Origin of the sequence: Lentzea sp. NPDC102401 (assembly GCF_044765805.1) — a bacterium.
In the GTDB taxonomy this organism is placed as follows: domain Bacteria; phylum Actinomycetota; class Actinomycetes; order Mycobacteriales; family Pseudonocardiaceae; genus Lentzea; species Lentzea sokolovensis.
Window position 1 is genome coordinate 720,388 of sequence record NZ_JBIWKS010000001.1, and the last position, 230,686, is coordinate 951,073.

185 protein-coding genes and 1 pseudogene (2 of these 186 running past the window's edge) are annotated in these 230,686 nt (G+C 69.5%); 94 read left to right on the forward strand and 92 right to left on the reverse strand.

Annotation, left to right across the window (positions count from 1 at the left end):
* Together ACIRG5_RS03240 and ACIRG5_RS03245 are read right to left on the reverse strand one after the other, a co-directional pair.
* Positions 1-249, reverse strand: partial view of a pectinesterase family protein gene (locus ACIRG5_RS03240; RefSeq protein ID WP_402899358.1) — the beginning only. The gene continues 1,935 nt to the left of window position 1, outside the view; the window shows 249 of its 2,184 coding nt (coding positions 1-249); its start codon is at positions 247-249; its stop codon lies beyond the left edge, outside the window.
* Between the two features lie 275 nt (positions 250-524).
* Positions 525-1,697, reverse strand: coding sequence for an MFS transporter (locus ACIRG5_RS03245; protein ID WP_402899361.1), 1,173 nt, complete (start codon positions 1,695-1,697; stop codon positions 525-527).
* A gap of 73 nt (positions 1,698-1,770) precedes the next feature.
* Here ACIRG5_RS03245 and ACIRG5_RS03250 point away from each other — a divergent pair, with 73 nt between their 5' ends.
* A complete protein-coding gene (locus ACIRG5_RS03250; protein ID WP_402899364.1) occupies positions 1,771-2,754 on the forward strand; it encodes a LacI family DNA-binding transcriptional regulator in 984 nt (327 codons plus the stop codon).
* On the opposite strand, the gene ACIRG5_RS03255 is transcribed toward ACIRG5_RS03250, so the two are convergent.
* From ACIRG5_RS03255 to ACIRG5_RS03265, 3 genes are all read right to left on the reverse strand, one after another.
* Positions 2,755-3,696 carry a cellulose binding domain-containing protein gene (locus tag ACIRG5_RS03255; protein WP_402899367.1) on the reverse strand — a complete coding sequence of 314 codons (942 nt, stop codon included), beginning with the start codon at positions 3,694-3,696 and terminating at the stop codon, positions 2,755-2,757. It abuts the gene before it with no gap.
* A 77-nt stretch (positions 3,697-3,773) separates the two neighbouring features.
* A complete protein-coding gene (locus ACIRG5_RS03260; RefSeq protein WP_402899370.1) occupies positions 3,774-5,750 on the reverse strand; it encodes an RICIN domain-containing protein in 1,977 nt (658 codons plus the stop codon).
* 157 nt (positions 5,751-5,907) lie between these two features.
* Positions 5,908-6,639, reverse strand: a complete 732-nt coding sequence (locus ACIRG5_RS03265) for a hypothetical protein (protein WP_402899373.1) — start codon at positions 6,637-6,639, stop codon at positions 5,908-5,910.
* 193 nt (positions 6,640-6,832) lie between these two features.
* Here ACIRG5_RS03265 and ACIRG5_RS03270 point away from each other — a divergent pair, with 193 nt between their 5' ends.
* Positions 6,833-7,660, forward strand: a complete 828-nt coding sequence (locus ACIRG5_RS03270; protein WP_402899376.1) for an alpha/beta fold hydrolase — start codon at positions 6,833-6,835, stop codon at positions 7,658-7,660.
* Here ACIRG5_RS03270 and araA read toward each other — a convergent pair.
* From araA to ACIRG5_RS03300, 6 genes are all read right to left on the reverse strand, one after another.
* Positions 7,630-9,132, reverse strand: coding sequence for an L-arabinose isomerase (araA, locus tag ACIRG5_RS03275; protein ID WP_402899379.1), 1,503 nt, complete (start codon positions 9,130-9,132; stop codon positions 7,630-7,632). The genes ACIRG5_RS03270 and araA overlap by 31 nt on opposite strands.
* A gap of 17 nt (positions 9,133-9,149) precedes the next feature.
* Positions 9,150-9,803 carry an L-ribulose-5-phosphate 4-epimerase gene (locus tag ACIRG5_RS03280; protein ID WP_402899382.1) on the reverse strand — a complete coding sequence of 218 codons (654 nt, stop codon included), beginning with the start codon at positions 9,801-9,803 and terminating at the stop codon, positions 9,150-9,152.
* Positions 9,803-11,476, reverse strand: coding sequence for a ribulokinase (gene araB / locus ACIRG5_RS03285; RefSeq protein ID WP_402900879.1), 1,674 nt, complete (start codon positions 11,474-11,476; stop codon positions 9,803-9,805). Before araB ends, ACIRG5_RS03280 begins: the two co-directional genes overlap by 1 nt.
* Positions 11,477-12,068: 592 nt before the next feature.
* Entirely contained in the window at positions 12,069-13,055 is a 987-nt protein-coding gene (locus ACIRG5_RS03290) for a LacI family DNA-binding transcriptional regulator (protein ID WP_402900882.1), read from the reverse strand.
* A 108-nt stretch (positions 13,056-13,163) separates the two neighbouring features.
* A complete protein-coding gene (locus tag ACIRG5_RS03295) occupies positions 13,164-14,600 on the reverse strand; it encodes a family 43 glycosylhydrolase (RefSeq protein WP_402899385.1) in 1,437 nt (478 codons plus the stop codon).
* On the reverse strand, positions 14,597-17,068 hold the full coding sequence (locus ACIRG5_RS03300) for an alpha-L-arabinofuranosidase C-terminal domain-containing protein (RefSeq protein WP_402899388.1): 2,472 nt from the start codon (positions 17,066-17,068) through the stop codon (positions 14,597-14,599). The genes ACIRG5_RS03295 and ACIRG5_RS03300 overlap by 4 nt, the downstream gene beginning before the upstream one ends.
* A 163-nt stretch (positions 17,069-17,231) precedes the next feature.
* Here ACIRG5_RS03300 and ACIRG5_RS03305 point away from each other — a divergent pair, with 163 nt between their 5' ends.
* From ACIRG5_RS03305 to ACIRG5_RS03330, 6 genes are all read left to right on the forward strand, one after another.
* Positions 17,232-18,200 (forward strand): ABC transporter substrate-binding protein, encoded by a 969-nt coding sequence (locus ACIRG5_RS03305; RefSeq protein WP_402899391.1) that lies wholly within the window; start codon positions 17,232-17,234, stop codon positions 18,198-18,200.
* A 106-nt stretch (positions 18,201-18,306) separates the two neighbouring features.
* Positions 18,307-19,839 (forward strand): sugar ABC transporter ATP-binding protein, encoded by a 1,533-nt coding sequence (locus ACIRG5_RS03310; protein ID WP_402899394.1) that lies wholly within the window; start codon positions 18,307-18,309, stop codon positions 19,837-19,839.
* A 67-nt stretch (positions 19,840-19,906) separates the two neighbouring features.
* Entirely contained in the window at positions 19,907-20,887 is a 981-nt protein-coding gene (locus ACIRG5_RS03315; RefSeq protein ID WP_402899396.1) for an ABC transporter permease, read from the forward strand.
* Positions 20,884-21,846 (forward strand): galactofuranose ABC transporter, permease protein YjfF, encoded by a 963-nt coding sequence (gene yjfF, locus ACIRG5_RS03320; RefSeq protein WP_402899399.1) that lies wholly within the window; start codon positions 20,884-20,886, stop codon positions 21,844-21,846. Before ACIRG5_RS03315 ends, yjfF begins: the two co-directional genes overlap by 4 nt.
* Positions 21,843-22,682 (forward strand): expansin EXLX1 family cellulose-binding protein, encoded by an 840-nt coding sequence (locus ACIRG5_RS03325; protein WP_402899402.1) that lies wholly within the window; start codon positions 21,843-21,845, stop codon positions 22,680-22,682. The genes yjfF and ACIRG5_RS03325 overlap by 4 nt, the downstream gene beginning before the upstream one ends.
* 29 nt (positions 22,683-22,711) lie before the next feature.
* Complete coding sequence (locus tag ACIRG5_RS03330; RefSeq protein ID WP_402899405.1) at positions 22,712-23,137, forward strand: nitroreductase family deazaflavin-dependent oxidoreductase; 426 nt, start codon at positions 22,712-22,714, stop codon at positions 23,135-23,137.
* Between the two features lie 3 nt (positions 23,138-23,140).
* Here ACIRG5_RS03330 and ACIRG5_RS03335 read toward each other — a convergent pair whose 3' ends face one another.
* From ACIRG5_RS03335 to ACIRG5_RS03375, 9 genes are all read right to left on the reverse strand, one after another.
* On the reverse strand, positions 23,141-24,568 hold the full coding sequence (locus ACIRG5_RS03335; RefSeq protein ID WP_402899408.1) for a cellulose binding domain-containing protein: 1,428 nt from the start codon (positions 24,566-24,568) through the stop codon (positions 23,141-23,143).
* Positions 24,569-24,690: 122 nt separating this feature from the next.
* Entirely contained in the window at positions 24,691-26,688 is a 1,998-nt protein-coding gene (locus ACIRG5_RS03340; protein ID WP_402899411.1) for a cellulase family glycosylhydrolase, read from the reverse strand.
* 12 nt (positions 26,689-26,700) lie between these two features.
* Positions 26,701-28,158 carry a glycoside hydrolase family 43 protein gene (locus ACIRG5_RS03345; protein ID WP_402899414.1) on the reverse strand — a complete coding sequence of 486 codons (1,458 nt, stop codon included), beginning with the start codon at positions 28,156-28,158 and terminating at the stop codon, positions 26,701-26,703.
* Complete coding sequence (locus tag ACIRG5_RS03350) at positions 28,155-30,134, reverse strand: beta-galactosidase (RefSeq protein ID WP_402899417.1); 1,980 nt, start codon at positions 30,132-30,134, stop codon at positions 28,155-28,157. Before ACIRG5_RS03350 ends, ACIRG5_RS03345 begins: the two co-directional genes overlap by 4 nt.
* Positions 30,131-32,167 (reverse strand): TIM-barrel domain-containing protein, encoded by a 2,037-nt coding sequence (locus ACIRG5_RS03355; RefSeq protein ID WP_402899419.1) that lies wholly within the window; start codon positions 32,165-32,167, stop codon positions 30,131-30,133. The genes ACIRG5_RS03350 and ACIRG5_RS03355 overlap by 4 nt, the downstream gene beginning before the upstream one ends.
* Before the next feature lie 41 nt (positions 32,168-32,208).
* On the reverse strand, positions 32,209-33,237 hold the full coding sequence (locus ACIRG5_RS03360) for a LacI family DNA-binding transcriptional regulator (RefSeq protein ID WP_402899422.1): 1,029 nt from the start codon (positions 33,235-33,237) through the stop codon (positions 32,209-32,211).
* Positions 33,238-33,243: 6 nt separating this feature from the next.
* Positions 33,244-34,212 carry a carbohydrate ABC transporter permease gene (locus tag ACIRG5_RS03365; RefSeq protein WP_402899424.1) on the reverse strand — a complete coding sequence of 323 codons (969 nt, stop codon included), beginning with the start codon at positions 34,210-34,212 and terminating at the stop codon, positions 33,244-33,246.
* 5 nt (positions 34,213-34,217) lie between these two features.
* Positions 34,218-35,174, reverse strand: a complete 957-nt coding sequence (locus tag ACIRG5_RS03370) for an ABC transporter permease (RefSeq protein ID WP_402899427.1) — start codon at positions 35,172-35,174, stop codon at positions 34,218-34,220.
* Positions 35,171-36,853 (reverse strand): hypothetical protein, encoded by a 1,683-nt coding sequence (locus ACIRG5_RS03375; protein WP_402899430.1) that lies wholly within the window; start codon positions 36,851-36,853, stop codon positions 35,171-35,173. Before ACIRG5_RS03375 ends, ACIRG5_RS03370 begins: the two co-directional genes overlap by 4 nt.
* Before the next feature lie 160 nt (positions 36,854-37,013).
* Between ACIRG5_RS03375 and ACIRG5_RS03380 the strand changes: the two genes are divergently transcribed.
* Both ACIRG5_RS03380 and ACIRG5_RS03385 read left to right on the forward strand, forming a co-directional pair.
* Complete coding sequence (locus ACIRG5_RS03380; RefSeq protein ID WP_402899433.1) at positions 37,014-39,839, forward strand: glycoside hydrolase family 3 C-terminal domain-containing protein; 2,826 nt, start codon at positions 37,014-37,016, stop codon at positions 39,837-39,839.
* A gap of 33 nt (positions 39,840-39,872) precedes the next feature.
* Positions 39,873-40,850: an acetylxylan esterase gene (locus ACIRG5_RS03385; RefSeq protein WP_402899436.1), complete on the forward strand. Its 978-nt coding sequence runs from the start codon at positions 39,873-39,875 to the stop codon at positions 40,848-40,850.
* 16 nt (positions 40,851-40,866) lie between these two features.
* Here the strand turns inward: ACIRG5_RS03385 and ACIRG5_RS03390 are convergent, their stop codons facing one another.
* Both ACIRG5_RS03390 and ACIRG5_RS03395 read right to left on the reverse strand, forming a co-directional pair.
* Positions 40,867-41,556, reverse strand: a complete 690-nt coding sequence (locus ACIRG5_RS03390) for a hypothetical protein (RefSeq protein WP_402899439.1) — start codon at positions 41,554-41,556, stop codon at positions 40,867-40,869.
* A gap of 162 nt (positions 41,557-41,718) precedes the next feature.
* Entirely contained in the window at positions 41,719-42,702 is a 984-nt protein-coding gene (locus tag ACIRG5_RS03395; RefSeq protein ID WP_402899442.1) for a LacI family DNA-binding transcriptional regulator, read from the reverse strand.
* Positions 42,703-42,919: 217 nt separating this feature from the next.
* On the opposite strand from ACIRG5_RS03395, the gene ACIRG5_RS03400 reads away from it, so the two are divergent.
* Both ACIRG5_RS03400 and ACIRG5_RS03405 read left to right on the forward strand, forming a co-directional pair.
* Positions 42,920-43,921: a LacI family DNA-binding transcriptional regulator gene (locus ACIRG5_RS03400; RefSeq protein WP_402899445.1), complete on the forward strand. Its 1,002-nt coding sequence runs from the start codon at positions 42,920-42,922 to the stop codon at positions 43,919-43,921.
* Between the two features lie 291 nt (positions 43,922-44,212).
* Positions 44,213-45,034 carry a cellulose binding domain-containing protein gene (locus tag ACIRG5_RS03405; RefSeq protein ID WP_402899448.1) on the forward strand — a complete coding sequence of 274 codons (822 nt, stop codon included), beginning with the start codon at positions 44,213-44,215 and terminating at the stop codon, positions 45,032-45,034.
* 7 nt (positions 45,035-45,041) lie between these two features.
* On the opposite strand, the gene ACIRG5_RS03410 is transcribed toward ACIRG5_RS03405, so the two are convergent.
* A complete protein-coding gene (locus tag ACIRG5_RS03410; protein ID WP_402900885.1) occupies positions 45,042-46,442 on the reverse strand; it encodes an RICIN domain-containing protein in 1,401 nt (466 codons plus the stop codon).
* A 265-nt stretch (positions 46,443-46,707) separates the two neighbouring features.
* Here ACIRG5_RS03410 and ACIRG5_RS03415 point away from each other — a divergent pair, with 265 nt between their 5' ends.
* Together ACIRG5_RS03415 and ACIRG5_RS03420 are read left to right on the forward strand one after the other, a co-directional pair.
* Positions 46,708-47,445, forward strand: a complete 738-nt coding sequence (locus ACIRG5_RS03415) for a FadR/GntR family transcriptional regulator (protein WP_402899451.1) — start codon at positions 46,708-46,710, stop codon at positions 47,443-47,445.
* A gap of 451 nt (positions 47,446-47,896) precedes the next feature.
* Positions 47,897-51,625 (forward strand): glycoside hydrolase family 2 TIM barrel-domain containing protein, encoded by a 3,729-nt coding sequence (locus ACIRG5_RS03420; RefSeq protein WP_402899454.1) that lies wholly within the window; start codon positions 47,897-47,899, stop codon positions 51,623-51,625.
* 40 nt (positions 51,626-51,665) lie between these two features.
* Here ACIRG5_RS03420 and ACIRG5_RS03425 read toward each other — a convergent pair whose 3' ends face one another.
* Positions 51,666-52,976 carry a DUF1996 domain-containing protein gene (locus tag ACIRG5_RS03425; RefSeq protein ID WP_402900887.1) on the reverse strand — a complete coding sequence of 437 codons (1,311 nt, stop codon included), beginning with the start codon at positions 52,974-52,976 and terminating at the stop codon, positions 51,666-51,668.
* A 264-nt stretch (positions 52,977-53,240) separates the two neighbouring features.
* Here ACIRG5_RS03425 and ACIRG5_RS03430 point away from each other — a divergent pair, with 264 nt between their 5' ends.
* The gene (locus ACIRG5_RS03430) at positions 53,241-53,615 is read left to right on the forward strand and encodes a hypothetical protein (RefSeq protein ID WP_402899457.1); all 375 of its coding nucleotides are present in this window, start codon (positions 53,241-53,243) and stop codon (positions 53,613-53,615) included.
* A gap of 5 nt (positions 53,616-53,620) precedes the next feature.
* Entirely contained in the window at positions 53,621-54,100 is a 480-nt protein-coding gene (locus ACIRG5_RS03435; protein WP_402899460.1) for a roadblock/LC7 domain-containing protein, read from the forward strand.
* Positions 54,101-54,104: 4 nt separating this feature from the next.
* On the opposite strand, the gene ACIRG5_RS03440 is transcribed toward ACIRG5_RS03435, so the two are convergent.
* Genes ACIRG5_RS03440 through ACIRG5_RS03460 form a run of 5 tightly spaced genes read right to left on the reverse strand, consistent with a single transcriptional unit; the run spans position 54,105 to position 59,739 of the window.
* Entirely contained in the window at positions 54,105-55,646 is a 1,542-nt protein-coding gene (locus ACIRG5_RS03440; protein WP_402899463.1) for a glycoside hydrolase family 43 protein, read from the reverse strand.
* A gap of 13 nt (positions 55,647-55,659) precedes the next feature.
* The gene (locus ACIRG5_RS03445) at positions 55,660-56,655 is read right to left on the reverse strand and encodes an endo-1,4-beta-xylanase (RefSeq protein ID WP_402899466.1); all 996 of its coding nucleotides are present in this window, start codon (positions 56,653-56,655) and stop codon (positions 55,660-55,662) included.
* 18 nt (positions 56,656-56,673) lie between these two features.
* Positions 56,674-57,489 carry a carbohydrate ABC transporter permease gene (locus ACIRG5_RS03450; RefSeq protein WP_402899469.1) on the reverse strand — a complete coding sequence of 272 codons (816 nt, stop codon included), beginning with the start codon at positions 57,487-57,489 and terminating at the stop codon, positions 56,674-56,676.
* Between the two features lies 1 nt (position 57,490).
* On the reverse strand, positions 57,491-58,462 hold the full coding sequence (locus ACIRG5_RS03455; protein WP_402899472.1) for a carbohydrate ABC transporter permease: 972 nt from the start codon (positions 58,460-58,462) through the stop codon (positions 57,491-57,493).
* On the reverse strand, positions 58,462-59,739 hold the full coding sequence (locus tag ACIRG5_RS03460) for an extracellular solute-binding protein (protein WP_402899475.1): 1,278 nt from the start codon (positions 59,737-59,739) through the stop codon (positions 58,462-58,464). Before ACIRG5_RS03460 ends, ACIRG5_RS03455 begins: the two co-directional genes overlap by 1 nt.
* 123 nt (positions 59,740-59,862) lie before the next feature.
* On the opposite strand from ACIRG5_RS03460, the gene ACIRG5_RS03465 reads away from it, so the two are divergent.
* The 5 genes from ACIRG5_RS03465 (at position 59,863) to ACIRG5_RS03485 (ending at position 66,468) form a co-directional block, all read left to right on the forward strand.
* Positions 59,863-60,876, forward strand: coding sequence for a LacI family DNA-binding transcriptional regulator (locus ACIRG5_RS03465; RefSeq protein WP_402899478.1), 1,014 nt, complete (start codon positions 59,863-59,865; stop codon positions 60,874-60,876).
* Positions 60,877-60,883: 7 nt separating this feature from the next.
* Positions 60,884-63,184 (forward strand): glycoside hydrolase family 3 N-terminal domain-containing protein, encoded by a 2,301-nt coding sequence (locus ACIRG5_RS03470; RefSeq protein ID WP_402899480.1) that lies wholly within the window; start codon positions 60,884-60,886, stop codon positions 63,182-63,184.
* A gap of 86 nt (positions 63,185-63,270) precedes the next feature.
* Entirely contained in the window at positions 63,271-64,266 is a 996-nt protein-coding gene (locus ACIRG5_RS03475) for a TerC family protein (protein ID WP_402899483.1), read from the forward strand.
* Between the two features lie 40 nt (positions 64,267-64,306).
* Positions 64,307-64,882 (forward strand): TetR/AcrR family transcriptional regulator, encoded by a 576-nt coding sequence (locus tag ACIRG5_RS03480; protein ID WP_402899486.1) that lies wholly within the window; start codon positions 64,307-64,309, stop codon positions 64,880-64,882.
* Positions 64,879-66,468: a CocE/NonD family hydrolase gene (locus ACIRG5_RS03485; RefSeq protein WP_402899489.1), complete on the forward strand. Its 1,590-nt coding sequence runs from the start codon at positions 64,879-64,881 to the stop codon at positions 66,466-66,468. The genes ACIRG5_RS03480 and ACIRG5_RS03485 overlap by 4 nt, the downstream gene beginning before the upstream one ends.
* Position 66,469: 1 nt before the next feature.
* On the opposite strand, the gene ACIRG5_RS03490 is transcribed toward ACIRG5_RS03485, so the two are convergent.
* Positions 66,470-67,615: a protein kinase gene (locus tag ACIRG5_RS03490; protein WP_402899492.1), complete on the reverse strand. Its 1,146-nt coding sequence runs from the start codon at positions 67,613-67,615 to the stop codon at positions 66,470-66,472.
* Between the two features lie 164 nt (positions 67,616-67,779).
* Between ACIRG5_RS03490 and ACIRG5_RS03495 the strand changes: the two genes are divergently transcribed.
* Together ACIRG5_RS03495 and ACIRG5_RS03500 are read left to right on the forward strand one after the other, a co-directional pair.
* Positions 67,780-68,583 (forward strand): S1 family peptidase, encoded by an 804-nt coding sequence (locus ACIRG5_RS03495; RefSeq protein WP_402899495.1) that lies wholly within the window; start codon positions 67,780-67,782, stop codon positions 68,581-68,583.
* Positions 68,584-68,647: 64 nt separating this feature from the next.
* On the forward strand, positions 68,648-69,058 hold the full coding sequence (locus ACIRG5_RS03500) for a hypothetical protein (protein WP_402899498.1): 411 nt from the start codon (positions 68,648-68,650) through the stop codon (positions 69,056-69,058).
* Here ACIRG5_RS03500 and ACIRG5_RS03505 read toward each other — a convergent pair.
* Positions 69,051-70,073, reverse strand: coding sequence for a LacI family DNA-binding transcriptional regulator (locus tag ACIRG5_RS03505; protein ID WP_402899501.1), 1,023 nt, complete (start codon positions 70,071-70,073; stop codon positions 69,051-69,053). The two genes, ACIRG5_RS03500 and ACIRG5_RS03505, sit on opposite strands and share 8 nt — an antisense overlap.
* Positions 70,074-70,181: 108 nt before the next feature.
* Here ACIRG5_RS03505 and ACIRG5_RS03510 point away from each other — a divergent pair, with 108 nt between their 5' ends.
* The 9 genes from ACIRG5_RS03510 to ACIRG5_RS03550 all read left to right on the forward strand — a co-directional run bounded on the left by ACIRG5_RS03510 (position 70,182) and on the right by ACIRG5_RS03550 (position 80,966).
* Positions 70,182-71,699 (forward strand): sugar ABC transporter ATP-binding protein, encoded by a 1,518-nt coding sequence (locus tag ACIRG5_RS03510; RefSeq protein ID WP_402900890.1) that lies wholly within the window; start codon positions 70,182-70,184, stop codon positions 71,697-71,699.
* 46 nt (positions 71,700-71,745) lie between these two features.
* Positions 71,746-72,795: an ABC transporter permease gene (locus ACIRG5_RS03515; RefSeq protein WP_402899504.1), complete on the forward strand. Its 1,050-nt coding sequence runs from the start codon at positions 71,746-71,748 to the stop codon at positions 72,793-72,795.
* Positions 72,788-73,747, forward strand: a complete 960-nt coding sequence (locus ACIRG5_RS03520) for an ABC transporter permease (RefSeq protein ID WP_402899507.1) — start codon at positions 72,788-72,790, stop codon at positions 73,745-73,747. Before ACIRG5_RS03515 ends, ACIRG5_RS03520 begins: the two co-directional genes overlap by 8 nt.
* Positions 73,744-74,805 carry a rhamnose ABC transporter substrate-binding protein gene (gene rhaS, locus ACIRG5_RS03525; protein ID WP_402899509.1) on the forward strand — a complete coding sequence of 354 codons (1,062 nt, stop codon included), beginning with the start codon at positions 73,744-73,746 and terminating at the stop codon, positions 74,803-74,805. Before ACIRG5_RS03520 ends, rhaS begins: the two co-directional genes overlap by 4 nt.
* Position 74,806: 1 nt before the next feature.
* Positions 74,807-75,118, forward strand: coding sequence for an L-rhamnose mutarotase (locus ACIRG5_RS03530; protein ID WP_402899512.1), 312 nt, complete (start codon positions 74,807-74,809; stop codon positions 75,116-75,118).
* A gap of 18 nt (positions 75,119-75,136) precedes the next feature.
* Complete coding sequence (rhaI, locus tag ACIRG5_RS03535; RefSeq protein ID WP_402899515.1) at positions 75,137-76,291, forward strand: L-rhamnose isomerase; 1,155 nt, start codon at positions 75,137-75,139, stop codon at positions 76,289-76,291.
* Positions 76,291-78,315 (forward strand): bifunctional aldolase/short-chain dehydrogenase, encoded by a 2,025-nt coding sequence (locus ACIRG5_RS03540; RefSeq protein ID WP_402900892.1) that lies wholly within the window; start codon positions 76,291-76,293, stop codon positions 78,313-78,315. The genes rhaI and ACIRG5_RS03540 overlap by 1 nt, the downstream gene beginning before the upstream one ends.
* Complete coding sequence (locus ACIRG5_RS03545; RefSeq protein ID WP_402899518.1) at positions 78,312-79,610, forward strand: rhamnulokinase family protein; 1,299 nt, start codon at positions 78,312-78,314, stop codon at positions 79,608-79,610. The genes ACIRG5_RS03540 and ACIRG5_RS03545 overlap by 4 nt, the downstream gene beginning before the upstream one ends.
* Before the next feature lie 120 nt (positions 79,611-79,730).
* Entirely contained in the window at positions 79,731-80,966 is a 1,236-nt protein-coding gene (locus ACIRG5_RS03550; RefSeq protein WP_402899521.1) for an SGNH/GDSL hydrolase family protein, read from the forward strand.
* A gap of 81 nt (positions 80,967-81,047) precedes the next feature.
* On the opposite strand, the gene ACIRG5_RS03555 is transcribed toward ACIRG5_RS03550, so the two are convergent.
* The 3 genes from ACIRG5_RS03555 to ACIRG5_RS03565 all read right to left on the reverse strand — a co-directional run bounded on the left by ACIRG5_RS03555 (position 81,048) and on the right by ACIRG5_RS03565 (position 87,573).
* Positions 81,048-81,938 (reverse strand): lysostaphin resistance A-like protein, encoded by an 891-nt coding sequence (locus ACIRG5_RS03555; RefSeq protein WP_402899524.1) that lies wholly within the window; start codon positions 81,936-81,938, stop codon positions 81,048-81,050.
* 114 nt (positions 81,939-82,052) lie between these two features.
* Positions 82,053-85,172: a family 78 glycoside hydrolase catalytic domain gene (locus ACIRG5_RS03560; protein ID WP_402899527.1), complete on the reverse strand. Its 3,120-nt coding sequence runs from the start codon at positions 85,170-85,172 to the stop codon at positions 82,053-82,055.
* A gap of 139 nt (positions 85,173-85,311) precedes the next feature.
* Entirely contained in the window at positions 85,312-87,573 is a 2,262-nt protein-coding gene (locus ACIRG5_RS03565; RefSeq protein ID WP_402899530.1) for a cellulase family glycosylhydrolase, read from the reverse strand.
* Positions 87,574-87,901: 328 nt separating this feature from the next.
* Between ACIRG5_RS03565 and ACIRG5_RS03570 the strand changes: the two genes are divergently transcribed.
* Entirely contained in the window at positions 87,902-89,818 is a 1,917-nt protein-coding gene (locus ACIRG5_RS03570) for a ricin-type beta-trefoil lectin domain protein (protein WP_402899533.1), read from the forward strand.
* Positions 89,818-91,110 carry a jacalin-like lectin gene (locus tag ACIRG5_RS03575; RefSeq protein WP_402899536.1) on the forward strand — a complete coding sequence of 431 codons (1,293 nt, stop codon included), beginning with the start codon at positions 89,818-89,820 and terminating at the stop codon, positions 91,108-91,110. The genes ACIRG5_RS03570 and ACIRG5_RS03575 overlap by 1 nt, the downstream gene beginning before the upstream one ends.
* Before the next feature lie 52 nt (positions 91,111-91,162).
* Here ACIRG5_RS03575 and ACIRG5_RS03580 read toward each other — a convergent pair whose 3' ends face one another.
* A complete protein-coding gene (locus ACIRG5_RS03580; RefSeq protein ID WP_402899538.1) occupies positions 91,163-93,322 on the reverse strand; it encodes a glycosyl hydrolase family 95 catalytic domain-containing protein in 2,160 nt (719 codons plus the stop codon).
* Positions 93,323-93,574: 252 nt separating this feature from the next.
* Between ACIRG5_RS03580 and ACIRG5_RS03585 the strand changes: the two genes are divergently transcribed.
* Both ACIRG5_RS03585 and ACIRG5_RS03590 read left to right on the forward strand, forming a co-directional pair.
* The gene (locus ACIRG5_RS03585; protein WP_402899541.1) at positions 93,575-95,824 is read left to right on the forward strand and encodes a rhamnogalacturonan lyase; all 2,250 of its coding nucleotides are present in this window, start codon (positions 93,575-93,577) and stop codon (positions 95,822-95,824) included.
* Positions 95,821-96,828 (forward strand): GDSL-type esterase/lipase family protein, encoded by a 1,008-nt coding sequence (locus ACIRG5_RS03590; protein WP_402899544.1) that lies wholly within the window; start codon positions 95,821-95,823, stop codon positions 96,826-96,828. Before ACIRG5_RS03585 ends, ACIRG5_RS03590 begins: the two co-directional genes overlap by 4 nt.
* A gap of 187 nt (positions 96,829-97,015) precedes the next feature.
* Here the strand turns inward: ACIRG5_RS03590 and ACIRG5_RS03595 are convergent, their stop codons facing one another.
* The 3 genes from ACIRG5_RS03595 to ACIRG5_RS03605 all read right to left on the reverse strand — a co-directional run bounded on the left by ACIRG5_RS03595 (position 97,016) and on the right by ACIRG5_RS03605 (position 103,151).
* The gene (locus tag ACIRG5_RS03595; RefSeq protein WP_402899547.1) at positions 97,016-98,779 is read right to left on the reverse strand and encodes a rhamnogalacturonan lyase; all 1,764 of its coding nucleotides are present in this window, start codon (positions 98,777-98,779) and stop codon (positions 97,016-97,018) included.
* A gap of 126 nt (positions 98,780-98,905) precedes the next feature.
* Positions 98,906-101,746 carry a glycoside hydrolase gene (locus ACIRG5_RS03600; RefSeq protein ID WP_402899550.1) on the reverse strand — a complete coding sequence of 947 codons (2,841 nt, stop codon included), beginning with the start codon at positions 101,744-101,746 and terminating at the stop codon, positions 98,906-98,908.
* Between the two features lies 1 nt (position 101,747).
* On the reverse strand, positions 101,748-103,151 hold the full coding sequence (locus ACIRG5_RS03605; RefSeq protein WP_402899553.1) for a BNR repeat-containing protein: 1,404 nt from the start codon (positions 103,149-103,151) through the stop codon (positions 101,748-101,750).
* A gap of 187 nt (positions 103,152-103,338) precedes the next feature.
* Here ACIRG5_RS03605 and ACIRG5_RS03610 point away from each other — a divergent pair, with 187 nt between their 5' ends.
* Positions 103,339-107,079, forward strand: coding sequence for a glycoside hydrolase family 2 TIM barrel-domain containing protein (locus ACIRG5_RS03610; RefSeq protein ID WP_402899555.1), 3,741 nt, complete (start codon positions 103,339-103,341; stop codon positions 107,077-107,079).
* A 75-nt stretch (positions 107,080-107,154) separates the two neighbouring features.
* Here the strand turns inward: ACIRG5_RS03610 and ACIRG5_RS03615 are convergent, their stop codons facing one another.
* Positions 107,155-107,799 (reverse strand): TetR/AcrR family transcriptional regulator, encoded by a 645-nt coding sequence (locus ACIRG5_RS03615; protein WP_402899557.1) that lies wholly within the window; start codon positions 107,797-107,799, stop codon positions 107,155-107,157.
* A gap of 163 nt (positions 107,800-107,962) precedes the next feature.
* On the opposite strand from ACIRG5_RS03615, the gene ACIRG5_RS03620 reads away from it, so the two are divergent.
* On the forward strand, positions 107,963-109,237 hold the full coding sequence (locus ACIRG5_RS03620; RefSeq protein ID WP_402899560.1) for a YncE family protein: 1,275 nt from the start codon (positions 107,963-107,965) through the stop codon (positions 109,235-109,237).
* 49 nt (positions 109,238-109,286) lie between these two features.
* On the opposite strand, the gene ACIRG5_RS03625 is transcribed toward ACIRG5_RS03620, so the two are convergent.
* The 10 genes from ACIRG5_RS03625 to ACIRG5_RS03670 form a co-directional block, all read right to left on the reverse strand.
* Positions 109,287-110,069 (reverse strand): family 16 glycosylhydrolase, encoded by a 783-nt coding sequence (locus ACIRG5_RS03625; protein ID WP_402899562.1) that lies wholly within the window; start codon positions 110,067-110,069, stop codon positions 109,287-109,289.
* Between the two features lie 76 nt (positions 110,070-110,145).
* A complete protein-coding gene (locus ACIRG5_RS03630; protein ID WP_402899565.1) occupies positions 110,146-110,859 on the reverse strand; it encodes a cupin domain-containing protein in 714 nt (237 codons plus the stop codon).
* Positions 110,853-111,719, reverse strand: a complete 867-nt coding sequence (locus tag ACIRG5_RS03635) for a PmoA family protein (RefSeq protein WP_402899568.1) — start codon at positions 111,717-111,719, stop codon at positions 110,853-110,855. Before ACIRG5_RS03635 ends, ACIRG5_RS03630 begins: the two co-directional genes overlap by 7 nt.
* On the reverse strand, positions 111,716-112,798 hold the full coding sequence (locus ACIRG5_RS03640; protein ID WP_402899571.1) for a Gfo/Idh/MocA family protein: 1,083 nt from the start codon (positions 112,796-112,798) through the stop codon (positions 111,716-111,718). Before ACIRG5_RS03640 ends, ACIRG5_RS03635 begins: the two co-directional genes overlap by 4 nt.
* Entirely contained in the window at positions 112,795-114,102 is a 1,308-nt protein-coding gene (locus tag ACIRG5_RS03645; RefSeq protein ID WP_402899574.1) for an ABC transporter substrate-binding protein, read from the reverse strand. The genes ACIRG5_RS03640 and ACIRG5_RS03645 overlap by 4 nt, the downstream gene beginning before the upstream one ends.
* Positions 114,103-114,117: 15 nt before the next feature.
* Positions 114,118-114,951: a carbohydrate ABC transporter permease gene (locus ACIRG5_RS03650; protein WP_330274724.1), complete on the reverse strand. Its 834-nt coding sequence runs from the start codon at positions 114,949-114,951 to the stop codon at positions 114,118-114,120.
* A complete protein-coding gene (locus tag ACIRG5_RS03655; RefSeq protein WP_402899578.1) occupies positions 114,941-115,864 on the reverse strand; it encodes a carbohydrate ABC transporter permease in 924 nt (307 codons plus the stop codon). Before ACIRG5_RS03655 ends, ACIRG5_RS03650 begins: the two co-directional genes overlap by 11 nt.
* 158 nt (positions 115,865-116,022) lie before the next feature.
* Positions 116,023-116,478, reverse strand: a complete 456-nt coding sequence (locus ACIRG5_RS03660) for a hypothetical protein (RefSeq protein ID WP_402899581.1) — start codon at positions 116,476-116,478, stop codon at positions 116,023-116,025.
* Positions 116,479-116,560: 82 nt separating this feature from the next.
* A complete protein-coding gene (locus ACIRG5_RS03665; RefSeq protein WP_402899584.1) occupies positions 116,561-117,175 on the reverse strand; it encodes an NPCBM/NEW2 domain-containing protein in 615 nt (204 codons plus the stop codon).
* Positions 117,176-117,245: 70 nt separating this feature from the next.
* Entirely contained in the window at positions 117,246-118,475 is a 1,230-nt protein-coding gene (locus ACIRG5_RS03670) for an ROK family protein (protein WP_402899587.1), read from the reverse strand.
* A gap of 137 nt (positions 118,476-118,612) precedes the next feature.
* On the opposite strand from ACIRG5_RS03670, the gene ACIRG5_RS03675 reads away from it, so the two are divergent.
* From ACIRG5_RS03675 to ACIRG5_RS03710, 8 genes are all read left to right on the forward strand, one after another.
* Positions 118,613-120,277: an ABC transporter substrate-binding protein gene (locus ACIRG5_RS03675; protein WP_402899589.1), complete on the forward strand. Its 1,665-nt coding sequence runs from the start codon at positions 118,613-118,615 to the stop codon at positions 120,275-120,277.
* A gap of 2 nt (positions 120,278-120,279) precedes the next feature.
* A complete protein-coding gene (locus ACIRG5_RS03680) occupies positions 120,280-121,278 on the forward strand; it encodes an ABC transporter permease (protein ID WP_402899592.1) in 999 nt (332 codons plus the stop codon).
* A complete protein-coding gene (locus ACIRG5_RS03685; RefSeq protein WP_402899595.1) occupies positions 121,275-122,954 on the forward strand; it encodes a dipeptide/oligopeptide/nickel ABC transporter permease/ATP-binding protein in 1,680 nt (559 codons plus the stop codon). Before ACIRG5_RS03680 ends, ACIRG5_RS03685 begins: the two co-directional genes overlap by 4 nt.
* The gene (locus tag ACIRG5_RS03690) at positions 122,951-123,706 is read left to right on the forward strand and encodes an ABC transporter ATP-binding protein (RefSeq protein ID WP_402899598.1); all 756 of its coding nucleotides are present in this window, start codon (positions 122,951-122,953) and stop codon (positions 123,704-123,706) included. Before ACIRG5_RS03685 ends, ACIRG5_RS03690 begins: the two co-directional genes overlap by 4 nt.
* The gene (locus ACIRG5_RS03695; protein WP_402899601.1) at positions 123,703-126,180 is read left to right on the forward strand and encodes a glycoside hydrolase family 2 protein; all 2,478 of its coding nucleotides are present in this window, start codon (positions 123,703-123,705) and stop codon (positions 126,178-126,180) included. The genes ACIRG5_RS03690 and ACIRG5_RS03695 overlap by 4 nt, the downstream gene beginning before the upstream one ends.
* On the forward strand, positions 126,170-127,009 hold the full coding sequence (locus ACIRG5_RS03700) for a LacI family DNA-binding transcriptional regulator (protein WP_402899604.1): 840 nt from the start codon (positions 126,170-126,172) through the stop codon (positions 127,007-127,009). Before ACIRG5_RS03695 ends, ACIRG5_RS03700 begins: the two co-directional genes overlap by 11 nt.
* Before the next feature lie 96 nt (positions 127,010-127,105).
* Positions 127,106-127,444 carry an RDD family protein gene (locus ACIRG5_RS03705; RefSeq protein ID WP_402899607.1) on the forward strand — a complete coding sequence of 113 codons (339 nt, stop codon included), beginning with the start codon at positions 127,106-127,108 and terminating at the stop codon, positions 127,442-127,444.
* Positions 127,429-127,581 carry a hypothetical protein gene (locus ACIRG5_RS03710; RefSeq protein ID WP_402899610.1) on the forward strand — a complete coding sequence of 51 codons (153 nt, stop codon included), beginning with the start codon at positions 127,429-127,431 and terminating at the stop codon, positions 127,579-127,581. The genes ACIRG5_RS03705 and ACIRG5_RS03710 overlap by 16 nt, the downstream gene beginning before the upstream one ends.
* Here ACIRG5_RS03710 and ACIRG5_RS03715 read toward each other — a convergent pair.
* The 4 genes from ACIRG5_RS03715 to ACIRG5_RS03730 all read right to left on the reverse strand — a co-directional run bounded on the left by ACIRG5_RS03715 (position 127,574) and on the right by ACIRG5_RS03730 (position 129,895).
* Positions 127,574-128,218, reverse strand: coding sequence for a response regulator (locus ACIRG5_RS03715; protein WP_402899612.1), 645 nt, complete (start codon positions 128,216-128,218; stop codon positions 127,574-127,576). The genes ACIRG5_RS03710 and ACIRG5_RS03715 overlap by 8 nt on opposite strands.
* Positions 128,218-128,574 (reverse strand): sensor histidine kinase, encoded by a 357-nt coding sequence (locus ACIRG5_RS03720; RefSeq protein WP_402899615.1) that lies wholly within the window; start codon positions 128,572-128,574, stop codon positions 128,218-128,220. The genes ACIRG5_RS03715 and ACIRG5_RS03720 overlap by 1 nt, the downstream gene beginning before the upstream one ends.
* Entirely contained in the window at positions 128,565-129,365 is an 801-nt protein-coding gene (locus tag ACIRG5_RS03725) for a histidine kinase (protein WP_402899618.1), read from the reverse strand. The genes ACIRG5_RS03720 and ACIRG5_RS03725 overlap by 10 nt, the downstream gene beginning before the upstream one ends.
* A gap of 77 nt (positions 129,366-129,442) precedes the next feature.
* Positions 129,443-129,895, reverse strand: coding sequence for a hypothetical protein (locus ACIRG5_RS03730; RefSeq protein WP_402899621.1), 453 nt, complete (start codon positions 129,893-129,895; stop codon positions 129,443-129,445).
* A gap of 397 nt (positions 129,896-130,292) precedes the next feature.
* Between ACIRG5_RS03730 and ACIRG5_RS03735 the strand changes: the two are divergent.
* A pseudogene (locus tag ACIRG5_RS03735) lies at positions 130,293-131,921 on the forward strand (beta-L-arabinofuranosidase domain-containing protein); the annotation flags it as partial.
* Positions 131,922-132,224: 303 nt separating this feature from the next.
* Positions 132,225-132,608, forward strand: coding sequence for an RICIN domain-containing protein (locus tag ACIRG5_RS03740; RefSeq protein WP_402900895.1), 384 nt, complete (start codon positions 132,225-132,227; stop codon positions 132,606-132,608).
* Positions 132,609-132,659: 51 nt separating this feature from the next.
* Here the strand turns inward: ACIRG5_RS03740 and ACIRG5_RS03745 are convergent, their stop codons facing one another.
* Complete coding sequence (locus tag ACIRG5_RS03745) at positions 132,660-132,803, reverse strand: hypothetical protein (RefSeq protein ID WP_402899624.1); 144 nt, start codon at positions 132,801-132,803, stop codon at positions 132,660-132,662.
* Positions 132,804-132,894: 91 nt separating this feature from the next.
* Positions 132,895-133,494, reverse strand: a complete 600-nt coding sequence (locus tag ACIRG5_RS03750; RefSeq protein WP_402899627.1) for a TetR/AcrR family transcriptional regulator — start codon at positions 133,492-133,494, stop codon at positions 132,895-132,897.
* A 91-nt stretch (positions 133,495-133,585) separates the two neighbouring features.
* On the opposite strand from ACIRG5_RS03750, the gene ACIRG5_RS03755 reads away from it, so the two are divergent.
* From ACIRG5_RS03755 to ACIRG5_RS03770, 4 genes are all read left to right on the forward strand, one after another.
* Positions 133,586-134,335: an SDR family NAD(P)-dependent oxidoreductase gene (locus ACIRG5_RS03755; RefSeq protein WP_402899630.1), complete on the forward strand. Its 750-nt coding sequence runs from the start codon at positions 133,586-133,588 to the stop codon at positions 134,333-134,335.
* Between the two features lie 77 nt (positions 134,336-134,412).
* Positions 134,413-135,093 carry a transcriptional regulator gene (locus ACIRG5_RS03760; RefSeq protein WP_402899633.1) on the forward strand — a complete coding sequence of 227 codons (681 nt, stop codon included), beginning with the start codon at positions 134,413-134,415 and terminating at the stop codon, positions 135,091-135,093.
* Entirely contained in the window at positions 135,090-136,019 is a 930-nt protein-coding gene (locus tag ACIRG5_RS03765) for an ornithine cyclodeaminase family protein (RefSeq protein ID WP_402899636.1), read from the forward strand. The genes ACIRG5_RS03760 and ACIRG5_RS03765 overlap by 4 nt, the downstream gene beginning before the upstream one ends.
* Positions 136,016-137,104, forward strand: a complete 1,089-nt coding sequence (locus ACIRG5_RS03770) for a DSD1 family PLP-dependent enzyme (RefSeq protein WP_402899639.1) — start codon at positions 136,016-136,018, stop codon at positions 137,102-137,104. Before ACIRG5_RS03765 ends, ACIRG5_RS03770 begins: the two co-directional genes overlap by 4 nt.
* Before the next feature lie 4 nt (positions 137,105-137,108).
* Here the strand turns inward: ACIRG5_RS03770 and ACIRG5_RS03775 are convergent, their stop codons facing one another.
* Positions 137,109-137,531: a MarR family winged helix-turn-helix transcriptional regulator gene (locus ACIRG5_RS03775; protein WP_402899641.1), complete on the reverse strand. Its 423-nt coding sequence runs from the start codon at positions 137,529-137,531 to the stop codon at positions 137,109-137,111.
* A 65-nt stretch (positions 137,532-137,596) separates the two neighbouring features.
* Here ACIRG5_RS03775 and ACIRG5_RS03780 point away from each other — a divergent pair, with 65 nt between their 5' ends.
* The gene (locus tag ACIRG5_RS03780) at positions 137,597-138,310 is read left to right on the forward strand and encodes an alpha/beta fold hydrolase (RefSeq protein WP_402899644.1); all 714 of its coding nucleotides are present in this window, start codon (positions 137,597-137,599) and stop codon (positions 138,308-138,310) included.
* Here ACIRG5_RS03780 and ACIRG5_RS03785 read toward each other — a convergent pair.
* Positions 138,299-139,021 (reverse strand): GntR family transcriptional regulator, encoded by a 723-nt coding sequence (locus tag ACIRG5_RS03785; protein WP_402899647.1) that lies wholly within the window; start codon positions 139,019-139,021, stop codon positions 138,299-138,301. The two genes, ACIRG5_RS03780 and ACIRG5_RS03785, sit on opposite strands and share 12 nt — an antisense overlap.
* Before the next feature lie 109 nt (positions 139,022-139,130).
* Between ACIRG5_RS03785 and ACIRG5_RS03790 the strand changes: the two genes are divergently transcribed.
* The 3 genes from ACIRG5_RS03790 to ACIRG5_RS03800 are packed head-to-tail and all read left to right on the forward strand — an operon-like array spanning position 139,131 to position 142,119.
* Complete coding sequence (locus tag ACIRG5_RS03790) at positions 139,131-140,387, forward strand: MFS transporter (protein WP_402899650.1); 1,257 nt, start codon at positions 139,131-139,133, stop codon at positions 140,385-140,387.
* A gap of 15 nt (positions 140,388-140,402) precedes the next feature.
* A complete protein-coding gene (locus ACIRG5_RS03795; protein ID WP_402899653.1) occupies positions 140,403-141,785 on the forward strand; it encodes an acyclic terpene utilization AtuA family protein in 1,383 nt (460 codons plus the stop codon).
* Positions 141,778-142,119 carry a DUF4387 domain-containing protein gene (locus tag ACIRG5_RS03800; RefSeq protein ID WP_402899656.1) on the forward strand — a complete coding sequence of 114 codons (342 nt, stop codon included), beginning with the start codon at positions 141,778-141,780 and terminating at the stop codon, positions 142,117-142,119. The genes ACIRG5_RS03795 and ACIRG5_RS03800 overlap by 8 nt, the downstream gene beginning before the upstream one ends.
* Here the strand turns inward: ACIRG5_RS03800 and ACIRG5_RS03805 are convergent.
* The 3 genes from ACIRG5_RS03805 to ACIRG5_RS03815 form a co-directional block, all read right to left on the reverse strand.
* Positions 142,091-142,972, reverse strand: coding sequence for a cellulose binding domain-containing protein (locus ACIRG5_RS03805; RefSeq protein ID WP_402899658.1), 882 nt, complete (start codon positions 142,970-142,972; stop codon positions 142,091-142,093). The two genes, ACIRG5_RS03800 and ACIRG5_RS03805, sit on opposite strands and share 29 nt — an antisense overlap.
* Positions 142,973-143,152: 180 nt before the next feature.
* Positions 143,153-143,572: a pyridoxamine 5'-phosphate oxidase family protein gene (locus tag ACIRG5_RS03810; protein ID WP_402899661.1), complete on the reverse strand. Its 420-nt coding sequence runs from the start codon at positions 143,570-143,572 to the stop codon at positions 143,153-143,155.
* Between the two features lie 69 nt (positions 143,573-143,641).
* Complete coding sequence (locus tag ACIRG5_RS03815; RefSeq protein ID WP_402899664.1) at positions 143,642-144,181, reverse strand: PH domain-containing protein; 540 nt, start codon at positions 144,179-144,181, stop codon at positions 143,642-143,644.
* A 22-nt stretch (positions 144,182-144,203) separates the two neighbouring features.
* On the opposite strand from ACIRG5_RS03815, the gene ACIRG5_RS03820 reads away from it, so the two are divergent.
* Genes ACIRG5_RS03820 through ACIRG5_RS03830 form a run of 3 tightly spaced genes read left to right on the forward strand, consistent with a single transcriptional unit; the run spans position 144,204 to position 145,880 of the window.
* Positions 144,204-145,082: an alpha/beta hydrolase gene (locus tag ACIRG5_RS03820; RefSeq protein ID WP_402899667.1), complete on the forward strand. Its 879-nt coding sequence runs from the start codon at positions 144,204-144,206 to the stop codon at positions 145,080-145,082.
* Positions 145,083-145,117: 35 nt separating this feature from the next.
* The gene (locus tag ACIRG5_RS03825; RefSeq protein WP_402899670.1) at positions 145,118-145,504 is read left to right on the forward strand and encodes a hypothetical protein; all 387 of its coding nucleotides are present in this window, start codon (positions 145,118-145,120) and stop codon (positions 145,502-145,504) included.
* A 40-nt stretch (positions 145,505-145,544) separates the two neighbouring features.
* Positions 145,545-145,880, forward strand: coding sequence for a hypothetical protein (locus tag ACIRG5_RS03830; protein WP_402899673.1), 336 nt, complete (start codon positions 145,545-145,547; stop codon positions 145,878-145,880).
* 69 nt (positions 145,881-145,949) lie between these two features.
* On the opposite strand, the gene ACIRG5_RS03835 is transcribed toward ACIRG5_RS03830, so the two are convergent.
* Positions 145,950-146,612 (reverse strand): lytic polysaccharide monooxygenase, encoded by a 663-nt coding sequence (locus ACIRG5_RS03835; RefSeq protein WP_402899676.1) that lies wholly within the window; start codon positions 146,610-146,612, stop codon positions 145,950-145,952.
* Positions 146,613-146,936: 324 nt separating this feature from the next.
* Between ACIRG5_RS03835 and ACIRG5_RS03840 the strand changes: the two genes are divergently transcribed.
* The 5 genes from ACIRG5_RS03840 to ACIRG5_RS03860 all read left to right on the forward strand — a co-directional run bounded on the left by ACIRG5_RS03840 (position 146,937) and on the right by ACIRG5_RS03860 (position 153,327).
* Complete coding sequence (locus ACIRG5_RS03840; RefSeq protein ID WP_402899679.1) at positions 146,937-148,964, forward strand: cellulose binding domain-containing protein; 2,028 nt, start codon at positions 146,937-146,939, stop codon at positions 148,962-148,964.
* A gap of 23 nt (positions 148,965-148,987) precedes the next feature.
* A complete protein-coding gene (locus ACIRG5_RS03845; protein ID WP_402899682.1) occupies positions 148,988-150,580 on the forward strand; it encodes a cellulase family glycosylhydrolase in 1,593 nt (530 codons plus the stop codon).
* 139 nt (positions 150,581-150,719) lie between these two features.
* On the forward strand, positions 150,720-151,160 hold the full coding sequence (locus ACIRG5_RS03850) for a hypothetical protein (RefSeq protein ID WP_402899685.1): 441 nt from the start codon (positions 150,720-150,722) through the stop codon (positions 151,158-151,160).
* 56 nt (positions 151,161-151,216) lie between these two features.
* Entirely contained in the window at positions 151,217-152,275 is a 1,059-nt protein-coding gene (locus tag ACIRG5_RS03855) for a FecCD family ABC transporter permease (RefSeq protein WP_402900898.1), read from the forward strand.
* Positions 152,272-153,327: a FecCD family ABC transporter permease gene (locus tag ACIRG5_RS03860; protein WP_402899688.1), complete on the forward strand. Its 1,056-nt coding sequence runs from the start codon at positions 152,272-152,274 to the stop codon at positions 153,325-153,327. The genes ACIRG5_RS03855 and ACIRG5_RS03860 overlap by 4 nt, the downstream gene beginning before the upstream one ends.
* A 130-nt stretch (positions 153,328-153,457) precedes the next feature.
* Here the strand turns inward: ACIRG5_RS03860 and ACIRG5_RS03865 are convergent, their stop codons facing one another.
* Positions 153,458-154,045: a MerR family transcriptional regulator gene (locus ACIRG5_RS03865; RefSeq protein ID WP_402899691.1), complete on the reverse strand. Its 588-nt coding sequence runs from the start codon at positions 154,043-154,045 to the stop codon at positions 153,458-153,460.
* A gap of 434 nt (positions 154,046-154,479) precedes the next feature.
* Between ACIRG5_RS03865 and ACIRG5_RS03870 the strand changes: the two genes are divergently transcribed.
* Positions 154,480-154,857: a hypothetical protein gene (locus ACIRG5_RS03870; protein ID WP_402899694.1), complete on the forward strand. Its 378-nt coding sequence runs from the start codon at positions 154,480-154,482 to the stop codon at positions 154,855-154,857.
* 64 nt (positions 154,858-154,921) lie between these two features.
* On the opposite strand, the gene ACIRG5_RS03875 is transcribed toward ACIRG5_RS03870, so the two are convergent.
* The 4 genes from ACIRG5_RS03875 to ACIRG5_RS03890 are packed head-to-tail and all read right to left on the reverse strand — an operon-like array spanning position 154,922 to position 158,401.
* Entirely contained in the window at positions 154,922-156,130 is a 1,209-nt protein-coding gene (locus ACIRG5_RS03875) for an ABC transporter permease (protein WP_402899697.1), read from the reverse strand.
* Positions 156,127-156,807, reverse strand: coding sequence for an ABC transporter ATP-binding protein (locus ACIRG5_RS03880; RefSeq protein ID WP_402899700.1), 681 nt, complete (start codon positions 156,805-156,807; stop codon positions 156,127-156,129). Before ACIRG5_RS03880 ends, ACIRG5_RS03875 begins: the two co-directional genes overlap by 4 nt.
* The gene (locus ACIRG5_RS03885) at positions 156,804-157,874 is read right to left on the reverse strand and encodes a peptidoglycan-binding protein (protein WP_402899703.1); all 1,071 of its coding nucleotides are present in this window, start codon (positions 157,872-157,874) and stop codon (positions 156,804-156,806) included. The genes ACIRG5_RS03880 and ACIRG5_RS03885 overlap by 4 nt, the downstream gene beginning before the upstream one ends.
* Positions 157,871-158,401 (reverse strand): hypothetical protein, encoded by a 531-nt coding sequence (locus ACIRG5_RS03890; RefSeq protein ID WP_402899706.1) that lies wholly within the window; start codon positions 158,399-158,401, stop codon positions 157,871-157,873. The genes ACIRG5_RS03885 and ACIRG5_RS03890 overlap by 4 nt, the downstream gene beginning before the upstream one ends.
* Positions 158,402-158,518: 117 nt before the next feature.
* On the opposite strand from ACIRG5_RS03890, the gene ACIRG5_RS03895 reads away from it, so the two are divergent.
* From ACIRG5_RS03895 to ACIRG5_RS03935, 9 genes are all read left to right on the forward strand, one after another.
* Positions 158,519-159,178, forward strand: a complete 660-nt coding sequence (locus ACIRG5_RS03895; RefSeq protein WP_402899708.1) for a response regulator transcription factor — start codon at positions 158,519-158,521, stop codon at positions 159,176-159,178.
* Positions 159,175-160,308, forward strand: a complete 1,134-nt coding sequence (locus ACIRG5_RS03900; protein WP_402899711.1) for a sensor histidine kinase — start codon at positions 159,175-159,177, stop codon at positions 160,306-160,308. Before ACIRG5_RS03895 ends, ACIRG5_RS03900 begins: the two co-directional genes overlap by 4 nt.
* Before the next feature lie 43 nt (positions 160,309-160,351).
* Positions 160,352-161,194, forward strand: a complete 843-nt coding sequence (locus ACIRG5_RS03905) for an ABC transporter ATP-binding protein (RefSeq protein ID WP_402899713.1) — start codon at positions 160,352-160,354, stop codon at positions 161,192-161,194.
* An 84-nt stretch (positions 161,195-161,278) separates the two neighbouring features.
* The gene (locus ACIRG5_RS03910; protein ID WP_402899715.1) at positions 161,279-162,307 is read left to right on the forward strand and encodes an iron-siderophore ABC transporter substrate-binding protein; all 1,029 of its coding nucleotides are present in this window, start codon (positions 161,279-161,281) and stop codon (positions 162,305-162,307) included.
* Between the two features lie 43 nt (positions 162,308-162,350).
* Positions 162,351-164,147: an ABC transporter ATP-binding protein gene (locus ACIRG5_RS03915; protein ID WP_402899718.1), complete on the forward strand. Its 1,797-nt coding sequence runs from the start codon at positions 162,351-162,353 to the stop codon at positions 164,145-164,147.
* A 28-nt stretch (positions 164,148-164,175) separates the two neighbouring features.
* Positions 164,176-175,137, forward strand: a complete 10,962-nt coding sequence (locus ACIRG5_RS03920) for an amino acid adenylation domain-containing protein (RefSeq protein WP_402899721.1) — start codon at positions 164,176-164,178, stop codon at positions 175,135-175,137.
* On the forward strand, positions 175,124-176,815 hold the full coding sequence (locus tag ACIRG5_RS03925) for an ABC transporter ATP-binding protein (protein ID WP_402899724.1): 1,692 nt from the start codon (positions 175,124-175,126) through the stop codon (positions 176,813-176,815). Before ACIRG5_RS03920 ends, ACIRG5_RS03925 begins: the two co-directional genes overlap by 14 nt.
* The gene (locus ACIRG5_RS03930) at positions 176,812-177,777 is read left to right on the forward strand and encodes an alpha/beta hydrolase-fold protein (protein WP_402899727.1); all 966 of its coding nucleotides are present in this window, start codon (positions 176,812-176,814) and stop codon (positions 177,775-177,777) included. The genes ACIRG5_RS03925 and ACIRG5_RS03930 overlap by 4 nt, the downstream gene beginning before the upstream one ends.
* 43 nt (positions 177,778-177,820) lie before the next feature.
* On the forward strand, positions 177,821-178,204 hold the full coding sequence (locus tag ACIRG5_RS03935) for a VOC family protein (protein WP_402899730.1): 384 nt from the start codon (positions 177,821-177,823) through the stop codon (positions 178,202-178,204).
* On the opposite strand, the gene ACIRG5_RS03940 is transcribed toward ACIRG5_RS03935, so the two are convergent.
* Positions 178,190-178,522 (reverse strand): YciI family protein, encoded by a 333-nt coding sequence (locus ACIRG5_RS03940; protein ID WP_402899733.1) that lies wholly within the window; start codon positions 178,520-178,522, stop codon positions 178,190-178,192. The genes ACIRG5_RS03935 and ACIRG5_RS03940 overlap by 15 nt on opposite strands.
* A gap of 170 nt (positions 178,523-178,692) precedes the next feature.
* On the opposite strand from ACIRG5_RS03940, the gene ACIRG5_RS03945 reads away from it, so the two are divergent.
* The 6 genes from ACIRG5_RS03945 to ACIRG5_RS03970 all read left to right on the forward strand — a co-directional run bounded on the left by ACIRG5_RS03945 (position 178,693) and on the right by ACIRG5_RS03970 (position 185,879).
* Complete coding sequence (locus ACIRG5_RS03945; protein ID WP_402899736.1) at positions 178,693-179,766, forward strand: hypothetical protein; 1,074 nt, start codon at positions 178,693-178,695, stop codon at positions 179,764-179,766.
* Position 179,767: 1 nt separating this feature from the next.
* A complete protein-coding gene (locus ACIRG5_RS03950) occupies positions 179,768-180,910 on the forward strand; it encodes a toxic anion resistance protein (protein WP_402899738.1) in 1,143 nt (380 codons plus the stop codon).
* A 61-nt stretch (positions 180,911-180,971) separates the two neighbouring features.
* Entirely contained in the window at positions 180,972-182,573 is a 1,602-nt protein-coding gene (locus ACIRG5_RS03955) for a substrate-binding domain-containing protein (RefSeq protein WP_402899741.1), read from the forward strand.
* The gene (locus ACIRG5_RS03960) at positions 182,560-183,126 is read left to right on the forward strand and encodes a hypothetical protein (protein WP_402899744.1); all 567 of its coding nucleotides are present in this window, start codon (positions 182,560-182,562) and stop codon (positions 183,124-183,126) included. The genes ACIRG5_RS03955 and ACIRG5_RS03960 overlap by 14 nt, the downstream gene beginning before the upstream one ends.
* 10 nt (positions 183,127-183,136) lie before the next feature.
* The gene (locus ACIRG5_RS03965) at positions 183,137-183,511 is read left to right on the forward strand and encodes a hypothetical protein (protein ID WP_402899746.1); all 375 of its coding nucleotides are present in this window, start codon (positions 183,137-183,139) and stop codon (positions 183,509-183,511) included.
* A gap of 154 nt (positions 183,512-183,665) precedes the next feature.
* The gene (locus ACIRG5_RS03970; RefSeq protein WP_402899748.1) at positions 183,666-185,879 is read left to right on the forward strand and encodes a hypothetical protein; all 2,214 of its coding nucleotides are present in this window, start codon (positions 183,666-183,668) and stop codon (positions 185,877-185,879) included.
* A 159-nt stretch (positions 185,880-186,038) separates the two neighbouring features.
* Here ACIRG5_RS03970 and ACIRG5_RS03975 read toward each other — a convergent pair whose 3' ends face one another.
* On the reverse strand, positions 186,039-186,740 hold the full coding sequence (locus ACIRG5_RS03975; RefSeq protein ID WP_402899750.1) for a BTAD domain-containing putative transcriptional regulator: 702 nt from the start codon (positions 186,738-186,740) through the stop codon (positions 186,039-186,041).
* Between the two features lie 142 nt (positions 186,741-186,882).
* Between ACIRG5_RS03975 and ACIRG5_RS03980 the strand changes: the two genes are divergently transcribed.
* From ACIRG5_RS03980 to ACIRG5_RS04020, 9 genes are all read left to right on the forward strand, one after another.
* Complete coding sequence (locus ACIRG5_RS03980) at positions 186,883-189,210, forward strand: glycoside hydrolase family 3 protein (RefSeq protein WP_402899753.1); 2,328 nt, start codon at positions 186,883-186,885, stop codon at positions 189,208-189,210.
* Between the two features lie 9 nt (positions 189,211-189,219).
* A complete protein-coding gene (locus tag ACIRG5_RS03985) occupies positions 189,220-189,843 on the forward strand; it encodes a TetR/AcrR family transcriptional regulator (protein WP_402899756.1) in 624 nt (207 codons plus the stop codon).
* A gap of 311 nt (positions 189,844-190,154) precedes the next feature.
* Positions 190,155-192,839 carry a BTAD domain-containing putative transcriptional regulator gene (locus ACIRG5_RS03990; protein ID WP_402899759.1) on the forward strand — a complete coding sequence of 895 codons (2,685 nt, stop codon included), beginning with the start codon at positions 190,155-190,157 and terminating at the stop codon, positions 192,837-192,839.
* Positions 192,840-192,945: 106 nt separating this feature from the next.
* Entirely contained in the window at positions 192,946-193,119 is a 174-nt protein-coding gene (locus ACIRG5_RS03995; protein ID WP_094030699.1) for a thiazolylpeptide-type bacteriocin, read from the forward strand.
* 38 nt (positions 193,120-193,157) lie between these two features.
* Positions 193,158-195,533, forward strand: coding sequence for a lantibiotic dehydratase (locus ACIRG5_RS04000; RefSeq protein ID WP_402899765.1), 2,376 nt, complete (start codon positions 193,158-193,160; stop codon positions 195,531-195,533).
* Positions 195,530-196,609, forward strand: coding sequence for a hypothetical protein (locus ACIRG5_RS04005; RefSeq protein ID WP_402899768.1), 1,080 nt, complete (start codon positions 195,530-195,532; stop codon positions 196,607-196,609). Before ACIRG5_RS04000 ends, ACIRG5_RS04005 begins: the two co-directional genes overlap by 4 nt.
* Positions 196,606-198,273, forward strand: coding sequence for a hypothetical protein (locus ACIRG5_RS04010; RefSeq protein WP_402899771.1), 1,668 nt, complete (start codon positions 196,606-196,608; stop codon positions 198,271-198,273). The genes ACIRG5_RS04005 and ACIRG5_RS04010 overlap by 4 nt, the downstream gene beginning before the upstream one ends.
* Complete coding sequence (locus ACIRG5_RS04015; RefSeq protein ID WP_402899774.1) at positions 198,270-199,796, forward strand: YcaO-like family protein; 1,527 nt, start codon at positions 198,270-198,272, stop codon at positions 199,794-199,796. The genes ACIRG5_RS04010 and ACIRG5_RS04015 overlap by 4 nt, the downstream gene beginning before the upstream one ends.
* An 18-nt stretch (positions 199,797-199,814) precedes the next feature.
* Positions 199,815-201,305 carry a thiopeptide-type bacteriocin biosynthesis protein gene (locus ACIRG5_RS04020; RefSeq protein ID WP_402899777.1) on the forward strand — a complete coding sequence of 497 codons (1,491 nt, stop codon included), beginning with the start codon at positions 199,815-199,817 and terminating at the stop codon, positions 201,303-201,305.
* A gap of 95 nt (positions 201,306-201,400) precedes the next feature.
* On the opposite strand, the gene ACIRG5_RS04025 is transcribed toward ACIRG5_RS04020, so the two are convergent.
* From ACIRG5_RS04025 to ACIRG5_RS04055, 7 genes are all read right to left on the reverse strand, one after another.
* The gene (locus ACIRG5_RS04025; RefSeq protein WP_402899780.1) at positions 201,401-202,387 is read right to left on the reverse strand and encodes an acyl-CoA dehydrogenase family protein; all 987 of its coding nucleotides are present in this window, start codon (positions 202,385-202,387) and stop codon (positions 201,401-201,403) included.
* Entirely contained in the window at positions 202,384-203,925 is a 1,542-nt protein-coding gene (locus ACIRG5_RS04030) for an aldehyde dehydrogenase family protein (RefSeq protein ID WP_402899783.1), read from the reverse strand. The genes ACIRG5_RS04025 and ACIRG5_RS04030 overlap by 4 nt, the downstream gene beginning before the upstream one ends.
* Before the next feature lie 35 nt (positions 203,926-203,960).
* Positions 203,961-204,884, reverse strand: a complete 924-nt coding sequence (locus tag ACIRG5_RS04035; protein ID WP_402899786.1) for a 2Fe-2S iron-sulfur cluster-binding protein — start codon at positions 204,882-204,884, stop codon at positions 203,961-203,963.
* Positions 204,881-206,650, reverse strand: coding sequence for an NAD(P)H-dependent oxidoreductase subunit E (locus ACIRG5_RS04040; RefSeq protein WP_402899788.1), 1,770 nt, complete (start codon positions 206,648-206,650; stop codon positions 204,881-204,883). Before ACIRG5_RS04040 ends, ACIRG5_RS04035 begins: the two co-directional genes overlap by 4 nt.
* Positions 206,651-208,576, reverse strand: coding sequence for a molybdopterin oxidoreductase family protein (locus tag ACIRG5_RS04045; protein ID WP_402899790.1), 1,926 nt, complete (start codon positions 208,574-208,576; stop codon positions 206,651-206,653).
* Between the two features lie 98 nt (positions 208,577-208,674).
* Positions 208,675-209,106, reverse strand: coding sequence for a hypothetical protein (locus ACIRG5_RS04050; RefSeq protein WP_402899792.1), 432 nt, complete (start codon positions 209,104-209,106; stop codon positions 208,675-208,677).
* A gap of 14 nt (positions 209,107-209,120) precedes the next feature.
* Positions 209,121-210,170 carry an aldo/keto reductase gene (locus ACIRG5_RS04055; RefSeq protein ID WP_402899795.1) on the reverse strand — a complete coding sequence of 350 codons (1,050 nt, stop codon included), beginning with the start codon at positions 210,168-210,170 and terminating at the stop codon, positions 209,121-209,123.
* 112 nt (positions 210,171-210,282) lie between these two features.
* On the opposite strand from ACIRG5_RS04055, the gene ACIRG5_RS04060 reads away from it, so the two are divergent.
* The gene (locus ACIRG5_RS04060) at positions 210,283-211,161 is read left to right on the forward strand and encodes an AraC family transcriptional regulator N-terminal domain-containing protein (RefSeq protein ID WP_402899797.1); all 879 of its coding nucleotides are present in this window, start codon (positions 210,283-210,285) and stop codon (positions 211,159-211,161) included.
* Between the two features lie 3 nt (positions 211,162-211,164).
* Here the strand turns inward: ACIRG5_RS04060 and ACIRG5_RS04065 are convergent, their stop codons facing one another.
* From ACIRG5_RS04065 to ACIRG5_RS04080, 4 genes are all read right to left on the reverse strand, one after another.
* Complete coding sequence (locus tag ACIRG5_RS04065) at positions 211,165-211,788, reverse strand: hypothetical protein (RefSeq protein WP_402899800.1); 624 nt, start codon at positions 211,786-211,788, stop codon at positions 211,165-211,167.
* A 96-nt stretch (positions 211,789-211,884) separates the two neighbouring features.
* Positions 211,885-212,427, reverse strand: a complete 543-nt coding sequence (locus ACIRG5_RS04070) for a LysR family transcriptional regulator substrate-binding protein (RefSeq protein ID WP_402899803.1) — start codon at positions 212,425-212,427, stop codon at positions 211,885-211,887.
* Positions 212,370-212,744 (reverse strand): LysR family transcriptional regulator, encoded by a 375-nt coding sequence (locus ACIRG5_RS04075; protein WP_402899806.1) that lies wholly within the window; start codon positions 212,742-212,744, stop codon positions 212,370-212,372. Before ACIRG5_RS04075 ends, ACIRG5_RS04070 begins: the two co-directional genes overlap by 58 nt.
* A complete protein-coding gene (locus ACIRG5_RS04080) occupies positions 212,745-213,722 on the reverse strand; it encodes a 2-dehydropantoate 2-reductase (RefSeq protein ID WP_402899809.1) in 978 nt (325 codons plus the stop codon).
* 111 nt (positions 213,723-213,833) lie between these two features.
* Here ACIRG5_RS04080 and ACIRG5_RS04085 point away from each other — a divergent pair, with 111 nt between their 5' ends.
* Both ACIRG5_RS04085 and ACIRG5_RS04090 read left to right on the forward strand, forming a co-directional pair.
* Positions 213,834-214,559, forward strand: a complete 726-nt coding sequence (locus ACIRG5_RS04085; RefSeq protein ID WP_402899812.1) for a GntR family transcriptional regulator — start codon at positions 213,834-213,836, stop codon at positions 214,557-214,559.
* Between the two features lie 266 nt (positions 214,560-214,825).
* Entirely contained in the window at positions 214,826-215,011 is a 186-nt protein-coding gene (locus ACIRG5_RS04090; protein ID WP_093590387.1) for a hypothetical protein, read from the forward strand.
* On the opposite strand, the gene ACIRG5_RS04095 is transcribed toward ACIRG5_RS04090, so the two are convergent.
* The 6 genes from ACIRG5_RS04095 to ACIRG5_RS04120 form a co-directional block, all read right to left on the reverse strand.
* The gene (locus ACIRG5_RS04095) at positions 215,002-216,015 is read right to left on the reverse strand and encodes a TerC family protein (RefSeq protein WP_402900901.1); all 1,014 of its coding nucleotides are present in this window, start codon (positions 216,013-216,015) and stop codon (positions 215,002-215,004) included. The two genes, ACIRG5_RS04090 and ACIRG5_RS04095, sit on opposite strands and share 10 nt — an antisense overlap.
* Positions 216,016-216,046: 31 nt before the next feature.
* The gene (locus ACIRG5_RS04100; protein WP_402899815.1) at positions 216,047-216,487 is read right to left on the reverse strand and encodes a hypothetical protein; all 441 of its coding nucleotides are present in this window, start codon (positions 216,485-216,487) and stop codon (positions 216,047-216,049) included.
* Position 216,488: 1 nt separating this feature from the next.
* Entirely contained in the window at positions 216,489-217,982 is a 1,494-nt protein-coding gene (locus ACIRG5_RS04105; protein ID WP_402899818.1) for an Nramp family divalent metal transporter, read from the reverse strand.
* A 156-nt stretch (positions 217,983-218,138) separates the two neighbouring features.
* Entirely contained in the window at positions 218,139-220,286 is a 2,148-nt protein-coding gene (locus tag ACIRG5_RS04110; protein ID WP_402899821.1) for an acetate--CoA ligase family protein, read from the reverse strand.
* A 22-nt stretch (positions 220,287-220,308) separates the two neighbouring features.
* The gene (gene frc, locus ACIRG5_RS04115) at positions 220,309-221,550 is read right to left on the reverse strand and encodes a formyl-CoA transferase (protein WP_402899824.1); all 1,242 of its coding nucleotides are present in this window, start codon (positions 221,548-221,550) and stop codon (positions 220,309-220,311) included.
* 15 nt (positions 221,551-221,565) lie between these two features.
* On the reverse strand, positions 221,566-223,251 hold the full coding sequence (locus tag ACIRG5_RS04120; protein WP_402899827.1) for a thiamine pyrophosphate-binding protein: 1,686 nt from the start codon (positions 223,249-223,251) through the stop codon (positions 221,566-221,568).
* A 127-nt stretch (positions 223,252-223,378) separates the two neighbouring features.
* Here ACIRG5_RS04120 and sucC point away from each other — a divergent pair, with 127 nt between their 5' ends.
* Both sucC and sucD read left to right on the forward strand, forming a co-directional pair.
* On the forward strand, positions 223,379-224,479 hold the full coding sequence (gene sucC, locus ACIRG5_RS04125) for an ADP-forming succinate--CoA ligase subunit beta (protein WP_402899830.1): 1,101 nt from the start codon (positions 223,379-223,381) through the stop codon (positions 224,477-224,479).
* Complete coding sequence (sucD, locus tag ACIRG5_RS04130; protein ID WP_402899831.1) at positions 224,479-225,357, forward strand: succinate--CoA ligase subunit alpha; 879 nt, start codon at positions 224,479-224,481, stop codon at positions 225,355-225,357. The genes sucC and sucD overlap by 1 nt, the downstream gene beginning before the upstream one ends.
* Before the next feature lie 110 nt (positions 225,358-225,467).
* On the opposite strand, the gene ACIRG5_RS04135 is transcribed toward sucD, so the two are convergent.
* The 7 genes from ACIRG5_RS04135 to ACIRG5_RS04165 all read right to left on the reverse strand — a co-directional run.
* Positions 225,468-226,340 carry a hypothetical protein gene (locus ACIRG5_RS04135; RefSeq protein WP_402899834.1) on the reverse strand — a complete coding sequence of 291 codons (873 nt, stop codon included), beginning with the start codon at positions 226,338-226,340 and terminating at the stop codon, positions 225,468-225,470.
* Positions 226,337-226,636 (reverse strand): WXG100 family type VII secretion target, encoded by a 300-nt coding sequence (locus ACIRG5_RS04140; RefSeq protein ID WP_402899837.1) that lies wholly within the window; start codon positions 226,634-226,636, stop codon positions 226,337-226,339. The genes ACIRG5_RS04135 and ACIRG5_RS04140 overlap by 4 nt, the downstream gene beginning before the upstream one ends.
* Positions 226,633-226,977 carry a YbaB/EbfC family nucleoid-associated protein gene (locus tag ACIRG5_RS04145; RefSeq protein WP_319980924.1) on the reverse strand — a complete coding sequence of 115 codons (345 nt, stop codon included), beginning with the start codon at positions 226,975-226,977 and terminating at the stop codon, positions 226,633-226,635. Before ACIRG5_RS04145 ends, ACIRG5_RS04140 begins: the two co-directional genes overlap by 4 nt.
* 14 nt (positions 226,978-226,991) lie before the next feature.
* Positions 226,992-227,609, reverse strand: a complete 618-nt coding sequence (locus ACIRG5_RS04150; protein ID WP_402899840.1) for an ESX secretion-associated protein EspG — start codon at positions 227,607-227,609, stop codon at positions 226,992-226,994.
* Entirely contained in the window at positions 227,606-227,908 is a 303-nt protein-coding gene (locus ACIRG5_RS04155) for a hypothetical protein (RefSeq protein ID WP_402899842.1), read from the reverse strand. The genes ACIRG5_RS04150 and ACIRG5_RS04155 overlap by 4 nt, the downstream gene beginning before the upstream one ends.
* A complete protein-coding gene (locus tag ACIRG5_RS04160; RefSeq protein ID WP_402899845.1) occupies positions 227,905-228,975 on the reverse strand; it encodes a hypothetical protein in 1,071 nt (356 codons plus the stop codon). Before ACIRG5_RS04160 ends, ACIRG5_RS04155 begins: the two co-directional genes overlap by 4 nt.
* Positions 228,976-229,068: 93 nt before the next feature.
* On the reverse strand, positions 229,069-230,686 hold the 3' portion of the coding sequence (locus tag ACIRG5_RS04165) for a helix-turn-helix domain-containing protein (protein ID WP_402899848.1). 494 nt of this gene lie beyond the right edge of the window; 1,618 of the gene's 2,112 nt are visible here — the last part of the coding sequence; the start codon falls outside the window, past its right edge; it ends in the stop codon at positions 229,069-229,071.

The following is a 230,686-nucleotide window of genomic DNA, read 5'->3' on the forward strand; positions in this document are numbered from 1 at the left end:
CACGCCCCTGACCTTGATGATCCGCGGTCCCGGTGAGGCCAGGGCCGCGACGAGCTGGGCTCGCGTGCGCACCTCGTGCACGTGAGCGGCGGGCGCCGCCGCTCCCCCGGTGGTGCCCGGCCCGGCCGACGCCCAGCCGTCCCCCGCGGGCAGCACCTGCCTCGCCGGGTCGGTCCCGGCGTGCGCGGAAGGGCTCACCACCCCGGCGGATGCGCAGGCCAGAACCAGCGCGCCAACGAAAAGCCGCATGACAGAATACCCTTCGGAAGGGAGGATTCACATTCTTGAACAAGGTCCACGATCGTGAACCGAGTATTACGAATGCTTCCGGCATGCGTCAACGAAGTGAATTCATTCGACGATTCAGCACGGCGTTCGACGATTCTTCGAATCGAATACCGTCGATTGTTCAAGGGTGTGGATCAGCGATTGATCAATTCTCGCACTCCGGCTTGGGGCAAACAGACGAACGCCGCGATCGGAAGTCGATCGCGGCGTTCGTCATTCGACGGCCCAGCGCCGTCCTAGTGCTTGACCTGCCGCAGCGAGGGAACCAGCACCAGCGCGGGCAGCAACAACAACGGCACGACCATCAAGGCCCGCAACACTCCCCACTGGTTGCCGAGCAGCCCGACGAGCGGCGGCCCCGCCAGGAACGCGGTGTAGCCGATCACCGCGACGACGCTGACCCGGGCCGCCGCGCGTTCGGGATCGTCGGCGGCCGCGCTCATGCCCACCGGGAAGCCCAGCGCGGTCCCGAGTCCCCAGACGGCCACGCCGGCGACCGCCAGACCGAACGACCCGGCGAACACCGCCAGCGTCACGCCAGAGGCGGCCAGCAACATCGAGAGGACGACCGCCGGGACGCGGCCCCAGCGGTCCAGCGCGATGGTGCCGAAGATCCGGCCGAACGTCATCGTCGTGACGAACACGCCGAACACCAGGGCGCCCAGCGCCGGGTCGGCCGCGTAGCCGTCGATGAACGCCACCGCCACCCAGTCGTTCGCGGTGCCCTCGGTGAACGCCAGCACCAGCACCAGCAGCCCGATCAGCAAAGTGCGCGGTTCCCGCCACGCCGCCATGACCCCGCTGCCGCTGCCCTGCTCGGCCTCGGCGGCCAGGCTGTACGTGCGCGCGGCCACCAACGTTCCGCCGGCGACGATCACGGCCACCACGGCCAGGTGCGCGGTCACGGGCAGAACCGCCCACGCCGCGAACGACGCCAGGCCGGCGGCGGCCACCGTGCCGAGGCTCCACATGGCGTGGAAGCGCGGCATCACCGTCTTGCCGAGCGCGCGTTCCACCTCCGCGGCCTCGACGTTCATCGCCACGTCGCACAGCCCCGAGCCGTAGCCGAGCACGAAGATCCCGATCGCCGTCACCACCGGCGACGGGTAGGCGCCGATGCCGACGCCCGCCACCGCGAGTCCCAGCGCGACCGTCACCGCCGACAGGCTCACGGTCCGTTTCGGCCTGAGCCGGTGCGTGACCTCGCCCGCGGTGAGCATCGCCAGGCACGCGCCCACGGACATCGACAGCAGCAGCAACCCCAGCGCGCCCGGTGTCAGGCCCAGCGCGTCACGGGCGGCGGGCACGCGGGCGAACCACGTCGCCACGGCCACGCCGTTGAGCCCGAAGGTGACCGCGACCCCCGCGGCGGCGGCTCGGACCTGATTGCGTGGCACCGTGACCGACATTCCGGTCCTCCTTTCTCGATACACGAAGTACTTACCCCATACATGGAAGCGCTTCCACCGCAATACTGCTGAGATGACGGGAGAACGCACCGCGACACTCGACGACGTGGCACGGGCCGCAGGCGTGTCCCGGGCCACCGCCTCGCGCGTGGTCACCGGACAGGGTCCTGCATCGCCGCGGGCACGGGACAGGGTGGCCGCCGCCGTGGCCGCACTGGGTTACGTGCCGGACGCCTCCGCCCGCGCACTGGTCACCCGCACCGGCACGCGCCTGGCCATCGCGGTCATCGGCCACACCGCCGCCGTGCTCGACGATCCGTACGTCGGCCGTGTCCTGACGTCGGCGGCGCACGTCGCCGCCGAGCGCGAGGTCGGCGTCTCCCTGCACTGGCTGCCGCTGGCCGACCCCGGCTCGCTCGCCCGGCTCGCCGACGGGCGCGGGCTCGGCGGGCTGGTGGTGGTGAACCCGACGCGACCGGCGCTGGAGACCGTGCCGCGCGGCCTGCGCGGCCGGGTCGCCGCGGTCGGGGTCGGCGCGCGGCACGTGCCGTCGTTCGACGTCGACAACCGCGCCGGCACGGACGGGGTCGTGCGGCACCTCGTGCGCACCGGCAGGCGCCGGATCGCGATGATCACCGGGCCGTCGTGGCTGCCCTGCGGTGACCGCGCCGTCGACGCCTACCGGAAGGTGCTGCGCGACAGCGGCGGCGAGCCCAGGGTCGTCACCGGTGACTTCACCGCCGCCCGCGGTGCCGAGGCGGCCGCCGAGATCATGGTGCGGTGGCCGGACACCGACGCGGTGTTCGCGCTCAGCGACCTCACCGCGCTGGGTGTCCTCGACGGACTTCACGCGCTGGGCGTGCGGGTGCCGGGGGACGTGGCCGTCGCCGGGTTCGACGACATCGCGTTCGCCGGGCTCAGCCGCCCGGCCCTCACGACGAGCACGCACCCGGTGGAGGACATCGCCGCCGCCGCGGCGCAGGCAGTCCTCGACCGCCGCGACACGTCCGGGGCGACGTTCTACCCCTCCGCGCTCGTCGTGCGGGACAGCGCGTGATCACTCGACCGAACAGGTCTGACCGTTGAGCGTGAACGCGCCGGGAGCGGAGTTCGCGCCCCGCACGGAACCGTTGAATCCGATCGACACCGAACCGCCCGGCTGGATCTGCGGGTTGTAGTCGGCGTTCGCGGCGTTGACGGTCGCACCGGACTGCCACGCTTTCGCGTTCCACATGTCGGTGACGGTCTGCCCGTTCGCGAAACTCCACTTCAGCGTCCAGCCGTTGACGGACGAGGAACCGATGTTGCGCACGCTCACATTCGCCTGGAAACCGCCCGGCCACTGACCGGAGATGCGGTAGGCGACCGCGCACGTCCGCGCGGGAGGCTTCGGCGACGTGGTCGTCGGCGCGGGACGGGGCGGCGTCGTGGTCGTGATGGCCGGAGCCGGTCGCGGCGGCGGCGCCGCGGTGGTGCCCGGCGCGGGGAGACCCGTGGTGGCGGCGGGAGGCGGGGCCGCGTCGAGACCGTCACACGGCGGTCCCCACAGGCCTCTGTCGGCACCGGCCGCCTCGGACTCCGCCGTGAGCAGCGCGCCGCCGTCGACCCCCTCGGCTCGCAGCACGCCCTGCCGCACCGCGAGCAACGCGTAGTCGGTGCCGTCCTCCAGCATCAGGTTCACGTCGCCGGAGACGACGGGACTGATGCGGACGGCGCTGGCCAGCAGCGTCGTCCTGGCGAACGACAGCGCGCCCTCCGCCCAGCAGGCAGGAGGTGCCGCCAGCTGCGCGATGCGGGCCTTCGTGCCGTCCGCCAGTTCGACGGTCCTGCCGTCGATCACGTCGCGCACGAAGTGCAGCACGCCCTGGTACCGCGCCTCCTCGTTGATGAGGGAGGGCGGTTTCCAGGGCGTGCGGGTGGACGGCGCCGGCGACGGCGGCCCTGCCGTGCATGCTCCGGTGAGCAGGACCAGAACGACGAGCCAAAGCTTGCGCGACACCGTTACCCCAATTGTCATTGAACTCTCAACAACCCTAGAGGGTCGCGGGCCCGGCTCAATCGACCGTTCGGAGTGGACTACCTGCGCGGAACGGCGGTCATCGACCAACGCTGATTGGCGCCGGAAGTCGCTTGGTACAAACCAATTCTGGCACCGTCCTCACGCGACTCACCGGCGACGTCGAGCAGACTTCCGTTCTCCTGGTTGACGAAAGTCCACGTGCCGTCCCCGGTGGACGAGAGCACCCACCTCGCGGCCGCACTGTCGGAGGAGCTCAGCACGACGTTCCCACCGGCTGCCGCGATCCGCTGGCCCGTGGCGGCGTTGACGACGGAGAACTGGGCGCGGTTGTCGTAGCCGCCGGATCGCCGTTCCACGCGCCACACCTGGTCGGCCGCGTTCGCGTCGGTGGTGCGCTGGACGAGCGAGGTGCCGGACGGAGCAAGGGACTTGCCGCTCTGCGCCCCGGTGAGCCGATACTGCCCGCCCAGAGCCGCCTCGCGGTTCACGCCGCTGACACCGCTCACCTCGAACGTGACGACCGACTTCGGCGGCACGGACAGCGTTGCCCTGCGGTCCTTCACCCGCACCGCGGCGCCCTTCATCAACGCGCCGTACTGGTCCGTCACGACCGGACGGACGGACGCGTTCTGCCGCACCGTCGCGAACGCCGACAGGTCCAGCGTCACGGACTGCGCCTGTTCGCTCTTGTTGAGGTGCACCAACGACTTCAGCTCGGTGTTGCGCACCGCCGCCACGTCGGTCGTGGTGTTGACCTTCACCAGGCGGTCACCGGGCTTGACGAAGTGCGTGAAGTTGCGCAGCGCGTGGAACTTCGTGTTGACGCGCGCCGGGCACGTCGCGAGCGTGTCCTGGGCCCCGCAGTCGAACGGGATCTGGATCACGCCCCAGTTCATGCCGTCCGGGGACTCGGCGCCGGGCGTCATGTTGTTGTAGTCCTCGACCGCCTGCCACAGCAGCCACGCACGCGGTTCCAGCTCGCGCAGGTCGTCGATCACGCGCTCCGCGATGCCGAGGCCCGGCTCCATGCTGGTGAAGCTCTGACCGGAGCCCCAGTGCCCGTCGACCTCGCTCATCCACAACGGCTTGCCCGCGCCCTTGGCGATGTCGCGGGCGGACGTGCGGCGTGCGGTGCCGTACGTGTGCACGTTCAGCTGACCGACCTGCGCGCGCGTCGAGGCGGGATAGCCCGCCCAGTCGTCGGCGAAGGTGCCGGGGTTGGTCTCGTCCGGCGCGGACACGGTGGCCTTGACCTTGTTGGCGCGCAAGGCCTGCGCCATCGCGGGCACGACCTTCGCCTGCAGGGCGGGACCGATGTGGGCGCCTTCCTGACGTCCGCCCGTCGGGTTGCCGTCCGGACCGAGCGTCGTGCGCCAGTAGGAGGTGTTGGGCTCGTTGAACGGGTCGACCGTGGCGAACTTGATGCCGTGCGCCCGTTCCAGTTCCGCAGTGGCCTGGGCGAGGTAGGCGGCGAAGTCACCGATCCGGTCCTCCCGCAGCTGGTCCGCGTTCGCGTCGAAGCCGCCGGACACGTACCCGCTGACGGTCTGGAACCACGGCGGCGAGTTGCTGAAGGACTCCCACCGGGTCACGTCCTGCTTGATCCGGTCGACCCACCACCGCTGACGCGGATCCGCGGCGGCGTCGAAGAAGCGCGGGTCGCCCGGCTTCCACCAGTCGGTGTCCGCGCGGGTGGTGCCGGCCGGGGCCTTCCACCACCCCGGGACCGCGGCACCCGCTCGCAGGTACTGCGGCACGTCCGGGGCGTTGCCGCCGCCGATGTTGTACCGCGCGATGTTGAGGTTCAGTCCGTCCTCACCGAACAGCAGCTCCGCCAGCTGGTTGCGGATCTCGTCCGGATAACCACCCGTGGCGTTGGCGAACCACACCAGGCTCGTGCCCCAACCCTGGAACGGCTCCTGCTGATAGGTCGGATCCGGTCTCACCGTGACGGCTTCCACGGCCGCCGTCGCAGGGGCCGCGGTGGACAGTGACAGCACCGAAACGGCAAGCAGAGCAAGAAGTCTGGTCATCGGTTCTCCGTTGAACGCGCGATGTTCACGCTAACATCTATCGAGAACCTACTCGCGCGTCAAGGTCCTGCCGGACGGAGGCGCGTCCGTCCGGCAGGCCCCCTGGGAACGCTCGCCCCCGAGGAGACGGGCCCGCACGCTCGAACCCCGAGGAGAGTTACTTGAGCGAGCAGGTGGCGAAGCGTTCCAGTCCCTGAGGCCGCGCCCCCACGCGGCCGATGGCGATCGCGATCCGATCCAGCGCCGAGGCGCGCTTGCCGGCCAGCGGACCCAGGATCGCGTTCTGCACGAAGTTCGGCCCGCCCTGACCGGCCGACGTGCGCAGCCTCTCGTTCGCCTCGGCCAGCTGCTTGCCGAGATTGGCGAGTTCGCGGTCGACCTCGGCACGCGCGGCGGCGGGGACGTTCTGCACCACCGGCAGCGGGCACTCGATCACCTGCCCGGCCGCTGAACCCGTACCGGTGTTCGTGCCCGTCGAAGCCGCTCGTGACGTCGTCGTCGGCGGCGCGGACACGGCGGGCGCCTGGCCAAGTCCGCAGGTCGCGAACCTCTCCAGGCCCTCCGGCTTCTCGGCGACCCTGCCGATGGCGGTCTCGATGCGGTTCAGCGCCGCGACCCGCTTGCTCGCCAGCGGGCCGAGAATCGCGTTCTGCACGAAGTTCGGCCCGCCTTCACCGGCCGACGTGCGCAGCCTGTTGTTCGCCTCCGCGATCTGCTTGTCGAGGTTGGCGAGCTCTCGCTGGACCTCCGCCTGCGCCGCGGCCGGCACCGCCGGGACGACAGGCTGCGGACACGCGATCGCGCCGGTGGTTGTCTCCCCGCCCGCGAAGGCGACGGCCGCGGTCACCGCCGTCAACGTTGCGGCGACGGCGACTCCGGCCACGAGCACCCGCTTGCTCCGCTGGGGTCGTGCATGCGCTCTCGACATATTCGAACCTCACGACTAGGGGACGTTTTGTGCCGGCACAACGGGATACGGACCGGGAAAGCAAAAAGTTCAACCACTTGTGAGCGTTCACAGCTGCTGGCATGCTCACGGTTCATTCCGCAGCACCGCACCTGCGAAGAACCGGGGAACAGCCATGCCATCGGCAGACAGAGTCGTCCACGAGCAGATCCCGTTGCGCATCCACGGGGTGAACCTCAAGGTCGCGTCGGTGCGTCGCGCGGGCGTCGACGCTCCCGTCGTCTTCCTGCACGGGTTCGGCACGAGCAAGGAGGACTATCTGGACGTCCTCCAGCGACACGAGTTCGCCGGGCGGCCGTTCCTCGCCTACGACGCGCCCGGTGCGGGCGCCACGGAGTGCTCCGGCCTGGGCGAGATCGACGTGCCGTTCCTGGCGGAGACCGCGCGGGTGATGCTCGACCGCGCGGGCATCGGCCGGTTCCACGTGGTCGGACACCTGACGGGAGCACTCGCGGCGCTTCTCCTGGCTCACCAGGAACCGGGCCGGGTGCTGAGCTTCGTGAACATCAAGGGCGTGCTCGCACCCGAGGACTGCGTGCTGAGCAGGGAGGCGCTGAACCACCGCGATCCCGGTGACTACCTCTTCAGGCTCGCGGAACGCAGCCGGGAGACACCCTGTTACGGCGGCGGCCTGTACGCGGCGAACCTCCCGAACAAGGTTCAGCGCGGTGCCGTGCCCACTCTCTTCCGGTCGATGGTCGAGCTCGCCGACCACGGGAACCTGCTGCAGAAGTTCCTGTCACTGCCCTGTCCGAAGATGTACCTGTACGGCGAGCAGTGCGCGAGCCTCTCCTACCTGCCGATCCTCGACGCGAACGGGGTGGAGCTGGCGGAGATCCCGCACAGCGGGCATCTCCCCATGTACTCCAACCCCGTCGCGATGTGGCGGCAGATCGCCGAGTTCCACGCGCGTCAGCTGATTCCCAGTGCCAGGCGGTGGTAGGCGGAGTTCCAGCGCAGCCGGTCGGTGAACGAGGCCGGGGTCGTCGCGGAGTCGATCAGCACGAGCTCCGTGGCGGCCATCTGCGCGAAGTCCCGCAGCACCTCGGCTCCGACCGCCTGGGTCATCACCGTGTGGTGCGGACCGCCCGCGGTGAGCCAGCACTCCGCTGACGTCGACAGCGACGGCGCCGGCTGCCACACGGCCCGCGCGACCGGCAGCTTCGGCAGCGGCTCGTCCGGCGGGACCACCGTGACCTCGTTGGCCACCAGGCGGAACCGGTCGCCGAGGTCGGCCAGTCCGACCACCACGGCGGGACCGGGTGCCGCGTCGAACACCAGCCGCACCGGGTCCTCCCGGTCGCCGATGCCCAGCGGGTGGACCTCGCAGGACGGCTGGGCCGCGGCGATCGTCGGGCACACCTCCAGCATGTGCGCGCCGAGGATCTTCGGCGTGCCCGGCCCGAAGTGGTAGGTGTAGTCCTCCATGAACGACGTGCCGCGGCCGGTGCCGGTGCCCATGGCCTTCACGGCCGCGAGCAGTGCCGAGGTCTTCCAGTCGCCCTCGCCGCCGAAGCCGTAGCCGTCCGCCATCAGGCGTTGCACGGCGAGGCCCGGCAGCTGCCGCAACCCGCCGAGGTCCTGGAAGTTCGTGGTGAACGCACCGAACCCGCCGTCGTCCAGGAAGGACCGCAGACCGATCTCGATGCGGGCCGCGTAGCGCAGCGAGTCGTGCCGCTCTCCCCCGCGCGCCAGCTCCGGTGCGAGCCGGTAGGTCTCGGCGTAGTCGGCGACGAGCAGGTCGATGCCGGCGTCGGGCACCGCGTCGACCACGGCGACGAGATCGTTGACGCCGTAGGTGTTGACCGAGACGCCGAACCGCAGCTCCGCCTCGACCTTGTCGCCCTCGGTCACGGCGACGTCACGCATGTTGTCGCCGAACCGGGCCAGCTTCAGGCCGCGCAGGTGCGCGCGACCGGCGGCGGCGCGGGCCCAGCCGTCGATCCGCTCGGCCACCACGGGATCACTCGCGTGCCCGGCGACCGTCTTGCGCGCCACCCCGATCCGGGTCTGCACGTAGGCGAACTCGCGGTCGCCGTGCGCGGCCTGGTTGAGGTTCATGAAGTCCATGTCGATGGTGGACCACGGCAACGCCTCGTTGAGCTGCGTGTGCAGGTGCAGCAACGGCTTGCGCAGCAGGTCCAGCCCGGTGATCCACATCTTCGCCGGTGAGAACGTGTGCATCCACGCGATCACGCCGACGCACGACGGGTCGTTGTTCGCCTCCTGCATGATCGCCCGGATGGCGCCGGAGTCGGTGAGCACCGGCTTCCACACGATCTCCGCGCTGATCCGGCCGGACTCGCCGAGCATCCGCTGGATCTGCTGGGACTGGGCCGCGACCTGGTCGAGCGTCTCGGGGCCGTAGAGGTGCTGGCTGCCGGTGAGGAACCAGATCTGGGGCTTGTCCGGCATGTGCTCTCCTTCTGGGCTCACTGGCCGTAAACGTTCTGGTAGCGCTCGTAGAGCCGGTCGACGTGTTCCTGCTCGATCACGTCCGGCTTGCCGAGCTGGAGTGCGAAGTGGACGGTGCGGGCGACGTCTTCCACCAGCACCGCGGCTTTCACGGCGGCGAGGGCGGTCGCGCCGACGGTGAACGGGCCGTGGTTGCGCATCAGCACGGCGGGCGACCTGCTGGCACTGAGGGTCTCCACGATCCCCTTGCCGATCGAGTCGTCGCCGATCAACGCGAACGGCCCGACCGGGATGTCGCCGCCGAACTCGTCCGCGATCATGGTCAGCACGCACGGGATGGGCTCACCGCGCGCCGCCCACGCTGTCGCGTAAGGAGAATGCGTGTGCACGACACCGCCGACGTGGGGCATGTGCCGGTAGACGTAGGCGTGCGCCGCGGTGTCGGAGGACGGTGCGAGCTCGCCCTCGACGAGGGTGCCGTGCAGGTCCGTCACGACCATCGCGTGTGGACCCAGTTCGTCGTAGGACACCCCGGACGGCTTGATCACCATCAGGTCCTGGCCGGGCACCCGCGCCGACACGTTGCCCGCCGTCCAGCTCACCAGCTCGTAGCGGGTCAGCTCGCGGTGCAGTTCGGCGACCGTGCGGCGGAGTTCCGTCGTTGCGGACATCAGCTCTTCCCCTCCAGGGCGGCGCGGCGGTACTCGCGCAGCCGGTGCATGACATCGTTGGCACCGCGGCCGAAGTAGTCGTGCAGCTCCAGGTAGTCGTGGAAAAGTCGTTCGTACGCCTCGACGTTCTCCGGAACGGGCGTGAAGACGTTGCGGCGCACCGATCCCATCTCGGCCGCGGCCGCGCGGATGTCCTGGTACGCGCCGGCGGCCACCGCCGCGTGCATCGCGGAGCCGAGCGCGGGTGCCTGTGCCGAACCGCTCACCGACAGCGGCAGGTTCACGACGTCGGCGTAGATCTGCATCATCAGCGTGTTCTTGACCAGGCCGCCGGCGATCACGAGCTCGGTCACCGGCACGCCCGCGTCGGTGAAGGTGTCGACGATGACGCGCGTGCCGAACGCCGTGGCCTCCAGCAGTGCGCGGTAGACGTCCTCCGCCTTGGTGGCGAGCGTCTGACCGACGATCACACCGGAGAGTTCGTGGTCGACCAGCACGGACCTGTTGCCGCTGTGCCAGTCGAGCGCGACGAGCCCGTGCTCGCCCACTCCTTGGCCCGCCGCCAGTTCGGAGAGCAGTTCGTGGACCGTGATGCCGCGTTCGCTCGCCTGATCGTGATAGGCGGGCGGCACCTGGTTGCGCAGGAACCACGCGAAGATGTCGCCGACGCCGCTCTGCCCGGCCTCGTAACCCCACAGCCCCGGCACGATGCCGCCGTCGACGACGCCGCACATGCCCGGCACCTCGCGTTGCACCTCGCCGCTCATCACGTGGCAGGTGGAGGTGCCCATGATCGCGACCATCTGACCGGGGCCGACGGCCTGCGCGGCGGGCGCCGTCACGTGCGCGTCGACGTTGCCGACCGCCACCGCGATGCCCTGGGGCAGCCCGGTCCACTCGGAGGCCTGCGCGGTCAGCTCACCGGCCCGGTCGCCGAGCGCGGACAGCGGGTGGTCGAGCTTGTCGGCGACGAACGTGGCGAACTCGGGGTTGAGTTCCGCGAGGAAGTCCTCGCCGGGGTACTGGCCGTCCTGGTGGATGCCCTTGTAGCCGGCGGTGCAGGCGTTGCGCGTGTAGGCGCCGGTGAGCTGCCAGATGATCCAGTCCGCGGCCTCGACCCACCGAGCCATCGCCGCGTAGACCTCAGGCGCCTCCTCCAGCACCTGCAGGCCCTTCGCGAACTCCCACTCCGAGGAGATCAGTCCGCCGTACCGCGCGAGCCACGGCTCCTTGCGCTGGCGGGCCAGCTCGTTGATCCGGTCGGCCTGCGGCTGGGCGGCGTGGTGGCGCCAGAGCTTCACGTACGCGTGCGGGTTCTCCGCGAACTCCGGCAGCTCGCACAACGGTGTGCCGTCCGCCGTGACCGGCACCATCGTGCAGGCGGTGAAGTCGGTCCCGATGCCGATCACCTGCTCTGCGGAGATCCCGGCCGCCTCGACCGCCTGCGGGACGGCGGTGCGCAGGACGTCGAGGTAGTCGGCCGGGACCTGCAGCGCCCACTCCGGCGGCAGCGGCTGGCCGGTCGCGGGCAGCACCTGGTCCGCCACTCCGTGGCGGTACTCGTGCACAGCGGTGCCGAGCTCCGCGCCGTCGCGGACGCGCACGACCACGGCGCGGCCGGACAGCGTGCCGAAGTCGACACCTACCACGCACGCGTCGCGGTCGATCGTCATGTCAGTCACGACCTGAGTGTTATCGCTAACAATCAGGGAGTCAAGATGTGCCCGATACATCGTGATTTCCCTGCGAGCGAGGGAAATGCGCAGGGACGTGAGCGCACGACAAACAGGCCCGTCTCAGTACCGGTACGGGCCGGGCCGCGTCCGGCCCTCGGCCACAGCCGCTTCCCCGCGTGCGGCTGGGGACCGCCCATGCGACAGCCAGCCCACGGAGGTCCCGATGCCACGCGGGGCGCACTCCCGAAGCACGAACGATCCTCGCGCTCCTGGTTGCAGCCCACGCGCCAACCAATGGACCGCCGAGGCGTCGACGCGCCATGAGGAGCGAACGGTCCCCCACGCTCTCGACGACGGCCCACACCAACCTGCGGGCCGCCAAGGTCTCGATGACGCGGGAAGACCCGCACTCCCAAAAGCGCGAACGCTCCCCGCACCCCCGGCCACAACCCACACAGCAACCAGCGGGCCGCCAAGGCCCCGATGCCACGCGGGAAGCGCAACGTTCCCCCGCGCATCCCTGAGGACGGAGATGCGCGCCACCGAAGCGTCCGGCACGGGACCACCGCGCAGGACCGCCGGCGCGGGACTACCGGGGCGGCGGGCCCACGCTGTTGCGCTTCACCAGGGTCGGCGCGACCGTCCGGCGCGGCCGGGTGGTCTCGCCGTCGCTGATCTGTTCCAGCAGCAGGCCGAGCGTCTCGTGCGCCACCGCGGCGAAGTCCGGGCGCACGGTGGTGAGCGGCGGGATGAAGTAGGCGGCCTCGGGCACGTCGTCGAAACCAACGACGCTCACGTCGTGCGGCACGTTCCTACCGCGCTCGCTCATCGCCCGCAGCACGCCGAGGGCGAGGTGGTCGTTCGAGCAGAACACGGCCGTCACCTCCGGCATCCTGGCGAGCATCTGCCCTGCCCGGTAGCCGGACGCCGCGCTCCAGTCGGCCGCCACGACCGGTGGCACCTCGGCACTGGTGGCGTCGAGTGCCGCGCGCCAGCCCTCCACGCGACCCGCCGCGTCGAACCAGTCGGCGGGGCCGGACACGTGCCAGACCGTCTCGTGGCCCGCGTCGATCAGGTGCTTCGTGGCCTCGAAGGCGCCCTTCGCCTGGTCCACGGTCACCAGCGGCGTCGACCTGTCGGGGTCGCCGTCCACGGTCACCAGAGGCACCCCCGCGGGCACGTCGGCCAGGGCGTCGGCCGCCGACGAGTTCGGCGCGATCACCACGATGCCGGCCACGCGCTGGTCCCGGTGCCGTTCGACGGCGGCGGCGATGGAGTCGCGGTCGAGCACCTTCACCCTGCCGACGCTGACCGCGAACCCGGCCTCGCCCGCCGCCTCCTCGAAGGCGGACAGCAACGAGGCCGGGCCGTACAGGGTCGAGTTCTGCGCGACCACGCCGATGAGCTGTGTCTTGCCGGTGACGAGCGCGCGGGCCGCCCGGTTGGGCCGGTAGTCGAGCTCCTTGATGGCCGCCTTCACCCGCAGCCGGGTCTGCTCGCGGACGTTCGGGTGGTTGTTGAGCACACGCGAGACCGTCTGGTGCGACACCCCGGCAAGTCGTGCCACATCGGTCATCGCGGGGTCACGCGACGTCTTCTCCACGAGCGGTCTCCGATCTTCGATCTGCGCCGGTGATGTTAGCGATAACACCAGGTCGGCTTCGATGCAGTGCTCATTGTCCACTTATTCGAGACGGAATGTGGCACGTCGGCGCGCGTCGCGGGCGCTTCCTGGTCTGGACAACACCACGCGACCGTTGTCGTGGGCGAGATACGTGTCCGCCCCGGCACGCAGCGACACCGCGCCACCGTCCGCAAGTCCCGGCACACGAACGAAACTCGCCGCGCGGCCGTACGCGTCGGTGTCCTCGAACGGGTCGATGCGGACCACGTCCCCGTCCACCCGCACGTACCGGTCCGGGAAGTTCACCGACTGCACCGCGACCGTGCCGGCGCCCAGGAATCCCGGCACGAAACGGAACTGGCTGTCGCCGACGTCGCGGACGTTGCCGTCGACCCGCAGCCGGTACTCGTAGTGCCGCACCACCAGCGAGGGCGCGTCCACAGGCGACAGCCGCACGATCGGCCCGCCACGGCCGACGGGAACGCCGAACGCAGGCGTGCCGTCCGCGTTCCAGTGGAGCTTCTGGACGCGGGTGTGCCGGTTCGGGTCGAACAGCGGGTCGCCGGTGATGTCGCGGTAGTCGCGGGCGTGGTAGACGAGCACGTCGGTGGAACCCACCGTGGTGAACGAGTTGTGCCCCGGCCCGTACTGCGACGTCGGCACATGAGTCGCGAACACCGGGTTCGGCGACTTCGTCCACGACCGCGCGTCCAGCAGGTTCGCGTTCTCATCGGCGGTCAGCAGGCCCATGCAGTAACGGGCGTCGGTGGCGCTCGCGGAGAACGTCACGAAGACCCGGCCGTTGCGGATCAGCACCGCGGGCCCCTCGTTCACCTTGAAGCCCTGCACCTCCCACTGCAGCGTCGGCGTCGCGATGCGCACCGGCGTGGTCTTCAGCGCGAGCGGCGAGGCCATCTCGGCGATGTAGAGGTTGGTGTTGGTGGCGATGCCGGGTTCGCTCTGCGCCCACAGGAAGTAGCGCTTGCCGCGGTGCGCGAAGGTGGTCGCGTCCAGTGTGAACGTGTCCCACGCCGTCACCATCTGCCCGCGCAGCACCCAGCCGCCCTCGCGCGGATCCGCGTTCGGCGACTCCAGCACGTAGGTGCGGATCCGGAACGGTTCGTCCTTGTCACCGGCGGCGAAGTAGACGTACCACTTCCCGTCGATGCGGTGCAGTTCCGGCGCCCAGATGTAGCCACCCATCCTGCCCGAGGCCGGACGCCGCCAGATCGTGCGCTCACGGGCGGCGGACAGACCGTCCAGAGTGGACGCGCCGCGGATCACGATCCGGTCGTACTCGGGCACGGACCCGGTCAGGTAGTACATGCCGTCGGTCGGCGGCGTGATGAACGGGTCGGCGCGCTGTTCGACGAGCGGGGTGCGGGTCGGCACCTCCGCGGCGGGTTCGGCGGCGGTGGCGACGGGCGCGGCGGAGGCGAGTGCCCCGGTCGCGGCGAGCACACCGCCCGTGGCCAGCAGAGATCGTCGGGTGATCACGAGCGGCTCCTGATCCGGAGGAACGTGACGGAGTTCGGCGGGAACGTGTGCGTGAAGCTGCTCGCCACCTGGACCTGTTCGGCACGGGGACGGATCGGCTGGGCGAACTCGGTGTTCATGTCGTCGGGACGGCCCTGCAGCACGGTCGCCCGCGCCGTCGACGCCACCGGGACGCCGAGGTCGACGCGCGTGCGGGCGGCGTTGTCCTGGGCGTTGACCACCTTGACGATCAGCTCGCCGGTGGCGAGGTCGCGGGTGACGACCTGCCGGAACGGCTCGGCGAGCTTGTCGTCGGTGAACTCGCCCCACTTCTGGCCGTCGAGGAACAACGCGACGTGGCGGCCGCGGACCTCGACGCGCACGTCGTACGTGCGGCCGGTGTCGATGCGGGTGCCGTTGGTCATCAGCGTGCTCTTGGCGCCACCGACGGCCTTCTCCACTGCCGACTGGGTGTTGTTCCAGCCGCCGAGGTTCCACCAGTAGTAGTTGCCGGTGTCCTGCACGCCGAACGCGACGAGGAAGCCCTCGCGCCCGGACTGCTTGGTGGCCTTGAGGTTCAGCGTGTAGTCACGCCAGGTCTTGTCCCCTGCCGTGACCAACGTGTCCTCGGCGGCCGCGTCGGACTGGACGTAGGCACCGTTGACGACGTTCCACGCGCCACGGCCCGACTTCGTCCACTGCGCGTCGGTGCCGGAGAAGTCGTCGCTGAACAACGCCTGACCGGCCGCACTGGTGACGTTCACATCGTCGTACATGGCGGCGGTCGCCCAGGTGGACAGCCCGATCGCGCCGGTGATGGGCGCCTGGGTGGACGGCGTGGCGGACGCGGTGCTCGGCACGACGTGGTCGCCCACGTTGGTCATGAAGAGCTTCTGCATCTCGTAGCTGGCCGAGCCCCATGACGCGTGGTTGTTGAACCAGATCATGTCCGGGCGCCACTGGACGTAGTCCTCGTTGGCCAGCAGCGGCGCGTACGAGGCGAGCTTCACGACGTCGGCGTTGCGTTCGAGGCCGGTCATGAACGCCGCTTCGCTCAGCGCGTTGAAGTACCTGTTGTCCTGCGAGGCGTACTCGCCGAGGAACACCTTGGGGCCGTTGCGGTCGTAGGAGTCGTAGCGGTTGTTGTTCTCCAGGAACCAGCTCGGGCTGTTGTAGTAGTGCTCGTCGATCATCTTCACGCCGGCCTGCTTGTTCAGCTGCCACAGGCGGTCGAACGTGCCGCCGGTGTCGTCGGGACCGGAGTTGCTGACGACGGTGATGTCCGGGTACTTCGCGTTGATGGCGTCGCGGAACTTCGTGAAGCGGGCCATGAACTCGTCGGGCAGGTTCTCCTCGTTGCCGACCGCGAGGTGGGTCAGTTTGAACGGCTTGGGGTGCCCCATCTCGGCGCGCTTGCGACCCCAGGTGGAGTCGGCGGGGCCGTTCGCGAACTCGATCAGGTCGAGCGTGTCCTGGACGTGCCTGGCCAGCAACGCCGGGTCGTCCGTGACGCGGTTCTGGCCGCAGCCGGTGACCAGCGCGGGCACGACGGGCAGCGGCATGGCGCCGACGTCCTCGGAGAACTGGAAGTACTCGAAGTAGCCGAGACCGTAGGACTGGTTGTAGCCCCAGAAGTTCGAGTTGGTGGCACGCTGCTCGACCGGGCCGATGGTGTCCTTCCACTGGTACGAGCGGCGGCGCTCGAAGTTCGGCGCGTCGTAGCCGTAGTGGCTGCCGGTGTTGACCAGACAGCCGCCGGGGAACCGGACGAAGCCCGGCTTGAGCGCGGCGATCTTCTCGGCGAGGTCGCGGCGCAGGCCGTGGCCCTTGAAGGTGTCCTGCGGCAGCAGCGAGACCATGTCGAGGCGCAGGGTTCCCGTGCCGCCGCCGGTGACCAGCAGCCTGCCGGTCGTCGAGGTCTTCTGCGCGCGGACGGTGCCGGTGTAGCGGGCCCAGCCGTCGCCGCGGACCTGGATCTTCACCGGGTCGCCCAGCGGGGTTCCCGCGGGGTCGGTGACGGCGGCGGTCAGCGGGGTGCTCGCCTGGTCGGTTCGGGCCCAGACGGAGAAGTCGTAGCGCTGGCCGCTCTGGACCGCGATCCCGCTGTTGTAGCCGGAGTTGATGACCCCTGCGGGCAGGCCCAGCTTCAGGTAGCGGCGGTTGCGCTCGTTCATCCGGCCGGTGTCGTCGGCGACGTCCACCGTGCCGCTGTGCGGCGCCCACGACGTCAGGCCGTGGTACCTCGCGTTGTCGGCGGGGTCGTACTCGAACGAGCGGTTCTGCACGAGCTCGGCGTACAGGCCGCCGTCGGCAGCGCGGTTGATGTCCTCGAAGAACACGCCGTACATCGAGTCGTCGATCGACGCGCCCTTCTTCGTGGCGTCGATCTTGAGCGTGTAGTCGGTTTCGGCGGCCGCTCCCGATCCGGGAACGGCGACCAGCAGGCTGGCCGCGAGAGCGGCGCTCAACAGGACGTGCTTGCGGGGCACGGGATTCCTCCCCAGGCTCGGAAGTGAGCGTTAACATAGGGCTGCGAACTCGTTACGAGCAAGACCTTGACGCGACAGTTGTGAGCGTTCACTCTTGTCCACCTGACAACCGCGGACACGCGGTCGAGCTCCGCGACACCGTCGTCACCCCGGAGGAACCCCAGTGCTGAAGAAGATCACGACAGTCGCCAGCGTGGTCCTGCTGAGCGCGCTCACCGCGTGTGGTTCAGGAGGTGGTGGAAGCACCGGCACGTCCGGTGGTGACGCCATCACGATGGGCTTCGCTCAGGTGGGTGCCGAGAGCGGCTGGCGCACGGCCAACACCAAGTCGGTCCAGGACGAGGCCAAGGCCGCCGGAATCGACCTGAAGTTCTCCGACGCGCAGCAGAAGCAGGAGAACCAGATCAAGGCGATCCGCTCCTACATCCAGCAGAAGGTGTCGGTGATCGCGTTCAGCCCGGTCGTCGAGACCGGCTGGGACACCGTGCTGCTGGAAGCCAAGCGCGCCAACATCCCCGTGATCCTCACCGACCGTTCGATCGACTCCGACGACACGTCGCTGTACAAGACGTTCCTCGGGTCCGACTTCGTCGAGGAGGGCCGCAAGGCCGGTGACTGGATGGTGGCCAACGCCTCCGGTCCCACGAACGTGGTGGAGCTGCAGGGCACCACCGGCGCCGCGCCGGCGATCGACCGCAAGAAGGGCTTCGAGGAGAAGATCGCCTCCAAGCCCGACATCAAGGTCGTCGCGTCGCAGTCCGGTGACTTCACCCGGTCCGGCGGCAAGCAGGTCATGGAGGCGTTCCTCAAGTCCCAGCCGAAGATCGACGTGGTGTACGCGCACAACGACGACATGGGCCTGGGCGCGATCGAGGCGATCAAGGCCGCCGGCAAGGTGCCCGGCAAGGACATCAAGATCATCACCGTGGACGCGGTGAAGGACGGCATGCAGGCGCTGGCCAACGGCGAGATCAACTTCATCGTCGAGTGCAACCCGTTGCTGGGCAAGCAGTTGATGGACCTCGCGAAGAAGGTCGTCAAGGGCGAGCAGGTGCCGGAGCGGGTCGTGACCGAAGAGGGCACGTTCACGCAGGAGCAGGCCAAGGCCGCACTCCCGCAGCGCCAGTACTGAGCCTTTCCTCCCAGAGGGAAGTACCGTCATCCCAGACCCGTAGGGCCCGTCACTCCCGCGCATCGGGTGGCGGGCCCCTCGGCCAGAACGACGAGAGCCAGGGCCCATGACCGAGTCACCGCCACCTGTCGTCGAGATGCGGGGCATCAGCCTCGCGTTTCCCGGCGTGAAGGCGTTGCAGGACGTCGACTTCCGGCTGTTTCCCGGTGAAGTGCACGCCCTCATGGGCGAGAACGGCGCCGGGAAGTCCACTCTGATCAAGACTTTGACCGGCGTGCACCGCCCCGACGCCGGGCAGACCGTGCTGGCGGGCGACGACGTGGCGTTCTCCTCCCCCGGCGAGGCCCAGCACGCCGGGATCAGCACGGTGTACCAGGAGGTCAACCTCTGCGCGAACCTCACGGTCGCGGAGAACATCCTGCTGGGCCGCGAACCTCGCAGGTTCGGCGGCATCGACTTCCCGGCGATGCGGCGGCGCGCCGCGGAGGTGCTGGCGCGCATCGGCGTGCACATCGACCCGGCGTCGAGTCTCGGCGAACACCCGATCGCGGTGCAGCAGCTGGTCGCGATCGCCCGTGCGATCGCGGTCGACTGCCGCGTGCTCGTGCTCGACGAACCGACGTCCAGTTTGGACGCCGGCGAGGTCGCCGAGCTGTTCCGGATCATGCGCGTGCTGCGCGACGAGGGCGTCGCGATCCTGTTCGTGTCGCACTTCCTCGACCAGGTCTACGAGATCTCCGACCGGATGACGGTGCTGCGCAACGGAACCCTCGTCGGCGAGCACCTCACCGCGGACGTGGACCGGCGCACGCTCATCGCGCAGATGATCGGCCGCGACCTCGGCACGCTGGAGGCGATCGAGCACGCGGCCGAGGAGCGCCAGGCCCAGGGTCCGGTGCTGGTGGAGGCGGCGGGCCTGGGCAGGCGCGGCGCGATCGAACCGTTCGACCTGGAGATCCGCGCGGGCCAGGTCGTCGGCCTCGCCGGTCTGCTCGGGTCGGGCCGCACCGAACTCGCCCGGCTGCTCTTCGGCGCCGACCGCGCCGACTCCGGCAGGCTGCTCGTGGACGGCAAGCCGCTGCGCCTGCGCGGCCCCCGGTCCGCGATCGCGGCGGGCATCGCGTTCAGCTCGGAGGACCGCAAGGGCGAAGGCCTCGTCGCGGACCTCTCGATCCGCGACAACCTGGTGCTCGCGATGCAGGCGGCCCGCGGCTGGACCCGGCCGCTGCCGCGCAGGACCAAGGACCAGCTCGTCGACAAGTACCTGAAGGCACTGGACATCCGGCCCGCCAACCCGGACGCGCTGGTGCGCACGCTGTCCGGCGGCAACCAGCAGAAGGTCCTGCTGGCCCGCTGGCTCGTCACCGAACCGCGGCTGCTGATCCTGGACGAGCCGACCAGGGGCATCGACATCGGTGCGAAGGCCCAGATCCAGCAACTCGTCACCGCGCTCGCCGCGGAGGGCACCGCGATCCTGTTCATCTCCGCGGAACTGGAGGAGGTCGTGCGCATCGCGGACCGCATCGTCGTGCTGCGCGACCGGCGCAAGATCGCCGAGCTGGACGGCTCGGTGACCGGCGTGGACGAGGTCGTCGAACTGATCGCGGGCGGGGCGACGCCGGAGAAGGTGGTGTCGTGAAGGCATCGACTGACCGCAGCCCCGCACGCACCCACCAAGGCGAGACCGCGCTGGAAGGAGCGACCTCATGAAGAACAAGCTGCTGTGGCCGCTGCTGGCGCTGGTCGCGCTGCTGCTGCTCAACCTGGTCGTGACGCCGTCCTTCTTCGCGTTGCGCATGCAGGACGGCCACCTCTACGGCGGCCTGGTCGACGTCCTGAAGAACGGCGCCCCGACCCTGCTGATCGCCCTGGGCATGACGCTGGTGATCGCCACCCGCGGCATCGACCTCTCGGTCGGCGCGGTGGCGGCGATCGCGGGCGCCGTGACGTGTGTCCACATCGGAACGTCCGGGAGTGCCGCCACGGCGTTCGCGGGCATGGCGATCGCGCTGGTGCTGTGCGCGGTGCTTGGTCTGTGGAACGGGTTCCTGGTGGCGGGGCTGGGCATCCAGCCGATCATCGCGACCCTGGTGCTGATGACCGCGGGACGCGGCGTGGCCATGCTGGTGACCGAGGGGCAGATCGTCACGGTCAACAACACCGCCTACCGCCAGGTCGGTGCCGGGTTCGTGGTGCTGCCGATCTCGATCCTGATCGCCCTGCTGGTGCTGGGGCTGGTGGCGTTCGTGACCCGGCGGACCGCGCTCGGCATGCTGATCGAGGCCGTCGGCGTGAACCCGGAGGCGTCGCGGCTGGCCGGGGTGCGGTCCCGCACGATCATCTGGACCGTCTACGTGTTCGCCGCGGTGTGCGCGGGCATCGCCGGGCTGATGATCAGTTCCAACGTGAGCGCGGCCGACGCCAACAACGCCGGTCTGTGGATCGAGATGGACGCGATCCTCGCCGTCGTCATCGGGGGCACCTCGCTGGCAGGCGGGCGGTACTCGCTCGCCGGCACGCTGCTCGGCGCGCTGATCATCCAGACCCTCACCACCACCGTCTACACGATCGGCGTCGCCCCGGAGGTGACGCTGGTCTTCAAGGCGATCGTCGTGATCGCCGTGTGCCTGGTCCAGGCGCCGAAGGCCCGCGCCGCACTGAGCTTCCGGAAGGTGGCCGTCTCATGACCACTCTCGCCCCGCGGGTGCCGACGCGGTTCCTGCCGGTGCTCGCGACCGTCGCGCTGTTCGTCCTCGCGTTCGGTGTCGGCTCGGCGCGCTACGACGGGTTCGCGTCCGGCCAGGTGATCGCGAACCTGTTCATCGACAACGCCTTCCTGATCGTGCTCGCCGCGGGTATGACGTTCGTGATCCTGAGCGGTGGCATCGACCTGTCCGTCGGCTCGGTCGTCGCACTGTCCACAATGGTCACGGCTTCCGGTCTGCAGGCGGGGTGGCCGGTCCCGCTCGTCATCGTCGCCGTCCTGCTCACCGGTTCGACGCTGGGTCTGCTGATGGGCCTGGTGATCCACAAGTTCGACATCCAGCCGTTCATCGTCACGCTCGCCGGCATGTTCCTCGCCCGCGGCCTGTGCTTCCTGATCAGCGTGGAGTCGGTGTCCATCAAGGACAGGACGTTCCGCGACGTCGCCACCGCCGCGATCGAACTGCCCGGCGGCGTGACCATCACCTACAACGTCGTGATCGCGCTTCTGGTCGTCGCCGCAGCGATGTACGTCCTGCACCGCACCCGCTTCGGCCGCACGGTCTACGCGGTCGGCGGCAGCGAGTCGTCCGCGTTGCTGATGGGCCTGCCGACCACCCGCGTCAAGGTGGGCGTCTACGTCATCAGCGGCCTGTGCTCGTCGCTGGCCGGTCTGCTGTTCAGCCTCTACATGCTGTCCGGCTACGGCCTGCACGCCGTCGGCATGGAGCTCGACGCCATCGCGGCCGTCGTCATCGGCGGAACGCTGCTGGCGGGCGGGGTCGGGTACGTGCTCGGCGGGCTGGCCGGGGTGCTCGTGCTCGGCACGATTCAGACGCTGATCTCGTTCCAGGGCACGCTCAGCTCGTGGTGGACGAAGATCGTGATCGGTGTGCTGCTGCTGGTGTTCATCGCGGTGCAGCGGACTATGGTTCGGCGGTGAGACGCACTCGCCCACTGCTGTTCGTCCTGCTCGCGGTCCTGGTGGCGGTCGTCGGCGTGGTGGTGCTGCGGGAACCTCAGGGCGTCGCGGGCACACCCGTGGCCGGCCGGAGCAGCGCGCCTGTGACCACTCCGCCCACGACCACCACGGTCGTGACCACGTCGGTACCGAGCCCGACGACGACCACCACGACGGCGCCGACCCGGGTCGGCGCTCCCCTGGCCGGGAAGATCAAGCCTGGTGAGCCACGCCAGGGCGTCGCGACGTTCTACGACTCCGACGGCGGCGGCGCGTGCTCGTACGATCCAGGCCCCGATCCGCTGACCGCCGCGATGAACGAGGCCGACTACGAGGGCTCGGCCGCCTGCGGCGCGTACGTCCTGGTCCAGGCCGGCGGGAAGAGCATCACGGTGCGGATCACGAACCTCTGTCCCGCGCCGTGCCGTCCAGGACAGCTGGACCTCAGCGCGCAGGCGTTCGCGATGCTGGCAGCGCCCGTGAAGGGCGAGATCCCGGTCACCTGGACCCTCGTCAGCCCGGAGACGTCCAAGTCCATCGCGATCCGCTACAAGACCGGCTCGAGCCAGTACTGGTGCGGGATCCAGGTCCTCGACCACCGCAACCCCGTGGCCCGGCTGGAGGTCCAGGCGGGCGGGCAGTGGCGGCAGCTCAAACGCGCCGAGTACAACTACTTCCTCTCCGAGAACGGCGCCGGGTGCGGCGGGGCCATCGCGGTCACCGACGTCCACGGCGAACGCCTGGTGGTGAACGCGCTGCCGGTCAGGCCGGACGCGGTCCAGGCCACGACCCTGCAGTTCGCCCGCGCCGGGGAATGAGACCGGCGCGGGAGTTGTTGATCGAAGACATGGCAGATGTGAAGCTCAGCCCGACCGAGTGGGTCCAGAACCAGACGAAGCAGATCCTCGAGACCGGGACGACCGAGGGCATCAAGGTCGTCGGCAGGCCGATCGTGCTGCTGACCGTGCGCGGCGCGAAGAGCGGCGCCCTGCGCTACACCCCGGTCATGCGCGTGGAGCACGACGGCAGCTACGCGGTCGTCGCGTCCAAGGGCGGCGCGCCGGAGCACCCCACCTGGTACTTCAACATCAAGGCCCACCCGGAGATCACCCTTCAGGACGGCACCGAGGTGAAGGACTACGTCGCCCGTGAGGTCGACGGCGCCGAACGGGCCGAGTGGTGGGAACGGGCCGTCGCGGCCTTCCCCAACTACGCCGAGTACCAGGAGAAGACCGACCGGCTGATCCCGCTGTTCGTGCTCGACCCGAAGTAGGCGTCACCAGGCCAGGGGAAGCGTGGCGAGGTAGTCGCCGAGCTTCCCCGCGATCAGCCGGTGGTCGCGCGCCGAGAAGTGCCAGTCGCACCCGAGGCGGTCCAGCGCCGGGTCGCTGTAGTTCCAGTGGCGGACCCGGCTGTCGCCCTGGCTGTTGCGGTCCTGCACGACCTGGCGGACGGCGTCGGCGAACGTGCCGGAGGCCTCGGGGACGCTCACGACGATCGTCGTGGCCGGGCCGTACCGGGTGCGCAACTTGTCGAGGAAGCCCTGGTACGCGGACTTGTACGCGGTGACCAGGCTGTCCTGCGTCGGCCACTGCTCACCGGGGTTGAGGGCGGTGGAGAAGTCGTTGGTGCCCAGGCCGACCACGACCAGCTGCGGGCGCCACGTGCCGGGGTTGCGCCACACGTCGCCGTCGACGTGCAGCAACGCCCGGTCGTAGTAGGTGCGGTAGCTGGTGCCGGGCTCGCCGCCGTTGTAGTTGCGCACCATGCCGCGGCCGGAGAACGCGTTGACCTGGTAGTCGGCGTTCAGCGTCTTCGCGGCGAGCGCCCCGAAGCTGATGTCGGTGTTGGTGTTGCGGGTGACGCCGCCGTTCGCGGAGCAGTCACGGGTGGTCGAGAGGTTGCCGTAGCCCGCGGTCAGGGAGTCGCCGATGAACTCGATCTGCCGGGTCCGTGCGGCCGGCTTGGCGAGTATCGCCCCGCCGTTCGCGGCGACGAAGCCGCCGAACTCCCCCGCCGCCCAGGTGCTCTCGGTCCGCTTGACCAGGCGCACGCGGTGCTCGGTGTTGCTCAGGTCGCGGACCCAGTGCGTGGTCCTGCCCGGCATCACCAGCGACGCGACGGTCGCGCCGTCGATCTGCACGTCGTAGTCGTTCACCGAGTCGTTGAGGACGATCCCGACGCCGGTGCCCCGGAACCGGCCCTCGAAGTAGACCCCGGGCCAGGTGTACTGCCCGGACGCGGTGACCCGGCCCGCGGTGTGCGCCTGGTCCAGCGGGTCCGGTGCGGGCGCCGTTCCCGTGCACGCCGTGCCGTTGAGCGTGAAGCCGGCGGGCACGGGATTGCCGGAGCCGTTCGTGGTGCCGATGAAACCGAACCCTGCGCTGGTGCCGGTGCCGAGCGAGCCGTTGTACCCCGCGTCGTCGACGGTGACCTGCGCGCCGGACTGGCGCACCTTGCCGTTCCAGAGCTGGCCGACCGTCTGGCCGGCGCCGAACGACCACGCCAGCTGCCAGCCGGTGACCGGATCGCCGAGGTTCGTGACGTTCACGTCCGCGCTGAAGCCGCCCTGCCACTCGTGGGTCACCTGGTAGGAGACCCGGCAGCCCGCGGCGGCTCCGGCCTGCGGGGCGCTGCTGATCGTGACCGCCGCGGTCAGCGCGGCGGTGAGGACGGCGGCTGCCGCCGGTGTGAACCGGTACACCCTGTGCTCCTTGAGTCCACTGTGGATGGCTGCGGCGAACACGGAACCTCGTTGGAGGTCAACGGTAGTGTCGAACGGCGTCGAACGGGAGAACGATCTCGTTCGACGCCTTCGCCACGAGCTCAGGCCGTCGTGCCGGTCACCGAGCTGCCTGACCTGACGACGAAGTAGGTGACCTTGAGGCCGCTCCAGTAGTGGAACGTCAGCGTCACCCGCGCGTTCTCCCGGACAGCGGCGAAGAAGTCCGGCGTCAGGGTCGTGCGCCCGTCGGTGTAGTTGGGCAGGAAGGTCCGGTCGTACTCCTTGAATGACGTCCAGTCGTTCGGTCCCGCGTTGGTGCCGTCGTCGTACTTGGCCTCCATGGTGGCGAGCTGGTCACCGCGGAAGGCCGTCGGGATCTCGAACTTCTCCGTCGTCCCGGAGGTGTTGGACAGCACCGGGGTGTCGTAGGTGATGACGTGGAGCCGCCACGGCACGCCTTGTGAGAAGCGGGCCGTCAGCACCGCGTTCGTGCCGTAGCCCCGGGAACCGCTCAGCCTCGTCAACGCCGGCGCGGTCAGGGTGAGTTGGTCGCCCGAGATCGTGTAGTCACGGCCGCGCGTCAGCTTCGTGGAGCCGTGGTAGAGGTCGGTGAACTTCGTGCCGTTGAGGTTGAGCGCGATGGTCTTGGCCGTGATGGGGCTCGACTTCTCGTTGAACACCTGGTCGGTGTAGGCGGTGCCGGAGCGGGTCGTCCAGCTCGACCTGATCTGCGCGTAGAGCTCGGGATCGTTCCACTGCCCCGAGGTGCGGTTCAGGTGCTGGCCGTTGTCCCACAACATGGTGGTGACCTTCTTGGTGCGCGCGTAGTAGCCGAGGTGCTCGAAGAACTTGAGCTTCTCGCCCTGTTCGATGGTGCCGGTGTGCCGATCGAAGCCGAGCAGGCCGTACTCGCCGATGATCACCGGGATGCCGCGCGCGACGAAGCTGTCGTGCACGCGGTCGAACATGTCGGTCAGGTCCTTCTGCGCGGTCGCGTCGTAGCGCGTGCCGCCGGCGACGTTGACGCTGAACGGCCAGTAGCCGTAGTAGTGCACGGTCGCGATCAGGTTGGGGTCGGCGAACCCGCGGATCTGCTCCACCAGCGGATCGATGTAGGTCTGCTCGGACGAGGTGTGCAGGGTGGGCAGGACCAGCAGGCGGGTGGCGTTGTTGCCGCCCGACCGCCGCACGATGTCGTGGAACGACGCGTTGAGCTCGCTGTTGAGCGCGATCTCCTGCGGCTTGCCGGTGCTCCCGGTGAACTGCGGCTCGTTCCAGCTCTCGAACGTCAGCTTGGGCCCGAACTCCGCGAAGGCGCCCGTCAGCTGCGTCCAGATCGCGTTGAACCGGGCGAGCACGTCGTCGTGCTCCGCCGGCATGGTCCAGATCCACTGCCACGAGTCGTGGTGGATGTTGACCATCACGTACAGGTCGCGGGCCAGCGCCCAGCGCACGACCTCCTTGACGCGGGCGAGGTACGCCGGCTCGATCACGTGGTCAGGCCCCAGGTGCGCACTCCACGTGACGGGCAGGCGCACGCTCTTGAAGCCCTGCGCCTTCACGTTGTCCAGCAGGGCTTCCGTGATGCGCGGGTTGCCCCACGACGTCTCGTCGCCGCCCGTCGAGTCGAGTGTGTTGCCCAGGTTCCATCCCGGCTGCATCGCCGCGGTGTGCTGCGTCGCGCTCAGGCGCGGGCCGCCGTGGACGCACGTGACTCCGTTGAGGGAGAACGACAACGGCGCGGTGTTGGCCTCCTCCCAGGTGCCGTTGAAGCCGAACTTCACCGTCGCGTTCGTCGCGATCTTCGCGTTGTAGCCGGTGTTCTCGGCCGTGACCTGCTGACCGGACTCGGTGATCTTCGCGTTCCAGCCGTGGCCCGCCTGCTGGCCGGACGGCCACTCCCAGCTCAACTTCCAGCCGTCGAGTGCCGCGCCGCGGTTGGTCACGGCGACGTCGGCGACGAAGCCGCCCTGCCACTCGCCTTTCACCGCATAGGTGATCTCGCAACCGTTCTCGGCGGCCGCGGACGCCGTCGCCGGCACGACGGTGGCCACCAGGGCCACCACCGCGCCGAGCACTGCCCTGCGTGATCCGTTCATGAACCCTCGCATTCAGTCGAGCCGCTGGTACTCGAACCAGTCGAAGTGGACGGTGCCCGCGGCGGCGTACAGGCCGATGACGCGGCCGGTGAACCCACCGGCGACCTCGGTCGAGAGGTACTTGCCGTCGAGCGTGGCGAGTGCGGTGAAGGAGCCGCCGGGTTCCTCCACGCCGAACGACAGGGTGTCGGGCCCGGAACGCGCGTCCCGCAGGTCCCTGACCTCCTCCACGCGCACGACCAGGACCACCGGCCCCTCCGGCACCGGCCGGGAGGCGACGACGGTGCTCACCGGTCCGATGCGGGCGAGGACCCGCACCTCCTCGTACGCGACCTCGATCTCGTAGTGGTGTTCCTCGTCGAGCCGGACCGCCAGGCCGCCACGGCCCTCCGACGGGTCCAGCAGCGTGCGGGCGAGGCAGGACAGGTGTTGCTGGCGCCGCCCGGCGAACACGACGGCGGGATCGTCCATTCCGGACCCGCGGGCGCGCAGCGTGAGCCAGCCCTGGCGTTCCTTGGTGGTGCAGTGCTGCTCGGAGCGGTCGCGCAGGGAGACCCAGCACGGCCGCAGCTCGGTGAGGTCGAAGTCGTCCCTTTCTGGCGCGGGGGAACCGGGTGCGCCCGGCGTCAGCTCCCCGACCACCGGCCAGCCGTCGACCCAGGTCACCGGTGCCAGGAACGTCTCCCGGCCGAGCACGTGCCAGCCGGGGGTGCCGCCGCCGGGCCGCACGCCGAGCAGCACCATCCACCACGCACCGTCCGGCGCCTGCACCAGATCGGCGTGCCCGGTGTTCTGGACGCGCTCGTCGGTGCCGCGGTGGCTCAGGATCGGGTTGGCGGGGCACGGCTCGAACGGGCCGTCCGGCGTCGAGGCGCGGGCGATGGAGACGCCGTGGCCGCGTTCGGTTCCGCCCTCGGCGATCAGCAGGTACCAGTGGTCGCCGATCCGGTACAGGTGCGGCGCTTCCGGTGCCTTGGCGCCGGGGGTGCCGGACCACAACCGTCGCGGCTCACCGAACGTCTCGCCGGTGGCCGGGTCGACGCGGTACTGCCGCACCCCGGCGACCGTGCACCAGCAGTTGCCCTCTTCGTCCCAGGTCAGGTCCGGGTCGATGCCGCCGACGCCGGGCAGCGGGACCGGGTCGGACCACGGCCCTGCCGGATCGGTGGCGGTGAACACCATGTTGCCGCCGCCGTGGCTCACGCTCGTGACGATCAGCCAGAACCGGCCGTCGTGGTGGCGCAGCGTCGGCGCGTAGATCCCCGCCGACGACGGCGTTTCCGCGGTCAGGCGCAGTTGGCTCCGGCGCTCCAGGGCGTTGCCGATCTGGGTCCAGCTCTTCAGGTCCCGGCTGTGGAAGACCGGGATGCCGGGGAAGTACTCGAAGCTGGAGCACACCAGGTAGTAGTCCTCCTCCACCCGGCACACGCTCGGGTCGGGGTGCATTCCCGGGATCACGGGGATCGTCACCGGCCGGCTCCTGTCAGCACAGCGCACCCGCCGGCTGGCAGCTCCCGCACCGGTCCGCCCGTCAGCACGTCGTGGGCGGCATCGGGCAGGGACACGGGTTCGGCGCGGTGGTTGAGCACGAAGTGCCAGCGGCGGCCGTCCTCGCCCTGGCGGACAACGACTTCGACGCCGGACGGCAGGCCCGGCAGGACCGGGCAGGCCCCGGCGGAGTCCAGCAGCCGGGACAGCAGTGCCGTGTACTCCGCGGCGTCGAGCCGCGTCGACAGGTACCAGGCATCGCCCGCGCCACAACGGTTCCGGGTCAGCGCGGGAGAGCCGGCGAGCGCGCCGTGGGTGTACGCGGCGACCGTCTCCGCGCCCTGTGCCCGCACCGACTCGCTCCAGACCGTGCCGTGCGAGGAGTCCGAGAGGACGATCCGTTCGTCGTGCCGCAGTGGCCGGTACTCCTCGACCCGGATGCCCAGCGCCTCGCGCAGCGGGGCGGCCGGACAGCCGCCGAGCCGGGCGTGCGCGCGGCTGTCGACAACCCCGCTGAAGTACTGGACCAGCAACGTTCCACCGTTGACGACGTAGCGGCGCAGGTTCTCCGCGCCCGCGTCGGAGAGCAGGTACAGCGCAGGGGCGACGACCAGCCGGTACCGGCTCAGGTCCGCCTCCGGGTGCGCGAAGTCGGTGACGACGCCGTTGTCCCACAACGCCCGGTGCGCGTCGCGCAGTGCCGAGTGGTAGCCAAGTTCGGACGAAGGCAGGCCGTCCGAGTTCAACGCCCACCAGGCGTCCGAGTCGTGCAGCACGGCCACGTCGGCGGTCACGGTCGAGCCCGCGAGTTCGCCGAGCCGGGACACGGCCTCGCCCGTCGCCTTCACCTCGGCGAAGACACGGCTGTCGGGACCGGCGTGCGGGACCATCGCCGAGTGCCACTGCTCGGCGCCCGCCTTCGACTGGCGCCACTGGAAGAACAGAGCCCCGTCCGAGCCGCGCGCGATGTGGCCGAGCGAGTGCCGCAGGATCTCGCCGGGGTCCTTGGCCAAAGTCCGGCCCTGGTCGTAAACCGTGCTGGTGCCCTGTTCCATCAGCAGCCACGGCCTGCCGCCGCCGAACGAGCGCGCCCGGTCCGCGGCGAACGCGACGTCCGCCGCCGCGTCGAGACCCGGCCGGTCCGGGTAGTGGTCGATCGCGACCAGGTCCACCTCGCGGCTCAGCGCCCACAGGTCCACGTTCTGGTAGCCGGGCTGCATCATGTTCGTCGTCACCGGCCGGTCGCTGTGCGCGCGGATCGCGTCCCGCTGCTCGGTGTAGGCGGCGACCACCTCGTCGGAGAAGAACCGGCTGAAGTCCAGCGTGAGACCGGGGTTGCGGTGCCACTGGGTGGCGCGCGGCGGCAGGACCTGCTCCCAGCTGCCGTACCGCTGGCTCCAGAACGCCGTCCCCCACGCCTCGTTGAGCGCGTCCAACGAACCGTGCCGGGCGCGCAGCCAGACCCGGAACGCGGCGGCGGTGTGCTCGCACCAGCACAACGTCACGTACTCGTTGTGCACGTGCCACAACGCGACCGCGGGATGGTCGCCGTAGCGTTGCGCGAGCGCGGAGGCGATGCGCCGGGCCGCCGCGCGGTAGGCCGGGGCGCTGACGCAGTAGGTGTCACGGCTGCCGTGGACCAGCCTGGTGCCCTCACGGGTGACCGGCATGGCGTCCGGGTGGGCCAGCGTGAACCACGGTGGCGGCGAGGCGGTCGGCGTGGCCAGGTCGACCGCGACCCCGTTGGCGTGCAGGCGGTCCAGGTGCGCGTCGAGCCACGCGAAGTCGTAGCGGCCTTCCTCCGGTTCGAGCAGTGCCCAGGAGAAGACGCCGACGGTGGCCAGGTTGACCCTGGCCTCGCGCATCAGCTCGTCGTCCTCCTTCCACACCCGCTCGTCCCACTGCTCCGGGTTGTAGTCGCCGCCGAAGGCCAGGCCGCCCAGCCGGTTCGCGATCACGCCTCCTCCCGCACGGGCAGCCGGGCGTCGTCGCGCAGGAACAGCGGGATGCGGTCGAGCGGCGCGGCGACGGTGACCGTCCGCCCGCCGTCGTGCTCCTCGCCGGTCCACGCGTCGGTCCACCGCGCGCCGGCGGGCAGGTGGACGTCGCGCTCGCGGGCGCCCGCCTCGGTGATCGGGGCCACGAGCAGGTCGGGGCCGAGCAGGAACGCGTCCTCGACCCGCCACGCCGCCGGGTCGTCCGGGAACACCAGGAACACCGGCCGCATCGGCGGCACACCGGTCTCGGAGGCGGTGCGCATCTGCTCCATCACGTAGGGGCGCAGGCGTTCCCGCAGTCGCAGGTGTCCGGCGAGGATCTCGTACGCCTCCTCGCCGTACGACCAGACCTCGTTGGCCAGCCCCGTCATCGCGGGCTCCAGCACCTGCTCGTCGCCGCGGAAGCCGTGCAGGCGGAACAGCGGGCAGAAGGTGCCGTACTGGAACCAGCGCACGAGGACCTCGCGGTAGGCGGGGTCGTCGGGATCGCCGCCGTGGAAGCCGCCGATGTCCGTCGTCCACCAGGGGATGCCGGACATCATGACGTTCAGCCCGGCCTTGATCTGGGTGCGCAGCGTGGCGAAGTCCGTGCCGATGTCGCCGGACCACAGCGCGGCGCCGTACCGCTGCGCGCCCGCCCACGAGGAGCGGTTGAGCGAGATGATCTCGGTCTCCCCCGCCGCGGTCAGTCCTTCGTGGACGGTCCTGGCGTTCTCGCGCGGGTAGAGGTTGCCGACCTCCAGACCGGGACCCGCGTGGTAGCGCAGGTTGTACTGGTGGCCGGGTTTGAGCTCGGGTTCGCCTGCGTCCAGCCAGAACACGGAGATGCCGAGGTCGTGGTAGCCGCGCCGGATCCGTTCCCAGACGTACTCGCGTGCCTCGGGGTTGGTGGCGTCGTAGAAGGCGACCTGGGCGGAGTAGGCGCCGAGCCCCTTGTCCGGCCAGTCGGCGTGCGCCATCGGCCCGAACTCGGTGCCGGCGAACAGGCCCTGGTTCAGCATGGGGTGGTAGTTCTCGCTGGCCGGGCTGACCGAGGGCCAGACCGAGACCATCAGCTTGACGCCCATCTCGTCCAGCTCGCGGACCATCGCCGCGGGGTCGGGCCACTCGGTGAGGTCGAACTTCCACTCGCCGAGGTGGGTCCAGTGGAAGAAGTCGCAGACGATCACGGACAACGGCAGCCCGCGCCGCTTGTACTCGCGGGCGACGCCGAGCAGTTCCTCCTGGGTGCGGTAGCGCAGCTTGCACTGCCAGAAACCGGAAGCCCACTCGGGAAGCTCCGGCGAATGCCCGGTCACGTCCGCGTAGCGGCTCAGCACCTCGGCGGGCTTGCCCGCCGTGAACCAGTAGTCGATCTGGCGGGCGCTGTCGGACACCCAGCGCGTGCCGGTCTCCGCGAGTTCCACCCGCCCGATCGCGGGCGAGTTCCACAGCAGGCCGTAGCCTCGGTCGGAGACCAGCAACGGGATGGTGACCTCGGCGTTGCGCTGGACGAGGTCGATGACCGCGCCCTTCTGGTCGAGCATGCCGTGGGTGTGCTGGCCGAGGCCGTAGAGCCGTTCCCCCTGATAGGCGCGGAAACGCTGCTCCAGCCGGTGATGGCCGTTGCCGGTCGCGGTGGCCAGACGCGGCCCCGGCCACCAGAAGTGGGCCGCTTCCTCCGCGAGCAGCTCGGTGCCGTCCTCGGTCCTGCTGAACGTCAGACTTCCCGCGAGCGCCCCCAGTTCCGGGGTCAAGGCGCCTTCGGTGCCGGCGTCGATCCGGACGGTGAGCGCGCCGTGCACGAGCGTGGCGTGGTGTTCGGAGATCTTGATCTCCACCGGGCCGCCGTCCGGTGGCGTGCCGAGCAACGCGCCGGGGAGGTCGTCGAGCAGCGGACCGGCGGGGGTGGCGCGCACGCGGACCGCGTCGGAGCCCCACGCCTCGACTCGGAGCGTCTCGCCCCTGGCCCGCCATTCGAGCGCGGTGCCGAGGTCTCGGAAGTGCTGGGGCATGCGGAAGCTCCTCACGTTCCTGGATGAGTGCGGGGAGAAGGTCAGGGAAGCAGTGGCGCGGGTCCCGTGCTCTCGCGCACGGTCAAGGTCGGGGTGAGCAGAGCCCGGTCGTCGTCGGGGCGGCCGCCGTCGCTCGCCGCGGCGAGCCTGCAGACGATCTGCTCCACGGCGACCCGGCCGAGCTCCTGCGCGGACCCGGTCACCGCCGTGAGCCTCGGCGCGAACTGCTCGGCGAGCTGGTCCTGGCACAACGCGATCACCGAGACGTCCTCGGGAACCGTCCGCCCGCTGGTGCGCAGCAGGGTGAGCAACGGGCCGATCGCGCCCTCGTTCTGCACCACGAACCCGGTGGTGCCGGGACGGTCGGCGAGCACGCGGGCGAGGGTGCCCGCGGTGCTCTCGTAGGTGCCCTCGCAGGTCCGGTGCAGGAAGCGCAGGCCACGCTCCCCCGCCCGGTCGCGGAACCCGGCGAGCGTGCGCTCGGCGTACCCGGCGTGCCGGTGGTAGACCCCGGACCCGTAGCCGATGAACGCGATCTCGCGGTGACCGAGATCGGCGAGGTGGTCCGCGCACAACGCCCCGGCCGCCACGAAGTCGTGGTCCACACAGGACACTCCGCGCGCGTCGTCGGCCAGCCCGATGAGCGTGGCCTGGGTGCCCTGCGCGCGCAGCACCGGGATGCGTTCGTCGTCGAGCTCGACGTCCATCAGGATCAGGCCGTCCGCCAGACCGCTGGCCGCGATCCTGCGGACCCCGTCCGGCCCCTCGTCGTTGGTGATCAGCAGGACGTCGTACCCGTGCTGACGGGCCGCCGTGGTCACCGCGATCGCGATCTCCATCATGACCGGGACGTAGACGTCGGTGCGCAACGGCACCATCAACGCGATGATGTGCGACCGCCGCGCGGCCAGCGCACGCGCACCGGCGTTGGGGTGGTACCCGAGCACCTGCACGGAACTGCGCACCCGGCGGCGGGTCTCCTCGGAGATCGCGCGCTTGCCGCTGAGCACGTAGCTCACCGTGCTGGACGACACGCCCGCGTGCCTGGCCACGTCGGCAATGGTCACCATGACTGTTCAGCCCTTGATCGCGCCGGTCAGGACGCCCGTGCGGAAGTGCTTCTGCACGAACGGATAAACGATGAGCAACGGCACAAGAGTCAGCACCACCACGGCCATCTGCAGCGACAGCGGCGCGGTCTGGGAGAACGCCGTGCCGAAGCCCGAGTTCACCGAGCCCGGCATGCCGTTGCCCCGGTTGACGTACGTGTACAGCACGTACTGCAGCGGCCACTTCTCGCTGTCCGTCGGCATGTACAACATGACGTTGAAGAAGGAGTTCCAGTAGCCGACGCCGTAGAAGAGCGCCATCACCGCGGTCACCGCCCGCGAGGTCGGCAGCACGATGGACCACAGGATCCGCCAGTCCCCCGCGCCGTCGATCCGCGCCGCCTCGATCAGGTCGGCCGAGGTGCTGGAGTAGAACGACCGCAGGATCAGGATGTTGAAGACGGAGATCGCGCTCGGCAGGATCAGCGACCACCACTGGCCGTAGCCGCCCAGCCCGGTGACGACCAGGAAGGTCGGGATCAGGCCGCCGTTGACGAACATCGTGACGATCAACAGGGTCAGCAGGAAGCGGTGCGCGAACGACCGCGACCGGGACAGGCCGTAGGCGCACATGACCGAGACCGCCATCGACACGGCGGTGCCGGCCGCGGTGATGCCGAGGCTCACCAGCAGCGCGGTGCGCACCGTGGTGTCCTCCAGCATCACCCGGTAGGCCTCGAAGGTCAGCCCGTCCGGCCAGATCACGAGACCACCGGCGCGGTTGACCGCGCCCTGGGTGGACAGGCTGGTCACCACGATGATCCACAACGGCACCAGCATCACCAGCAGCACGCCGCCGAGGGTGATGCCCTTGGCGGCCTCGCCGGCGATCGTCGGCGGTTCCTCCCACGCCGGCCGCGTGCTCCGCTTCTTCTTGCGCACCGGCTGCGGCGCAAGCGTTGTCGCGACCTCGGACGTGCGTTCGATCGTGAGCATGTCGGTCACCTCCGATACAACCCGTCTTCGCCGAAGGTGTGCGCCAGCTTGTTCGCACCCCAGATGAGCAACAGCGAGATCACGCTCTTGAACAGACCCGCCGCCGCGCCGTAGCTGTAGTCACCGGTCGCGATGCCGTAGTAGAACGAGAAGGTGTCCAGCACGTCCGCCGTGTCGTAGCCCACGGCGTTGCGCTGGATCAGGAACTGCTCGAAGCCGACGGTCAGCGCGTTTCCCAGGCGCAGCACCAGCATCAGCACGATGACGCCGCGCAGGCCCGGCAGGGTGATGTGCCACAACCGCCGCCACCGCCCGGCTCCGTCCGCCGCCGCGGCCTCGTAGAGGTCGGTGTTGACGGCGGCGAGCGCGGCCAGGAAGACGATGATCCCCCAGCCCGCCTCCTTCCAGATCACCTGGGCGGAGACCAGCAGCGCGAAGGTGTCCGGGTTCGTCATGACGTCCCAGGTACCGATGTCGTTGTTGCGCAGGAAGTGGTTGAGCGCGCCCGCGCCGCCGAGCATCTGCTGGAAGATCGTGATGGCCAGCACCCACGAGAAGAAGTGCGGCAGGTAGACGACCGACTGGATGAAGTTGCGGATCCTCAGCGACAGCACCGAGTTGAGCAGCAGGGCCAGCGCGATCGGCACCGGGAAGAACAGGATCAGCTGCACGAAGCTCAGGTACAGTGTGTTCTGCACCGCGTTCCAGAAGTTCGCGTCACCGAACAGCCGCTGGAACTGGTCGAGACCCGCCCACGTGCTGTACCAGATCCCGGCCAGCGGGTCGTACTCCTGGAACGCGGTGACGAGCCCGAACAGCGGGACGTAGTTGAACACCAGCAGCAGGACGACGGCGGGCAGCGTCATCAGGATCAGCGACCGGTCGCGGCGCAGCCTCACCCGCCAGTTCTGTCGCGCCGCCCGCGTCCCGCCCTCCGGCCGCGTCGGGGTCGCCGTGGTCACTGCCCGGTGCCGTGCTTCTGCAGGACGTTGTCGTTCGTCCACTGGATGAGCTTGTCCCCGCCACCGCTAGTCTTCCAGCTCGCCACGGCGTCCTTCACCTCGGCCACCGACTTCTTGCCGTGGATGCAGTCCCTCATCGCGTCCTCGACCTGCTGAGCGGCGTCCGCCGTGGCCTGCGCCTGGGGCATGGTGATGTTCATGTTCCAGAAGACCGGCTTGGCCAGCGTCTTCACGTTCGCGGCCTGCCAGGCGCAGTAGTCCCTGGTGACGAAGTCGGCGCCGGGGCTGCTGACCTCGGCGGCGGGCGAGGCCAGGAACGGGTAGGTCTGCGCCTGGACCTCCTTCTTGCCGGCCTCGGTGGCCGTCGGCACGCCGTCGACCATGGTGAAGTGGGTGCCCTCGACGCCGAAGTTGACCATCGTGAACTCGGCGGAGCCGAACGGCGCGGCGAGGTAGTTCGCGACGGCCAGGCACTCCTCGATCTGTTCGGGCTTCAGGTTGATGTTGAGGTAGCTCATGATGCTGGCGCCCGCGCCCATGTCGACCCGCGGCGTGCTCTTGCCGTCGGCGGCGATGATGTTGAACGCCCCGCGCCGGTACTTCGGGTCGGCCGCCTTGCCGGACTGGAGGTCGGCGAGGTTCCACGCTCCCGTGCCACCGCTGGAGATCAGCGTCTTCCCGCCGTAGAACCGCGTGTTGCCGTTGGCGTTGTCGCCCGCCAGCGCGTCGGGGTGCACGTAGCCGGCGGCGGCGAGCCTGTTGTTCCAGTCGAGCGCCGCGTAGAACTCCTCGGTCTCGTACAGGTGGACCAGCTTTCCGTTGTCCACCCGCCACTTCAGCGGCGCGCCGAAGGAGGTGTAGAGGTAGCGGTAGACGTCGTCGAAGGCCCACACGCCGTTCTTGGCGTCGGTCAGCTCCTTGCCGAGCCTCATCAGGTCGTCGGCGGACTTCACCTGATCGGCGGTGATCCCCCTGGCGTCGAAGACGTCGCGGCGATAGTAGAGGGTGCCCGCGATCTGGAAGCCGGTGGCGAACGAGGGGATCCCGTAGAGCTTCTCGCCCCAGGCGCCGGTGCGCCACGCGGCGGTCGGGATGGCCGCGAGGTTGGGGTACTTCTTGATGTTGTCGCCGGACAGGTGGGGCGTCAGGTCAGCGAGCTGGTTCCCCACCAGCCCGCCGACGTTCATCTGGGAGTTCCACCAGGTCGGCAGCTGGATCCAGTCCGGCAGCCGCTTCGAGGCGGTCATCGTCGGGATGATGGTGTTGTAGTTGTTGCCGTCCGCCGGCTTCATCTCCAGCTGGACGCCCAGAGCCTTGTTCATGGCCGCGTAGAACGCGTTGCCGGCGGGCGGGATGGTCCCCCACAGCGGCGTGACCGCCGAGTACTTCCCGCCCTTGCCCGGGAGGCCGGACACGGTGGCGACCCGGTTCGCCGGGTAGCTGAGGAAGCCGGGGTTCGTCATCACGTCGGGGCCGCCCGCGATGGACGGGATGTCCGGTTTGATCGACGTGTTCGGCACGTAGGCCGGCAACACGGCCTTGAGCGCCTCTTCGGAACCCACTCCGGCCCGCTGCGCCGGGCCACTGCCGCAGGCGGACAGCAGCGGTCCCATCGCGACGAGCCCTGCTGCCGAGACGGCGGCGTTGAGGAAGCTTCTGCGGTTCAACTGGTTGCCCATGGCGGGACCGATCCTTCATCGTCGAAGTGTCGAAGCGCTTAAACAGATGTCGGGGAGGTTAGTGACGCAGGTCGCATCAGACAAGACCGTTGACAGCAGAAACCTCTGCGTGACACCGTCGAAACGCTTCAACGCTAGCTCTGAGCTGAGGGGTTACCACGTGGTTTCCGAGTCCGTGCCCGCCGTTGATCGGCTGCCTTTCCGCGACTCCGCGCTGCCGACGCGCAAGCGCATCGACGATCTCCTGGCGCGGCTCACGCTCGACGAGCGGATCGCGATGCTGCACCAGTACTCGCCAGCCGTGCCCCGCCTCGGCGTGGACGTGTTCCGCACCGGGTCGGAGGCGCTGCACGGCGTCGCGTGGCTGGGCCCCGCCACGGTCTTCCCCCAGGCGGTCGGGCTGGGCGCGACCTGGGACGAGGAACTGGTGCGCCGCGTCGCCGAGGCCACCTCGGTCGAGCTGAGGGCGTTCCACTACCACCGCCCCACGGCCATCGGCACGGGTAGGAACAGCCTGCAGGCGTGGGCCCCGGTGCTGAACCTGCTGCGCGACCCCCGCTGGGGCCGCAACGAGGAGGGCTACTCCGAGGACCCGGTGCACACCGCGCGGATCGGCACGGCGTTCTGCCGCGGCCTGACGGGCGACCACCACCGGTTCCTGCGCGCGGCCCCGGTGCTCAAGCACTTCCTGGCCTACAACAACGAGGACGACCGCTGCGTCACCTCCTCCGGCCTGCGTCCGCGCGTGCTGCAGGAGTACGACCTCGCGGCCTTCCGCCCCGTGGTCGCCTCGGGCGCCGCCACCGGCGCCATGGCCGGCTACAACCTGGTCAACGGCCGCCCGTGCCACGTCACGCCGCTCATCGGGACGGAACTGCGCCGCTGGGCCGAGCCGACCGGGCACGAGCTGTTCGTGGTCAGCGACGCGGAGGCGCCGTCCAACCTCGTGGACCCGGAGCACTACTTCGACGACCACGCCGAGTCCCACGCCGCCGCGCTCAAGGCGGGCATCGACAGCTTCACCGATCACGGCGAGGACTGGGCCGTCCCGATCGGCAGGCTCCGCGAGGCGTTGGAGCGCGGCCTGATCGACGAGGAGGACGTGGATCGCGCCGTGCGCCGGCAGCTGGAGATCCGCTTCCGCCTCGGCGAGTTCGACCCCGATCTCGACCCGTACGCCACCATCGGCCCCGAGGTCATCGGCTGCGCCGAGCACCGCGCCCTCGCGCTGCGGTCCGCGACCGAGTCGATCGTGCTGCTGCGCAACGAAGGACTGCTCCCGCTCGACGCGGGCAGCACGTCGCGGATCGCCGTGATCGGTCCGCTCGCCGACATGGTGTGCGAGGACTGGTACAGCGGCACGCTTCCGTACCAGGTGACCGTCGCGAGTGGACTCCGGTCCGTGCTGGGCGAAGGCGGCGAGGTGGTCGTCGCGGACGGCTCGGACCGGATCGCGCTGCGGTCGCGCACCAGCGGCGAGGTGCTGGGCAAGACGCCGTTCGACGTCGTCGACTGGGGCGGCGGGGTGCTGACGCTGCGGTCGGCGGAGTCCGGGCGCTACCTCAGCCTCCAGGACATCTCCCTGGCCGCCGACCAGGAGCTGATCAAGAGCTGGGACGTCCGCGAGACGTTCCGCCTCGTACCGGACGAAGACTCGGTGTTGCTGCAGAACGTGCTCACGGGCCGGTACGCCGTCGTCGATCCAGTCGACGGCACGGTGACCGTCACCGCGGAGACCGCCGACGCCGCCGAGCGCTGGGAGCGCGAGGTCCTGCGCGACGGCACCGCGGAGGCACTGGCCGCCGCGCTGTCGGCGGACGTCGCGGTGGTCGTCCTCGGCAACCACCCGCTGATCCACGGCCGGGAGACCGAGGACCGCGCGGGAATCGCGCTCCCGGCCGCCCAGGACGCGCTGCTGCGCGCGGTCGCGGGAGTCCGGCCGGACACGGCGCTGGTCGTGATGAGCAGCTACCCCTACGCCCTGGACTGGGCGGACGAGCACCTGCCCGCCGTGGTGTGGACGTCCCACGGCGGGCAGGAGACCGGCCGGGCGCTGGCCGCCGTCCTGCTCGGCGAGGCCGAACCCGCCGGACGCCTGCCGCAGACCTGGTACCGCGGCGACGACGCGCTGCCGCACCCGCTCGACTACGACATCATCAAGGCGGGCTGGACCTACCAGTACCACCGCGCCGCACCGCTGTACCCCTTCGGCCACGGCCTCTCCTACACCGGCTTCGCCCACCGCGACCTGATCCTGTCGTCGGGCACCGCCACCCGGGACAGCGCGATCGACCTCTCGGTGACGCTGGCCAACACCGGAGCCAGGACCGGCAGCGACGTCGTCCAGCTCTACGTCCGCGCGCTGCACGCGCGGTACGAGGCCCCGCTGCTGCGGCTCGCCGACTTCCGCAAGGTCACGCTGGCTCCCGGTGAGAGCCGGGTCCTGTCCTTCCGGCTGCCCGTGGACGAGCTCGCCCACTGGGACGTCGCGACCGGTGCGTTCGCGGTGGATCCCGGCGCCTACGAGGTCCTCGTCGCCCGGTCGGCCGGGGACGTCGTGCTCACCGCCCCGCTCACGGTCGCAGGACCGGCTCCCTCACCCCGTGCGGGCGTGAGCCGTCGTCTCGCCGCCGACTTCGACGACCACGACAACGCGACCCTGGTCGACGCCACGCGCGTGACCGGTGACGCGATCACGCCCACCGACGCCGACCGGCCGGCCACCCTGTGGTTCGGGCGGACCGACCTGTCCGGCGCGCTCCGCGTCGAGGCCGAGGTCTCCTCGGAGAACCCCTTGGCACGACTGGAGTTCAGGACGGACGAGGGAGTGCTGGCGGAGCTCCCGGTGCCGGCCACCGGAGGCCGTTACGAGTGGACGACCGTCTCCGCGGTGCTGCCGTCGGCGGTGACCGGGGTCCACGACCTGCGCGTGGTCTTGCACGGCTCCTTCCGGCTCACGTCCTTCCGCTTCTCCGCCGCAGAATGAGACCCGCACGCCGACCCGCCTGAAGGAGCCCCAGTGCCGCTGACGGACGCCCCGCTCGACGAACTCGTCGTCTACCGCCCGGAGATGCAGGCACCACCGGACTTCGACGAGTTCTGGGAGCGGACCCTCACCGAGGCCCGCGCGGCCGGTGGCGCGGTGGAGACCACCGAGGTCACCGACCGGCACCTGCTGCGCACCGTCGAGGTCGCCGACGTCCGCTTTCCCGGCTTCGGCGGCGACCCGGTGGCCGCCTGGCTGCTGCGCCCGCGCGGCAGCCACGGCCCGTTGCCCGTCGTCGTCACGTACCTGGGCTACAGCTGCGGTCGCGGCCTGCCCACCGACCACCTGCTGTGGTCCGCCGCGGGGTACGCCCAGCTCGTGGTCGACAGCCGCGGTCAGGGTCACGACACCCCGGACCGCGTGGCGCGCGGGGGCACCCAGTGGGTCAAGGGCTTCATGACCAGCGGCATCGACTCACCGGACGACTACTACTACCGGCGTCTCGTCACCGACTGCGTCCGCGCGGTGGACGCGGTCGGGCACCTCCCCGGGCTGGATCCGGAACGGGTGGTCGTCGCGGGCGGCAGCCAGGGCGGAGGGCTGAGCATCGCCGTCGCCGGGCTGGCGCGGGACCGCGTCGCGGCCGCACTGCCGGACGTGCCGTTCCTGTGCCACTACCGGCGGGCGGCAGAGATGGCGGGCGAGGGCCCGTACGTGGAGATCGCGGAGTACCTGCGCTGGCACAGCAGGCACGGGGTGGAGCCGGCCTTCGGCACGCTGTCCTACTTCGACGGTGTCCACTTCGCGGGGCGGGCGACGGCGCCGGCGTTGTTCAGCGTCGGGCTGATGGACCCGGTCTGCCCACCGTCCACTGTGTATGCCGCGTTCAACCACTACGCGGGCGAGGACCGGACCATGACCGTGTGGCCGTTCGCCGACCACGGTGGCGGGTACGGGTCCAACCCGGTCGCGCAGCTGGAGTGGCTGCGCGACCGGGCCCTGACGCCGTGATCCCCTCTGTCCGGCGTCAGCCGAAGGAGACGGAGTAGCTGTTGGTGGTGAAGTTCAGGCCGCCGCTGGACGACGTGATCTCGTAGCCGAACTGGACGGAACCGACGGTGACGTCACCGAACCAGCCGCGGTTGCGGATCCAGTCCATGACCGCCTTGACGTTGACCGTGCCGGACCCGGTGTTGGACGTGCGGACGAACGAGAACACCTGGTTCGACCCGTTCGAGCCGCGGTGGACGTCCCAGGTGTGGCCGCCGACCGACACCGTCGTCTCGCGCGCCCCGATCGGGCCGACGGGGCCGACCTTGTTCATCCACAGCATGATCTCGTAGGCGTTGTTGTCGGCCCAGATGTCGTAGGCGGTCGTGTAGGCGCCGGAGTTCGGATAGGAGACGTTGAAGCTGCTCGACAGGTTCCCGAGCGAGCTGAGCCGCCGGTTCACCTGCCGTTCGGAGTGCGGGTAGGCCTTGATCCCGCCGGTGTTGGGGTGGTTCGCCCAGACGCCCCAGTTGCTGTAGGAGTTGGCCCAGATCGTCTGCGGCCCGTACCCGTTGCCCCAGATGTTGTTGCGGACCGTGTAGCCGCCGTTCGACCACGTCCCCCACCTGTCGGAGGAACTCCAGGTCGCGGCGGACGCGGTGCCGGCCCCCAGGGAGACCGTCAGGGCAGCCGCCATCACGACGACAAATGCACGCACGATTTTCATCTTCGATTTTCCCTTCCGCACACCATTGAACGGAATTCGCGCCGCCCGAGAAGCCGAAGCGATTCGCTGAATTCAACCTAACATCGAAATCATCGAACGCAACCGAGCGAAAAAATTCGATGAGGATTCACGGACAGGTGCGCGACGAATCCCATTCACGCCTCATCCCGTCCGGCTGAACAGCTTCGGCGGCAGCAACGTGAGCGCCGGGGGTTGCTGCCCGTTCAGCTTGGCCATCAGCAGCTCGACCGCGCGCCGCCCCAGCACGTCGGCGGGCAGCCGCACCGAGGTCAGCCGCAGCTGTTCGGCCAGTTCGTCCGGGCAGATCGCGACCACGGCGACGTCCTCCGGCACGCGGCGCCCCTCGGCGCGCAGGCACTCCACGACCAGGCCCAGCACCGCCTCGTTGTGCACGACCAGCGCGGTCATCCGCGTCAGCTCTCTGAGCAGCGTCCCGACCACGGCGCGCACGGCGTCACGGTGCCGTTCGGCGGGCAGGGCGGTCGACGCGACACCGCGCCGCATGGCCGCGGCACTGAACCCCGCGAGCGTGCGCTGCGCGAACCCCGTGTTGCGCGCGTAGACCGCTCCCGGTGCCCCGAGGAAGCCGATGGTGCGGTGCCCGAGTTCGACGAGGTGGTCGACGCACCGCGCGCCGGCCGCCTCGAAGTCCAGGTCGACGCAGGTCAGGCCGTTCGCCACGGTGGGATGTCCGAGCAGGACGGCCGGGCGGCCGAGTTCGCGCAGCACCGGCACGCGCTCGTCCTCCAGCCCCACGTCCATCACGAGGAACCCGTCCACCCTGGCGGTGCCGGCGACTCGGCGCAGGCCGGCGGCGCCCTCGTCCGCGGTCACCAGCAGCACGTCCATGTCGTGCTCGCGGGCGGTGGTCACGACCGAGGAGGCGAACCGCATCACCACCGGCAGGTGCACGCCCTCGCGCAGCGGCAGGACGAGGGCCAGCACGTTCGTCCGGCTGCCGGCCAGCGCCTTCGCCCCCGCGTGCGGCTGGTAGCCGAGCAGCCGAATGCTCTCCCCCACCCGCATTCGGGTTTCGGCCGAAACCGGGCGTTTGCCGGTCAGCACGTAGGAAACCGTGCTGGGCGCGACACCCGCGTGCCTCGCCACGTCCACAATGGTGACCACGCCGACACCTCCGGTCCCGCAGCGCCCGAGCAGAATTGAATCGAAGCGCTTCGAACGTGGTTTCAGAATGTGACACAGGCGAAACCCGCACGTCAAGCACAGTGCACCTGTTCGACGAGTTCGACGATTGTCGTGCCGACGTTCGACAGCTGTTCGACCACATCGGTCCCACGCACTACGATGCTCGCGGCGAACCGGCGCGACCCGAAGGGCGGGCATGATCACGATCAAGGAGGTCGCCCACCACGCCGGCGTCTCGATGAGCACGGTCTCGTACGTGCTCAGCGGCAAGCGCAGCATCTCCGAGGAGACCAAGCGCCGCGTCGAGCAGAGCATCGTGACCCTGGGCTACCACCCGAACGCCGGTGCGCGGGCGCTCGCCTCGAACCGGTCGCGCGTGGTCGGCCTGGTCGTGCCACTGCACTCCGACCAGAACATGCCGATCATCATGCGGTTCGTGTCGTCGATCGTGGCGCGCGCCCGTGACCACGACTACGACGTGCTGCTGCTGACCAAGGAGGCGGGTCCCGGCGAGGCCCACCGCGTCATCGCGCGGTCCATGGCGGACGCGATCGTCGTGATGGACGTCGAGAGCGCGGATCCCCGCGTTCCGGAACTGCGCGACGTCGACGCGCCGGTGGTCCTGCTCGGCATGCCCGACGACCACGAGGGTCTGAGCTGCGTCGACCTCGACTTCGCCACCGCGGGCCGGCAGATGGCGAGCCATCTGGCGGAACGCGGCCACCGCTCGATCGCGCTGATCGGCTCGCCTCCCTCGGTCTACGAGCGCGGCACGAGCTACGCCGCGCGGCTGCTGTCCGGGTTCCAGGGCGAGACCACCAAACGCGGTCTGCTCGCCTCGGTCCACTCGTGCGCGGCCGGTTTCGACGCGGTGTCCGAGTGCCTGGACGACGTGCTGCACCCGGACCGCGGCACCACCGGGCTGGTGGTGCACAACGAGGCGGTGCTGGGCCCGTTGCTGCTCGAACTGAGGCGACGGTCGCTGGACGTCCCCCGCGACCTGTCGGTGATCACGCTGTGCCCCGACGACGTCGCGGAGAACCTGCCCGTCCCGCTCACCTCGATCGCCGTTCCCGCACAGGAACTGGGCGCGATCGCCGTCGAGATGGTGATGGCCCGCCTGGGCCGCGAACTCGCGCCGGAGGTCCGTCTCCTCCAGCCGCTGCTCACCGATCGCGGGAGCACCGCCGCCCGCTGAGCCCGCGGTCGCCGAAAAAAGCCGGAAACGTTGTTCACCATTTTTCTGGTGAGCCGCGCGTTCGACAGAAATTCGACTCGAAAGCGTCGAAGAACACTCTTCACTGCTGCGAAAGATCTTCCGTGCTCCGCCGAAAGGTCGTAGCCTCCCGGGATCACATCGACCGTTCGGGCGAACTCCTCTCGGTGTTCGCCGCATCCTGGCAGAGGAACAATGACACGATCACGAGGCGCCGCGCGGACCACTCCGGGGACCAGACCTGGCAGGTGGCCGGCGATCGCCGTGGTACTGATGATCGGAGTCGCCGGCTGCGGCGGGGAGCCGGCACCACCGGCCGCCACCTCCACGCCGCCCGCGTTCCCCTCGATCATCGAGCCTCCGCTCAAGACCGCGTACTCCTCGACCGTCCAGACCGTCGTGGACGTGCGGACCGTGCGGCTCTCCGACGGTGAGGAGGTGCGCGTCAAGGGACTCGCCGTGCCGGACGCGTGCTGGACCGAGGCGTCCACGACGTTCGCGAAGACGATGCTGCTCGAAAAGCCTGTCGAACGGACTCCGGACGGCGAACCCGTGGTGTCGCTGCGCCTCGCGGACGGCACCGACTACGCGCTGCTCGCCGTCGAGATGGGCATGGCGCGCAACGAGAACCCCGACGACCGCGCGATGAAGGAGGCGGAGGCGTCCGCGACCTCCAAGCGGCTCGGGCAGTGGGGACCGCCCTGCGTCGCTCCCAGTGCCACCGCGGCCCCCGCGCCCACCGCACCGTCCACGCCCGCCCCACAGGCGCCGAAGCCGGTGACCGGGTGTTCGGTCGCCTACGTCGTCACCCACACCTGGCCCGGCGGGTTCCGCACCGACGTCACGCTGCGCAACACCGGTGCCGCGGAGATCAACGGCTGGACGTTGCAGTGGACGTTCGCCGGCACGCAGACGGTGAACGAGATGTGGAACGCGACGCCTAAGCAGTCGGGCAGGGACATCTCCGCCACCGCCGTGCCGTACAACGTCGCGATCCCCGCCGGAGAGTCGTTGCTGCTGGGCTTCACCGCGTCCGGTGCCAGCACCACGCCTCGTGCCTTCACCCTCAACGGGCACGCCTGCTCACTCGCCTGAGGCACGGTCAGCCCGCCGCGACGATCCGCCACTGCTGGTTGACGCTGTTGCTGTCACTCCACTGGCCGAGGTTCGCTGAGGTCGACGCACGTCCCATTCCGTCCAGGTACAGGCCGGTGGCGCGGTTCCTGATGCGCACGTCGTTGCCCCTGCTGGTGCCGGTCACCACCGTCCACTGCTGACTGGTGGCGGTGTTGCCGGCACGCTGGACCGCGTCGGAGCCGTTGGCCGTGCGACCCAGGCCGTCGAGGTACAGGCCGGTGGTCGCGTTCCTGATCCGGACGTAGGCGCCGGAGTTCTCGACGACCCACCGCTGGCCGGGGCTCGCACCGCCGGTTCCCTGTCCTGCCGGGGACTCGGTGGTCCTGCCGAGACCGTCGACGTACCAGCCCGTTCCGACGTTGCGGATCCCGGCGACCTCGGTGCCGGCGTCGCCCAGGCCCCAGGAGTAGCGCAGCCGTTGCAGTCCCGAGCGGTTCGTCAGCGACAGCGTCGTGCCGGAACCGCTGCCGCTCCTGGTGGTCAGGCTGTACCAGTCGCCATCGCGCAGGCCGGGCCAGTACACGCCACCCATCCCGAGGCTGCGCAGTTTCGAGCTGACCCCACGGATGTAGTCGGCCATGTACGACCCGCTCGGGACGCTGTAGTCGACCGCGTCGAAGTAGACGCCGTTCTTGGTGCCCGGCCCCATCGCGCCACCCCACTCGGTGGCGATGGTGCGGCTCGCGTAGGCGCCGATGTAACTCGCGATGTGGTCCGCCCACTGGGTTTCGCTCTCGAACCCGGCGAAGAACGAGTAGTCGTGCACGGCGAGCAGGGTGCCGTTCAGCCTGCTGTCGCCGCCGACCGCGGGAACGTTCTGGGCGAGGCCCGCGCCGTCGAGGACCACCCTGCCGCGCGGGACGGACGAATACCTGGCCAGCCAGGAGTTGTACATGTTGTTGAGGTCGTTCGTGCTGTAGCCGTGCGGCTCGTTGATGACCTCGAAGTAGGCGTTGGGGTGGGAGCCGTACTTGGCGATGACGGTGTCCCACATCCTCTCGAAGGCGGCCTGGTTCTGCGGCCTGCCACCGGTGTAAGCCCAGTACGCGAAGATCACGTTGCCTTTGCCGAGCGCGGTGTCGATCGCGCCGGTGTAGGTGCCCCAGTAGTTCGTGACGGTCGGCTCGTTGATCGGGATCCGCACGGTGTTGGCGCCGGTGAGCGAATACAGCTGACCCACCACGCGGTCCGCGACGACGGCCGCCGAGGAGTAGGTGTCCGACGCGCTGAGCCCGGACGGGTACAGCACGCCGTTGACGAAGTTGTCCCGCTGGTCGGCCCAGTTCACGCCCCGGAACTGGCTCGTGGAGGCCTGCGCGGTGGCCTGGGTGACGATCGCCAGGGATGTGGCGAGCAGGAGCGACATCAGCAACCGCAAGGCGGTAAGCGCTTCCAGCGACGACTCATCGGCTGCTCCACTACGTCGTGTGTCACCCGTGCCCGGTGGACCATGGCAGCCTGAACAAGTCGACGTCAAGAAGATGAGCATGCTTATCTTGGCCGTCGATCGCGTGCACGATCATGGCCCTGGGCAGCGATGATGCCGTGTTCGACGGGTTGCCCTGCACGTTCGATTCCGCATGTATCCTCGTTCGACGGAGAAAAAGTCGTACTCATGAAGGAGCCGGCCGGTGGACGCAGATGCCACGTTCGCACCGCCCGCCTACCGGCCCGGCTACGAGATCGTGGCGGAGAAGATCCTGGAGCTCATCGCCGAGCTGGAGCTGCGTCCCGGCGACCGCATGCCGACGGAGAACGAGCTGGCCGGCCGGATGGGGACCAGCCGGACCGTCGTGCGAGAGGCCGTGAAGATCCTCTCGGCGCTCGGCAGGGTGCGCGCGCACAAGGGCCGCGGGCTCTACGTGGCCGACGACGAGGGGATGCTCGGCGCGTCCCGCTGGGGCGGCTTCTTCCTGCCCACCGACCTCGACCACGTGTACATGCTCTTCGAGTTCCGCCGGGTCCAGGAGACCGCGGCCGCGAGGTACGCCGCGACCCGCGCCACCCCCGCTGAACTGCACACCATCGAGGCCGCCGCCGAAGTGTGCCGGCAGGGTCACCTCACCGGTGAGGCCTCGCTGTTCGACCGGGGCGACGAGGACTTCCACCTGGCCGTCGCGTCCGCCTCGCACAACCAGTTCCTCGTGGCCGCGGTGCGCGAGGCGCGCCGCCTGCAGCGCCAGTCCAACATCATCGGGATGCACGGCACGGTGGGCAGCCACACCGCCGAGGCGGTCGAGGAGCACGCCGCGCTCTACCAGGCGATCCGGCGGGGCGACCCCGACGCCGCCGCCGACGCGGCCGCCGTGCACGTGGACCGGACCCTCGAGGACTACCGGCGGGAGATCCAGCGCCGCGTGTTCGGCTGACCTGGACCCGTCTTCTCGATGTGTGCTACAACCTTCTCGATTGTCAGTGTGATGTGTCGCACTGAATCCGGTGCAGCGAGGCATCGAGGGAGGGACGCATGTCCGCCACCGAACGCAGGCACCTGACGCCGTGAGCGCGACCCTGCCGGTCACTCACGGATCCATCCCGGCGCTGCCGGCCCACCGCCGCACGCGGAGAACCAGCCACCCGCCGGAACACCCGGTCACCGAGCCGTGCCCGCACGGCGGGAGACCGTCCACCATCCACTGAGGACTTTTCTCGGATCGCCGCACCGCCGCCGGCACCGGGACTCGGCCGGCGCGAGCCGTGCCGTGAGCTCGAACAACCCTTTCCCTCCAGGGGGAACGAGGGTCGCGATGTTCGGCAGACCACCCCCCGCGGCGGCGCGTCAGATCGCTCGCCACCGCCCTGACCGGCTAGGAGAGCACCTTGTCCCCCACCCCTGACGAGAGTCTGCCGCCGCACCGGCGCAGGATCCGCCGGCGCACGCTGCTCGGCGGAGGACTCGCGGCGTTCGCCGTGCCGGGCCTGACCAGGACGGCGGCGGCTGCCTCGCCTGCGCTCGCCGCGGCGGCGTGGCCCGATCCGCCCAACGGTTTCCCCGAGTGGAACAACAACATGGGGATCTTCGCGGTCAACGCCCAACCGGCGCACACCACGTTGATGCCCTACGCCGATTTGCAGCAGGCGCTCGCGCTCGACCGCACGAACTCGCCGTTCAGACTGGACCTGGCCGGCACCTGGAAGTTCAAGCACGTCACCAAACCGGCGGACCGCGACCTGAACTTCTGGCGCACCGACTACAACGACGGCAGTTGGGCCGGCATCCCGGTGCCGGCGAACTGGCAGCTGCACGGCTACGACAATCCGATCTACCTCAACGTCACCTACCCGTGGTGGGGTGCCAACGGCCAGAACGAGAACGCGCAACCGCCGTTCGCACCGACGAGGGTCAACCCGGTCGGCCAGTACCGCACGACCTTCACCCTCCCACCCGCATGGCAGGGGCGGCGGCTGCACATCCACTTCGAGGGCGTCAAGTCCGGCTTCTACCTGTGGGTCAACGGCACGAAGGTCGGATATCGCGAAGGTTCCTACACGCCTTCGGAGTTCGACATCACCGACAACGTCCGCGCGGGCTCGAACCTGATCGCGGTCGAGGTCTACCGGTTCCCGGACGGGGACTGGATGGAGGATCAGGACATGATCCGGCTGTCCGGGATCTTCCGGCCGGTCTACCTCTACTCCCTGCCTTCCGCGCACCTGCGCGACTTCACGATCACCACGCCGCTGCGGGACAACTACACCAACGCGGACCTCGCGGTGGCGGTGATCGTCCGCAACAACGGTGGCCAGCAACCGGGCACGTTCACGGTGGAAACCCAGCTGTACGACCACAACCGGCAGCCGGTGTGGCCGGAACCGTTGCGGACGCCGGTGAACTCGCCCTCGTCAGGCCAGGAAACCACCGCGCGCGGCTCCAAGGCGGTGCAGGGACCGGCACTCTGGTCGGCCGAGCATCCCAACCTCTACACCGCCGTGCTCACGTTGCGCGACCCGTCGGGCGTGGTGACCCAGACCGTGTCGGCACGGGTCGGCTTCCGCGAGTTCGCGATCAAGAACGGCCTGATGCGGATCAACGGTCAGCCGGTGTCGTTGCGCGGCACCAACCGGCATGAGATCGATCCCGTCCACGGCGCGGCGCTCACCCGCGAGGACATGGTCCGCGACATCACGGTGATGAAGCAGCTCAACATCAACTCGGTGCGCACGTCCCATTATCCGAACAACTCCGTGTGGTACGACCTCGCCGACGAGTACGGCCTGTACGTCGTGGACGAAGCCAACCTGGAGACGCACGGGATCCGCGACAACTACCCCGACTCGAAGGGAGACTGGACCGCGGCCGTGCTGGACCGGGCGGCCCAGATGGTGCACCGGGACAAGAACCACCCGTCGGTGATCATGTGGTCGCTCGGCAACGAGGCGGGTGGCGGCAGCAACTTCGTGGCGATGCGCGACTGGATCCGCGCCGCCGACCCGACCAGGATCATCCAGTACGAGGGCGACAACCGCTCCCAGGTGAGCGACATCCGGTCCGCCATGTACGAAAGCCCCGCAGGGGTGCAGAACCGGGCGAGGGACACGAACGACACCCGGCCGTACGTGATGATCGAGTACTCCCACAGCATGGGCAACTCCACCGGCAACTTCAAGGAGTACTGGGACGTCATCCGGGCCAACCCGGTCCTGCAGGGTGGCTGGATCTGGGACTTCGTCGACCAGGGCCTGAACTGGAAGTCCCAGTCCGGCACGACGTATCTGGCCTATGGCGGCGACTGGGGTGACAACCCGAACGACGGCAACTTCTGCGCCAACGGCATCGTCACGGCCGACCGGCGGATCAGCGGCAAGGCCGTGGAGGTCAAACAGGTCTACCAGGCGATCAACGTCGCGAACGCCGGTGCCGCCGGGACCGTCCGGATCACCAACGAGAACCTGTTCACCAACGTCAACGAGTTCACCGGCACCTGGTCCCTGCTCGCCGACGGCGTTGTCGTCCAAAGCGGACAGCTCACCGCGGCGCAGCTCGACGTCCCGCCGTTGTCGAACAGGACCGTGCAGCTGCCCGTCCAGCGCCCGGCCGATCCCGCACCGGGTGAGGAGCACTTCCTCCAGCTGTCCTTCCGGCTGCGGACCGCGACGCCGTGGGCGGAGGCGGGTTTCGAGGTGGCCAAACAGCAGTTGCCGATCGACCTCGGCAGCCCTCCGGTCGTGCCGACGCCCGTCACGTCGGTGCCGGTGGTGACGGCGACCGAGACCGGCGACCGCATCACCGTCTCCGGTCAGGACTTCAGCGTGGTCATCGCGAAGGCGACGGGCCTGATCACCTCCTACGACGCGATGGGCATGCGGCTGCTGAACTCCGGTCCCCAGCCCAACTTCTGGCGGGCACCGACCGACAACGACAACGGCAACGGGCATCCGAACCGCAACGGCACGTGGCGGGGCGCCGGCGCCAACCGGACGGTCTCGCGCGTGACGCTCGACCGGCCGTCCGACCGGGCGGCGCGGATCACCGTCAGCGGCACCCTGCCCACCACCGCGGTGTCGACCTACTCGACGACGTACACGATCTACGGCAACGGCGAGATCAAGGTCGACAACACGCTGCACCCCGGATCGTCGAGCCTGCCGTACATCCCGGAGGTGGGCACGATGCTGTTCCTGCCGGGCGAGCTCTCCCGGATCCGCTTCCTCGGCAGAGGTCCGCACGAGAACCACTGGGACCGCAGGACGGGCTCCGACGTCGGCGTGTACTCCTCGACCGTCGCCGAGCAGTGGACCGGCTACATCCGGCCGCAGGAGAACGGCAACAAGACCGACGTCCGGTGGATCGCCCTCGTCAACGGCGGCGGCCGCGGCCTGCTCGCGTACGGCGAACCGCTGCTGGAGGTGAACGCCTCCTACTTCACGCCGGAGGACCTTTCGAAGGGCGTCCGGCACGACTACCAGCTCACCCGGCGCCAGGACGTGGTGCTGCGGCTGAACCTGCGGCAGACCGGCATCGGCGGCAACGACAGCTGGGGCGCCCAGCCCCTCGACACCTACAAGCTCTTCCCCAACCGGGACTACAGCTACACCTACAGGTTGCGGCCGCTGCCGAACCTCGCGGAGGCACAGGCGTTGTCCCGCAAGCCGGTCGGCACCGCGGGCGGCGGCACCGGTCCGGTGCAGACCGGAGTGGACTACCGGCTCGTCGCCCAGCACAGTTCCAAACTGGTCGACATCACCGGCGGGTCCGCGTCCGCCGGTGCCGCCGCCATCCAGTGGACGGCCACGGGCGGGCTGAACCAGGTGTTCGACTTCCTCGACTCCGGCAGCGGCTACTACCGCGTCCGGGCCCGGCACAGCGGCCTGGTGCTCCAGGTCGCGAGCTCCAGCACCGGCGCCGACATCACGCAGCAGCCCGACTCCAACTCGGCCGCCCAGCAGTGGCAGGTGGTGGACCAGGGCCTCGGCGTGATCAGCCTGGTGAACCGGCAGAGCGGGCTCGCCATGGACGTGTGGGAGGCCTCGACCGCCGACGGTGCCCGCATCTCGCAGTGGACCGCGGGAAACGGGCTCAACCAGCGGTTCGGGCTCCAGCGGCTCTAGAACCTCGGAGGCGGTGGCCAGTCGGCCACCGCCTTTCCCGTCACTCCCGGCACTTCTTCCCGGTGTTCACGCAGTCGACGAGCCTGTTCATGATCTGCTGGGACATGACGTTGGCGAAGTCGTCGTGGTCGGAGAAGGGGTTGTGCTTCTCCTCCGGGAACGAGTCGACCGCGTACCGTCCCTGCTTCTGGACGTCCAGCGGGATGTTGTAGGTCAAGGAGATCCGCAGCTGGGGAACGGCCTTGAAGCCGTCCTTGCACTTGCCGGTGCCGGGGTCGGGGAAGGCGATGTGGTCGCGGTGGTTCTTCGAGTCGGTGTTCTTGCCGTCCCAGCAGCTCGGGAAGTCGTGGATCCGCTTGACCTTGGAGCCCTTGGGGCAGACCGGGTACTTGTTGATCAGCACCTTGTCCTCGAAGCCGGTGCAGGTCCACGAGTCGCGGGCGTTCTTGGTGCCGTTGGCCGTGACCTTGGCGTCGCCGTACAGGACGCGCAGGAACTTGGGCATCGCCACGACCTTGCCGGCCGGGGAACCCTGGAAGGTCAGGTCCACGGTCTCCGGGCGCTGGATGTCGCCCTCGTTGCCGGGCAGTTCGTTCTCGCCGCCGCCGTCGCCGCCCTCGAGCTTGCACGGCGCCAGCTTCTCAAGCCCCTGCGGACGCTCCGCGTTGCGGCCGATCGCGATGGCCATGCGGTCGATGGTGGCGACCCGCTTGTCCTTCAACGGCCCCACGATCGCGTTCTGGTTGAAGTTGGGGTCGCGGGGGTTCTCGTTCTTGGCCAGGCGCGTGTTCGCCTCGGCGATCTGCGTCTTGAGCAGCGCCAGGTTCCGGTCGACCTCGGCCTTCGCCTGGTCGGGGACCTTGGGCAGCTTGCTGGCGACGTCGGGGCAGCTCACCGTCTTCGCCTCGTCCTCGTCGCCGTCGTTGATCCGCACCACCGGCCAGAAGTAGGCCGACCTGTCGCCGTTGCGGCAGGTGGTGCCCGCCCGTTCCAGCGAGCCGTCGGTCGAGTCGGCGTCGGTCGACAGGTTGCCGACGTAGTCGTGCAGGTGCTGGGCGCCGTTGCGGACACCCGGCTGCGCGATGAAGTTGTCCGGGTTGAAGTGCCCGTTCTCGTTGCGGCCGCAGTCCACGGTGAACGTGCCGGTCGTCGCCCCCTTCCCCGGTCTGGGTCTCTGGACGTTCGGTTTCACCTTCGTGATGTCGGTGAACTGGGACTTGTCGGCGCCGTCGGCCAGGGCCGACACCTCGCCACCGGTCGAGGCGGCGACCGCGAGCGCGCCCAGGGCGGTCAGGCCGAGCAGACCGGCGGTGAGCTTCACCGCGAGAGAACGTCCTTTGTAGAGGCTCATGTCACGGGGTACGTGCCGGCGGCGGAAAACGATCATTTCGACTCCGTTCGAGTCGAACGGTCGTCGAACAACGTCTTCGCGGAGCCGTTTCCGTTCGGTCCTGAACGGACTGTGCACTTCGCACGTTGCTCCGAACGGGCCTGTCCCGCGCCCCGCCGTGGCGACGTAGGGTGATTCGATCACGGGGTCTGCCAGCGAATTTCGATGAAGTTCCGGCAGATCGTCGCCGCGCGTGACCGGTCGCGTACGAGGAGATGCAGTCGCATGAACATCGACACAGCGCTCAAGGAAGCAATGACGATCACCGGCGCCGTGGGAGCCGCGCTCGTCGACTACGACAGCGGCATGTCACTGGGCTCGATCGGTGGTGGCGACTGGCTGAACCTGGAGGTGGCTGCGGCCGGCAACACCGAGGTCGTGCGCGCCAAGCAGCGGGTGATCTCCGCGCTCAAGCTGAACGACGAGATCGAGGACATCCTCATCACCCTGCACCGCCAGTACCACCTGATCCGGCTGCTCACGACGGGCAAGCGGAGCGACTCGAAGCTGTTCCTCTACCTCGTGCTGGACCGGGAGCGCGCCAACCTCGCGATGGCCAGGCACAGCCTCAAGTCCATCGAAGCCGACCTCACGGTGTGAACGAGATGCACACCCAGTCGACGCAGACGCCCGGCGGACTGCCCCTGCGCCGGCGCGGACCGTTGTCGGAGGCACCTCCCGCACCGGAACGACAGGTACCGGCGAGTGCCGTCGCGAAGCTGATGACCGAGGCGCTGGAGGAGGTTCACGGCAGCATCGACTCCGTGGCGATCAACGGCGTGCTGATCGCGACACGGGACGGCCTGGTGTTGTGCGGAGTCACGCGCGGCATCGAGGACGACGGCGTCGCCGCGATGGCCTCGGCGGCGGCGGGGCTCGCGACCCAGTTCACCTCGCGGGCCGGGGTCGGAAGCCCGCGGGCGGTGTTCTTCGAGGGCGAGTCCGGGCAGGTCGGCGTGTTCGGGATCGACGCCGACACGCTGCTGGTGGTGCTCGGCGAGCGCGACACCACTATGGGCATGTTCAACGTCGTGGCCAAGAAGGCGTTGGCGCTGTTGCAACAGGCTGTCGCGGCCCGCCGGTGACCGGTCAGCCGTCCAGGCTCCGGTAGGTGAAGCTGTCGAAGTCGGCCCAGTCCCCGCCGGCTCCGGTCGCGAGCAGTCCGATGTGGACTCCTGTGAACCCGCCCGCCGCCTGGGTGCTGAGCACCCGTCCGTCGAAGGGCTCGCCGAGCGGCCGCCACTCCTGCGCCGCACCGGCGACCAGTGCCCGGTACTCCTGCCCGGTCGCCTCGAAGCCCAGCCGCACCACCCCGCCGGGCAGTCGCGTCGTGGCCAGCAGTTCGTCGCGTCCGCCCGCGCGGCGCACGAGGGTGACCTCGCGGCCGGCGCCGAGCAGGAGCCGGACGTGGTGGTCGTTGTTCTGCAGCAGCACCAGTCCCGCGGCGTCGTCCGGATGTGCCGGCGTGAACTCCAGTGCGCAGGACGCGTGGAAGTCCTGGTGCTGCTGGCGACGCAGGACGAGACTCGGGGTGACCAGCTCGGTGATCGACTCCGGGCGCACGCGCAGCCGGAGGTGGCCGGGCCGCTCGGTCAGCGACCAGAACGCCTCGTCCGGCGTGCGCAGGAACATCCAGGCGGGATCGAGCACAGGCTCGTCGAAGTCGTCGGTCGGCCCGGCCTCGGGCCACGGGTGTGCGGGCAGCGCGGGAACGTCGTACCGGGCCTCGACACGACCGATGCCCGGACTGAACACCGGGCCGCCCGCCTCCCAGGACACCGGCACGAGGAACGTTTCGCGGCCGAGGTTGTAGTAGTAGCCGCCGTACGGCCGGGTCGCGAGCAGCACCGCGAACCACTGGTCTTCCTGCGTGCACACCAGGTCCGCGTGCCCGACGGCCGCGATCGGGTGGTCCCGGCCGAGGTGGCGGTGGGTCAGCAGCGGGTTGAGCGGTGAACCCCGATACGGTCCGGTGACGTCGTCCGCCGTCGCCACGACCACCGAGTGCTCGAAGTCGGTGCCGCCCTCCGCGCACAGCAGCACGTACTTCCCGTCCACTTTGTACAGATGAGGTGCTTCGAGCCACACGGAGTCGCGCAGCGAGCCGCTCCACAGCACGTGTTCCTCGCCGACGAGCTCGAACGCGACCGGGTCGAACTCGCGCAACCAGACCTCGGTCTGACCAGACCGGCCACCGGGCACCTCGCGCGTCGCCGTCCACCACGCGCGGCCGGTGTCGTCGAAGAAGAGCGACGGGTCGAACCCGTCCGCCTCCGGCAGCCACCGCGGTTCTGACCACTCACCGGCCGGATCGCTGGCGGTGACGACGAAGTTGCCGCTCTTCGCCGCGCCGTCGACCAGCGTGCACACCACGTAGAACACGCCTTCGTGGTGCCGGATCGTCGGCGCGTACAGGCCACCGGAGGCCCGGACGCCCTGCAGCGGCAGCTGGGACGGTCTGTCCAGGACGTGCCCGAGCAGCCGCCAGTGCACCAGGTCCCTGCTGTGGTAGATCGGCAGGCCGGGGAAGTACTCGAAGGTGGAGGTGACGAGGTAGTGGTCCGATCCCGCCCGGCACACCGACGGATCGGGGTGCGAGCCGGGCAGGATCGGGTTCTCGAACTGTGTCAAGTGGACACTCCCGCTAGGGGTTGAGCCGGGTGTAGGCGGGCTTCGGCCTCAGGTTCTCGTCGAACAGGCAGGCCGCGCCCTCGCCGGGGAACACGTCGGGCACCCACGAGTGCCGGTCGGTGAAGCCCCAGGTGGTGAACTCGACGCACCGCCGCACCGCGTGGCAGGCGTCCCAGACCTGACCGAAGTAGCTCGCCTGCGCGTCCAGCTTCTCGGGCGTGACGGGCAACGGGATCCGCACGTCGGCCTCGGTGATCGCGACGTCCAGCCCGAGCGCGGCGAAGCGGGCGATGTTCTCCTTCATGCCCGACGGGAAGCCGTACATCAGCGAGAGGTGTCCCTGGATGCCGACGCCGTGGATCGGCACGCCCTGCCGTTTCAACGACTTCACCAGTTCGTAGGTCGCGTCGCTCTTGGGATTGAGTCCCTCGATGTTGTAGTCGTTGATGTAGAGCTTGGCCTTCGGGTCAGCCGCGTGAGCCCAGCGCAGCGCGTCGGCGATGTAGCGGTCACCGAGCTTCTCCTGGAACACCGTCTGCCTGCGCGTGCCGTCCTCGTTGAACGCCTCGTTGACGACGTCCCACGCACGGATCTTGCCGCGGTACCGGCCTGCCTCGGTCCTGATGTGGTCCTTGACCACACCGCGCAGCTCCGCCGCGTCCAGCCCGCTCACCCAGTCGGGCAGCTGGCTGTGCCAGACCAGCGTGTGCCCGCGCACGGACTTGCCGGTCTTCTTGGCGTAGGCGACGATCGCGTCCGCTCCGGACCAGTCGTGCTGGCCGCGCACGGCTTCGACGACGCCCCACTTCATCTCGTTCTCGGGCGTGACGCTGTCGAACTCCCGCGTCAGAACTTTCTTGTAGTCCGCTTCGGCGTTCAGGTGCTGGACGGCCACCGCACTGCCCACGTACCTGTTCGTGACGCTCTTCAACGGCCCTGCTGCTGAAGCAGGAACCGTCTGCGACAGCACCACCAGAACGGCGATGCCGGCCGCTAATCGGGTTCGCATGAATCACTCCCTTGTGAGTCAGCCCTTCACTGAACCGGTGAGTCCCCCGACCATGCGGCGTTCGGCGAGCACGAAGAACGTGAGCGCGGGGATCATGGACAACGCGGTGAAGGCGAGGACTTTCGCGGTGTCCTGGGTGTGCTCGGACTGGAACATCGCCACTCCGAGCGGAAGCGTGAAGTTGGTGGAGTCGTTGAACACCAGCAACGGCAGCAGGTAGAAGTTCCAGCTGGTGACGAACGCGAGCACGGACACCGTGATCAGCGCCGGCCGCGACAGGGGCAGCAGGATCCGCCAGAAGAAGCCGAGCTTGGCCGCGCCGTCGAGCAACGCGGCGTCCTCCAGCTCACCGGGGATCGCGTGCATGAACGGCCGCAGGATCACGATCGTCACCGGCAGCGAGAACGCCGCCTCCGGGATCGCGACGCCGAGCGGGTTCTCCAGCAGGTTCAGCTCGCGCAGCCACAGGTACAACGGCAACGTCGCCACGCCGAGGGGGAACAGCAGACCCAGCGTGAACAACGTGTAGAACGCCTCGCGGCCCTTGAAGGCGTAGCGGGACAACGCGAACGCCGCCATCGACCCGAGCACCACGGCCAGGGTCGTCGCGATCACCGCGATCAGCGCGCTGTTGCCGAGCAGGCGCCAGAACTGCGGTGAGGTCGCGACCTCGACGTAGTTGTCCCAGACGAACGGGCTAGGCAGGCCGGCCGGCGCCGAGTTGATCTGCGCCGTGGTGCGGAACCCTCCGAGCACCACGAACAGCAGGGGCACCACCGTCATGCCGATGACGGCGAACGCGGCGAGGTAGCCGACGGTGTTGCGACGTGCCATGTCAGCGTGCTCCCGTCAACGCACCGGCTGTGTCACGGCGCAAAGCGAATCGCTGGTACAGCAACGCGAACAGGAAGCAGATGATGAAGAGGATCACCGCGACCGCGCTGCCGAAGCCGAACTCGTACCGCTTGAAGCCGTGGTCGACCAGGTAGGTCGCCATGGTGGAGGACGCGTTGGCGGGCCCACCCAAGGTCATGATCCAGACCAGGTCGAAGAGCTGCAGCGACCCGATCACCGACAGGAACACCCAGATCCTGATCGTCGGCCCCAGCAACGGGAGCACGACGTGCCGGGTGGTCTGCCAGGCACTGGCGCCGTCGAGCGCGGCGGCCTCCCGCAGCTCTGGCGGAACGCCCTGCAGCCCGGCCAGCAGCAGGATCACGCCGAACCCGATGTACTTCCACGTGATCACCACGAAGAGCGTGTAGAGCACGAGCGACTGGTCGGCGAGCCAGAGCTGCACGAGACCGCCCAGGCCCACGCCGCGCAGGATCTCGTCGATGAACCCACCCGGCTGCAACATGAGCAGCCAGATCACCGCGGTCACCGCCTCGGACAGCACGTACGGCGCGAAGACCACCATCCGCAGGAACGTCCGGCCGCGCAGCTTCCGGTTGAGCAGCAACGCGAGTCCGATGCTCAACGGCAGCTGCACGACGACGGACAGCGTGGCGATGATCAGGTTGTGCCCGATGGCGCCCTGGAAGACGTCACCGGAGAGGGCGTCGACGTAGTTGTCCAGCCCCACGAAGTCCGTGAGCGGGCCGAAGCCGTTCCACGAGTAGAGGCTGTAGTACCCGGCGACGCCGATCGGGATCAGCACGAACCCGACGAACAACACCAGTGCCGGGGTCAGCAGGAACGCGAGTTCGAGGCGGGGGCGAAGTCGGGACCGCCGCCGGGTGCCCCCGGCCGCTGGCGCGTGCGGCACGGGGGCGGTCGGCGGCCGCGTGGTGATCGCGGCACTCATCATTTGTTCCCGGCTGCTGCTTCGCTCACCGATTTCACGATGGTGTCGGGTCCGCCCTGACCCGCGAAGAAGTTCGCGATGGTGTCGTTGAGGGCCTGACCGACCTTGGTCGGGAACGCGGTGTCGAAGTACAACTGGACGTGCGACGCCTTGGTCATGACCTCGGCGATCGCCTTGTGCGGCTCGCTCTTCAGCGCGGCCACCCCGGCAGGGGTCACCGGCAGACCGGAGTTGGTCTCGGCGAGGATCTTCTGCACGTCGTCGCCGACGAGGTGCCCGAGGAACTCCGCGCACGCCTTGGCCGCGCGGGTGGTGCAGGAGAACCCGTCACCGCCACCGAGCAGCACGCTCGGGTCTCCGTTGCCGCCAGGCACGCTCGGGAACGGGAACCAGCCGATCTTCGAGCCGAGCTCCTTGTCCTCGGTGAGCGCCTGCATCACGTCGGGGTTCCAGTCGCCCTGCAGCTCCATGGCCGCCTTGCCGTTGGCCACCAGGCCCGCCGAGCTGCCCGCCCCCTGCTGAGCGGGCGTCCCGACGAACCCGTCCTGGAACGGTTTCGTGTCCAGGAAGCTCTTGAGGTTCTCGCCCGCCTTGAGGAAGCACGGGTCGGTGAGCTCGGTCTTCTCGACCGCCTTCTTCAGCGTGTCGACCGAGCACTGGCGCACCGCGAAGTAGGCCCAGTAGAACGCGTCGGGCCAGCGGTCCTTGCCGCCTAGTGCGATCGGCACGACGCCGGCGGCCTTCAGCTTCGTGACCGCCGCGTTCAGCTCGTCCACGGTGGTCGGTGTCGAGGTGACTCCCGCGGTGGCGAAGATGTCCTTGCGGTACCAGAACCCGACCGCGTGCATCAGGTACGGCGCGCCGTACTGCTTGCCGCCGACCTTCCAGCCGTCGGCGTTCTTGGCCAGCGGGCCGATCCAGCCCGACGAGGCCTGCGTGATGTCGGCGATCTTGCCGGACTTCAGCTGGTCGGCGAGCGCTCCGCCGCCCCACTGCTGGAAGAGGTCCGGCGGCGTGTTGCCCTGCAGGGCGAGCGGCACCTTGGTCTGGAACTGCTCGTTCTGCAGCGGTTCGATCGTGAACGAGGTGTTCGGGTGCGCCTTGTGGAAGTCGTCGGCGATCTGCTGCCACTTCGACTTCATCGGCTCGGTGGTCCGGTTGTGCCACCAGGTGAGCGTGACGGGACCTTCGGTGGAGGCATCACCGCCGCCACCGCTGCACCCTGCCAGCGCGAGTGCCGCGGCGGCGAAGAGGGCAAGGGGCTTTCTGGAACGCATTTCTGGTCCACTCCTGACGACGTCGGCCGAGTTGGACTGCGTGTGTTGGGGCCAGAGACTCCCGCCAAATCGGCTCCGTGTCAATCGTTGTCGATAACGTTTTACACGGCTAGCCTGACCCCCGTGCCTCCACGCTCTCGCGTCACGATCAAGGACGTCGCCGCTCAGGCCGGCGTCTCGGTAGCCACCGTGTCCAAGGTGCTCAACCAGCGGTACGGCGTCTCCGCGGAGACGTTCGCGCGGGTCACGGCCGTGATCAAGGACCTGGGGTACGAGGCGAGCCTGGTCGCGCAGAGCCTGCGCAACCACCGCACGAACGTCATCGGGATCCTGGTCGCCGACATCGAGCCGTTCAGCACCGAACTGCTCAAGGGAGCGGCGGATGCCATCCGCGGCACCGGCTTCGAGCTGGTGGTGTACTCGGCGGGCGGTCGCACCGGTGACCCGGAGGGCTGGGAACAGCGCTACCTCACCCGGCTGAGCGGCACCCTCGTCGACGGTGCCGTGCTGGTCACACCGGCCGTCGATCTCGAAGGCCTGCCCGGCACACCCGTCGTCGCCGTCGACCCGCACACCGGGCGCGCGGCGCTGCCCACCGTCGACTCCGACAACCTGCACGGCGGACGGCTCGCGACCGAGCACCTGCTCGCGCTCGGCCACCGCCGGATCGGGCTGCTCACCGGCCGCGCGGACCTGAAGTCCGCGCAGCAGCGCGAAACCGGTTACCGGGGCGCGCTCGCCAGCGCGGGCGTCGAGGTGGACGAGAGCCTGGTGTGCCGCGGCGACTACGACGCGGACGTGGCCGCCGCGTCCACGCGTTCCCTGCTGAGCAGGCCCCAGCGGCCGACCGCGATCTTCGCCGCCAACGACACCACCGCCATCGCGGCCATCGAGGCCGCCCGCGAGATGGGCCTGCGGGTGCCGGAGGACCTGTCGGTGGTCGGCTTCGACAACATCCCCGAGTCGGCGCTGTGCACGCCGCCGATCACGACGGTGCAGCAGCCGATCCGCGAGATGGGTCATCGCGCCGTCGAGTTGCTGGTGCGGCTCATCAACGGCACCGAGCCCGGCGACACCCACATCACCCTGGGCACCGAACTGGTCGTCCGGCAGTCGACCCGCCCACTGACCCCCTGAGGTTGTCGTGACGACAGAAGCCACCACGCCGGACGAACTCTGGCGGAATCCGCACGCCCCCGTGGCCGACCGTGTGAGCGACCTCGTCGCACGGATGACGCCACAGGAGAAGATCGCGCAGTTGCAAGGGATCTGGGCCGGCATCGACGCCGCCGGCGAGATGGCCCCGCACCAGCACGAGTTCGCCGTGGCGCCGCAGGACTTCGCCGAACTGACCCGCCACGGCATCGGCCAGCTCACCCGTGTCTTCGGCACCCGGCCGATCGCGCCGGACGTCGGCGCGCACACGCTCGCCCGCACCCAACGGCAGATCGTCGAGGCGAGCCGCTTCGGGATTCCCGCGGTGGCGCACGAGGAGTGCCTGACCGGACTGGCCGCGTGGCAGGCGACCGTGTACCCGTCACCGCTGTGCTGGGGCGCGACCTTCGAACCGGACCTGGTGCGGCGCATGGCCGCCAGGGTCGGCGACTCGATGCGCCGCCTCGGAATCCACCAGGGCCTGGCCCCTGTCCTGGACGTCGCGCGCGACCTGCGCTGGGGCCGGATCGAGGAGACCATCGGCGAGGACCCGCACCTGGTGGGCACCATCGGTTCCGCCTACGTGGCGGGCCTGGAGTCGGCCGGGATCGTGGCCACTCTCAAGCACTTCGCCGGCTACTCGGCCTCGCGTGCGGGACGCAACCACGCGCCGGTGTCGATCGGGCCGCGCGAGTTCGCGGACGTGATACTGCCCCCGTTCGAGATGGCGCTGCGGACCGGCGTCAGGTCGGTCATGAACTCCTACGCCGACAACGACGGCGTTCCCGCCGCCGCGGACGTCACGCTGTTCACGGACCGGCTTCGCGGCGAGTACGGCTTCACCGGAACCGTGGTGTCCGACTACTTCTCGGTCGCGTTCCTGCACAAGCTGCACGGGGTCGCCGCCGGTCGTGAGGACGCTGCCGCGCAGGCGCTGACCGCGGGCATCGACGTCGAACTGCCCACTGTGGACTGTTACGGCGAACCGCTGCTGGAGGGCCTCTACTTCGAACGGGTGGACGCGGCGCTCGTCGACAGGGCGCTGACCCGCGTGCTGACGCAGAAGGTGGAGCTGGGACTGCTCGACCCCGGTTACTCCCCCTCGCCCGGCGCGGATCTCGACCTGGACGACCCGGAGTCCCGCGCGCTCGCCCGTGAGGTGGCCGAACGCTCGATCGTGTTGCTGCAGAACGACGGCGTGCTGCCGTTGGCGGGCAGGCGCCTGGCCGTCGTGGGACCGCGGGCCGACGAGCGCGGCGCGATGATGGGCTGCTACTCGTTCCCGATGCACGTCGGCGTGCACCATCCGGACGTGGAGATGGGCGTCGAGGTCACCACGGTGGTGGAGGCGTTGCGCGCGGACCACGAGGTGGTGTTCGCGCTCGGATGTCCCGTGCTCGGCGGAACCGACGACGAGATCGCCGAGGCCGTCGAGGCCGCGCGGCAGGCGGACGTCTGCGTCGTCGTGCTGGGTGACAAGGCGGGGCTGTTCGGCAACGGCACGTCCGGCGAGGGCTGCGACGTCACGGACCTGAGGCTGCCAGGACGGCAGGAGGAACTGCTGGAGGCGGTGCTCGGCACCGGCATGCCGGTGGTGCTCGTGCTGCTGTCCGGCCGGCCCTACGACCTGTCGCGGCAGGCCGACCGGCTCGCCGCCGTCGTCTGCGGCTTCTACCCCGGCCAGGAGGGCGGGCCCGCGCTCGCGGGTGTCCTCAGTGGACGCGTCAACCCGTCCGGCAGGCTTCCGATCAGCTTCCCCGGCGCCGGCTCGAGCCAGCCCTCGACCTACCTCAGCGCCCCGCTCGGGAAGCTCACCGAGATCAGCAACGTTGACCCGACCCCGCTGTTCCCGTTCGGCCACGGCCTCTCCTACGCCCCCGCCACCTGGGTGACGGCGGGCTGCGAAGAACGCGAGTGGCCGACCGACGGCATCTGCACCGTGCACGTGGTCGTGCGCAACGACATGGACGTTCCGACCACCGAGGTCGTTCAGGTCTACCTGCACGACCCGGTGGCGGAGGTCGCGCGGCCCGTCCGGCAGCTGATCGGCGCGGTGAAGGTCGATCTCGCTCCCGGCCAGACCCGCACGGTCACCGCACGGCTGCACGCGGACCTGACCTCGTACACCGGCCGCGCGGGTCACCGCCAGGTCGACACCGGTGACGTCGAGCTGCACGTCGGCACGTCCAGCGCGAACATCCACACGGCGCTGAAGCTCACGATGACCGGGCCCGCCCGGCGGGCCGGGTTCGACCGGGTCATGGCACCGGAGTTCACCGCGAGTTCGTGACGACGCGGCCCGGCACGTCGGCGACGTTCCCCCCGGCCGCCCGGTAACGTCCACTGCGGACTGACCGGGCGGCCGAGGGGTGTTCTGTGCTGGAGATCAGCGGACTGACGTGGGCGATGACGATCGGGGTGATCGTCCTGCTGCTGGCGGCCGACCTCGTGATCGCGGCGTGGCGGCCGCACCGGATCGGCTTCCGCGAGGCCAGTCTGTGGTCGGTGTTCTACATCGCCGTCGCCATCGGCTTCGGCGTGTGGTTCGCGAGCGCGCACGGAGGCGGGTTCGGCGCGGAGTACTTCGCCGGCTACATCGTCGAGAAGAGCCTGTCGGTCGACAACCTCTTCGTCTTCGTGATCATCATGACGACGTTCCTCGTGCCGGAGGAGCACCAGCACAAGGTGCTGACGTTCGGCATCGTGCTCGCGCTGATCATGCGCGGCATCTTCATCGCGGTCGGCGCGACGCTGCTGTCGTTGTTCTCGTTCATGTTCCTGTTGTTCGGCCTGCTGCTGATCTTCACGGCCGTGCAGCTGTTCCGGCACCGCGACGAGGATCCCGACGTCGAGAACAACATCGTGGTGAAGACCGCGCGCAAGCTCCTGCCCGTCACGGACGACTACGTCGGCGGCAAGATCTTCACCCGCGTGGACGGCAAGCGGTTCGCCACTCCCCTGTTCGTCGTGCTGGTCGCGATCGGCGGCGTCGACCTGCTCTTCGCGCTCGACTCGATCCCCGCGGTGTTCGGCGTGACCGAGGAGCCGTACATCGTGTTCACCGCCAACGCGTTCGCGCTGCTCGGCCTGCGGGCGTTGTTCTTCCTCGTCAAGGGTCTGCTCGACCGGCTGGTGTACCTGTCGGCCGGGCTCGCGATCATCCTCGCGTTCATCGGCGTGAAGCTGATCCTGCACTGGGCGCACGTGGACATCTCCGCGAGCGTGCCCGAGGTGCCGACTCCGCTCAGCCTCGGCGTGATCATCGCGATCCTCGTGATCGTCACCGTCGCCAGCCTGATCAAGACGCGCAACGATCCGGCGGCCAAGGCTCATCCCGGTTCGCTGCGCGGCCACCGCGACGAAGATAAGTAACACTTGACTACTTAGTAACAGCTGTTACACGATCTGGCGCATGGATCTGCGCGAGGTCGAGCCCGCACGCGACCGCCGGGTGCGCCGCACCCGCGCGGCCGTGTTGCAGGCCGTGATCGACCTGGTCACCGAACGGGGCACGGCGGCGATCACCGTCTCCGAGATCGCGGAGGCCGCCGACGTCAGCAGGCGGGTCGTCTACCAGCACTTCGGCGACCTCGACTCGCTGCTGCTGGAGGCGGGGCTCGACCTCGCCCGGCGTGAGCTGCTGCCCCGCCTCACCGGCTTCGACCAGGCGGACCCGCGGGCCGAGACCCTCGCCGTGGCCCGGCACTTCGCCGACCACCGCGTGTTCTACCGCGCCCTGCTCACCGGTTCGTGCGCGTTCGCCCTGGACCGCGGGCTCATCAGCCTGCTCCTGCCGATCAACCGCCAGGCCGTCGAGCACCTGCACCGCGGCCGGCTCTCCGACCAGGCCGCCGAGGACCTCGCCGCGTTCGTCACGGGCGGCGCAGGGTCGTTCGTCACGTCCTGGGTGGTCGCGGGCGCGCCCGATCCCGAGACGTTCACCGACCGGCTGATGAGCGTGATCTCACTACTCCTGGAGCCCCGATGATCAGCCGTCTTCTTCAACGTGGACTGAAGCTCTCGCCGCCGCTGACCCGTGACGTCGTGGTGCAGCGGGATCTGCGCGTCCCGATGCCCGACGGCGTGGACCTGCTCGCGGACCGGTGGATGCCGCGTTCCGGCGGCGACGGGCTGCCGACGGCGCTGATCCGCTCCCCTTACGGGCGGCGCATGTTCGGCGCGGTCATGGCGAGGCCGCTGGCCGAGCGGGGCTACCAGGTGGTGATCCAGAGCGTGCGCGGCGGGTTCGGCTCCGGCGGCACGTTCGACCCGATGCGCCAGGAACGCGCGGACGGCCTCGCGACGCTCGACTGGCTGGTGGAGCAGCCGTGGAGCGACGCGATCGTGCTCTACGGCCTGAGCTACCTCGGCCACGTGCAGTGGGCGGTCGCCGACCAGGTGCCGCCCCAGATCAAGGCGATGATCCCGGTGGTGACGGAATCGGCTTTGACGCTGGAGTTCCTGCGCTCGGACGGCATGTCGCTGGAGACGCCGTTCGAGTGGGGTGTGCTGGTCGGCACCCAGCAACGTCCGCTGGCACTGCTGCGCAAGACGTTCCAGGACAGGAAGACCGCACGAGCGCTGCGGACGCTGCCGTTGCGGGAAGGGGACGTCGCGTCGTTCGGCTCGCGCTCCGCCTACATCCAGGACATCCTCACCCACGACGCCGATTCTCCGCGCTGGCAGGGGTTCGACCACAGCCACCGGGTCGCCGGCGTGACCGTGCCGGTCAGTTCCATCGGCGGCTGGTACGACATCTTTCTGCCCGGTCAGCTGCGCGACTTCCAGGTCTTGCAGGACAACGGCCGTTCCGCGCGGCTGACCGTCGGTCCGTGGACCCACACCGACGTCATGGCCCCACCGATCAACGAAGCATTGGAGTTCGGTCTCGCGCACGCACGCGGTGAAGAACCGCCTGAGCGCGCCGCGGTCCGGCTGTACGTGATGGGCGAGGACGCGTGGCGCTCGTTCGACTCCTGGCCGCCGTCGGGCTACTCGCCCACGCGCTTTCATCTGGGTTCGGGTGGCGCACTCGGTACAGCGGTGCCTGGCGAGTCCTCGGTGGACACCTTCCACTACGACCCGGCAGACCCCACTCCGGCGTCCGGAGGTGTGCGCCTGGCACGGGACGGCGGCCGCGTCGACAACACCTCGCTGGAGGCCCGGCCGGACGTGCTCACCTACACCACGCCCGTGCTCGACCAGGACGTCGAGGTGATCGGTGAGGTCAGCGCGGAGATCTGGTTCTCGTCGTCACTCGCGCACGCCGACGTGTTCGTCCGGCTGTGCGACGTCGATCCTGCCGGGCGTTCGTGGAACGTGTGCGACGGTCTGGTGAGCCTGGCATCGGCGGACGAACCGCAGTGCGCGACCGTCAGGTTGTGGCCGACGGCGTACCGCTTCCGGCGCGGGCACCGCATCCGGGTGCAGGTCTCCAGCGGCGCGTTCCCCCGTTATGCCCGCAATCCCGGTACCGGCGAACCGCGTGCGACGGCCACGACGATGGTGGCGGCGGACCAGGCGGTCCACTGTGGACCAGCACGGCCATCCGCGATCATTCTTCCGGTGCGCTGACTCAGGTCCCGTCCCTCTTGCCCTTTCCCTTGCCAGGATTGCCCTTGCCGCTGTTGTCCGACCCGGCCGGACCGGCAGGCTTGCCCTTGTTGACGGCCTGGACCGGCGGCGGCGCGACGGCCGGAGCGGTCGGCTGCACCGCGACGGGCGTGGGGGTGATCTCCGCGGTGCGCGGCACGGTCGAGGCGGGGGCGGTGGGCGCGGTGGTCTCCGGCGGTTCCGAACCCGTTGACGTGGCGCTGTTCCAGGCGCTGATCCCCGTGCCGATCGCCGAGATCAGCACCACGATCGAGGCGGCCGCGAGCAGTCCGCGCGGCCGGCGTTGCGGCCGCTCCACCACGAGGGTCGGCGGGTCTGCCGCAGGCGTGAGCAGAGCCTCGGCGCACTCGCGAGCGGACGGACGGCGAGCCGCGCTCAGGGACGTCATCCTGGACAGCAACCGCACGAGGTCGAACGGCAGGTCGTCCGGGACGACCGGTGGCCGGTGCAGCCGGGCGACGGCGGCCTCGACCTCCGCGCCCTCGTACTCGCGGTGGCCGGTCAGGCATTCCAGCAGCACCAGCCCGAGCGCGTAGACATCGGCGGCCTCGGTGACCTCCTCGCCGCGCACCTGCTCCGGTGAGAGGTAGGCGGCCGTGCCGACGACGAGACCAGTCTTGGTGAGGCTGGCGCCGTCGGTGAAGCGCACCAGGCCGAAGTCGGCCAGGCGAGGCAGGCCGTCGGCGTCGAGCAGGATGTTGGAGGGCTTGACGTCGCGGTGGACCAGGCCGCGTGCGTGCACGTGTGCCAGCGCGTCGGCCAGTGCGCCACCCACCCGGCGCACGTCGTCGACGGACATCGGGCCGTCCGCGACGCGGTCGCGCAAGGTCCTGCCCTCGATGAGCTCCAGCACCACGTACGGTTCCTCGCCACCCGGATCCGCGTCGAAGACCGTGACCAGGCCCGGATGCGACAGCCCTGCGAGCGCGCGGATCTCGTTGTCGATCCGGTGCGCGTCCGCGAGGTCCTCGCCGGGCTTGAAGAGCTTGACGGCGACGTCCCGCGCCAGCAGGACGTCCCTGGCCCGGCGGACCTGCGCGACCCCGCCCGTGCCGAGCACTTCGCCCAGCCGGTACCGGTCGGCGAGAAGAACACTGTCCGGCGGCATGGGAAGGCCTTTCCGTTCGGGCGGGACCACCCAGGGGTGCCCACCCGGCGGGTGATCCAACCGTGGAGCAGGCTCCACCTGAGAACACCGGCTGGCTTCATCGATCATTCCGCGCCGCATGACCATTCTGAGCAGGACAGACGTCCCGCGACCGAAAGAAGATCATGCTCAGCCTGAAACCGGCCCTCGTCCTGCTGACAGGGGCCTTGTGCGCCATGGCGATGACCGGAACCGCCGGTGCCGTCGTGAACGGGAGCGAGTCCACCGAGCGCTACGAGTTCATGGCGTCGATCCCGGAGACCGTGCCCGCCGCGGGTGGTGCGAAAGGAGTGTGCGGGGCGTCGTTGATCCATCCCCGGTGGGTCGTCACGGCCGCGCACTGCGTCGATCCGGGAGGAACCGGAGCGGTGCCGGACGGGACCGTCCGCATCGGCAGCGATCGCAGGACGTCCGGCGGCACCGTGCGCGCCATCGACCGCGTGGTGCGGCATCCGGCTTATCGGCTCGGACAGCCCAACCAGGACGACATCGCGTTGATCCGGCTCGACCGCCCGGTGCGCGAGCAGCCGATCCGCATCGCCACCCGGCCCGGCCGGACGGGAACGCCGACCCGGCTGCTCGGTTTCGGCACCACGGTGGACACGGTCGACATCACCGAGGCGGTGTTCCCCGAACAGCTCCAGCAACTCGACACCCGGCGTGGCGCGGTGTCCGAGTGCGCGCCGGGCTACGCCGACGCGACGCGGCTGTGCACGATCAGCCGCAAGCCGGGCGCCATGGCGTGCGTCGGCGATTCGGGCGGCCCGCAGATCCAGCGCGGGAAGCACGGCCGGTGGGAGCTGATCGGCACGACCTCCGGCCCCGGTGACACGGACAGTCTTTGCGCGAACGGGCCGGGCCTCTACACGAACGTGCCGGCGCACACGGAGTGGATTCGCGCGACGATCAATGGCCCCTCGCACCGCTGAACACCTCGTGGCTAATGTCGGCGTGCGGCCGCATTCCGCCCTTCCACGAGAACGAGGAGAAATCGTGCGTGCAATTTCGGCGTTCGTGCTGACCGCGGCCGCGGTATTGGCCACCGCATTGCCGGCGTCGGCGGCACAGGTCGACGCGGCCATGGCTCTCCAGTCGCAGGCCAGGCTGGAGGCGCGGGGCGTCGCCGTCGTCGTGCCGACCCGCGTGATGTGCCAGAACGGCGCCACCGGGTCGTTGTGGGTGCAGGTCACCCAGAACGTGCGGGGTGACCTCGCGATCGGCGACAAGTACACGTCGAGCGTTCCGTGCACCGGCGCCTATCACAAGGTCGACGTGACCGTGGTGTCGCGCACGAAAGCATTCCGGCAGGGCATCGCATTCACTTCCGCGTCGCTGAACGTCTACCTTCCGCCGGACAGTTCGAGCATTGTGGAAAGCGACAGGGAAATGATGCTCGTCAGGTAGTCGCCGCCCGCCGTTTGATCGCGGTGGAGGCGCGGACCACGAGCTCCGGCTGAAACTTCACGTGCCGGTGCTCGTGGTCCGGCTCGTTCTCCGTCAGCAGCAGCTGGGCGGCGGTGCGACCCAGCTGCTCACGCGGCTGGCGCACGGACGTCAACGGCACGGCGGCGGCCGCGGCGAACTCGATGTCGTCGTAGCCGACGACGGCCAGGTCGTCCGGCACGCGCAGCCCCTGCTGCGTCATCGACTGCAGCAGGCCGAGCGCGAGCAGGTCATTGGCGCAGAACGCCGCCGTGGGGCGGCGCGAGGCGGGCAGGCCCACCAGCCGCTCCCCCGCCTCGCGGCCTTCCGCCACCTGCAGGCTCCTGGTTTCGAGGAACGTGAGCGTGTCCGCGGGCAGCCCTGCGTTCGCCAGCGCGCGCATCGCACCTTCACGCCGGTCGCGCACCTGCTGGATGGACAGCGGACCGCCGACCATCGCGATGCGGGTGTGGCCGCTCTCGATCAGGTGGGTGACCGCCAGTTCGCCGCCGAGCACGTCGTCCACAGCTACCGAGCAGCGCGTGCCGTCCACCGCCTCGCGGTCGACCAGCACGACGGGCGTGCCGCGTTCGGCGATCTGCGCGCTCTCCGCGTCGACCGGGGTGATCAGGATGCCCTCGACGCGTTGTTCGTGCAGCAGTTCCAGGTACTCGCGTTCACGGCCGTCGTCCGACGCGCTGTTGCACAGGAACAGGGCGAGGCCGGCCTCTCGCGCCGCGTCCTCCACACCGCGTGCCACGTCCGTGAAGAACGGGTTCGCCGCGTCGAGCACGACGTAGGCGATCACCCTGCTGCGGCCCGCGCGCAGCTGGCGCGCGGACTCGTTGCGCACGAAGCCGAGCTGCTCGATGGCGGCCAGGACCCGCTGGCGCGTGGCCGGGGCGACGACGTCGGGGCGGTTCAGCACGTTCGAGACGGTCGCGTTGGACACGCCGGCGTGCTGCGCGACGTCGCGGATGCCCACTGACGGCTTCACCGGCGGCTCCTTTGTTGAAACGTGACAACGAATCGTACCCCGCAACCCTTGACATGGTGCCGTAACACACCCAGAGTGCTCGTAACTCAGGCGTTAAAACGTTTCAACATCGAGGAGACGGACGTGGACCGACCTCCCGTGGTGACACTGGACGAGGTGAGCAAGTCCTTCGGCGCCGTCCGCGCGTTGTCCGGGGTGTCGCTGCGACTGCTGGCCGGCGAGGCCCACGCGTTGCTCGGGGAGAACGGCGCCGGCAAGTCGACGCTGATCAAGACCCTCGCCGGAGTCCACCGCCCGGATGCCGGCCAGGTGCTCGTCGACGGTGCCGCGCAACGGTTCTCCGGCCCCGCCGACGCGCTCGCCGCGGGCATCGCGATCATCTACCAGGAACCGACGCTGTTCGGCGACCTGTCGGTGGCCGAGAACGTGTTCATGGGCCGCCAGCCGCTCGGGTTCGGCCGCCGCATCGACGTCGCCACGATGCACGCCCGCACGTCGGAGTTGTTCTCCCGCCTCGGAGTCAAGCTCGATCCGGCCCGTCCGGCGCGGGGACTGTCCATTGCGGACCAGCAGCTCGTCGAGATTGCCAAGGCGTTGTCGTTCGACGCTCGCGTAATCGTCATGGACGAACCGACCGCCGCCCTGTCCGAGCACGAGGTCCAACGGCTTTTCGGTGTGGTGCAGGCATTGCGCGCGCAGGACGCCGCCGTGCTGTTCGTCTCGCACCGGCTGGGCGAGGTGTTCGAGCTGTGCCAGCGCGCCACCGTGCTGCGCGACGGCGAGTTCGTGTGGTCCGGCGAACTGTCCGGCGAGACTCCGGACTCGTTGGTGCGCCGCATGGTCGGCCGCGAGCTGTCCCAGCTCTTCCCCAAACAGGACACGAACGCGGGAGACGTGCTGCTCTCGGTGCGACGGCTGACCCGCGAGGGCGTGTTCACCGACGTGTCGTTCGACGTCCGGGCGGGCGAGATCGTCGCCCTGTCAGGGCTGGTCGGCGCCGGACGCAGCGAGGTGGCACGGGCGATCTTCGGCATCGACCGCCCCGACGCGGGCTCTGTGCACGTGAACAACCGGAAGCTCAAGTACGGCTCCCCCACCGCCGCGATGGCCGCGGGCATCGGGTTCGTGCCGGAAGACCGCCGCCAGCAGGGACTCGTGATGGACGCGTCCATCGAACGCAACACCGCGCTCGCCTCACTGGGCAGGCTGTCGAAGTTCGGGTTGCTGCGCCGCCGTAGTGAACGTGCTCTCGCCCAGGACTGGGCGGTGAAGCTGCGGCTGAAGTTCTCCCGGCTGAGCGACCCGGTCGGTGTGCTGTCCGGCGGCAACCAGCAGAAGGTCGTGCTCGCGAAGTGGCTGGCGCGCAACCCGTCGGTGTTGATCGTCGACGAACCGACGCGCGGCATCGACGTCGGCACGAAGGCAGAGGTGCACCGGCTGCTGTCGGAACTGGCCGGGCAGGGCGTCGCGGTGCTGATGATCTCGTCCGAACTGCCCGAGGTGCTCGGCATGGCCGACCGCGTGCTGGTGATGCACGAAGGCCGGCTGGTGGACGAGTTGTCGCGGGCCGAGGCGACCGAGGAACGGGTGGCGCTGGCAGCGGCCGGACAGGCGGTGGCGAAATGATCACAACGCCGGCGCGTCGTCGCTTCCGCGGGCGGGTGGTGACCCCATGACCACCCAGCTCACCCCCACCGCCACCCCACCCACCTCCCGCCGCACCGCCGCCCGCCGCCTCACCACCCGAGTCGGACGGGTCCGCGAACTCGGCATCGTCGTGGCGCTGGCTCTCGTGGTCATCCCCACCGCGATCGTCAACCCGCGGTTCATCCAGCCCCAAAGCCTGCGCGACCTCCTCCTCAACGCCTCGATCGTCGCGCTCCTCGCGGTGGGCCAGACCCTCGTCGTCATCACCCGCAACGTCGACCTGTCCGTCGGCTCGGTCCTGGGCCTGTCCGCGTTCCTCACGGCCCAGCACTTCGCCGACAACCCCGGCACCCCACTGGTCCTGGGCATCGGTTTCGGCGTGGCGGTCGGCCTCGCGTGCGGACTGCTCAACGGCCTGCTGGTCGCGCTCGGCAACGTCCCCAGCCTCGTGGTCACTCTCGGCACGCTGTACGTGTTCCGCGGCGTCGACTACGCGCTGGCCCAAGGCAAGCAGGTCAACGCCTCCAACCTCCCCGACGCCCTGCTGAACCTCGGCAGCAGCCGCGTCCTCGGCATTCCGATCCTGGTGCTGGTAGCCGTCGTCGTGATCGTGGTGGCCGCCGTCTACCTGCGCTCCTACCGGTCCGGCCGCGAGTTGTACGCGATCGGCTCGAACCCGGAGGCCGCCACGCTCGCCGGCATCCCCGTGGCGAAGCGCACGCTCACAACGTTCGCCATCTCCGGCCTGATCGCCGGGCTCGCGGGCGCGCTCTGGGTGGCCCGGTACGGCACGGTCGACGCGGCCGCGGGCACCGGCCTCGAACTCCAGGTCGTCGCGGCCGTCGTGGTCGGCGGCGTCGCGATCTTCGGCGGGTCCGGCACGGTCACCGGCGCCGCGCTCGGCGCCCTCCTGCTGGGCACGATCACCAGTTGCCTGGTGGTGTTGCAGATCCCCGCGTTCTGGCAGCAGGCGATCGCGGGCGCGCTCCTGCTCAGCGCGATCACCGTCGACCGGCTCCTCGCACTGCGACTGGCGAAAGCCCTGCGCACCTCCGAAGGGACCAGCCATGCGTAACCTCCTGCGGTGGGAGACCGCGCTGGTGTTCCTGCTGATCGTGGTCGCGCTGACAGGTCAGGTGAGCACCGGCGGCTCGTTCCTGTCCGGCGGCAACCTCTTCTACCTCGGCCTCGACATCGGCGAGATCGCGCTGATCGCCCTCCCGCTCACGCTGGTGATCGTCGCGGGCGAGATCGACCTGTCCGTCGCGTCGGTGCTCGGCCTGTCCAGCGCGCTGATCGGCTGGCTGTGGAACGCGGGCTGGTCCCTGGAGACGATCCTGCCCACCGTGATCGTCGTGGGCGCGGTGTGCGGAGCGGTCAACGGCCTGCTGGTCACTCGCCTCGGGCTGCCCTCGCTGGCCGTCACCATCGGCACGCTCGCGCTCTACCGCGGCCTCGCGCTGGTGGTCCTGGGCGACACCGCGGTCGCTGACTTCCCGGCGAGCTACACCTCGTTCGGCACGACTCCGTTGCCCGGCACCGACATCCCCTATCCGATCGTACTGGCCGCGATCCTCGCCGTCCTGTTCGGCGTCGCCCTGCACGCCAGCTCGTTCGGCCGGTCCGTCTACGCGATCGGCGCCAACGAGGAGGGTGCGCGCTTCTCCGGCATCAGGGTCAAGCGCATCAAGCTGTCCCTGTTCGTGCTCGCCGGGGCCGTCGCCGCGATCGCGGGCATCGTCTACACGTTCCGCTTCTCCAGCGCCCGCGCGGACAACGGCGTCGGCCTCGAACTGGCCGTCGTCGCCGCGGTGCTGCTCGGCGGCGTGTCCATCTTCGGCGGCAGGGGATCGCTCTTCGGCGTGCTCGCGGGCGTGCTGTTGCTGGGCGGTCTGCGCAACCTCCTGATCCTGCAGGACACCTCGACCGAGGTCCTCACCATCGTCACCGGCCTCCTGCTGCTGGTGAGCGTTCTCGCCCCGTCCGTCACCCGTCGCGTTGGAAGTCTGAGGAAGGCCGCGCCATGAAGACACGTCTAGTGCTTGCCCTGGTGATGTCCGGGGCCGTCGCACTCACCGCCTGCGGTGGCACCACGAAGGACACTGCCGGTGATCAGACCGGTGGCGCCACCAACGCCGCCAAGGGCGATCCCAACGCGGCGCTCAAGGAGGGCCTGAAGATCACGTTCCTGCCCAAGCAGGTCAACAACCCGTACTTCACCGTGGCGCAGAAGGGTGCCGAGCAGGCGGGCACGGCGATCAAGGCCGAGCTCAAGGCCACCGGACCGTCCGACGCGGCCGCGTCCTCGCAGGTCACCTACATCAACACCGCCGCGCAGCAGAAGCAGGACGCGCTGGTGATCTCCGCGAACGACGCCAACGCCGTGGCGCCCGCGCTGAAGAGCGCACGTTCACAAGGGCTCAAGGTCGTCACGTTCGACTCCGACGCGGCGCCGGACGCGCGCGACGTCTTCATCAACCAGGCCACCTCGACCGAGATCGCCGCCGGCCAGGTGAAGCTGATCTCCGAGGCGGTCGGCGGGTCCGGTGAGATCGCGATCCTGTCCGCGACTCCCAACGCCACCAACCAGAACGCGTGGATCGAGGTCATGAAGACCGAGCTCGCGAAGCCCGAGTACGCCGGTCTCAAGCTCGTGGAGACCGCGTACGGCAACGACGACGACCAGACTTCGTTCCAGAAGACGCAGGGTCTGTTGCAGGCGCACCCGAACCTCAAGGGCATCATCTCGCCGACCACCGTCGGTGTCGCGGCCGCAGCCCGGTACCTCAGCTCGTCGGAGTACAAGGGCAAGGTGCAGCTGACCGGTCTGGGCACGCCGAACCAGATGCGGAAGTTCGTCCAGGACGGCACCGTGAAGTCGTTCGCGCTGTGGGACCCGAGCAAGCTCGGCTACCTCGCCACCTACACCGCGGCCGCGCTCGCGTCCGGGCAGATCACCGGTGCCGAGGGCGAGAAGTACAAGGCCGGTGAGCTCGGCGACTACACGATCGGCGCCAAGGGCGAGGTCGTGCTCGGCCCGCCGACCGTGTTCACCAAGGACAACATCGACAAGTTCGACTTCTGACGTGCGCGTCTGCTTCACCTTGCGGGTCCGCCCGGACCGTCTCGACGAGTACCGGGCGCGGCACCGCGAGGTGTGGCCGGAGATGCGGGCCGCCCTCAGCGAAGCGGGATGGCGCAACTACTCCCTCTTCCTCGCTGAGGACGGCCTGCTGATCGGCTACCTCGAGTGCGATGACTTCGACGCTGCGCTCGCGGAGATGGCGCGCACCGAGGTGAACGCGCGCTGGCAAGCCGAGATGGCGGAGTTCTTCGACGGCGACGGCAACGCCGACGAACGGATGCGGCCGCTCGACGAGGTCTTCCACCTCGACTGAAATGCTTTGGGGAGAACCATGAGTGTGAAGGACGCGCTGCGCGAGCAGCGGATCGAGACGCCGTCGTGGGCGTACGGCAACTCCGGCACCCGGTTCAAGGTGTTCGCGCAGCAGGGAGTTCCGCGCACGCCGTACGAGAAGATCGACGACGCCGCGGTGGTGCACCGGCTCACCGGCATCGCGCCGACCGTCGCGTTGCACATCCCGTGGGACAGGGTCGACGACTACGGGAAGTTGTCCGAGTACGCGCGGGATCGCGGTGTCGCGCTCGGGGCCATCAACTCCAACGTGTTCCAGGACGACGACTACAAGCTCGGCAGCGTCTGCCATCCGGACGCGACGGTGCGGCGCAAGGCGATCGGGCACCTGCTGGACTGCGTCGACATCATGGACCAGACGGGATCGCGTGATCTCAAGCTCTGGTTCGCCGACGGCCTGAACTACCCCGGCCAGGACAACCTCCGGGCGCGGCAGGACCGGCTCGCCGAGGCGTTGGCCGAGACCTATGAACGGCTCGGCGCCGACCAGCGGATGTTGTTGGAGTACAAGCTCTTCGAGCCCGCCTTCTACGCCACGGACGTGCCGGACTGGGGCACGGCGTTCGCGCACTGCCTGCAGCTGGGCGAACGGGCACAGGTCGTGATCGACACCGGGCACCACGCCCCCGGCACGAACATCGAGTTCATCGTGTCGTTCCTGCTGCGGGCGGACAAGCTCGGCGCGTTCGACTTCAACTCGCGGTTCTACGCCGACGACGACCTGATGGCCGGGGCCGCCGACCCGTTCCAGCTGTTCCGGATCATGCACGAGATCGTGCTGGCCGACGCGCTGAAGCCCGCCGCCGGCATCGCGTTCATGCTCGACCAGTGCCACAACCTGGAGCCGAAGATCCCGGCGATCATCCGCTCGGTGCTCAACGTCCAGGAGGCGACGGCCAAGGCCCTCCTGGTCGACCAGGAGGCGTTGTCGCAGGCCCAGCGCGCCGGTGACGTGCTGGGTGCCAACGCCGCGGTGATGGACGCCTACAACACCGACGTGCGGCCACTTCTGCGGGAGCTGCGCGAGGACATGGGCCTCGATCCCGACCCGATGGCCGCGTACCGGCGTTCCGGGTACGCCGAGCAGATCGTCAGGGAACGAGTCGGTGGCGAGGCCGCCGGGTGGGGTGCGTGATGGAGCAGGTCCAAGCGTTGCTGGGGCGGAGCAACCGGCTCGGCGCCGATCCGCGCAACACCAACTACGCGGGCGGCAACACCTCGGCCAAGGGATCCGAGACGGATCCGGTGACCGGGCAGCCCGTGGACCTGATGTGGGTCAAGGGATCCGGTGGTGACCTGGGCACTTTGCGCGAGGCCGGGCTCGCGGTTCTGAGGCTCGACCGGCTCCGCGCTCTGGCCGAGGTCTATCCGGGCGTGGAGCGCGAGGACGAGATGGTCGCCGCGTTCGACTTCTGCCTGCACGGCAAGGGAGGCGCGGCGCCGTCGATCGACACGGCCATGCACGGCCTGGTCGACGCCGCCCACGTCGACCACCTGCATCCGGACGCGGGCATCGCGTTCGCGACGGCCGCGGACGGTGAGGCGCTGGTCAAGGCGTGCTTCGGCGAGCGGGTGGCGTGGGTGCCGTGGCGGCGGCCCGGTTTCCAGCTGGGACTGGACATCGCGGCGATCAGGCGCGAACACCCGCAGGCGATCGGTGTCGTCCTGGGCGGGCACGGCATCACCGCGTGGGGCGCGACCAGCGAGGAGTGCGAGGCTCGTTCGCTGGAGATCATCGAGACCGCCCAGCGCTACCTCGACGAGCACGGCCGCGCCGATCCGTTCGGGCCGGTGGTCCACGCACCGCTGTCCTCGGAGGAGCGGCGGGTGCGGGCCGCCGAACTGGCGCCCGTGATCCGCGGCCTGGCCTCCACCGACAGCCCCCAGATCGGCCACTTCACCGACTCCGGTGTGGTGCTGGACTTCCTGTCGCGCGAACGGCATCCGGAACTCGCCGCGCTCGGCACGTCGTGTCCCGACCACTTCCTGCGCACCAAGGTCCGGCCGCTGGTGCTCGACCTGCCGCCGGCCGCGCCGCTGGAAGACGTGGTGGAGCGCCTGAAACTCCTGCACGCCGCCTACCGCGAGGACTACCGGGCGTACTACGAGCGGCACGCGGGGCCGGACAGCCCGCCGATGCGCGGCGCCGACCCGGCGATCGTGCTCGTGCCGGGCGTCGGGATGTTCAGCTTCGGCCGCGACAAGCAGACCGCGCGCGTAGCCGGAGAGTTCTACGTGAACGCTGTCAACGTCATGCGGGGCGCCGAATCCGTCTCGCGGTACGCGCCGATCGACGAGCGCGAGAAGTTCCGCATCGAGTACTGGTCGCTCGAGGAGGCCAAGCTCCAGCGGATGCCGAAGCCCAAGCCGCTCGCCACCCGCGTCGCGCTCGTCACCGGCGGTGGTTCGGGCATCGGTCGCGCGGTCGCCCAGAGGCTGGCCGCCGAGGGTGCGTGCGTCGTGGTGGCCGATCGAGATGCCGAGAGTGCGGGGGAAGTCGCTTCCAGCCTGGGTTCCTCGGACGTGGCGGTGCCGGTGACCGTCGACGTCACTTCCGCCGCGGGCATCGCCGAGGCGTTCCGCGCGGCCGCCCTCGCGTTCGGCGGCGTGGACCTGGTGGTCAACAACGCGGGCCTGTCGATCTCCAAGCCGCTCGAACTGACCACCGAGGCCGACTGGGACCTCCAGCACGACGTGATGGCCAAGGGGTCGTTCCTGGTCTCGCAGCAGGCGGCCAAGATCATGCGCGCTCAGGGCATGGGCGGCGACCTCGTCTACATCTCCAGCAAGAACGCGGTCTTCGCGGGCCCGAACAACGTCGCGTACGGAGCGGCCAAAGCCGACCAGGCGCACCAGGTCCGGTTGCTGGCGGCGGAACTCGGCGGGGACGGCATCCGCGTCAACGGCATCAACCCGGACGGCGTGGTCCGCGGCTCCGGGATCTTCGCCGGCGGCTGGGGCGCCCAGCGTGCCGCCGTCTACGGCGTGCCGGAGGAGAAGCTCGGCGAGTTCTACGCCCAGCGCACGCTGCTCAAGCGCGAGGTGCTGCCCTCACACGTGGCAGCGGCGGTGTTCGCGCTGACAGCAGGCGACCTGTCCCTCACGACCGGCCTGCACGTGCCGGTCGACGCCGGTGTCGCAGCGGCGTTCCTGCGATGACCGCGGTCGCCGCGATCGACCTCGGCGCGTCCAGCGGCCGCGTCGTGCGAGGGGTCTTCACCGATGGCGGCGTTCACATCGAGGAGGTGCACCGGTTCGCCAACGGGCCGGTGCGCCACCACGACCGGCTGCACTGGGACCTGCCCGGCCTGTACCGCGAGGTGCTCGCCGGGCTGAGGCTCGCCGGTGGTCTCGCCGGCATCGGAATCGACAGCTGGGCCGTCGACTACGGCCTGCTCGACGCGTCCGGCGAACTGCTGGGCGATCCCGTCTGTTATCGCGACTCCCGCACCGACGGCATCATGCCCGCCGACGGCCTGTACGAGATCAACGGGCTGCAGTTCCAGCAGTTCAACACGATGTTCCAGCTCATGGCCGAACCCCTGCTCCCCCAGGCCGCCCAGCTCCTCCTGATCCCCGACCTGCTCTCGTACTGGCTGACCGGGCAACGCGGCGCCGAGTACACCAACGCCACCACGACGGGCCTGATCGACGTCCGAACAGGACAGTGGTCGCCCGAGCTGACCCGCGACCTCCCACCGGACCTGCTACCGCCCCTGCGTCATCCCGGCGACCCCGCGGGCACCTTCAAGGGCATTCCCGTCACCGCGGTAGGTTCGCACGACACCGCGTCCGCCGTCGTAGCCGTGCCCGCCGAGACGGACCGGTTCGCCTACATCTCGTGCGGCACCTGGTCCCTGGTCGGCGTCGAGCTCGACTCCCCGGTGCTCACCGCCGAGAGCCGGGCCGCCAACTTCACCAACGAGGGCGGCGTGGACGGCACGATCCGCTACCTCCGCAACGTGATGGGCCTCTGGCTCCTGCAGGAATGCCTGCGCGCCTGGGACACCGCGCTGGAGCCGTTGCTGCGGGAAGCCGGGCAGGTGGCCGGATCGGTGTTCGACCCCAACGACCCGGTGTTCCTCCCGCCCGGCGACATGCCCGCCCGGATCGAACGGGCCTGCGGGAAGACGATGACGCGAGCGGATATCGTGCGGTCCATTCTGGACAGTCTGGCGCTCGCCCACCGCGACGCGATCGCGGACGCGCAGCGGTTGTCCGGCAAGGAAGTCGAGGTCGTGCACATCGTCGGGGGCGGCTCGCGCAACGAGTTGCTCTGCCAGCTCACCGCCGACGCGTGCGGGCTGCCCGTCGTGGCGGGTCCGGCGGAGGCGACCGCGCTGGGCAACGTGCTGGTGCAGGCGCGTGCCGTGGGCGCGGCCCACGGCACACTCGCCGACCTCAGGAAGCTGGTGCGGCAGTCGCAAGTCTTGCGGCGTTACCTCCCGCGATGATTTTTCGAGAGAAGTTTCGAAAACTATTCCTCTGTCCGTGCGGATTGACTCTCGTTCGCGCGCAGCCCTAGGTTCGTTGCAGGTTCGTCTTTTCACTCCTTCTCGAAAGGAACGTGAGAGATGCGCAGGCGTTCGTTCCTCGGCTTGGCCGCCACCGGTGCACTCGTCCCCACCGTCGCCCAGGCTGATGCCAGGGGCGAACGCTGGATCACCACGTGGACGTCGATGCCCCAGCTGTGCGAACCGCACAACATGCCACCGCCGCCGTTCACCCAGGACAACCTCGTGCTGGCGGACGCCACGTTGCGCCAGACCCTCCAGGTCTCGGTGGGCGGGCGGCGGATGCGGTTGCGGTTCTCCAACGCGTTCGGCGGGGCGGTGCTGCCGATCACCGCGGTCACCGTCGCACTGCCGGTGGACGGCCGTGCGGGCGTCAGTGCGGTCCAGCCGGGGACGGTCCGGCGGGTGACGTTCGGCGGCCGGGCCTCCGTGAACGTCCCGGTCGGCGCGCTGGTTCTGTCCGACCCGCTCGGCTTCACCCTCGCTCCGGGCACGAACCTCACCGTGACCGCCTACTTCGCGAGCGGCCAGGCGTCCACGTCGATCACTTCGCACCCCGGCTCCCGCACCACGTCGTATCTGCTGGCAGGCAATCACATCGACTCGCTGGACCTGCCGGGCGCGACCCCCACCGACCACTGGTACTTCGTCAGCGGCGTCGAGGTGCGCGCGGGCGCCTCCAGCGTGGTCGTGATCGGCGACTCGCTGACCGACGGCCGCGGCTCGACCACCAACGGCAACGACCGCTGGCCCAACCAGCTCTTCGACCGGTTGCGGGGCAAGGACATCGCGGTCCTCAACCAGGCCGCGGGCGGCAACCGCGTGCTCAACGACGGCCTCGGTCCCAGCGTGCTCGCCCGGCTGGACCGCGATCTCCTCGCGCAGAGCGCCGTCCGCTGGCTGATCCTCTTCGAGGGCGTCAACGACATCGGGACCGCCGCGCCGGACGAAACTGCCCAGAAGCAGGTGTCCGACGACCTGATCGCCGCCTACCAGCAGATCGTCGACCGCGCCCACGCACACGACATCCAGGTCTACGGCGCCACGCTGCTTCCGTTCGGCGGCAGCGGCTACGACGATCCAGGCGGCATGCGCGAGTCGGCCAGGCAGACCGTCAACCGCTGGATCCGCACGAGCCACCGATTCGACGCGGTCGTCGACTTCGACGCCGCCGTGCGGGATCCGGCCGATCCGCGGCGACTCCTTGCCGCCGCGGACGTCGGTGATCACCTGCACCTGAACCCGACCGGTTACCGAATGCTCGCGGAGGCGGTACCGATCCGCCTGTTCCGGTAGTCGATCGTCCACCGGAGCAGAGGAAAGGGCGGACGGCACTTCGTGAATGGCCCTCGGGTGCGATGCGGCCGATCGGGGCCACTACTCGCCGCGCCGAGCCGGCCGGGGACGGATCTGACCGGCGCGGGCGGCCCGGCGCAGCAGCAGCACGGTGGCCGCGAGGCAGACCAGGAGCGCGATCAGGCTGGCCTCCGGACCGAACGTGCCGCCCGTGAGCGCTGACGGACCGGACAGGGTGGTGCGCAGCAGTCCGTTGGGCACGTCGTTCGACCCGGACACCGCGATGCCGAAGAGACCGGCGTGGGTGAAGTTCCAGGCGAAGTGCAGACCGATCGGGAACCACAGCGACCGCGTCACGACGTAGGCGGAGGCGAGCATGGCGCCGCCGGTGAGCCCGATCGCCAGCGCTCCCCACAGCGTCGCGTTGACGTTGACCAGGTGCGTCGCGCCGAACAGCAGTGAGGACACGACCAGCGAGATCACGGTCCCCGCGCGTTCCTCCAGGATGCGGAAGAGCACCCCGCGGAACAGCACCTCCTCCATGACCGCGACGCTCGACATCATTCCCGCGAGGCCCAGGAAACCGAAGAAGGAGCCCCAGGACAGCCTGTTCACGCCGCCGAACACCAGGATCACCAGCATCGTGGCGCAGAACAGGCCGAACCCGAGGAGCGCTCCCCTGCCCAGCCCGCGCCACCGGTCCCGCGACTCCAGTTCCGGCACGTCGTCCCGCACCTCGACGGCCTGGGACAGCCTGCGATAGCAGACGATCCCCGCCGCGGCCAGGCCGATCCCGATCGGCAGTGCGAGCAGCGGCAGCGGCGCGACGAGGGTGTCGATGCCCACCACCGCGAGCATCACGACGAACAGCGAGACGAAGAGAACCGGGAACCTGAACGTGCGCAACCGGCGCCTGCGCACGGACAACTCGACGGCTGAACGACTGTCGTCCGGGAAAGCACTTCGCTCCATGATTCCGACTTCCTGGTCGTCTGCGGGAACACCGCGAACACTAGGAAGATCGGCGCCTGGGCGAATCCCACCGGAGAGGACACTCGGGAGTAGCTCTCACGGGGGACAGCGGCCTCAGGAAGCCGGTTCGGCGGTCGCAGCCGCTGTGGCGCTCCCTCCCCCGGTGAACCTCCACCGCCCGTGCGGCACCTTCACCACCGCGACACCACTGGAATGCGGCACGTGCACCTCGGCGGTCAACCCGACCGGCACCTCGACGGTCAGGCGCAGCACGCCGTCGACCTTAGCCCATCCCACGCTGATGCGGCCGCGCACGCTCTCGAACTCCATCCGCGCCCACGCCAAGGCGGTCGCGGCAGGCCGGACCGTGAACGTCCGATAGCCCGCGTCGCCCGGCCGCAGACCGGCCACGTGCTCGTACAGCCATTGCGCGATGGTGCCCTTGAAGTAGTGGTTGCGGGAACGGGTGCCGGTGTCCCACATCTCCCACATGGTGTCGGCGCCGTTCGAGAACCAGTGGCCCCAGCTCGGGTACGACCGCTCGGTGGCCATGGCGTGCGCGACGTCGGCGTGACCGTTGTCGCCCAACGCCTGGAGCAGCACGCTGGCGCCGAGGCAGCCGACGTTGACGTGGTTGCCGTTCGCCCGGACCTCGGCGGCCAGCTTGTCCGCGACCGCCTGGACGGAGCCGGCGGGCACCATGCCGAACGCGAGCGGGATCGCGTTGGACGTCTGGCGGTAGTCGGTGTCCTTGGCGGTGCGGTAGTAGCCGTCCAGGAACGTGTTGTTGAACGCCGACAACAGGTTCGCGGCCACCTCGCGGTAACGCGGGACGGGCTTGCCGATCACGTCACCGAGTTCGGCGGTGTGCACCAACGCCCGGTAGAGGTACGCGGTGGCGGTGAGGCGGGTGTCCTCGGGCGGGATGCCGCCCGAGCCGGGCGGCAGGAAGTCGCCGAGCGCGGTGACCGCGAGGCCGTCGCGCAGCCTGCCGATCTCCCAGTCCAGGTAGCGGGTGAGCACCGGCCAGTGCTGTGCGGGCAGCCGGTCGTCGCCGTAGATCCGGTACATCTCCCTGAGCACGAACGGGTACACGGTCGTCCACTCGGGAGCGGGCGCCAGTTCGCGGTAGCCCCAGCCTCCGCTCGGCACGATCACCGGGAGCTGGCCTGCCTCGTCCTGGCTGTCCGCGAGGTCGCCGAGCCACTTGGTGAAGAACTTCGCCATGCCGAACTCGGCGAGCATCGACGGCGCGCCTACCTGCGCGTCGCCGGTCCAGCCGTTCTTCTCGTAGGTCGGGGTGTCGGTGGGGATGCCGTGCAGGTTGTTCGCGACGGTGCGGCGCATCGCGGCGTCGTACTGTTCGAACAACGGCTCGGAGCAGCGGAAGGTGCTGGCCCGCGACACGTCCGAGTGCACCAGCCGGCCGACGAGCTTCGGCGCCGCCGTCAGTCCGGTCACCTCGACGTAGCGGAAACCCTTGTAGGAGAACTTCGGTTCCCACGTCTCCGCGCCACCGGCGCAGATGTACTCGTCGAGCTGGATGCGGTTGCCGGTGACGTGCCCGTTCTCCATGTGAACGCTGCCATCGGAGTTCAGCGTCTCGCCGTGCTTGAGCCGCACGACAGTGCCCGCGGGGGCGGTGACGGTGAGCTGCGTCCAGCCGGACATCGTGCGGCCCATGTCAGCGACGAACACCCCGGGCCTGAGCACGCTCACAGTCGGCGTGACCGACTCGATCACGCGGATCGGTTCGTGCTCCTGGGCCTTCAGCGTGCCCTTCGGCGCCGGTCTGACGGAAGTGCGCTGCCACGCGCCGTCGCCGAAGCCCGGTTTCGTCCAGTCGCGCGGGGCGAGGCGGGCGTCGTAGGTCTCGCCTGTGTACTGCGAGTTCGACACCGTGGGGCCGTCGGTCAGGCGCCATTCCTCGTCCGACGTGATGGTCGTGCGGGTGCCGTCCGGGTGGTCGATCTCCAGCTGTGCCAGCAGTTTCGGCTCGTCGTGCCACGGCGGGCGCTCCCACCGCCACACGTTCGGCGTCTTCATGCCGTAGAAGCCGCGGCCCAGCGTCACGCCGATCGCGTTGCGGCCACTGCGAACCAGACTCGTGACGTCGTGCGTCGCGTACAGAACGGTGTTGTCGTAGTCGGTGAATCCGGGATCCAGCACCCCGTCGCCGACGCGCCGGCCGTTGATCTCGGTCTCGTGGTAGGCGAGACCGCTGACGTACAGCCGGGCGCGCTTCACCGGCTTGGCCAGTGCGAACTCCCTGCGCAGCAACGGCGCCGGCTGCTCCTTCACCGTGACGTTCGCTCCCCACGGGCCCTGGCCGTACGGCTCGAGCACGGTCGCCGCGGTCCACGCCGAGTCGTCGAAGTCAGGGGTCTGCCAGCCGGGTTGCTCGGTCTGCGCGACCTTCCAGCCTGGACCGGTGACGATCTCGCGCTGACCGCCGGGCAGATCGACCACCAGTCGCAGCAGGAGTCCGGCCGGTCCCGGCGACCTGTTGGTGGCACGGGCGGCCAGCACGATCCGCCGGACGGCCAGACGGGTCACGTCGGCGCGTTGCCCGACCTTCCACACGTCGACCTGTTCCGGGACGTGCAGGACCTCGGAGCCGTTGACGTACAACGTGAAGTCGTCGTCCGCGGTCGCGACGAGCCTGGCACCGACCGCGTCCGCGGGAAGGTCGATCGACGTCCGGAACCACCGGCTCTCCACCGGCGCCGTCGCCGACCAGATCCACGAGGCGCCGGCGAAGGTGATCGACGTGTCCGCGGCACCGATCCACCGCGCCTGCCACGGCGTGCCGAGCAGGGCGGTCTCCCACCAGTTCGTCGTGCTCCACGCCGACACCCGGCCGGAGCCGTCCCACACGCGCACCCGCCAGTGGTACCGCGTGCGCGGCTTCAGTTCCCTGCCCGCGAACGGAACCCCGACCGTGCGGTCGGAACCGACCTTCCCGGACTGCCAGACGTCCGACCGTCCGGGAGCGGTGCCGACCTCGACCTGGTAGGCGGTCTGCCGTGCGCCGGTACCTTCCGCCGCCAGCACCCAGCCGAGCCGGGGTGCCGTGACATCGGTGCCCAGCAGCGTTTCCGCGTACTCGACCGTCGTGCGCACGACCCGCAACCCACCGGCCTTCTCCTCCGGCCCCGCGTGCGCCACCCCGACCGGGAGCGCCGTCGCGGACAGCCCGACGGCCGAAGTCCTGAGGAACTCACGTCTGCGCACGTCGTCTCCACCTTCGTCGCTGGATGAAACGTTTCAATCGCGGCGTCGAGGGCCAGAGTGTGGTGGGCAGGACGGAGTGTCAAGGACTGCGGGAGCAGGCTGTCCGCAATCGGACATCACCGGTTGAATCGTTTAAACGTCAACCGGTCGTGCAGGTGCTTCCGTTGAGGGTGAACGAGGTGGGCGCGGGGTTCGACCCGCTGTACGTGCCGTTGAATCCGATGCCCACCGACGCGTTCGGCGCCAGCGTGCGGTTCCAGGTCAGGTTCGTCGCGGTGACGGCGGCGCCCGACTGGGCGAACGTCGCACCCCAGCCCGGCAGCGTGACCTTCTGGCCGCCTGCGTAGCTGAAGGCCAGCGTCCAGCCGTCGACCGCCGAGGTGCCCGTGTTGGTGATGGTCACGTTGGCCGTGAAGCCGTTGCCACCGCCCCAGTTCTGGCCGGAGTACCCGACCTTGCAGGCACCGGTGCCGCCACCCGCACCGGTCGTCGCCGACACGATGCCGGAACTCGCCGACACGTTGCCGGCGGCGTCCTTGGCCCGCACCTGGTAGCGGTAGGTGGTCGACGGCGTGAGACCGGAGTCGGCGTACGTGGTGGTCGCCGTCGAGCCGACCGCGGCGAACGAACCGTTGCCCACCGCGCGCAGCACCTCGTAGCCGGTGACGCCGACGTTGTCGGTCGACGCCGTCCAGTTCAGCGTGAGGCCCGTGGAGGTGACGCTGGAAGCAGCCGGAGTGCCCGGCGTGGAGGGCGCCACGGTGTCGCCGGGGTTGCCACCGCCGTAGATCGTCGCCTCCTTCGAGGTCTGCCGGACGCCGTTGGCGCCGTTGAGGAACCGCTCGCCCCAGGCGGTGAGGCTCGCCGGGTTGAAGGAGTTCGTCATGTCGAGGTAGCCGACGTCGCTGCTGTTGCCGCTCCACGACCAGCCCAGGTAACCGAGCCCGCGCGACTGGGCCTGCGCCATGATCGTGTCCTCGTCCGGGTCGCCGTCGCTGTGGTTGTGCCCGAACTCCCCCACCACCAGTGGCAGGCCGGCGGTCCGGAACGCGTCGAAGTAGGCGTTGATCTCGGCCGCGGTGTCGTAGACGCCGTACATGTGGATGGAGAACACGGTGTTGCGCAACGGATCGGCGTTGTACACCGAGGCCGCGTTGTCGCGCATGATGTTTCCCCAGTCCTGGCCCCACATCGGCGCGTCGGCCATGATCAGGTGCTGCAACCCCGCACCGCGCAGCCTGCTGATCGCGCTGCTCGTGGCGCTGGCCCACGTCGCGCTCACCGAGGCGTTGTTGCCGAACGGCTCGTTGCCCAGGTTGACGACGACGTAGTTCTCCTGCCCCTTCAAGGCGTCGGCCACGCCGATCCAGTAGGTAGCAGCCTGGTCCAGGCTCGCGGCGCCGCTCTGCTCACCGAACCCGGTGGTGTCGTGCACCTCCAGCACGCAGATCATCTTGTTCTGCTTGCACAACGAGATGACACTGGAGACCTCCGCCGCCGGAGTCGGTCCCCACCGCTGCCCGCTGCCCAGCACGACGCGCACCGTGTTGGTGCCGAAGGACTTCATGTCCGCGAACGCCCTGGTCTGACTCTGGTACCAGACGTGCGCGTGGTTCACGCCGCGCATGACGAACGTGGCGCCGTTGCCCTCGACGACCCGCGTGCCCTCGACGTGCAGGCCCACTGCCGCGGGCTGGGACCGCAGTGCCGCCACGACAGCCGGGTACCAGCGGGCCTCGATCTTCTGGATGCCGGTGGTGCTGTTGGGGTGGACGCCGTCGCCGGTGTCGGCGGCGGTGTCGAACCCGGTCCACTGGTCCACGACCGTGATCGGGGACGCCGTGGTGCTGTTCGCCCGCGCCCAGCCGGGAATCGCGGCGTTCAGGTCGGCCACCCGCTGCCCGCACGCCGAGCAGTTCGACGGGTTCATCGGGATGATCTGGGCGACGACCAGCTTGATCGCGGGGTTGCTCGCCCGCATCTGGCCGAGCAACGCGGTGTAAGCGTTGAGGATCGTGCTCGCCGGGATGTTGTTCCAGACGTCGTTGGTGCCGAGGTGCATGAGCACGACGTCCGGCCGCGCCGAGGAGAGCCAGCCGGGGAGCTGGTTGTCCCGCACGATGTTCGTCGCGAGGAACCCGCCGTGCCCTTCGTTGTCGCCGTCGTAGGTGAAACCACAGCCCGGCGCCGGCAGCGAGCCGACGAAGTCGACGTCGGTGTGCCCGGTGTCCTGCAGGTGTTTCCACAGCAGCGCCCGCCAGCACCCCGGGGAGCCGGTGATGGAGTCGCCGAGCGCCATCACGCGCGCGGGTGCGGCGGCGTTCACCGCGGTGGGAGCGATGACGACACAGGCGGCCAGCAGCAGCCCGGTCACCACCGCTCGAAGAAATCGCAAGGTCACGACGACCTCCTGGGAAATGTTCGATTGATCTCGGGGAATTCTGGGAGCGCTCCCAGAATTCGGACACTAGCCAGCCGATCACCGGCAGACACCGCCGAGTGGCCCACCGGCGGGGCCTGTCCGGTGCGGACATCGGGGCTGACCTCGGATTTGTCCGACCGGACGGCCTCTGTCATACCGTCGAACGCATTCGTCGAATCGACCGCGAACATTCGGCGAACCGTTGACGACCCCCGTTCTCGACTAGATCATGGCAGCGCTCACATCCCATCGGAATTCTCTTTCCCCGGATCCCCCTGCAAAAGCGGAAAGCGAGTCGCAACCCTTCATGTTAGCGTTCACACGACTACTCGCTCTGATAGTCGCCCTGAGCACCGTCACCGCGATCGGCGGCGCACCGGCCTCCGCCGGGCCCGCGATCTCCGGGAACCAGGTCCGGGTACCCGCCGCGCCGATGGGCTGGGCCTCGTGGAACACGTTCTTCGAGAACATCGACCACAACGTGATCAAGGCGCAGGCCGACGCGCTGGTGTCGTCCGGGCTCGCGTCCGCCGGCTACCGCTACGTCAACATCGACTCCGGCTGGTGGAAGGGCACCCGTGACGGCGCGGGCGACATCACCGTCGACGAGACCCAGTGGCCCGGCGGCATGAAGGCCATCGCCGACTACATCCACAGCAAGGGGCTCAAGGCGGGGATCTACACCGACGCGGGCAAGAACGGCTGCGGCTACTACTTCCCCACCCCCGGCCCGCCGCACGCCGGCACCGGCAGCGAGGGGCACTACGAACAGGACATGCTGAGGTTCTCCCGCTGGGGCTTCGACTACGTCAAGGTCGACTGGTGCGGCGCCGACGTCGAGAAGCTCGACGCGCCCGGCACCTATCAGGCGCTCAGCGACGCCGTGGCCAAGGCGAGCGCGACCACCGGACGTGAGCTGGTGCTGTCGATCTGCGAGTGGGGCAAGAACGACCCATGGAACTGGGCGCCGGGCATGGCCCCGTTGTGGCGCACCGGAACGGACATCATCTTCGCGCACGAGACGCCGTCGATCGGCATGGTCCACGAGAACTTCGACAAGAACCAGCGGCCGACCGCGCAGCACACCGGCTACTACAACGACCCGGACATGATGATGATCGGCATGCCCGGTCTGTCCGCCACGGCGAGCCGGGTGCACATGAGCCTGTGGGCGGCCGGCGGTTCGCCGATGCTGCTCGGCAACGACCTGACGAAGATGAACGACAACGCGATCTCGGTGCTGACCAACCGCGAAGTGCTCGCCGTGGGCCAGGACCCGCGCGGGCTGCCCGCCGTCGAGGTCGCGGAGGACGTCCGCGACCAGCAGGTCTACGCGAAGGTGTTGTCCGGCACCGGACGCAGGGCGGTGGCCCTGCTCAACCGGACGTCCTCGGCGGCAACCATGACGGTCAGACTGGCCGATCTCGGCCTGACCGGCCAGATGGCGGCCGCACGCGATCTGTGGAGCGGCGTCGCCACGCCGATCACCAACGGAAGCCACAGCGTCGCGGTTCCCGCGGGCGACGCGGTACTGCTGTCCATCGCCGGTGCGGAGGCGAGCGCCGCCACCTACCCCGTCGTGAACTCCGGCGCCACCGGCATCACCGCCAGTGCCGGCGGGCTGGCGGTAGCCACGTTCGAGTACACCAACAGCGATCGCGTCGCCCGCAAGACCACCCTGCAGGTCAACGGCGGCCAGATCCCCACCACGCTCGCACTTCCGCCGACGCCCAAGGGCACCGTGTCCGCGATCGTGTCCCTGGCGAAGGGAGCCAACTCCCTGACGCTGTCCGGAACCGGGGTGACAGCCGTCGAGGTGCGCGAACTACCCGGCACGGCGGGCACCGAGGTGATCGGCTCGCAGTCCGGCCGGTGCGCCGACATCAACGGCAACACCATCACCAACGGCACTCAGGCCCAGTTGTGGGACTGCAACGGCGGCGAGCAGCAGACGTTCACGCACACCGCGCGCAAGGAACTCGTGGTCTACGGCAACAAGTGCCTCGACGCGTGGGACCACGGCACCACCAACGGCACGAAGGTGGCCATCTACGAGTGCACAGGTGGCACCAACCAGCAGTGGAACCTCAACGCCGACGGCACCATCACCGGTGTGCAGTCCGGCCTCTGCCTCGACGCCTACAACGCGGCGACGACCAACGGCACCAAGCTCGTCCTGTGGACGTGCAACGGCGCCACCAACCAGAAGTGGACGCGCAACTGATGATCAGACCCCTGCTCCTGATCCCCGTGGTGCTGGCGGCGCTCGCCACACCGGCCCACGCCGCCACCGGTGGCAGCTTCGAGGTGCTGACCTACAACGTGGCAGGCCTGCCGGAGCCGCTGTCGTCCGGCGACCCCGCCGTGAACACCCCGTTGATCAGCCCGCGTCTCGCGCCCTACGACATCGTCAACGTCCAGGAGGACTTCAACTACCACGCGGCGCTGTACGCGGGCGACAACCACGCCCACCGCACGCCCACGACCGGTGGCGTCCCGTTCGGCAGCGGCCTGAACACGCTGTCGCACCGGCCCTACAGCGACCTCGAACGCACGAAGTGGTCGTCCTGCAACGGCACGGACTGCCTCACGCCCAAGGGCTTCTCGTACAAACGGGTCGAGCTGGCCGCGGGAGTGTACGTCGACCTCTACAACCTGCATCCCAACGCCGGTACCGAGAACGCGGACCTCGCCGCGCGCCGGTCGAACATCACCCAGCTGTCCCGTTTCATCGCCGCGAACTCGGCGGGCAACGCGGTCATCGTCATGGGAGACACCAACACCCGCTACACCCGTGCCGACGACAACATCCGCGAACTGGCCGGCACCAACGGTCTCACCGACGCGTGGGTGCAGCTCGAACGCGGCGGCCAGGCACCGGCGGCGGGCGGCCCGGCGCTGGTGTGCGACCCGGCGGCGCTCACCGATTCGTGCGAGGTCGTCGACAAGATCCTCTACCGGGGCAACCGGCAGATCACGCTGACCGCACGGGACTACCGCAACGACAACGCGGCGTTCGTGGACGCACAGGGCAAACCGCTGTCCGACCACTACCCGATCGCCGCGCGGTTCGACTGGACGGCCGACGACGGCATCAAGCTCAGCGCCGAAGCCGGCGGTCCGCACGGAAGCCCGTTCACCGACGTCGCGTCGGTCGACCTGGGAGCCGTGCGCACGCTCACATTGCGCGGTGCCAGCAGGTTGGACCAGATCGCGGCCACGCTCACGAACGGCACGACGCTCACCCACGGCGGCTCTGGCGGCACGGCCACGTCCCTCACGCTCGAACCGGGTGAGCACTTCGTGTCCGCGAAACTGACCCAGAGCAAGTACAACGGCCACACGCGGGTGTTCTCGGCCGCCTTCACCACCAACCGGGGGCGCACGCTCTCGGCGGGTCAGCCGACCGGGGAGACGCTCACCGTCACCGCACCGTCGGGCTGGCGCATCGCCGGGTTCACCGGCCGGTCGGGCACCGAGATCGACCGGCTCGGCGCGATCTTCATGCCCGCCTGAGCGACGAGAGGACGTCCGCGCCCAGGGCACGTGCCTGGGCGCGGACGTCAGGTCACCGCGGGACGAGCTTCTCGCAGAGCATCAGCTGAACGTCCGGCTGGATCGTCACTTCCGCCACATGTCCGTGGCACGTCACGACAACTGTCTTCGCACCCTGGAGAGTTCGCAGCGCGACCGCTTTCAACTCCCCTCCGTCCCACCACAGGTCGACGACCACGCCTCCCCGTGCCCGCAGTCCGCGCACCACCCCGGTCGGCCACGCCGAGGGCAGCGCGGGCAGCAGGCGCAGCTCGCCGGTGTGGCTCTGCAGCAGCATTTCCGCGATCGCGGCGGTGGCACCGAAGTTGCCGTCGATCTGGAACGGAGGGTGCGCGCACAGCAGGTTGCGGTACACCCCTCCCCCGTGCGGACTGCCGTCCGTGGCCTCCGTCAGCACCATCGAGAGCAACGTGTGCGCGCGGTCGCCGTCACCGAGCCGTGCCCACAGCGCGGCTTTCCAGGCCAGCGACCAGCCCGTGCCCGCGTCTCCCCTGGCGACGAGCGCACGCCGGGCGGCCTCCGCCAGTTCCGGAGTGCGCACGGGATCGATCTGATCACCGGGGTACAGGCCGTACAGGTGTGACACGTGCCGATGGTCCGGCTCCGCGTCGGGCACCTCGTCGGCCCACTCCAGCAGCCCGCCGTGCGATCCGATCGGCGGTGGCGGCAGCTCGATCCTCCGCACCTCGTCCACCACGTCGTCGCGCAGCCCCAGCACCTCCGCGACCTCGGCCAGACCGGCGAACAGGTCCGCCGTCAACGCCAGGTCCATGGTGGACCCGACGCCGGCCGCGACCGGTTCTCCCCCGGCCAGGTAGTGGTTCTCGGGCGACGTCGACGGCGCCGTCGTGAGCACGCCGTCGCGCGGGACCAGCCAGTGCAGGCAGAACTCGGCCGCTCCGCGCAGCACCGGCCACGCGTGCTCGCGCAGCCAGTCGACGTCACCGGTGAAGGCGAAGTGGTCCAGGAGGTGCCGGCACAGCCACGCCGCGGCCATCGGCCAGTTCGCCCACGCCGGGTCGCCATCGCCGTCGCCGACCGGGGTGGTGAGGCACCACGGGTCGCTGTTGTGGTGCGCCACCCAGCCCGGCGCGCCGTAGAGCGCCTTCGCCGTCGCCGCACCGGGTCCGGACAGCTGCTCGACGAACTCCAGCAGCGGCTCGTGGCACTCGGGCAACGCGGTGACCTCGGCCGGCCAGTAGTTCATCTGCAGGTTGATGTTGAGCGTGTAGTTGCCGCGCCACGGCGGATCGGTGTGCGGGTTCCAGATTCCCTGCAGGTTCGCGGGCAGCGTGCCCGGCCGGGAACTGGTGATCAGCAGGTAGCGGCCGTACTGGAACAGCAACGCCGGCAACGCCCGGTCGGGCCGCGCGATCCGCTCGTCCGTCGGCAGGTCCGGCACCGGGCCCAGTTGGAGGCTCACCCGGTCGAACAACATCTGGTGGGCCTGGACGGCCTGGTCGCGGAACGTCCCCCAGCCCAGCCGGCGGGCCTGTTCGACCCGTTCAAGCGCTGTACGGGAGCATTCCGCGGGATCGTCCACCGGCGCGGCGCCAGGCCCGCGGTAGCCGGTCTCGGTGGTGACGTAGACCGTGTCGCCGTCCACCGCCACGACCACCGCCCAGGCCATTCCGCCCGGCACCACGCCCCGCACCCCCACGATCCCGCCCGCCGAGGTGAAGTGCTCGCCGGGCAACGACCCGCGCAGCACCGGGCTCACGCCGGCACCGGTCACCCGCAGCGCCAGGACGTGCAGGCCCGCATGACACACGGCCTGTCGCCGCACCGCCGTCTCCCCGGTCCGGTAGGAGACGGAGTACGTGCCGGTGCGCAGGTCGAGCTCACGGCGGTAGGCCTCGGCCTGCTCGGGTCCGCCGCCGAGCAGGACGTCGGCCAGCGGCAGGTACTTCGCGGTGTCAGGCCCCTGAAGGCGTCGCAACACCTCTTCCGCCGCACGAGGCGAACCGGCCAGCACGTGCGAACGGGCCTGCTCCACCAGATCCGGATCACCGGACGGCTCCGGCAGCGGCGACCCCGTCCACAGCCGGTCGTCGTTGAGCTGCACCAGCTCGGTGCCGATGCCGCCGAAGCACATCGCGCCGAGCCTGCCGCTGCCCAGCGGCAACGCTTCCTCCCACGCCCCCGCAGGGGCCTCGAACCACAGGCGGGTCACCGCGGGCACCTCCGAGTGTTGAAGCGTTTCGATGACACTACGGACCGGGCGCGTCTTCCGTTCACGACCGGCCGCGTGAACGTTCACATTGACGGTTGACGGAGGCGGTGGCGTTGATTCGACTCGTTCGACACCTCTGCCGTCGAACGGCGCACTCGATTCGACGGCGAGATGCGGAAAACGCTTTCCACATTACGCCGCAACACTTCCAGGCCCTTGCCTCAAGTGTGGAAACGGTTCATCGTAGCCGTCGTGGATCTGCGACGAGGGGTTCTGCTGCCGTTCGTGATCACAGCCGTCCTGGCCGGGCAGCTGCCCGCTTCCGCGCACGCCTCCCCCGCAGAGCACCTCGACCGCGGGCTCGTCGCGGCCACCGTCGAGGGCGGCGTGCACCTGAGCTGGCGCCTGCTCGGCCAGGAGGCCACCGGCGCCACCGCCACCGGCCTCTCGGGACCCGACTTCGCGGTCTACCGGGACGGGAGGCGCATCGCGACCGTCAGCGACAGCACCACCTACGTCGACACCGGCGCGGCACCAGGTGCGCGGTACCAGGTCGCTCCCGTGCGACGTGGTGTCCCGCTGGGGCGCAGCAGGTCCGTGACGGCATGGACGGCGTCCCACCACGACCTGCCGCTGCGCAAGCCCGCGGACGGCGTGACGCCGGCCGGTGAGCACTACACCTACTCCGCCAACGACGTCAGCGTCGGCGACGTGGACGGCGACGGTCAGTACGAGTACGTCGTCAAGTGGGATCCCAGCAACTCCAAGGACGTCTCGCAGGTTGGCTACACCGGACCGGTGTACCTCGACACGTACCGCCTCGACGGCACGCTGCTGCACCGGATCGACCTCGGCGTGAACATCCGGGCGGGCGCGCACTACACCCAGTTCCTGGTCTACGACTTCGACGGCGACGGCCGCGCGGAGCTGATGACGAAGACCGCGCCGGGGACTCGTGACGGCCGCGAGCGGTTCATCACGATGCCGCGCGAGGACGTGCGCGCCGGCTATCGGCACACCGACGACTACCGGCTCAGCCCGGAGGGCTACCGCGACCACCTCGTCGGCGTGTTCCGCGGTTGGAGCGAACATCCCGAGGTGGTCTCCGGCAGGTGGCCCGCGACGCTGGAACAGGCGTTCGGCATCGAGCCGCGGTACGCCTACCCGCTGTCCACAGAGGACGCTGTCGCACTGGCCGACCACTTCATCGACGTCTACGCGCCGTCCCGCAGCGCCAACAACAAACTGCGCCAGTTCGCCGGTTTCATCGTCGACGGCCCGGAGTACCTGACGGTCTTCGACGGCGCCACGGGACGTGAGCTGCAGACCGTCCGCTACGAACCCGGCCGCACCGACGACGGCCTGATGTGGGGCGACTACGCGATGTCCCGCATCGAACCGGGCAACCGAGTCGACCGCTTCCTGTCGGGAGTCGCCTACCTGGACGGCAAGCGTCCGTCCGCGATCTTCGCCCGCGGCTACTACACCCGTTCCACGGTAGCGACTTACGACTGGGACGGACGGCGGCTCAAGAAGCGCTGGCTCGTCGACAGCGGCTGGGTGCCGATGACGAACCCGTTCCGCGACACCCCGCACGGCCGCGACGGCACGAACCCGAGCCACGCCAAGCTCACGACGCAGGGCTCGCACTCGTTGAGCGTCGCCGACGTGGACGGCGACGGCAAGCAGGAGATCATCTACGGCGGCGCGACGCTCGACGACAACGGCTCGTTGCTGTACAGCTCGGTCGGCGTGCTGCCGCCGGGCAGCGCGGAACCGGGAGCCGAGGTCCGGGTCGGGCACGGTGACGCCCTGCACGTCACCGACATCGACCCGAACCGTCCCGGCGTTGAGATCTACATGGTCCACGAGGGCGCCCGCTCCGCCCCGTACGGCTACGCGCTGCGCGATGCCCGCACCGGAGCGACGATCTACGGCGCCTACTCCGGAATGGACACCGGCCGCGGCATGATCGGCGACGTCCGCCCGGACGTGCCCGGCCTCGAGACGTGGTCGTCCATGCCGAACGGCTCGGACTCCGCCGGCACCTGGAGCGCGGACGGCCGCCGGCTCGAGAACCGTTCTCCTGGAACGAACATGAGCATCCGTTGGGCCGGCGACCTGACGACCCAGATCGTGAACGGCGCCCAGGACGTGACGCCGTCCGTCGACGACTGGCGGCGCGGCACGCTCCTCACCGCCACCGGGACGCGCGCCAACAACGGCACCAAGGGAAACCCGTCGCTCGTGGCCGACGTGTTCGGCGACTGGCGCGAGGAACTGGTCGTGCGCACGCAGGACAGCACGGCCCTGCGGTTCTACCTCAGCACCGAACCGACGAACCACAAGATGTACACGCTCATGCACGACCGCCAGTACCGCGTCGAGGTCGCCCGCCAGCAGACCACCTACAACCAGCCGTCCTATCCGAGCTTCTACTTCGCCTCGGACGTCGACTGGTCGCGCGTTCCCCTGCCCTCGCACCGATTGGCCGGATCATGATCACACGACTTCTCGTCACGGCGGCGGTGCTCGCGAGCACCGCCGTCGTGGCCCCGGCGGCGTCCGCCGCCACCACGAGCTCGCCCACCGACCCGAACGTCAGGTACTTCGGCCGCTGGAACACGAGTTCGTCCAGCGCCTACGTCTCCGAGTGGGCGGGCGCCTACCTCGTCGTCGGCTTCACCGGCCGGACGGTGAAGCTCAAGCAGCGCCGCGCGATCGACTTCTTCGTGAGCATCGACGGCGGTCCTGACGTGTCCTACGTGAACCGGACCGGCACGGTGGACCTCACCCCGGCACCACTGGCCGCGGGCAACCACACCCTCCGCGTCTCCTACCGCCCGATCGCGGGCTCCTACAAGGGCGACGCGGTGTATCAGGGCATCGAGATCGACACCGGCGCACGCACGTTCGCGCCCACCGTGCCGTCGAAGATCATCGAGTTCGTCGGTGACTCGATCACCGTCGGCCAGCTGTCGTCGAAGCAGGCGCTCACCGCGTACGGCTGGCTGACCGGCGAGAAGCTCAAGGCCGGCCACACGCAGATCGCGGTGGGCGGCGCGTGCCTGCACCCGGCGGCGGACGGCTGCCTGAGCATGCGCGAGGGCTTCCTGCGCACCGGCCTGGCGCTGACCGCGCCCGCGTGGAACTTCGGCCGCTACAAGGCGAACGCCGTCGTGATCAACCTCGGCACGAACGACGTCGGCCACAGCGTCACCAAGGACGAGTTCCGCTCCTCCTACGTCACGCTGCTGCGGCGTGCGCGGGAGAAGTACCCGACGGCGGCGATCTTCGCTCTCGCCACGTTCCGCAAGCGGTACGTCCCGGAGACCCAGGCGGCGGTGAAGACCCTCACCGACGGCGGCGACCGCAACGTGCACTTCGTCGACACACTGGGCTGGATCGACGAGGCCACCGACACGTCGGACAACGTGCACCCGAACGACCAGGGCCACCGCAAGATCGCCGAAAGGCTGGCACCGATCGTGGCGGCCAGGATCTAGTGTCGTGCGCCGGAAATCCGTCGCTAATGTCCCCGCGTGCGGTTGAAGATGGCGCGGATGAGGTGGCATGCGGCCGGTGGAACGACTTCAGCGGCGAACTTGCGGCGCGGGGCACTACCGTAGTGGCGCGACTCACAAAGAACCGAATCCGCGAGCGGTGACCCGTTCGCGGATTCGGCAGTGCACATCAGGGTGAGGCGAAACTCGGGTGCGGCGGCTGGTTGTAGGCGGTGTTCTGCCACGCCACAGCCTCCCGGTACTGCCGGTCCTCCATCAGCGAGGCCCGCCGGATCGTCGTCGGCTCGGTGGTCGAGTAGATCCGCAACGCCCGGCTGTCCGAGGTCCGCCAGATGACCTCCTCGCGCCAGTCGCCGAGGATGTCCGCCTGCAACGCCGGCGTGGACTTGGTGCCGTTGTTGGCGGCCACGCCCGAACCGGTGAGCAACCGCGTGTCGCCGTTGGGGCCGTACTTGTCGATCGTGGTGCCGTTGAGCAGCTCGCGCTGCGCGTCACCGTCCCACCAGATCACGAAGTTGATCGAACCCGGCTTGCGCGCGGCGACCTGGGCTCCCGTGGTGGCACTGCGCAGCCCGCCCACGGACGCCGACCACGCCTCCGCGCCGGGGTTGCCCGCCCAGATGTCCGCGGCGACCCCGCGGCCGTTGTCGCAGCCGCACGACGGCGCGCTCCAGATGATCTGGCCGGTGCGCGCGTCGCCCATCCAGTGCGAGACCTCGGTCGTCCACTCCGACGGCTTGAAGACCTCCAGTCCCGGCCTTCCCGGGATGAAGTCGCCGACGTGCAGGGCGTCGCCGTGGTGGGTGCTGTTCTGCCAGAGGCCGCGGCCGTTGTCGTCGATGGCCATGGAGCCGTAGACGACCTCGTCGCGGCCGTCGGCGTCCACGTCGGCGATCGAGAGGTTGTGGTTGCCCTTGCCCTCCCAGGCCGACCGGTTCGACTGGGACGCCGAGTCGAACGTCCAGCGCTGGGTCAGCTGCCCGCCCCGGAAGTCCCACGCGGAGATCACGCTGCGGGTGTAGTACCCGCGGGCCATCACGATGCTCGGCCGCGAGCCGTCCAGGTACGCGGTCGCGGCCAGGAAGCGGTCGACCCGGTTGCCGTAGTTGTCACCCCACGACGAGACGGTTCCGCGTGGTGGCACGTAGTTCTCGGTGTCGAGCACCGCGCCGTCCGTGCCGCGGAACACCGAGAGGAACTCCGGCCCCGCCAGGACGTAGCCGTCGCTGTTGCGGTGGTCGGCGTTCGCGTTGCCGATCACCTGACCGGTGCCCGACCGCGTGCCGTCCGCGGTCTTCACGGCGATCTCGGCCCTGCCGTCGCCGTCGTAGTCGAAGACCTGGAACTGCGTGTAGTGCGCGCCCGCCCGGATGTTGCGGCCGAGGTCGACGCGCCACAACCGGGTGCCGTTGAGCTTGTACGCGTCCAGGTAGACATTGCCGGTGCGGCCTGCCTGCGAGTTGTCCTTGGCGTCAGCGGGATCCCACTTCAGGACGATCTCGTACTCGCCGTCGCCGTCCAGGTCGCCGACCGACGCGTCGTTCGCCACGTAACCGGATCCCGGACTCTGGATCGGGACGTCCCTGCTCGTCTCCAGGGTGCCGACGGAACGCGTGGCCGCCGCCGATTCCACGCCTCCGCTCACCTGGCGCACCGAGTAGGACGCGGTCGCGGGCGCACCCGCGTCGAGATAGCTCGTCGCCGTCGTCACCGGCGCGCGGTTGACCTTCACACCGTCGCGGTAGACGTTGAACGCCACGTCGGTGACGTCACCACCGAGCAGCCGCCACGACACGAAGTTGCCGTCGCCGCGCACCGACCGAATGCTGATGAGCCCTCGGTCAGCGGAATTCGCGGGTTCGGCCGCGACCGCGGGAACGCCGCCCGCGACGAGCATCGCCGCGAGCAGTGCCGACATCGTTGTCCTTCTCATCGTCGATCACCCTCCTGACACCGAACAATTGTCCCTCGCAAAATTGAAACGTTTCACACGAGAAACAGTAGCGTCGAACAACTCGAATGCGCGGAGGGTGATTCTTCGACCCGGATTCGACGCCACTCACAAAGCGGGCGCCTTCGCCAGCACCTCGATCTCGCCGAGGGTGAGATATCCGGACGGACGCGCGGTGAGGACGACGCGCACGGCGGTCGCCGGCGGCGAGGGATTCAGCACGACCTCCGTCCGCAGCGCGGTGACTTCGACGTCTCCGCTGGCGTCGACCCACGTGCCGTCGACCGTGCGCACCTGGACCTTGAGACTCTGGGCGATGCCGCCCTCGCCGTCTCGATGCGAGTGCACGGCCACCCGCGTGAGATCACGGGTACCGGCCAGGGTGAAGGTGATCGTGTCGGTGGGGTTCTTGGTGCCGGACCTCCAGTTCGACCACGCCTTCTCCTCCGTGACGCCGTTGCGCAGCCGGTCCGCGGAGTAGCCGGACTCGGTGTAGGTCGCCGCGACAGCCGCGTCCAGCGCCGCATTCACCTCGACCGGTTCCGTCACCTGAACGACCGCCGTCGCGGCCACCGTGCTGCCGTCGACGACCTGGGCACGTCCGGACACCGGCACCGTCCCGACGTGGTCGAACACCGCGGCGTCCCACACCACGGGGAGTTCGGCCTTGCCGCCCCGTTTGCCGACGCCCGTGACGGTGGCCGGCAGCTCGGGTCGTCCGCCGACGTAGGTCTTCGCGCGAGCGGGCAGGGTCGAGGCGATCGTGTCGACGGTGACCACGGCCAGTGCGGGCAACTTCCGCCCGAGCACGTCCGTCGCCGTGCCGTGGACGCGCACGGTGCCGGGCTGCTGCCAGTGCCAGTCCGGCGGGAGGTTCCAGACCACGGGAAGAACGCCCCGCGCTCCGTCCGGGTACACCGGCGTCACGGTCTGCGGCAGCACTGGCCGCAACTTGGGAACCGTGAACACGGCGGCGTCCTGAACCCGTTGCACGGTCTCGTCGACCGGTGTCCAGCGCTGGCTCGCGCCGGAGGTCGGGGTCCTGGCCGACACGGTCTCCCCGGTCGCGTCGATCAGCGTGCCGGTGGCGGCGTTGACGAACGTCCAGCCGCCGTCACCGGTCGTCGACATGATCCACTGAGCCGCGGGGTCGCCTGCCGACTGCAGCACGACGGCGTCACCGGACGCGGCCAGCCGGGTTCCGGTCACCGCGCTGACGATCTCGTACCGCTCGCGGTTTCCGTTGCCGAACCCCAGTTTCCGCACCGCCCACAGCTGTCGCGCACTCGCGGGGTCGGTGGTCCGCAGGACCGCGTTCGCCCAGTCGTCGTTCGGCTGCAAGGACTTCCCGCCCATGGTGATCCGGTACACGTGATCGGGCTGGACGAGCGCGGCGTCGCTGGACACCCCCGCCACGCCGTCGACGAGGAACGTGGTGACCGACTTCGCCGGCACCGTCAGCGTCGCCGACTTCCCCGCCACCCGCACCGGCTTGCCGCGCACGAGGGCACCGGACGCGTCGGTGACCACGGGCGTCACCTCGGCCAGCGGCGAGACGAGCCCGAACCGGGACAGGTCCAGCGTCACCGCGCGATCGGTGGTGCCGCTGTTGACGTGTACGACGGTCGCGTCCAGGCCGAACCGCTTCACCGCGGCGACGCTCGACGGGTCGTCGGTCTTGACGAACCGGTCGCCCGGCCGGACGAAGTGGGTGAAGTTGCGGATGGTGTGGAACTTGGTGTTGGTCCTGACAGGACAGGTCTCCAGCGTGTCGTTCGCCTTGCAGTCGAACGGGATGTGGACGCTGCCCCAGTTCTTTCCGGCAGCGGCCTGCGGAGCGGTGTCCTCGACCGGCTGCCAGAACACCCACGCGGACGGTTCGAGTTCGCGGATGTCCTCGAGCATCCTGGTCGCCATGCCCAGACCGGGTTCCATGCTCGTGTAGTCGGTGGTGCCGTTGCCCCAGGTGCCCTCGACCTCGCTCATCCAGAGCTTCTCGCCGGCGCCCTTGGCGATGTCGCGGACGCTGGTGCGCTGGCCGGTGCCGTAGGTGTGCACGTTGAGCTGGTCGACCACGTCCCGCGCCGGGCCGTAGCCGTTCCAGTTGCGCACGAACGTGCCTGGGTTCGTCTCGTCCATCGCGGACACCTTCACCCGCGACCGCAGCTCGTCGAGCGCGCGTCGGGTCGCGAGCAGAACCTCCTGCTGCAACTCGGGTCCTGCGTGCGCGCCTTCCTGACGTCCGCCGGTCGGCTGGCCGTCAGGGCCGATCTGCGTGCCCCAGTAGTTCGTGTTGGGCTCGTTCAACGGAGCGAGCGTGTCGAACTTGATGCCGTGCGCGCGTTCGATCTCCTGGGTCACGCGCGCCAGGTACGTGGCGAAGTCCTCGACGCGGTCCCGGCGGATCTGGTCGGTGTTCGCGTCGAACCCGCCGGAGACGTAGCCGCTGACGGTCTGGAACCACGGCGGCGAGTTGCTGAACGCCTCCCACTTCGTGACCTTGCGCTTGACCTGGTCGATCCACCAGCGCTGGTGGGCGTCCGCGGAGAAGTCCCAGTGGTCCGGGTTGTCCGGCTGCCACCAGTCCACGTCCCCGCGCGTGGTGCCGGGAGGGGCTTTCCAGAAGCCCTCCATCGTCGCGCCCTTCTTCATGTAGTCCTCGCGGACGTCGGGCGCGTTGCCGCCGCCGATGTTGTACCGCGCGATGTTCAGCCGCAGTCCGTCCTCACCGAACAGCAGGTCGACGAGCTTGCGGCGGATCGGCTCCGGATAGCCACCGGTGATGTTCGCGAACCACACCAGGCTGGTGCCCCAGCCCTCGAACTCCGGCTGCTGGTACGACGGGTCGATGTGAACGGTGACCCCGTTCTGCGGCAACGGGTCCGCCGCCGCGACCGGCGTGGTGAGACCGGCGGCGACGAGGGCGAGAGCCAGCAGAAGCCTTGCCACGTCAGACCCCCAGCCGGAAGTCGGCGACGCGGATCGGCGACGGTGTGGTGCCGCTGGAGGTCTGCTGGTACTGCACCGACAGGATCCCCTGGGACGCGACGCGCGACGCGTCCACGTTCACCTCGCCGAACGCCTGCAGCGACGGGCGGTCGAACAACGTCGTCCAGTCCGTCCAGCCGCTGGCCCTGCTGGCCGCCACGATCTTCCCGCGCGGCAGCACGAGGTACGCGTTGTCGTCCCTGTCGAACACGATCTTCGTGCGCTGGCTGTGGTTCGGCGGGATCGGGACCTCCATCTTGGTCCACCTGCCGTCCGCTCCGCGGAAGACGTGGAAGGTGCGGCCGTACTGCGTGCGCTGCTGCGCGTAGTTCGACACGCACTGGGTGAACCGGCCGGGAACGTAGCTGATCACCACGTGCGGCCGGCCCTGGGAGTCCACGGCCTGACTCTCCTGGTTCATCAGGCCGTGGTTCGGGTCGAGCGGATCGGCCACCAGACCCGGTGAACTGACGTTCACGGGTGTGCCACCCGTGGTGCCCACCACGGTTCCGGCGCCGTTGCGCCAAGTCCGGCCGCGGTCGTCGCTGTAGACGTACCCGGTGTCGTGGTTGGTCAGCCCGCCCGCGTTGCACAACACACCGGCATTGCCTTCACGCCAGGTGAAAGCGGCGTGCAACCGTCCACTTCGGTCGTAGGTCAGGCCGTGCAGGTACATGTTGCGGGTGGTGGACACCACGCCGTTCGGGCCGGTGTACGAACCGACGGCGGACGACCAGCCGCCGAGCTTGCGCCACGTGCCGCCGGAGTACTCGGCCAGCTCGTTGACGCCGTTGCCGGAGCCACCGGTGCGGTAGCTGAACTGCAGCCTGCCCTCGGGCGTCACCACGAACTGCGGGTACGTCATGGCACCGAGCTCGACGCTGCCGAGCGTGCGTTGCACCGAGCCGAACGCGGCGGCGTTCCACTGCTGGGTGCCCGTCGCAAGGCCGGGCTGGGACCGGAAGTAGAACAAGCGCGTGTTGTGCGTGTCCAACGCGACGTGGATCGCGTTGTCCTGCGGGGAGATTCCCAGCGAGATCACGTTGTGCGAGTCGTCGACGCTGAGCTTGTGCGGCAGGACCACGGTCTCCCACCGCGTGCCGCCCACGGTCCGCCGCGCGACCACGGCCTCGCGGCTCGCGGTGTACCAGGTGGCGTACTGACGTCCCTGATAGGTCAGGATCGCGTCCTGCTGGAACGAGTTGTTGTTCACCACTCCGTCGTAGGACACGAAGTACAGCGCGGAAGGATCGAGCAGTGTGTCGCGCACGAGGCTGACCGCCGGTGCTGCCGCGGGCGCACCCACCGCGATCCCCGACGACGCCAGCAGCACTGCGGCCGCCAAGCTCAGAGCTGTCCTCTTCACGGTTCCCCCGGCTGGTCGCGGTTCGGCTTGTCCCCGGAGCGTGAGGTCGAACAAAATCGAACGCAAGCGTCGACTTGTTCGATAACAGCGGACGCCATGTGAACGGCACGGACCTCGTGACCCCTTGTCGCCCTTCCACCCCGACTGTTCACTTGTGTTCAGTTCTGTCTGAACATGGAGGTTCAGCGTGCGGCGCGCGATTGTTCTTGCCACGGTGCTGTTGGTTGCGGTGGGTTCGACGACACCGATCGCCTCCGCGGCCGATCCCCCTCCGGACGTGCACACCTACCTCGAAGATCCGAGCAAGATCGCCGAGGGACAGGAGCCGCACCACGCGTTGCTGCTCCCGCAGGCGGACGTCGCCTCGGCCGTGCGCCGCGACGAGCGCACGCCGTTCACCCGGTCGCTGGACGGCCAGTGGCGGATCTCCATGGCGGACAGGCCCGCCGACGTCCCGGCGCGGTTCTACGCCGACGACTACGACACGTCCGGCTGGCGCGCGGTGACCGTGCCGCACACCTGGCAGACCGACGGCCTGGACCACCCGATCTTCCGCAACATCGCCACCGAGGTGCAGCCGGACGACCCGCCCCGCGTGCCCCGCGACGTGAACCCGACCGGTGCGTACGCCCGCGACTTCGAGGTGCCCGCCGACTGGACGAAGCGCTCGACGTTCGTGCGCTTCGAAGGCGTGACGTCCGGCTACTTCGTGTGGGTCAACGGCAAGTACATCGGCTACGACCAGGGCGGCTACACCCCGGCCGAGTTCGACATCTCCTCCGCGCTGCGACCGGGCCGCAACAAGATCGCCGTCCAGGTGCACCGGTGGAGCGCCGGGTCCTACCTGGAGGACTACGACCAGTGGCGGTACTCGGGCATCTTCCGCTCGGTGTCGCTGTACTCGACGCCCGCCACGTTCATCCAGGACGTCACGCTCAAGACCGACCTCGACGCCACCTACACCGACGCGACCCTCACCGCGGACGTCGAACTCGGCCGCAAACCCGGCGGCACCACCGGCACGCACCGCGTCACCGCCAGCCTGCGCGACTCTCGTGGAACCGAAGTCGTTGCGGTGAGCCAGGAAACCGACGGCAGCACCGCCCGTCTGACGCTGCCCGTCCGCAACCCGGCCAAGTGGACCGACGAGACCCCGAACCTCTACACCGTCGTGCTGACGCTCACCGCGCCCGACGGCAAGATCACGCACATCACCAGTGACACCACCGGTTTCCGCGAGATCGAGATTCGCGACAAGACGTTGCTGGTCAACGGCAAGCGCGTGCTGTTCAAGGGCGTCAACCGCGCGGAGACCGACCCGGACCACGGCAGGCACGTCCCGCGGGCGGCGCAGGAACGCGACGTGGCGCTGATGGAGCAGCTCAACGTCAACGCCGTGCGCACCTCGCACTACCCGAGCGATCCGTACTTCTACGACCTCGCCGACCAGCACGGCATCTGGATCGACGACGAGGTCGACATCGAGACCCACAACCACGAGAACTGCGCCCGCTGGTGCCAGGCCAACCAGCCGGAGTGGCGCGACACGTTCCTGGACCGGCTGATCGGCATGGTCGAACGCGACAAGAACCACCCGAGCGTCTTCCTCTGGGACACCGGCAACGAGGCGGGACTCGGCGCGCACCACTACGAGATGGCGAAGTGGCTCAAGGCCAACGACCCGTCGCGGCCGATCTACCACCAGTCCAACAACCCCGACGGCGACGCGCCGTTCGCCGACGTGTGGGGGCCGCGCTACCCGTCGCCGGAGAGGTTCGCCGAGCAGGCGAAGAGCACGACCAAGCCGCTGATCTTCGGCGAGTACGCCCACGCGATGGGCAACAGCCTGGGCAACTTCCGGGAGTTCTGGGACATCATCCGGGCCAACCCGCAGACCCAGGGCGGCTTCATCTGGGACTGGGCCGAGCAGAACATCAAGCAGAAGACCCGCATCGCTCCGGACAGTTCGGGCAACGACATCACCGCACTGCTGTCAGGCGCGCCGAAGCTGGTCGACGGCCACCGCGGCAAGGCGCTGTCGCTGTCCGGGCTCGACGACTTCGTCGAGGTCTACCGCGACCGCAAGCTCGACATCACCGGCACCGCGCTGACGCTGGACGCGTGGGTCAAGCCCGGCAGGTGGACCGGCCAGTTCCCCATCATCGCCAAGGGCGACCACCAGTGGACGCTCAAGATGAAGAACGAGACCACGCTCGAGTTCTTCATCCACAGCGGCACGTGGCGCGCGGTGCAGGCGAAGGTGCCCGCCGACTTCTACGGCGAGTGGCACCGCGTCAGCGGCACGTACGACGGCACCGCGCTGCGGCTGTACATCGACGGCGCCGAGGTGGGCACCCTGCCGTTCACCGGCGCGATCGACTACTCGGCGGCCGACGTGAACATCGGCCGCGACTTCGAGATGTCGTGGAACGACCCGTCGACCGTCGGCTGGATGGCCCGCGGTGAGGTGGACGACGTGCGCGTCTACGACCGAGCGTTGCCGGCCGCCGAACTCGGTGTCTCCTCCGCCCCGGCCGGCGGCGCCGTGCTGGCGCTCGACTTCGACAGCGTGCGGGAACGCGGCACGCACTTCGCGTACGGGTCGACGCTGTCCGGTGTGGACGGTCTGATCGGCACGGACCGCAAGCCGCAGCCGGAGACCACGCAGATGGCGTGGGCTCACCAGCCGATCCGGTTCGGCTACTCCGGCGGCGTGCTGTCGGTGACCAACGAAAGGCAGTTCACCGGAACCGACGACCTCACCCTGCGCTGGCGGGTCACCGAAGGCTCACGGGTGGTCAAGAGCGGCGAACAGCCGTTGCGCGTCGCCGCCGCCTCGACCGCGCCGATCTCGCTGCCGGTGCCGGTCGACGACGCGGATCGCGAACGGTTCCTGACGGTCGAGACGGTCACGTCGGCCAAGGCACCGCTGTTGCCGGCCGGGCACGTCCTCGCGCACGACCAGTTCTCGCTGGGCGGCAGCCGCGTTCCCGGTCTGGACAAGGCGCCGCTCGACTGGGCCGTCGTGTTCACCCAGGAGGACGCCCAGAAGGTCACCGCCACGGCGGCAGGCGCCACGTACACGGTCGACAAGAAGTCCGGTGCGCTGACGTCCATGAAGTCGTGGGGCCGCGAGCTGCTCACCAGCGGTCCGAAACTCGACGCGTGGCGTGCTCCGATCAGCAACGAGACCTACACGTGGGGGCGCGCCGAGGGCGAGGACTGGCGCAAGGCCGGCCTGGACCGTCTGGAGACCACGGTGTCCGGTGTGCGCGTGGAGAAGGACGGTCACAGGACCACCCGGATCATCGTCGACAGCAAGGTGGCCGCACCCGGTGTGAGCGGGGCGTGGTTCGACCAGACGATGGTCTACTCGGTGGACTCGGCCGGTGTGCTGCGACTCGGGCACCGGGTGACGCCGCAGGGTTCGATGCGGACGCTGCCGTACCTGCCGCGCATCGGTGTCCAGCTGTCCGTGCCCGACCGCTTCTCCGAGTTCTCCTGGTACGGCAGGAAGGCGGAGAGCTACATCGACCGCAAGGACGGCACGCCGATCGGGGTGCACTCGACCTCGGTGGCCGACCAGTACGTCGAGTACCACCGTCCGCAGGACCACGGCAACCACACCGACACCAGGTGGGCGCTGCTCACCGACGGCCGCACGTCCGGCCTGCTGGTGTCGGGCGCTTCCGAGGTCAGCGTGACGCAGTACGACGACATCGAACGCGCCGCGTACCCGTTCATGTTGCAGCGCAACAAGGGGTACTTCACGCTGCACGCCGATCACGCCGTGACCGGTGTCGGTGACACGCCGAACCCGGTGCGGCAGCGCAGTCAGGTCCGTCCCGACAGCACTTACGAGTACACGATCACGATGCGACCGCTGACGTCGCAGGAGGCCTGGTCGGGCCTTCCGGCGGGGGCCTGACCGGAAGAGGTGGCCCCGGTGTTCTCCGGGGCCACCTCCTTTCACGCCCGCGTCCATCCGATGTGGACGTTCTGCTCACCCGGCGATCTGGTACCTGCCGAGCACCATCTGGGCCAGCTCGTCCGCTACCTCGTCCAGCGTCGCGTCGACCCACCCGACGACCCAGTCGTGCATGAGTCCGTTGACGGCGCCGATGATGGCCGCGGCGGTGATGCGGTAGTCGCCAGGAGGGATCTCGCCCCGTGCGGCGGCGTCCTCGGCCAGCCGGTTGATCATCTCGACCCAGACGGCGCGGCGTTCGAGGCGCTGACGGTCCATGCGGGGGCTGACTCCGACGACCTCGACGTAGGCGATGCGAGCGTGCCGCGGGTCGGCACAGGCGCCCTTCACGTAGGCGTGCACCAAGCGGGGCAACAACTCCGGCAGGCTCAGGTGCCCTGCCCCGGGCAGCGCCTCGGCGACGGCTTTCCCGGCCACGTCGTTGACGTGGAGGTGCAGGTCGGCCAGCAGGTCCTCCAGGGCGCGGTACTCCTCGTAGAACTGGCGGCTCGACAGACCGGCGGCCTTGCACAGATCGCCCAGGCGAGTCCCACGGAAACCCGGTCCGGTGCCGAAGGTCTCCAGGCCCGCTTCCCGGAACCGCCCGCGCCGCTCGTCGCGGCGCTCGGCCGCGTCCTTGCCGCCGTAACGGCCCTCCGCCGGGGTGATCCTGCCTGCCACGGTGCCTCCAACGGACGGGTGAGGTGGTTGCCTCCACTGGCTCTTGTGGCCGGGATCACGTCAGCCTACTATCCAGTAGGTAAAATCTGAACTTGGCCGAGTTCAGATTCCCTGCGGCATGCGCCCTCCCTTGCCGGCGCCCACTTCACTCGGAGATGCAACGATGCACGCTTCGTCCAACCCTGCGCGGAAACCTTCCGGAAGCGCTCTCACACGCCGCCGTCTCACCCACGCCGTCGCCGTGGCGGCGGTGTTCGCCGCCTGCGTCACCAGTCCGGCCGCCTCCGCGGCGCCGCTGCGTGAGGTGATGTTCGTCGGCAACAACTGGGACGGCACCGCCGACGTCATCGCCTCCACCGGCGACTTCGCCAAGATCGGCCGGATCAACGTCATCCCCGACAAGGACCAGCGACTCACCGAGATCTACCTCAACCCGATCAAGCTGGCCTTCTTCCTCGGTATTCGCTCAGGCCCCGGCGAGGGGCACGACCAGTTCGTCGACGACATGTACTCCACCCCCGACGGCACGGCCATGGTCGTCTCACGACCCAGCTTCGCCGACGTCGTCTCCCTCGACCTCGCCACCGGGAACATCAGGTGGCGGTTCCCCGTGTCGGGCTTCCGCGCCGATCACATGTCCGTCTCCCCGGACGGCACCAAGATCGCGGTCTCGGCGTCGACGTCCAACACCGTGCACGTGCTGGACATCAACACCGGCCGGCAGCTCGGCTCCTTCAAGACCGGTGACAAGCCGCACGAGAACGTCTTCACCAACGGCGGCAGGTACCTCTGGAACATGTCGATCGGCGAGGTCAACAACAACTTCGACGCCCCGTGGCAGGACTTCCTGAAGGGCGACCGGCACATCACCGTCGTCGACGCCGCCACCTACCAGATCGTCCGCACCATCGACATGCGCGGCAAGCTGGACGCCTTCGGCCGCAAGGACCTGTCCAACGCGGTGCGGCCCGCGACGTTCAGCCCTGACTTCTCCAAGCTGTACTTCCAGGTGTCGTACTTCAACGGCTTCATCGAGTACGACGTCGCCACCGACAGGATCACCCAGGTGAAGACCCTGCCGAAGAACCCGAACACCAGCGACGACCGCACCACCTTCGTCAACGACTCACGCCACCACGGCCTGTCCATGAGCCCGGACGGCAGCAAGCTTTGCGTCGCCGGAACCATGGACGACTACGCCACCGTCGTCGACCGCGCCACCCTGCAGGAAGGCCCGCTCGTCACCGCGTCCAAGCCCTACTGGGCCACCGTCAGCGGCGACGGCCGCCAGTGCGTCATCTCCGAGAGCGGCGCCGACCAGGTCACCGCGATCGACTTCGGCACCGGCCGGAAAGTCGTCTCCGTCCCCGTCGGCGACCACCCGCAACGCGTCCGCGTCGCCCACATCTCCGCCGGCTGGACCAGCCCGGCCAACTGACCACCGGTCCAAGGAGGTGGCCCCGGTGTTCGCCGGGGCCACCCCTCTTTCACGCCCGCGTGCGTCCGATGTAGACGTTGCGGGCGCGGTAGACGGTCTCCGCGGTCGGGCCGGGGCTGCCGGACGAGCCCTCCATCTGCAGGTTGATGATCACCCAGAGCGGCTTGCCGACGAAGTTCCTCGCGGTGTGCTGGGCGATCCACTTGCCGTCGAGGTAGTAGTGGATGACGACGTCGGTGCCGTTCACCTTGGTCATCCAGGCCCGGTAGGTGTGCCACGAGCCCGGCGAGGACACGCCTACGACCGAGCTCGACACGTCGCTGGACGTCCGGAAGGTGTTGAACCAGTTCCGGTTGTCCCCCTTGAACTCCAGGACGTCGCTCTCGGGCGGCCAGCTGTTGACGCCGGTCAGCCAGAACGCGGGCCAGGTACCGCGGGTGGACGGCGCCTGGAAGTCGCCCTTCACCTCCCAGTTCGGGAACTGGTCGTTCACCACGACGTGCTCCCTGGCGTGGATCGCGCCGGAGTGGTAGCGGATGGGCAGGTGCGGGTCGGCCCCGCTGTTGCCCTCGTCCCACGAGATGCGGGTCGCCTTCACCGTCAGCACGCCGCCCGACAGCGACACGTGGTTGTGGTCGCTGGAGCTCGCGTACATCCTGGCCGTGCCGTTGTGATCGGAGCCCCACGGGTAGCGGTAGTTCCATTCCGACTCCAGCGCGCCGTAGCCGCTGAAGGACCCCGTCCCGATGACCTCTTCCCACGCCGCCGCGTTCGCGGGGGTCGTGGAAGCGGCGGCGAGGACGACGACGAGTGCGCCTGCTGCGATTCTCATCGCCTCACTGTCCGGCACGGACTTGTTGCCGCACAACAGTTCCGTCGATTCGACAGACCTGTTCGACTCGACGGCGTCAGTCGTGCGGTGAGCTGCCCTCCGCCGGGTCGTGGACGTCGAGCCGGCCGCACATGCCGAACCGCTGCGGCCCTTCCGCGCGCATCACGTGGACGTCCGCGTCCGCGAGGTGGCCGATGTCGCCTTCCCGCAAGCGGTTCAGCTGTTCACCGGTGCGTTCGGCCGAGGCCAGGGCGCCGGCCCGCCACCGCTTCTCCCAGGCGTCCAGAACGCCCTGCTTCAGCCGCACGGCGGATCGGTAGAAGTCCTCCAGTGCCGCGCCCTCGCCCGCCTCGACGCGGCGCCGCAACTCCTGGAACCCTTCGACGGCAAGGTCCCTGCGCCGCCTGGCCGACTCCTCGTCACCGGCCTGAGCGTGCGCGGAGTAGTTCTCCGCGTCGGCCAGCACCTCGGCGGGGAACGTGAACACCGCGTCCCCCGCCTCCGGCAGGCCGCTGTTCTGCATCACGACGAGAATCCGCAGGTCATCGTCGTTGACCAGGCGGTGGATCGTGCCGGGCGTGAACCAGGCGACGGTGCCCTCGCGCAACGGCGTCTCGGCGAACCCGCGTGGCGTCAGGGTCTGGACGCTGCCCTGCCCGCCGATCACGTAGTAGCACTCCGAACACGCGAGGTGGACGTGCGGCGAGCCGCCGCAGACCCCGTCCACCGCCGGCCAGTCGTACACCCTCAGGCCGGAGATCCCCACCCCACCGGGAAACGGCGTCACCACGGATGTTCCTCCACATAGGATTCCAGTCGGCCCCTGTCCCACTCGCCGTCTGCCACGACGAGCCGGTAGCGCAGGCTCAGCGCGTCGCCAGGAGCCAGCTCCACCGTGTCGTGGAAGGCGAACGACGGGTTGACCGCGGCGAACGGTGTGCTGCGCACGAACCAGTGTGTGCCCTTGTTGTCCGGGTGGTCCAGGAACAGCAGCGTCGACGAGCGGTCCACCTCGTCGTGACGGCCGATGAACGCCAGCCACCGCGCGGTCTCACCCATCATCTCCTGGCCCACTCCCCCGTCCGCCGCGACGACCTGGCCGTCGGTGAACGAACGCGGGCCGCGCCAGAAGAAACCGGTGTAGCCGGCCAGCTCACGGCCGTTGGTCGTGGGGCTGCCGAAGACCAGCGGCTCCAGGCGGAGGTTCGTCAGCGTGGTGGCGAACTCCAGCGTCCACGAGTCGTCCTCGACGTCACGCACCGAGAACGAGCGCCTCTCCCCGACCCAGCGCTCGCCCGCCTCGGTGAACCAGGACAGCCGCTCGGTGAACCGGGCGCCGTCGACCTCGAAGTCCTCGTGCAGCATGGTCCCGACGTTGGGCAGCACCACGTACCCTTGGTCGCGCACGTACGTCACGCCACCCCAGAAGTTCTCCCCCGACACGTCGGTCGCGGTCATCTGCACGCCCTTGTGCCAGCGGTGGTCGTGCGGCCGGAACGCCGTCACCACGTCACCGGCCAGCGTGCGCACGGGATGCAGGTAGGGCTTCGGGCCCTCGAACGCCGGCGTGGACGGCCGGTGCACGTATCGGAAGAGCTCGACGTCGCCCACCGACACGGCGAGCACCTCGTCGTCCTGTCGCGTGATCACCGGGGATCCGCCCACGGGGCACCGATTCCTTCCATCGTCGCGTAGAACGGGCTGTCCGGACCGATCTCGCCGGCCTTCACGACGGCACCGGTGAACGCGGAGGCGTAGAGCGCCGCGATGAACTCCATCGTGTTCCTGGTGTCCGCCAGGGTCACCGGTGGCGTCTCGCCGCTGTCCAGCGCGTCCAGCAACGCCGTCAGCTGGCACCGGTGGCCGCTCACGACCAGCGCCTGCTCGCCACGCCAGGCAGCGACCACCTCGTCGTGGCCGGGCGCGGGGGTGATGGTCCAATGCGCGTCGGTGTAGCCGTAGAGGTGCTCGACCTCGACCGTGGCGCGCTCGAAGTCGAACCTCAGCTGCGAGGTCTCCCTCGGCGACAGCAACGAGTTGATCACCGAGGCGACCGTGCCGTCGGCGAAGGTCACCAGCGCCAGGGAGACGTCCTCGGTCTGCACGTCCCGCGCCTGCCGGACCGCCACCGCCCGGATCTCCTGCCACGGTCCGAGAATCGACAGCAGCAGGTCGAACTGGTGGATGCCGTGGCCCATCGTCGGCCCGCCGCCCTCGCTCTCCCACGTGCCGCGCCACGGCACGTCGAAGTAGGCGTCGCCGCGATACCAGAGCGTGTCGCACTTGGCGACGAACGACCGCCCGAGCACCCCCTCGGAGACCAGCCGCCGCAACCGGATCGCGGCGGGCCCGAAGCGGTGCTGGAACACCGTCGCGACCCGGCCGGTCGAGCCGCGCTCGGCCGCGATCAACATGTCGATCTCGCTCAGCGACAACGCCGGCGGCTTCTCCACCAGCACGTTCACGTTCCCGGCCAGGCATTCCAGCGCGAGCGGCACGTGGGAGCGCGGAGGTGTGCAGATGTGCACCAGGTCCAGGTCCTCCGCGTCGAGCAGCGCGGCCGGAGTGGGGTGTGTGCGCGGCACACCCCACTCCTCGGCGAACGCCGTCGCACGACCGGCGTCCACGTCCACCACCGCGACCAGTTCGACGCGTCCTCCCGCCGCCCGCAGCGCTTCGGCGTGGGCGGCCGCGATGGCACCCGTGCCGATGATGGCGGCACGCCTCACCTCGCCGCGTCCACTTCGGACTGGACTTCCTTGATGAACGCCGCGGCGGCTGCGTCGGGTGTGGTCCGGCCGAACAGCACGTCCTCGGTGTGCCGCTTGAGGATGGTGTCGAGGGTGCTGGCGCCGTTCGGCGTGATCCTGGGCGGGTCGCTGACCGGCACCGTGTCGAGGTACTCCTTGGCGGCCTTGTCGGTGTCCTTGAGCTGCCCCGCGATCGCCTCGCGGATCTTCTGGTTGGCGGGCACGCCACGTTCGGTCAGCAGGATCTTCGCGGCCTCCTCGTCGTTGGCGAGGAAGCTCACGAACGCGGCGGCCTCGGCCGGGTACTTCGACCGCGAGGACACCGACCAGAACATCGACGGCTTGTAGTAGGCGCCGGGTGCCTTGCCCTGCGTCTCACCGGGCAGCCGCAACAGCTTCAGCTTGGCGCCACTGGCGGCGGTCAGCGCCGTGAGCTGGGTGTTCCACCACAGGCCGAACGCCGCGGTGCCGGTCGCGGTGGCGGACTGGTTGAGCCCTGCGGAGGCCTTCTCGACGGTCACCGACGGCGGCGCCGCGACACCGGACTTCGACAGGTCGAGGATGTACTGCCAGTAGTCTCGCGCGATCTCCTGCGGCAGCACGACCTTGGCGTCGGCGTCGAACATCGCCTTGCCCTGCTGCCGCGCCCGGATGCTCAGCCCAGCCGCGTCGTTGATGCCGGGCGACTGCACGCCGAACACCTGACCGCCACCGGCCTTCGACACCTGGTCGCCGATCTTCTTCAGGTCGTCCCACGACCACTTGGTGTCGTCGGGCACCGGAATGTCGTACTTCGCCAGCAGGTCGAGGTTGACCATGATCGAGTACATGCCCAGGCCGACCGGCAAGCCGTACTGCTTGCCCGCGATCGCACCGGTCGCGAGCGCCTTCTGGTCGAAGTTCGCGGTGTCCAGGTGCTTCTTGGCCTCGTTCAGATCGAACAACGCGCCGCGCTCGGCGTACGAGGCGATGTAGAGCTCGTCCATCTGCATGATGTCCGGCGCGTCGTTGGCCGCCATGGTGGTGGCGAGGCTGTCCCAGTAGCCGTTCCACTCCTTGAACTCGCCCTTGACGGTGATGTTCGGGTGCTTCTTCTGGAACATGTCGATGACCTGCTGGGTCCGCTTGTGCCGGTCGTCGGCGCCCCACCAGGTGAAGCGCAGCGTGACCTTCTCCGTCGTCAGGTCGCCACCCGCGTCGGACCCGGACCCGCACCCCGCCAGGGACGCGGTCAGCGACAGCAGAACCGCCCACGCGGCACCGCGGCGAACACCTCTGAACATGAGCTGTCCTTTCGGCTACTTGCCCCCGGTCGTGGCGATCCCCTGGACGAGGTACCGCTGGCCGACGAGAAAGGCGAGGAAGATCGGGAGGAGCGACACGACGCTCATCGCGAACTGCGAGCCCCACGACGTGGCGACCGTCGAGTCGACGAACGAGCGCAGGGCGACGGGAACCGTGTACATGTCCGGATCCGTCAGGTAGATCAGCTGGCTGAAGAAGTCGTTCCACGTCCAGATGAACGTGAAGATCGTGGTGGTCGCGAGCGCCGGTTTCATCAGCGGCAGCACGATCTGCGCGAAGATCCGCGGGTGACCGCAGCCGTCGATGCGCGCCGCCTCGTCGAGCTCGCGCGGCAGGCCCCGGATGAACTGCACCATCAGGAAGACGAAGAACGCGTCGGTGGCGAGGATCTTCGGCACGATCAGCGGCAGGAACGTGTTGACCCAGCCGATGTTCGAGAACAGCACGTACTGCGGCACGATGATCACGTGGATCGGCAACATGATCGTGCCGAGCATGAGGCCGAACCACCACCGCTTGCCGGTGAACTGCAACCGGGCGAAGGCGTAGGCCGCCATCGAGCACGACACCAGGTTGCCGACGATGCAGCCCAGCACCAGGATCGCCGAGTTGAGCAGGTAGGTCCCGAACGACGGCGTGAGCGCGTTCCAGCCCTCGGTGTAGTTCTCGGTCTGGAAGCTGTCGAGGATCAGCCCGGGGCTGCGGAAGATCTCGTCACCCGGTCGCAACGAGCTCACGACCATCCACAGCACCGGGTACAGCATCACGAACCCGAACAGGACCAGGCCGGTGTGCTTGGCCAGCCGGGAAAGCCGCTCAGTCGTCATAGAACACCCAGTACTTCGCCGCCCAGAAGTTGATCGCCGTGAACGCCGCGATGATCAGCAGCAGGAACCAGGCCAGCGCCGACGCGTACCCCATGTCGAACCGGCTGAAACCCTGCTGGTACAGGTAGAGCGTGTAGAACATGGTCGAGTCGGACGGCCCGCCGGTGCCGCCGGAGACGACGAACGCCTGCGTGAACGACTGGAACGCGTGGATGATCTGCAGCACCAGGTTGAAGAACAGGATCGGCGACAGCAGCGGCAGGGTGATCCGCCAGAACCGCGACCACCTGCCGGCCCCGTCGATCGCGGCGGCCTCGTAGTAGACCTCGGGGATCTGCCGCAGCCCGGCCAGGAAGATGATCATCGGTGAGCCGAACGTCCACACGTTCAGCACGATCAGCGTCGACAGCGCGGTGTCCGGATCGGAGATCCACCCCTTGCCCTCGACCCCGAAGAAGCCCAGCACGCGGTTCACCAGGCCCTCGGTGCCGAACACCTGCGTCCACAGCACCGCGATCGCCACGCTCGACCCGAGCAGTGACGGCAGGTAGAACGCCGAGCGGTAGAAGGCGAGCCCGCGCAGCCCGCGGTTGAGCAGCAGCGCAACGCCCAGCGCACACGCCAACTGCAAGGGCACGGACACGAGCACGTACGTGAACGTGACCCGCAGCGCGTTGTGCAGGCGCGTGTCGCTGAGGATGCGCGCGAAGTTGTCGAATCCGATGAGCTTCGGCGGCTGGATCAGGTTGTACCTGGTGAAGCCCAGTCCGAAGGACGCGAGCACCGGACCGACCGTGACGAGGAGCAGTCCGGCGAACCAGGGCGCCAGGAACCAGAACGCGGCCTTGTTGTCACGTTTGCGCACCTGCGCGCCGCTGCGACGCAGCCCGCGCAGTTCGTCGAGGGCGCTCATGAACTCCTGACCCCGTCGTCTGGAAAACGCTTTCCGGAGTCTGCATCGGTGCACCACGAGCGTCAAGCAAGGCCGTCGAATGCAGTCGAACGGGTAGTCGAACAGCCGCGTCGCTGTTCGACTACCCGTTCGACTCAGGTCCTTTGTGGACCTGGTCGCTACGCGTAGGGGTTGCGCCCGGAGAGCCCGCCCACCTTGCACGGGCCGTTCGACGCGTCACGGCAGACGACGACGCCCATGTAGGTGATCGAGTCGCCGCTGATCGACCACGTCAGGTTGTTGTAGGACGAGTAGTCCTCCTTGTCGCAGCCGGAGTAGTCGTACCGGCGCGTCGGCGTCGTGTCCGGGTGCAGCGACCCGTTGTAGAACAGGAAGTAGGCGTAGACCGGCTTGGCGTCACAGCCCCAGTCCGACACGAGCAGGTCGATGTTGCCCACCGAACTGCGCCCGGTCCAGTCGAACGTCGCCCCGGCGTACCCGTAGTCCTGCCCCGAGTAGATGAACTCCTGCGCGGCGGCACTCGCCGAGGGCGCGTTGACGACGACTGCCGAGAGCGCGACCACGGCGGCGGCCGCGACCCGGCCGGCGATCTTGCTGAAGGTTCTCGAAACCATGACGGCAGTTAACAGCGCTCACCCGCGCGCACTGAAGCTATTGCGCCTCAACGCAAAGCCTCACCAGCGCCGGACGGGCCGATCAGACCGCCTTCCCGGGCGCCGCGGAACAGAACACCCGCGGGGTGCCCCAGGCGTTGGCGGCGTCGCGACCGGCGCGCACGTCCAGCAACGTCAGCCGGTCGACGTCCGAGATGTCGATCTCGACGTGCTGGGGTGCGTCGGCGATGCTCGCCTGCCGGGTGACGGCGTCCGTCTCGTCCGCCCTGATCACGAACTGGCCGACCCCCTCCGTCTGGACCGAGGTCGCGTCCTTGCCGATCCACACCGACAGCCGGGTGCACCTGCCCGCGGTGGACCAGGTGCGGAAGTTGGCCGGCTGAGCCGCCGACGAGCCGGCCGAACCCCGGATGCCGCGGGCGAACGGCTCCTTGCCCACCCCGATGCTGATCGACGCCAGGGTCTCGTGCCCGGCGCCGGACTCGACCGTCTGATAGGTGGTGAGGTCGTACCAGTCCTCGACGGGCGGCGGAGGCGCGGCCGGTGACGTGGTGAGGACGGTGGCCGCCGGCTCTTCACCGCTCAACACTCCGCTGACGAGCAGGGATGTCCCGACGACCAGCACGATGACCACGGCGGCCGTGCCCGCGATCCATCGCCCGGATATGTGACCTGCGCCACTGTCTTGCCTAGTCATGCCCGGCATTGTCTGGGACGGACACCTCTTTGTTAAAGGTTTGGCTCCTTTTGAGACAAAAAGATGTCCTTCAGCGCAATGCCTGGAACACCGGCGGCTCCTCCGCCGCCAGGTCGTCCGGCAGCCGCAGCCCCTGACGTCGCGGCACCAGTTCCGACTGGAGCACGATCGCCGCCGCGCCGATCGCCGGTGCCGACGCCGCCGATGGCGACAGCCGCACGGAGATCGGGTGGACGTCCCGCGCGATGAACGCACTGTCCAGTTCGGCGCGCAGCACCGGCAGGTAGATCGAGCCCGCGATCGCGAAGCTCGGGCCGGTGAGCACCAGCACCTCCAGGTCCAGCACGTTCGCGAGCGTGCGCGCCGCAGCCGCGACGTAGCGGGCGGACCGTTCCAGCAACGCCACCGCACGGGAGTTGCCCTGCCGGGCCGCCCTGCTGATCGCCGCGAAGTCCGCCGCGACCGGCGTTGCCGCACGGGTCCTGCCGCCGACCAGGCCCGCCGCACGGGTGAGCGCCCGGTCCGCCCGTGCCTGCTCCACGACGGCGGCGGGACCGGCCAGCACCTCCAGACATCCCCTCGCACCGCACCAGCACCGCGGGCCGTCGACGTCGAGGCAGGCGTGGCCGATCTCGCCGGTGTGCCCGCTGGGGCCGCGGTAGGTCGTGCCGCCGAGCACGACCCCCGCACCGATGCCGGTTCCCATGAACAACGCGGCGAACGTCGACGTCGCGCCGACGCCGCCGGACCAGTGCTCGCCTATCGCCGCCGCGGTCGCGTCGTGGTCGAGCACCACGGGCAGGCCCGTCGCACGTTCCAGCGCCCGGCCGAACTCGTGGTGCTCCGACGGACGGGCCGCGACGAGTCCCAGTCCCAGGATTCGATCGCGTTCGACGCCGACGCTGTCGATCAGCGCGTCGGCCTCGCGGGCCACCCTGGCGACCACGGCCGCCGGTTCGTCGGCGCCGGCACCCGCGCGCGAGATCCTGGCGACGACCGCCCCGCCGAGGTTGGTCAGCACGTAGGTGATCCGCGCGCCGTCGAGGTGCACACCGACGGCGTAGCGCGCGAAGTGGTTGAGCTGCAACATGACCCGGCGCTTGCCGCCGGTCGACTCGGCGTGCCCGGTCTCGGCGACCAGGCCCTCGTCGATCAGGCCGCGGACGACCGTGGAGATCGTTCCGCCGGTCAGGCCGGTGGCGTTGACCAGGCCGACCCGGCTGATCATGCCCGCCGCCCTGACCAGGTCCAGCACCGCCGCCCTGGTGCTCGCGTGGGTCACCCGCGCCGGTCCGCTCACCGCACTCCTCCGTCGAACGACGAACTTGGCACATCGACAAGCTCGGGATCAGTAAAGCATCCCGAGCCGTTGACTTTCTTTGTTTAGTAACTGAAGAATCCTCGCCGCGAACCACCCAGCCCACGGGAGGATCAACGATGTTCCTGCACAAGAGGCTCTGCTTACTCGGTCTGTCGGTGCTCGTCGCGGCCACTGCCGCCTGCTCAGGATCCGGCGGAGCGAGCCGGTCCCGCGACACCCTCGTCGTCTACACCGGGCAGGCCGGCGACTACCAGCTGAACTTCAACCCGTACGCCCCCACCCTGATCGAGGGGCCCGGCACGATCTACGAGTCGCTGTTCTTCTTCAACATCGCGAAGGACCAGCCGCCGAAACCCCTGCTCGGCACCGAGTTCCAGTGGAACCCGGACGGCACCGAACTCTCCGTCACGCTCAGAGACGACGTGACCTGGTCCGACGGCGAGAAGTTCACCGCAGAGGACGTCAAGTTCACGCTCGACATGGTCGCGAAGACCCCCGCTGTCAACAAGACGGGCTTCAAGGGCACGACGACGGCGGTCGACGACACGCACGTGGTCGTCAAGTTCCCCGAACCGTCCTACATGGACGGACCCCAGGTGCTCGGCCAGTTGTGGATCATGCCGGAGCACATCTGGAAGAACTACCCCACGCCCGCGACCGAGGTGAACCAGAACCCGGTCGGCACCGGGCCGTTCCAGCTCGGCGAGTTCAAGGCGCAGTCGTTCACCCTCAAGGCGAACCCGAAGTACTGGGGCGGCGAGCCCGCGCTGAAACAGATCCGCTACCTGTCCCTGTCGGGCAACCAGGCGGGCGTGGACGCCCTCAAGGCCGGATCGATCGACTGGCAGACCGGCCCGGTCCCGGACATCAAGGACGTCGAGAAGAACTACCCCGGCTACAAGGTCGTCACGCTGCCGCTCAACCAGGTCGCGTTGTTCACCTGCTCCAACGCGCAGCTCGGCTGTCAGGGCGCACAGACCGATCCCGCCGTGCGCCAGGCGATCTACCACGGCATGAACCGCACGCAGATCAACTCGCTGGCGTTCCAGAACACCGCCGCCGCGATGTCGCCCGGCTACACCCTCCAGCCGCGCGACGAGTCGCTGATCTCCGGCAAGCTCACCGACCGCATGGCGCCGATGAACGCCGACACCGCCAAGTCCGACCAGATCCTCACCGCCGCCGGTTATGCCAAGGGCCCCGACGGCATCTACGCCAAGGACGGCAAGCCACTGGCGCTGACCGTGAAGGTGGTCGCCGGCTGGACCGACTACATCACCGCGCTGGAGACCCTGAGCCAGCAGCTGCTCAAGATCGGCATCAAGATCACGCCGCAGCAGCTGTCGTGGAACGAGTGGGCGGACGCGCGCGGACGCGGCCAGTTCGAGCTGCTGATCGACTCGGTGGAACAGGGCCCGGCGCCGGACCCGTACTACACCTACAGCTACTTCTTCTCGACCGCGACGACCGCGCCGGTCGGTGAGGCGGCCAACCCGAACTTCGCCCGGTTCAGCAATCCGGTCGTGGACGCCGCGCTGGCCGAGCTCAAGAAGACCGACCGGGGCAACCCCGCGCGGCAGCAGCACTACGACGCCATCCAGGTCGAGCTCGAGAAGTCCATGCCGTACATCCCGGTGCTGACCGGCGGCGTCCCGAACGAGTACAACGACAAGGCCTTCACCGGCTGGCCCACCAAGGACGACCTGTACGCGTTCCCCGCCGTGTGGAAGCGGCCGGACGCCTCGCAGGTGTACGCGAAGCTCAAGCCCGCCGGGTCCTGACGATGGGCTACCACCTGCGCAAGGTCGCCTTCTACCTGGCGGCGCTGTGGGCGGCGGTGACGCTGAACTTCGTCATCCCGCGGCTGCTGCCGGGCAACCCGGTGGACATCCTGATGGCCAAACTCCAGCAGCGCGGCGGTTCCGTCGACCCCGCCGCCCGGCAGGCCTACGAGACGCTGCTCGGCACCGGCGGGCGCGAGTCGTTCGCGCAGGAGTACCTGGCGTACCTGGGCAGCCTGCTGCGCGGCGATCTCGGGGTGTCGGTCAGCGCGTTCCCGGCGAAGGTCTCCGACGTGATCGGCGCGTCGCTGCCGTGGACCGTCGTGCTGGTCGGCCTCGCGACGCTGATCTCGTTCGTGCTGGGCATCGGGCTCGGCGCGCTCGTCGGCTGGAAGCGCGGCACCTGGCTCGACTCGCTGGTGCCCGCGACCACGATGCTCGCCGCGGTGCCGTACTTCTGGCTGGCGCTGATCCTGGTCGCGCTGCTCTCGTCAGGGCTCGGCTGGTTCCCGCTCAACGGCGGCTACGACGTGGTCCTGGATCCCGGCTGGAGTCCGGAGTTCCTCGGATCGGCGCTCTACCACGGCATCCTGCCCGCACTGACGATCGTCGTCTCGTCGGTCGGCGGCTGGCTGCTCGGCATGCGCAACATGATGGTCTCGGCCATGTCGGAGGACTACGTGCTGACCGCACGGGCCAAGGGTCTGACCGGCAGCCGGGTGATGGTCCGGTACGCGGCCCGCAACGCCGTGCTGCCCTCCGTCGCCGGGTTCGCGATCTCGCTCGGGTTCGTGGTGTCCGGATCGATCGTCACCGAGCAGGTGTTCTCCTACCCCGGCATCGGGTCGAAGCTGCTGCAGGCCGTGCAGAACAACGACTACGCGCTGATGCAGGGGATCTTCCTGGTGATCACGGTCGCGGTGCTCGGCGCGAACCTGGTCGTCGACCTGCTCTACGGGCTCATCGACGCCCGCACGAGGGATCGGAGCACGGTGTCATGACCTGGTCAGGGAAACTCGGCGCCGGGCTCGGCCTGGCCGGGCTGATCGTCCTCTTCGGACTGCTCGGCCCGCTGCTCACCGGCGATCCGGCCACCATCAGGGACATCGGGCTCACCTCACCCGGCGGTGACCACCTGCTCGGCACCACGATCATCGGCCAGGACGTCCTCGCCCAGCTCACGCACGCCACTCGCGGCTCGCTGTGGATCGGCGTGCTCGTCGGGGTCATGGCGACCGTCCTGTCCGGGATCTTCGGCATCGTCGGCGCGTACGCGGGTGGCGTCGTGGACGAGGTGTTCTCGTTGTTCTCCAACGTGATGCTGGTGATCCCGGGTCTGCCGCTGGTCATCGTCATCGCCGGGTTCGTGCCCGCCGACCAGCGCGGCACGTGGACGATCTCGCTGGTGCTCGCGATCACCGGGTGGGCCGCGGCGGCACGGGTGCTGCGCGCGCAAACGTTGTCGTTGCGCAACCGCGACTACGTGGCCGCGGCGCGGGTCTCCGGCGAGAAGACCTGGCGGGTGATCTGCGTGGAGATCCTGCCGAACCTGTTGCCGATCCTGGCCTCCCAGTTCGTGTTCGCCGTCGTCCTCGCGATCCTGAGCGAGGCGGGCCTGTCGTTCCTCGGGCTCGGCGCTGCCGACTCCTCGACGCTCGGCACGATGCTCTACTACGCGCAGAACGGGTTCGCGCTGCAACGGGAAGCGTGGTGGTGGTTCGTCCCGCCGGGGTTGATCATCGCGTTGTTCGGCGGCGCGCTGTCGCTCATCAACTTCAGCATCGACGAGATCATCAACCCCGCGTTGCGCGAACGGCCCAGGCGCAAACGCGATGTCGTTGCCACCACCCCCGCGGTGGCCCCTGCGGATCAGGACGCCGTCCTGACGGTCACGAACCTCAACGTCGTGTACCAGGGCGCCACACCCGTGCACGCGGTCAAGGACGTGTCGCTGACGTTGCGGCGGGGCGAGATCCTCGGCCTGGCAGGCGAGTCCGGGTGCGGCAAGACCACGCTCGCCTACGCGATCAACCGCCTGCACCGGCCACCGGCGGAGGTCACCTCCGGCTCGGTCGTCTTCGACGGTGTCGACGTGCTGGCGCTGGGCCCGGAGGAACTCCGCGAGTTCCGCTGGGTGAAGCTGTCCATGGTCTTCCAGGGCGCCATGAACTCCCTGAACCCGGTCACGCCGATCCGCGCGCAGCTGCAGGACGTCCTGCGCACGCACCGTCCGTCGACGTCCACTTCGGACCGGGAGGCCCGGTGCGCGGAGGTGCTCCGGCTCGTCGGCGTCGACCCCGCCAGGCTCGGCTCGTATCCGCACGAGCTGTCCGGCGGCATGCGGCAGCGCGTCATGATCGCCATGGCGCTGCTGCTCGAACCGCAGGTCATGATCATGGACGAACCCACCACCGCGCTCGACGTGCTGGTGCAGCGCGAGATCCTGAACGAGATCAAGCGCTTGCGCGACGAGCTGGGTTTCGCGGTCGTGTTCATCACGCACGACCTGCCGTTGCTGCTGGAGCTGAGCGACCGGATCGCGGTGATGCGCGACGGCGAGGTGGTCGAGTACGCGGCGGCGGAGGAGATGTACCTGCGGCCGCAGCACCCGTACACCCGTCAGCTGCTGGCGTCGTTCCCCAGTCTGACCGGCGAGCGAGGAGCCCTGATCCGATGACGACGCTCGAAGTCCGCGACCTCGGCAAGACGTTCCACCGGCACCGCGCGGTCGACGGTGTCTCGTTCACGCTCACCGCGGGGCGGACCGTCGCGCTGGTCGGCGAGTCCGGGTCGGGGAAGTCGACGATCGCGAGGATGATCGCCCGGCTGGTCCGGCCCACCTCCGGCGAGATCACGCTGACCGGTCCGGACGGTGAACCGGTGCCGTCGCGCCGGTACCGGGACCACGTTCAGATGATCTTCCAGGACCCGTTCGCGTCGCTCAACCCGTTCCACACCGTCGAACACCACCTCGCCCGGCCCCTGCTGCTGCACGGCCGCTCCCGGACGGAGGTGCCCCACCTGCTGGAGCGGGTGAGCCTCTCCCCGGACCTCGCGCGGCGCCGTCCGCACGAACTGTCCGGCGGGCAACGGCAGCGCGTGGCCATCGCCCGCGCGCTCGCACCGGGCGCCACGGTGATCGTCGCGGACGAGCCGGTGTCCATGCTGGACGTCTCGATCCGGCTCGGCGTGCTCAAGCTGCTCGACCGGTTGCAACGCGAGGAGGACCTCGCGGTCCTCTACATCACGCACGACCTGGCCACCGCCCGGCACTTCTCCGACGAGGTGCTGGTGATGCACCGGGGCCGCATCGTCGAACGCGGGCCGGGCGACGACGTGCTGCTGCGTCCCCAGGACCCGTACACCCGGCAGCTGGCCGCCGCCGCGCCCGACCCCGAAACCCGTTTCCTCCAGGGAGGTCCGTCTTGATCCGGCAGTACCTGCACGACGGCTGGCAGCTGACCGCGACCACGAACGAGGTACCGGACAACGTCCGGGGCAGGACGGTGCCCGCGACCGTGCCCGGCAGCACCCATCTCGACCTGCTCGCGTCCGGGCTGATCACCGACCCGTTCCTCGACCGCGCCGAGGAGGAGCTGGCCTGGACGCACCGCGCGGACTGGCGGTACAGCACCAGGTTCCTCGCCGCCGCCGTCACGTCCGGGCAGCAGGCCGACCTCGTCTTCGACGGGCTGGACACCATCGCCGACATCGAGCTCAACGGCCACCTGCTCGGCCACACCGCGAACATGCACCGCGGCCACCGCTTCGACGTCCGGCCGTTCCTCGTGGACGGCGCCAACGACCTCACCGTGTCGTTCTCCTCCGCGCTGACCCACGCCGAGAAGGTCGAGGCCGCGCTGGGCCGGCGCGCGCACGTCAACACGCACCCGTTCAACATGATCCGCAAGATGGCCTGCAGCTTCGGCTGGGACTGGGGACCGGACCTGCAGACCGCGGGGATCTGGCGGCCGGTCCGGCTGGAACGCTGGCACACCGCGCGTCTGGCCAGGGTCCGCCCGATCGTGACGGTGGCTCCGGACGGGACCGGCCAGGTCGAGCTGCACGTCGACATCGAGTGGGCGCAGAACGCCGCCGAGACCCTGACGCTGCTGATCACCGTGGGCGCGCACAAGCGCACCGTCGTCGTCCCGGCCGGTCAGACGACCGTGGTCGCCCGCGTGGACGTGCCCGGCGCCGAACTCTGGTGGCCCGCCGGGTACGGCGGACAACCGCTCTACGACCTCGACGTCGTGCTGCGCGGCGGGTCCGAGCAGCTCGACAGCACCGCGAAGCGGATCGGGTTCCGCACGATCACCGTCGACACCACCCCGGACGAGCACGGCACCCCGTTCACGATCGTCGTCAACGACAAGCCCGTCTTCGTCAAGGGCGCCAACTGGATTCCCGACGACCACTTCCTCACCCGGATCACCCGCGACCGGCTGGCACGACGGGTCGACCAGGCCGTGGCCGCGCACGTCAACCTGTTGCGAGTGTGGGGCGGCGGGATCTACGAGTCCGACGACTTCTACGACGTCTGCGACGAACGCGGAGTCCTGGTGTGGCAGGACTTCCCGCTCGCGTGCGCCGCGTACCCGGAGGAGGAACCGGTGCGCGGCGAACTGGAGGCCGAGGCCCGCGAGAACGTCGTGCGCCTGATGTCCCACGCCTCGCTGGCGCTGTGGAACGGCGGCAACGAGAACCTGTGGGGATTCGCCGACTGGGGCTGGCCGGAGCAGCTCGACGGCCGGACGTGGGGCCTGGGCTACTACGACGACCTGCTGCCGGGGATCGTGGCCGAGCTCGACCCGACCCGGTTCTACTGCCCCAGCAGCCCGTACAGCCCGGTCGGCGGCGTGCACCCGAACGACGAGAACCACGGCACGCGCCACGACTGGCACGTCTGGAACCAGGCACCCTACGAGCACTACCGCGACCACGTGCCGCGGTTCTGCTCGGAGTTCGGGTTCCAGGGCCCGCCGGCGTGGTCCACGCTCACCCGGTGGATCCACGACGAGCCGCTGACCCCGGACTCGCCGAGCTTCCTGACGCACCAGAAAGCGGAGGACGGCAACGGAAAGCTCGCGCGCGGCCTGGCTGCGCACCTGCCGGTGCCCTCGGCTTTCGAGGACTGGCACTGGGCGACGCAGCTCAACCAGGCGCGGGCGGTGAGCTTCGGCGTCGAGCACTTCCGCTCGTGGTGGCCGCGCACGGCCGGTGCGATCGTCTGGCAGCTCAACGACTGCTGGCCGGTCACGTCCTGGGCGGCGATCGACAGCGAGGAACGGGTGAAGCCGCTGTGGTTCGGGCTGCGGCACGCGTACGCGCCCCGGCTTCTCACCTTCCAGCCGCGCGGCGACCGGCTCGTGCTCGTCGCCGTCAACGACCACGACGAGCCGTGGGACGCGCACCTCACCCTGGAGCGCCAGACGTTCCGGGGTGTCACGCTGCACCTGACTAGACTGCGCCGGACGGTGCCGCCCCGCTCGATCCTCGAACTGGACCTGGACGAGGCGTTGCCGCGGCCGGTGAACGACGACGCGGAGGTGATGGTGGCGACCACCGCCGAAGCCCGCGCGATCCTGCCGTTTCGGGAGGACGTCGAACTGGCGTACGACCCGCGTCCCCTCTCCGCCCAGGCACAGGCCGTGCCCGGCGGTTACGAGGTCGAGGTGCGCGCCGGTTCGTTCGCGCGGGACGTCACGATCCTGGCCGACCGGGTCGCCCCGGACGCCGTCGCTGACGACTCGCTCGTGCCGATGCTGGCAGGAGAGGTGCGCGTGTTCCACATCCGCACGGACGCTTTCGTCGATCCCGCGGCCTTCACCGATCCACTGGTCCTGCGCTGTGCCAACGACCTCAGCGCCAACGACCTCCGTGCGGTGCCCGATGCCCGCTGAACCGACCGGCGCGGTCGGGCTGGTGCTCGCGCGGCCCGCGCGCCTGCTCGGCGTCGAGCCGTTCTTCATGGAGTTCATCGCGGGGATCGAGGAACGGCTCGCCGAGCGCGACCTGTCCGTCCTGCTGCACGTCGTCGCGGACCACGAGGCCGAGATCGCCGCATACCGCCGCTGGGCGGGCCGCGGTCTGGTCGACGCCGTCGTGGTGGTGAACCCGGTGGCGGACGATCCCCGCCCCGCCGTGCTCGCCGAGATCGCGCTGCCCGCGGTCGTCGTCGGCGACGACCCGGTGCTGCCCTCGGTCCGCACCGACCACACCGGCCCGGTCGCCGAAGCGCTCGGGCACCTGCTCTCGCTGGGGCACCGACGGATCGCCAGGGTCACCGGCCCGTCGGCGTTGCAGCACACGCGGGCCCGCACCGACGCGCTGCTGGCCGGGTGCGCGCAGGCCGGTGTCGACCCGGTGATCGTCGAGGGCGACTACTCGGAGGAGGCGGGCGCCAAGCTCACCGCCTCGCTCCTGAGTGGACCGGAGCCGCCCACCGCGATCCTCTACGACAACGACGTGATGGCGGTCGCCGGACTCGCCGCGGCCGCCGAACTCGGTGTCGCGGTGCCGGATCGGCTCAGTCTGGTGGCGTGGGACGACTCGACGCTGTGCCGGCTCGCCTCCCCCGCGCTCACGACGATGAGCGTCGACGTCCACCAGTTCGGCGTGTCGGTGGCGGAGTCAGTGCTGGAGCGGATCGACGGCGGCCCGGTCACGCCGCGCTGGTCGCCGACCGCCCGCTACCTGCCGCGCGGCACGACGGCACCCGCGTCCACTTAGGACTGTGGCGCCGGGGCTCGGGACCGGGGCGGCGGCTGTGAGAAGAGGTCTCGCCCCGTCGGCCCGCCCGGCCGCGAACCTTGGCATGATGGCCGGGTGGCCACCGACGCGGATGCCCGTTCGATCGTTCTCCGCCGCTACTGGCAGTACGTCATCGAGTTCGCCCTGCTGGCCGTCGCCGCCGTCCTGAGCGTGTTCCTCGGCGTCCTGCTGTCGGTGCCGCTCATCAAACTCGGCATGACGCCGAAGGTCTTCTCGGTGCTGCCGTGGGCGATGGTGGTGGCGGTGTCGTTGCTCGGGGTGCTGTGGATCGAGATCTGGTACCCGTACCGACACGGCGGTTCGACGCCGACGATGCGCTGGCTGGGGCTGCGGATCACCACGCTGCGCGGCGGTGAGCCGTCTTGCGGGACTACTTCGTGCGGTGGCTGCTGATGGCCGTGGACGGCCTGCTGATGGGCCTGGTCGGCGCGGTGCTGATCGCGGTGACACCTCGCAACCAGAGGCTCGGGGACATCGTCGCCGGCACGATGGTGGTGCGCTGCCCCTCCCCGGCGGACCCCGTCACCTGAGCAGGCCGCTGCGCCACGCCCAGATCGCGATCTCGGTGCGGTTGCGCGCGCCGAGCTTGCCCTGGACGTTGGTCAGGTGCGACTTCACCGTCGACAACGAGACGTGCAGCCGGTCGGCGATCTCGGCGTTGGTCCAGCCACGGGCCACCGCCAGCACGACGTCGAGCTCGCGGCCGGTCAACGGCTCGCCGGGCCGCTCGGGCCCGGTGCCGCCGGTGAAGTGCGCGAGCAGCCGCACCGTCACGGCGGGCGAGACCAGCGCCTCGCCTCTCACCGCGGCGTGCACCGCCTCCACCAGCAGCCGCGGCCGGGCGTCCTTGAGCAGGAACCCGCAGGCCCCGGCGAGCAACGCGGCGTAGACGTTCTCGTCGACGTCGTAGGTGGTGACGACCAGCACCCGCAGCGGGTCCTCGACGCCCGGTCCGGCCAGCAGCCGGGTCGCCCGCAACCCGTCCAGCTTCGGCATGCGGATGTCCATCAGCGTCACGTCGGGACGCAGCTGCCGCGCCAGCCTCACCGCCGCCTCCCCGTCGGCGGCCTCGCTGATCACCTCGATGCCGGGCTCGGCGTCGAGGACCAGCCGGAAACCGGTGCGCACGAGGGTCTGGTCGTCGGCGATCAGCACGCGGATCGTCATCAGATCCCCCTCGGCACGGTGTCGAACGGATCGTCGTCCGGTCCCAGCGGCAGCCGCGCGGTGACCCGCCAGCCGTCGTGCCCGTGCGAACCCGCGACGAGGTCGCCACCCAGCTCGGCCATCCGCTCGGTCATGCCGAGGACCCCATGTCCGCCCTGCGCCGCAACGCCGTCCCGCACACCGTCGTTGTCGATCTCCAGCACCAGGCCGTCCTCGTCGGATCGAGCCGTGACCCGCACACCGGTGGCACGCGCGTGCCGGCGGGAGTTGGTCAGCGCCTCGAGCAGCACCCGGTGCAGAGCGACGGAAACCCTGGGTGGCAACGGAAGTGCTTCGACGTCGTCACCTACGTGCACCGCCACCTCCTCCCCGCCGCAGCGCGCACGACGTCACCCAGGACAAGACTCGGTGACGGCAGTGGCTCGTCGCTGCGCAGCACACCGACCAGTCCGCGCGTGGCGCTCAGGGCTTCGGCCGCCGCGTGCTCGATCTGGTCGTACACCTCGGCGGGGTCCTGGGCCGGTGCCGCCGGATTCGCGGCCAGCGCCTGGGCGGCACGGGTCCGCACCACGATGCCGGTGACGTGGTGCGCCACCAGGTCGTGCAGGTCCCGCGCGAGCTGCAGCCGGTCCTCGGTGCGGATGCGCTCCAGCTCGCGGCGGTGCCGGGCGTCCGCGTCCCGCAGGATCAGGCCCAGCGCCAGCGCCGCGCCCCACGCCAGCGCCGCGGCCACCGGGAACAACGCCGCCGGATAGTCCAGGCCGTAGCGCACGATGGGAGCGAGCACGACGGTGACGCAGGCGGCGACGGCCAGCGCCGCCGCCCGCGCCGGAGGGAGCCGGCGGCATCCGGCGGCGGCCAGCAACAGCACCGCCAGCACCTCCGTCAACGGCGGCTGCGCGGGAAGCTGATCCACGAACGCCGCGGCCCCCGTGCCGAGCAGCGACAATCCCATGACCGCGCCCGCCAGCAGCTCGATCCGGCAGGGGACCCTGCGGCGCAGGACCGCCAGGATCGCGGCCGCCGTGCCCGCGTACGGCACCACCGTGGTGAGCAACGGTCCCAGCACGCCCCGCGGACCGTCCCCACCGGACACCTGCACCGCGTCCACGACCGTCGCCACGAGCAGCATCGCGACCTCGGCCACGAACACGCTTCGCCGCGCCGGCTGTCCCCCCTGCGGTCATACCGGCATTCTGGCCCCGGCCCCGGCGGAGGATCCCGCTACCCCGCCCGCTTGACCGCGTCGACGTAGACGTTGGAGGCGGGCAGGTAGCTCGCCACCACCGCCAGTGCGGCCACCGCCGCGCCGGCATATGCGGGAAGCGTCGCCGTTCCCTCCCCGATGAACAGCGACGCCACCTGGAAGACCGTGAACACGGTGAGCAGGATCCTGGCCCAGTTGCGTCCCGACCTGAGCTTGATCGCGAGCCACAGCTGGACCAGTGCGATCACGACCGCGATGCTCGCGAACAACACCTGGGTGAACGTGGCGGCGCTCTGCAGCTGCTCTTCGGTCATCGTCGTCCCCGACGCCCTCAGCGCTTCGACGAGGTCGTCGTGCGTGCCCACCAGGACACCCACGGACGTCGCCGCGAAGACGCACGACACGAGGAACCCCACGAACGCAGCGATGATGGTGCCCGGCGGCGTGGTCCTGCCCGTTGCAGTAGTCATGATCACGACCGTAGAACGCGGCGAAAGTGGTTGCAGCACAACGGATTGCCATCTAGTACTTTCGGACGAGAGCCCGGTTGCGGCGGTCCGTGAAGGCCGCCAGCATGCCGGGCTCTCCGTCGTACACCGCCGCGCACCAGTTCGCCCACTGATCATGTGAGCGATAACATTGCGACCCGAACGGCATCCATAGCGTCCTCCAGCAGTGCTGCCCGAGCGTCGAATCGCGTTCGATTCTCCGCAAAACCGCTAAAGTTAACGCTCACATTTAGCGTTGACCGCTCGATGCACTCGTGGCTACGTTCCGTCTCGGGGCCAACGTGGGCAGTCCGGCTCCGCGCTGTCGGTGCGACTCATTCCGAACCGCACCGCCTCGCCGAGCGACGGGAGCGTCCCCATGTCCTCATCGTTGAGCCGACGCAGGCTCCTGCAAGCCGCGGGTGTGGCCGCTGTCGCGACCGCGGCGCCGTCGCTGCTGGCAGGTTCGGCCCAGGCCGCGACGGTGCCCCCTGCCCGTGGTGACGCGGGCGTCTCGGCCTTCGCGTTCGACCTGTCCGAGGTCCGCCTGACGTCGGGCAGGTGGCTGGACAACCAGAACCGCACGCTGTCCTACCTGCGGTTCGTCGACGTCGACCGTCTGCTCTACAACTTCCGCGCCAACCACCGGCTGTCCACGAACGGCGCCGCAGCGCTGGGCGGGTGGGAGGCCCCGAACTTCCCGTTCCGCACGCACAGCCAGGGACACTTCCTCACGGCATGGGCGCAGGCGTGGGCGGTCCTGGGTGACACGACGTGCCGCGACAAGGCGAACTACGTGGTGGCCGAGCTGGCCAAGTGCCAGGCGAACAACTCGGCGGCGGGGTTCACCACCGGTTACCTGTCGGGCTTCCCCGAGTCGGACTTCGACGCGATGGAGGCCGGCTCGCCCAAGTCCGTGTCGTACTACTCCCTGCACAAGACCCTCGCCGGCCTGCTCGACGCATGGCGCTACATCGGCAACACCCAGGCGCGCGACGTGTTGCTGCGCTTCGCCGGATGGGTGGACTGGCGCACGGCCCGCTTGTCCTACAGCACGATGCAGAACGTCCTGGGCACGGAGTTCGGCGGCATGAACGCGGTGCTCGCCGACCTCTACCAGCAGACGGGCGACGCGCGCTGGCTGACGACGGCCCAGCGGTTCGACCACGCCGCGGTGTTCGACCCCCTCGCCGCCAACCAGGACCGGCTGAACGGCCTGCACGCCAACACCCAGGTGCCGAAGTGGATCGGCGCCGCCCGCGAGTACAAGGCGACCGGGACCACCCGCTACCGCGACATCGCCCTCAACGCCTGGAGCATCACCGTCGGCGCGCACACCTACGTCATCGGCGGCAACAGCCAGGCAGAGCACTTCCGCGCGCCCAACGCCATCGCCGCATACCTCAGCACCGACGCGTGCGAGGCGTGCAACACCTTCAACATGCTCAAGCTGACCCGTGAGCTGTGGCTGACCGATCCCGGCAAGGTCGCCTACTTCGACTACTACGAGCGCGCCCTGCTCAACCACCTGATCGGCCAGCAGAACCCGGCGGACCCCCACGGGAACATCTGCTACTTCACCGGCCTCAACCCCGGCCACCGGCGCGGCAACACCGGTCCCGCGTGGGGCGGCGGAAACTGGAGCACGGACTACGGCACGTTCTGGTGCTGCCAGGGCACCGCGCTGGAGACCAACACCAAGCTCGCCGACTCCGTCTACTTCTTCAACGGCACCACGCTCACGGTGAACCTCTACACACCGTCGGTGCTGACGTGGTCGTCCCGCGCCATCACGGTCACCCAGACCACGAGCTACCCGGCGAGCGACACCACGACGCTGACCGTCACCGGCAACGCGGGCGGATCGTGGACGATGCGGCTCCGCATCCCTGCCTGGACCACGGGCGCGACCATCAGCGTCAACGGCGTCGCGCAGAACGTGACCGCCACGCCCGGCACCTACGCGTCCCTCACGCGAACGTGGACGTCCGGCGACGTGGTGACGCTGCGACTGCCGATGCGCGTGATCGCCCAGCCCGCCAACGACAACGCCGGCGTCGTCGCGCTGACCTACGGCCCAGCCGTGCTGGCGGGCAACTACGGCAACACCAGCCTGTCCGCGTTGCCCTCGCTGGACGTCGGCTCCGTCACCCGCACCAGCACGTCGTCACTGGCGTTCACCGCCACAGCGAACGGCACGCAGGTCAACCTCGGGCCGTTCCACGACGCACACGGCTTCAACTACACCGTCTACTGGAGCACCGGCGGTGGCGGCACGGCGAGCCATCGGCTGGTCAACGCCGGCACCGGCATGGTGCTGGGCGTCCAGAACATGTCCACTGTGGACGGCGGTCTCGCCGTGCAGTGGCACGACAGCGGGACCGCCGACCACAACTGGCAGATGGTCACCGACGGGTCGGACGTCCGGTTCCGCAACGTCCACAGCGGCAAGGTGCTGGGCGTGGAGAACATGTCCACCGCGGACAACGCCCGCGTCCTGCAGTGGTCCGACAACGGCACCGCTGACCACAAGTGGACTCTCGTCGCTCAGGGCGACGGCACCTACAAGATCCGCAACGTCAACAGCGGGAAACTGCTCGGCATCCTCAACGGTTCCACCACCGCGGGTGCGCAGGTCGTGCAGGACTCCGACAACGGCAGCGCCGACAACCGGTGGCGCCTGGTCGCGAACTGATCCGCGGACGCGGCGGCGGACACTTCCGCATGGCCCCGCCGCGTCGCGCTTTCAGACCATGTCGTTGCCGCTGACGGTCTTCCCGGCCGGGACGTAGGGCTGCACGACGTCCCGGTGCTCGACGATGCGGCCGACGTGGTCGCCGTCCTCGAAGATCCGTTCCGGGTTCCAGCCGAAGCCCACGAGCGACGGCACAGCCGCACGCAGCCCGTCGAGTCCGTTGGGCAGGTTCGGGCTCCCGCGGCCGACACTTGTCAGATGACTGCGCCCGTGACGGTCGTCCGCCTCAGGCAGGCGGCCAGTTCCGCAACGCGGCGTCGGCCACCCGCTGAAGATCCTCGCGAGTCGCGCCGCCCGCCGCCTGCACGGCCATACCGTTCCCGATCGTCATGACGTAGCGGGCGATCAGGTCCGGATCGGCGTCCGCGGGCAGGTCGCCGTCCTCGACGGCCCGCTCGAACCGGTCGCGCAGCAGCCCCTGGCCCCCGTTGCGCCACTCGGTCAGGATGTCGCGCGCGACCCGTCCGGTCTCACCGACGGCCAGCGCGCCCTGCACTCCGAGGCAACCGGCGGGGCATCCCGGCCGGGTGTTGGCGCGGACCGAGCCGGCGAGGAACGTCTCCGCGACCTCACGAGCGGTGGTCGCCTGCAGCGCTTCGACGGCGTAGGAGACCGTGCCTTCCGAGTAGCGCCGCAACGCCTTGCGAAAGAGCTCCTCCTTGTTGCCGAAGGCCGCGTACATGCTCTTGCGGGAGATCCCCATGCGCTCGGTCAGGTCGGCGAGGCTCGCGCCCTCGTACCCCTGCTCCCAGAAGACCACCATCGCCTTCTGGAGGGCCTCCTCGGCGTCGAACTCTCGCGGCCGACCGATCTGAGCCTTCTCCACGGCCTCATCCTACCCTTCCGCACCGTTCGGTGCAGAAGTGCTACGGTCGCAATATGCACCGATCGGTGCACAAAATCGTGGAGGTCAGGGAATGCGCAGGCTGGAAGGAAAGACCGCGGTCATCACCGGTGGCGGCACGCGAGGCATCGGCAGGGCCACGGCCGCACGGCTGGTCGAGGAGGGCGCGCACGTGTTCATCACCGGCCGCCGCAAGACCGAGTTGGACGACGCGGTGGAGGCGATCGGCCAGAACGTGACGGCGGTGCCGGGCGACATCACGAACCCGGACGACCTCGACCGGCTCTACGAGGCGGTCGCCGCGCGCGGTCAGGGGCTGGACGTGCTGTTCGCCAACTCGGCCACCGCGTCGTTCGCGACCATCGAGACGATCACCGCGGAGGACTTCGACACCGTCTTCGGCGTCAACGTGAAGGGCACCCTCTTCACGCTGCAGAAAGCACTTCCGCTGCTCAACAAGGGCGCGTCGGTGATCATCAACGCCTCCACCGCCGCCGACAGGGGCACTGCCGGATTCGGCGCCTACGCCGCGTCCAAGGCAGCCCTGCGGACGTTCACGCGCACCTGGGCGAATGAACTCAAGGACCGCGGCGTCCGGGTCAACGCCATCTCCCCCGGGCCGACCGACACCAACGGGATCACGGAGCTCGTGGGCGAGGAGAACGCGGAGGCGTTCAAGGCGAACGAGGCCGGCCGGATCGCGATCGGTCGGATGGGTCACGTGGACGAGGTGGCGGCCGCGGTGGCCTTCCTCGCCTCCTCGGACAGCAGCTTCATGCTCGGCGCCAACGTGTACGTCGACGGTGGCGAGAACCAGATCTGACTCCAGTTGGACGCCAGGAACTCGCTCGTGTGACACTTTGTCCAGCATCTGACATTTCGTTCAGCCCTGGAGATCGCGTGCGAGACGTTCCTGAATCCGCTGTGACTCACCGAGGCAGCACCGCGGACGCCGTGTTCGCCGCGTTGTCCCCCGTCGTCGAGGGCATCGCGGCGACGTTCGGGCGAAGCTGCGAGGTGGTGTTGCACGACTACCGGGACCAGGAGCGGTCGGTCGTCGCGGTCGCCGGATCCGTCACGGGCCGGGAGGTCGGCGACGCGATGAGCGAGATCGGCCTGCGCGTCCTCGCCGCCGGGGACGCGGCCCGCAACGAGGTCGGCTACCTGACCCGCGCGCAGGACGGGCGGGTGCTCAAGTGCACGACGCTGCCGTTGCGCGACGTCGACGGGACGTTGATCGGCGCGTTGTGCGTCAACATCGACGTCTCGGCGATCAACCGCGCGACCGGCGTGCTGTCGGACCTGCTCGGCCTGTCCGCGCTGGAGGAACCGACCGCGTCCACGAACTTCTCCGGCGACCTGGACCAGGTCGTCGAGTCCCTGATCGAACGCGCTGAACGCGCGCACGCCGTACCGGTCGCGGCGCTGGGGCGTGACGAGCGGCTGGTGCTCGTCCGGTCGCTGAACGAGGCCGGCGTGTTCGCGTTGCGCGGCGCGCCAGGACGTATCGCCCAACGGCTGGGCATCTCCCGCACCGGTCTGTACAACGACCTCGCCGAGTTGAAGAAGGACACCCCGTGACCGACAGCCCTGCCTTCGTCAGCGAGTCCGAGTCGGCCGCCCTGGTCGACGACGACCTCGCGCTGGCCGCCGCACGCGAGGCGTTCCTCGCCACCGCGACGGGATCGACGTTCCCCGTCGTGATCGGGCAGTCGTTGCCGCACAACAGGTTCACCCTCAAGTCCGGCGCCGCGGGCGATCTCGTCGGCGTGAAGATCGGCAGCTTCTGGCCCGGCAACGCCGACCTGCCCCGCCACAGCTCGACGATCGTGCTGCTCGATCCCGCCACCGGCAGGCTGAGCGCCGTCGTCGAGGCCGCGGCCGCCAACGCCTACCGCACGGCCGCCGCCGACGCGCTCGCCGTGGACACTTTGGCCCGCAAGGACTCCCGCACGCTGACCGTGATCGGAACCGGGCACCAGGCCCTGCACGAGGTCCGCGCCGTCAGCCGGGTGCGGCCGATCGACCGGATCCTCGTCGTGGGCAGACGAGCTGACGCGGCACAGGCGTTCGCAGCGGAAGTGACAGAGGTGACCGGTCTGAAAGCCGAACCCGTCGACACCAGAACCGGGATCGCCGAGGCGGACGTGCTCGTCACGGCCACGACCGCCCGCGAGCCCCTGTTCGACGCGAGCTGGGTCACGCCGGGCACGCACATCTCCGCCATGGGGGCCGACGGTCCCGGCAAGCAGGAGCTGCCGGTCGCCCTGTACGACCGCGCCTCGCTGTTCTGCGACCTTCCCGAGCAGTCCCGGACCATCGGCGAGTTCCAGCACGCCCACTCCGTGCCGGTCGCACTCGGCGCCGTGCTCGCCGGCGATGCCGAAGGACGGACCTCACCGGAGGACGTGACGGTGTTCGACAGCTCCGGATTCGCCTTGCAGGACCTCACTCTCGCCGCCGCCCTGCTGCGTCGCCGCGCCGCTTCCCCGGGAGACCCCGAATGACCACTGTGGACACCCCGTACGCCCTGATCGACACGGACCGGCTGGACCGCAACGCGGCCCGGCTCCGCGACCACCTGAGCGAGCTCGGTGTGCCGTTGCGGCTGCACGTCAAGACGTCCAAGTCCGTCGAGGTCGCGCAACGGGTCCACGCGGATGGACCGATCACGGTGTCCACCCTCGCCGAGGCCGAGCACTTCGCGGACGCGGGCTACCGGGACGTGCTCTACGCGGTCGGCCTCGACCCGCACAGACTTCCCCGCGTCGCCGCACTGCTCCGACGCGGCGTGACTCTCACCGTCCTGCTCGACACCGTCGAGCAGGCCGAGGCGCTGACCCGGTTCGCGGCCGGGGAGAACCTCCGGATGCCGGTCCTGATCGAGATCGACTGCGACGGGCACCGAGGCGGCATCGCACCCGCCGATCCCGCCCTCGTCCACATCGGACGGTCACTCGGCCCGCACCTCGCCGGCGTGCTCACCCACGCGGGCGAGTCCTACTTCGCTCGCACACCGGAGTCGTTGCGGCAGGCCGCTCAGAACGAGCGGGACGTCGCTGTCGCCGCCGCGGAGACGTTGCGCGCCGCCGGGCTGCGCTGCCCGATCGTCAGCGTCGGCTCGACACCCACCGCGCACGCGGCGACCGACCTGACGGGCGTCACCGAGGTCCGCGCCGGCAACTACGTCTTCTTCGACCTCGTCATGGCGGGCATCGGCGTCTGCGGCCTCGACGATCTCGCGCTCTCCGTGGTCGTCACGGTGATCGGCCACCGGCACGACAAGAACTGGGTGCTCACCGACGGCGGCTGGATGGCCATGTCACGGGACCGCGGCACGCAGGCGCAGGCCGTCGACCAGGGCTACGGACTCGTCGCCGACGAGCACGGCGACCTGATCCCCGACCTGCTCATGACCGGGGCGAGCCAGGAGCACGGCGTCCTGAGCACGCGGGACGGCAAGCCCGTACCCGATCTGTCCATCGGAACCCGTCTGCGGATCCTGCCGAACCACGCCTGCGCCACCGCCGCCCAGCACGACCGTTACCACCTCGCCAGCGGCGCCACCTGGAGCCGCCTGCGCGGGTGGTGACGGATCACGCCGTCGGATCGGCGCCGAGCGCGAGGGCGAGCAGGTCACCCAGCTGGTCGAGCTGCGCCGCGGAGAGGTTCCGGAACGACGCGTCCAGGACGCCGTCGGCGAGGTCCTGCCCGGCCTTGAGCAGCCTCTCCCCCTCCGCGGTGAGCCGGTGCCGGACGGGACGACCCGGCCCTGGGATCCGTTCGATCAGACCGCGGTCGGCCATCCGCGTGGCCAGCGACCCGAAGGACTGGTCGGTCTGGAAGGTCAGCACCGCGAGGTCGTGCAGCGACGCGTCCGGGTTGCGGGCCAAGTGTCGCAGCGTGTCCCACTGCACCAGCGAAAGTCCGAGCGGCGCCAGCGCCTGGCTCATCGTTCGGTGGTGGCGGTGTTGCAGGCGCTTGACGGCCAGGCCGACGTCGGCGGGACGGTGAGGCATGCGGGCCAGCCTACCCGACTGAGGACAGGTTGCTTATATAAGCATCCTTATCTAAGGTTCCTTATATGACTTCCGAACTGACCTTGCTGGATCTCGACCACACCCGGACTTTCCTGCTGCTGCACGGCGGTGGTGGCGTGCCGACGATGGCCGGTTTCGCCCACCTGCTCGCCGAACGCGCTCACGCACGGGTGCTGCTGCCCACGCACCCCGGTTTCGGTGGCACGCCGAAACCGGACGACCTCATCGACGTCGCCGGCCTGGCCAGGACCTACGTCGACCTGCTCGACCGCCTCGACCTCACCGGCGTCACCGTGATCGGCAACTCCTTCGGAGGCTGGGTGGCCGCCGAGATCGCGCTGCTCGGCAGCCCGCGGGTGAGCAGCGCGGTGATCGCCAACGGGATCGGCGTCGAGGTCGGCGGCCACCCCGTCACCGATGTCCGCGGCCTCTCCCCGGCAGAGCTGCGGAAACTCTCGTGGCACGACCCGAGCAAGGCACCGCAGCCGGCAGCCGGCCCAGGCCCGGACGTGCAGGCCCTGATCGGCTACACCGGGCCGGCGATGGCCGATCCGACCCTCGCCGCGCGGCTCGGCCAGACGCCGGTGCCCGTCCACGTGGTGTGGGGCGAGAGCGACGGCATCGTCTCCCCCGAGTACGGCAAGGCCTTCGCCGCCGCGATCCCGCGGTCGACGTTCACCCCGCTGCCCCGCACCGGTCACCTGCCGCAGGTCGAGTCACCCGAGGCACTCCTCGACGCGGTGCTCTCAGTTCGCTGACGGCACCTGGCCGGGCTCGCGCCGCAGGTCGTCCAGCCCGCCGCGGACGTCGTCGATGGTGATCTGCTCCGCGGCGGCCGAGTCGCCCGCGCGCAGGGCCCGGACGAGCGCGCGGTGGCTGGTGTAGCGGTCGAGACCGAACCGGTGGTCCGCGAGCACCCGGTCCAGCATCCGCGTCCGGCGCTCCGCCCGCGTGAACACCCTGGTCTGCTCCAGCAGCCGGGCCAGAACGGCGTTGCCCGCGCAGGCGGCGACCGCGTCGTTGAAGCGCTGCATGGTGTCCAGCAAGGTGTTCAGGTGCTTCTCGACCGCGCGGCCCTCGGCGTCGCGCTGCTTGATGACGATCAGCAGGTCGTCCGCCTCGTCGAGAACGGCGTCGAGCTCGTCGAGCTGGGCGGTGGTCGCGTGACGCGCGGCGAACCGGGCGATGAGGCCGCGCAGCGCGATCTCGACCTCGGCGAGGTCCTCGACGGCGGAGGCGCCGATGTCCGCGACGACGACCGTGCGCGGGCCGATCCTGTTGATCAGGCCGTCCTGTTCCAACCGGCGGATGGCCTCCCGGACCGGCGTGGGGCTCATCGACAGCCGTTCGGCAAGGCCGCGTTCGGTGATCTTCTCGCCGGGAGCCAGGTCACCCGCGGCGATAGCCTCCTGGACCGAGCGGTAGGCCCGGCCTGCCAGCGTGTCGGACTGAGGATCCTTGTCGGCCATCACGAGCACCGATACTACGACAAGCACTTAAGCTATTGCTTGCTAATTTTGCTATAGCATCCTAGCTTGGGGGTCGCCGCGACGTTCCCGAGCCAACGGAGGCTTCCCGATGTCGTCACTCGCCGCGCCGGTCGACCGGAGGCTCACCAGGCGCATCACGTTCTTCGTCGCGCTCGCCGTGTTCGCACAGGAGACGACCTGGGACTTCTACGACGCCCAGGTGCCTCCGCTGCTGCGCGAACACATCGCCAGCACCGCGATCGTCGGCCTGCTCATGGGCATGGACAACCTGCTCGGCATCTTCGTCCAGCCCTGGATCGCCAACCGCTCGGACAACACCCGCACGCGGTGGGGCCGGCGAGTTCCCTATCTCGCGGTGGGCATGCCACTCGCCGCGGTGCTGTTCGTCTTCATCCCGCTGGCGACCGCGCTGCCGGCGCTGATCGCGGTCATCTTCGTCTACTCGTTGGTGGGCAACAGCTTCAAGCCGATCGCCCAGGCGTTGCTGCCGGACTTCATCGAGCCGGAACGCCGGGGCAGGGCCAACGCGGTGGTGAAGATCGCCTCCGGTACGACGGTCATCGTGTCCGCGCTCGTCAGCGCGTTCATGGTGGACGACCACCCGAAGCTCGCGTTCACCGTCCCCGCCCTGATCATGCTGGTGAGCACGGCGGTTCTCGTCTCGCGGGTGCGCGACAACACGTCGAGGGGCTACCAGCTCGCGCTCACCGAGGACGCCCACGACGAGACGCCCGTGCGCCTGCGGGATCTGGCCAGGGACATCCTGCGCGACCACGACCGCAGCCGGCTTCTCGTCGTCACCGCGGTCCTGCTGTTCGCGTCCGCCTGGTTCTCCTCGCGGTCGTTGTTCACCCCGTACGGCATGGAAACCCTTGCCCTGTCCCGAGGTGAGGCGGGCTCGCTCACGTTCCCGAGCGGCGTCGCGTTCCTCCTCGCCGCCTATCCCGCCGCGCTGCTCGCCGAACGCATCGGGCGCATCCGGACGATGACGATCGGGATGGTCGTCTTCGGCGTCTCCCTCGCGTTCGGCAGCCTCGTGCCGACTCCCGCCACCACGGTCGTCGCCTTCTGCGTCGCGGCCGCCGGAGCGTCCGGGTTCCTGATCAACGCCGCCGTCGTGCTGTGGAACCTGGCGCCGTCCGCCCGCGTGATCGGCGTGTACACCGGCCTGTACACGGTGAGCTGGGCGGCTGGCGGGTTCGTCGGACCGGGAGTGGTCGGCGCGATGGTCGACATCACCGGGTGGCGCTACATGCTCCTCGACATCGCCCTGATCACCGCGCTCGCCACCGCCGTGATCCTGCGCGTCGCCGTCCTGAGCCGACGCCGCTCGGTCTCGCTGTAGAAAGGAAAACCGCACATGAGCGCTCCTATCGGAGCTGTCCGCGTCCTGACGCCCACCGGCATGCTCGGCGCAGGCTTCACCCAGTCCTCCGTGGACCGGGGGCTGGAGCTGGGCGCCGACGTCATCGCCGTGGACGGCGGATCGACCGACTCGGGCCCACACTACCTCGGCTCGGGCACCGCCAAGACGACCGCCGCGGCCGTCGCCCGCGACCTGCGAATCCTGCTCCGCGCCGCCGCGCGGGCCCACATCCCGCTCATCGTCGGGTCCTGCGGCACCAGCGGCACCGACTCCGGCGTCGCCTGGGTCGCCGGGATCGTCGAGGACGTCCTGTGCGAGGAGAAGCTCGACCTGTCCGTCGCGACTATCTTCAGCGGGCAACGCGCGGACTTCGTCAAGGCACGCCTGCGGGAACGCGCGGTGCATCCGCTGGCACCGTCCGCCGCACTCGATGAGACCACTGTGGACAGTTGCACCCACGTCGTCGGGATGATGGGCCACGAACCGATCGAGGAGGCCCTGCGCGCCGGAGCCGACGTGGTGCTCGCGGGCCGCGCGACCGACACCGCCCTCGCCGCCGCGGTGCCGTTGATGAGGGGCATGCCCGCGGGTCCGGCGTGGCACGCGGCGAAGATCGTCGAATGCGGCGGGCAGTGCACGACGAACCCGCGCGCGGGCGGCGTTCTCGCCACGATCGACCACACCGGTTTTACCATCGAACCGCTCGACCCCGACGCCGCCTGCACACCGATCTCCGTTGCCGCGCACATGCTCTACGAGACCGTGAACCCGTTCCGGATGCGCGAACCCGCCGGTGAGCTGGACGTCACCGAGGCCACCTACACGGCCCTCGACGAACGGCGCGTGCGCGTCGAAGGCTCGCTGTTCCACCCGGCCGACCAGCACACGGTCAAGCTCGAGGGCGCCAGGATCACCGGCTACGAGACGATGTCGTTCACGGCCATCCGCGACGAGCACATCCTCGCGAACATCGAGGAGTGGACCGACCTGTTCGTCAAGGTCTTCACCGCCCGCGTCGAGCAGACCCTGGGCCTCGACAGCGCCGACTACTCCTTCGACCTGCGCCGCTACGGCTACGACGCCGTGCTGGGCTCGCTCGAACCGGCCACCCGCCCCCCGCGCGAGATCGCCGTGATGCTGCTGGTCCGCGCCGCCACCCAGGAGCTCGCGACGGCCGTCGCGAAGGTCGCCAACCCGTTGATGCTGCACCTGCCGACCCCGGACATGGCGTACCTGCCCAGCCTCGCGTTCGCGACCTCCCCCGCCGAGACCGAACGCGGCCCGGTCTACGAGTTCGTGCTCAACCACGTCGTCGACACCCGCACCCCCACCGAGATGTTCCGCATCGAGCACCGGAAGGCCGTTGTCCATGACTGAGCAGCCCGCGCAGACGTTCGGCGACATCGCACTGGAGGTCCGTTCCAAGAACGCCGGACCGTTCTGGGTCACGATGGAACTGTTCCTGCGCAACCCCGAGGACTACGCCCTGGCGGCCGCGCCGGAGATCATCAACGAGGACGCCATCGCGTTCCTGTACGGCGTGCGCGCCGAGGACGTCCAGATCTTCCGGATCCCGTCGCTGAACGTCGTCAAGATCTCGTTCCCGCGGCCCGTTCCCCAGGGCGGACTGCTGGACCGCGACATCCACGCCGGGCAGCACCACGTCCCACTGGCGTCGCTGACTATTCCACCGAGCACTTCAGGCCGTTGAACGAGAACGTCGTCGGCGGTGTGTGAGTGCCGCGGGAGCTGCCGTTGAACCCGATCTGCACCGACGCCCCCGCCGCGATCTGCTGGTTGTAGTTCGCGTTCGTGGCGCTGACGATCGGCCCGTACTGCTTTCCGGTGGCGTTCCACATGTCGCGGATGCCGTCCCCGTTCGCGAAGACCCAGAGCAGCGACCAGCCGTTCACCGCCGCGGTGCCGGTGTTGCGCACGGTCACACTCGCCTGGAACCCGCCCTGCCACTGCCCGGTGACCCGGTAGGCGACCGCACACGCCTTCGCCGGCGGTGGCGCGGTCGTCGTGCGCGGTGGTGGCGGGGCCTGGGTCGTCGTTGTCGTGGGAGGAGCAGGTTTCGTCGTGTCGGAGCCCTCGCACGGCGGGCCCCACAACCCTCGCTTGGCCGCGGTGGCCTCGTCCCGTGCCGCGATCATCGGCCCGCCGTCGACGCCTTCCGGCTTCAGCGCGCCCTGCCGCACGGCGAGCACCGCGTAGTCGGTGCCGTCCTCCAACTCCAGGTTCACCTCGCCGGGCGTCAGTGCGGTGAACCGGACGGAGCTCGCCAGCAACGTCGATCTCGCGAAGTCGAGCGCGGCCTTCGCGAAGCACTCCTTCGGTTCCGCCAGCAGGGCGATGCGGACCTTCGTGCCGTCGGCGAACTCCACGGTGCGGCCGTCGACCACATCGCGCACGACGGTCAGCACGTCCTGCGGCGGCACCACCTCGTTGACCAGCGTCGGCGGCTTCAGCGGGGTCTGGGGCAACGGCGCCGGTGCCGCGGGCGCGGCCGAACACGCACCGATGAACAACACCGACAACACCAGCAGGTGCCTGCACGCCACCACAACCCCCGACTGTCCACCGTCACGGAAGTCGCTTGGCACAAAACGATTCGTGCACCGTCCTCACGCGACTCACTGCTGGACTGTCGGCCGAGGTGATCAGCGCGTTACCGTCCCGTGGGTGATCATCCGCAACAACGAGTGGCCTCGCCGGGAATCGTCCACCGTGGAACCGACGGCTCAGTAGACGAACCGGCGCACGTCGTCCGGCTGGATGACGAGCCGGACCTGGTCCGCGCCAAGGATTTCGGCGAGGTCGTCGACGCGGGACGGGTCGTCGGCGTCCCAGTAGCGGGCAGCCAGGCGTTCGGCCAGTTCGTGCGCTCCGTCGGTCTCCACCGCGACGGGGCCGGAGACCGCCAGCCACCGCTCGCGCTCCCCCACTGGAGCGGCGACGACGATCGAGGCACGGGGATCGCGGCGCAGGCGGCGGACCTTCAGCGAGTTCGGGTCGGTGAACAGCTGGATCGTTCCCTCGGCCGTGGCCTCGAACCACACCGGTCGCGGCTGCGCCGGCACCGGCCCCGCCGCGACGGACAGGAACCCGTACAGCGGGCGGCTCAGGAACTCCAGATCCTCGGTGGTCAGCGAATCGCTCATGAGTCCGATTGAACACGGCCCGAGAACGACCGGCACATGGCCGAGAAGCCGCGCCGCCTGTCCAATCGTCTAGATCCGCGCCCCGATCCAGGCGACGACGAGCAGGAACCCCACCACGCCCGCGGACTGCCACAACACCAGGTCGAAGCTCCTGCGCACACCCGTCTCCGCAGGCACGGGGTTCGGCCGGTGCCGCTCGATCTCCTCCCGGATCCGGTGCTGCACCCGGCTTCCGTTCAGGGAGCTCGCGACGGAGAACGCACCGGCGGCGACGTTGATCCGCTCGCCCGAAGTGGTCACGAGGTGGACCTCGCGTTCCGACTCGACCGACGCGAGGTCGGCCCACGGCACCCAGTACGCGCGGAACCAGTTCACCACCAGCACGCCGGAGTCGTAGATCTTCACCTCCGCGTGCGCGCCGACCATCCACACGAACCAGGTGATCGGCGCCATGATCGCGACGAACTCCAGCCGCTGCGCGAACCCGTTGCCGGGAAACGGGGTGAGCAGCACGTACACGGTCGTGACCAGCATGCCCAGCGTCACGGTCCAGCTGAGGACGCTGTCGAACTTCCTGCGCAGCACCACTGCCGCCCTGCCCCGGCTCATGGCCACACGATAGGACTTGTCCATGCGACTGGAGAGCTTCATCGATCCCAAACTGGCCGCGCACGTCGAGGAGTCGCGCCGGACGAACGCCGAACGGGGTGTCCGGCGCGGCCCGGGCAACGCGGACGAGCTGCGGAGCTTCAGGGTCGCCCCAGCCGAGGACAACACCGTGGTCGAGGCTCGCGGCCGCGAGGTGCCCGTCAGGATTCTGAGGCCGGAGGGCACGCCCCGCGGGGTCTACCTGGACTTCCACGCCGGCGGCTTCTTCATGGGTTCCGCGGCCCAGGACGACGCCCGCAACCAGCGGCTCGCGAACGCGGTCGGAGCCGTCGTCGTGAGCGTCGACTACCGGCTCGCCCCGGAACACCCCTGGCCGGCCGCTCCGGACGACGCCGAGACGGCCGCGCTCTGGCTCCTCGACCAGGCCGAGGAGCAGTTCGGCACGGACCGGCTCGTCATCGGGGGCTTCTCGGCGGGATCCACCCTCGTCGTCACCACGCTGCTGCGGCTGCGCGACCGGGGCGAGGCGGCCCGGGTGGCGGGCGCGGTCCTCCAGGCCGGCACCTACGACATGAGCGGGCTGACCCCGGCCGGCCGGGCGATCGCGAACGAGTACTTCATCGAGGCCTACGCGGGTCACGTGCAGGACAGGACGCACCCGGACATCTCGCCCGTCTACGGTGACCTGCGCGGACTGCCGGAGTTCCTCATGGTCGTCGGCGACCAGGACGTCATCCTGGAGGACAACCTGGCCATGGCGGCCCGCATCGTCGGGGCGGGCGGCGAGGTCGACCTCAAGATCTACCCGGAGTCGCGGCACGGCTTCACCAACCGGGACAACGGCATGGCGCGGGCCGCCTGGCGCGACATCGAGCAGTGGCTCGCGGCCAGGTTCTCCTAGACTCCGGCCAACAGTGATCAACACGAGGTGGCGACATGAAGCTGGGCGATGTCACGCGGACCGCTCTGGCCTGCGTCCGGATCTTCAACGGCGCGCTGGGCCTGGTCGCCGCCGAGCGGATGGCGAAGAGCCTCGGCGACGAGCTGGGTGACGACAAGCGGTTCGTCTACCCGGCCCGCATGTTCGGCATCCGCACGCTGGTCCTCGGCGTGGACCTGCTGACGTTGAAGAGCGGCGACGCGAACGCACGGCGGGTGCTGCGGCAGGCCGTGCTCATCCACGCCACGGACACCGCCGCCGCTGTCTACGCCGGCAAGCGCGGCGAGCTGCCGACCAGGGCGGCGAAGCTGACCACGATCATCTCCGCCGTCAACACCGGGCTGGCCGTCGTGTCGCTGCTCGCCGCCGAGAAGGACAGCTGATCGGAGGCGGCCGTGACGGTCGAGGTCGCTGCCCGGAGAGGTGAGCGCCCAGCACCACCTGAGCGAGGCGCTCACCCTCGCCGACGCGCACGGCACGGTCGCGTGGCTGTGGGCCAGCAGGTCGGACTACGGACGCGCCTTCGAACACGCCAAGGCCGCACTCCCGCACTACGAGAAGTCCGGCACCAAGATGCCGATCGCCATGGCGGACGACGACTACGGCACCGCCAACACGTTGATGAACCTCGGCCGCACCCACCTCGCGCTCGGACAGTCCGACCAGGCCGCCGAGGTCTGGCAACGGGCGCTGGACCTGCTCGCACAGCAGGGCCGTGAGGAGGAGGCCGGACGCCTGCGCGAACAACTCCAACCCTGAACGCCAACTGACGACGTGGTTGCGTGCCCGCGGAAGCACCGGGGGCACGCACCACATCGGACGGATCTTCTAACCGAAGTTCACGTCACTGCACCACATGTAGGCCTGGTCCAGGTGCGAGGCCTGCCAGATCGTGAACACGATGTGGTGTCCGCGGTAGGCGCCGGAGGTCTGGACGTTGAACGTGATGTCCTTGGCCGGGGCGTACCTGCCGGTCTGCGTGATGAAGTCGAGGTTGCCCCAGCCGAGTCTCTGAGTGGTGGGGTCGTACCCGTTCTTGCTCACGTAGACCCTGAAGTAGTCGGCACCATGAGTGGCCTGGTCGTACAGGTGCATCGAGAAGGTGCTGCCGACGTTCGTGGTCTTCCACTGGCCAGGTGTGTTCAGGGAGTTGTTGCGGGAGAGGGCGTTGCTGCAGAGCTGCCCGTCCGGGGTCGCCCCCTGGAAGTTTCCGCCGAGGCCGTCCCGCAGCGCGCTCATCCAGTTCCACATGGTGTCGGCGTTGGCCTGGAAGGCCTGCCAGCACATGGGATCCTGTTGCTGCATAGCGGGATTCGTGTGCTGGCTGCCCCAGGTCTTCCAGCACTGGTAGGCGCGGGTCGCGGGGCCGACGATGGTGCCGTGCGCCGAGGCCGGCGGGGCCCAGAGGACGGTGCAGGCCAGCACGCCGACGATCACGGCCATGATGCCTCTACGTCTGGCGACGGAACCGGAGTTAGTGTGCAGACGCATGGTTGAGCCTCCATTCTCCGATGATCGAGCAACAGCGATCGATCTGGGAGCGCTCCCAATTTCACCTTATCCGTCACCGTCCGGGATCGCAACGGTGCATTGAGTGACAGGCGCGCCCAGCCCAACCCGGAGACACCGTCGGACCTCGGTCAACCAACCTGACATCGCGTCCTGATGTTTCCGCACTCCCCCAAAGCGTTCGACTCGATTCGACTGTCGAATGTGGACGGCCACGACCCGTACGAAGACTCCGAACGCAGTATTGACCCTCGACGACCGGGACAGGAGTCTGGGAGCGCTCCCAGACTCGTCGACGAGGACGTGATGCGCATGGCAAGGCGCCGGCTTCTCCTGGTGGCCGCGCTCGTCGCGGCCGGACTACCGGCCGTGGCGACCACCGCGTCCAGTGCGCCCGACGCCACGGTCGTGGTCAACGCGAGGGCTGGGCTGGCCACCGTGCCGGACACCGCTCTCGGCGTGAACCACGCGATCTGGGACAGCCAGCTCGGCACGGACGCGGTGGCCGGCCTGCTGGGAGACGCGGGCGTGCGGATGATGCGCTACCCAGGCGGTTCGTACGGCGACATCTACCACTGGAAGGACCACACGGCCCCCGGCGGATACGTGGCGCCGAACACGGACTTCGACACGTTCATGTCCGGTGTGCGCCGGGCTCAGGCGCAGCCGATCATCATCGCGAACTACGGCACCGGCACGCCGCAGGAGGCTGCCGACTGGGTGCGGTACGCCAACATCACCAAGGGGTACGGCGCGAAGTACTGGGAGATCGGCAACGAGCTCTACGGCAACGGCCACTACGGCTCCGCGTGGGAGGCGGACGACCATCCCGACAAGAGTCCCGCCGGATACGCCAGGGAGACCGTGGCCTACGCACAGGCGATGAAGGCGGTCGACCCGACCATCAAGATCGGCGCCGTGCTCACCACGCCGGCGAACTGGCCGGACGCGATCGTCGCCGCCGGTGACGCCGCGAGCTGGAACCAGACGGTGCTCTCGATCGCGGGCCCGTACGTGGACTTCGTCGTCGTGCACTGGTATCCCAGCGGGTCGACGGCGGCGGAGACGATGGCGAGCGCGGACCAGGTCAGCGACATGACGTACCTGCTGCGTCAGCAGATCGCCCGCCACGCCGGACCGGACGCGGAGCGCATCGGGATCGCCATGACCGAGCTGAACACCACGTACGGCCGGAACACCCAGCCTGGCGCGCTGTTCGCGGCCGAGGCCTACACCTCGTTGCTGGAGAACGGCGTGTTCACCGTCGACTGGTGGAACACCCACAACGGTCCGGGCAGAGCGTCCACTGTGGCCGGTCAACCCGACTACGACGACTTCGGCCTGCTCTCCAGCGGAACCTGTGTGGATGGCGGCGCGTGCGAGCCGCCGCTGAACACGCCGTTCGCGCCGTACCACGCGTTGAAGATGCTCAGTCTGTTCGCCAGGCCCGGTGATCAGCTCGTCCGCGCGGGTTCCGGCGACCCGTCGGTCCGGGCGCACGCGGCCCGCCGGCCGAACGGTGATCTCGCGGTGTTGTTGCTCAACTCCGACCCGGACAACGCACGCACGGTCGCCATCGACTACGCCGGTTACACGCCTTCCGCTGCCGCACCGACAGTTCACACGTTCACCAACGGTGCCACCGAGATCTCGACCTCGAACGACGGCAACGCGCTCAGCCGGACACTGCCGCCGTTCTCGCTCACGACGCTCGTCCTGCACCCGTCCGCTCCGGCCCGGCTTCCCGCCACGCCGGGACAACCGGCCTCGGCCGAGGTCACCGACCGGACCGCGACGATCACCTGGCCTCCGGTTCCCGGCGCTGCGAAGTACGAGGTCCACCGCCAGTTCGGCACGACCGGTGAGCAGTGGGGCGAGACGTCCGGCACCACGTTCACCGTCGGCAACCTCAACCCCGGCACCAGGTACACGGTCAACGTGCTGGCGCGCACCGCCGCGGGTGCCGTGTCCTGGGCCTCTCCCCCGCTCACCGTCACCACCGGCAGTCCTGCCCGGAGCACCTGCGCGGTGCGACTGTCCACAGTGTCCGACTGGAGCAGTGGATACGTCGGCGGCATCGACATCACCAACACCGGCACCCACCCGATCTCCGACTGGACGCTGACGTTCGACTGGCCCACCGGGCGCCAGCAGGTGGGGTCGGGCTGGAACGCGACGTGGACCCAGACCGGGAACGCGGTCACCGTCACGGGATCCACCCGCATCGAACCGAACGCGACCGTCGGCGTCGGGTACGTCGGCAACTACACCGGGCCGAACATCGCACCGGCGGCGTTCAGGCTGAACGGAACGCTCTGCCGCACGGCGGCATGAACCTCTTGCTCAAAGGAGAGCGGATGAAGCGGCGGAACAAGGTTCTCGGCGCACTGCTCGCGGCTGTGACAGCCGCGAGCGCGATGGTCGCCATCGGCACGACCGGCCAGGTCACGGCAGTGGCGGCGGGCGGAACGGGCACCGGATACCTGCACACCAGCGGGAGCAGGATCCTGGACAGCACCGGCGCGACGGTCCGGCTGACCGGCATCAACTGGTTCGGGATGGAGACCGACAACAAGACCTTCCACGGCCTGTGGGCCAGCGTCACGTGGCGCCAGCAGCTCGACCACATGGCGCAGCTGGGCTACAACACGTTGCGCGTCCCGTTCTCCAACGACTCGCTGAAACCCGACGCCAGGGCCACCGGCATCAACGACTACACCAATCCCGACCTGGTGGGGCTGTCACCGTTGCAGATCCTCGACAAGGTCATCGACTACGTGGGCCAGAAGGGGATGCGCGTGATCCTCGACCGGCACCGGCCGACCAGCGCGGGTCAGAGCGCCCTCTGGTACACGGCGGGCGTCCCGGAGAGCACCTGGATCAACGACTGGAAGATGCTCGCCCAGCGCTACGCGGGCAACACCACGGTCATCGGCGCCGACCTGCACAACGAGCCGCACGCCGAGGGCACCAACCCGGCCGCGACCGGTTCGTGCTGGGGTTGCGGTGACACCGCCCGCGACTGGCGACTGGCCGCCGAACGCGCGGGCAACGCGATCCTGGGTGTGCAGCCGAACTGGCTGATCTTCGTCGAGGGCGTGAGCTGCCCGAGCGGTGGACTGTCGAACGTGTGGGACGGCGACCCGTCCAACGACGAGGACTGCGGCTGGTGGGGCGGGAACCTGTCGAAGGCGGGCCAGTTCCCGGTGCGCCTGTCCGTGCCCGGCCGGTTGGTGTACTCCCCGCACGAGTACGCCACGTCGGTCTACAACCAGCCGTGGTTCAGCGCGCCGAACTATCCGGCGAACATGCCCGCGATCTGGGACAAGTACTGGGGCTACCTCTACAAGCAGAACATCGCGCCGCTCATGATGGGCGAGTTCGGCACCACGCTCGCCAACCCGGTCGACAAGGTGTGGCTGGAGAACCTGATGGCCTACACCGGGACCGGTGTCAACGGCATCTCGTTCACCTACTGGTCGTGGAACCCCAACTCCGGTGACACCGGCGGCATCGTCGGCGACGACTGGACGACGGTGAACCAGGCGAAGCAGAACATCCTGCAGCCGTACCTGATCCCGCCCGCGGGTGGAGGTCCCGGCCCGACGACGACCACGACCACCTCCGGGGGCGGTACGGGCGGCTGCAAGTCCGCCTGGAAGCTGGACAACTCCTGGCAGGGCGGTTTCCAGGGCGCGCTGACCGTCACCAACACCGGGACGAGCGCCGCCAATCCGTGGACCGTCGCCTTCACCCTGCCCAGCGGCGTCACCATCTCCAACGGCTGGAACGGCACCTTCAGTCAGACCGGCGTCACGGTCACCGTGACCGCGCCGTCGCACAGCCCGTCGCTGGGTGCGGGAGCGGCGGTGTCGCTCGGTTTCACCGCCAACGGCACGACAAGCGCTCCCTCTGCCGTCACGCTCAACCAGGCGGCCTGCACCACCTGACAGCCTCGGCCGCGGTGCTGTGCGGGCACCGCGGCCGGGGTTCCCCGCCCAAAACGGACCAGGGACACTCACGGGCGCGAACAACCCCCTGGCCGGGGAAGTCTGGCTCCTGCACACAGCATCACGAGGAGCGGACGACATGCCCACCATCACCCTGACCCAGCAGACCACCGCGACGCCCGAGCAGTTCGTCGCCGGGCTCACCGACTTCGGCCCCGGCCGCGCGGACCTGTTCCCCAACAGCGCCGACGCCGACCTGCGGGTGCACGACCGGGGCGACACGTTCGCCGACGTCACCGAGGGGTCCGGCGGCATCTGGGAACGCCTGCACTACGACTGGTCCGACCTGGGCCGCGTCGTGCTGACCACGGTCGACTCCAACGTGTGGGGCGGACGTTCCGGCCACACCTACACGTTCACCAGGCAGGCCGACGGAACGACGCTCGTGCACGCCCACGTGGTGCGCGAGGGCAAGAACTTCAAGGGAAAGCTGCTCGGGCTCTCACTCGGGCTGCTCGGCAGGAAGGTGCTCGGCGGGGCCCTCGAGAAGACCGTGAGGGCCATCGAGACCAGGGGTTAGGTAAGGGTGCCCTAGGTCAACGCGACGGGCGGGAGCTAACGTAACCCGTCGTGAGCATGGTCGTGGAGCAACGCGGGCCCGAACCCGCACCGGCGCTGGAGAGCCCGCACCGGCGGCGGCGTCTCGGGCTGGTGGGTCTGCTGGTGTTGCTGGCCGCGGCGTCGGTGCTGTCACTGGTGATCGGCGCGCGGTCGCTCAGCCCGGCCGAGGTGTGGCAGGGGCTGTTCGGCGACCCCGGTGGCGACCAGCGGCTCACCGAGATCACGCTGATCGTGCAGACGCTGCGCATACCGCGGACGGTGCTGGCGCTCGTGGCGGGCCTCGCGCTCGGCGTCGCGGGCGCGTTGATCCAGGGGCACACCCGCAACCCCATCGCGGACACCGGCCTGCTCGGCGTCAACTCCGGGGCGTCGTTCGCCGTGGTGCTCTCGGTCTACCTGTTCGGCCTGCAGAACCCGGTCCAGTACATGTGGTTCGCGTTCCTCGGCGCCGCGGTGGCGGGCGTGGTGGTGTTCGGGCTGTCGAGCCTCGGCCGCGGCTCTGGCAACCCGCTCACGCTCGCGCTGGCGGGCCAGGGCGTCACGGTGTTCCTGGCCGCGATGACGAGCGCGGTGGCGTTGGGCGACAAGCAGACGCTCGACGTGCTGCGGTTCTGGAACGCGGGCTCGGTGCAGGGCGTCGGGTGGAACGTGATCGTGGTCGCGGCGATCTTCGCCAGCGTCGGACTCGTGCTGGCGCTGATCAACCTGCCGGTGCTCAACCTGCTCAACCTCGGTGACGACGTCGCGCGCGGCCTCGGCGTGAACATCGCGGCGGGACGCACCGTCGGCGTCGTCGCCGTCACGCTGCTCGCGGGCGCGGCGACGGCGGCGTGCGGGCCGATCGCGTTCCTCGGCCTGATGGTCGCGCACATCGCGAGATGGCTCACCGGACCGGACTACCGCTGGCTCGTGCCGTACGCGGGGTTGCTCGGCGCGGCCGTGCTGCTGGTCGGCGACATCGCGGGACGGCTCGTCGTGCGGCCCGCCGAACTGCAGGCCGGCATCGTCATCGCCCTCATCGGCGCCCCGTTCTTCGCGGTGCTGGTCTGGCTCGGGAAGTTCAGGCAGGCATGACCAAGGCACCCGAAATGCACCGCGGCCTGCGCGTCGGCGGCTGGTCCTGGGTCTGGCGGCCGTGGGCCGTGCTCGTCACGGTCGTGCTGGCGGCGCTGACGTTCCTGATCTTCTGCGTGTCGATCTCGATCGGCGACTTCACGATCGAACTGCCCGCGGTGGTCAGGACGCTGTTCGGACAGGGCGAGCGGGTCGACGAGTTCGTGATCATGGACCTGCGGATGCCGCGCGCCCTGGTCGGTCTCATCGCCGGGGTCGCGCTCGGAATCTCCGGTGCGCTCACGCAGTCGATCGCCCGCAACGCGCTGGCCAGCCCGGACGTGCTCGGCATCACCGGCGGCGCCAGCGCGACCGCGGTCTTCGTCGTGACGGCCGGCGGCGGCACGGCGATCGGCGGCGCGATGGGGCTGCCGGCGGCGGCGCTCACCGGCGGGCTGCTGACGGGCCTGCTCGTCTACTTCATGGCGTGGAAGAAGGGCATCGACGGGTTCCGGCTGATCCTCATCGGCGTCTCGGTCAGCGCGGTCATGCAGGCGCTCACGACGTGGCTGCTGGTGCTGGCCGACATCCGCGACGTCGCCCGCGCGCAACGCTGGCTCGTCGGGTCGCTCGACTCGCGGACGTGGACCGAGGTCTGGACGACGCTCTGGGTCACGATCGCGCTGGTCGTCGTCGTGATGGTGGTCGCCTTCCAGCTCCGGCCGATGCACTTCGGCGACGACGTCGCGGCCGGACTCGGCGTCCGGTACTCGGCCGTGCGCGCCGTCCTGCTGTTGTGCGCGGTGCTGCTCGCGGGCGTCGCGGTCTCGGCGGCGGGCCCGGTGCCGTTCGTCGCCCTGGTCGCGCCGCAGATCACCATGCGACTGCTGCGCTCGCCGGTGCCGCCGCTGCCGGCGTCCGGTCTGTTCGGCGCGCTGCTGCTGATCGGCTCGGACCTGCTGGCGCGCAGCGTGCTGCCCAACGACCTGCCTGTGGGCGTCGTCACCGCGATCATCGGCGGACCGTTCCTCGTCTACCTGCTGGTGCGCGCGAACGTGAAGCGCGCGGCCTGACCCCTTCCCCGAATGTTCGCGACCTCCCGAATTCACGTGCGCGCCGGAAACGACGAGAGGAATTTTTCCGAAACCGACGGAGGCCCGCTCCCGCGGAATACCGCGACTCACCGGAACACCTCCGCCGAGTTCAGCCCGGCGGCACCAGCAGACTTTGCTGACGGACCACGTGCGTCACCCGCGCGCGAATGACCTCGATGGCGAGAGCGGCCAGTTCGTCGAGGGTGAGGCCGCTGTTCCCGGTCGGGCAGGGATTCGCCCGCCACAACACCTCCAGCACCGCGTCCGCCTGGGGCGCGATTTCCTGCGCGACCTCGGCGAGCCGTGCCAGCGCGGCGACCGTGGACGTTCCCTGAGCGGAGGCGAGCAGCAGTGCTCGCGGCGCACAGACCTCCACCGTGCCGTCCGCCCGCCTGGCCAGCAGGCCGCTCTGCACCATCGACTCCGTCAGATCGGCACGCCCGCGGATCGCCTCGGTCACGCCACGGCCGACCGTCAGCACGCGACTCAGGAACGCGTCCGGTTCCAGCAGTGCCTGCACGGCGTCGAGCGACAGCCCCTGCCGCTGAAACCACAGGACCTGCCGCATGCGGACCAGGTGACCACGTAGGTAGTAGGGCGTGCGTCCGGCCCGTACCGGCGGCGGCAACAGTCCCCGCGAGTGGTAGGCGCGGACCGTGCGGGTCGTCACTCCTATCTCCGCGGCGAACTCGTCCACGGTCAGAACCGGAGCTTCCCTCCCGTGGCGTGTCCGGCCGGGAGATCGTCTCCATGGTGATGAACGGCTTCTGCGCGGTTCTGTGCTTTCCATCCGGCTTCCCCCTCCGGCACAGACGACCATCGCGGATGGAATAGTCCTGCGGCGGAATACTCCCCCAGCGCGATGCTCCCCGCCTGGAGTGTGCCAGCGACCGTATAAGAAAATCATAAGTCGGCCATTGGACTGCGCCAACCGGATGACCCCGAAGGACACACGGAAGACACCGCTTCCACGACTTCCCTTCCCTGCACCGGCGTGCTAGCGGCATTGCGCTTCGAATTCCCGATCGTTGGGACCTGGAAGTATCCTCTTCCATTGCTCATGACTCTTTGGATTTGCGGTCAGAATTCCGTCGTCCGAAATTGTTTCAATCCAAGGAGGACAGTCCGCCGATGAACATCCGCAACACGAGTGCGCCTTTCACGCGCCTGTTCAAGATGCTGGTCCTGTCGCTGGTCCTCGTCGCCGGTGGTGCCCTGGGAGCGCAGGGGGCCTCGGCCGCGCCGCAACCGGCGGCGGTGCAGGCCGCGCCGGTCGCCGAGGCGGCACCACCGTCGACGGCAGCGACCTGGAGGTGCGTCAGCGCGCTCTACAGCAACGGTGTGGAGCGCGACTGCACCGTCAGCTCCGGTGAGATCCGGTCGTACCTCTCGTGCAACAACGGCTGGACCTACTACACCCGCTGGCTCGGGCGCGGGTCCTGGTACATCCTCCAGGTGTGCCCGTCCGGCTACTCCCGCACCGGTTCCGGCATCCAGAGCAGAGGCTGATCTCTCGCCGCCTCGTCACGAACGCGGTCCCCGGCGCCTGCCGGGGACCGCTTCCGCGTGTCGCTCAGGCGTCCGCGAGCGCGGCCGTGGGGGGTAGGCGCGCCGCGCGGACCGCCGGGTACACACCGGCGAGAACACCGATGACCACGGCGGCGCAGACTCCTCCGAGCAACACCGGCAGGGGAAGCACAGCCGGCCACCCCTGCACGATCGAGTAGCCGGTCGTGACCGCGGTGCCGAGCAGGACACCCGCGACGCCACCGGCCAGGGCGAGCCCGACCGACTCGGTGAGGAACTGGGCACCGACCTGGCGCCGCGTGGCCCCCAGTGCCCGGCGCAGACCGATCTCCCTGCGTCGCTCCAGCACCGAGATGACCATCGTGTTGGCCACCCCGATGCCGCCGACGAGCAGAGCGACCGCGCCGAGCCCCAGGAACAGCGCGGAGTACGCGCGTTCGGTGGCCCGCTGGGCGACCAGCACGTCGGACGGCCTGCTCACCAGGACCTCGTTCGGACGCTCCGGGTTGACCGTGCGTCCCAGCACCGCCTTCACCGCCTCGACGGCGTGCTCCGCCACCCGCACGTAGACGAGACCGGGTGTGCCGTCGAAGTCGAGGTAGCGCTGCGCCGCGGACCACCCCACGAGCGCGGAGCCGTCGAGCTCCGGTGCGAGCGGCACCGGCTCCAGCACTCCCGCCACCACGAACTGCCGGTCCCCGATCCACACCGAGGACGCGGCCCCTCCGGCACGCGGCTCGACCCCGAGCACACGCGCGGCCCGGTCACCGAGCACCACCACCGGGTACCCCTCGGTGGCGGCGGTGAGGAAGGACCCGGCGCGGACCCTGCCCTGCACCACGGCCAGCAGGTCGAGCGCGCTCGCCGCGACCCTGATGCCGCCGTTCTCGTCGCGCGGCACCAGGTCGCTGCGCCGCGCCGTCGCCGTCGTCATGCCGGTGGCCGACACGGCCTGCACCGGCGGGATGCGCCGGATCATGGCCAGCGAGTCCGGCGGGAGCTTGGCCTTGGACGAGCTGAGCAGGTCCTCGCCCGGCGCCACGGTCAGCAGGTTCGGGCCGAGCGCGGCGATCTGCGCCCGCAGCGCGGCCTGGCTCGACGCCGGCACGCCCACCACGGCGACCAGCGCCGCGATCCCGATGGAGATGCCGAGAGCGGCGAGCGCGGTGCGGGTCACGCGGGTGCGCAGTCCTGCGAGGCCCAGCGCCAGCACGTCGCGCGGTGCGAGCCGGGTGGGTTTCGGCAGCGGGATCATGATCGCCCTCCGGTGTCGAGGCTGATCCGGCCGTCGAGGACCTCCACCCGCCGGGGCGCGGCTTCGGCGATGGAGCGGTCGTGCGTGATCAGCACGACCGTCGTGCCCGTGGCGTTCAGCTCCCGCAGCAACGCGAGCACCTCCGTGCCGGAGGCGGAGTCGAGGTTCCCGGTCGGCTCGTCGGCCAGCACGACGGCGGGCCGGTTCACCACCGCGCGGGCGATCGCGACCCGCTGCTTCTCCCCGCCGGACAGCTCGGAGGGGAAGTGGTCGGCCCGGTGGGTCAGCCCGACGCGCGCCAGTGCCTCGTCCGCGCGGCCACGCCGTTCCCGTCTCGGCACGCCGCAGTAGACCTCGGCGGCCACCACGTTCTCCCGTGCCGTCAGCCCGTCGGTCAGGTGGAACTGCTGGAACACGAAGCCCAGCCAGGACGCGCGCAGCGCGGACAGCCTCCGGTCGGTCAGCTCGCTCACGTCGTGCCCGTGCACCAGGACCCGGCCGGTGCTGGGCAGGTCGAGCGCGCCCAGCAGGTGCAGCATCGTCGACTTGCCGGAACCGGAGGGCCCGACGATGGCGACCAGTTCGCCGGGGAGCACCAGGATCGACGCGCCCCGCAGCGCCACCACGCCGCCGGGGTGGACCTTCGACACGCCGGCCAGTTCGAGGACGGCCGTCATGACGCGATCACCACCTCGGCGCCCTCGGTCAGACCGGGGCCCGACACCTCGACGAGGCCGGAGGCGAACATGCCCGGCTCGACCCCGATCAGGTCGCGCCGTCCCTCGCGCAGGACTTCCACCGCGTAACCGCCTCCTGCGGGAGCGACGAGCGCCCGCACGGGCACGGCCAGCACGCCGTCCCGCCGCGCACCGGACAACACGACGCCCACCTGACCGGACTCCGGGACCGCCGCCGGATCGTCCAGGCCGATCACGACCACGAGCTCTTTCTTCTGCTCCTCACCGGTGCCCGCCGCCACCGAGAGCACCTTGCCCGGCACGGTGTGCGCGCCGGGCAGCACCACCTCCACCTTCGCGCCGACCGGCACGTAGGCCCGGCGCGCCTGGTCGATCTCGGCCGTCACCAGCCGCCCGGTGCTGGTCACCTTCATCAGCTCGCCCTCCGCGGCCGCGCCGAGCTGCGCGGTGACGCCGTCGACCCGCACCGCGCCCGGCAGCACCAGCGCGTCACCGGGACCGAGCGCGCCGGTCTGCGGGAGCCCGGCGGCCTTCTGCCACTTCCGCAGCGCCCGCTCGGTCTTCGCCCCGAACTCGCCGTCGGGCGGTCCCGCCTCCTTGTGGCCGAGCGCCACGAGGTTCTCCTGCAGCACGGTCACGTCCGGTCCCGGCGGCACGCCGGTGCGGATCTCCCGGTACAGCGGGGTCGTGCCGAGCAGCAGCTTCACGCCGACCGCGTCGACGGCGTAGAGCGACTCGCCGCGACCGATCACCTTCCCCTGCTCCGGCAGCCACGTCAGCGTGCCGGCCTTGCGCCCGGTCAGCGCGGTCGCGGTGCCGTATCCCACGGTGCCGTCCACCTTGACGCGGTCGACGAGATCGGTCTTCACGACCTTCGCCGTGGCCGGGGGTGGCGGCGCGGATCTCGGTGCCGACCGCGGCGAGGTCGCGACCCCGGTCGCCAGCACGACACCACCCGTGGCGAGCACCACGAGGACGACGGTGGTGAGCAGCAGTCGGCGCCGCACGCGTCTGCGGAGCGCTTCCCGCCCGCTCGGCGCGGTCACTTGCCGCCCTCCGGCACCAGACCGCTCGACTCGCGCAGGCAGGTCTTCATCTTCTCGCGGAACACGGGATCGTTGCCGTCCACGCCCTCGGGAATTCGCACCGCGCCGTTTCCCGCACCGGCATTGGGATCCGGGTCGGGATAGTTCACGCCTTTCGCGCGCATGCACTTCGCGAATTCGACGGCCTTGCGCAGCTCCTCCTCGCTCGACCGCGGGTTCGTGCCGCCGTCCGGCATGTGCTTCCGGCATTTCTCCAGCGCCTGGTCGTACCGGCCCTGGTCGCCTGGCGACGAGGTGCCCTCCGACTTGCCCTCACCCTCCCTGTCGGGTGTGTTGAGGTCGACCCCGTTCTCCTTCATGCACTTGGTGAACGCGTCCTCGCCCAGGGAGGAGGACTCCGTGGAGGCTCCGCTGGAAGCGGTACCCGGCAGCGAGGGCACGCCGGCCGCGCCGTTCCCGCTGGAACAACCCGCCACCGCGAGCACGCATGCCAATGCGACGAGAATACCGCCGGTTCGGATACCCATGAATCGCCTCCGAATGAGAAGCCACCTTTGCGGACCAGTTCTACCGACGAGTGGATCTCCGCCCCGTAAGGGGAATGCATATGGTTTGCTTACGGTCCTCTGCGCATAATGGTTCGCATGCGAGTTCTGGTGGTTGAAGACGAGGAGATGCTCGCCGAAGCCATCGCCGAGGGGCTGAGGCAGCAGGCGATGGCCGTCGACGTGTGCTTCGACGGAGCGGCCGCGCTGGAACGCGTGGCGGTGAACCGCTACGACATCGTCGTGCTCGACCGCGATCTGCCGCACGTGCACGGCGACCAGGTGTGCCAGGCACTCGTGTCCTCGCACAGCAGCACGCGAGTGATCATGCTGACCGCGGCCCGCAACGTCATGGAGCGCGTGCATGGTCTCGGCATCGGTGCCGACGACTACCTGACGAAGCCGTTCGCCCTCGCGGAACTGGTCGCCAGGGTGCACGCGCTGGGCAGGCGCGCGCAGCCCGCGCTACCGCCCGTCCTGCGGTGGGGCGACATCGAGATGAACGTGCCGCGGCACCAGGTGTCGCGCGAGGACAGGTTCATCTACCTGTCACGCAAGGAGTTCGCCGTCCTGGAAGTGCTCATGCGGGCGAACGGGTCCGTCGTCAGCGCCGAGGAGTTGCTGGAGCAGGCATGGGACGAGCACATCGACCCGTTCACGAACGCGGTGCGGGTCACGATGGTCACGCTGCGCAGGAAGCTGGGCCTGCCGGCGGTGATCAGGACCCTGCCGGGAGTGGGCTACCAGCTGGCCGGGTGAAGCGGAAGCGGTTCTCGGTCAAGACCAGGCTGTCGTTGCTGATCGGCACGCTGCTGCTCGTCAGCGGAGCGCTGCTGCTGGCAGCGAACTACCTGCTCGTCCGCGGCGCCCTGCTGGAGGACGACGCTCCGGCCGTCGCGGGGTCGTCGAGCAGCACGGACGAACCGCAGACGCACGAGGACAGCGCGAACCCGCAAAGCGTGGTCCGTCCGATGACCATCGAGCAGTACCGGTCCGACGTGCTGCGGACGCTGCTCATCCAGTCGGGAGTCGCCCTGGCCGGCACGGGCGCGATCGCCCTGCTGCTGGGCAGGCTCGCCGCCGCGGGGATGCTGCGGCCGGTGCACCAGGTGGCGGCCACCGCCCGCAAGCTCAGCGCCGACAACCTCGACCAGCGCATCCACCTGCCGGGGCCGAAGGACGAGCTGACTGAGCTGGCCGACACGTTCGACGAGATGCTCGACCGGCTCGCCCGCTCGTTCGACAGCCAGCGGCGGTTCGTCGCCAACGCCTCGCACGAGCTGCGGACCCCGCTCGCCACCCAGCGCACCATGGTCGAGGTCGCCCTGGTGAAGCTGGGCAGGGACCAGGCCACCCGTGAGCTGTGCGAGAAGCTCCTGGTGGTCAACGCGCGCAGCGAGGACCTGATCGAGGGACTGCTGGTGCTGGCCAGCACCGACGGCGGGCTGGAGCACCTGGAGGACGTGTCGCTGGACCGGCTCGTGAGCCAGGTCCTCGTCACGTTCGGACCGGCGCTCGCCCAGGCGGGGGTTCGGCTGCGGCCGGACATCGCGCGGCGCACCGTGCGCGGCGACCCCGTCCTGCTGGAACGCCTGGTGACCAACCTGCTGGACAACGCGATCAAGTACAACGACGGCGGCACCGTCGACGTCCGCGTCGGGAACGGTCCCGCGATCGAGGTGGCCAACACCGGCGCCACGGTGCCGGCGGACCGCACGGAGACGCTGTTCGAGCCGTTCGTGCGGCTGGACAGGGACCGGTCAGGTCCGAACCGGGGCGTTGGACTGGGCCTGTCGATCGTCGCGTCGATCGCCCAGGCCCACCATGGTTCCGCACGGGCGGTGCCTCGTGACGGCGGTGGGCTCGTCGTGTCGGTGGCGCTGCCGTGAACCGTGCGGCCTGAGGTAAGCCTCCGTTAAGTAAGGTTGACCTATGACCGCGCTGCGCAACGATGCCGCCCGACTGGGCGCCGAGGGCGTCACGGTCGGGTACGCCGACCGGGTCGTGCTCGACAACCTGGACGTCTCCATCCCCGCCGGGGTGATCACGACGGTCATCGGCCCCAACGGCTGCGGCAAGTCGACGTTGCTGCGGACGCTGTCCCGGCTGCTCAAACCGCGCCAGGGCAAGGTGCTGCTCGACGGCGGCGACATCGCGCGGCTGAAGACCAAGGACGTCGCGAAGCGGATGGGCCTGCTCCCGCAGACCCCGATCGCGCCGGAGGGGCTCACGGTCGCCGACCTGGTGGCCCGCGGCCGGCACCCGCACCAGAGCTGGGTGCGCCAGTGGTCGAGCGACGACGCGGAGATCGTGGCCAAGGCGTTGCGCATGACGGGTGTGGCCGATCTGGCCCACCGTCCGGTCGACTCGCTGTCCGGCGGGCAGCGGCAGCGGGTGTGGATCTCCATGACGCTCGCCCAGGGCACCGATCTGCTGTTGCTGGACGAGCCGACGACCTACCTGGACCTCGCGCACGCGATCGACGTGATCGACCTCGTCGACGACCTGCACGAGGGCGGCTGCACGATCGTCATGGTCCTGCACGACCTGAACCTGGCAGTCCGCTACAGCGACAACCTGATCGTGATGAAGTCCGGATCCATTGTCGCGCAAGGACATCCCAGCGACGTGATCACCAGCGACCTGTTGCTGGACACGTTCGGCCTGCAGGCGAAGGTCATCGACGACCCCGTGAGCGAGCGTCCGCTGATCGTCCCGATCGGCCGGACCCACGTGGTATCGAAGAGTGACCAAACCGAAGTTAGCCTGCCCTAACCGGGTGATAAGGTTCGGCTGTCCTAATTTCCCCCGCCGCGTGGGCAGCGAAGAACGAGGTGCCGAATGGGCCAGAGAACGACCATGACCTGGAAGCGACTGACCGCTGTGGCAGCAGCCGCCGTGGTCGGTGCCAGCGTCCTCGCCGGGTGCGGTTCTTCCACGCCTGAAACGACCCCTGCGGGGAACGGCGCCTCCGGTGGCACGTTCCCGACCAAGGTCGAGCACTTCTTCGGCACGACGGAGATCAAGGAAGCGCCCAAGCGCGTCGTCTCCCTCGGCTACACCGACGACCAGACGCTGCTCGCGCTCGGCGTCGTCCCGGTCGGCATGGTCGACCAGTACCCCAACCCCGAGGGCAGGACCCCGGACATCAACACCCAGTGGGCCTGGGTGAAGGACAAGTGGGGTTCGACCACGCCCGAGGTCATCATGAAGAACGGTGACACCGAGCCGAACTACGAGAAGATCGCCCAGCTCCGTCCCGACCTGATCGTCGCGGTGTACTCCGAGGCCGACCAGGCCTGGTACGACAAGCTCTCCAAGATCGCTCCCACTGTCGGCAGGACCAAGGAGGAGAAGGAGCCCTTCAGCGCCAAGTGGCAGGACAACGCGCTCCAGGTCGCCAAGGCGGTCGGCAAGGGTGACGAGGGCGCCAAGGCCATCAAGGCGATCGACGACAAGCTCGCCGAGGCCAAGAAGGCGAACCCGGCCTGGGCGAACGAGACCGCGGTCGTCACGTCCTGGTACAAGGACTCCGTCGCGCCGTTCAGCACGACCGACGTGCGCGGCCAGGTGATCACGGGCATCGGCTTCAAGGGCAACACGAAGGTCGACGAGCTCGCGGCCGGCAAGTTCTTCGTGACGCTGTCCCCCGAGCGCATCGACGTGATGAACGTCGACCGCATCTTCGTGATCGCGGACGAGGCCGACCAGAAGTCGCTCAAGGGCTTCGAGCTCTTCAACAACCTGCCGGCGGTCAAGGCGGGCAAGGTCCACTGGCTGCTCGACAGCGAGGGCCCGGCCATCGGTGCCGCGATCTCGCAGGCGACCCTCGCGTCCATGCCGTACGCGGTGGACGAGCTGGTCAACGCCGCCAAGTCGGCCGGCTGATTCTCGTTCTGACGCACCAGGTTCCAGCGAAAGGCCTCCCCTCGTGACCACGAGCGTCTCCGCCCCGCCGGCGAAGATCCTGCGCACGGCGTCCGGGCGGGAGGCCTCTCGCTGGGTGCTCGACCACTGCCGCTCCGCCCCCGGCCTGCCGATCGCCACCGTCCTGGCGACGGTGGCCGGGGCGGTGCTGCAGATCATCCCGGTGTTCCTGCTGGGCACCGTGGTCGACGGCGTCGCGCAGGGCCGCGACGCGTCGATCCTCTGGACCATCGGCATCGCGACCGTCGTGTCGGCGCTGGCCGGCGCGGTCATGACCGCGGTCTCGACTTACCTCGTCGGCCGGGTTGGCGCGGAAATGCTGGCACGCCTTCGGGAAGGCGCCGTGCGCGCGGTGCTCGGGATGCCTAGCGCGCGCATCGAGGAAGTCGGCCGCGGTGACGTGCTTTCGCGCGTCGGTGACGACGTCGCGGTGATCTCCAAGGGTTTCCGCACGGCCATTCCGACGATCTTCTCGGCGGTCGTGCTGGTCGTGATCGCGACCGCGGGCATGTTCGGGCTCGACTGGCGGCTCGGTCTCGCCGGCGCCTGCGCGCTGCCCGCCTACTGGCTGGCGTTGCGTTGGTACCTGCCGCGTTCCCAGCCTCTCTACCGCGCCCGTTCCGAGGCTCAGGCCGATCGCGCGCAGGCGTTGATCAGCGGCCTCGACGGCATTGCCACCGTGCGCGCCTACCGCCTGGAGAACGTGTTCCGGGACAAGGTGACCGCGGAGTCGTGGCGGGTGCGCAACATCGGCATCGACGTCTTCCGGTTCTTCGGCCGGTTCATCGGCAGGGAGAACCGCGCCGAGTTCATCGGGCTCGGGCTGATCATCGTCGTCGGCTACTTCCTGGTGACCAACGGGCAGTCCTCGCTGGGCCAGGTCTCCGTCGCCGCGCTGCTGTTCCACAAGTTGTTCGTGCCGCTCGGCCTGATCATGGCGTTCTTCGACGAAGCGCAGAAGTCCGGCGCGGGCCTGACCCGACTGGTCGGCGTGACGACGGAATCCGGCGGCGACGAACTCGTGCGCAGCGCGGTCGCCGTCGCCCCTGACGCACAACCACTTCCGGTGTCGGTGCGCGGGCTTTCCTTCCGCTATCCCGATTCCGAGCACGACGTGCTGCAGGACATCGATCTGGAAATCCCCGCCGGCACGTCACTCGCGTTGGTCGGGGCGACCGGCGCGGGCAAGACGACGCTGGCGGCGCTGGTCGCCGGTACCGGCACCCCACTGGCCGGGTCCGTGCACATCGGCTCGTCCGATCTCGTCGATCTGGACGAGGCCGGCGCACGTGCGTTGGTCAGCATCCTGACCCAGGAAGCCCACGTCTTCGCCGGTCCTCTCGCCGAGGATCTGCGGCTGGCGGCACCGGACGCGACCGACGACGAACTGATGGACGCGTTGCGGACCGTGGGCGCGGACACGTGGGTCGAGACGTTGCCCCAGGGCCTGCGGACCGACGTCGGCGAGGGTGGCGAGCGCCTCGACGTGACCAAGATCGCCCAGATCGCGCTCGCCCGGCTGGTGCTCGGCCGTTCCCCCGTCGTCGTGCTGGACGAGTCGACGGCCGAGGCGGGCAGCCAGGGTGCCGCCGCGCTGGAACGAGCCGCGCTCGCGGCCTGCCGGGGCCGCACCACACTTCTGGTCGCGCACCGCCTGACCCAGGCCATCGCCGCGGACCGGATCGCCGTGCTCGACGCGGGTCGCGTGCTGGAACACGGCACCCACGAAGAACTCGTGGCGCGTGATGGGCGTTACGCAGCTCTTTGGGCCGCTTGGCGATTCGGAACGGCAACTACTTAGGTTAGGCTTCCTTCACCGACGTGAAGGGATGGCTGAGTCGTCGATGGAACAGATGGCCGACCGTGACGTACTTCTTTCGACCGCCCGGATCGCCTCCGTTCGGCGCCGTGCCGGTGAGTACCCGCAGCGGACCATCGCCGTCGCGAGTGCCGTCGCACTGAACCACTGGGCCACCCCCGGTTTCGGTGTCGACGGGTTCGAGCTCACGCCCGCGACGCCGTTCAGCGACCTGCTCGTGTGGGCGGACAAGGGCCAGGCCTGGGACGTCGCCGAGCGGGTGGACGGCTGGGCCGTTCCCGTTCCGGACGGCGTCGACCTGGCCGAGGCCCAGCGCGCGCTGGACGACCTGGCCGAGTTCCCCAACCGCGCCATCGGCACGCTGACCTCCCAGACCGTCGAGGAACGGCTCGCGGACCTGGCCCGCTGGAACGACAACGAGTTCCCGCGCGACCGGCCGAGCATCGTGGAACTGTTCCGCGAGCAGGCCCGCCAGCGCCCGGACGCGGTCGCGATCAACGACGGCGACCGCGCGTTCACCTACGGCGAGGCGCTGATCCGTTCGAATCAGCTCGCCCGCCACCTGATCGAACGCGGCCTCAGCGCCGAACAGGTCGTCGGCATCTCGCTTCCCCGCTCGGCCGAGATGGTGATCAGCCTGCTGGCCGTGCTGCAGGCCGGGGCCGCGTTCGTGCCGCTCGACCCGCAGTGGCCGGCGTCGCGGCGCGACTCCGTGATCACCGACGCGCAGGTCGCCCTGCTTCTGGGCAGTGGCCAGGAAGGTGAGCCCGCGGCCGTCGAGGTCGACCTCTCCTCCTGGGGTTTCTCGGACTGCTCCGGCGATCCCACCGATGTCACGATCCGAGGCGCGCAGCTCGCGTACGTGATGTTCACGTCCGGCTCGACCGGCCGCCCCAAGGGCGCGATGATCCGGCACGAGGCGATCAGCGAACGCCTGCTGTGGCAGGTCGACCAGATCCTCCACTTCGGACACTCCGACGCGTCGCTGTTCAAGGCGCCGCTGTCGTTCGACATCTCCATCAACGAGATCTTCCTGCCGCTGGTGTGCGGCGGGCGGACCGTCGTCGTGCGGTCCGGCGGCGAACGCGACCCGCACCACCTGCTGGCGACCATCGACCGGCACCGCGTGACGTTCGTGTACCTGGTGTCCTCGATGCTGGACGTGCTGCTGAACATCGCGGGCGACGGCGAGCTGGCCAGTCTGCGGCACGTGTGGTGCGGCGGCGAGGTGCTGACTCCCGAGCTGTACGACCGGTTCCGCACTCGGCTCGACATCCCGATGTACCACGGGTACGGCCCGGCCGAGGCCACGATCGGCGTCTCGCACGTGATCTACCGCGGCGAGGCCGAGCGGCTGTCGACGTCGATCGGCAGGGCGAACCCGAACACCGACCTGTACGTGCTGGACGACGAGCTGCGGCCGTGCCCGGTGGGCGTCGGTGGCGAGCTGTACATCGGCGGGTTCCTGCTGGGGCGCGGATATGTGAACGCTCCCGGCCTGACGGCGTCGCGGTTCGTGGCCAACCCGTTCGCCAGCGACGGTTCGCGGCTCTACCGGACCGGTGACCTGGCGCGGTTCGCGCCGGACGGGTCACTCGACTTCCTCGGCCGCGTCGACAACCAGGTCAAGATCCGCGGCATGCGGCTGGAGCTGGAGGACGTCGAGGTCGCGCTGGCCGAGCACCCGCGGGTGCGCCACACCTGTGTCGTGGTCAGGAAGAACTCGGCGGGCGGCAACTACCTCGTCGGGTACGTCGTGCCCTCCGACTCGGACCTGACCTCGGACGCCGTGAAGCAGTGGGCGGTCGAGAACCTCGTCGAGTACATGGTTCCCACGCACATCGTGGTGATGAGCGAGTTCCCGTTGACCGCCAACGGAAAGCTCGACCGGCGCGCCCTGCCGGAGCCCGTGGTGGAGACCGGGCCGGTGACGGCCGCGGCCACCGACGACGAGGCCGTGATCTGCGCCGCCGTCGCGTCGGTGCTGCGGGTCGAGCAGGTCGGCGCCGACCAGGACTTCTTCGAGCTGGGCGGCGACAGCATCCTGGCGATCTCGCTGCTGTCCGCGTTGCGGGCGGAGGGCGTGTTCGTCACCGCCACCCAGATCTTCGTGAACCGCACGCCGCGCGCTCTGGCCGCGGTCGCGTCGAGGGACGGTGCTTCGGCGGTCGACCACGACGACGTCCCGACCGGTCCGGTCGCCGGGTTGCCGATCGTGCAGTGGCTCGGGGAGACGACGGACGCGATCGACGGGTTCGTGCAGTCGGTCGTGCTCAACACTCCGGCTTCCTTGACCGCCGACGCGCTGACCCAGATCCTCGACGCGGTGGTCGCGCGGCACGACATGCTGCGCGCCAAGCTCGTTCGGGGTGAGCGGTGGTCGTTCGACATTCCCGCGGACGGGCAGGCGTTGTGGGAGCGGAGTGATGCGCCGCTGGAGGACTGCGTCACGGCGGCGACCGAGGGGCTGAACCCGGACGCGGGCGTCATGCTGCGCGCGGTGTGGCGGCCGGAGGCCCGGCAGCTCGTGATCGTGATCCACCACGTGGTGATCGACGGCGTCTCGTGGCGCATCCTGTTCGACGATCTCGCTTTGGCCTGGCAGCAGGTCTCCTCCGGGGTGCCGGTCGAGCTGCGGCCGGTCGGCACGTCGTTCCGGCGCTGGACCCAGTTGCTGGAGAAGGCCGGGTTCGAGGGTGATCGTTCGTACTACGAGCGTCCGCTGCCGGGGGTGGACCAGCTGCTCGGGCGGCGTGAGCTGACCGAGGCCGATGTCGTCGCGGGCGAACAGGTTCGCACGGTCACGGTGGGTTCCGCCGTCACCGCCGCGTTGCTGGGCGACGTGCCGGCGTTGTTCCACGCCAAGGTCAACGACGTGCTGCTGACGGGTCTCGCGGTCGCGCTGGCCCGGTGGCGGCGGGACAACGGGCAGGACCAGACGTTCGCGCACATCGAGTTGGAGGGACACGGCCGTGAAGGCCGGTTCGTGCCGCTCGACCCCGATCTGTCGCGGACGGTCGGCTGGTTCACGACGCTGTTCCCGGTGACGGTGGATCCGGGTTCCGCCGATGACCTGGGTGCGGCGTTGAAGCGGGTCAAGGAAGACCTCGCTCGGGTGCCGAGCAACGGTGTCTCCTACGGCGCGCTGAAGTACCTGGGGCGTGCGGAGTTCGACGCGTCCCGGCCGCAGGTGCTGTTCAACTACCTCGGCCGGTTCTCCGGTGGCACGTCCGGCGACTGGCAGCTCGCGGAGAACGCGGGTCAGCTCGGCGAGAAGCGCGACCCCGCGATGCGGCTGCCGCGAGCGCTGGAGTTCAACGCCTCGGCCGAGCCCGGCGCGGACGGTGAGCTGGAACTGGTCACGGTGATCTCGTGGCCGTCCGGGGTGTTCAGCGACGAGGACACCGCACGGATCGGCTCGTACTTCGTGGCCGCGCTGGAAGGGCTCGCCGCGTTGACGCAGGGCGGTCACTCCCCCAGCGACTTCGACCTGCTGCCGCTCACCCAGTCCGATGTGGACTCGCTGGATTCCGCGGTGCTGCGCGACATCCTGCCGCTGACGCCGTTGCAGGAAGGCCTCTACTTCCACTCGGTGTTCGACGACGAATCGGCGCACCGGTACGTCGAGCAGCAGCTGCTGACGCTGACCGGCCCGGTGGACGCCCGCAAGCTCGAAGCGGCCGCTGCCCGCGTGCTGGAGCTGTTCCCGAACCTCGCCGCCCGGTTCGTCGGTCTCGACGACGGCCGGGTCGTGTCGGTGCTGGAGTCCGGTGTCCGGCCGGAGTTCTCCACTGTGGACGGTCAGGGCATGACCGACGAGGAGATCCAGGAGTACGCCGAACGGGACCGCGTCGCCGGGTTCGACCTCGCGCGCGGCCCGTTGATGCGTTTCACGCTGATCCGGGTGGCGCCACAACGATTCGTGCTGGTGCAGACCGTGCACCACATCATCGCGGACGGCTGGTCGGTGCCGCCGATGCTGCGCGCGCTGCTGGCCGAGTACTCCACGCCGGGTTCGGTGCACCCGCGCGGCAGCTACGCCGACTACGTGCGCTGGCTGGTGAACGCCGATGCCTCGGAGAGCGACCGGGTCTGGTCCTCCGAGCTCGCCGGGCTCGCGGCGCCTTCGTTCGTGGCGGAGGGGCACACGCCGTCCGAGCTGTTCGAGGACGTGGTGATCGACGCGGCTCCCGGCCTGGACGCTGCGACGCGTGCGGCCGGTGTGTCGCTGAGCGTCGCCGTGCACAGCGCGTGGGGCGTGACGCTGGGCGGCATTCTGGGCAGCCAGGACGTCGTGTTCGGGTCGACGGTGTCCGGTCGTGACGCCGACGTGCCGGGCATCGACGAGATGGTCGGCCTGTTCATCAACACGATTCCGGTGCGCGTCGGCTGGTCTGGATCCTCCGCACGCTCGTTGCTGGATTCGGTGCGGGCGCACCAGACCGCGGTGTTGCCGCACCAGCACGTGTCGCTGACCCGGATCGGGCGCCAGGCTCCGCACGGTTCGGCGTTCGACACGCTCGTGGTCTTCGACGTCGCCACGGACGTGACGGCGCTGGAGGGTCCGTTCAAGATCGCCGAGGTCGTGAACGAGGGCGCGCCGCACTACCCGTTGACGCTGGTGGTCGAGCGTTCTCTCGACGGCGCGTTGCGGTTCAACCTCATCTACGACACGACGGTCGTGCGCTCGGACGGCGCCCGCACGATCTTGCAGGCCTTCTCGGACACGCTGAACTCGTTGCTGCACGAGGAGAACATCCCTGCGGTCTCGCTTTCGTCTGCGCGTTCCGCGGCCTCCGTTGAGCCTGTGACGTTGGCGGAGTTGTTCGATGCCGCCGCTTTGCGCGACCCGTCCGCGCGGGCTGTGACGATGTGCCACCTCGACGGCAGCTCGGAGAGCATGTCGTACGGGATGCTTGCCGACGCCAAGAACCGGCTCGCTCGCTCGCTGGTGAACGCGGGGGTCGGTCCGCGCCAACGGGTCGCGGTCGCGATCGGTCGTTCGTTGCAGCAGGTCGTCGCGCTGGTCGGCATCGTGTCGGCGGGCGGCGCGTACGTGCCGCTGGACCTCGCCTACCCCGACGAGCGGCTTCAGCACGTTCTCGCCGATTCCGCGCCGCAGGTCGTGCTGGTCGAGGCCGAGCACCGCGAACGCTTCGAGCGCCTGCTCGCCGCGGCCGGAGTGTCGGCGCGGGTGCTGGTGTACGGCGAGGAAGTCGCCGGCGAGTCGCGGCTTCCGTCGTTCGACTGGCGCAACCCGGCGTACGTGATCTACACGTCCGGCTCCACCGGCAAGCCCAAGGGCGTCGTCGTGTCGCACGCCAGCGTGGTGTCGCTGCTCGCGAACACCCAGCCGGACATGAACTTCGGGCCGGACGACGTGTGGACGCAGTTCCACTCGTACTCGTTCGACTTCGCGGTCTGGGAGCTGTGGGGCGCGCTGGTCCACGGCGGCGAACTGCTCGTCCCCGACCACGGCCTGACCCGTTCGCCGGTCGACTTCCACGCTTTCGTTCGTTCGCGCGGCGTCACCGTGCTGAACCAGACGCCGTCGGCGTTCTACCAGTTCATCGAGGCGGACCGGCTGAGCTCGCCGCTCCCCGCGTTGCGCCGGGTGATCTTCGGCGGCGAAGCGCTGGAGCTGTCGCGGATGCGCGGCTGGGTCGAGCGCTACGGCACCTCGCGGCCGGAGCTGGTCAACATGTACGGCATCACCGAGACCACGGTCCACGTGACGCATCGGGTGCTGGACTCCTCGGACTTCGCGTCCGGGCGTGAGGTCAGCCCGATCGGCGGGCCGATCCCCGGTCTGCGCACGTATTTGCTGGACGGCTCTTTGCGGCCGGTCGCTCCTGGGCAGGTCGGCGCGATCTACGTGGCGGGTTCGCAGCTCGCTCTGGGCTATCACAACCGGCCGGATCTGACCTGCAGCCGGTTCGTGGCGGACCCGTTCGCCGGCGACGGTTCGCGCATGTACAACTCGGGCGACCTGGCTCGGCGTACGGTGGACGGCTCTTTGGAGTTCGTGGGCAGGGCCGACAACCAGGTGCAGCTCAAGGGTTTCCGGATCGAGCTGGGTGAGGTCGAGTCGGCTGTTCGCTCGGTGCCCGGCGTGGTCGACGTGGCCGTGACGGTCGCGGACAGTTCGGACCACCTGATCGCGCACGTCGTGGGCACGCCGGCCGCGGATCTGTCGGGTGTGCTCGGGGCGAAGCTGCCGGTGCACATGGTGCCGCAGCGGATTCTCTCGCTCGATGCCCTGCCATTGACGGTCAACGGCAAGCTGGACCGCAAGGCCCTGGAAGAGCGTGCTCGTTCCTCGGAGGACGCGCCGGTCGTTGCCGGTGACTCGCCCGCGTTGGACTCGCTGGTCGGCATCTTCGCGGACGTGCTGCCCGGGGCTGTGGTGGACGCGGACACGGACTTCTTCGTGGCCGGTGGCGACAGCATCATCGCGATCGGGGTGGTGAACCGGGCTCGGGCTTTGGGGGTGCGGATCGCGCCCCGGGACCTGTTCCTGCACAAGACTCCGCGGGCGCTGGCAGCGAAGTTCGCGGTGGCGCCGGTGGCCGCGCCGGTCGTGGTCGCGGAGCAGGACGGGCCGGTGGTCCCGACGCCGATCGTGTTGCGGCAGCGGGAGCTGGGTGGCGAGCTGAACCTGTTCGCTCAGGCGCGGCAGGTCGAGTGCGCGAGTCTGGCTGACGCGCAACGGGCCGCCCACGCCGTGGTACAGGCTCACGCCGCCCTGCGGATGCGGCTGACCGTCGCGGACGGGGTGTGGTCGTTCGGAATCACGGACGGACCACAGTCCTCTGCAACGGCGAACGGGCCGCAGTCCCCCGGAAACGCGCACGGGACGCATCCCCTCGGAATCGATTCCGACTCGCAGGCCCCCAGGGGGGATCGGGTCCCCACTCCAATCATCTCAACCGGGTCTGACAGTTCTGATGATCTTGAGAATCCGATCGTCCTCTCGACGAACGGCGACGACCCGCGGGCCGCTGCCGACGAGGCAGCCCGCCGCCTCGACCCCGAAGCCGGCGTCATGGCCGCCTTCACCTGGCTCGAACCCACCCAGACGCTGGTCGTCGTGGTGCACCACCTGGCCGTCGACGCCGTCTCGTGGCTGATCCTGCTCGACGACATCAACGCGGCCGTCCGAGGCGAGGAGCTGGCCCCGGCCACCACCCCGTTCAGCGCCTACACCCGCGCCCTCACCCTGCAGGCCCAGTCCGGCACCGGCCTGCGCCACTGGATCGAGGTGCTCGACACCCCGTCCCTCACCTCGCAGATCGGCGACCAGCGCGAAGTCACGGTCAACCTGTCCGCCGACATCACCGACCGCGTCGTGCACACCGCACCGACCGCGCTCGGCATCGGCCTGACCGAACTGCTGGTAGGTGCGCTGCGCACAGCACTCACCGAAATCCAGGGCACGCCCACGGACCTCGTGGTCGAGTTGGAGCGCCACGGCCGGGTCCCGGTGCTGGAACACCACGACTACACGCGCACGGTCGGCTGGTTCACCTCCATCGCGCCTGTGAAGCTCAGCGCACACACCAATCCCGTGGACGCAGCACGCGAGCTCGTAGAGCGTCAGCCGGATGAGGAGCAGCACGTCGGGTACGGCCTGTTGCGGTATCTGAACCCGCAGACCGCGCCCGTGCTGGCCGCGCTGCCGAGGCCGCAGGTGCTGTTCAACTACCTGGGCCGGGGCAGCGAGTCGCACGCGCTGAGCCTCGACATGGGTTCGCAACCGAGCCCGTACGCCGTCGAGGTCAACTGCTGGGTCGACACGGGCACCAGCAGTCTGCGGGCGACGTTCGCGCTCAGCGAGGACGTGTCGGACGAGATCGCGGCACGCTGGCTGCTCGCGCTGGAACGCATCGCGGACACCTCGGTCACCGCGACCCGTACCGCTCCGGTGTCGCCGTTGCAGCGCGGGCTGTACTTCCAGGCCGCACTGAGCGCGGCCGGGCATTACGTGGCGCAGAGCTACTTCACGTTCGACCGCCGCCTCGACGCCCCCAAACTCGGCAAGGCCATGGCGCACGTCATCGCCAAGCACCCCGTCGTCGGCGCGGGCTTCGCGGACGAGGACGGCACGCCGGTCCAGGTCCTCACGTCCGGCGGTGAGGTCGAGGTCCGCACGGTCGACGTGCTGAACCAGGACGCGGTGGACGCCCTGCGGATCGAGGACCGCGGCACTGGCTTCGACCTCGAACGGCCCCCGCTGGTGCGGCTCACCGTGCTGCGGCTGCCGGACGGCCGGGACGCGTTGCTGTTCAGCTACCACCTGCTGCTGTGGGACGGCTGGTCACGCGAGATCGTGCTGCGCGACCTGTTCGGCGCGTACCAGGCACTCCTCACCGGTGAGCCGGTCGACGCCACGCCCGCGACGCCGAGCTTCGAGAGCTACTGCCGGGCGCTGGCAGCCAAGGACCAGCAGGCCGCCGAACGGTTCTGGGCCGAGTACCTGGCGGAGCTGCCCGGTGCGACGCTCCTCGGCGACGGGTCCACTTCGGACACTCTGCCCACGAAGATCGTGCGGACGCTGTCCGAAGAGGACTCCAGCCGGATCCGTGAGGCGGCGAGCAGGCACGGTGTGACGCTCAACTCGGTCGTCACGGGCGCGCTCGGGCTGCTGCTCGGCAGCGAGACCGGCAGGGGTGACGTGGTCTTCGGCGTCACCGTCTCCGGACGTGAGGAGGAGGGCACCGAGAACATCGTCGGCGTGCTGCTCAACACCGTGCCGATGCGCGTCTCGGCACGACCCCAGGACACCGCCGCCCAGTTCCTTGCGAACGTGCAGGCCTCGCGGGTCGACGCCATGGAGCACGAGCACGTGGGGCTCGGCGAGATCCAGCGGGCGAGCGGGCACGACCAGCTGTTCGACAACCTGTTCGTGCTGCAGAACTTCCTGGACGACAGCACGTTCGACGAGCTCAACGCGCGCAACGGGATCGTCGACCACGAGTCGGAGGACTCGACGCACTACCCGTTCACCTGGGTGGTGACGCCGGGCCGGCAGCTCACGGTCAAGCTGGAGTACCGGCCGGAGGTCACCGCACCGGAGCTGGCCGAGCGACTGTTCGACGACTACCTGCGGATCCTGGCCGACCTCGCGACCACCGAAGGCCCGCTGGGCACGATCCGCGGCACGGGACCGAAGCCAGAACTCAACCCCGCCAACGGCTTCGGCAACCTGACCGTGGTCGACCTGTTCGACCAGGCCGCCGACCGCAGTCCCGACAGGACCGCCCTCGTCGCACACGGCAGGACGATGACGTTCGCGGAGCTCAGGGACCGCAGTCGGCACCTGGCAGGAGTGCTGGCGGACAAGGGGATCGGCGTCGAGACGTCGGTCGCCATCGCGGTGCCGCGCTCGCTGGACTGGGTCGTCGCGCTGTTCGGAATCCTGCGCTGCGGCGCCGCGTACGTACCGCTGGAGCTGGACCACCCGGACGAGCGGATCGCCGCGATCATAGAGGACGCGCACCCGTCGCTGATCATCACGACGACGGCAGTCGCTCCGCGAATCCAGGGCGAGACCTTCGAGCTGGACGAGCCGTGGCCGGACGCCTACCCGGTGACCACGTTCGCGCCCGAGGACCCGAACAGGCTCAAGCACGCGGCCTACACGATCTACACCTCGGGTTCGACCGGCAAGCCCAAGGGCGTCGTGACCGAGTACGCGGGCCTGACGAACATGCTGGTCAACCACCAGCGCAGGATCTTCGAGCCGGTGCTGGCCGAGCACGGGCACCGGACCTTCCGGATCGCGCACACCGTGTCGTTCGCCTTCGACATGTCGTGGGAGGAGCTGCTCTGGCTCGCCGACGGCCACGAGGTGCACATCTGCGACGAGGAACTGCGCCGCGACGCCACCGGGCTGGTCGAGTACTGCCTCCAGCACGAGGTCGACGTCATCAACGTGACACCGACCTACGCGCAGCAGTTGGTGGCCGAAGGGCTGCTCGCGGCCGAGCACAAGCCCGCGCTGGTGCTGCTGGGCGGTGAGGCCGTCACGCCGACGCTGTGGCAGCAGCTCGCGGACACTCCTGGCACGATCGGCTACAACCTTTACGGGCCAACGGAGTACACGATCAACACGCTGGGCGTCGGCACGTTCGACTGCGTCGACCCGGTGGTCGGCGTGGCGATCGACAACACCGACGTCTACGTCCTGGACCCGTGGCTGCGGCACGTGCCGGACGGTGTAGCGGGCGAGCTCTACGTGTCGGGCGTGGGCATCGCGCGGGGTTACCTCGGGCAGCCGGGGCAGTCCGCCGAACGGTTCGTGGCCTGCCCGTGGGTGCCGGGTGAGCGGATGTACCGGACCGGTGACCTGGTGATCAGGCGCCCGGACGGCAACCTGCTCTACCTGGGCCGCACGGACAAGCAGGTCAAGATCCGCGGGCACCGCGTGGAGCTGGGCGAGGTCGAGGCGCGGTTCGCCGCCCACGACGCGGTCCGGTTCGTCGCGGCCGTCGCGCAGGCCGACCCGCAGGTCGACGGCGCGTACCGGCTCGCGGCCTACCTCGTCCTGGCCGACGGCAGGGACGACTCCGCCATCCCGTCGATCGCGGCGGAGGTCGGCGCCGGCCTGCCGGACTACCTGCGGCCCTCGCACTACGCCGCGGTGGACGCGATCCCGCTCACGGTCAACGGCAAGGCGGACACGTCGGCCTTGCCGCAGGCACGTCCGCTCGGCACCCTGATGACCAAGGTCGAGGAACGCGAACTGACCGAGACCGAGATCGTCGTCCGCGAGATGTTCGCGGAGGCGCTCGATCTCGACGAGGACGAGGTGGGCATGACGAGCGGCTTCACCGGCCTGGGCGGACATTCGATGCTCGCGGTGCGGCTCATCGGACTGCTCCGCCGCGAGTTCGGTCCCGTGGTCACGATCCGAGACCTGCTGTCCCTCTCCACCCCCGAAGCGATTGCGCGGCACGTTGACGAACACTGAAGTCCGCACGGGCAAGGAGATCCTCCGGATCGCCCTGCGCCGCAACCGAGGCGCCATGACGGCCGGGACCCTGCTGATGGGGTCCTACCAGGCCGCCGAGACCGCCGTGCCGATCCTGCTCGGCGTGATCGTCGAGTACGCGCTGCGCGGAGGGCAGCTCAGCTCGCTCGGGCTGGCGCTGCTCGCGCTCGGCCTCGTGATGGCCACGGTGTCGTACTCGTGGCGGTTCGGCATGCGCATCCTGCAGAAGGCGAACACGACCGAGGCGCACCGGTGGCGCGTCGAGGTCGCGGACCGCGGCCTGCAGCCGGTGGCGCGCGAGGTCGACCTGAAGTCCGGCGAGGTCCTCACCATCGCCACCGAGGACGCCGACCAGACCGCGGACATCATCGAGGTGGTGCCGCTGCTGATCAGCTCGCTGGTGTCGGTGGTGATCACCGGTGTCGTGCTGGCGGTGATCAGCGTGCCGCTCGGCGTGCTGGTGTTCGTCGGCACGGCGGCGATCCTGAGCGTGCTCAGCGTGATGTCGCGGCGGATCGGCACGAACACCCAGGTGCAGCAGGCGAAGGTCGCGCGGGCCGGGGCGAAGGTGTCCGACCTGATCGCCGGACTGCGGCCGCTGCACGGGTTCGGCGGCAGCTACGCGGCTTTCCAGGCCTACCGCCGGGTGAGCACCGAGGCGAAGAGGCAGTCGATCGTCGTGGCCCGCGTGAACGGCGTCTACGCCGGGCTGGCGTTGGCGCTGAACTCGTTGCTGGCGGCGGCGGTCACGTTGTGGGCGGGCCTGCTGACGTTCCAGGGCGAGATCACCATCGGTCAGCTCGTGATGGCGGTCGGCCTGGCGCAGTTCCTGATCGAGCCGCTGAAGCTGTTCTCGGAGATGCCCAAGTACGTGATGATCGCGCGGGCCTCCGCCGAACGGATGGCGTTGATCCTCGCCGCGCCCGCGCTGATGACCCCTGGTGTGGAAGAGCCCGGTCCGGAAAGCGGGCTCGACGTCGCCGGTGTCACGCACGGAACGTTGCGGGACTTGACGTTCTCCGTGCTGCCCGGCGAGTTCGTGGCGATCGCGGCCTACCAGCCGCAGGCGGCGGCCGAACTGGCCTCGGTGCTGTCCGTCGACGTGCCACCGGCTTCCTACGAAGGCGTTGTGCGAGTGGGCAAGCAGGAGGTCGCGGCGCTGACGATCGAGAGCGTGCGCACCCACCTGCTGGTCAACCCGTCGCACCACGAGGTGTTCGCGGGAACGTTGCGGGAGAACGTGGATCCGGCCGGCTCCAGCACGCTGGTGGACGAGGCCGTGTCCGCCGCGATGCTGACCGACGTCGTCGCCCTGCACTCCGACGGTCTCGACTACACCGTGCGCGACCGGGGCGCGAACCTGTCCGGCGGGCAACGGCAGCGGTTGTCGCTGGCCCGTGCGCTGGCCGCGAACCCGGAGATCCTGGTGCTGCACGACCCGACCACGGCCGTCGACGCGGTGACCGAACAGCTCATCGCCCGCAACCTGACCGAGTTGCGCCGCGGCCGCACGACGATCGTGATCACCAGCAGCCCGGCGTTGCTCGACGTGGCCGACCGGGTGATCGTGCTCGACGGTGGCGCGGTCACGTCCGAGGGCACGCACCGCGAACTGCTCGGCCGTGACTCCTCCTACCAGCTGGCGGTGGCCCGATGACGAGGTTCGAGTGGCGTGGAGGCCCTGCCTCGGTGCGGTTCGAGAGCGTGCTGGACCCGGTCGAGCTGACGCACGAGAAGGACGACCTCTGGTCCGCCGAGGTCGAGATGCCGGACCGGCTGCGCGTGACGTACCACTTCGTGGACGCCGACGGGGACGAGCACGCCGATCCGTCGAACCCGTCCGGCGCGGGCCCGAACCGGTCGATCTTCGCGACCCCCGACCTGGAACCGCAGCCGCACTGGCCGGTCGTCGGCCCGGACGAGGTGCTGGACGTGCCGTCGCTGCGCATCCGGTGGAACGGTTCGTTGGGACGCAAGACGGTTCGCGTGCACCAGGGTGGCGAGCCGGTCGTGCTGCTGCTCGACGGCGACGACTGGATGTACGTGCACCCGGCCGTGGCCGCGTTCGAGTCGGCGGTGAAGAACGGCGAGATGCCTTCGGCCACGCTGGTTTTCCTGCCCACGCCTCGCGATCGTGACGCCGAGTACAGCTCTTCCGCGCTGTGGCAGGCGATCCGGGACGAGCTGCTGCCGTTGCTCGCGGAGAACGGTGTGACCGTGGACCTGTCGCGGTTCGTGGTCGCGGGCCAGAGTCTGGGCGGGCTCAGCGCGTTCGGTGCCGCACTGGACTTCCCGGACCTGGTGTCGAAGGTGGCCTGCCAGTCCGGGTCGTTCTGGTACGCCCGCGACCTTCCCCGGGCCGGCCTCGCGCTGGACGGCCCGGCGGGCGGTGACACCGCTGCACGCCTGCGGGCGGCACCGGATCTGTCAGGTCTGCGGGTCGCGTTCGACGTCGGCGAGCACGAACCACGGATGCACCGGCACTGCGAAGCGGTGGAAGAGCTTGCGACGCAAGCGGGTGCCACCGTGCGGGTGAACCGTTCCCCCGCCGGGCACGACCGGGCGGGCTGGAGGCACGCGCTGGTGCGCGACGTCGCCTGGTTGCTCCAGGACCTCTGATGATCGTCCAGCGGTCTGCTGGCTGACCCGGCAGGCTGGCGCCATGTCGACACCTCCGGTGATCTCGGTGATGCTGATCGTTCGGGACGCCGACGCGGCCGTTGCCTGGTACAAGGCCGCGTTGGGCGCAACGGAGCTGTGGAACCTCGGCGGCGTCGCCGGTCTGGAGATCGGCGGTGCCGCGTTCTTCGTCCACCACGTCAACCCGGACAACCCCGCGGAGTCCAGTCCCGGCGACGTCACCAGCGTGCGGGTCGAGCTGTTCACCGACGACCCCGACGGCGTCGTCGCCCGGGCTGTGGCCGCGGGAGCCACTGGTTCCGCTGTCGTGAGTCACGAAGCGCCTTGGGGCACGCACCGGCAGGGCGGCTTCACGGATCCGTTCGGCCACAAGTGGTCCGTGGGCGACCGGTCACCCCTGGGCTGATTGCAGCGGCCACACTTCGACGACTCCGTGCGCCACCGCGCACGGAGTCCCGGCCACCATCCGCACGGCCTCGTCCACGGACTCCGCCTCGATGATCGCGAACCCCGCGATCGGCAGGTCGGACCTGAGGAACGCGCCGTCTTCCACGATCGTGCCGGCGTTGTCGGGGTTGCGGACCTGGATCGGTGCTCCGGCGATCCCCATCTCCGCTCCCGCCGCCCTCAACCGGTCGTCGTGGGCGTGCGCCTCATCGCGCACGGCCGGTGCCGTTCGGTCATAGTCCGCACGCTCTCCGTAGCCGATCGTCACGAACTTCATCGCGGAACCTCCTCGATTCGGACTCTTCAGCCATACCGACTTCAGAGCCTCGCGAAACTCATCGGCCCGTTCATCGACTGTTCACCTCACGGTTGCGACCACTCACCCCGCCACGGCGTCGAAGTGACGAAAGATCTGTTCTCTGACAGGGCTTTTCGTAGAGGTGGACAGTGAAGAGAACGCTCGGCATCGGTCTTGCGGTCGTGCTGCTCGTGGGTGTCGTGACGGCCATCGTCCTGGGACAGGGCGGAGGCGAACCGGCCCGGCTCCAGACCGTGCGCGGCGTGATCGGCTCGGAGAAGCTCGCCTTCTTCGCCGACCAGCGGGTCAAGGACGTGTTCGCGAAGCACGGCCTCAAGGTCGAGGTGGATCCGGCCGGGTCGCGGCAGATCGCGACGGCCACGGACCTGAACTCGTACGACTTCGCGTTTCCCTCTTCGGCGCCTGCCGCCGAGAAGATCCAGCGCGACCACAAGGCCGCGCGGACGTACGCGCCGTTCTCGTCGCCGATGGTGGTCGCCACCTTCGACCCGATCGTCGACCTGCTGACGAAGGCCGGCGTGGTGCGGTCCGGGCCGGGTTACCAGACGTTCGACGTGCAGGCCTATCTGGAGCTCGCGGCCAGGGGCACGCGCTGGGACCAGTTGCCGGGCAACACCTCCTATCCCGCGCGCAAGAACCTGCTCGTCACCACGACCGACCCGCGTGACTCGAACTCGGCGGCGATGTACCTGGCGATCACGTCGTTCGTCGCCAACGGCGGGGTGGTGTCGTCGCAGGACGCCGAGGCCAAGGTGCTGCCGGCGGTGTCGAAGCTGTTCCTGGACCAGGGATACACGCAGAGCAGCAGCGAGGGGCCGTTCGAGGACTACCTGTCCGCGGGGATGGGCAAGACGCCGCTGGTGCTGGCGTACGAGGCGCAGTTCGCGGACAGGGTGGTGCGGGGTGACTCCTCGGTCCGGCCGGACATGAAGCTGCTCTACCCGGCGCCGACGGTGCTGTCGAAGCACACGCTCGTGCCGTTGCGCGAGGCCGGTGACCGCGTCGGGCAGTTGCTGCAGAGCGACCCCGAACTGGGCAGGCTCGCCGCGACGTTCGGCTTCCGCACCGCCGATCCCAGGCACTTCGACGACATCGTCAAGGAGAAGAACCTGACCGTGCCGCGGACGATCGTGGACGTGGTGGAGCCGCCCGCCCACGAGACCCTGGAACGGATGCTCGTAGCGATCGCGAAGCAGTACTGACGTGGCCGATTTCGTGCTGACGCCACCGGATCCCGTCGAACCCGTACCGGTCGACCGCGCGGCCGGGCTGATCCCCGTCGCCGACGACGCCAAGGCCGAGCTGTCGTCACGCGCCGAGGCCTTCATCTCGGCTTTGGGCGCCGTCGACCCGCAGTCACCGGACTTCAGCCGGATCGCCGACGAGGCGCTGGTCCTCGGTGAGACCGAGATGCGGCTGGCGGCGCAGATCGCGGGCCGTCTGCTCGACCGCACGCTCGCGTCCGTCTCGTCACCGCACGGCGCCCAGGTCTCGACGAGCCTGACCGAGTTGCGCAGGTCCGTTCGCGAGCTTGATCCACAAGATCTGAGCAGGCTGACCGGCCGCAAGATCCTCGGATTCATCCCCGGCGGCAACTCGGCCCGCGGGCTGCTGGCACGGCTGCGCGCGGCCGACGAGCCGCTCAACCGCATCGTGCTGAAGCTGCGGTCCGGCCAGGACGCGCTGAAGCGCGACAACGCCGCCATCAAGGGCGAACGTCAGCGGTTGTGGGATCTGATGACCAAGCTGTCGCAGGACGCCGCTCTCGCCGCCGAGATGGACGAGGCCGTGCAGCGTCAGGTCGCGATCCTCGACCTGGCCGAACCGGCACGCGCCCAGGCGTTGCGTGCCGACGTGCTTTTCGGGCTGCGGCAACGGCACCAGGACCTGCTGACCCAACTGGCCGTGTGCGCGCAGGGGTACATGGCGCTGGACGTGGTGCGCCGCAACAACGACGAGCTGGTCAAGGGCATCGAACGGGCGGTCAGCACGACCGTCACGGCGTTGCGCATCGGCGTGGCGGTGGCGGCGGCACTGGCCGGGCAGCGCGAGGTGATCGACCAGGTCGACGCCGTGCGCGGCCTCACCGACTCGATCCTGCGCTCGAACGCGACGCTGATGTCGTTGCAGGGCGAGGAGATCCAGCGCATCGCGTCGACGCCGGCCGTCGGCATCGAGGCGGTGCGGACCTCGTTCGACCAGATCTACGCGGCGATCGACGCGATCGACACCTTCAAGGCCCGCGCGGCCGACTCCATGTCCAGCACGGTCTCCGCGCTGGACACCGAGATCCGGCGCGCCCACGACCATCTGAGCCGCGTCAGGGAAACCGGGGAGCAGGCGTGACCGCCTCCGGTACGCCGCCCGCCGCGCTCACACACAGCAACCTCCTCGCCAAGGAGCCCGCATGATCCGCCGCCTCATCCCCGCGGTCGCCGTAGTGGCGCTGCTGGCGGGATGTTCCAATGAAGCCGACCCGTCCAAACCTGTCGGCGATGCCACCCCTGGCACCCTCCGCGTCCTCGCGGGCAGCGAACTGGCCGACCTCCAGCCGATCCTCGACGAGGCCGTCAAAGCCACCGGGATCTCCGTGAAGTTCAGCTTCACCGGCACCATCGAGGGCGCCGAGAAGGTCGCCAGCGGCACCGCCGAACAGGGCTTCGACGCCGTCTGGTTCTCCTCCAACCGCTACCTGGAACTCGTGCCGGAGGCCCAGAAGCGGCTCGGCACGCCGACCAAGGTGATGTCCTCCCCGGTCGTGCTGGGCCTGCCCGCGGCGAAGGTCGCGGAACTGGGCTGGGACGGCCGGCGCGTCGGCTGGGCGGAGATCGCCGCGGCGGCCGGGGCGCGGAAGTTCACCTACGGCATGACCGATCCGTCCGCGTCCAACTCCGGGTTCTCCGCACTGGTGGGCGTCGCGGCCGCGTTGTCCGGGTCGGGCTCCGCGCTGGACGCGGCGAAGATCGACGCCGTGGCGCCGCAGCTCAAGCAGTTCTTCTCGGCGCAGACGCTGTCGGCGGGTTCGTCCGGCTGGCTGTCGGAGGCCTACCAGCGCCGGGCGAAGGGCGAGGACCCCGGTGCCGAAGTGGACGGTCTGATCAACTACGAGTCGGTGCTGCTGTCGTCGCCCGACCCGTTGACGCTGGTCTACCCGAGCGACGGCGTGGTGACTGCGGACTATCCGCTCACGCTGCTCACGTCGGCGTCGTCGGAAGCCCGTGAGGCGCACCAGAAGCTCTCCGAGTACCTGCGCGGCGCGGACGTTCAGCGCAGGATCATGGACACCACGCACCGCCGACCGGCCGTGCCGCAGGTCCAGCCGGACGCCAGGTTCACCGTGCGGGACCTGGTCGAGCTGCCGTTCCCCGGCAGCCAGTCCGCTGTGGACGGTCTGGTCACCACGTACTTCGACCAGCTGCGCCGCCCGTCGCGCACGCTCTACGTGCTCGACACGTCCGGCTCGATGCAGGGCGACCGCATCGACGGCCTGCGTCAGGCGCTGGTCGGGCTGACCGGGGCCGACGAGTCGCTCGCCGGCAAGTTCAGCCGGTTCCACGGCCGCGAGCAGGTGACGTTGCTGCCGTTCAGCAGCAGCGCGCGGCCCGCGGTGAAGTACGAGGTGCCGCAGGACGATCCGCGCCCGATCCTCGACCAGATCCGCAACACCGCCACGTCACTCGACGCGGCCGGCGGCACGGCGATCTACAGCAGCCTGCGCGGCGGCTACGACGTGTTGCGCCAGCAGATCGACGCCGACCCCGACCGCTTCACGTCGATCGTGCTGATGACCGACGGCGAGAACACCGGCAGCGAGGACGTCACCGACTTCCAGCTGTTCCACCAGGGTCTGCCGCAGAACCTGAAGGGCATCCCGATCTTCCCGGTGCTGTTCGGCGAGAGCGCCACGGCCGAGATGGAACAGGTGGCGAAGATGAGCGGCGGCAAGGTGTTCGACGCCCGCAGCCGCTCGCTGTCGTCCGCCTTCAGGGAGATCCGTGGCTATCAGTAGACACCTCGCCTCCTGGAAGAACCTCGCCGGCTGCACGGGCGGCCTGATCGGCCTCGGCCTGCACTTCGCCGGACTGGCCGGCTCCTACTGGGTCCTGGTCGTGATCGGTCTCTACGGCGTGGGAGCGCTGGTCGCACCGCCCGAGCGCGTCACGCTGGTGACCGACCCGGAGGAGGAAGCCGGCGCGTTGCGGTCCGAACTGGACGCGCTGGTCGAGCGGGTCCGGGGATTCCGGGTGCCGGACGAGGTCGCGCCGAGGTTCGCGGAGATCGCCGAGGTGCTGCGCGGCATGCTGGACCGCCCGCGTGAGCTGCGCGCCGACCCGGACGCGCTGCACGCCGTGACCCGGCTCGTCGGCACTGACCTGCCGCTGTCCGTGCAGACCTACCTGAACCTGCCGTGGTGGTACGCCGCCGCACGTGGCTCGGGCGCGGAACTGGTGCGGCAGCTGGACCTGTTGCACGCCGACGCCGTCCGGACCGCGGAACGGTTCCACGCGGCCGACGCGCAACGGCAGGCAGACCACACCCGCTACCTCGAAGATCGCGGGTAGCCTCGGGATCATGCGGTACGTGCGGATTTTCGCGGACGAGAACGGCAAATCGGCCTTCGAGGACGTCGAGGTGCACGGCACACCAACGGTCACGGTCGAGGGCGTGCCACCGCTGCTCGTCTCAGGCCCGTTTCCCGCGGCCTCGATGCTGGTCGTCGAACAACCGTCCGGCGGCACACCGGAGTGGGAACTCCACGTCGCGCCGCGCAGGCAGTGGCTGATCGTGCTGACCGGACGAGCCGCCGTCACGGTGTCGGACGGCGAGCGGCGCGAGTTCGGCGCGGGCGCGCTGCTGTCCTTTGAGGACACCGAGGGCGAAGGTCACCTCTCCACCCCGCTCACGGACGACCTGTCGTACGCGATGTTCCCCCATCAGCCTGCGTGACCCGGCACGGCGGACCATGCCCGCTCACGGACTACACCCGATCCGCTGTTCGCATCAACGCACCTGAACGCGTCTTGACCGCGTACGTGCCGGTCACCGCCCTCCGCTAGGTTGCCCCAGTCCTGGCTGAAGAAGTGCATTCGAGGGTGAAGCGGTGCTGGTGCCGGAGTCGGCGTTCGAACGGGCGAAACTGGGCTCTGGGCAGCTCGTCGCGGTCAACCGGCCGCCGGGCGCCGAACGGACGCAGTACCTGGTCCAGGCCGTGGAGCAGGCTCAGGCGCGGGGGCTCGCCGTCGTCTGGACGACCTGCCGCGCGGACGCCCCCGCGTACTGGCCGTGGCACGCGGTCCTCGCCGGTCTGGGCGGCGATGCGGCGGCGCTGGACACCGAACCCGACGTCTGCGCGCAGAAGGTCGTCGACGTCCTCAGGCGCACGCCCGCGTTGATCCTGATGGACGACGTCGACGTGGCAGGCGAGGAGGCGTTCCAGCTGACCCGAATGGTGGCCGGTACGGCCCACCTGTTGCCCGTGGTCATCATTGTCACCTCCACCGGCACGACCGCGCTGGACGACGCGGTCCGGCTCGTCGAACGGGCGCACGCCGTGCTGGCCAGGGGCCGGATCACCGAGGCCCGTGACCTGCTCGACCAGGCCGCCCGCGACGGTGATCCCGAGGCGGCCCTCGGGCTGCCGGGCATGTGGGTCAACAAGTTCCGCGGCCGGGCCGACCGCGCGCTGGCGCTCGCCCGGCTGCGCGAGGCCGTCGCCGCACAGCCTCCCGAACCGCTGCGCACCCGGCTGGTCACGAGGCTCGCGGCCGAACAGGCCTACGACCGGCGCGAGACCGAGTGCGTGCTGGAAGCGTTGGAGCAGGCCAGGAACACCGGCGACCAGTTGACCCTGGCCGAGGCCTTGTCGTTGGCACATCACGCGTTGTGGTCGCCGGAGCACACGGCCTTCCGGCTGGCGCTGGCCGACGAGCTGATCTCCGTGGCGTCGGCGGCGGGGCTGGACCTGTTGGCGCTCAGCGGTCTGTGCCGCCGCACGATGGACCTGTTCTGCCTGGGCGACCCGCACGCGGAACGGTCGCAGGTCGAGCTGGCGCGGCGGGCGTCCGGCTATCCGGGGCTGCTGTTCTTCCACGCCGCGATGGACGTCATGCGGACGATCCGCGCAGGGCGGTTCGCCGAGGCGGAGCAGAAGTCCCTGGCCTGCCTGCGACTCGGGCTCGAAGCGGGCGACGTGGACGCGGAGACGTTCCACAGCACGCATTTGTTCGCGATCCGCTGGTTGCAGGGCCGCGGCGGCGAACTGGTCGACCTGGCCGAGCAGGTCACGCACTCCCCCACGCTGCCGGACCTGGAGTTCAGCTTCGAGGCCGCGCTCGCGTTGCTGGCGCTCGAAGCAGGCCAACGGGATCGCGCGCGGTCGGCGTTGCACCGGCTGACGATCAACGGGCTCACCGCGGTTCCGTTGTCCAGCACCTGGATCACGTGCCTGTTCTGCGTGGTGCACGTGGCCGCGGCGCTGGGTGAGGCCGACATCGCCCGCGAGGCCTACCGGTTGCTCGAACCGTTCGCACCGCTGCCCGTCGTGCCAGCGACCGCGATCGTCTGCTTCGGCTCGACCGAACTGCTGCTGGGCATCGCCGCCACGACGTTCGGCGAGCCCGCGATCGCCACTGGGCACCTGGAACGCGCTGTCACCACCAACATCCGGCTCGGCAACCTGCCGATGACCGCCTACGCCCGCGCCACGCTGGCCCAGACCGTCGGCGGCGAGCGGGGCAGGGCACTGTTCGACGTCGCCATCAGCGACGCGAACGCGATCGGCATGACCGCGCGCGCCGCAATGTGGGCGCAGGCCCGCGACGGGCTGTCCGGCCGGATCGTGATCCGCAAGGAGAACGCGTGGTGGATCGTCTCCCACCAGGGCAGGGAAACCCGAGTCGAGGACCTGGTGGGCATGCGGTACCTCGCGCGGCTCGTGGCCGATCCGGGCGTCGAGATCGCCGCGCTCGAACTCGTCGGCGGGCAGGACAGCGGAAACCAGCCGGTGCTCGATCCCGTGGCCCGCGCCGCCTATCTCACGCGCATCCGCGACCTTCGCGCGCAGCTCGACGACAACCCGACGCCGCGCGCCGAAGCCGAGTTGGAGGCGTTGCTCAGCCACCTCGAACGCGAGACCGGCATGGGCGGTCGTGGCCGGAACTTCGCGGGCCCGGCCGAACGCGCCAGAACCGCGGTGCGCAAGGCGATCCGCCGCGCCATCGACACGATCGCGGCGACCGAGCAGCCGACGGCGGACGCGTTGCGCAAGGCCGTGACCACGGGCTATCACTGTTCGTACCAGCCCGGGCGATCTTGACCACCGCGCGGCAACCGGTTGGCCACCGCGGGCCCGCAGACTTCGGGGCAAGGGGAGAACAGGTTCTTCGGGGGGAGAACCGGATCGTGGCTCGCACCCCCCAGGGCGAGCCACGATCCCGCTCCGCGGCTCGCACCCCCGACACGAGTCGCGGAGCCCCTACCCCGCCAGAACGGCGGCCTCCCTGCGCCGCAACGCCGAGCCCGGTTCCATGCCGAACTCCTCGACGAGCAGCGCCCGCACCCGCCGATAGGTCCGCAGCGCGTCACCGGCGCGGCCCGCCCGGTGCTGGGCCTCCATCAGCAGCTCCCACAGCGACTCCCGCAACGGGTAGAGCGCGACGAGCCGTTCGAGCTGCGTGATCGCCTCGGCGTACCGGCCGTCCAGGCACAGCGCCGCCGCCTGGTTCTCCTCCGCGAACGCCAGCGCCTCCCGCAGCCGCACGATCTCCGCGCCCGCCCAGCCCTCGACCGGGCAGTCCGCCAGCGGATCACCGCGGTGCAACGCCAGCGCCTCCGCGTACCTGCCGCACCGCAGGTGTTCGTCGAACTCCTCGACGTCCACCACGACCTGCGTGACGTCGAGCAGGTAGCCGGGTTCGCGCGTCAGCACCACGCCGTCCGCACCGGCCACCTCCAGCGCTCTTCGGACCTTCGCGATGTGCCCCTGCAGCGTCTTGGTCCCCGTGGGCGGCACGTCCTCGCCCCACAGGCCGTCGACCAGCGCCGACCTCGACACCAGCCGGCCGGTGCGCAACGCCAGCAACGCGAACACGGCTCGCCGCCGTGCCCCGGTGAAGTGCACCGGCCCGTTCGGTCCGCGCACCTCGAGCGGCCCGAGCAGCCGCACCTCGATCTTCATCACCATTCCCCTCCCCTTGGACACAGGTAGAGGCGTGCCACGGGTGTGCCGCGCCGCGTCACATCACGGCACCATAACCGAGCAGTAACAGAACGGTCTACCGACCGACCACTCGGTCGGTAGTTCTGGTCTGCTCGGACGCATGGACACCAAGGAAGCGATTGCCCGCCTGGACCTGCCGCAGAAGGTCCGGCTGCTGACCGGTTCCGCGCTGTTCGCGCTGCACCCGGAGCCGGAGATCGGGCTGGCGTCGCTGAAGGTGTCCGACGGCCCGACCGGTGTCCGCGGCGCCGAACTGCGGGGCGGCACGATCGCCTGCGTGCTGCCGAACGCCACGTTGCTCGCCCAGCACTGGGATCCGGCGCTGGCCCGCGAGGTCGGCGAGGTGCTCGCGGACGAGGCGGCGGCACAACAGGTCCACGTCGTGCTCGGCCCGACGATCAACCTGCACCGCACGGCGCTCGGTGGCCGCCTGTTCGAGGCCTACAGCGAAGATCCGCTGCTCACCGGCATGATCGCCGCCGCATACGTGCGAGGGCTGCAGGGCAAGGGCATCGCGGCGACGCCGAAGCACTACGTGGCGAACGAGTCCGAGACCGAGCGGCGCACGGCGAGCATGGTGCTGGACGAGAAGACGTTGCGCGAGATCTACCTGCTGCCGTTCGAGATCGTCGTGGAGGACTCCGCGCCGTGGGCGATCATGGCGGCCTACAACCTGGTCAACGGCGTCCCCGCGACCGAGCACACCGCACTGGTCGAGGGTGTGCTGAAGGGCGAGTGGGGGTTCGACGGCCTGCTCATGTCCGACTGGTTCGCCACGAAGTCCACGGCTGCCAGCGCGAACGGCGGCCTCGACCTGGTCATGCCCGGTCCCGGTGGACCGTGGGAGGACGAGTTGGTCGCGGCCGTGAAGGCCGGCGAGGTCGCCGAGTCGACCGTCGACGACCACCTGGGCCGGTTGCTGCTTCTCGCGTCGCGGACCGGGGCGTTGGGTGAGCAACGCTCCTGGCCGCGGGATCTGCCCGCGCCCGACAGCGAAGTGCGCCGCGAGCAGTTGCGGAGGTTCGCGGCGGGTGGCATGACCGTGCTGAAGAACTCCGGCGTGCTGCCGTTGCGGGACTCCAGCGTCGCGCTGATCGGGCGGCACGCGATCGACACCGTCGCGCAGGGTGGCGGTTCGGCCGGGGTGCGGCCGCCGCACGTCATCAGCATCGCGGACGGCCTGACCTCGCAGCTCGGAAGCACCGTGTCCGTTGTGGACGGTGTCGAGGTCCGGCTCCGGTACGCCGCTCCCGGTCCCGGGGTGCTCAAGGACATTCGCGCCACGACGTACGACGCTGATGGCGAAGTGCTGGCATCCCGCGAGATGGAGATCGCCGAGCTCGCGGCGTACGGCGGATGGGCGCAGGGGGCGGCGTCGATCGAGGTGTCCGGCGAGGTCGTGCTGGACGAGCCGACGCGGATGCTGATCGGGGTGCGCGGGTTCGGCGACTGGACGCTGGACGTCGCCGGACGCCAGTACGCCACGCTTCTGGCCTGGACCGGCGGCATCGTCGAGGAGGCGCTGCTGAAGCCGCCGCACTGGACGGCCGAGGTCCTGCTGTCGCCCGGCGACCGGATCACGGCCCGTGTCCGCGAGGCCAGCGCGCTGGTCGGTCTGATCACCCAGCCGGTCCCCCGCGCTCCCGCCGACACGATCGGTGCCGCGGTGCGGGCCGCGCGCGAGGCCGAGGTGGCGGTCGTGGTCGTCGGACTCACCGAGGAGCAGGAGACCGAGGGCTTCGACAAGACGACGCTCGCGTTGCCCGGCGAGCAGGACGTACTGGTCGCGGCGGTGGCGGCGGCCGCAAAGCGCACGGTGGTCGTGGTGAACGCCGCCACGCCGGTGCTCATGCCGTGGCTCGCGCAGGTCGACGCGGTGCTGTGGGCGGGACTGCCCGGTCAGGAAGCCGGTGACGCCGTCGCGGCCGCGTTGCTCGGGCACATCGAACCGGCCGGGCGTCTCGTCACGACGTTCCCGCGGGCCGACTCCGACGCGTTGCCCCTGATTCCGTCCAACGGCGAACTGGTGTACTCCGAAGGAACCGCGATCGGCTACCGCGGTGCGAGCGATCCGTTGTTCTGGTTCGGCCACGGACTCGGCTACACGTCCTGGGAGTACGGCACCGCGTCGGGGTCCACTGTGGATGGTGTCGTCGGCTCGGTGTCGGTGGAGCTCACGAACACCGGCGAACGACCCGGTCGCGAGGTCGTGCAGGTCTACCTGCGACCGGCCGGCGAACCCGTCCGGCTCATCGGCTGGGCGGTCGCGGACGTCGAGGCGGGGCAGAAAGTGCAGGTCGAGGTGTCGTGTTCGCAGCGCGTGCAACGGGTCTGGGCGGACGGCTGGCAGCCGATCGGTGGCGGCGAGGTGCTGATCGCCCGCGGGCTCGGCGACGTCCGCGTTACCCTGCCCGCTGATCAGGAGTGAGGTGACGCCGTGTCGGTCCCGCCCCGGTACCGGGCCAAGTCGCGGGTGGACGTCTCCGGTGAGGAGTCCAGGGCCAAAGCCGTGGCCGTGGCGACCGAACTGTTCGCACTGACCGGTTTCAAGGGAACCTCGGTGGCGGCCGTGGCGGCGAGGACGGGGCTTTCGCAGTCCGGTCTGCTGCACCACTTCCCGAGCAAGGCGGCGCTGCTGACGGCCGTGCTGGAGGAACGCGACCGGCAGGACGGCGAATTCCTCGCGGGAAGCGCGGGTCCGCCGCTGGGCTGGGCGGCGTTCGACGCGCTGGCCGCCCTGGTGGCGCGCAACTCGACGCGGCCGCACCTGGTCGGCCTGTTCGTACGACTGGCCGCCGAGGCGACCGAACCCGCCCATCCCGCGCACACGTGGGTGCGGGAGCACTACAGCGGCTTGCAGCGATGGCTGGCCGACGCCGTGCGTTCAGGCCAGGAACGCGGCGAGATCGCGGCGGACGCCCCGGTCGGTTCGATCGTGCGCACGACCATCGCGGTGATCGACGGATTGCAGCAGCAGTGGCTGCTCCAACCGGACGAAGTGTCGATGACGGCCGAATTCGAGGCTTTCGCGGGAACTCTGCGCGCCCGCTGGGCTCGCTGAGAGCCCCGAAGAGCAAGGTGGTGGCCCGGTTCAGTCTGGGGGACCCGCCCGGGCCACCGGTCTTGCGAAAGGTGGCCGACGTGTGCGGTGACTTTCACACGCCGGCCGGGTTCTGGGGGAACCAGATCCGGCAACTGCGCCGACCCCCACTCCCGGGAGTTTCTCGGGCCCGGCGGCGCAGGTACCGGTTCTGGACACAAAGATGACAGGGGGCGTGCACAGATTTCGCCCAGGCCGCGCACAGACCGTCAGGAAGTGCGCGAGGATGGCTGTGCACCCCAACGCCTGGATCATCGAGGAGCGATATACCCGTGGAGTTCCTGCTGCTCGGCTCGCTGGCGGCACGGCGGACGGGCACACTGCTGGAGCTGGGCGGACCCCGGCAGCGCGCGGTGCTCACCATGCTGTTGCTGCACGCGAACGAGGCGGTCAGCGTCGCACAGCTGACGGAGGCGGTCTGGGATTCGCCGCCGGTGTCGCCCGAGTCGAACCTGCGCACGTACGTCGCCGGGTTGCGCAAGGTCCTCGGTGAACGGCTGATCACGCATCCCGGTCACGGCTACCAGCTCGTGGTCGAACCCGGCGAACTGGACCTCGACGCGTTCGACCAGCTCGTCCGCGAGGGCGAGACCGCCCTGGCGGACAACGACACGGAAGCGGCCGCGGACCTCTTCGGTCAGGCGCTGGGCCGGTGGCACGGCATCCCGACCGCCGAGCTCAACGCGGGACCGTTGCTGCGCGCCGAGTTCACCCGGATCCAGGAACGCCGTCTCACCGCCGTCGAGCGGTTCGCCAAGACCTCGCTGGAACTCGGCCGGTTCGACGACGTGATCGACCGGCTGCGGCGGGAGACCGCGCTCCACCCGTTGCGCGAGGAGCTCTGGGCGCAGCTGATGCTGGCGCTGGATCGCTCGGGCCGGCGCAGCGAGGCGCTGGAAGCCTTCGCGACGGCCCGCAGGCACATGGTCGAGCAGATCGGCGTCGAGCCGGGCGCGCGGTTGCGCCAGTTGCAGCAGGTGATCCTCGAAAGCCGGGTGCCCTCGCCCGCGGCTTTGAACGCGCATCGCCAGCTGCCGATGGACATCGCCGAGTTCACCGGCCGGGAGTCCGAACTGCGGCGACTGTGCGAGCCGGGACCGCAGACCACCGTCGTGATCTCCGCGATCGAGGGCATGGCCGGGGTCGGCAAGACGAAGCTGGCCGTCCGTGCGGCCCACCGGCTCGTTCAGCGTTTCCCGGATGTGCAACTGTGGGCCGACCTGCACGGCTTCGACGCCGACGAGCTGCCCGCGGACCCGTCCGCCGTGCTGGAGAGCTTCCTGCGGCTGCTCGGTGTGCCCGGCGGCCAGATCCCGGCCTCGCTGGAGGAACGGGCCGCGCTCTACCGCGACCGGCTGACGGACAAGCGCGCGTTGGTGCTGCTCGACAACGCCGCCGGCGAGGACCAGGTGCGGCCGTTGCTGCCGGGCAGCTCCACCTGCATGGTGCTGATCACCAGCCGCCGCACGCTCCTGCGGCTCGACGGCGTGCAGTCGCTGTTCCTCGACGTCTTCACGCCCGGTGAGGCGCTCGCGCTGCTCTCCAGGATCGCCGGCGAGGACCGCGTGCAGGCCGATCTCGAGGCCGCGGAACGGATCGCGGAGCTGTGCGGCCACCTGCCGATCGCCGTCGCACTGGCAGCCAAGCGACTCGCTCGTCGTCCACAGTGGACGATGCGGGACCTGGTGGACCAGCTCGAACGGGGAGGCGGTCTCGGTGTCCGGGGCGTGTTCGACCTCTCGTACCAGGCGCTGCCGGACAACCAGAGGCGCCTGTTTCGACTCCTCGGACTCCACCCCGGGGAGGACTTCTCCGCCGACTCGGCCGCCGCACTCGCCGGGCTGACCCCGCACGAGGCCGGCGACCTGCTGGAGACGTTGCTCGACGAACACCTGTTGCAGCAACACACCCCCGGCCGTTACGGCCTGCACAACCTGCTGCGCACCTACGCCGTCGAGCAGGTCACCGCCGCCGAACCGCCGCCCGCTCGCGCGTTGGCGAGGCGGCGCGTGCTCGACTGGTACGTGCACACGTCGTGGCAGAGCGCGCAGCAGCTCAACCCGCAGCGCAAGCTGGAGATCAGCCCCGCGGACCCGGTCGTGCACGCACGTTCGTTCGCCGACCGGGACGCCGCCCTGCTGTGGTGCGACACCGAACGCGCGAACCTGGTCGCGGCGGTGCGGGACGCCGCCGGTCACGAACTGCCGGAGCACTGCTGGAGCCTGGCTCAATGCCTGTGGGACTTCTTCAACCTGCGCAAGCACTGGGCGGACTGGCTCGACACGCACAGCGTCGCGCTGGCCGCCGCACGCTCGGTCGGTGACCGCAGCGCCGAGGGCAGGATGCTGATCACACTGGGCATCGCGCTGCGCGAGGTCCGGCGGCACGAGGAGTCCATCGAGTGCAACCAGCAGGCGATAGCGATCTTCCGCGCGACCGGCGACAAAGCCCGTCAAGAACCGGCTCTCAACAACCTCGGCATCGTCTACATGGTGACGGGCCGGCCCGAGGACGCGCTGGCGTGCTACGAGCAGTCCGCCGAGATTGCGCGTGAGCTGGGCAACCTGCACTCGGAAGCCGTGACGCTGAACAACATCGCGCTGCTGCACGCCGACGCGGGCCGGTTCGACGTCGCGTTGGCGCGCTACCTGCGGGCGTTGGAGATCCGCAAGGAGATCAAGGACCCGTACAGCGAGGCGATCCTGCTCAACAACATCGGCGAGGTGTACCGGGGGCTGCTCGACTTCCCCGAGGCCGTGTCGTACGTCGACCGCGCGCTGGAGATGTTCCGGGCGATCGGCGACCTCTACGGGCAGGCCGAGTCACTGGACAACCTCGGGCTGGCGCTGGACGGACTCGGCGACCGCCGTGGCGCGGAGAAGTGCTGGCTGGAGTCCGTGACGTTGTTCGAGGAACTGGGCGAGCCCAAGGCCGACGAGGTCCGCGGCCGCTTGTAGCGCGTGCGATCAAGCAAAGCGCGATCCGTGCCGTATCGCGTTTCTTCAGCCTGGCTGAACAGCCCCTGGGCGAGTTCAACAACAATTGAAGACGTGAGGACACGGCATGAAGGATCTCTCTTTCGACCCTGACGACCTGGAGCTCGGCGACCTCGCGGTCACCTCCCTGCGCGACTCGGTCGCGTTGCCGGAGTCCGGTGCCTCCGGAGGCGCCTCGTCGTGTTCGTGTGGCAGCTCGTCGTGCAGCAGCTGCACCCAGCCTCCCGTCCAGAACGCGTGAGCGAACGCGTGCAGGGAGAAACAGCGCCATACGCACTCGTGCGCCTGGCGGCCCTGCCGCACCCGGACGGCGCTGCGACGGCAGCGCCGTTCCGGCGGGCGGTGGAGACGTTGGCGGCGCTCGAAGCCTCGCTGCTGTCGCTGGCCGGCCCGGTGTCGGACCTGCTGCACGACAGCGCCGGCACGCACTCCGACGCCTACCACCGCACCGTCGTGCTGCCGTTGCGCCGCGACGTCCACAACGGACGGTTGCCCCGGCCTTCCCTTCGCTCGGAGGCTGACGGGCTGGTCTCGCGGTTTCCGCAGCTCGGTGAGTGGCTGTCGGCCATGGATCACCGCGCTGACGTGACCGCGAAGATCGAGCGGCTGCTGCCGGACGCGCTCGCCGCCGAACGCGACGTGCTCGCGTCGTTGTGCGGCACCGAGCCCCTGCGGAAGGCCGCCGTCTTCAGCGGGCGCGACCTCTGGCAGGGGCTTGCCCGCGCCGGCGCCGGGGACAAGCGTTCCCGCAAGGCCGAACCCACCGTGCTGCGCTACGCCCTGCGCGCGACGTCGAAGACCAGTCCCCTGTCCTGGTACGCGGCGGTCGGCTGGGCCACCTGGTCCCCCGACGCCCCCGCGCCGGACTTCGGCACACCGGTCGCCGTCACGCGGGTCAACCAGGTGCTGCTGACCCGGCTGATCGCCGCCCTGCTGGCTGATCGCGGCCACCTCTTCGACCATCCCCACCGCCTCGCGCCCGACGTGCACGCCGACGGCGGGCAGGTGAGGTTCCGGCGCGACGTTCCCGCCCGCGGACCGTTGCGCGCCAGCGTCGGCATCGAGGAGGACGTCGAACTGGCGTCCAGCCCGCCGCTGCAGTTCCTGGTCGGCCTCACCGGCGCCAACCCCAAGGGCATCAGCCCCGCCGAACTCGCCAGCGCCCTCGCGACCCGGCTGCCCGACGGCGAGTCCGATCGCGCGCAGCACTACGTCGCGCTGCTGCTCGACATCAAGCTGCTCGTGCCGGTGCTACCCGCCGACCCGCAGGACCCCGAGGCCTGTCCCGCGCTGGCCTCGTGGCTGCGCGACACCGGCAGGCCCGAGCTCGCCGACCGGGTGATCTCGATCTACCGGGACACCCTGGCGTTCGCCGACACCGGTGCTTCTGAACGGCCTGCCGCACTGGCCGCGCTGTTCGCGTCGTGGGAAGAGCTGGGCTCGATCGTCGGCACGGACCTCGGTGGCGTGACGCCGTTGAGCGAGGACGTCGTTCTGCCGTCGCCCGTTCGTCTTGGCCGCAAGCACGGTTACGACGGCGTGCGATCACTGGCCGGGCTCACCCCGTTGCTGATGCTGTTCGACCGGCACCTCGCGATCCGGCGGCACTCACGCGACCTGTTCGTCGCGGAGTTCGGTCACGGCGGCTCGTCTCGCCTCGCCGCCTGCGCGCCGTTGATGCACGAGGCCATGTCCGGCGTGCCGACCGGCGGTCTCGGCGCGAGCCGGGCCCAGGTCGCCGACCTGGTGCGGGACGGCGTGATCACCGACGACGTCGTCACGGCCGCCGCGGACCTGCTGCCCGCGTGGATGAAGACCAGGCCCACCTCGTACTCGTTCTTCGCCCAGCCGTCACCGGACGGCCTGGTGGTGAACCACGTCTACGACGGCTTCGGCCGGTTCCCCGGCCGGTTCCTCGACCTGCTGCCACCCGAGGCGTACGCGACGGTTCGGGCCACTTTGGACGGTGTGTTCCCGCGCGGTTTCGTGGAGTACCGGCCGGTGCAGGGCTTCAACCCGAACCTGCACCCGCTGCTCGGCCGCGCGGAGATCGGCGAGGACCCGCGCTGGGCCGACCACACCCCGGACGACCTGGAAGTGTTCCACGACCAGCAGAACGACGAACTGCGACTGCGCCGCCGCGACAACGGCGCGGTGCTGGACGTGCTGTACCTCGGCTACCTCATGCCGATCTCGCTGCCCGACCGCGCCGCCGCCCTGTACTCGGACCTCACCTGCGGCGCGGCCGACCTCTCGCCGTTGCAGCCGGTGTCGCTGGCCGGTGACGTGCGCGTCGCCGATCGGCTGCGCTACCGCGACGTCGTGCTGGGCCGCCGCTACTGGGACTTCCCGGCTTCCTCTTTGACGGAGCCGTTCTCGTCGGTGGCCGGCGCGACCGCGTTGCGCGCCCGCTACGGCATGCCCGCGGAGCTGTTCGCGGGCATGGGGGGCGTCATCACGTCCCGCGAGGACTTCGAGGCCCGCGTGAACGGCCCGAAACCGCAGTACGCCGACCTCACCAACGCACTGCACCTGCGCTGCCTGCCCCGACTGACGTCCCGCTACGGCGACCACGTCCGCCTCACCGAGGCACTCCCGGTGCCGTCCGGCCAGGTGCTCGAAGTGGTGGCGGAGACCTATCGGAGGGCCGGATGACCGACGTCGTCTGCTACTACCACGACCCGATCAAGGCCCCGCTGCTGCGCGACGGCGTCCTACCGGCTCTGGCCGCCGCCGAATCCACGTTCGCCGACGTCGTGGGCCACGTCGAACGCCACTGGCTGCACGGTCCGCACGTCCGCGTCGTGCTGACCGGCCCGTCCGCCCCCACGGCGGCGTTGCTGGTGGCGGCCCTGTTGCGCTCCTACCTGGCCGCGCATCCCTCCACAGTGGAGCTTTCCGAGTCGGATTTACTCGCTCACGCCGAGTCCGCGGCCGTGGCCGAGCTGCTGCTGCCGCCGTTCACCCCTTTTCACCCCAACAACTCCGTGCGCATCGAGCCGACCGACGACTCCCGCGCCCGCGCATTCCTGCCCCCGGCACACGTTTCTCTGCGCGCGGAAGGCCTCCGCCTGGGCCCGCCCGCCCTGCTCCACTCGTTGTCCGCGGCCCGCCCGACACTCGCGTTGACCGCGATGGCCGTCCACGCCAGCCGCTACCCGGCCGGCCTGCAGTACGGCTACCACTCCTTCCTCTCGCACGTCGAAGACTTCCTGCTGGCCAGCGACCCCGACGGCAAAGTCCGGTCCACACTGGACTCGATCTGGACCGCAAACGCCTCCGCCGCCTGCGCTCTGGTCGAACAGGTGGCCCAGGGCCACCCCACCACGCACTTGGAGGCGGCCTGGCAGACCTGGACCATCGCCCTGCGCCTGACCACTCAGGAACGCTACGACGCGGGCCTGCTCACTTCGGATCCCAACCCACGCCACGGCGAACGCGCCTACGAGGTGGGCGACCAGGACGCCATCCGCCGCTACAACTACGGCGAGCGAACGAAGTTCACCGACTACCACACGGCCATGTGGACCGTGGACCTCTCCGACCCGGCGATCGCCCGCTCGATGACCGTCTACCGCCTGGGCACCAACGTCCTCTACCAACTCCTGGCGATCTGCGACGTGACCCCGATGGAGCGCTACGCCGCCGCCCACCTCCTGGCCAACGCCGCACAGAAGGTCCTCGGCACCACCTGGGCCGAACAGTTCGCCGCCCTGCCGAAGGTGGGGTGACGCGCATGCTCGTGCGGCTGCGTCCAGTCGTCACCGCCACCCCTACCGCCGACGGCCTGCACCTGCGCGGCTGGGCGTCCAGCTGCACCCTCTCGGGCGGAACCGGCCTGTGGAAGGTGTGGCAACGCCTCGCTCCGCAGTTGGAGGCGGGAATCCCGCGAGCCTCACTGGAGGTACCGCACGATGCCGCTCCGGCCGTGCGGGCGGCGGTCTCGCTGATCCTGGACCAGTTGTGGGAACACGACATGCTGGTCGAGATGCCGGCGTGGGGTGCCGACGCGCCCGCACCGGAGGTGGCGGCCTGGCTGGAGTCGGCGGCCGCGGAACCGGTGGAGGCCTGGCGGCGGCTTCGCGAGGCCACGGTGGTCGTGTCGGGACGCGGACCGCTGGAGAGCGCGGCTGTTCAGGCGGCGGAGGCGGTGGGGCTGGCGGTTCAGCGGTCAGGGTCCACACGTGCCGCCGAAAGCGGACCGGCGACTCCACCCCTGGGCGAGGGTGCGGCCGAGCATCCCAGTGGAAACACAGTGGCGAACGGGAGCGAGCAGACCGCCGATCTCCTCCACGGAAGCGATGGGCCCGTCCGTACCGCCAGCCGCGAACTCGTCGTCTCCGCAGGCGATCTCACCATTCTGGCGGGATGTGGAACCGAAGTCGGCTTCGTCCTCCCACCCACGACCGACAGCTCAACTTCATTCCACACTGAAGCGACTATGCGCACCGCCGCAAGGCTGGGCCTCACCAGCGAACCATCCGAGATCCTGGCCGCTCTCATCGGATCCGCCGCCGTCCACCGCCTCGTCTGCGCCATCGCGGGCATGCCCGACCCAGCCGCCACCGCCGAGCTGGCCACCAAGCTCGGGACCAGTCCCACCGCCGAAGTCACGACCACCTACCCGATGGCCCTGGTGGCCCGTGCGGCCCCGCTCCGCGCCACCTACCACCCACTCCTGCAAGGCCCGCCGACCAAAGACCCGTGGCGAGCCCTCGAAGCCCTGACGGACAGCGAACTAGGCCCGGTCGACACCCCGGTGTTCGGCCCTCTCCCCCAGGTCCCGGCCAACCTCGCCACCTCAGGCGACGCCCTCGGCATCGGCACCACCGCCGACGCCGCCCGCCTCAACGCCGTCCTCAACGCCCTCAAGACCGACGGCGTGATCGGCATCGACGAGACCCACGCCCGAGGCGCTGCACTGCGCCGGGCCGCGCGCCACCACCGGGGCGAGCCGGCCGACGCACACGAGTGGACCAGCGATCCGACGGCGCACCGCTGGTGGAAGGCGCTGACCGCGAGGTTCGGCGTCCCGGCGGTCGTCCGGGTCGAGCGTCTCGCACCGGGCGCGTACAAAGCCGAGATCAGCAACGGCCGGCAGATCCTCGCGTGGGCCGTCGAGGCAACGGCCGCGGACGCGGTCGCTTTCGCGGCCCTCGCCGCCACCGGCTACGCCCAGGCAGGCCGCACAGGTACCGCCCACCTCAACGGCGCGGCCCCCTGCAGGAGCACCGACAACCCCGGCTGGGTCACGCGGCAGTGGCATTGGCCCGCCGACGTGCGAGACCGCGAAGAACGGCTCCAGCAGGCGATCACGAGGCTGCCGGGCGTCCGGGTCGTCCCGCTCAGGCTCGACCCGGAACTCCGCGCCGCCGGATTGAAGGCCTACCGATGACCCGCGTGGACGGCGGCCTGGTCCTCATCGGCCCGACCGCGAACATCTGCGTCGACTGCGCCGAGAACGCACGGCTGGCAACCGCCCGGGCGCCACGCCAGAACCTCCGGCTGGACGGCCTGATCGCACCGGCGTTCCAGCCTCTGGTCACAGCGCTCCAAGGCCGGGAACACGACACCGTGATCGCGATCCGCACCGACCTCGGACTGGTGTCCACCCACCGGATCACACCCGGCGCCTGCTGTGCTCCGGAACCCGGCACCGTCGAAGAAACCGCTACCCTCAAAGGCGAACTCCGCACCCCGAACGACAAGACCACCGTGGACGGACTGAAAGACGCCGTGGTCGACTTCAGGCACGGACCGGTCACCGCACTGTTCCGCACCGGAAACCTGCCGCTGGCCACGGTCACCGCGGAACTCGACTCCCACACCGCAGGCTACGGCCGCACCACGTCGTTCGAAGAGGCCGAGCGGGTCGCGATCTTCGAGGCGATCGAACGACTCAACGGCATGCGCCCCCGCACCCCGAGCACCCTCGAAGCCTCGTTCGCCGAGCTGGGAGCGGACCAGGCACTCGATCCGGAAACGCTGGGCCTCAACGACTTCGGCGACACCTACCACCCGGACCTGAAGTTCCGCTGGACGCAGGGCTGGTCGTACACCCGGCGCAAGCCGATCCAGGTACCGGAACAGGTCGCGTACTGGGCCGCGTACACGCCACCAGAACAGCGGTTCCTCCACGAGACGTCCAACGGCTGCGGGCTCGGCAACAGCCTGACCGAGGCGGTGCTGCACGGCCTGTTCGAGGTGGCCGAACGCGACGCGTTCCTGATGGCCTGGTACGCCCAAACGCCGTTGACCAGGATCAAACTTCCACCAGACCCACTTCTGCTCCATCTGACCGACCGGCTCGAAGAACTCGGCTACGAGCTCCTGTTCCTCAACGCCACCAACGACCTGGGCATCCCGGCCGTGCTCACCCTCGCCAGAACCACCAGAAAAGGCCTGCCCCAGGCGTTCTTCGCCGCGGGAGCCAGCCCGGACCCCACCAGGGCCATGCGGTCGGCAGCGGTCGAGGTCGCCGTGGACGTCGAGGCGTTCGCCGACCGCGCGCGAGAGAACCCCGAAGCCTACCAAAGAGAACGTCTGCTGACCCTGCTCCACGACCCGTCGCAGGTCAGAAGCATGGACGACCACGTCGCGGTCAACACCCTGCCGGAGGCGAAAGAGCGGTACGCCTGCCTGGTCAGCGACGAACCCCCACAAGCCCTGCACAACCAGCCACACCACACCGATCTCAAGGAGTTGCTCGACCACTACACGGAAGATCTGAAGACCAAAGGCCTGGAGCTGATCGCGGTCGACCAGTCCGACCCGCACACGGCGACCACCCTCGGGCTGCACTCCGCCAAGGTCATCGTGCCGGGAACGCTGCCCATGACGTTCGGCCACCTGCACCGCCGGACACACGGCCTTGCCCGGCTCACCCTCCAGGCGGGCCATCCCCACCCGTTTCCCTGAACCACCGTTGGAGCAGCTGTGACCTGGACCGGCCTGCACTGCAGGGTCAACTGGAACCGAGCGGACCTCGACACGTTCGTCGCCGAGACGCTGGCCCCCGCGATGGCCGGCCAGGAGTGGTACTTCCTGCGCTACTGGGAGACCGGACCGCACCTCCGCGTCAGGATCAGGAACGCGCAGAACGTCGACAAACTCCAGCGTCAGCTGGAAGAACTCATCGCAGCTCAGGAATTCGCGACAGAACAAGGCGAACCGGACTGGCTCCCGCACGGCGACGTCCGCGAGGTCGAGTACGTCCCGGAGACCGAACGCTACGGCGGCCCGCAGGCACTGCCGATCGCCGAGGAGGTGTTCTGCCACAGCACCGAGGTCGCCGTCGCCGTGCTCAAGGCGGCCCACACCGACAGCGCCCGCCTCACCGCGGCCATCGACCTGACGATCGCGACGGCCAAGGCGCTCGACCTGAACCTGCCGCAGGCCGCGAGCTGGCTGCGCAGCCTCGGTTCCGGCTGGCGCAACGTCCGGGAACAGGCCCCCGCGCCCACCATCGGCTCCCAGCACGCCGCCAACCAGCTCCTCGCCAAACGCGGCCGCGACCTCGCCGCACGCTGGCACCGCGAGCCACGAGGCGCCATCGCCCACTGGCGCACCACGATCAACGAGGCCAAGCAGCGCCTCGACGTCTGGCTGCCGTACGTCTGGGCCTCGCAGCTGCACATGCTGCTCAACCGCATGGGCATCACACCCAACGAAGAGCGCATGATCTGCTGGACCACCGCGGCCGCCGCCCTGTCCCCCAACGGTCTGACGGACTTCCACGACGACGGCGAGACCGCGCCGGACCGCCGTTACCTGGAGGCGAGCAAGTTCCTTCCCGGTTTCAGCGACCAACTGCCCCGCAAGACCGCGGAACCGAGGCAGTCCTGGCCCGCCACCACGTCACTACCATCCACAGTGGACACCGATACGCTCAGGGCACGCAGGACCAGCCGCGACCTGACCGGCGACCTCGACGCCGGACAGCTCGGCACCCTGTTGTGGAACGCGATGTCCCCGAAGGACGGCAGGTGGCCCTACCCGAGCGCGGGCGCCCAGTACTGCGCCCGGATCAGGCTCATCGCGCTGAACGTCGACGGCCTCGCCCGCGGACGTTACGAGGTCAACGAGGTCGAACGAGCCCTCACGTGGTTCGGTGAGGCGCCGTCGATCGAGGACCTGGAGGCGACCTCGATGTGGTTCGGCGAAGGCACCACCGAACTCGCCGGCACCCCTGCCGTCCTGGCCCTGTACATCAGACTCGGCTCACTGCGGCAGACCTACGGCCTGCGAGCGCTCAGGTTCGCGTTCACCGAGGCCGGGCATCTCGCCCAGAACCTCACCGTCACCGCGGCGAACCTGGGCATCCGGACCGGACTGGTCGGCGGGTTCTACGACGACATCGCCCACGACGTCATCGGACTCGACGGCGTGAACGACGCTCTCGTCTACTTCCTGCCGCTGGCGTCATGACCGGCCACCGCCAGTGCCTTGCCCCTGCGGTCTCGGAGCAGGCCGAGGATCGCGGCAGCCCGAAGCCCAGGCCACGTAGGGGCGCCAACCGACATTCAGATCTCCACCGAATCCAGCAGAACGTCGACGGTCGGCTCGATCGCGGCCGCCGCCCGCGCGTCGCGGAACCGGCGCTCGATGCCCAGGTCCCGGCGGAACGCCGCGTCCCCGCACACCTTCATCGCCAGGTCCGTCACGGCGACGGCGGCCTCCGTCGCGGTGACCGCCAGCAGCCGCACGCGGTCGGCCGACCGTTCCGGATGCCACATCACCGCGGACAGCGTGTCGTTGTAGAGCACCCTGAGCGCGTCGGTCCGCAGCCGCATCCGGGCCAGGTCGGACCGCGTGCGCGGATCGCCGCCGCCGAGATGCCCGATCGCCGCCGCCAGCGCACCCTCCATCAGCCCGAGCGACACCGCGGCCCCGAGCACCATGAACCACGGGAACGCCAGTTCCTCCGACCACAGCAGGTTGGAAGCGGGTACCCGCACGGGATCCGCCTCCACACAGGTGGCGACGGTCCCCCGCAAGCCCATCCCGGCGTGATCGGCCGGAACCAGCAGCCCCGGTGCCTCGGCCGGAACGAGCAACAACTCCGAGCCGCACGACCAGACATAGCTGTCCGCCTCACCGGCCGCGATCACCCAGCTCTTGCGCGCCCGCACCTGCACCACATCGCCGTGCGTCGACATCTCACCCGACGGACCGAACGCCGCCAGCGTCGACAGGTGCCGGCCCGCCGCGATCTCCGCACGCAACCAGTGCGGGCCGGAGCGGTCCAGCACAGCGGACGCCGAGTAGTGCGAGCGCAGGACGGAAGCCGTTGCGCCGCAAACCTTGGCGACCTCCTCGACCACCCGTCCGGCAGACCTGACGTCCTGGCCTCCCCCGCCGACCGTGCGGGAGATCGTCATGCCCAGCAGACCGCGCGTGCCCAGGGCGTTCAGGGCGGCGCGCGGGAATCTGGAGTGCTGGTCGACGTCCGCGGCGTTCGGCGCCACCACGGTCTGCACGATGCGGAGCAGGTCCGCCCGATACGTCACGTGGGTGGGTAGAGCGAATAGGAGGGGAAGTTGCCGTACATGCGTTCGTCGGGCCGGCCCTCCGTCACGGCGCGCACGAGCAACGAGCCCCCCACGAACGCACCGCGCCACGAGGCGCCGCGCCCGCCGAACACCTCGTCCCGGTCACCTCGCGACCGCGGCTTGTTGATGCCGACCTTGAACGCCTGGACGTCCTCGCTCAGCCGGCGAGCCGTGGCCTCGTCGTCGCAGGCCAGAGACGCGACCAGGGCACCGTTCGAGGCGTTCATCGCGGCCAGCAACTCGGCCTCGGTGTCCACCAGGACGATCGTGTCGACCGGCCCGAACGGCTCGGCGTGGTGCAGCACCGACGACCGCGGCGGGTCGAGGATCGCGACCGGAGCCAGGTAGGCGGCGGTCTGCTGGCCCGGCAGGAACCGGCCGGTGTCCGAAGATCCCCGGTACAGCGGCACGCCACCGGCCCGGACCGCCTCGTCCACGACGTCACCGAGCTCCTTGGCCTTCGCGTCGTTGATCAACGGACCGAAGTCCAGCTCGGGCAGCTCGTCGCCGGGCGAGGCGACGGCGAGCGGGTGACCGAACTTCACCTCCCGCACCGCGGGCAGGTAGACGCTGAGGAACTTGTCGAACAGCGACCGTTGCACGACATACCGCGGGTAGGCCGTGCAACGCTGCTTGCCGTAGTCGAACGCCTTGCGGATCTGCGTGCCGAGCACGTCCCAGGAATCGGTCTCCCAGATGCCCCAGCAGTTCAGGCCCTCCTGCTCCAGGACGTGCCTGCGGTTCGAGTCGACCAGGCGCGTCGCGATGGCACTGCCGACATCGCGACCACCCACAAAGGACACACAGCCCAGGAACGACGACCCGACCAGCACCGGCGCGAGTTCCGCTCCGCTTCCGGACACCAGCGTCAACGGCAGCCCCGACCGCACGGCCAGTGCGGTCGCCAGGGTCAGGCAGCTGACGCCGCCGTCCGTCGGCGCCTTGGCGATGACGGCGTTGCCCGCCAGCGCCTGCACCAGCATCGCGTGCATCAGCACGCTCATCGGGTAGTTCCACGAGGCGATGTTGCTGACCGGGCCGTTGAGCGGCGACCGGCCGACGAGCATCGAGTCGATCTCCTCGACGTACCAGCGCACGCCCTCGATGCAGCGGTCGACATCGGCCGTCGCGAGCCGCCACGGCTTGCCGATCTCCCACACCAGCAGCAACGACAGCAGGTCGCGGTGCTCGGTGAGGGCGTCCAGCGCCTCCGACACACGGACTTTGCGTTCCGCCAGCGACACGTTGCGCCACTCGATGTGCTGGTCGACGGCCGCGACCACGGCTCGTCCCGCGACGTCGAAGCCGAGGAACGGCGGGCCCGCGATGGTGGAGCCGTCGACCGGCGTGGTGGCGGGCATCGGTTCGCCGGAACGACTCCACTCGCCGCCGAAGTGGTTGAGCAGCCGATCGTCGTGGAACGCTTCGGGTGCGGCTTCCACGCACTGCGAGTAGACGTCGTGCCACGACGTGCCTGGTTTGAGGATCAACGGCATTGGGCGGCCCTCCACTCCAGAAGAGATGTCGCTGCTCAGCGATTTTGCACGTGCTGCCAGCCGAAACGGCCCTTGATGCACAGGTTTCCGTGCGTGACCGTGCTTTCGTGCGGCGACGTGACCTTCACGATCTCGTTGTCCTGCACGTGCAGGGTGAGGTTGCACCCGACACCGCAGAACGTGCAGATGGTCGTCGTCTGGGTCTGGGCCTCTTCGTCCCAGGTGCCGTCCTCGCGCTTGTCGTGCTCGCGCTTGAAGCTCAGCGCACCGGTCGGGCAGACCTCGATGCAGTTGCCGCAGTAGACGCAAGCGCTTTCGGGCAACGGCGTGGAGAACTCCGTGGAGATCCGCGAGTCGAAGCCACGGCCTGCCACCGAGATCGCGAAGGTGTTCTGCCACTGGTCGCCGCACGCGTCGACGCACTTGTAACACATGATGCACTTGCCCAAGTCGCGGACGTACAGCGGATTGTCCACTTTGGTCGGTTGCGTCACAGTGGCGGCGGTCCGGCCGTCGGGTTCCTCGTGCTCACCCGCCCGCCGGTCGTCCCGGTCGGTCGACGGTGGTGCCGGCGGCCCGAAGCGGGAGGGGTCGGCGCCGCACGCGGACATCCACTCGTCCACGTGCGGCGTGGTGGAGAGGTCCGTGGCGGACCCGAGAAGTTCCAGCACCAGCTTGCGACTGTGTTGCGTGCGTTCGGAGTCCGTGCGCACGACCATGCCCGGCTCGACCTTGCGCGAGCACGACGGCACCAAAGTGCGCGCCCCTTCGACCTCGACCATGCAGACGCGGCAAGCGTTTGCGGGCTTCAGGGTGTCGCCGTAGCAGAGTGTCGGGATCGACTTTCCCTTGGCCGTACAGGCATCCAGGATCGTCGCGCCCTCCGGCACCCGCACGGACTCGCCGTCCAAAGTCAGCTCGACCAGCCGCTTCGGAAGCCCGATCTCGACGATCGTCATGATGCTGCCTCCTCGGCGTAACCCAGGCGGTCTAGGGCTGATTCGATGGCGTTCCAGGCTGTCTGGCCCAGACCGCAGATCGACGAGTCGCGCATGACCTGCCCGACTTCCCGCAACAGCTGGAGATCAGCGGCAGAGGTGCTGAGTGGGCGCTTCCCGACCAACCGGTGCATCGCCTCTTCCTGGCGCACAGTCCCGATCCGGCAAGGCACGCACTGACCGCACGACTCGTCACGGAAGAACGCGGCGATGCGCAACAGGAAGCTGCCCAGGTCGGCCGTGTCGTCGAGCACCAGCACGACGCCGGAGCCGAGCGTGGTCCCGGCGGCGCGCGCGTCCTCCATGGTGAGCGGCAGGTCGAGCTCGTCCGGGCGGACGAACCCGCCTGCCGCCCCGCCGAGCAGTACCGCTCGCAGCTCCCGGCCTGGCGGCACGCCACCCGCCAGGTCGAGGAGTGCTCCGAGCGTGGTGCCGAACGGCACCTCGTACACGCCCGGACGACTCACGTTGCCCGACAGGCAGAAGAGCTTCGGGCCCGTCGAGGCCTCGGTGCCGATGCGGGTGTAGGCCTCGCATCCCTCTGTGAGGATCACCGGCACGTTGACCAGCGTCTCCACGTTGTTGACCACCGTCGGTCTGCCGAAGAGCCCTGACTCCACCGGGAACGGCGGCTTCGAGCGCGGCTCACCGCGGAAGCCCTCGATGGAGTTGAAGATCGCCGTCTCCTCGCCGCAGATGTACGCGCCGGCGCCGCGGCGGATCTCGATGTCGAACGAGAAACCCTCGTGGCCCATGATGTTCTCGCCGAGGAAGTTGCGCTCACGGGCCCGCGCGATGGCGTTGCGCAGCAGGTGCAGCGCCCTCGGGTACTCGCCGCGCAGGTACAGGTAGCCGCGCGAGCAGCCGGCCGCGAACCCGGCGATCGTCATCGACTCGATCACCGCGAACGGGTCGCCCTCCATCAGCAACCGGTCCTTGAACGTGCCGGGCTCGCTCTCGTCCGCGTTGCAGACCAGGTAGTGCGGCCGGACGGGCTGGCGGGCGGTCGCGTCCCACTTGCGTCCTGTCGGGAACGCCGCGCCGCCGCGGCCCATCAGCTTGGCGTCGGTGACCTCGCGGATCACCCCGGACGGGCCCAGGAGGAGAGCCGTCCGCAACGCCGCGTAGCCGCCCGCCGCCCGGTAGTCGTCGAGCGACTCCGGATCGACGACACCGACCCGTTGGAGCAGCCGCAGGCCGGCCGCACCGGCCTGCGGCACCTCCGCGCGCCCACCGTCCACGTGGGAGGGACCGGCGGCCGCCACCGCGATCACCTCACCGGCGTGGGTGGGCGCCAGGAGTTGCTCCTTCGCCACCTCCCCCGCCTCGAACGCGAGCGCGGCCGGAGCCTTCTCGCACACCCCGAGACACGGGCTGCGCAACCAGCCGCTCTTCGCCCCCGCCGGACCGAGCTCGTCGGTCAGCCTGTCGCACAACGCCTTCGCGCCGTTGACCTGGCAGGCGAGGTCGACGCAGACGTGCACGACCTTCGCCGGCCGTTCGGTCAGCGAGAACAGCGAGTAGAAGCTCGCCACCCCGTAGGCCTCGGCCGGTGGAACGTGCAGGACGCGGCAGATGTGGTTCAGCGCGCCCTGGCTGATCCAGCCGACCCGGTCGTTGACCGCGTGCAGGGCGGGCAGCAGCTGGTCGCGGCCCATGCCGGCGAACAGGTCCACGACGACGCGTTCGGCCTCGGACGGTTCGACGTCGAGCAGTGTGAGATCCACTCAGCCCACCTTCACCGGAAGCTTGTCGATGCGAATGGCCGCGGCCTTGTACTCCGCCGTACCCGCGATCGGGCAGGTCGCCTCGATCGTGATGATGTTGACGTCGATCTCGTCCGGGAAGTGGAACGTCATGAACACCAGCCCCGGCGTCAGTCCGTCGTCGATCCGCACCGGCGCCTGGATCTGCCCGCGCCTGCTGGTGATCGCCACCTCCTCGCCGGCCTTCACCCCGAGCATCAGCGCGTCCTGCGGGCACAGGTCGAGCGTCTCGCCCATCCGCAGCGGCGACTCGAAGCCGCTCGACTGCACCCCGGTGTTGTAGGAGTCGAGCCGTCGTCCGGTGGTGAGCCGGAACGGGAACTCCTCCGTCAGCTCGTCGACGGGCGGGCTGTGCGGCACCGGCGAGAACGTGGCGGGCATGCCGCGCTTGACCGGGTCCTCCTCCCACAGCCTGCCGTGCAGGAAGCTGGGTTCGAGGGAGTCCTCGTCAGGGCACGGCCACTGGATGCCACCGAGCTTCTCGAGCCGGTCGTAGGTCATGCCGGTGTGGATGGGCGACAGGCCGCGCAGCTCGTCCCACACGTCCTGGCCGGTCTTGTGCTGCCAGTCCGCGCCCAGCCGCGTCGCGATCTCACCCATGATCTCGATGTCGTCGCGCGCACCTTCGGGCGGCGCAAGGGCTTTCCTGACCCGCTGCACCCGGCGCTCGCTGTTCGTGAACGTGCCGTCGGTCTCGCACCACGCCGCCGCGGCGGGAAGCACGACGTGCGCGAGCTGCGCGGTCTTGGTGAGGAAGATGTCCTGCACCACCACGTGGTCCAAGTTGGACAGTCGTTTGACCGTGTGCTCGCAGTCTGCCTCGGACTGCACCGGGTTCTCGCCGATGATGTACACGGTGGTCATGTCACCGCGTTCCATCGCCTCCAGCATCTGGGTGAGGTTCCAGCCCTTGGCGGCCTTGAAGTTCGAGCCCCACGCGTCGTTGAACTTCTTGGCGACACCGGGATCGGTGATGTCCTGGAAGCCGGGCAGCCGGTCGGGGATGGCGCCCATGTCGCCGCCGCCCTGCACGTTGTTCTGCCCGCGCAACGGGTTCAGCCCCGCGCCGTACCGCCCGACCTGACCGGTCAGCAGCGACAGGTTGATGAGGCTCAGCACGTTGTCGGTGCCGTTGTGGTGCTCGGTGATGCCGAGCGTCCAGCTCAGTTGTCCGCGATCCGCCTTGGCGTAGGCGTGTGCGAGCTCGCGGATGAGCTCGGCCGGCACACCGGTCTCCAGTTCGGCGACCGGAAGCGTCCACGGCTCAACGGCCTTCACGAACTCCTGGAAGCCCTCAGTCGCCCGCTCGACGAACGACATGTTGGTGAGGTTCGACGCGATGATCTCCCGCGCGATGGCGTGCGCCAGTGGGATGTCCGTGCCGACCTTGAGCCGCAACCACCCGTGGGCCCACTTGCCGGTGCTGGTCAGCCGCGGGTCGACCACGTACAGCTTCGCGCCCTTGTTGACCGCCTTCAACACGTGCTGGAAGAAGATCGGGTGCGCCTCCCGCGCGTTCGAGCCCCACAACACGATCAGGTCGGCGTCCTCGATCTCCTGGTAGGAGGAGGTTCCGCCACCGCTGCCGAACACCTTGGCCAGTCCGGCCACGCTCGGCGCGTGACACGTGCGGTTGCACGAGTCGACGTTGTTCGTGCCGATCACCGCACGCGTGAACTTCTGGGCCATGTAGTTCATCTCGTTGGTGGCCCGCGCACAGGAGAACATGCCGAACGCGTCCGGACCACCGCTGGCCACGTTCCTGCGGAAGCCCTCTGCTGCGGAGTCCAGCGCCTCGTCCCAGGTGGCCGGCCGCAGGACTCCCGCGTCGCGCACCAGTGGCTGGGTCAGCCGCACGTAGGGCTCGGTCTTCTTCCGCCTGCTCATCGTCTGCACCTCCTCCGCCCATACTGTATGCAATCTTCGGTATGCGCTAGCCCCTGTTGCGGGTTTCTTGACCGGGGCGGAGGTGAGCGGCGGGTCTGTCAGGGCTGCGTGATCATGGCTTCGACGGACTTCAGCGTCGCCTCGCGGACCGCTCTGCCGTGCGCCCCGTCCGGCATCGCGCGGGCGAGGGAGACCGCGCCGACGATCGCGGCCACCACCGTCCAGGCGCGCTGCTTCCGCTGTTCCGCGTCTCCCGGCATGGCGGGCGCGACCAGGGCCACGACCCGCGAGATCCGTAGCTGGTAGAGCTCACAGACCTGGTCGTCCGTCCCCGCGACCTCGGCGGTCAGCGAGGGCAGCACCCAGCCGTCGGCGTGGCCGTGCTCGTCGCTCAGGTAGAGGTGCAGGAGCTCGACGAGCTTCCCGCGCCGTTCGCCGGCGTCCACGACGTCGAGGACACCGAACTCCGTGCCGAGCTCCGTGCGGATCAGGTGTTCCAGGATCGCGGTCCTGTCCTCTTCGTCCTTCACGCCGGACAGCTTCTTCAGTACCTGACGTCCGACGCAAGCAGCGACGGGAACACCGCGGACGGCGTGCCGTCCACCTCGGCCCCCGCGAACTGCAGCATCGGCGCGAGCTGACGGTTGTTGGCGGCGGGGAAGTTCAGCTTCGGCACCGACACCTCGTCGAGCCTGGCGCGCTGCGCCCCGGACAGGGTCACGTCCAGCGCCCCGAGGTTCGTCTCGAACTGGGCGGCGCGGCGGGCGCCGATCACCACCGAGCTCACGCCCGGTCGTCCGCGCAGCCACGCCAGGGCGACCTGGGCGGCGGGAACACCGATCTCGGCGGCCACGGCGACGACGGCGTCGATCACGGCCTGCTCGGCGGCGCTGGGCGACTGGCCGCGGTCACCGGAGTGCCGGCCGGACAACAGCCCGCCCGCCAGCGGCGACCACGGCAGCACACCCATGCCCATGGCCTGCGCCATCGGGATCAGCTCACCCTCCGAGGTGCGCTCCAGCAGCGAGTAGCACAGCTGCAATGCGATGATCGGCGACCACCCGTACCACCGCGCGAGCGTCGCGGCCTCGGCCGTGGCCCACGCCGGGATGTCGGAGAAGCCGACGTAGCGGACCTTGCCGGCGCGCACCTGGTCGTCGAGCGCCCGCAGGGTCTCCTCGACGGGGGTGGCCGGGTCGAAGTTGTGCAGCCAGTAGACGTCGACGTGGTCGGTCCGCAGGCGCCGGAGCGAGTCCTCCAGCTGGTGCACGATCGCCTTGCGGCCGGGACCGCCGCCGTTCGGGTCGCCGACGTGCAGGTTGCAGAAGAACTTCGTGCCGATCACCAGCCGCTCGCGCAACGACGAGCGGCCGGCGAGGAAGTCACCGATGATCTTCTCCGAGTGCCCGCCGGTGTACATGTTGGCGGTGTCGATCGAGTTGCCGCCGCGCTCCACATAGGACGCGAGGATCCTCGTGGACTCCTCCGGGCTGCTGCCCCAGCCCCAGTCCTCGCCGAAGGTCATCGTGCCGAGGGTGAACGGGCTGACGCGCAGGCCTGAGCGGCCGAGGGTGATGTAGGAATCAAGCGACATGCCTCGATCCAAGGCCCCGGTGGCGTGATCGCCTAGACCGATGGGCTCGGTCCGCTGCACGATCCGCTCAACCTCGCGCCGATCCGGTCACGGCGGTGCAAGACTGGGAGACATGACGCACCTGGACGAGATCCGCCGCGGCATCCGCCGGCACGCCGGTGGCCCCGGCCGTCCACTGTGGATCGACGGGGTGTTCGTGTTCGCCTCCGACCGCGTGACCGAGCCCATGTGCACCGTCACCGAACCGGTGCTCACGCTCGTCGCCCAGGGCACGAAACGCACGGTTCTCGGTGCTCACACCTTCGACCACGGCCCTGGCCAGATCGCGGTCGTGACCGTCGACCTCCCGCTGACCGGCCACGTCACCAGCGCCCCGTTCCTCGCGCTGGGCCTGAAGCTGGAACCGGAGACCATCGCCCAGCTGCTCGTCGAGGGCGGCCCTGCGCGCATCCGCCCGCACGACGGCCCCGGCATCGCGATCAGCGACGCCGACGACAGGGTGCTCGATCCGCTCGCCCGGCTGCTGCGCCTGCTCGACGAACCACGCGACCTGCGCGTGCTCGGCCCGTCCGTGCGGCGCGAGATCCACTGGCGGCTGCTCACCAGCCCGCAGGCCGCGCTGATGCGGCAGGCGGGCACGGCCGACAGCCGCCTGGCCCTGGTCGCGAGCGCCATCGCGTGGATCAAGGCCCGCTACGACCGGGTGATCCGCATCGACGACCTCGCCGCCGACGTCGGCACCAGCGTCCCGACGCTGAACCGGCACTTCCGCGCGGTCACCGCGTTGAGTCCGTTGCAGTACCAGAAGCAGTTCCGCCTGCAACGGGCCCGCGCCGCCCTGATCGCCGCACCGCACGACGTGGCCGCGGTCGGCCACTCGGTGGGTTACGACAACCCGTCGCAGTTCAGCCGCGAGTACCGGCGGATGTTCGGCGCGCCACCTGGACAGGACGCGCTCCGGTTGCAGAACGCGTCCGTCGTCCAGGAGTGACCGTCACGCCTTGACGAACGACGGGACGAAGACCGGCAGCACGGACGCCAGTTCGGCTCCGGCCGCCTCCTTGCTCCGGCCGAACATGATCACCTGCGAGATGAGCGTGCCGCGACCCAGCAACGCGTAACACGCGAACGGGGACACCGTCGGGTCGAGCGTCGCCTCGCAGTACGCGTAGAAGTCGTCCACGCCCTCCGGCTTGGCGAGCGTCGTGAGCTGTTCGACGCTGCGGGCCGTGGTGCAGGCGGTGAGCCCGGTCTCCACGGTGTTCACCAGCGTGGCCGCCGTGCGGTCGGCCATCGCGTGAACCTCCTGGAAGACGGTCGTCTTCCAGGTCCAGAGCCGCGACCGGGTGACCGAGGTGCCGTCGACCATGATCTTGCGGCCCCCGCAGATCATGCTCACGACCTGCCCGTCCGCACCGACCTCGGCGTCCGTCGCCGGCACGTTCGTCTTGACCTTGCCGCCGGTCGCGGCGAAGGCGTCGGGCGAGGCCATCGCGGCCTTGGCCCGCTCGTTCAACTGCTCCGGCGTCGGCGGCGCGGTCGTCGTCGTGGTGGTCGTGGTCGACGGTGGCGGCGCGGCAGCGGGTTCACCGGCGCACCCCGCGGTCAGGGCGACCACGGCCAAGACGGCAGCACAAATCCTCGTGTTCAACTGACTTCCCCCAGAAATCACGGGCCCGGAACCGGACTCCGAGGAGGAAGTAAACCAAATCGCTCACAGGTCCCGGCGGTCGAGGTGCTTGTGCAGCAGCCGGTCCAGCTCCCCGCGCACGTCCAGCCCGCGGGTGAGCCTCAGCATCGCCCGCGCCAGCATGGAAGCCTGCTCCCCCACCACGAGCCCGATCCGCGGCACCCGCTGCGGATCCTCGACGCGCACGACCCGCATCCCCTCCGGCGTGCCGAACATCTGCAGCCACGCGTGGGCGATGACGCTCGACCACTTCCGCGTGGCCACGTGCGCCCACAACGTCGCCACGGTGTCGGCCTCGATCACCGGCACCGGCTGCACCCCGGCATCGGCGAAGACCGAGTCGAGGATCCGCCGGTTGCGCATCTTGGTGGTCAGCAGGCACAACGGCAGCGCGGCCACGTCCGCCCACCGCGCCACCGGACGATCGGCGATCTCCTCGTCGACGGGCGTCAGCAGGACGTACCGCTCCTCGTACAACGGCATCGCGCGCACCGAACTGTCCACATAGGTCATCGCGATGTCGAGTTCGAACTCCTCGATCCCGCGTGTGATCTCCTGCGAGGACAACGACTCCAGCGTGACCCGGACGTGCGGGTAGCGCTCGCAGAACGGCGCCGTGAGAAGGGGTGCGGCTGGGAGAGGTCCTGCCGCAGCGCGTCGCGATCCGCGAGCATGCGGTGCGCCCACAACAGGACCCGTTCCCCCTCCGGCGTCAGCGACTCGAACCGGCGGCCGCGGGACACGATCGGCACCCCGAGCTCGCGTTCGAGTTTGCTGATCGCCGCCGACAACGACGGCTGGGACACGTGGCACGCCTCGGCCGCACGCCCGAAGTGACGTTCGCGTGCCAAGGCGACCAGGTACTCCAGCTGACGCAGCAACAACTACGACACCAGCGACGTGCGCGACAGGAGGTCGATCGCCGCGTAGACGTGCCGCAACGTCGGCGCCGGCACGCGGGTGAGCTCGGCGATCTCCACCACCGCGGCGATGATCGCGTCGATCTCCAGCCGTTTGCCCGCCTCCAGGTCCTGCAGCATCGACGTCTTGTGGTGCCCGACGCGGCGGGCGCCGTCGATGCGCTTGTCGATGGAGATCTGCGGATCGCAGCCCGCGGCCCGCGCGACGGTCAGGGTCTCCGCCATCATCTGGGCCACCAGGTCGCGGCTGTCCGAGTGGTCGCAGATCTCCACCATCGTCGCGCGGGTCAGCGCGCTCAGGGGATTGAACGCCACGTTGCCCATGAGCTTGATCCAGATGTCCTCGCGGACGTCCTTCTCCACCGGGCACTTCAGCCCACCCGCGATCATCGCCTCGCTGAGCGCGACACAGCGCGGGGAGATGCTGCGGTCCGGCTCGCCGATCGAGAACCGCGTGCCCTCCAGGTGCCGGATCACGCCCGGCGCCTCGATCTCGGTCGAGCAGTAGACGACGCAGCCGATCGCCCGTTCCATGGGCAGCACGGCGGTGACGGACCCGCCCGGGTCCACGGCCTCGATCCGTTGTCCCTCCAGGGGATGCCCGGTCATGCCGTGGAAGTACCACCACGGGATCCCGTTCTGCGCCGCGATCACGGCGGTGTCGTGGCCCATCAGCGGTGCCAGCAGATCGCCTGACGACGCGTACGAGTACGCCTTCAGACCGAGGAAAACGTAGTCGACCTCTCCCACCTCGGCGGGATCGGAGGTCGCATGTGGACGCGCGGTGAAATCACCGCGCGGGCTCAGCACCCGCACGCCGTGCTCGCGCATTGCGGCGAGATGGGCTCCACGCGCGATCAGATGGACTTCCACGCCCGCACGATGCAAAGCCGCACCGACGTAGGCACCGATCGCTCCGGCTCCGAGAACAGCGATCTTCATAGCACGCCCCGCTCTGCCACTCTTCCAAGGAAGATTGCATACAGTATACGGACAACACGGGTATTTCTCCAGAAGTGCTTTTTGCATACCAAAAGCTGTATTCTGTCCGGCATGACCTCTCCGCCCAGTGGCCGCCGGGCACCTCGCGGCTCACTCAGTGCCGCCGCGACCCGCCGGGTCGAACGTCCCGCACCGCTGCGACAGGCCGTGTACGACGCTCTGCTCGAGCTCATCGTCAACCGCACCCTCGCCCCCGGCCAGCACCTGGTCGAGGCCGAGCTGGCCGAGTACCTGGGCGTGAGCAGGCAGCCGGTGCGCGAGGCCCTGCAGCGACTGCAGACCGACGGCTGGGTCGACCTGCGTCCCGCCCAGGGCGCCTTCGTGCACACCCCGACCGAGGAGGAGGCCGACCAGCTGCTCGCCGTGCGCAGCGTGCTGGAGACCTACTCCGCCAAACTCGCCGCCGAGCACGCGACCGCGTCCGACGTGAAGCTTCTCAGGAAGCTGCAGAAGGCCGGCGAGGAGGCCCTGGCCAGCGCGAACGTCGAGCGCCTGGTCAAGGCGAACGCCGATCTGCACGCCGCCGTCGCGTCGATCGGCCGCAACAAGGTCCTGTCCGAGATGATCGGCCTGGTCGACCGCCGGGTGCGCTGGTACTACACCCCGATCGCCCGCCCGCGCAGCCGCGACTCCTGGAACGAGCACGCCGAACTGGTCGCGGCCATCGCCGACGGCGACGCCGAGAAGGCCGGCGAGGTCATGCACAACCACGCGGAGCAGACCCGCCAGACCTACCACGACCGCAAGACGCCCGAAAGCTCCACGGACGGCGACTGATCCATCACTCTCAGATCACCCAATTCGGTCATTTGGTACCGCACGGGTGATCCGCGACACGATGGCGGCGGATTGCATACAAAACGCAGTATGCTGAATCGCGACAGGGGCGGGGTCAACGGAGACCCGCGAGAGATTTCCCATCGGGTACCCACGCACTGGGCATCCGGTGGACAAGATCCCGGCCGCAACCCTGTTCCTCCCGTGCCACAGTGCCTGTCAGGTCCCTGCGCGCACCGGGAGCCACCATCGTCAGGAGGAAGACCATGTCCCGCTTGAAGAACTTCGCGCGTTCGCTCACCCAGCCGCGTGAGGGTTTCTCCGCTGACGGCCGCGCGCTGGGCCTCGGACTGTCCACCGCGCTGACGGAACAGCGCAAGGACGCCGAGGCCCAGGCGGCCGTGGCCAAGACGCTCCGCAAGGACGCCGAAGGCCACACGATTCACGGCTGAGAGTCCTTCACAGGAGCGTCTTCGCTCCTCCGCACACTCTCGGCGTCCTCAACGGCGGAGCGGGCAGCCCGTCGTGAGGTGTGCAGGCTCCAGACCGTCGTGACGGCGAGCGTCGCCAGGATGACCCCGAGAGACACCACGATCGGGATCTCCGGAGCCCACGAGACACCGTGGTGGTGCATCGCCTCGAAGATGAGCTTGAACCCGATGAACGCGAGCACCACCGCGAGGCCCTTGCTCAGGTGCACCAGGCGATCCAGCAGGCCGCCCACCAGGAAGAAGAGCTGGCGCAGGCCCATCAACGCGAACGCGTTGGCGGTCAGCACCAGGTACGGCTCCTTGGTGAGCCCGAAGATCGCCGGGATCGAGTCGACGGCGAACAACAGGTCCGTGGTGCCGACCGCGACCATGACGATCAGCATCGGCGTCACGACGCGTTTGCCGTCGACGCGCGTCGTCAACGCCGCGCCCTGGTAGATCGTGGTCGCCGGCAGGAACCGCTTCACCGCACGCAAGGCGGCGTTCTCCGGAACGTCGGCCTCGTCGGCCTCGTCCTGCTTCAACAGCTTCCACGCCGTGAAGATCAGGAAAGCGCCGAAGAAGTAGAACAGCCAGTCGAACCGCGCGATCGCCTGTGCTCCCAGGGCGATGAACACCGCGCGCAGCAACAGGGCCAGAATGATGCCGACGACGAGCACCTTCTGCCGGTACTCCCGCGGCACCGCGAACCGGGCCATGATGATCACGAACACGAACAGGTTGTCGACGCTCAGCGAGTACTCGGTGATCCAGCCGGCGAAGAACTCACCGCCGTGGCCGGGCCCGGCGAACACCGTGACGCCGAGTCCGAAGAGGACGGCCAGGCCGACGTAGAAGATCACCCAGTACAACGACTCGCGGAACGACGGTTCGTGCGGCTTGCGCACCACCAGGTAGAAGTCGAACGCGATGATGGCGGCGATGCCGCCCATGGTCGCGATCCACACCCAGACGGGAAGATCCAACATCCTTGGGCTCCTTCGGCGGAAGGGAAGGTCAGCGGGACGCCGTGGCTCCCGAACGATGCCGCAGACGCATCGAGATGCGTTCGTGCAGCCACAGGAAACCGATGGCCCAGCCGAAACTCACGATCCCTTGGTAGGCGAGGAAACCGGCCAGGTCCGAGGGCAGCCGAACCTGACCGGTGAGCACAAGGCTCACGGTGATCTCGTGCACCAACCGAGCCGCGGGAAACGCGACCAGCCAATACAAAGCCACCGGAGCGAACCGTCCTGCCGGGAGCCGGCCTGCCGCCACCAGCAGGCCGAAACCGCCGCCGAACGCGCCCAGCGGCAGGCCGAGCGCGACCGTCGTGACGAGTGCCCACCCGAGCGGCTGGCCGACGAGCGCGGCCAGCCCTCCCGCGATGAGCCCCGCTGCGAGACCGACGAACGCGCCGGGCACCGCCTCTTTGAGAAAGCCTTCGCGGATCGCCATCTCAGCCCACCACTACTCCGAACTTGATGAGGCTGAAGAACAGCATGCCCAGGTAGAACACCGCGCCGAAGCCGATGATCAGGTTCGTGACCAGCCTGGGGCGGATGGGTTTGGGCAGCATCCGGTTGTTCACCAGCAGAAGCACCACGCAGTAGGCGCCCATGGCGAACGTCGACAGGAACGCGAGCACGTCGAGAATCGCTCCCGGTCCGTCGGCGGGTCCGAACAGCAGGATCAGGATGCCGAAGGTGATGACACCCCAGAGGAATCCCGCGTAGAGGTGCGACATCCCGAACCTCTTCGCACCCTTCACGAAGTGGTACGTCATGTCCGCCTGGCCGCGCGAGAACGAGTCGAACAGACCCAGCGTGGCGTTCAGGCCGATCAACGCGATGAACCCGAGGAACACCGCGCCGAGCACCGGTCCACCCGCCGACGCGAAGGCGTCCGACATCGCGTTCAAAGCAGCTTCACGCTCACCGGACTCGATGAGCGCCTTGACGTCCGGGCTGGTCCGCGAAGCCGACTGCGCGAGGACCGTGAAAGAGACCGTGACGAGCATCGTGATGCCCCAGAAGAGCAACAGCGCGTCGAACGTGACCCAGCGCCGCCAGCCCTTCCACTTCGCGAGCTCCGCCTTGTCCTCGGTGTCGAACATGAAGCCGCGGGCCGGCATCTTCTCTTCCTCGCCCGCGTGCCGCAGCCCGCGGACCTTCGGGATGTGCGCGCCCATACCGGCGCCGCTGTCGCGCAGGTGCAGCGTGTACCACATCTGCTGCATGCCGGACGGGCCGGCGAACGCGATCGAGCCGACGATGATCGGGAACCACTCCGGCGACATGGCCTGGGCCGGGAAGTACCCGAACTGGAGCATGCCGGTCAGGGTGCTGGTCAGGTCGCCCCACGTGCCGACCATCGCCGCCACAACGGAGGTGCTGACGACGAGCAGTCCGATGAGGATGGACAGCAGGTTCTCGAGCAGGTTGTAGATGACCTTGGCGAGGCTGAACAGCACCCCGACCAGGATCAGTCCGACACACGCCGACACCGTCCAGGGTATGCCGGTGATCTTCTCCAGAGCCGCCGCTCCGGCGGAGAGATGGCCTGGCCAGATGTAGACGAGCATCGCGACCACGAAGAAGAACCACATGATCGGTTTGAACACACGTGCGGCGCCGAAGAAGATGCTCTCCCCCGTCGCCATCGCGTACCGCGCCATCTCGAGCATGACGACGGCCTGCAGCGTGACGCCGATCAGGAAGAGCCACCTGATGTCCGGTCCGAAGACCAGCACCAGGCGTGGCCACATGTAGGACTCGCCCATGCCCACGCCAAGAGCCACCAGGAACACCGTGGGACCGAGCAGGTGGATCGACGGTGGTGCGTCGGGGAGTTTCCTGATGGGCATCGCTTCCAGCTTGCCCGCGGCCCAGACACGTTCCTTCTCGGGTGGTGCGCTGGTTTCCGTTCGAGCGGCCAGATTTGGATCATCCACGGTTAACAACCTCCAGAGGACCGGCTGTCTTCGTTGACCTCCCTGGCGGGTTCGCGACCGTGGGCGTGTTCACGGTCGCGGACGGGCCATCTCTCCTTGCACTGCCGCAAAGTGGTCGCCGGTCTCTCCCAAGACCGACGACCACTCACGACTCATCTACAGCAAGCCGGCAGCACGGGCCCACCGGTACTTGGCACCCAGTACCGCGACAGGCTTCTCCGTTGTGTACGGATACGCAACCACTCCGTTGCGGTACAGGTACTCGCTGGCTTCCTCGACCTCGACGTCACCCGCGAGCGAGGCGACGACGGGCTTGTGGATCCCGTTCGCCCGGTACTCCTCCACGACGTCGACCACGAGCTTCGCGAACACCATCGGTGGCGTGACGATGGTGTGCCAGTAGCCGAGGATCAACGAGTGGATGCGGTCGTCGGCCAGACCGAGCGCGATCGTGTTCCGGTACGTCGAAGGTGGTTCGCCGCCGGTGATGTCGACGGGGTTGCCCGCCGCGCCGAACGGCGGGATGAACTTCCGGAACGCCGCGTCCAGGTCGTCCGGGATGCTCATGAGGCTGAGACCGTTGTCCACACAGGCGTCCGAGAGGAGCACGCCCGAGCCGCCCGCGCCGGTGATGATGACGACGTTCTCGCCCTTCGGCGTGGCCAGCAGCGGGATTCCGCGCGCGTACTCCAGCAGGTCGTTCAGGCCGGGTGCGCGGATCACGCCGCTCTGCCTGAGGATGTCGTCGTAGACCCGGTCGTTGCCGGCCAGTGCGCCGGTGTGCGAGCTCGCGGCCCTGGCGCCCTGGTCGGTCCGGCCGGCCTTGAGGACGACGACCGGTTTCTTTTCCGAGACGCGTTTCGCCGTTTCCGCGAAGGACCGGCCGTCCTTGAGGTCCTCCAGGTGCATCGCGACGAGTTGCGTGTTCGGGTCGGACTCGAAGAACGTCAGCAGGTCGTCCTCGTCGATGTCGGCCTTGTTGCCCACACCGACGATCGACGAGACGCCCATGCCCGCGGAACGGCTGAATCCGAGGATCGCCATGCCGATTCCGCCACTTTGCGACGTGAGGGCGACGCCGCCCTTGACGTCGTACGGCGTGCAGAACGTCGCTGAGAGGTTCTCCGGCGTGTAGTAGTAGCCGTAGATGTTCGGGCCGAGGATGCGGACGCCGTGCTTGCGCGCGATCGCGACGATCTCGTCCTGCAGCTCGATGTTGCCCGTCTCGCCGAAGCCGGACGGGATCATGATCGCGCCGCCGACGCCCTTCCTGCCGACCTCTTCCAGCGCGGCCGGCACGAACTTGGCCGGGATGGCGAACACCGCGACGTCGATGTCTCCCGGTACGTCGGCGATGCCGGCGAACGCCTTGCGCTCCAGGATCTCGTCCGCCTTGGGGTTGATCGGGTAGATCTCGCCCTGGTAGCCGCCGTTGACGAGGTTCTTCATCACCGAGTTGCCGATCTTGCCCTCTTCGTTCGAGGCACCGATCACGGCGACGGCGTTCGGCCTCATGATCCGGTTCATCGAGGCGAGGATCTCGTCCTGCGTGAACCGGTGCGGTTGTTTGGCGGCGTTCTCGTCCACCAGGATGCGCACGTCGACCGCGGTGGCTCCGGAAGGCGTTGCCAGCACGGGGTTCAGGTCGATCTCGGCGAGCTGCGGGAAGTCCGTGACCAGATCCGACACGCGGTGGATCAGGTCGGCGAGCTTGTCCGCGTCGACGCCCTCCGCGCCGCGGACACCGCGCAGGATCTCCGCCGCCGCGATGCCGTTGACCATGGAGAGGGCCTCGGCGTTGCTCGTCGGCGCCAGCCGGAACGTGACGTCCTTGAGCACCTCGACCAGGATGCCGCCGAGACCGAACGCGACGATCTTGCCGAACGTCTCGTCGGTGGTCGCGCCCACGATGACCTCGTGGACCGCTTTCCCGGTCGGCAGCTGCTGCTGGACCTGGACGCCGGTGACGTCGGCATCGGCCTTGTAGTTCTTGGCGTTGTGGATGATCGTGCGGTAGCCCTCGGCGACCTCGGCCGCGTTCTTCAGGCCCACCAGAACACCGCCGGCCTCGGTCTTGTGCAGGATGTCCGGTGAGACGATCTTGAGCACGACCGGGTAGCCGATCTCCTCGGCGAACGCGACGGCACCTTCCGACGACTTCGCCAGCGCTTCGGCCGGGGTCGCGATCCCGTAGGCGTCGCAGACCCTCTTGCCCTCGGGTGCGGTGAGCGACGACCGTCCCTCCGCCCGCACCTTCGCGAGCACGTTCTCGACCGCGGCGCGGTCGTAGCCGTTGTCCGGCATGAGATTTCTTCTCCCTCAAGGATTAGATGACGCCGGCGGCGCGCAGTCCCGCGAGGCGGTCCGCGCTGTACCCGAGTGCTCCGAGAACCTCGTCGTTGTGCTCACCGAGCAGCGGCGGACGCTGCACCTCGACCGTGCTGTCGGAGAGCTTGAGCGGGTTGCCGACCGTCTTGAACGAGCCGCGTTCGGGGTGCTCGACCTCGACCACGGTGCCGAGCTCGGCCAGCGTCTCGTCCTCGATGATCTCCTTCGTGGACAGAATGGGTCCGCACGGGATGTTGTGGGCGTTGAGCTTGTCCATCACCTCCCACTTGGTGTGCTTCTCCGTCCACTCCTCGATCAGCGCGAACGCCTTGTCCAGCTTGGAGAGCCGGACCTCCGGCGTGTTCCAGGCCGGGTCCTCGGCGAGCTCCGGCCTGCCGATCAGCTCGGTCAGCGGGGCCCAGCCGACGGGCTGGATGATCACGTAGATGTAGTCGTTGGGGCCGCCGGGGGCACAGCGCACCGCCCAGCCGGGCTGGCCACCACCGGATGCGTTGCCGGAGCGGGGCACCTCGTCCCCGAACTGCTCGTTCGGGTACTCCCCCAGCGGCCCGTGGGTGAGCCGCTGCTGGTCGCGCAGCTTCACCCGGCACAGGTTGAGGACAGCGTCCTGCATCGCGACCTGGACGCGCTGTCCGCGTCCGGTGTTGGTCCGTTGGTACAGCGCGGCCAGGATCGCGGCCACCAGGTGGATGCCGGTGCCCGAGTCGCCGATCTGCGCGCCCGTGGCGAGCGGCGGTCCCTCCTCGAACCCGGTGGTGCTCATCGAGCCGCCCATCGCCTGCGCGATCACCTCGTACGCCTTGAAGTCGGCGTAGCGGCCGGGCCCGAAGCCCTTGATCGACGCGTAGATGAGCTTGTCGTTGAGCGCCTGCAGCTTCTCCCACGGGTAGCCGAACCGTTCGACGACGCCGGGGCCGAAGTTCTCGACGAGGACGTCGACGTCGCCGACGAGCTTCTCGAAGACCTCCTTGCCCTCAGGGACCTTCATGTTGAGGGTGATGCTCCGCTTGTTGCAATTGAGCATCGTGAAGTAGAGACTGTCCACTTCGGGCAGATCGCGCAGCTGGCCGCGGGTGATGTCGCCCCGTCCCGGCGTTTCCAGCTTGATGACGTCCGCGCCCAGCCAGGCGAGCAGCTGGGTCGACGACGGTCCGGACTGCACGTGCGTCATGTCGAGGACTTTGACGCCCTCCAGGGCCTTGGTCTGAGTTTTATCCATTTTGGTCAAGCTCACCTACTTGTACATCGTCTGGTTCATGGTTCCGGGCGCGTACACGTCGGGGTCGATCCACACGTTGATCAGCGAGGGCTTGCCGGACTCGCGGGCCCGCCGCAACGCCGGCGCGATGTCCTTGGGGTCGCGCACTTCCTCGCCGTAGCCGCCGAGCATCTTGGCGAACTGGTCGTAGCGCACGTCGCCGAGCGTGTTGCCGACGCGTTCGCGCTCCAGCCCGTACTTGGCCGCCTGGCCGTAGCGGATCTGGTTCATCGACGAGTTGTTGCCGACGATGCCGACGAACGGCAGGTCGTAGCGGACCAGCGTCTCGAAGTCCCAGCCGGTGAGGCTGAACGCGCCGTCCCCGAACAGGGCCACGACCTCCTTCTCCGGCCTGGCCAGTTTCGCGGCCAGCACGAACGGGATGCCGACGCCGAGCGTCCCCAGTGGACCGGGATCCATCCAGTGGCCGGGCGACTTCGGCTGCACGACCTGCCCGGAGAACGTGACGACGTCGCCGCCGTCGCCGATGTAGATGGAGTCCTCGGTGAGGAAGTCGTTGATCTCGCTCACCAGCCGGTACGGGTGGATCGGCAGGTCCTCGGAGAGCAGGTGCTCCGCGCGCTTCTGCCGGGCCTTCTCCTCGACCGCCTGCAGTTCCTCCAGCCACACCTTGCGGCCCATCGCGCCGTTGTCCTCACGGCCAGACGCGGCCGCGGCGACACTGGACAGGACCAGGTCGGCGTCACCGACGATGCCGAGGTCGACGTCGCGGTTCTTGCCGACCGTGCGGTAGTCGAGGTCGATCTGGACGACCGTCGCGTTCGCGGAAAGCCTTCGGCCGTAGCCCATCCGGAAGTCGAACGGGGTTCCGACGATCACGATCACGTCGGCGTTGTCGAAGGCGTAGCGGCGCGACAGCTGGAAGTGGTGCGGGTCGCCGGGAGGCAGGGTGCCGCGGCCCGCTCCGTTCATGTAGGCGGGGATGTTGAGGGTGCGGACGAGGTCGATCGCGGAGTCCGTGGCGCGCGTCGTCCACACCTGGCTGCCCAGCAGGATCGCGGGCTTCTTGGCGTGCACCAGCAGGTCCGCGAGCTTCTCGATGTCCGCCGGGTCACCGACGCTGCGCGTGGACGCGCGGTAGTGGCCCGCTTCCGGTATCCGTGCGGTGCTCAGCGGCACCTTGGCGTCCAGGACGTCCCGCGGGATCTCCAGGAACGACGGGCCCGGCGCACCGGCGTTGGCCTCGCGGAACGCCATCGACACCATGTCCGCGATGCGGGCGGTGTGCGGGACGTTCGCCGCGAACTTCGTGATCGGCGTCATCATGTCCACGTGCGGTAAGTCCTGCAGTGAGCCCATCTTGTGCTGGCTCAACGCGCCCTGGCCGCCGATCAGCAGCATGGGGCTCTCCGCGCGGAACGCGTTCGCGACGCCCGTGACGGCGTCGGTGGTGCCCGGGCCCGCCGTGACGACGGCGCAACCGGGCTTGCCGGTGATGCGGGCGTACCCGTCGGCCGCGTGTGCCGCGACCTGTTCGTGCCGGACGTCGATGACGGCGATTCCCTCGTCCACGCAGCCGTCGTAGATGTCGATGATGTGCCCGCCGCACAGCGTGAAGATGGTGTCGACGCCCTCGGCTTTGAGCGCCTTGGCCACCAGGTGGCCTCCAGAAATCGACTCCGGCTCCGCGGAACTCGTCATCGGCGATCAGCTCCCCTTTGGCGCTTCGACTGTAGATTGCATACCGTATGAGGTAGGCATATCGTTACTCCGCTACCAACCGGATGTCCATAGATGGCCGCAAGTTTTCGGCGAGAGGACGTAGACGGTGGATCTTTTCGAACACGAGGCGCGGGACCTCTTCGAGCGGTACGGGGTGCCCGTTCCGCTCGGTTTCGTGGCGGACACTCCTGAATCCGCGCGCGAGGCCGCCTCGAAGCTCGGCGGCGCTGTCGTCGTGAAGGCTCAGGTGAAGACCGGCGGCCGCGGCAAGGCGGGCGGCATCAAACTCGCTTCGACGCCCGACGAAGCTTTCGGCGCGGCCTCGGCCATCCTGGGGATGGACATCAAGGGCCACACCGTGCGCAAGGTTCTGGTCACCGAGGCGAGCGAGATCGCCGAGGAGTACTACCTGTCGTTCCTCCTCGATCGTGCCAACAGGACGTTCATCGGCATGGCCTCGGCCACCGGCGGCGTGGAGATCGAGGAGATGACGGACTCCATCATCCGAATGCCAGCTTCGACCTTCGACGCATCTGCGGTGTTCCCCCCATCAGTTGCCGCGGAGGTGAACGCCGTCGCTTCCGCTTTGTGGAAGGTCTTCGTGTCCGAGGACGCGACGCTGGTCGAGGTGAACCCGTTGGCGCGCACCAAAGACGGCCGAATCGTCGCTTTGGACGGGAAAGTGACGCTGGACGACAACGCGTCGTTCCGGCACTCTCGACCTTCGGACAGCGCTGTCGGTGACCCGCTGGAGGTGCGTGCGGCCGAGAAGGGCCTCAACTACGTCAAGCTCGACGGCACGGTCGGTGTCATCGGCAACGGCGCGGGACTCGTCATGTCCACATTGGACGTCGTGGCGCTGGCCGGTGCAGCGCCCGCGAACTTCCTCGACATCGGCGGCGGCGCCTCGGCCCAGGTGATGGCCGACGGCCTCGACGTCATCCTCTCGGACCCCGCGGTCCGCAGCGTGTTCGTGAACGTGTTCGGCGGCATCACCGCGTGCGACGCGGTGGCCAACGGAATCGTGCAGGCCCTCGGCATGCTCGGCGACCGCGCCGACAAACCGCTGGTCGTCCGGCTCGACGGCAACAACGCCGACGCGGGCCACCGAATCCTCGACGAGGCACGACACCCGCTGATCACCGTGGCGCACACGATGGACGACGCGGCGGGCCGTGCCGCCGCTCTCGCTGGCAAGGAGTCCTGATGGCGATCTTCCTCGACGAGAACAGCCGCGTGATCGTGCAGGGCATGACGGGAGCGGAGGGTGCCAAGCACACCCGCCGCATGCTCGCGGCCGGCACGCAAGTCGTCGGCGGCGTCAACGCGCGCAAGGCCGGCACGTCCGTCGACTTCGACGACGTCAAGCTGCCGGTGTACGGCACGGTCGCCCAGGCGATGGCGGAGACCGGCGCGACCGTGTCGGTGCTCTTCGTCCCGCCCGCGTTCACCGGCGACGCGGTGATCGAGGCGATCGACGCCGGCATCGGCCTGGCAGTGGTGATCACCGAGGGTGTCCCGGTCCACGACACGGCACGCTTCTGGGCTCATGCCCGAGGCAAGCCGACGCGGATCATCGGCCCGAACTGTCCCGGCATCATCAGCCCCGGCAAGTCCAACGCGGGCATCATCCCCGCCGACATCACCAAACCAGGGTCGATCGGCCTGGTGTCGAAGTCCGGAACGCTGACGTACCAGCTGATGCACGAACTGAAGGACTTCGGCTTCACCACGTGCGTCGGCATCGGCGGCGACCCGATCGTCGGCACCACCCACATCGACGCCATCGAGGCGTTCGAGGCGGACCCGGAGACCGAACTGATCGTGATGATCGGCGAGATCGGCGGCGACGCGGAGGAACGGGCGGCGGAGTTCGTGCGGGACAACGTGTCCAAGCCCGTGGTCGGCTACGTCGCGGGCTTCACCGCGCCCGAGGGCAGGACGATGGGTCACGCGGGCGCCATCGTCTCGGGTTCCTCGGGCACGGCGGAGGCCAAGAAGCTGGCCATGGAGGCGGTCGGGATCAAGGTCGGCAGGACGCCGTCGGAGACCGCCGCCCTGGCCAGGGCGATACTCACCAGCTGACGCGCCGGCCGTCTCGGTCCGTCAGGGCGCGGGCCGAGAAGGCCGTGGGTGCGGCAGGCTGACTGTCCCGGTCCGCCCCGATGCGGGCCGGGACAGTCGCACCCTCCGGCCTAGCCGACGGGTTGCTCCGCGCGGTCCGCCTCCGTGCGGGCCGAGATGGTCGGCAGTTCCGCACGGCCCGTCGCGGGGCTGGTCGAGGCTGTGCTGGTCGAGGCGGTCTCGCCGCCCGACGCCTTGTCCCCGATCACCGACATCGCCTGCTTCACGATCTTCAGCACGGCCTGCGCGCCCTCGACCAGCTTGATCAGGTTCTCGCCGCTGGCCAGCAGCTCACCGAGCTTGGCCGCGATCTGGGCACCGCACTCCACCGCGATCTGCACGCACTGCGGGATCGCCACGGCGATGCTCTGCCCGAACGTCGCCGCCGCCGCGGCGATCGCCTGCGTCATGATCGGCACGATCTTGCCGACCGCCTCGGTGATCAGCCGCGTCACCTCGGCGACGACCTGCGCGACCACCTCGCCCGCCTTGATCAGCGCGGTGGCGTTGGTGAGCGCCGTCTCGGCGACGGACAGCACGCCGTCGACGAGTTCCTTGCCGGTCTTGGCGTACTCGGCCGCGCTGTCGCCGGTCCAGCTGTCGGTCTCGCTGCCCGCCTTCGCGCCGTACTCGCCGGCGAGGGTGGTCGCGGCCCTGCTCGCGTTCTGGAACTCGCCCGCGCCTTGCTGCACGCCGTCCGGGTTGCCGCGCAACTGGTTCAGCGGCTCCTCCAGGAACGAGATCATCGGCGTGAGGAAGCCGACGCCCGCGCTGTCCAGCGCCTGCAACGGTTTCCCGTTCGACCCCAGCTCGCTCATCTGGGCCTTGGGCGTGGCGGCGAGGTCGGACGACAGCCACTCGTCGCCCGCGATGGCGTTCGTGGTGGTGCGGAGTTCGTTCAACAACGCGGCGATCGTGCCCGCGTCCGTCGCGGTGGCGGTCATCGGCCGGCCCCCGTGATGCTCTCGGCGTTGCGCTCGTCGGTGCGCTGGTAGCTCTCCGCGGTGCGCCGCATGCCCTCCCCGACCTTGTCCATTGTGGACGCGACGTGCGCGAAGGCGCCCATCGTCTCCCCCATCGGGCCGCTCAGGCCGGTGGTGAGGAACTGCGCGAACTCCCCGAGCGAGGACTGACCGAGCTGGTCGGGCAGCCGGGTTCCGGTCTCGGACAGCTGGTCGGCGTACCCGGTCAACGTCGTGGCGTGGCGCCGCAACTGCTCGTGGTCGGCGGTGAAGCTCATCGCACGGCCTCCGGCAGGTGCCTCGTGATCTGGTGCAGTGCGTCGCTCTCGCCGAGGTAGTCCGCCATCACCTCGGTCATCCGCGCGCTCGCCAGCCGTTGCGCCTCCCGCGCGGTGCTGACGATCAGCATCGCGAGCGTGTCGACGTCGAGCTTGCGTGCCGCCGGCGTCAGCATGACGTCGCCGAGGACGCCGCCCGCGTTCACGGTCACGGTGACCTCACCGCGTGGCGACGTCGCCCTGGCTCCGACCTCGGCCAGGCTCGCGCTCGCTGACCGTGCGCTGTAGGCGACGCGCTCCAGGCGTTCCTGGTAGTCCGCCAGCCACTGTGCTGGATCCACTTCTCCCCCTGTTTCTAGGCTCGCGCGACCGCGGCGAGCTCACCGATCAGCCGGACCAGGTCGTGGTGCCGCAACGGGTTGACGCTGACCCAACCGTCCTCGCCCGCGTCGACCCTGACCCGTCCGCCCGCACTGTCCAACCAGGACACTTCCTGCCGCTGCCCGCCCCTGATCACGCCCGCCTGACCTTGCCCGGTGACCTCCAGGTCGAGTCCGGCGCCGGGCGGCAGGGTGATCGGCATCAGTTGCGCGGGCCTCGACTCCGGGATCAACGCCACGAGCTCGTCGCCGAGCGTCTCCGCCTCGACGTGCGTCACCCGGACCGTGCTCTCGGACTGCGTGCACACCAGCGCGTCGTCGCCGTAGACCATCGCGACCGCACCCGTTCCCGGCACGACGAGGTCGACCACCGCCGTGTGCTCGTGCAGCGCGGTCACCAGTTCGGCGGCCATGCCAGTCGGGCCGTGCGGTGCCGCCAGTCCGCGTGCCTGCAACCCGTGACCCGCCTCGGCGAGCAGCGTCGCGCGTTCGTCCGCGAGCCTGCCGAACGACGGCACCCGCAACGGGAACGGCCAGCGCACCCCGGCGTGCGTGGCGAGCAGGTCCATCTCCACGAGGTCGAAGGCGATCATCGCCCCGCCTTCCGCGCCTGTTCGGCGTCGGTCTCGGTGTAGGTGGTCCTGATCTCCGCGAGCATCTGCCGGAACTCGCGCACCTCGCGTTCAGCTGCGCTCACCTCACCCGCGAGCCCCGACCCGGCGTCCTTCAGCCGCCGCGACAGGTCCTGGGCGGGCGGCGCGGTACCGAGCAACGGCGTCCGCTCCGCCAGCCTGCTCGCCGTCGCCACCAGGTCGCCGGTCAGCTCGGCCAGCCTCGTCAGCGTCTTCACCCGGTCCTGCAACTGGTCGGGCGAGACCTCGTAGCCGGTCACTGGTCCTCCCCGATGACCGCCGGAGACACGCGCTCGGTCACCGCGAACAGGTCGTGGTCGAGCGTCGGCATCTGGTTCTCGTGGTGTTCGTCCTCGTCCTTGCGGGCCCCTCCCGGCGGCGGCGCGCCCATCGCGTTGTTCTGGGCCGCCGTTCTCGGGTCGGCGGTGAGCGTTCCGGTCGCGGCGATCCCGCCGTGCTGGCCGAACATCACCCCCGCCCGCATGCCCGGGGTGAGCTGCTGGCTGACCGGGGTGGCGGCGCCGATCACCGGGCCCCGGGTCGTCGCCACCGAACCACCGCCACCGCCTCCGCCCACGAGGCGTTGCCACGGCACGCCACCCGAACTGGGCGTCTTCACCTGGGCCACGGCCGCCGCACGAGGCGTGGGAGCGGCCTGCGGGATGTTGCCGCGGGCGTCGTCGATGAGACGTCCGCTGCCGTTGAGGCTGGACTCGTAGGTCTGCATCGCCCGGACCGCCTGGGCCTTCTGCTGGTCGGCAGAGGCGGCGCCGAAGTAGAAGTAGAAGCCCGAGGTGGCTCCGGCGGGCATGGTCGGAGCGCTCGGCAGGGCCATCGGCGCGGGTGCGCTGGGCAGCGTGAACGGCGCGGGAGCCGTCGGGAGCGTGAACGGGGCGGGCGCCGTCGGCAACCCCAACGGCGCAGGCGCACTCGGCAGCGTGAACGACGCCGGCGCGGTGGGCAGCCCCGCGAACGCCGGCATCGTCGTCCCGGGAGCCGGTGGCGGCGGCATCGCGGCACGGGCCGCTGCCAGCGCGTCGGCCGAGTCCTGTGCGGCCTTCTGCCCGGCCACCGCCAGTTCGCTGATCTTCTCGACCCGCTCGGCCAGCGCCCCCAGCCGAGCCGTGGCCTCCTCCGCCGCGGCCCCTGCCCACCCGTCGAGCAAGGCGGCTCGCTGCTCCCGGAGCACCTCGGCGTGCGCGTCCAACGCGGCGCGATGCCGCGTCCACTCCTCGGCGACGGTGCTCACGTCCGCGACATCAGCGTCCTGCCACAGCATCCGGTGCAACTCTTCATGGCTGTACGCCTCCCAGTTGATGCCTGACACCCCTGGTTCCCCCTTCGTCCCGGCAAACGATCACATCGGGGCCGAACGAGGGAACAGGCCAGACGACCGGCCACTTGTGGCCGGTCCACCTGATCAGCGCAGACGCGCGAAATGCTCCTGCAGGCGCGCGTGCCGGAACTGGTAGACCGCACCGGCCCGCCGCAGCACGCCACGCCGATAGGCGTCGTCCAGGAACGCCGGCAACCCCCACGGCAGCTTCCCGGTCAACGGCAACCAGACGCGCGCGAACACCACCCACTGCCCCCACGCGGTCAGGCTCAGCACGTACGCCAGTCCACCCCCGACGCCGCCGACGAGCCCGAGCGCCAGAGCCGTCGTCGGGCTCCACAGCACCTCGAACCGCAACGCCGTCAGCCCGCTCGCGACGACGCCGGTGGCCCCCGCGACGAACACCGCGAACACCGGCACCATCGCCGCCACGAGTCCGAGCACCGCGCGCCGGTTCGCCTCCAGCAACCCGTCGGGACTGCCCGCCGATCGCACGTCCAGCGGCGCCTCCATCGCGGCCACCACAGCGAACACCAGCGCGGCACCGAGCCCGAACACCAGGCCGAACACCCCGATGTCGACCAGCACCCCGGCAGACCACGGGACGTCAGGCGTGACCAGCCAGAACGCCATCGCGCGCACCAGCCCGTAGGCGGCACCGACCGCCCCGCCGAACGCCAGCCCGAGCAACCCCCGTGACCACACCCGTCGCCCAGCCCGGCCACGCAACCGCAGCCGCGTCCGCACGGGTTCGAGCGGAGTCCTGCGCACCACGTACCGGTGTGCCGCCCCGAACAACAGCCCGGTGACCAGCCCGATCATCACCGCGAACAGCAGTCCCCTGGCGATCAGCGCTCCGACGAGAACGGCTTCGAGCGCCAGGTCGGTCACGCCGACCGTGATCCCGACGCTCAGCCCCGTCACCACCGAGGAGGTGCCGAACTGCCACCACGCCAGGTCGTGCGTCCCGAGCCTGGTCAGGTGATCGGCGAGATGACCGAGCCACGGCTGTACACGATCTGCATGCAACCCGTACACAGCCGGTGCGAAGCTGCTGAGCAGGTGTCTTTCGATCTCGTCGGGCTCGTGCAGGTCCAGCAACGCGGCCGGATCGTGGTCAGGGGTGTCGCTGTAGATCCGCCGCGCGAGGGCCACCATCAACGGCGTCGTCAGCACCTCGGCGAGCGGCCCGCCGTTGCGCACCTCGTCGAGAACGGGTTTCCAGACGTTGCCGCCCGGCCCGGTCTTGCGCGTGGTGCGCGGCAGGTAGTCGGCGAGGTCGTCGCACGTCAGATCGGCCAGCACGACCGCGGCGGCCGACGTCAGCACGTCCGTGCCCTCGACCGCGTCGCGGTACTCGCCCACCCGGCTGGTCAGCAGCAACGGCAGAGTGGTGGTGTTCAACGCGGTGAGCGCGGGCCGATGCAGTCCGGTCGCGATCTCGTCGAAGCCGTCCAGCACGGGCAACACCCGTTGCGAGTCGACCAGCGCCGCCGCCAGCGTCCCGCCGCTCGGGCCGGAAGCGGCGAGGAACGGGTGATCGCGCGTGAGCTGGTCGGCGAGCCAGTCGCGCAGACCGGCCCGTTCGGGATGCCACGCCCCGAGGCTGAAGATCACCGGCACCGGATCGGCCGGGTTGCGCGCGCCGAGCAGGTCCAGCACGAACCGCGTCGTCAGCACCGTCTTGCCGGACCCGGCCCGC

Bases quoted from the DNA above. Each gene is read 5' to 3' on its own strand.
- ACIRG5_RS04085 (WP_402899812.1), top strand. From the start codon at position 213,834: ATGACCTCTCCGCCCAGTGGCCGCCGGGCACCTCGCGGCTCACTCAGT.
- ACIRG5_RS03685 (WP_402899595.1), top strand. From the start codon at position 121,275: ATGACCTGGTCAGGGAAACTCGGCGCCGGGCTCGGCCTGGCCGGGCTG.
- ACIRG5_RS03755 (WP_402899630.1), top strand. From the start codon at position 133,586: ATGCGCAGGCTGGAAGGAAAGACCGCGGTCATCACCGGTGGCGGCACG.
- ACIRG5_RS03690 (WP_402899598.1), top strand. From the start codon at position 122,951: ATGACGACGCTCGAAGTCCGCGACCTCGGCAAGACGTTCCACCGGCAC.
- ACIRG5_RS04080 (WP_402899809.1), bottom strand. From the start codon at position 213,722: ATGAAGATCGCTGTTCTCGGAGCCGGAGCGATCGGTGCCTACGTCGGT.
- ACIRG5_RS03270 (WP_402899376.1), top strand. From the start codon at position 6,833: ATGCCATCGGCAGACAGAGTCGTCCACGAGCAGATCCCGTTGCGCATC.
- ACIRG5_RS03650 (WP_330274724.1), bottom strand. From the start codon at position 114,951: ATGACGACTGAGCGGCTTTCCCGGCTGGCCAAGCACACCGGCCTGGTC.
- ACIRG5_RS04120 (WP_402899827.1), bottom strand. From the start codon at position 223,251: ATGACGAGTTCCGCGGAGCCGGAGTCGATTTCTGGAGGCCACCTGGTG.
- ACIRG5_RS04090 (WP_093590387.1), top strand. From the start codon at position 214,826: ATGTCCCGCTTGAAGAACTTCGCGCGTTCGCTCACCCAGCCGCGTGAG.
- ACIRG5_RS03795 (WP_402899653.1), top strand. From the start codon at position 140,403: ATGAGCGCTCCTATCGGAGCTGTCCGCGTCCTGACGCCCACCGGCATG.
- ACIRG5_RS04060 (WP_402899797.1), top strand. From the start codon at position 210,283: ATGACGCACCTGGACGAGATCCGCCGCGGCATCCGCCGGCACGCCGGT.
- ACIRG5_RS03965 (WP_402899746.1), top strand. From the start codon at position 183,137: ATGCGGTACGTGCGGATTTTCGCGGACGAGAACGGCAAATCGGCCTTC.
- ACIRG5_RS03665 (WP_402899584.1), bottom strand. From the start codon at position 117,175: ATGACTAGGCAAGACAGTGGCGCAGGTCACATATCCGGGCGATGGATC.
- ACIRG5_RS03625 (WP_402899562.1), bottom strand. From the start codon at position 110,069: ATGAGAATCGCAGCAGGCGCACTCGTCGTCGTCCTCGCCGCCGCTTCC.
- ACIRG5_RS03800 (WP_402899656.1), top strand. From the start codon at position 141,778: ATGACTGAGCAGCCCGCGCAGACGTTCGGCGACATCGCACTGGAGGTC.
- ACIRG5_RS03910 (WP_402899715.1), top strand. From the start codon at position 161,279: ATGACCTGGAAGCGACTGACCGCTGTGGCAGCAGCCGCCGTGGTCGGT.
- ACIRG5_RS03740 (WP_402900895.1), top strand. From the start codon at position 132,225: ATGGTGCTGGGCGTCCAGAACATGTCCACTGTGGACGGCGGTCTCGCC.
- ACIRG5_RS03870 (WP_402899694.1), top strand. From the start codon at position 154,480: ATGAACATCCGCAACACGAGTGCGCCTTTCACGCGCCTGTTCAAGATG.
- ACIRG5_RS03445 (WP_402899466.1), bottom strand. From the start codon at position 56,655: ATGCGAACCCGATTAGCGGCCGGCATCGCCGTTCTGGTGGTGCTGTCG.
- ACIRG5_RS03680 (WP_402899592.1), top strand. From the start codon at position 120,280: ATGGGCTACCACCTGCGCAAGGTCGCCTTCTACCTGGCGGCGCTGTGG.
- ACIRG5_RS03920 (WP_402899721.1), top strand. From the start codon at position 164,176: ATGGCTGAGTCGTCGATGGAACAGATGGCCGACCGTGACGTACTTCTT.
- ACIRG5_RS03410 (WP_402900885.1), bottom strand. From the start codon at position 46,442: ATGTCGCTCCTGCTCGCCACATCCCTGGCGATCGTCACCCAGGCCACC.
- ACIRG5_RS03935 (WP_402899730.1), top strand. From the start codon at position 177,821: ATGTCGACACCTCCGGTGATCTCGGTGATGCTGATCGTTCGGGACGCC.
- ACIRG5_RS03435 (WP_402899460.1), top strand. From the start codon at position 53,621: ATGCACACCCAGTCGACGCAGACGCCCGGCGGACTGCCCCTGCGCCGG.
- rhaI (WP_402899515.1), top strand. From the start codon at position 75,137: ATGAGTGTGAAGGACGCGCTGCGCGAGCAGCGGATCGAGACGCCGTCG.
- frc (WP_402899824.1), bottom strand. From the start codon at position 221,550: ATGGATAAAACTCAGACCAAGGCCCTGGAGGGCGTCAAAGTCCTCGAC.
- ACIRG5_RS04045 (WP_402899790.1), bottom strand. From the start codon at position 208,576: ATGAGCAGGCGGAAGAAGACCGAGCCCTACGTGCGGCTGACCCAGCCA.
- ACIRG5_RS04055 (WP_402899795.1), bottom strand. From the start codon at position 210,170: ATGTCGCTTGATTCCTACATCACCCTCGGCCGCTCAGGCCTGCGCGTC.
- ACIRG5_RS03540 (WP_402900892.1), top strand. From the start codon at position 76,291: ATGGAGCAGGTCCAAGCGTTGCTGGGGCGGAGCAACCGGCTCGGCGCC.
- ACIRG5_RS03660 (WP_402899581.1), bottom strand. From the start codon at position 116,478: ATGGTTTCGAGAACCTTCAGCAAGATCGCCGGCCGGGTCGCGGCCGCC.
- ACIRG5_RS03425 (WP_402900887.1), bottom strand. From the start codon at position 52,976: ATGAGCCTCTACAAAGGACGTTCTCTCGCGGTGAAGCTCACCGCCGGT.
- ACIRG5_RS03850 (WP_402899685.1), top strand. From the start codon at position 150,720: ATGCCCACCATCACCCTGACCCAGCAGACCACCGCGACGCCCGAGCAG.
- ACIRG5_RS03895 (WP_402899708.1), top strand. From the start codon at position 158,519: ATGCGAGTTCTGGTGGTTGAAGACGAGGAGATGCTCGCCGAAGCCATC.
- ACIRG5_RS03995 (WP_094030699.1), top strand. From the start codon at position 192,946: ATGAAGGATCTCTCTTTCGACCCTGACGACCTGGAGCTCGGCGACCTC.
- ACIRG5_RS03890 (WP_402899706.1), bottom strand. From the start codon at position 158,401: ATGGGTATCCGAACCGGCGGTATTCTCGTCGCATTGGCATGCGTGCTC.
- ACIRG5_RS03595 (WP_402899547.1), bottom strand. From the start codon at position 98,779: ATGAGAAGGACAACGATGTCGGCACTGCTCGCGGCGATGCTCGTCGCG.
- ACIRG5_RS03790 (WP_402899650.1), top strand. From the start codon at position 139,131: ATGTCGTCACTCGCCGCGCCGGTCGACCGGAGGCTCACCAGGCGCATC.
- ACIRG5_RS03835 (WP_402899676.1), bottom strand. From the start codon at position 146,612: ATGCGTCTGCACACTAACTCCGGTTCCGTCGCCAGACGTAGAGGCATC.
- ACIRG5_RS03780 (WP_402899644.1), top strand. From the start codon at position 137,597: ATGACTTCCGAACTGACCTTGCTGGATCTCGACCACACCCGGACTTTC.
- ACIRG5_RS03460 (WP_402899475.1), bottom strand. From the start codon at position 59,739: ATGCGTTCCAGAAAGCCCCTTGCCCTCTTCGCCGCCGCGGCACTCGCG.
- ACIRG5_RS03315 (WP_402899396.1), top strand. From the start codon at position 19,907: ATGAAGAACAAGCTGCTGTGGCCGCTGCTGGCGCTGGTCGCGCTGCTG.
- ACIRG5_RS03430 (WP_402899457.1), top strand. From the start codon at position 53,241: ATGAACATCGACACAGCGCTCAAGGAAGCAATGACGATCACCGGCGCC.
- ACIRG5_RS03975 (WP_402899750.1), bottom strand. From the start codon at position 186,740: ATGAAGATCGAGGTGCGGCTGCTCGGGCCGCTCGAGGTGCGCGGACCG.
- ACIRG5_RS03815 (WP_402899664.1), bottom strand. From the start codon at position 144,181: ATGAGCCGGGGCAGGGCGGCAGTGGTGCTGCGCAGGAAGTTCGACAGC.
- ACIRG5_RS03290 (WP_402900882.1), bottom strand. From the start codon at position 13,055: ATGACCGATGTGGCACGACTTGCCGGGGTGTCGCACCAGACGGTCTCG.
- ACIRG5_RS03620 (WP_402899560.1), top strand. From the start codon at position 107,963: ATGCACGCTTCGTCCAACCCTGCGCGGAAACCTTCCGGAAGCGCTCTC.
- ACIRG5_RS03495 (WP_402899495.1), top strand. From the start codon at position 67,780: ATGCTCAGCCTGAAACCGGCCCTCGTCCTGCTGACAGGGGCCTTGTGC.
- ACIRG5_RS03730 (WP_402899621.1), bottom strand. From the start codon at position 129,895: ATGACTACTGCAACGGGCAGGACCACGCCGCCGGGCACCATCATCGCT.
- ACIRG5_RS03455 (WP_402899472.1), bottom strand. From the start codon at position 58,462: ATGAGTGCCGCGATCACCACGCGGCCGCCGACCGCCCCCGTGCCGCAC.
- ACIRG5_RS03675 (WP_402899589.1), top strand. From the start codon at position 118,613: ATGTTCCTGCACAAGAGGCTCTGCTTACTCGGTCTGTCGGTGCTCGTC.
- ACIRG5_RS03480 (WP_402899486.1), top strand. From the start codon at position 64,307: ATGGATCTGCGCGAGGTCGAGCCCGCACGCGACCGCCGGGTGCGCCGC.
- ACIRG5_RS03280 (WP_402899382.1), bottom strand. From the start codon at position 9,803: ATGTCCGCAACGACGGAACTCCGCCGCACGGTCGCCGAACTGCACCGC.
- ACIRG5_RS03545 (WP_402899518.1), top strand. From the start codon at position 78,312: ATGACCGCGGTCGCCGCGATCGACCTCGGCGCGTCCAGCGGCCGCGTC.
- ACIRG5_RS03405 (WP_402899448.1), top strand. From the start codon at position 44,213: ATGATCGGAGTCGCCGGCTGCGGCGGGGAGCCGGCACCACCGGCCGCC.
- ACIRG5_RS03375 (WP_402899430.1), bottom strand. From the start codon at position 36,853: ATGGGCAACCAGTTGAACCGCAGAAGCTTCCTCAACGCCGCCGTCTCG.
- ACIRG5_RS03955 (WP_402899741.1), top strand. From the start codon at position 180,972: ATGATCCGCCGCCTCATCCCCGCGGTCGCCGTAGTGGCGCTGCTGGCG.
- ACIRG5_RS03590 (WP_402899544.1), top strand. From the start codon at position 95,821: ATGATCACACGACTTCTCGTCACGGCGGCGGTGCTCGCGAGCACCGCC.
- ACIRG5_RS03715 (WP_402899612.1), bottom strand. From the start codon at position 128,218: ATGACGATCCGCGTGCTGATCGCCGACGACCAGACCCTCGTGCGCACC.
- ACIRG5_RS03450 (WP_402899469.1), bottom strand. From the start codon at position 57,489: ATGGCACGTCGCAACACCGTCGGCTACCTCGCCGCGTTCGCCGTCATC.
- ACIRG5_RS03875 (WP_402899697.1), bottom strand. From the start codon at position 156,130: ATGATCCCGCTGCCGAAACCCACCCGGCTCGCACCGCGCGACGTGCTG.
- ACIRG5_RS04150 (WP_402899840.1), bottom strand. From the start codon at position 227,609: ATGATCGCCTTCGACCTCGTGGAGATGGACCTGCTCGCCACGCACGCC.
- ACIRG5_RS03980 (WP_402899753.1), top strand. From the start codon at position 186,883: ATGGACACCAAGGAAGCGATTGCCCGCCTGGACCTGCCGCAGAAGGTC.
- ACIRG5_RS03880 (WP_402899700.1), bottom strand. From the start codon at position 156,807: ATGACGGCCGTCCTCGAACTGGCCGGCGTGTCGAAGGTCCACCCCGGC.
- ACIRG5_RS03840 (WP_402899679.1), top strand. From the start codon at position 146,937: ATGCGCATGGCAAGGCGCCGGCTTCTCCTGGTGGCCGCGCTCGTCGCG.
- ACIRG5_RS03515 (WP_402899504.1), top strand. From the start codon at position 71,746: ATGACCACCCAGCTCACCCCCACCGCCACCCCACCCACCTCCCGCCGC.
- ACIRG5_RS03340 (WP_402899411.1), bottom strand. From the start codon at position 26,688: ATGAACGGATCACGCAGGGCAGTGCTCGGCGCGGTGGTGGCCCTGGTG.
- ACIRG5_RS03845 (WP_402899682.1), top strand. From the start codon at position 148,988: ATGAAGCGGCGGAACAAGGTTCTCGGCGCACTGCTCGCGGCTGTGACA.
- ACIRG5_RS03520 (WP_402899507.1), top strand. From the start codon at position 72,788: ATGCGTAACCTCCTGCGGTGGGAGACCGCGCTGGTGTTCCTGCTGATC.
- rhaS (WP_402899509.1), top strand. From the start codon at position 73,744: ATGAAGACACGTCTAGTGCTTGCCCTGGTGATGTCCGGGGCCGTCGCA.
- ACIRG5_RS03930 (WP_402899727.1), top strand. From the start codon at position 176,812: ATGACGAGGTTCGAGTGGCGTGGAGGCCCTGCCTCGGTGCGGTTCGAG.
- ACIRG5_RS03365 (WP_402899424.1), bottom strand. From the start codon at position 34,212: ATGCTCACGATCGAACGCACGTCCGAGGTCGCGACAACGCTTGCGCCG.
- ACIRG5_RS03825 (WP_402899670.1), top strand. From the start codon at position 145,118: ATGAAGCTGGGCGATGTCACGCGGACCGCTCTGGCCTGCGTCCGGATC.
- ACIRG5_RS03310 (WP_402899394.1), top strand. From the start codon at position 18,307: ATGACCGAGTCACCGCCACCTGTCGTCGAGATGCGGGGCATCAGCCTC.
- ACIRG5_RS03550 (WP_402899521.1), top strand. From the start codon at position 79,731: ATGCGCAGGCGTTCGTTCCTCGGCTTGGCCGCCACCGGTGCACTCGTC.
- ACIRG5_RS03250 (WP_402899364.1), top strand. From the start codon at position 1,771: ATGACGGGAGAACGCACCGCGACACTCGACGACGTGGCACGGGCCGCA.
- ACIRG5_RS03655 (WP_402899578.1), bottom strand. From the start codon at position 115,864: ATGAGCGCCCTCGACGAACTGCGCGGGCTGCGTCGCAGCGGCGCGCAG.
- ACIRG5_RS03785 (WP_402899647.1), bottom strand. From the start codon at position 139,021: ATGGCCGACAAGGATCCTCAGTCCGACACGCTGGCAGGCCGGGCCTAC.
- yjfF (WP_402899399.1), top strand. From the start codon at position 20,884: ATGACCACTCTCGCCCCGCGGGTGCCGACGCGGTTCCTGCCGGTGCTC.
- ACIRG5_RS03490 (WP_402899492.1), bottom strand. From the start codon at position 67,615: ATGCCGCCGGACAGTGTTCTTCTCGCCGACCGGTACCGGCTGGGCGAA.
- ACIRG5_RS03400 (WP_402899445.1), top strand. From the start codon at position 42,920: ATGATCACGATCAAGGAGGTCGCCCACCACGCCGGCGTCTCGATGAGC.
- ACIRG5_RS03555 (WP_402899524.1), bottom strand. From the start codon at position 81,938: ATGGAGCGAAGTGCTTTCCCGGACGACAGTCGTTCAGCCGTCGAGTTG.
- ACIRG5_RS03700 (WP_402899604.1), top strand. From the start codon at position 126,170: ATGCCCGCTGAACCGACCGGCGCGGTCGGGCTGGTGCTCGCGCGGCCC.
- ACIRG5_RS04110 (WP_402899821.1), bottom strand. From the start codon at position 220,286: ATGCCGGACAACGGCTACGACCGCGCCGCGGTCGAGAACGTGCTCGCG.
- araB (WP_402900879.1), bottom strand. From the start codon at position 11,476: ATGACGATCGACCGCGACGCGTGCGTGGTAGGTGTCGACTTCGGCACG.
- ACIRG5_RS03855 (WP_402900898.1), top strand. From the start codon at position 151,217: ATGGTCGTGGAGCAACGCGGGCCCGAACCCGCACCGGCGCTGGAGAGC.
- ACIRG5_RS03575 (WP_402899536.1), top strand. From the start codon at position 89,818: ATGATCAGACCCCTGCTCCTGATCCCCGTGGTGCTGGCGGCGCTCGCC.
- ACIRG5_RS03770 (WP_402899639.1), top strand. From the start codon at position 136,016: ATGACCACTGTGGACACCCCGTACGCCCTGATCGACACGGACCGGCTG.
- ACIRG5_RS03645 (WP_402899574.1), bottom strand. From the start codon at position 114,102: ATGTTCAGAGGTGTTCGCCGCGGTGCCGCGTGGGCGGTTCTGCTGTCG.
- ACIRG5_RS04015 (WP_402899774.1), top strand. From the start codon at position 198,270: ATGACCCGCGTGGACGGCGGCCTGGTCCTCATCGGCCCGACCGCGAAC.
- ACIRG5_RS03485 (WP_402899489.1), top strand. From the start codon at position 64,879: ATGATCAGCCGTCTTCTTCAACGTGGACTGAAGCTCTCGCCGCCGCTG.
- ACIRG5_RS03810 (WP_402899661.1), bottom strand. From the start codon at position 143,572: ATGAGCGATTCGCTGACCACCGAGGATCTGGAGTTCCTGAGCCGCCCG.
- ACIRG5_RS03260 (WP_402899370.1), bottom strand. From the start codon at position 5,750: ATGACCAGACTTCTTGCTCTGCTTGCCGTTTCGGTGCTGTCACTGTCC.
- ACIRG5_RS03390 (WP_402899439.1), bottom strand. From the start codon at position 41,556: ATGAAAATCGTGCGTGCATTTGTCGTCGTGATGGCGGCTGCCCTGACG.
- ACIRG5_RS03360 (WP_402899422.1), bottom strand. From the start codon at position 33,237: ATGGTGACCATTGCCGACGTGGCCAGGCACGCGGGCGTGTCGTCCAGC.
- ACIRG5_RS04140 (WP_402899837.1), bottom strand. From the start codon at position 226,636: ATGAGCTTCACCGCCGACCACGAGCAGTTGCGGCGCCACGCCACGACG.
- ACIRG5_RS03940 (WP_402899733.1), bottom strand. From the start codon at position 178,522: ATGAAGTTCGTGACGATCGGCTACGGAGAGCGTGCGGACTATGACCGA.
- ACIRG5_RS03905 (WP_402899713.1), top strand. From the start codon at position 160,352: ATGACCGCGCTGCGCAACGATGCCGCCCGACTGGGCGCCGAGGGCGTC.
- ACIRG5_RS04100 (WP_402899815.1), bottom strand. From the start codon at position 216,487: ATGGCGATCCGCGAAGGCTTTCTCAAAGAGGCGGTGCCCGGCGCGTTC.
- araA (WP_402899379.1), bottom strand. From the start codon at position 9,132: ATGCCGGACAAGCCCCAGATCTGGTTCCTCACCGGCAGCCAGCACCTC.
- ACIRG5_RS04035 (WP_402899786.1), bottom strand. From the start codon at position 204,884: ATGACGATCGTCGAGATCGGGCTTCCGAAGCGGCTGGTCGAGCTGACT.
- sucD (WP_402899831.1), top strand. From the start codon at position 224,479: ATGGCGATCTTCCTCGACGAGAACAGCCGCGTGATCGTGCAGGGCATG.
- ACIRG5_RS04005 (WP_402899768.1), top strand. From the start codon at position 195,530: ATGACCGACGTCGTCTGCTACTACCACGACCCGATCAAGGCCCCGCTG.
- ACIRG5_RS04030 (WP_402899783.1), bottom strand. From the start codon at position 203,925: ATGCCGTTGATCCTCAAACCAGGCACGTCGTGGCACGACGTCTACTCG.
- ACIRG5_RS03330 (WP_402899405.1), top strand. From the start codon at position 22,712: ATGGCAGATGTGAAGCTCAGCCCGACCGAGTGGGTCCAGAACCAGACG.
- ACIRG5_RS04135 (WP_402899834.1), bottom strand. From the start codon at position 226,340: ATGACCGCCACCGCGACGGACGCGGGCACGATCGCCGCGTTGTTGAAC.
- ACIRG5_RS03570 (WP_402899533.1), top strand. From the start codon at position 87,902: ATGTTAGCGTTCACACGACTACTCGCTCTGATAGTCGCCCTGAGCACC.
- ACIRG5_RS03820 (WP_402899667.1), top strand. From the start codon at position 144,204: ATGCGACTGGAGAGCTTCATCGATCCCAAACTGGCCGCGCACGTCGAG.
- ACIRG5_RS03355 (WP_402899419.1), bottom strand. From the start codon at position 32,167: ATGCCCCAGCACTTCCGAGACCTCGGCACCGCGCTCGAATGGCGGGCC.
- ACIRG5_RS03775 (WP_402899641.1), bottom strand. From the start codon at position 137,531: ATGCCTCACCGTCCCGCCGACGTCGGCCTGGCCGTCAAGCGCCTGCAA.
- ACIRG5_RS03245 (WP_402899361.1), bottom strand. From the start codon at position 1,697: ATGTCGGTCACGGTGCCACGCAATCAGGTCCGAGCCGCCGCCGCGGGG.
- ACIRG5_RS03860 (WP_402899688.1), top strand. From the start codon at position 152,272: ATGACCAAGGCACCCGAAATGCACCGCGGCCTGCGCGTCGGCGGCTGG.